Source organism: Pseudomonas sp. WS 5011, from assembly GCF_012985775.1.
GTDB classification, from domain to species: domain Bacteria; phylum Pseudomonadota; class Gammaproteobacteria; order Pseudomonadales; family Pseudomonadaceae; genus Aquipseudomonas; species Aquipseudomonas peli.
Genome location: NZ_JAAQXA010000001.1, coordinates 1 through 230,686 on the forward strand (window position 1 = coordinate 1; position 230,686 = coordinate 230,686).

The following is a 230,686-nucleotide window of genomic DNA, read 5'->3' on the forward strand; positions in this document are numbered from 1 at the left end:
CCGCCAGCCCAGCTAGACCGCCTGATGGAGCGGCAGAGGCCTGGTCATCGCCCGACGGCCATGGCGGCTGGCTGCTTCGGGGGCTTGCCTTGGGCAGGGCTGCAGCTTAGGTTGATGACATTGGGCTAACACCCACCCCGTATACCAAACGTCAGGTCATTTCTGGAGCACTCCCTCGTATGGCCAACACATCCTGGTACTCCCGCTTTGCCAAGGGATCCGCTCATTTCTGCGGGCGCCCGCGCGTCTTTACGTTTGCGGTGGCTTTGATTGTTATCTGGCTGATTACCGGACCGCTGTTTGAATTCAGCGATACATGGCAGTTGGTGATCAATACCAGCACGACGATCATCACCTTTCTGATGGTCTTTCTGATACAGAACACCCAAAACCGTGACACAGAAGCTATTTAGATCAAGCTTGATGAGCTTATTCGTGCCACCCAAGGGGCGAATAACGCACTGCTCGATCTAGAAGATATAGAAGAATCCAGTCTCGATGAATTTCGCCTCAAGTATCGTGCACTGGCAGCTACAGCACGGATGGATCTTGTGCGCGGTAATCAGGACACTGGCACGCCTGAACCATAAGCCAGCAATCGGTTCACCTCCTCCGCATATGCTGCACGGTGACGCTAGTTGGCTGAGTACCAGTCGGTTGCCTCGCCGCCCCCTAACTACCCACCTGCAGCACTTATCAGAACAGAAAATACGACCTGCTCCGGTCGTCTGTTCGCGCTTCCCCTGCGGCGCAGGTGTGGCCTTGTTTAGCCATGCAGCGCTGGTTTCTACTGGCCAACACTATGACCTCTTTCTATACGGCTCCTGTGGGCACATGGCACGCAGCGAAGCCCTTTGAACACTCGCATTCGTTAATAGAGCGGAGTCGGATATTAGCGGCGCATAACTCAGATTTTCTCCCGACCAATGTCGCACTGCGTGCACCACTCGCATCGGTATGCGCCCTTGCTATGCTTTTGCCCGTCGATCACGCACGTGTGGTTGCGTTGATCGCTGTTCTACCCCTTCCCTTTTTATTTGATGGAGGCCGCCATGGCTGGTTGGTATGAACTTTCGAAGAACGATAAAGGCCAGTTCTTTTTCGTGTTGAAGGCAGGCAATGCCGAGGTGATTTTGCGCAGTGAACAATACGAAACTCGCGCAGCTGCCGAAGGTGGCATTGCTTCGGTGCAGAAGAACTCGCCCGCCGATGAGCGTTACGAGCGCAAGGATGGGCGTTTCTACTTCAACCTCAAGGCGGCCAACCATCAGGTGATTGGCACCAGCCAGATGTATAAGGCTGCAGCCAGCCGTGAGGGCGGTATTGAGTCGGTCAAGACCAATGGCCCAACCACGACCATCAAGACTGATGCCTAACCCTTAGGGCACGTCCGTCAGCAGGCTTTGCCGCCCTGGCTGCTGTGCCCAACGCGGTTGAATATGCCGTCACCAGCGGCGGCATGCCCTTGTGATACGCCAGGGGCCTAGGTAACGTGAGCGCACTTTTCAGGAGTGCCACGATGCGTTTTAGCCGCCCTTTTTGCTTTGCCTTGTTGCCACTGCTCGCCAGCTGCCAGGTGTTTACCGATAAACCCGCCGAGCCGGTTATCGAGCAGACGCGCATGCAGGGCGAGCTCAGCCTGAACGCGGGCCAGTTGCTGTTTCGCCCCTGCCAGGAACAACGTCAATTTATCCTCAAGGAAGACAGCGCCGCCGAGCTGAGCAGCGATGCCAGCACGCTGTTCGCTGACGGCCACGCCACGCTGTATGTCGATATGCGCGGCCAACTGCAGGCCAATGCGCAGAAAGGTGTCGATGGTCAGTTCGTGCCGAGCCAGGTGTACCGCGTACAGGCTGAAGGCCATGGCTGCACAGACATCAACTTCGCCCGCACCCTCCTGCGTGCCAGCGGCCACGAGCCGGACTGGAATATCGCGGTAAGCAATCAAGGTCTGATCCTCAATCGCCCAGGTCAGGAGCCACAGGCGCTGCCGTACCTGGAAGAGCAATTGCCCGAAGGACGCCTCAACCTGAGCAGCGAAGCCAACGGCCAACGCCTTGATTTGTGGGTTGCCCGCCAGCGCTGCGTCGACGGCATGAGTGGCGCGGTGCAACACCTGAGCGCCGAGCTACGCCTTAATGGTGAAGTCCTGCGGGGCTGTGCCTACCTGGGCGGCGCGCGCAACGATTAGCAATCAGATAGCTGAGATAGATCAGCCGAGCGGCAGACGATTGGCCTAAGCTGCAAGTGAAGACAGCCAAAGGGATATCGTTATGCTGCGCATTGCTATCAATGGATATGGACGTATCGGTCGCTGCCTGGTACGCGCGTTGTTCGAGCGCAAACTGGAGCAGCAGATCCACCTCACCGCGATCAATGACCTGGGTGAGCAAAGCACCCTCGCCCACCTCACCCGCTTCGACTCCACCTTCGGCCGCTTTCCTGGGGAGATCAGCCTGGACGGCGATACCTTGCTGGTAAATGGCCACCCGATCCAGCTGCTGCGTGAGCGCGAAGTGACCAACCTGCCCTGGCGTGAGCATGCGGTGGATCTGGTGCTCGAATGCACCGGCAAACTGAAAAAGCGTGAACAGGTCGAACAGCACATCAGCGCCGGCAGCCCGCGCGTGCTGCTCTCGCACCCACTGGACAGCGCCGACCTGACCGTGGTCTACGGCGTCAACCACCAACTGCTGGGCGATCAAAAGATCGTATCTAACGCTTCCTGTACCACCAATTGCCTGGCGCCGATGGCCAAGGTGCTGCACGAAGCCGTGGGCATTCGTCAGGGGCTGGTCAACACCATTCACTCTTACACCAATGACCAGAACCTGCTGGACAAGACCCACAGCGACCTCTACCGCGCCCGCGCCGCCGCGCTGTCGATGATCCCCACCAGCACCGGTGCGGCCAAAGCCATCGGCCTGGTCATGCCGGAGCTGATCGGCCGCCTGGATGGACTGTCGATACGCGTACCAACGCCCAACGTGTCGCTGGTCGACCTGACTTTTACCAGCGAACGCCCGACCAGCCGTGAAGCGATCAACGCCGCGCTAAAGGCCGGCGCTTTGCAATTGCCGCCTGGGGTGATGGAGTGCAACGAGCTGGCACTGGTGTCCAGCGACTTCAACGGCTACCCGGTGTCCTGCGTGGTCGACCTCAGCCACACCCGCGTGCAGGGCGACCTGGTCAAGGTCTTGGCCTGGTATGACAACGAGTGGGCCTTCGCCAACCGCATGCTCGACGTGATGCTGGCTTGGGTAAAGCCTGAGGTGCGCTAGCACTATGGGTTGAGCGCGCCCCATGACGGGCCGCTGCCGTTTATCGGCAGCGGCCTTTAACCACTGATCAGGCGTATAATCGCCGCCTTTTAAAAGCTGCCGGGTTGCCTCCGGCCCTGAAAGTGGATCGTCCCTCATGCTTCGTATCACCGAACTCAAGCTGCCCCTCGACCATCCCGACGAGGCCCTGCGCCCGGCCATCGTCCAGCGACTCGGGATTGCCGACAGCGAGCTGCTCGACTTCACCTTGTTCAAGCGCAGCTACGACGCGCGCAAGAAATCCACTGAAATGCACTTCATCTACACCATCGACTGCGAGCTGCGCGATGAAGCGGCGCTGCTGGCCACGTTCAGCGATGACCGGCATATCAGCATCACCCCGGATACCGCCTACAAACCAGTCGGCATGGCGCCCGAGAACCTCGCAGAGCGTCCGCTGGTAGTCGGCTTTGGCCCGTGCGGGATTTTCGCCGCGCTGATTCTGGCCCAGGCAGGACTCAAACCCATCGTGCTGGAACGCGGCACCGAAGTGCGCCAGCGCACCAAGGATACCTGGGGCCTGTGGCGCAAGAACGTGCTCAACCCCGAGTCCAACGTGCAATTCGGCGAAGGCGGTGCCGGCACCTTCTCCGACGGCAAGCTGTACAGCCAGATCAAAGACCCCAAACATTACGGGCGCAAGGTGCTGCAGGAGTTCGTCAAAGCCGGCGCGCCAGAGGAAATTCTCTACGTCAGCAAGCCACATATCGGCACCTTCCGCCTCACCGGCGTGGTCGCCACCATGCGCGAAGAGATCAAAGCGCTTGGCGGCGAAGTGCGCTTTCAGCAGCGCGTCAGCGATGTGCTGATCGAGGATGGCCAGCTCAAAGGCGTGGTGCTCGACAGCGGCGAGCAGATTCTCAGCCGCCAGGTGATCCTGGCCCTGGGCCACAGCTCGCGTGACACCTTCCGCATGCTGCATAAGCGCGAGGTCTTTATGGAAGCCAAGCCGTTTTCGGTGGGCTTTCGTATCGAGCACCCGCAAGGTCTGATCGACCGCGCACGCCTCGGTAAATACGCCGGCCACCCCAAGCTCGGCGCTGCAGACTACAAACTGGTGCACCACGCCAAAAACGGCCGCTCGGTCTACAGCTTCTGCATGTGCCCTGGCGGCACCGTAGTCGCGGCCACCTCGGAGCCGAACCGCGTGGTGACCAACGGCATGAGCCAGTACTCACGCAACGAACGCAACGCCAACGCAGGCATCGTCGTCGGCATCACTCCAGAGCAGGATTACCCAGGCGGCCCACTAGCCGGTGTGGAATTGCAGGAGCGTTTGGAGTCTCAGGCCTATCTGCTCGGCGGCAGCACCTACGAAGCGCCAGGGCAACTAGTTGGCGACTTTATCGCGGGCAAACCATCGAGCGCGCTGGGTAGTGTTGAGCCCTCGTACAAGCCGGGTATCAAGCTGGGCGACCTGGCCCTGGCGCTGCCGGATTTTGCCATCGAAGCGATTCGCGAAGCGCTGCCGGCCTTCGGCAAGCAGATCAAAGGCTTCGACCTACATGACGCGGTACTGACCGGCATCGAAACCCGCACCTCCTCGCCGCTGCGCATTACCCGTGGCGCGGATATGCAAAGCCTCAACGTTCGCGGCCTATACCCGGCCGGGGAAGGCGCGGGTTACGCCGGCGGCATTCTCTCAGCCGGGGTGGATGGCATTCGTGTGGCCGAAGCGCTGATTCGCGACATGCTCGGGATTGCAGAAGCCTGATACGCCGCTGCTGGTTACTGATCAGCCCATGGCGCAACTCAGACCACCCGCCGGTTTAAGCTACAGACCGGCGGTAGGCAGGTCAGCAGGCAAAGGAATGCCACGCTCGGCACAGTCCGCCACAGCAGTTATTAACGCGGCCAAATCGAACCCCTGAGCACTGAGCCAGGCGAAGTCGTAGTAGGTGTCGGCATAGCGCTCGCCGCCATCGCAGAGAATCGCCACCACCGAACCGGACTCCCCCGCCGCGACCATCCGCTGCGCCACAAGTAACGCGCCAATCAGGTTAGTGCCGCTGGAGCCACCCACTTTCCGACCCAGGCGCTGCGCCAGGTAATGCATGGCGGCCAACGACAAGGCATCCGGCACCTTGCACATGGCATCGATCACCGTCGGCAGAAAGGACGCCTCGACCCGTGGCCGGCCAATACCTTCGATCCGCGAACCGTGGTTCAGGCACAGGCTGGCATCACCGGTGCGGTAGTAATCGAAAAACACCGAACGCTCGGCATCCGCGCACAACACCTGGGTGTTGTGGCGGCGATAACGCACATAGCGCCCTAGGGTCGCCAAGGTGCCGCCAGTGCCGGGACTGGACACCAGCCAGCTCGGTTCAGGGAAACGTTCACTGCGCAGCTGCTGGAAGATCGATTCGGCAATGTTGTTGTTGGCGCGCCAGTCGGTGGCGCGCTCGGCGTAGGTGAACTGATCCATAAAATGCCCGCCGGTCTCACGCGCCAGGCGCTCAGACTCAGCGTATATCTGCGTCGGGTCCTGCACCAGATGGCTCTGACCGCCGTAGAAGGCGATCTGCGCGATCTTCTCCTTCGAGGTGCTGGCCGGCATCACCGCGATAAACGGCAGCCCCAGTAAGCGGGCGAAATAGGCCTCGGAAATTGCCGTGGAACCACTGGACGCCTCGATCACCGGTGCGCCGGGTTTGAGCCAGCCGTTACACAGCGCATAAAGAAACAACGATCGCGCCAGCCGGTGTTTGAGGCTGCCGGTGGGGTGGCTGGATTCGTCCTTGAAATAAAGCTCGACGCCGGGCAATCCCGGCAGCGAGAGGGGTATCAGGTGGGTGTCGGCGCTGCGCTGAAAATCCGCCTCGATGATACGGATCGCTTCGCGCGCCCAGCTTCTTGAATCGCTCATACCTTATCCCCTAATCCAGAACACCAGCGGGCACCACGCGCGCACCTCGCCACTGACTCAACAACACGCCGGCAAACACCAAGGCGGCTGCCAGCATCTGCATGCCATTCAGGCTTTCGCCCAATAACAGTATGGCGAACAGCAAGGTGAACACCGGGATCAGGTTGGTAAAACCTGAGGCCTGGCTGGCCGGCAAGCGGCTGACGCCGAAGTTGTAGAGCCCATAAGCGCCCACGGTGACCAGAATGCCCAGATAGGCCACCGCGCCCAGGCCCATGGGGCTGACGCTGGTCGGCAACGGCGCGCTGAACCAGGCCAAAGGCAGAAAGAAAACAGTGCCGACAAAGGCCACCATGGCAGTAAGCAGAAAGGGCGAATAGCGCGATGACAAGTGCTTGAGCAACAGGGTGTAACCCATGGCGCAGAGCATCGCGAGCAGCTCGTAGAAGTTGCCGAGGATGGGGTTACTGGCGTGCTCGTCGGCGCTGCCGGCCAGGCTCAGCCATACGGCGCCGACCAGGGCGATCAGAAACCCCGACAGGGTGATGCGACTGATCCGTTCACGCAGGAAGACAAACGCCCCCACCGCCACCAGCAGCGGCAGCAAAGCCGTGACCATGCCCGCTTGCGCGGCGCTGGTGTGCTGCAGCGCCAGGGCTTCAAAGAGGAAATACAGGCAGGGTTCGCAGGCCGCCAGGCCGAGCAGGTACTTCCAGTCACCGGCGCGGTACTGCATCTGCCCACGCCAGCGCCAGGCCATTAAAAATACAAGGCTGCCCAGGGCCATACGGCCGAAGATCACCCACAGCGGCGGCAATTCGACAAAGGCCAGTTTCAGCGCAATAAAGGAACTACCCCACAGCGCCATGGCGAACACCAGGCAGATGATCGCGATGCCCCTTTCCCGCTCTTGCATACCCAAGCCCCTGACTAAAGGCTGCAGTGTAGAGAGGCATACGCGACGCCGACAGATACAGTCAGCGCCGCGAACTGTGTGGGCTTATTGTTCCCAGGGCTTACCGCGAGTTTGCTCGCTGATCCGCAGCTTCTGCTGCAGTGCGGCTTTGGCCAACATATGGGCGCTGACCGGTGCGGTGATAAACAGAAACAGGGCAATCAGCAGCTCATGCAGGCTGACGCCCTCACCGCGAAAGCTGAAGTAGATCAGCGAAGCGATCACCATGCCGCCCACGCCCAGGGTGCTGGCTTTGGTCGGGCCGTGCAGGCGCATAAAAAAGTCCGGCAGGCGGTACAAACCAATCGCACCGATCAAGGCGAATAGGCTGCCGATCAGCAGAAACAGCGCCACCAGCGCTTCGATCCAGGTATCCATTCAGCAGTCTCCGTAGAACGTTGTTACTCGATGATGTCGCCGCGCAACAAATACTTGGCCACTGCCACTGTGCCAATAAAGCCCATCACCGCAATCAGCAGGGCGGCTTCAAAATACAGGTCCGATCCCAGCCAGATACCGAGCAACACCAGCATGGCAATCGCGTTGATATACAGGGTATCCAGGGCCAGGATGCGGTCGGGCAAATCCGGGCCGATGATCAGGCGCGCCATGGTCAGCACCAGGGCCACGCCAATGATCATCAGGCACAGCGGGATCACGTAGGCGAGCATGTGAACACCTCCAGCAGGGGGGCTTCGTAACGCTGTTTGATTTCTGCGACCAAGGCGTCAGGGTCCGGCACATCCAGGCCGTGCACCAGGAGCATCTTGCGGTCGTCACTGAGGTCGGCAGAGACCGTGCCCGGGGTCAGAGAAATAATGCTGGTGAGCATGGTCAGGGCCAGTTCATCTTTCAGCAGCATGGGAATTTCCACGAAGGCTGGGCGCAGCTTGGCGGTCGATCCAAGGATCAGCTTGGCCACCTGCAGATTGGCCGTGATGATATCGCCGAGGATGCGCAGCAAAAACAGGCACAGCTTGAACGGTTTGTGCACCCGTGGCGGGTTGATCCAGAACACCTGGGTCAACAGCGGAATGGCCCAGCCGAGCAGCGCACCGAGTAGCCAGTGCCCCAGGCTCAGGTCATTCATCAGCAGCAGCCAGACCAACAGCAGGCACACGCTCAGCAGCGGATGGGGTAACCAGCGACGTGCTTTCATCGTGCAGCTCCCGATTCGATGATTTGCCGGTACAGCGCCAAATCATGCAGTTGGCTGGCGGTAGCCTCGACATAACTCAGCAGCGGCGCGGCACCAACCATCAGCACCAGGCTGAGCAGCAGCAAACCAGCGCAGGCTGACAGCCGGCCGTAATCCAGCTCGGCACTGTCCAGCTGGCTCAAGCCGACACGCCAGAACAGCATGCTACCGGCACGACTCAGGGCCACCAGGGTCAGCAGGCCGCCACCCAGCACCACGGGCCACAGCATGAGCGCCTGCACACCCGGCTCCAGCGAGCGCAGCAACAGCAGCTTGCCAATAAACCCGGACAGCGGCGGCAGGCCGGCCACGGCAATCGCGCCGAAGAAGAACAGGCCGCCGAGCAGGTGCGGGTTCTGCAGCGCGGGACCTTGCACCAGCAGCGCCAGCTTATCGCCGCGCTGACGGGCAATCAGATCCGCCAGCAGGAACAGCCCACCGGCCACCCAGGTGCTGTGCACCAGGTAATAAAGGGCTGCGGCCAGGGCTTGCTCAGTGCCGATGGCAATGCCGGCGAGCAAAGTGCCCACCGACACCACCACCAGATACGCCAGGAGCCCCTGCAAGCTAACGGCTGCCAGTGCACCGATCACACCCAGTGCCAGGGTCAGCAGGGCAATCGGCCAGAGCCAGTCGTTGGCCATATTGGCCAGGCTGCCGGCTTCATCACCAAAGATCAGTGTGTACACGCGGATGATCGAATACAGGCCGACCTTAGTCATGATCGCAAACAGCGCCGCGACTGGCGCAGTGGCCGAGGCATAAGCCTTGGGCAGCCAAAAATACAGCGGCAGAAACGCCGCTTTGAGGCCGAATACCACCAGTAGCAGCAAGCCGGCAGCGCCCAGCAGCGCCGCATCATCCGGCCCGGCAGCCGCCACGCGAATGGCCATATCAGCCATATTCAGGGTGCCGGTGATGCCATACAGCACGCCCACGGCGAGCAGGAAGAACGCCGAGCCCACCAGGTTCAGCACCACGTAATGCAGCCCCGCGCGAACCCGTTCTGCCCCACCGCCATGCACCAGCAGCGCATAGGAGGCGATCAGCAGAATTTCGAAGAACACGAACAGGTTGAACAGATCACCGGTGAGGAAGGCGCCGTTGATACCCATTAGCTGAAACTGGAACAGCGCATGAAAACTCTGCCCGCGCTCATCGTCGCCACGCACCGCATACAACAGAGCAAAGCTACCCAGCACCGCCGTGACCACCAGCAACAAGGCGCTCAGCCGATCGAGCAGCAGGATGATGCCAAACGGCGCCGCCCAGTTACCGGCGGCATAGACCTGCAGCACGTCCTGATCAGCCAGCCAGAGCAGATAGCCGCTCAATGGCAGCAGCAACAGGGTCGCCACCAGCGACAGGCTACGTTTGACCCGCAGGCTCAAGCCCGCACCGAGCAACAACAGGCTGCCGGCAAACATCGGCAGCAGAATGGGCAGGATCACGCCGTGATTCATTGTGCTGGCTCCTGGCCGTCAACATGGTCTGTCTGGGTTTCGCCCACGCTGCGCAGCGCCAGCACCACCACGAAGGCCGTCATGGCAAAGCCGATAACGATGGCGGTCAGCACCAGCGCCTGCGGCAGTGGGTCCGCGTAGGCACTGCCCTTTCCAATCACCGTGACCACACCGCCCTGCAAGCGGCCCATGGCAAACAGGAACAGGTTGACCGCGTAGGAAATCAGCGTCAGCCCCAGCACCACTGGAAAGGTCCGCGCACGCAGCAGCAAGTACACACCGCTGGCGGTGAGGAGGCCCAAGGTTGCGGCAAATATGGCTTCCATTTCAAAGCACCTCTTCTACAGCTTTTTCCTGGGTCAACTTGCCCAGGTTGGCGAGAATCAGCAGGGTCGCGCCTACCACCGTCAGGTACACGCCCAGGTCAAACAACAGGGCGGTAGCCAGCTCAATTTCTCCGACCAGCGGGATATGGAAATGACCGAAGGCGGAGGTCAGGAACGGCCGATCAAACAGCCAGCTGCCCAAACCCGTCAGGCCGGCGATCATCACGCCGAGACCCGCCATGCCTTGGTAGTTCAATGGCAGGCGCGATTGCGTCCACTGCACGCCGCTGGCGACGTATTGCAGGATCAGCGCCACGGCCGTCACCAAACCGGCAATAAAGCCGCCACCGGGCAGGTTGTGGCCACGCAGGAAGATAAATACAGAGACCAGTAGCGCCATCGGCAGTAGCACCCGCGACAAGGTAGCGAGGATCAGCGGATGGCGGTCCCGCGCCCAGTTGCGGCCTTGTGCATCGACCTTGGGTTGGAACAGGCGCAAACCATCAAGCAACGCAAAGATGCCCACGGCCGCAATCGCCAGCACAGTGACCTCACCGAGGGTATCGAAGCCACGGAAGTCCACCAGAATCACGTTGACCACGTTGGTGCCGCCGCCGCCCGGTACGCTGTTCTCCAGGAAGAACGCTGAAATGCTGTCGTACGGCCGCGTCAGCACGGCGAACACCAGCATCGCCACCATCACCCCACTGCCAACCGCCAGGGTGAAATCGCGCAGGCCGCGCAGGCTGCTGGACTCGATGCGCGTCTGCGCCGGTAGGAAGAACAAGGCGAGCATCAACAGGATGATGGTCACCACCTCGACCGAGAGCTGGGTCAGGGCCAAATCTGGCGCCGAATAGCGGGCGAAGGCCAAGGCCACCATCAGACCGACCACGCTAAGCATCAACAACGAAACCAGACGCTGCCGGTGGAACACCACCGTTACCAGCGCGGCAAACGCCATGATGCCCAGCCCCAGAGCAGTGATGCCGTCAATCTCGGTCATCGCCACCGGCCCACTGATCTGCGGCAAGGAGCTCAGCCCCTGAGTCACCACCAACAAGGCGGCCGCCAGCAACAGTGCCAGATAGCGCTGCAGCGAAGCATTCTCCAGCCATTGGGTAAAGCCACTGCACGCCTTGACCAGCAACTGTATGCCGCGCTCAAAGATCAACTTGGCATCCACACTCGGCAGCCCGGCATACCAACGGAATAGCGGCTGGCGGAACACGTACACCAAAATCCCGCCGAACAAGGCAATAAAGCTCATCAGCAGCGGCAGGTTGAAACCATGCCAGATCGCCAGACTGTAACTTGGCACATCACCGCCCAGGGTGGCGGAAGCGGCAGCAGCCAGCAACGGTGCCACGGTATAGGCCGGAATAATCCCCACCAGCAGGCAGAGGAACACCAGAATCTCCACCGGCACTTTCATGTAGCGCGGCGGTTCATGCGGCGGGTAATGCGGCAGGTCGACCGGCTCGCCGTTGAAGAACACGTCGTGGATAAAGCGCAGCGAATAGGCCACCGAGAACACCCCGGCCAATGTGGCCGCCGCCGGAATTACCCAGTTGAAGCTGCCCAGCAGGTGCTGATTGAGCGTTTCGGTAAAGAACATCTCCTTGCTCAAGAAGCCATTGAGCAACGGCACCCCGGCCATCGCCGAGGCTGCCACCATCGCCAGAACCGCCGTGTGCGGCATGTACTTCCACATACCGTTGATGCGCCGCATATCGCGGCTACCGGTTTCGTGGTCGATGATCCCTGCCGCCATAAACAGCGAGGCCTTGAAGGTGGCGTGGTTGATGATATGGAACACCGCTGCCACAGCGGCCAAGCGGGTATCGAGGCCGAACAGCAAGGTAATCAGGCCCAGGTGGCTGATCGTTGAATAGGCCAGCAGCCCCTTGAGGTCATGCTGAAACAGAGCCATCCCGGCACCAACCAGCAAGGTCACCAGGCCGGTGATACTGACCAGGTAGAACCACCACTCCGACCCTGCCAACGCCGGATACAGCCGCGCCAGGAGAAACACCCCGGCTTTGACCATGGTCGCCGAATGCAGATACGCCGACACCGGCGTCGGCGCGGCCATGGCATGGGGCAGCCAGAAATGGAACGGGAACTGCGCCGACTTGGTGAATACGCCCAGCAGCACCAGAATCAGCGCCAGCGGGTACAGCTCATGAGCGCGGATCGCATAACCGGCCGCCAGCACCTGGGACAACTCGAAACTGCCGGCGATATGGCCGATCAGCAGAATCCCGGCAAAAAGCGCCAGACCACCACCGCCGGTCACGGCCAAGGCCATGCGCGCGCCTTTGCGGGCATCCGAACGGGCGCCCCAGAAACCAATCAGCAGGAACGACGACAGGCTGGTCAGCTCCCAGAACATCAGCATCAGCAGCAGGTTTTCCGACAGCACCACGCCGAGCATGGCGCCCATAAACAGCAAAAGGAAGGCGAAGAAGCGCCCCATCGGCTCCTTCTTCGAGAGGTAGTAACGCGCGTAAAGAATGACCAGCAGGCCAATGCCGAGAATCAGCAGGGCAAACAGAAAGCCCAAACCATCTAGACGCAGGCTGAGATTCAGGCCCAGGGCCGGTAACCACTCCAGCTTGACCTTCAGCAGCTCGCCAGAGAACACCGCCGACTGCTGCGAAAGCAGCAGTACCAAAGCCGTAAGCGGCGCCACCCCAGCTGCCGCTGCGCAGGCGGAACGGCCCAGACGCTCGGCCAGTAATGGCAGAAAAATGCCGAGAAATGGCAAGGCGATGATCAGCGCAAGCGTCATAGAAAAACCCCTTAATACGAACCCAGCACGTTCCCGTACCCGGCTGACTCCCTAACCTGCTTACTGGCGGCCCGCCACAGCACTGACCGAAGCCGCACTCACACAAAAGTATTGCACCGAGGCGTTACGAGCGCCTGCCGGGACAACAGCGAGCGCGATTATCCATAACTATCGGCTAACCGTCATGGATAGAATTATTACTAAACACTCCGTTTTCCGCGAAGTCGCCTGAAAATCCCTTAAAACACGGATAACCATCTGGTTTATCTAGAAAAAAGGCAATAAAAAACCGGATCAGTCAGCACTGATCCGGCCTTTTCAAAACTCAGTGAGAAACGCGGCTGGTGCCATTTACCGTCAGGATGCGCACGCGCTCGCCAACGCGGAAAACCTGATTTTCTTCAACGGCCTGAACATACGCACGCATGCTGCCGTCGTCCTCGCGGACGGTGATTTCCACACCTTGGGTGCGGGTCAGCCCTTCCTCGGTCATCGCGCCGAGCAAACCACCGGCCACTGCACCGATCACGGCCGCCACGGCACTGCCGCGACCACCGCCCACACCACTACCGGCGACACCGCCGATAACCGCACCGGCACCGGCGCCGATTGGGGTCTTGGTGCCTTCGATCTTGACTGGGCGCAGTGCTTCGATGGTGCCCATGCGCACGGTCTGAACGGTTCGCGCCTCATCACGCGAGTAGGTGTCACCAGTCAGGCTGGAGGCGCAGCCGCCCAACAGGGTCAGCACGGCAAACGAAGCGGCCAACAGAACAGGGTTACGCATGATCATTTCTCCAGTTAGGCAGGTGTTCATTAAACCGCCTGCGCAGCTTAGCTGTCACCCGCCAATATGCAGCAAATCTTTACCCAAGCTGCGATGCAGAGCGTTAGCGCGACACTACGCCGCGTGCAACCTCAATACCCAATCAGCCTAAGCTAAGACTTGGCTTGGAGGACTTATGGATTACTTTATCGTCGCCATCACCAGTGTGGCTGGGCTGTACTTTCACTGGTGGCTGTATGTGCGAATCAAACGCTGGATGGACCGCGACCTGGCGTTATCACTGGCGGGCGACTGCGCAGCCAAACGCAGCTATATGCTTACTCGCCTAGCTGAAGCCCAGGCCGCCGGTATCACGCGCAGTAACCTACCCGCCTGGCTTGAGCAAGCCGCCGGAGAATACGCCGGCGACTGCTGAGAACTCAGGGAGCCAAGCGCTCGCGGAGCCAGTTGGAGCCCTGCAAACGGAAGTTGAGGCGGTCATGCAGACGACTGGAGCGACCCTGCCAGAACTCGATGCGCTCCGGCAGTAGGCGATAGCCACCCCAGTGCGGCGGGCAATGTGGCGCGCGATCCAGGAAGCGTTGTTCGGTCTCGGCCAGCAGGGCTTCCAGCTCAGCTCGATCAGCGATCACCCGGCTCTGCGGCGAAGCCCAGGCCCCTAACCGGCTGCCCAGCGGACGCACCTGAAAGTAAGCATCGCACTCATCGGCCGTGACCCGCTCAACACGCCCCTCAATGCGCACCTGACGCTCCAGGCTGGGCCAAAAGAAGGTCATGGCGGCAAAGGGGTTGGCAGCCAGATGCTGGCCTTTGGCACTGTCGTAGTTACTAAAGAAGGTGAAGCCGCGCGCATCCAGCCCCTTGAGCAACAGCACCCGGCAGTGCGGGCGACCGTCGGCATCAACGGTCGCCAGGGTCATGGCATTGGGTTCGACCGGTACCTGCTCGGTTTTCACCGCCTCGGCAAACCACTGCTCAAATAACGCAAACGGCTCGAGCGGCGCCTGCGTTTCGCTCAAGCCATCACGGGTGTAGTCACGGCGCATATCAGCCAGGGTTTGAGTCATGGGCACATCCTCTCGAACAGATGGTGCCTAGCTTACCCGCGAGCGCTCTATTTGGCTTGATCTGCGGCAACACGCCGCGACACAGCCCTTACTGGCTGCTGGCGGGCTTATCGGCCTTGGCGACAGTTTTGGCGTTTTTGTGTGCCACGGGTTTACTGGCCGCGACAGCTGGGGCGGGAGCCGCTGCCGGCTGGCTGTATTTGGCGATCAGCGCGTTCAGGGTAGCTTTCGAGGTCAGGAGAATTTCCACCCGGCGATTCAGTGCACGGCCTTGTTGGCTGTCGTTGGCGGCACGCGGCATGTCCGAGCCCAGGCCTTTGACCATTAAGCGGTTCTGCTTGAGCCCGCTAAGGCGGAAAATCGAGGTAAATGCACGGGCGCGCTGCTGGCTAAGGTCACGGTTGGCGTTTACTTCACCGCTGCTGTCAGCATGGCCGAGAATCAATACCCCGATGGTTTCATCACTTTCCAGCAACTTGGCCATGCGGCTCAGCGGGGCCAGGGTGGCTGGCAGCATCATGTGCGGACGGTCCGGGTTGAAGGAGCCCTGCACCGGCGCAGTGACCACCAGCAGATTTTCCCGACGCTCAAACTCGAAATGGGTACCTTTGATCGCTTCACGCACCTTCGGCTCGTACACATCCAACCAGGCCTGAGTCACTGCCGGCGGCGGCATTGGCACTGCTTTCGGCGCGGGCTTTTCAGATTTCTCGAAAAGGCTGCAACCGCTGATCAGTACACACAAAGCGATGGCGAGAGTTTTGTTGGCGAGCATCGGGTATCCACACGTGGTAAGCAAAAAGAAGCCGGTCAGTGGCCCGCGCGGGCGGCGGGCCATGCCATGTTGCGCAGCAGTTTAGCCGAGCTGGCTATAAACAATCAGCCAATAGACGCGCAAGTTTCTGCGCACGAGGGTCCATCAAGACGAACGGTCCTAGGTTGTTGGTGACAAACCCGAAGGCCACATCCCGCTCCGGGTCAGCAAAGCCAATGGAACCGCCGGCTCCAGGGTGACCAAAGGCGCGCGACCCCATGCCATAGGTGGCGTTGGCAACCTCGGGCTGATCCAGCATGCAGCCCAGACCGAAGCGGGTGCGGGTCAGCAGGGTCTTGTCTTCACCGACCGCGTGTTCACGGGTCAGCTCGGCCAGCAACTCGCTTTCCAGCAACTGACCATCCAGCAGACCGCTGTAGAAACCGGCCAGACTACGGGCATTACCATGGCCATTCGCCGCAGGCTGCTGCATGCGCCGCCACTCAGGCTTATTGGTACTGGTCATGATCGACGGCGGGTTGGTAAAGGCCCGCGTGCTCATGGCCGCTGGTTCGCTCATCATGGTTTTGAACAGACGCTGGGCTGCGGCGTCGCCAAAGTTGCCCTTGCCACGGGAGATGATTGCCACCCGGTCGAACTCTTCATCCGCCAGACCGACATGGAAATCCAGCCCCAAGGGCTTGGCCGTACGCGCGACGATGGACTCGCCCGGCCCGCGCCCCTCAACTCGGCGCAACACCTCACCCACCAGCCAGCCATAGGTGATCGGCGCATAACCGTGGCCCTCACCCAATGGCCACCAAGGCTGTTCAGCGGCCAGAGCCGTGGTCATCGCATGCCAGTCGTATAAAGCTTCGGCCGGCAACATCTCGCGCAAGGCAGGCAGCCCGGCCTGATGGCTGAGCAAGTGACGCAGGGTGATCTTGTCCTTGCCGGCGGCGCCGAACTCGGGCCAGTAGCGTGCGACTGGCGCATCCAGTTCCAGCTTGCCCTCGCCCACCAGTTGCAAGGCGGTGACTGCAGTAAAGGTCTTGGTACAGGAGAACAGGTTAAGGATGGTGTCGCTGTGCCAGGCCTGCTGACCCTCCTTGTCGGCAACCCCGGCCCACAGATCCACCACGGTTTCACCGCCGACCTGCACGCAGAGCGCCATACCGCGCTCCTGTGGTTCCTCGAACAGTGCCGCAAAGGCGTCTCTAAGCGCTTCGAACTTGAGGTCGAAATAACCCTTTATCTGCACCACCCTGCCCCCTTTTTATACTCGGCCAAATGTTCGGCAGATTGTTTCAGCTCTGACGCCTGCGGTGAACCCAGCACAAGGCTGGTAATCCTACTATCAGCTAGGCGAATAGCCCTTTACGGAGCCGCAGGAACTGGCGCAGTTACAGGCTTGAGCAGAGTCTTAGGCACATCGAGGTTGGCTTTGCGCACGGCTTTGACAAAACCATCCCAAGGGCGATCGGTAATGGCAACCAGGCCCAAATGACCATTCTCGCCATCCAGCAAACGCCCGGTAACCGGCTGATCGAGGTACTGGAACCAGTGCAAACCGACGATCTGCGGCTCTTCCAGGGCCTTGGCCAGGAAATGCGCATAGGCCGGGCCGCGCTCTTCTTCCTTATAAACTTCGGCAACTCCGCCCCAGAACGGCCCACGGTCACGCGAGCCGAAGTGGAACTCGGTGACCATCAGCGGCTTGTCCAGCTGGCGCAGCATGGCGAAGTCATAACCGTGCTGCGGCTCACGGGTATAGAAGTTGAAACTCAATACATCGCAGAACTCGGCGCAGGCATTCACCGCCTCGGGAATACTGCTGGCGAAACGACCACCCAGCAGCAAGTGATTGGGCGCGTGCCAATCAAGCGAGTCGGCGATGGTCTTGAAGTAGGTCTCGGCATACAGACGCAAGAATGCCTGCATGTCTTTCTCGATGGCCGGGTACTCGGCGCTTGGCAGCGGCGCCTTAAAGCCCGGATCTTCCATCAGCTCCCAGGCCGGCAGCTCGATACCCCAGGCGCGGGACAGGCCATTCTGATTGCGATACTTGTCGCGCAGCTGCTTGAGGAAGGCGCGCTTGGCCGGCACATCGGTGGTCAGGCGCAGCGTGGCGTACGCCAGGGCGTAACGGCCGTTGGGGTCATCCGCCGGGCCAGCCCAGGCCAGTTCGTTATCAGCGAAATAACCGAGCAGCCAGGGATTGTCGCGGTGATCGCGCGAAGCAATCGCCACTGCGCGCTCGGTGGCCATGGCAAAACGCGGGTCGAATGGATCAGGCATCGCGCCCCACCAATCGACGCCGGTGCTGATGGTGGCGTAATCGCCATGAATCGACAGCGGGATGCTGAACGGCATGCGGGTATCGCTGCCAAAGGCCGGCTCGCTCCAGTTCCCTAGGGTATTGAAACCCCAGGCCTGCAAACGATCCTGGCTCAGCGTACGCCAGGCCGCGGGGTCAACCTGGCCATAGCTGCGCTGCAGGTTGGCCTTGTAGAAATCGAACCAGCGCCCGCTGGCAAAAGCCCGGCCCTGGTTGGCGCCGGTGTCGCTGCGGCTGTCGGACGTGCCGAAATAGGCAGCCAGCGCCTCACCCGGTTGCGGCAAGCCGGCAAACATCGCCTCACGCCCCTCAACGTAAGTAGCGCTCTGCTGCGCGGTGACCGCATTGACGCCTAGCGAGTAGAACGGATGGCCCTCTGGCGTTACCAGATACCAACGGCCGTCGCGTTTCTCGGTGCGAAAGAAGCCGCTCGCCTCAAACGGCATCCCACCGGTCCAGCCTGCAAACTTGTCCTGCGCAGGGCGTTCAGCCAGCCAGGTATGCAATTGCTTCTGCTCCTGGGCTACAGCCTGCTGCAATTGCTCGTCGTTCTTGACCTTGCCCGGCCAATCGGCCCGTGTGTACTGGCCATAACTATCGACAATACCGGCATAGGCCGCCGCCGAAAACTTCTCAGTGCTCACGCCAAACTGGCTGATCAGAATATGTTGCGCGGCTTTCGGCTGCGGCATGGACAGGGTAACCGCGCTGACCTTGCTCAGGTCCAGCGCTCCCGTGACGGTGTCCGCCAACAGCAGCCGCTGGCCCTTGTGCGTCCAGGGCATCGGTACACCGGCGCGCATGCCGTGATCACGGGGCGACGTGGCTTGTAAGGGTATCAACAGGGTTTGCGCGGGACCGGCAGGCAGGGCAATGCGCGAACTCAGGCGTTGACCATCCGTGCTCTCGATCAGCACATCCAGGGTCAGCGCCCAATCCATGGCGTTCTGCACACGCAGGCTCATTTGAGTTTGCTGCGACCAGTCCCAGCTGCCGCCTTGCGGAGTCAGCTTCACACTCGGCTGTGCAGCGGGGTGAAAGGTCACACGGCGCAGCACCTCGCCTTGCGGCGTCGGTTCGCCAATCCGATTAGGCAGGTCAGCATCTTGCGTGGTGACCTGCACAACATCCATCGGCCGCACAAAGTTGAACAGCTCCTGCGACTCTTTCGCCATGGCTGCACCGATAAAGCCCGCGAGCGCTGATACCAGAACAGCCGTTTGCAGCCTGCGCTTACCCTTCACGAACCACACTCCCCCATTGTTTCAACCACCTTGGGCAGCAATGCCCAAGGCCAAATTCAGGTCCTGATGTTTACCAAGACGTTGTTTACGCGTCACTTGGAACCGACATGGCGTGATGAGTTGCCGAGCCAGTGAAGTGTTAACTGATTTCCCGACGAAATGGCGGCAAAGCATTAAGAATCGACTTGCCGTAGCGCTGGGTGACCACACGCCGGTCCAGCAGCGTAATAATGCCGCGATCCGCTTCGGTGCGCAGCAATCGGCCGCAGGCCTGCACCAGACGTAGCGAAGCGTCCGGAACGGCAATTTCCATAAAGGGGTTGCCACCGCGCGCTTCGATCCACTCGGCCAAGGCCGCTTCCACCGGGTCATCTGGCACGGCGAAGGGTATCTTGGCGATCACTACATGCTCGCAGTAGGCACCCGGCAGATCGACACCTTCGGCAAAGCTGGCCAGGCCAAACAGTACGCTTTCCTCACCGCTGTCGACCCGCGCCTTGTGCTTATTCAAAGTTTCCTGCTTGGACAGGTTGCCCTGGATAAATACCCGCTTGCGCCAGTCGCGCTCCAGGCCGTCGAAGACTTCCTGCATCTGCTTGCGCGACGAAAACAGCACCAGGGTGCCACGAGAACCCTCAACCAGGCCGGGCAACTCGCGGATAATCGCCGCCGTGTGAGCCACCGCATCACGCGGATCGGCGTTCAGATTGGGTACCCGCAGCACACCGGCGTCGGCGTGATGGAACGGGCTCGGCACCACGGTGGTAACTGCCACTTTCGGCAGGCCGGCGCGCATGCGGTAGCGATCAAAGGTGCCCAACGCCGTCAAGGTGGCCGAAGTCACTAGGGCGCCATAGGCGACATTCCACAGATTACGTCGCAGGGTTTCCGCCGCCAGGATCGGGCTGGCGTTAACCTCGATATCAAACAGTGCACCGCTATCGGCCAGGGTCAGCCAACGCGCCATGGGCGGGCTTTCCTCCGGGTCTTCAGCGGTAAAGGCCAGCCACAGCTCCCAATTGCCCTTGGCCCGCGCCAGCAGGCTGCCGAACAGCGGGTACCATTCCTCGGCCTGGTGACTGGCGATACCGACAGAGCCCTCACCATCCATGGCCTCCTTGAGCTGTTCTGTTACGCCAGTGAACAGATCATTGAGCTTGGAAAAACCCTTTTTCAGCTCCAGGCCCAGCTCGGTCAAGTGCTCCGGCACCACCCCGCCGATAAAGCGATGGCGCGGCCGCTCGCGGCCCTGCATATCCTCGCCCGGTTTGAAGTCGGCCACCTGCTCACAGGCGGCGAACATAAATTGCTGCTGGGTTTTAAGCTCCCGCGCCAATTCCGGCACCTGCTCGATCAGCCTACCTAGATCCCCGGGCAGCGGGTTCTGCGCCAGCAACTTGGTCAGATTCTTGTCGATCTGGATCAGCCAATCGGCAGTCGAACGCAAACGGGTAAAGTGGGCGAAATGGCCAATGGCTTTATCAGGCAGGTGATGGCCTTCGTCGAACACGTAAAGGGTGTCGCGCGGGTCCGGCAGCACCGCCCCGCCGCCGAGGGCCAGATCGGCCAGGACCATGTCATGGTTGGTGACGATGACGTCGACCTTACCCATGCCCTCGCGTGCCTTGTAGAAGGCGCATTGTTGAAAGTTCGGACAATGGCGGTTGGTGCATTGGCTGTGATCTGTGGTCAGTTGCGACCAGCGCGTGTCTTCCAGCTCTTCCGGCCAGCTGTCACGGTCGCCATCCCATTTATTGCCGGCGAGTTTTTCGATCATCGTGGTGAAGAGCTTCTGGCTCTGCTCATCCACATCGATCTTGAAGCCTTCTTCCTCGAACAACTGGGCGGTGGCGCTCTGCGCCTGGCCTTCCTGCAGCAGAATATCCAGCTTGGATAGACACAGATAACGGCCTCGACCCTTGGCCAGGGCGAAGCTGAAATTCAGCCCGCTATTGCGCATCAGATCAGGCAGATCCTTGTGCACGATCTGCTCTTGCAGGGCCACGGTGGCCGTGGCGATCACCAAGCGCTTGCACGCCGCCTTGGCAGTGGGAATCGCCGCCAGGCTGTATGCCACGGTCTTGCCCGTACCGGTGCCGGCCTCAACCGCGACCACCGCGGGATCACCCAGGCGCCGGCCTTCGTCGTCAGTCTTGATCGCACCCAGCACCTTGGCGATTTCAGCAATCATCAGGCGCTGGCCGTAACGCGGTTTGAGCGACTTGGCTTCGAGAAAACGGGAATAGGCGCCCTGGATCTGGGACTTGAGTTCGGTACTGAGCATGGGATCTTGGCGCGAAAAGGCTGGATAAATTTTCAGTGTTTGTAATCGGCGGCTATCATAGCGCGCTAATCGATCCAGCGCTGAATCGCTTAGGCCCTGTTTACGAACTCGCGAGCGAGAGCCTGTATCTATCGCTGCAGGGCCGACGCGCCGCAGATCGCAAATAGCGCCTCAACCAACAGGAGTGCTTGCATGACCCCATACGCTTTCGTCTACAGCCTGCATCTGCTCGCAGCCCTAATCTGGGTGGGCGGTATGTTCTTCGCGTGGATGATCCTGCGCCCAGCCGCAGTCGCCGCCCTGGAAGCCCCACCGCGCCTGAAACTCTGGCTGGAGGTCTTCCCACGGTTTTTCTACTGGGTATGGGCGGCAGTGATTGTGCTGCCGGTCACTGGTGTAGGCATGCTGCACCTGCGCTTCAGCGGCTTCGATACCGCACCGCGCTACGTGCACATCATGATGGGGCTGTATATCGCCATGCTGGCGCTGTTTCTGCGGATTCAGGCACTGCAACTGCCTGAGTTACGCCGCTCCGTGGCGGCAGAGGATTGGCCGAATGGTGGCGCCGTGCTTGGGCGTATTCGACGACTGGTTGGTATCAACTTGTTGCTGGGATTGTTGGTGGTAACAATCGCGGGCCTGCGCCCTTCGCTCTAAACCTGCTTACGCAGCCGCTGCTTTCGGGCAGCGGCTGGCCCTCAAAGCAGCTTAGAACTGCACGATATTCAGCGCACCTGCAGGGCCTGGCTCACCAGCCCGCCCTGCTTGCCCTGGCTTGCCGTCGCGAGCGCCATCGGTGCTGTACAACCAGCAACCCTTGCTCACGCCGCCTTGACCGCCTGCACCAGGCGCGCCCGGCTGACCGCCACTGCCGCCATCCAAACGCACCTGTACCTGCTCAACAGGGAAATCCTGTGGCACCTCCAAGCGCACCTGCGCACCGGCAGCACCCGGCTGTCCGTCGCCCCCATTCAAACCATCATGACCGCGACTGGCTTCACCCCAGGTGCAGCCACCTGGCTTGCCATCAGCACCAGCTAGACCTGCATAGCCTGGCGCACCTGTGCCGCCGCGGGCATCCAGCACTAAATTTTCCAGGGTAACGGCCTGCAGTCGCAGACTCAGGTTGCGTCCCGGCAACGCCGGCTTTTCAGCACTGCCGCGTGCGCCACGCGCGCTGATCTGTGCGCCACTGGCAATATCGGCGGTTTCAATTTCAAGGCGCAACACCTGATCACCAGGGGCAATCGCCAGCCGCGCGTCACGCCCCAGGTGCAGCTGTGCGACACGAATTTCGGTCAAGCCGGATGGAATCAGCAAGGTGCCATTATCGGCAATCACCAAACGGTCTAACAGCAACACGCTGGTAGTGCTGGGTAGACGCATAACCGCATGGGAATCAACTTCAATCACCGCCTGGGCTAATGCCAGCGGACTGAACAGCGCAGCGAGGACGATGAGCTTACGCATTTTCGGCCTCCATCTGCTGCGCTGGCTCAGGCTCGGCTACTGGCTCAGCGGGCAGCCCAAGCAACTGAAACACGCCGAACAGCATGACGTGCACACGCTCGTGAGCCGGTTTGGGGCAAGCGGCGATGCGCTTGCTAAAAAACCACAGTTCAAGGGCATGGATCAGCAGAATAAAAGCCCCAGCGCCGTTCAACAGAAGCGCAAAGGGTTGTGCAAAGGGCTGCAGCAGGTTTGCCAGTACAACACCCCAGAATAATGCCGTCAGCACCTTACCCAACGTCAGAAATACCTTCATATCCGCCCCCGGCAGTTTTTTATTTCGCTGCACCTTATCTGCTTTGGGAGTGAGCTGCCAGAAGACCAGTAAAAACCATGGGGAACGAATACCTTCACAGCTTTTACTGGTTTAAAACTACGCTTCGCTATTAGGCCGTTGCGAACATAGCAGATGGCTTCGCAACGGCTTGACAGCGCATCACGTCGGTTACGGCTGCGCTTCAACCTCCGCCTCAACACGACGATTAATTGCACGCCCGGAGTCAGTATCGTTATCCGCTACCGGTCGCGATTCACCATAGCCGACCGACGAAACCCTGCTGCTTTCGATACCATGTTGATTGACCAGTACATCACGCACAGCATTCGCCCGCCGCTCGGAAAGTCCCTGGTTGTATGCATCACTGCCTACCGCATCGGTATGCCCTTCAACAGTCGTGGTGGTTTGCGGGTACTGCTTCATGAAGTCAGCAAGACTTTTGATATCGGCCTGGCTGTCTTCTTTAACATCGGACTTGTTGAAATCGAACTTAACATCCAGCTCTACCCGAACCGACTCCACCATTTCAATGGACTCAGGCTCTGCTTCGGCAGGCGTACCGGCATATTCCTTGAACGGGCAGCCGTTATGGTGAACCGGTGTATTAGGCGGGGTTCCTGGGCAACGGTCACGACGGTCAAACACGCCGTCGTCGTCTTCATCACCATCCTGGGCGTAACAAATCAGCGTGCCAATGACCGCACCGGCCACCGCCCCACCTGCTGCCCACGTAGAACTTTCGATTGCGCCCAGACCTGCACCGGTCAGACCGCCAATCGCACTGCACAGGGGCCAGTTCCCTTGGTTGAGCGGCGCATCTCCCGTACTGGAAGTTGTGACGCAACCTGAAAGAACACTGCTGACCAAGAGAATGGGGGCTAGCCCCATGATGGATCTAACTCTCATGGTAGGAATCTCCTGTAATACCGGCTACTGCCGGTAACTTAGGAGTAAAGACCTACCCTGGAAGCTAAACAAGCCAGACCCCTAGAGGGCCTGGCTTGTTTTCTTCAGAACGTCTGGAGTCAGACGATCAAGGACGAGCTTCTACTTCAGCTTCTACGCGGCGGTTCACGGCACGACCATCAGCGCTGGCGTTGTCCGCAACCGGACGAGTTTCGCCATAGCCCACAGCGTTAACGCGATCGCTGCCTACGCCGTACTGGTTAACCAGTACATCACGCACCGCATTGGCACGACGCTCGGACAGGGTCTGGTTGTATGCGTCGCTACCGACGGAGTCGGTATGACCTTCAACCACGGTGGTGGTTTGTGGGTATTGAGTGAGGAAGTCAGCCAGGTTTTTGATGTCACCGTAGCTTTCTGGTTTGACCTGAGCCTTGTCGAAGTCGAACTTGACGTCCAGCTCTACACGTACGGCTTCAGCTGGTTCAGCAACGACAACTTCTTCAACCACTTCTTCAACCACAACAACCTGCTCATCGCTGGCGCCATGCACCCAGCAATATGCAGCTGCCATGCCGGCACCTACGACGGCACCACCACCGGCCCACGAGGAGCTTTCAATAGCGCCCAGAGCAGCACCACCTACACCGCCGATTGCGGCACAGGTTGGCCAATCCGTTTTTTGTAGCCCGGCACAACCGGTCAAAAAGGTACTCGCGACAATCAGGGGTAATGCTTTCCTGGTGATGCTCATATATACGTCTCCTATTGGTAAATCGGCAAAAACCGATACTGACGAAGTAAAGACGCCAGCAACAAAATATGCCAGAGAATATGCAAACACATTACTAGCACGATCCGCACTAGGCCGCATTACTGCAGCACGTTAGTCTTTGCACACTTGAGCGAGGAGCCGTTATGCCTGCAACCCCGTCCACCCGAACACCCCAGCAAGCCCTTGCCGCCCTGTTGGCACGCTACACGCCAGAACGCCTGTTGGTAGTCGGTAGCCGAAAACTACCTGCCATTGATGCATTTATTCAGGCTCATCCAAGTTGCCACTTGGTACACGCGGATGCAGGCGTTCTATCCAATGAAGTAGCCGCCCAACGTTTCGATCTGGCGCTGATTGTCGACTGCCTTGAACACCTGCCAAAACGTACCGGGCTGGAGCTGCTTGGGGGAATTCGCAACCTGAATGCCAGCCGAATGGCTGTGCTGGTCGATCTGCAGGCCTGTGAGTGGCAAGAAACCGACTTCTTTGCCTTGGCTCTTCAGGCTAGTGAACGTTTCCAGCGCGATGAGCAGACGCTCAATCTATTCACCTACGACCTGCTGGAATACAAGCAAGTACCTGACTGGCTGAACGCCAAGTTCTGGGCCAACCCGGAGAATTTTGGCAAGTACTGGTGGTAAAGCCATGAGCAGCACACCTTGCCCATGCGGCAGCGACAAACCGCTGGCATCCTGCTGCGGTCGTTATCACGCAGGCATACCAGCCCCTAGCGCAGAAGCGTTGATGCGCTCACGCTATAGCGCCTACGCCCTGGGACTGATCGATTATCTGGTGCGCAGCACACTTGCTGCCCAGCAAGCTGGCCTCGACCGTGACGCCATCTTGGCCTGGAGCCTGGGCAGCACCTGGCTCGGGCTTGAGGTTGAAGAAGCGCAGCTGATCGAAGGCGAACCGCAGCACGCCTACGTCACCTTTACCGCGCACTGGCGTGATGAAAGCGGCACACACAACCACCGCGAACGCTCGGCATTTGTGTGCAATAACGGCCACTGGTATTTCATTGACCCTACAGTTGAGCTGAAACTTGGCCGCAACGATACTTGCCCGTGCGCCAGTGGACTGAAATTCAAGAAGTGCTGTGCGAGTTATTTCTGATCACTGATACCCAGTGTTTAGCCGAGAGCCTCCTCCTGGGACTCTCAGCGCATAGCAGGCTAATCCTGCAGTTTCAGATGAGAAATATCCGGTGGTGGTCCGGCTGGGGCTTTTTTAGCCTCACCCATGTCACTGCCGGGCGGCGCCAAGCTGAACTGCGACAGGTCTAGGGCTGGCGCCTGCACCTGCGGTTTGCCGTCCTGAACGTCGTCGCCCAGTGGCGCAATGCCAAAATCCGGAGCATCAACTTCGCTAAATGCGGCCATGTACTCATCTCGCGGCGCGACCTTCAGGCGCCCAGCAGGCTGGCCACTTCCCGCCTGCACTGATGCAGCAGCCGGAGACACAACCGGCGTGACGGCCATCGCCGGCGGCGCAGTCAACTCGATTTCCTCGATCTCATCATCTAGGCAAGCCACTTCAGCCACGGCGCCCGCCCGCTCCAGGGTCGAGCGGTATTTTTCCGCACCCGCAGCATCCAAGTTGCTTTTGATCACGATCCGTCGCCCCGAGAACAGCAACGCCAGGCGCTGTTCATCCGCTTGAAACAGCTTGGCCAGGTTGGCCTTCACCAGTTCCAACTGGGCACCCGGAACCAGCTGCGCACTGAAGGCAATTTCGTAGCGAGCCATGGTCATACTCCTGTCCTATTCGTTGCTCAGTATGGCGCAGGTTTTTTTACCGTCACAACAGGTGGCAGCCAAGCACTTGCTTGTTACACTGATACGTCATTCGGAGTATGCAATGTTTTATCAGGCGCAAACGATAAGAATTCTCAGCCTATTGATGTTTTTTGGCCTTCTGTCAGGCCTTAGCGGATGCTCCTCTCCAGGCGATCTGAAGTCGCCCGAAGTACGCCTCGTTAAAGTCGACGTCGTTAAAGCCAAGCTGTTGGAGCAGCATTTCACGCTGCGCTTTCGCATCGATAACCCCAATAATTTCAGCCTGCCTGTCCGCGGGATGGACTATTTGGTGCATCTGAATCAGGTAAAACTGGCTGAAGGCGAATCGAGCGTTTCTTTTACAGTTCCGGCCCATGGCCACCACAACTTTTCCATACCGGTGCGCACCAACCTTTGGCGCCACCTGCGACAGATCGTCAAGGCCCTGGATAAACCGGACCAGCCCATCCCTTACCGCCTTCAAGGTGCAGTAAAAACCGGCTGGCTTTTCGGACAGAGCGTGCACATGTCGCGCAATGGCGAGATAATTCCCGGCGATTACATCCCGGAGTAACTCGCATGACCCAGCAAGAACACGTCCACGGCCCTGACTGCAACCACGACCACGATCACGCACACAGCCATGATCACGGCCACGTGCATGGCCCGCACTGCAACCACGGCCACCAGGAACCTGCGCGCAACGCCTTGAAAGACGTTGGCCGCAACGACCCATGCCCATGCGGTAGCGAAAAGAAATTCAAGAAATGCCACGGCGCATAAGCCTGTGATGAACAACCTCACGCTGCTTGTCCTGCTTGGCAGTGCTGTATTGATTGCCGCGCTCGCGCTCTACGCCCTGCATCTGTGGCGGCGGGTCTGGGCCCAGGAAAAAATCCAGACTCAGGCACTCAATACACAGCGCGAACGCATCGGTGGTGATCTGCGCATCCTTGCCAGCAGCTTACTTGAGGGTCAGCTTCCGCTGATTGAAGGTGCTATTCGGATCAAGGTATTGCTGGATAACTACGACAGCAGCCTCAGTCAGGACCCGCGCTGTGAGGTTTTTCACTTGCTGTTCACCGCCACCGCCCAGGTGCCGACCCACGCCGACTGGAAAGCGCTTGAAAGAAGCGTACGCCGTCAGTATGAGCAACGTTTCAGTGAGCTTGAGTTGCAGCACAAGGCCGCCGCCCGCGCCGCCGCTCGTTGGCTGCTTGATGAGGCTTTACCGCCGTTGCGGCAAAGCGCCTGACTCACTCGCCATGCGCCTTGTCAGGTGCATGGCGGCTGGCTAACTTAGTACCTCCTCACCTGCGCGCTTACGCTTTTGGAAAGCGCACACCCCAACCGACCGTTTTCCATCCGCAAGGAGCCTGCTGCATGCTAGCGCGCGCGTTACGCCCCATGGCCCATCTAAGTCTCGCCGCCTTACTGACGGCCGTCGTCGCGCTTACGGGCTGTCAGTCATTTCTGAACAGCCGCTACAGCGACAGCGTGCACCCGGATCAGGGCATCGTGCGGGTCAAGGGCCTGGCGCAAAGCGTGGTGATTCGCCGCAATCCGCTGGGTATGCCACTAATCGAAACCACCACCTTTCATGACGCGTTGTTCGCCTTGGGCTACGTGCACGCTAGCGATCGGCTTAGCCAAATGGTTGGCCTACGGCTGATGGCTGAAGGCCGGCTGGCAGAGATGGCCGGCCCAGGCGTGCTGGAAATGGACCGTTTCATGCGCGCGGTTAACCTGAAAAAAAGCGCTGAAGTGCTCTACAGCAACGCCTCGCCTCGGATTAAAAAATTCTTCGAGGTCTATGCCCGCGGGGTCAACGCCTACCTCTTCCGCTACCGCGACAAGCTGCCAATGGACCTGGCCGAGTCTGGCTACCGCCCGGCGTACTGGAAGGCTGAAGACTCGGTACTGGTGTTCTGCCTCCTGAATTTCGGCCTAGCAGTCAACCTGCAGGAAGAAATAGCCTCTTTGGTACTGGCGCAGAAGGTCGGGAGCGAGCAGCTTGCCTGGCTGCTGCCAACCTACCCCGATGAGCCGTTACCCTTGGAAGAAGCAGCCAAACTCAAAGGACTCGACCTCAACGGTCAACTGGCGGGCTTGAGTGATGTCAGCGCCGCTGTCAGCCAGTTTGCTGACGCTCATATGCTCGGTGTGGCTGCCTCCAATAATTGGGCCTTTGCCCCGCAACGTACGCGCAGCGGCAAAAGCCTGTTGGCCAACGATACCCACCTACCGCTATCGATGCCGTCCGTGTGGAATTTCGTACAAATTCGCTCACCCAAATACCAGGCAGCGGGCGTGTCGATTGCAGGCGTACCGGCGGTGGTCGCTGGCTTCAACGGCAAACTGGGCTGGGGCATGACCATGGTCATGGGCGACAACCAGGACCTGTTCCTTGAGCAGGTCAAGCAGCAAGGTGGCCGCCTGCACTACCTAGCCGACGGCAAATGGCTACCGGCGCAGGAACGCCAGGAAACCTTCTTTATCAAAGGTGAGCGGCCGATTCGCGAAACCATTTTCGAAACCCGCCACGGCCCGCTGCTGAACTCGGTACTGGGCGAACGCAAACACATGCTGCAACCCATGCAGCTGAACAGTCGCTACGGTTTGGCCCTGAAAACTACGCAGTTTGAAGCTGACAAGACCTTGGACGCTTTCTTCGACCTGTCGCGAGCGCAATCAGTCGAGCAAGCCTTCGAGGCCACCCGTGAAGTACGCGCCATGCCATTGAACATTGTCTTCGCCGATGCGCAGCATATCGGCTGGCAAGTTACCGGGCGCTTCCCCAACCGCCGCTCAGGGCTGGGCCTGATGCCCTCCCCCGGCTGGGACAGCCAGTATGACTGGGACGGCTTCGCCGACCCGATGCTGCACCCCTACGATCAGGACCCGCCAGATGGCTGGCTAGGCACCGCCAACCACCGCACTGTACCGCGCGGTTATGGCATGCAGCTGTCCAACTCCTGGTTCTACCCGGAACGCGCCGAACGTATCGCCGCGCTGGCGGCAACGGGCAGGCATGACACCCAAAGCATGATTGCCATGCAATACGACCAGACCTCGCCTTTTGTCGCCAAACTGCAAAATATGTTCAGCGCACCGGGTATGGCGGAAGGCCTGAAAGCCGCCATCGATGCATTACCCGCCATCGAACGCAGCAAGGCACGCGAAGCGCATGACCGATTGATGAAGTTTGACGGCAAAATGGCCGCAACATCAGCGGACGCCGCGCTCTACAGTGCGTTCCTCCACCAGAGCGCACGGGAGACCTTCCTCGACGAGCTCGGCCCCGACAGCACGCCGGCCTGGAAAGCCCTGGTCGATACCGCTAATAACTCCTACTCCGCTCAGGCCGATCATTTGCTCGGCCGCGAAGACAGCCCGTTCTGGAATGACACCCGCACGGCGCAGCGCGAAGATAAACCAACCATCTTGGCACGCAGCCTGGCCGGCGCCGTCACCCAGCTGGAAACCAAATTGGGCAGTGAGCGCAGCGCTTGGCAGTGGGGCAAGTTGCATACCTACAACTGGACCACCGAAACCAGCCAACTGGCGCAATACATGAGCTCCAGCCAACGCACCAGCATCAACGCCATCAAAGGCTACCTGGATCGCGGCCCCTATCCTGCGGGCGGTGACCACGGCACACTCAATGTGGCGGCTTACAACTGGGGCGAGAACTTCGATACCTGGCTAATTCCAGCTATGCGCATCGTCGTCGACTTCGGCCGCGAAGAGCCCCTGATTGGCCTTAACAGCTCCGGACAATCCGGCAACCCGGCCAGCAAGCATTACGCAGACGGCATCGACGCCTGGCTTAAGGGCAGCTACATGAGCTTCCCGTTCCAATCGCAGAATCTCGACAAGGTCTATGGCAATAAACGTTTACTGCTGATGCCTGCAAATTGAAGCTCACCAGCGGCCGACTACCGTTCGTCGGCCGCCACTGAACCAATTCTGCGGCATACCACTCTGATCAAGTGGACTTACTCCATAGATCATCATCGTTTTAGGGCGCTTTTTAGCGCCCTTTCTTTTGCCCGCGATTCAGTGCAACGCCTGCGCAGCCCTCTCTCATACCGTTTTCGATCACGACTGAGCATTTTCCTTCGACAGGCTCTACGCCTTAAAGTCATGCAGCTCTAGCGTGCACTTCACAGCCGGTTCAACGTAAGCTTTGTCATTACGCTAACGCTTGATGCGTTACCGCCAGCATTTCTGCTGCGCAACCTGCATAAGCCACTTGTTCTGCTCCCAGTGAGGACTTTGAAATGAGCAACCGCCAAGCCGAAATCGCTGCGGCACTTGATGTTGTGCCGCCCTTTGCCGACTCCGCCGCACTGGTGGCGCAAATCGAAAAGCGCAAGGCGTTCATCAAGCAATGCCTGCGCAACTCGGGCCTCAAGGTGCTGGTATTGGGTATCAGCGGCGGCGTTGACTCGTTGACCGCCGGCCGCCTGGCACAGCTGTCTGTGGAAGAGCTTCGGGCAGAAACCGGTGATCAGACCTATCGCTTTATCGCCGTGCGCCTCCCTCACGGCACCCAGCACGATGAACAAGACGCCCAGGACTCACTGAAATTCATTCGAGCTGATGAAGAAGACACGGTGAATATCGCAGACAGCGTATCGGGTCTTGGCGAGCAGGTGACTCATCTGCAGAAGCTCAGTGATGCACGCCGCGACTTCGTTACCGGCAATATCAAGGCGCGCATCCGCATGGTTGCGCAGTTTGCCATTGCCAACGCCAACAACGGCCTGGTCATTGGCACTGACCACGCTGCTGAAGCGGTGATGGGCTTTTTCACCAAGTTCGGCGACGGAGCCTGCGACCTCGCGCCACTGTCGGGCCTGGTTAAAGGTCAGGTGCGCGCCATCGCCAAGCACCTAGGCGCACCGGAAAACCTAGTATTTAAAGTACCGACAGCAGACTTGGAAGAACTGCGTCCCGGCAAGCCGGACGAAGAAGCGCATGGCGTCACCTACAGCGAAATTGACGCTTTCCTGCACGGCCAGACAGTTCGCGACGAGGCATACGCCATCATCGTGCGCACCTATGATGCCACTCGCCATAAGCGCGAACTGCCACTGGTTCCCTGAGTTTCCGATACACATGAAAAAGCCGGGCATTGCCCGGCTTTTCTCGTTCCATCAATCGCTTAGGCTCTAGGCAGGGTTACACCCAGCTGCCCTTGGTACTTACCGCCGCGATCCTTATAGGACACTTCGCAAGGCTCATCGGACTGCAGGAAAAGCATCTGTGCCACACCTTCGTTGGCATAGATCTTCGCTGGCAAAGTGGTGGTGTTGGAGAACTCCAAGGTCACATGACCTTCCCACTCTGGCTCCAACGGGGTGACGTTGACGATGATGCCGCAGCGCGCATACGTGCTCTTGCCCAGGCAGATGGTCAGTACATCACGCGGAATACGGAAGAATTCAACGGTGCGAGCCAATGCGAACGAGTTAGGCGGAATGATGCAAACATCGCTTTTCACATCGACAAAGCTCTTTTCGTCGAAGTTCTTCGGGTCGACAGTTGCCGAATTGATGTTGGTAAACACCTTGAACTCATCGGCGCAGCGTACATCGTAGCCATAGCTGGAAACGCCATAGGAAATCAGCGGCTGGGCACCTTCAGCGCGCACTTGGCGCTCAACAAAGGGCTCAATCATGCCGTGCTCTAGCGCCATGCGGCGAATCCACTTATCCGATTTGATGCTCATGGCGGCTGTCCTGCTGTAGCGAAGGGTGAAAAGTGCACGCATCTTACCGGGGCAGGCGGTAGGGTTCAAAGGCTCTTGAGCAAGCACGGGGCGCAATAACGGTAAACCGTCTATCTGTCGCCAAATAACAGAAAGATGCACAGAGCATTCGCGCTTAGCGTTAAAAGCGAGTATGGTTGGCCTACTGTGCTGCATGTGTCACCGCGAATCGCTACTTGATGCCTAGATTTCGATCCAAACATCGTCCGACTCCTAGTACTCGTTGCACTCAGTCCCGGCCTGGGCTTTTCCAGGGCTGTTAATAAATTTGTTAGGAGACATAACATGTCGAATCGTCAGAATGGCACCGTCAAGTGGTTCAACGATGAAAAAGGCTACGGCTTCATCACCCCACAGTCCGGTGACGACCTCTTCGTACACTTCAAAGCTATCCAGAGCGATGGCTTCAAGAGCCTGAAAGAAGGCCAGCAAGTGACTTTCGTGGCCACCCGTGGTCAGAAAGGCATGCAAGCTGAGGAAGTTCAGGTTGTATAACCTGCACTAACCCGCTTGAGAAAAAGCCCCGCCTAGTGCGGGGCTTTTTTATGGGCGCTTATTTATCTGTGAGCAGCATGTGGCGCACGTGCGTGCGCCACACCCCAATCAGTCTTCACTGATCACGATGGTTGGCATTGCCTGCTGCACACCACCCTGAGCAATGCGCGCACCAACGTTGCGTGCGGTTTCCTGGTAGATCATCGCGATCTGGCTTTCCGGATCGGCGATGGTAGTTGGCTTACCGCCATCGGATTGCATGCGAATGGCCATCGACAGCGGCAGCGAGGCCAGCAGGTCGACGCCAAACTGCGCCGCCAGTTTCTCACCGCCGCCTTCGCCGAACAAATGCTCGGCATGCCCGCAGTTCGAGCAGATATGCACGGCCATATTTTCCACCACACCGAGCACCGGGATATTCACTTTACGGAACATCTCCACGCCCTTCTTGGCATCCAGCAGCGCCAGATCCTGAGGCGTAGTGACGATCACCGCACCAGCCACCGGCACCTTCTGCGCCAAAGTCAGCTGGATATCGCCGGTACCTGGCGGCATATCGACCACCAGGTAATCCAGGTCATCCCAGGCGGTCTGGGTGATCAACTGCAGCAGCGCGCCAGACACCATTGGCCCACGCCAGACCACCGGAGTGTTTTCGTCGGTGAGAAAAGCCATGGACATCACTTCCACGCCATGCGCCTTGAGCGGCACAAACCACTTCTGATCCTTCACCTGCGGCCGCGTGCCTTCCGGAATACCGAACATGATGCCCTGGCTCGGCCCATAGATATCCGCATCGAGAATGCCGACCTTGGCCCCTTCACGGGCCAGCGCCAGCGCCAGGTTGGCCGCGGTGGTGGACTTGCCCACCCCGCCCTTGCCAGACGCCACAGCAATCACGTTCTTCACATTGGCCAGCGCCGGCACCTGATCCTGCGCTTTGTGCGCTTCGATCACGCAGTCGACCTGCACCTGCGCCCGCTCAACACCGTCGAGGTTTTCCAGAGCCATCTGCAGCATCTGCGCCCAGCCGCTTTTGAACAGCCCAGCCGCGTAGCCCAACTGCAGACGCACCTTGACCTGGCCACCCTGGATATCCACCTCACGCAGGCAGCCGGCGCTAACCGGGTCCTGATTCAAGTGCGGATCGGTGTATTGGGACAGGGCGGCTTCGACCGCTGCGCGGGTAACGACACTCATGGAAGGCTCCGAAAGGCTGAGTAAAGCAGGCGGACATATTACCCCAGGCTACCCCATAGGCGCGCACCGGCAGGCATTGCCCGCGCAAGGATGAAAAATATCCGCCGCCCCTATATAGTTGCCGGCTTCCCTGAGTTACCAGTGCAGCCGATCCCATGAGCCAAGCCCGCAAGATTCTCGTTACCAGCGCCCTGCCCTACGCCAACGGTTCGATCCACCTTGGCCATATGCTCGAGTACATCCAGACCGACATGTGGGTGCGTTTCCAGAAGCTGCGCGGCAACCAGGCCATCTACGTCTGCGCCGATGATGCGCATGGCTCGGCGATCATGCTGCGCGCCGAGAAGGAAGGCATCACCCCCGAGCAACTGATTGCCAATGTGCAGGCCGAACACACGGCCGACTTTGCCGATTTCGGGGTCAACTTCGACAACTACCATTCGACCCACTCGGATGAAAACCGCGAGCTGTCGGCGGCCATCTACCTGAAACTGCGCGACGCCGGGCATATCGCCACCCGCTCAGTGACCCAGTACTTCGACCCCGAAAAGGGCATGTTCCTCGCCGACCGCTTTATCAAGGGCACCTGTCCGAAGTGCGCGGCCGAAGATCAGTACGGTGACAACTGCGAAAAATGCGGCGCCACCTACGAGCCGACCGAACTGAAGAACCCGCGCTCGGCCATCTCCGGCGCCGTGCCCGAGCTGCGCGACTCCAAGCACTTCTTCTTCAAGCTGCCAGACTTCGAGGCCATGCTGAAGAGCTGGACCCGTGGCGGCGCGCTGCAGGACGCTGTAGCCAACAAGATCGCCGAATGGTTGGATTCCGGCCTGCAGGAATGGGACATCAGCCGCGATGCGCCCTACTTCGGTTTTGAGATCCCCGACGAGCCGGGCAAATACTTCTACGTCTGGCTGGACGCGCCGATCGGCTATATGGCCAGTTTCAAGAACCTTTGTGCCAAGCGCCCGGAGCTGGACTTCGACGCGTTCTGGAACAAGGACTCGACCGCCGAGCTATACCACTTTATCGGCAAGGACATCGTCAACTTCCACGCCCTGTTCTGGCCAGCCATGCTCGAAGGCGCAGGCCTGCGCAAGCCGACTGCAGTGGCCGTGCACGGCTACCTGACCGTCAACGGGCAGAAGATGTCCAAATCCCGTGGCACCTTTATCAAGGCGCGCACCTATCTGGATCATCTGAACCCCGAGTACCTGCGCTATTACTACGCAGCCAAGCTCGGTCGTGGCGTGGATGACCTCGACCTGAACCTGGAAGACTTCGTACAGAAGGTCAACTCGGACCTGGTCGGCAAGGTGGTCAACATCGCCAGCCGCTGCGCCGGCTTTATCCACAAAGGCAACAACGGTCTGCTGGTGGCTGGCAATGCCGCACCCGAGCTGACCGAGGCCTTCCAGGCTGCCGCACCGAGCATCGCCGAAGCCTACGAGGCCCGCGATTTCGCCCGCGCCATGCGCGAGATCATGGCCCTGGCCGACCGCGCCAACGCCTGGATCGCCGACAAAGCGCCCTGGTCCCTGGCCAAACAAGACGGCAAGCAGGACGAAGTGCAGGCCATCTGTGCCCTGGGCGTAAACCTGTTCCGCCAGTTGGTGATCTTCCTCAAGCCGGTGCTGCCACAACTCGCCCGCGATGCCGAGGCCTTCCTCAATGTCGCACCGCTGACCTGGGACGATCACCAGACGCTGCTGGCCGACCATCAACTGAACCCATTCAGCGCCCTGCTGACCCGTATCGAGCCTGCGAAAATCGACGCCATGATCGAAGCCTCCAAAGAAGACCTGGCCGCCAGCGAAGCTGCTCCGGTCGCCCAAGGCAATGGCGAGCTGACGAAAGACCCGCTAGCTGCCGAGATTGCCTTCGACGCCTTTGCCGCGGTCGACCTGCGTATCGCCCTGATCGAGAAGTGCGAGTTCGTTGAAGGTGCAGACAAGCTGCTGCGCCTGACCCTGGATATCGGCGACGCCAAACGCAACGTGTTCAGCGGCATCAAGAGCGCCTACCCAGACCCGAGCAAGCTGGAAGGCCGCCTGACCCTGTACGTGGCCAACCTGGCGGCGCGCAAGATGAAGTTCGGCGTATCCGAAGGCATGGTCCTGGCGGCCGGTCCGGGCGGCGAGGAAATCTACCTGCTCAGCCCGGACAGCGGTGCCAAGCCGGGCCAGCGGGTCAAATAAACCTGCGACCCGATAGCGCAGGCGATAACCACCGACTGCGCTAGCCTTATGGCAGCACCATAGGAAGGCTGATCCGGCTTGTATGGCAGGATCGGCTTACCGATAATAGCCACCCCTTTCCTGCGGCCTTTGCCCGTCCATCAATGGAACCCGCAATGACCGAACTCGCCTTGATCATGGTCAGCGCCATCCTGGTCAACAACTTCGTGTTGGTCCAGTTCCTTGGCCTGTGTCCCTTTATGGGCGTCTCGAAGAAGATCGAGACGGCTATCGGCCTGTCGTTGGCCACCACCTTCGTGCTGACCCTGGCCGCCATGTGCAGCTACCTGGTGCAGCAGTACGTGTTGAAGCCCCTGGATATCGAATACCTGCGCACCATCAGCTTTATTCTGGTGATTGCCGTAGTGGTGCAGTTCACCGAAATGGTGGTGAACAAGACTAGTCCGCTGCTGTACCGCGTACTGGGGATCTTTCTGCCGCTGATCACCACCAACTGCATCGTTCTGGGCGTGGCCCTGCTCAACGCCAACAAGGCCGAATTCACCTTTATCACCGCCACCGCCAACGGCTTTGCTGCCGGCCTCGGTTTCTCCCTGGTACTGGTGCTGTTCGCCGCCATGCGTGAGCGTATCGCGATTGCCGATGTGCCGAAGTCCTTCCAGGGCGCGGCCATCGGCATGATCACCGCTGGGCTGATGTCCCTGGCCTTTATGGGCTTTACCGGGCTGATCAAGCTATGAGCCTGGTGCTGATCGCCGTTCTCGCCCTGCTCGCCCTGTGCCTGGTGGCCGGCGCCATCCTCGGTTTCGCGGCGGTGCGCTTCAAGGTCGAAGGCAACCCGATTGCCGAGCAGATCAACGCCCTGCTGCCACAAACCCAGTGTGGCCAGTGCGGTTATCCGGGCTGCAAGCCCTACGCCGAGGCGATTGCCGGCGGCGACAAGATCAACAAGTGCCCACCCGGCGGCGAAGCCACTATTCAGGCGTTGGCGGATCTGCTCGACGTTGAAGCCGAGCCGCTCGACGCCGTGGAAGGCGAAAAACCACAGATGGTCGCTTACATCCGCGAAGCCGAATGCATCGGCTGCACCAAGTGCATCCAGGCCTGCCCGGTGGATGCCATCGTCGGCGCGGCCAAGCAGATGCACACGGTGATCGTCAGCGAATGCACCGGCTGCGACCTGTGTGTAGAACCCTGCCCGGTGGACTGCATCGACATGCTGGAAGTCGGCAGCACCGTGCAGAGCTGGAAATGGGAAAAACCCTTGGCCCCCGGCCAATTGATTGCCAGTGACCGGGAGCAAGCGGCATGAGTGCGCAGGAACGTATCTGGGATATCCCCGGCGGCATTCACCCGGCCGAGCGCAAGGAACTGTCCAACCGCACGCCGATCCAGCCGGCGCCGCTGCCCAAGCGCCTGACGCTGCCGCTTAACCAGCATATCGGCGCGCCCGCAGAACCTGTGGTCGCCGTGGGCGAGCGCGTGCTGAAAGGCCAGCTGATCGCCGCCGCGAATGGTTTTGTCAGCGTGCCGGTGCATGCGCCGACTTCCGGCACCGTGAGCTTTATCGGCCCACAGCCCTACCCGCACGTATCCGGCATGCTCGCCCCGGCCATCGTCATCGACAGCGATGGGCTGGATGAATGGATCGAGCTGATCCCACAAACTGACTATCGCCATCTGGAAAACAGCGCCCTGGTTGAGCTGATTCGCCAGGCGGGCATCAGCGGCCTCGGCGGTGCGGGCTTTCCCACGGCAGTGAAACTCAACGCGCGGCCGACGCAGAAGATCCACACGCTAATCATCAACGGCACCGAGTGCGAGCCCTATATCAGCGCCGACGATCTACTGATGCGCGAGCGCGCCAACGAGCTGATCAGCGGCATCGATATTCTGGTGCAGCTGATCCAGCCTGATCAGGTGCTGATCGGCATCGAAGACAACAAGCCTGAAGCCATCGCCGCCGTGCGCAGCGCGCTGAACGAGCGCAGCTATCAGCTCAAGGTATTTCCCACCAAGTACCCATCCGGTGGCGAAAAGCAGCTGATCCAGATTCTTACCGGCGTGGAAGTACCCAGCGGCGGCCTGCCAGCAGATATCGGCATGCTCTGCCAGAACGTCGGCACCTGCGTGGCCATCCATAACGCGGTAATCCACGGCAAACCGCTGATCTCACGCATCACCACCCTGACCGGTGAGGCCCTGGCCCGACCGATGAACGTCGAGGTGCTGCTCGGCACCCCGGTTGGTGAACTGCTGGAGTTTGCCGGCCTCGGCCGCGGCAAGCTGAACCGCCTGATCATGGGCGGGCCGATGATGGGCTTTACCCTGCCCGACTTCGCCGTACCCGTGATCAAGACCACCAACTGCCTACTGGCCTCGACCAGCGCCGAGCTGCCACCACCGCCGCCGGCTATGCCCTGCATCCGCTGCGGCGAATGCGCCGAAGCCTGCCCGGCCAGCCTGCTGCCGCAGCAACTGCACTTCTTCGCCATCGGCCAGGAGCATGAACAGCTCAAGGCGCATAACCTATTCGACTGCATCGAATGCGGCGCCTGCGCCTATGTCTGCCCGTCGAGCATCCCTCTGGTGCAGTACTACCGCGCCGCCAAGGGCGAGATTCGCGACCTGGAACAGAAACAGCTCAAGGCCGAGCAGTCGAAACAGCGCTTCGAACTGCGTCAGGAACGCCTGCGCCGCGCTGAAGAACAGAAGGAAGCCGAGCGCCAGGCCCGCGCTGCCAAAGCAGCCCAAGCCAAGGCCGCGCAAGCCCAAGCCGCACCCGCTGCGGCCAACGGTGATACTGCGGCGGCCAAGCCGGCCGGGCTGAGCGATGAACAGAAGAAACTCAAGATCGAAGCCAGCATGGCCCAGGTCGCCCTGAAAAAAGCCGAAAAGCAGCTGGCCACCCACGCCAGCCCCGAGCTGCAGGCCCAGGTCGACGAACTGCGCAGCGCTGCGGCCATCGCCCAGCAAGCGCTCGACACGGCCATGGCCGCCAACCCGCCTGCCCCGGCTGCTGCCCCAGTTGCCGACGATGGCGCACTGAAAAAAGTCAAAATCGACGCCGCCATGCTCCGCGCCCAAGTGCGCAAACTGGAAAAACTCGAAGCGCCCAGCGACGAACAACAAAGCGAACTGCAACAACTGCGCAGCCAGCTGGAAGCTGCCGAAAAGCTGCTGGCCAGCCTGGAAGCACAGGCACCTGTACCAGCCGCCAAACCGGCTGCCGACGATGGCGCACTGAAAAAAGCCAAGATCGAACTGGCGATGAAACGCGCCGAACTGAAAAAGGCCGAGAAAGCCGGCAGCGATGAAGCCGCACTTAGCAGCTTACGCGAGGCATTGGCTGCCGCCGAACAGGCGCTGCACCAGGCCGAGGATGCATCCGGAAAACCCGCGCCAGAGCTGGTACGCACCGACAAGAAGCCAATCGATGAAACCACCCGCGCCTTGAAAACCGAAGTGGCCTTTGCCCGCGCCGATCTGCGCAAGCTCGAACGCGACACAGACAGCTCCGCCGACGCCCTGGCGGCTGCACGTCAACGCCTGGCCGATGCAGAACGCCAATTACAGGAACACGCAGACAGCTGATAACAGCCCTGCTAGCCAACCCAAGCAACAACCGGAGCGCCAATGGCCCTGCCCCGCATCACATCGCCCCACGCCAAGGGCAGCAATCGTACCCAGCAAGTGATGCTGCAGGTGCTGCTGGCTACGGTGCCGGGCATTCTCGCCCTGACCTGGCTGTTCGGCGCCGGCACCCTGATCAACCTGCTGTGGGCCAGCGCCTGCGCCCTCGGTGTTGAAGCGGCCATCCTGGCGCTGCGCAAACGCCCGGTGCTGTTCTTCCTCAAGGACTACAGCGTACTGGTCACCGCCGTGCTGCTGGCCCTGGCGCTGCCGCCCTACTCGCCTTGGTGGCTGACGCTGGTGGCCACCGGCTTTGCAGTGTTACTCGGCAAGCAGCTGTATGGCGGCCTAGGGCAAAACCCCTTCAACCCGGCCATGCTCGGCTATGTGGTGGTGCTGATTTCCTTCCCGGTGGAAATGACCAGCTGGCCAGCCCCGCATACGGTCGGCCTGCTTGAAGGTCTGCAACAGATTCTCGGCATCGCCAACCTGCCCGACGGCTGGGCTCAGGCCACCGCACTGGATGCGCTGAAGGTCAACAAGAGCCTGACTATTGATGAGCTGTGGGCACAGAACCCGGCGTTCGGCTACCTCGGTGGCGCCGCCACCGAAGCGGTCAATCTGGCCTTCCTCGCCGGCGGCCTGTATCTGCTGCACAAGCGCCTGTTCACCTGGCATGCACCGGTCGGGATGCTCGCCGCCCTGGCGCTGATGAGCCTGCTGTTCTGGAACGGCTCGGGCTCGGACTCCAACGGCTCGCCGCTGTTTCATCTGCTGACGGGCGCGACCATGCTCGGCGCCTTCTTTATCGTCACTGACCCGGTCAGCGGCGCCACCAGCAACCTCGGCCGGCTGATTTTCGGCATCGGCGTTGGCGTGCTGGTGTATGTGATTCGCGCCTGGGGCGGCTACCCGGATGGCGTGGCCTTCGCCGTGCTGCTGATGAACCTGGCAGCCCCGACCATCGACTACTACACGCGGCCGCGCACCTACGGCCACCGCAAGCCGACTCGCGGCTTCAAGTTGGGAGAGTAACCGTGGCCCTGCCTGAAATTAGCCGCTCGATGCTAAAGAACGCCCTGGTGCTCGGGCTGTTTGCCATCGCCACCGTGGGCCTGGTGGCCGTGCTGCAACAAGCCACTGCCGGGCGCATCGCCAACGCCCAGCGCGAAGCTCAGGTGCGCGCCTTGAGCGAAATCCTGCCCCAGGACAGCTATGACAACCACTTGCTGGACAACAGCATCCAGCTGCACGACCCGCTGCTCGGCAGTAAGTCGCCGCAGACCGCCTATATCGCCCTGAAAGACGGCAAACCCAGCGCCGTGATCCTGCGCGCCACCGCGCCGGACGGTTACAGCGGTGCGATCCATTTGCTGATCGGCATCCACGCAGATGGTCGCCTGGCCGGTGTGCGCGTCCTCGGCCATCGGGAAACCCCGGGGCTGGGCGACAAGATCGAACTGGCCAAAAGCGCCTGGATTCGCAGCTTCGACGGCAAGTCATTGAGCAATACCGGCGAGGATGGCTGGGCGGTGAAGAAAGATCGCGGCGAGTTTGACCAGTTTGCCGGTGCCACCATCACCCCGCGCGCAGTGGTCAAGGCCGTGCATAAAGCCCTGCAGTATTTCGATGCCAATCAAGAGCAGCTGTTCGCAGCCCAGGTGAAGTCCAATGGCTAGTCCCAGCTACCGCGAAATCACCCTTAACGGCCTGTGGAAGAACAACCCGGCGCTGGTGCAGCTGCTCGGCCTCTGCCCGCTGCTCGGGGTAAGCAACTCGGCGGTCAACGCCCTCGGCCTGGCGCTGGCCAGTGCCGTGGTGCTGGTGTGCTCCAACACCGCCGTATCGCTGGTGCGCGGCGTGGTCAACACCGCTGTGCGGCTGCCGGCCTTTGTGATGATCATCGCCGCCCTGACCACCTGCATCGAACTGCTGATGCAGGCCTTTACCTACGAGCTGTACCAGATTCTCGGCATCTTTATTCCGCTGATTACAACCAACTGCGTAATCCTCGGCCGCGCCGATGGCTTCGCAGCGAAGAACGACCCGGCCCGCGCCGCCTATGACGGCCTGATGATGGGCCTCGGCTTTGGCGTGGTGCTGGTGATGATCGGTGCTCTGCGCGAACTATTCGGCACCGGTGCGGTGTTCGCCAATATGCACCTGCTGTTCGGGCCTATCGCCGCCAACTGGCAGCTGACGCTAATCCCCGAGTACAAGGGCTTCCTGCTGGCCATCCTGCCGCCTGGCGCCTTTATCGTGCTGGGCTTGCTGATCGCCTGTAAAAACCGTGTGGATGAAGTGCTGGCCGAGCAAGCTAAAGCGCAGCAGGTTGATGCTCCAGTGCAAAGCCGCCGCGTGCGGGTGACCGGAGTGATCGAGTGAACGCCGCCAAGCGCTACGAGATCTTCCGCCGCCTGCGCGAAGACAACCCCGAACCGAAGACCGAGCTGGCCTACAGTTCGCCGTTCGAGCTGCTAGTAGCGGTCACTCTGTCCGCTCAGGCCACCGACGTCAGCGTCAACAAGGCCACCGCCAAACTGTTCCCGGTGGCCAATACGCCCGAGGCGATTTACGCCTTGGGCGTCGAGGGGTTGAGCGAATACATCAAGACCATCGGCTTGTATAACAGCAAGGCCAAGAACGTCATCGAGGCCTGCCGTATCCTGATCGAGAAGCACGGCAGTCAGGTGCCTGACAACCGTGAAGACCTTGAAGCCCTCCCCGGCGTCGGCCGCAAGACCGCCAACGTGGTGCTCAACACGGCGTTTCGCCAGCTGGCGATGGCGGTGGACACGCATATTTTCCGCGTCAGCAACCGCACCGGCATCGCTCCCGGCAAGAATGTCGTGGAAGTGGAAAAGAAGCTGATGAAATTTGTGCCCAAGGAATTTCTCCTCGACTCACACCACTGGCTGATCCTCCACGGCCGCTATGTGTGTCAAGCGCGCAAGCCGCGCTGCGGCAGCTGCCGCATCGAAGACCTGTGCGAATACAAACAGAAAACCTCCGACGATTGAGCCACTATTTAGTCGCTCGATAAGCTCATTGAAAAAATCTTTTTTACCCGCCCAGGTTTTGCCGTTATAAGGTGCGCAAATGGCCCTTGTAGCCTGGAGCAGAACTGATGAGCACTGACAAAGAAGAACTTGAGCTCGACGAAGATTTTGTTGCTGAAGAAGCGGACGATGCCGAAGCACCGGTTGAGGTGGCCAAGACCAACCTGACCAAGCGCCGCATCATCGATAACTTCCTTGAAGAGCGCCGCCTGCACAAGCAATTGGCCGAATACGACTTCGACCTTTAACGGTCTTGCCAACAAAAAAGCCCCACTACACTGCGGGGCTTTTTTGTGGCTCAGCTGACTCAGCCGGCCTTAATCGGCGCGCGACGGCGACAACAGCTCAATCTTGTAACCATCCGGATCTTCGACGAACGCCAGAATGCTGGTGCCGTGCTTCATCGGCCCAGGCTCGCGGGTGATCTTGCCGCCGCGGGTGCGAATGTCTTCGCAAGCCTTGTACACATCGGCCACTTCCAAAGCGATATGGCCATAGCCGGTGCCCAGCTCGTAGCTTTCCACGCCCCAGTTGTGGGTCAGCTCGATCACGCTGTTGTGCGCCTCATCGCCGTAACCGACAAAGGCCAGGGTGAACTGCCCTTCCGGGTAGTCCTTGCGGCGCAGCAGGGTCATGCCCAGCACTTCGGTGTAGAACGCGATGGATTTATCCATATCGCCGACGCGCAGCATGGTATGCAGCAGTCTCATCAGGTTTCTCCTCATCAATGCCCGGCTGTGTGGGCTTATAAATGCAAACCCCGGCTTATGGCCGGGGCTTGGTATGGCTCAGATGCTCAAGTCTATCAGAGCATCTTGCGGCCTTTGCCCGCAGCGATGCGCATGCGCAGAGCGTTGAGCTTGATGAAACCGCCGGCGTCCGCCTGGTTGTAAGCACCACCATCTTCTTCAAAGGTGGCGATATTGGCGTCGAACAGCGAATCATCGGACTTACGGCCGGTGATGATCACGTTGCCTTTGTACAGTTTCATGCGCACCACGCCGTTCACGTTGGCCTGAGACGCATCGATCATCTGTTGCAGCATGAGACGCTCAGGGCTCCACCAGAAACCGTTGTAGATCAGGCTGGCGTATTTCGGCATCAGCTCGTCTTTCAGGTGAGCGACTTCGCGGTCCAGGGTGATCGATTCAATGGCGCGGTGGCCTTTGAGCATGATGGTACCGCCAGGGGTCTCGTAGCAGCCACGGGACTTCATGCCAACAAAGCGGTTTTCAACGATATCCAGACGACCGATGCCGTTTTCGCCGCCGATGCGGTTCAGTTCAGCCAGGACGGTGGCCGGGCTCATGGCCTTGCCATCGATGGCGACGATGTCACCGGCGCGGTAGGTCAGCTCGATATAGGTTGGGGTATCCGGCGCGGCTTCTGGCGACTTGGTCCAGCGCCACATGTCTTCTTCGTGCTCGGTCCAGGTGTCTTCCAGCACGCCGCCTTCATAGGAGATGTGCAGCAGGTTGGCATCCATGGAGTACGGCGACTTTTTCTTGCCGTGACGCTCGATCGGAATGGCATGCTTCTCGGCGTAGTCCATCAGCTTCTCGCGCGACAGCAGGTCCCACTCGCGCCATGGGGCAATCACTTTTACGCCGGGCTTGAGCGCGTAAGCGCCCAGTTCGAAGCGAACCTGGTCGTTACCTTTGCCGGTGGCGCCATGGGAAATGGCGTCGGCGCCGGTTTCGTTGGCGATTTCGATCAAACGCTTGGCGATCAGCGGGCGAGCGATGGACGTGCCCAGCAGGTACTCACCCTCGTAGACGGTGTTGGCGCGGAACATTGGGTAGACGAAATCGCGGACGAATTCTTCGCGTAGGTCGTCGATATAGATTTCCTTGACGCCCATGGCCTGTGCCTTGGCGCGTGCCGGCTCGACTTCCTCACCCTGGCCGAGGTCAGCGGTGAAGGTCACCACTTCGCAGTTATAGGTATCTTGCAGCCACTTGAGGATCACGGAAGTGTCCAGGCCACCGGAATATGCCAGGACTACCTTGTTTACGTCGGCCATGCCATCAACTCCACGGGGTTGTGCGGGAAAACCGACGATTCTACTGCCCATGCCGCCTGATTTACAGAGGCGCGACAGCTTGTGACGACCAAGCGACGGATAATTGTTGGACAACAGACGAGTTGCAGGCGCTAGGAGGTGGCCGCTGGATCCGCAGCAGCAGGCGCCGGCTCCGCTGCTGGCGCAGGAGGCACTGCTGCTTCCGGCACTCGGTCAAGCAGAATGGTTACTCGGCGGTTCTTCGCTCGATTGGCTTCATTGTTATTCGGCGCCACCGGGTAGCGCTCACCATGAAAACGCATGGTGATCTGCTCGGCAGGAATGCCGTTGGCTTTGAGGTACTCCATCACCGCCAACGCACGGCGGCGCGACAAATCGCGATTAGTCAGGCGATTGCCGCCATTGTCGGCATGGCCGTCTAGCTGAATGCGATTGACGCTGGGGTCGGCCTTGAGAAAGCTGAGGATGATATCGAGTTTGGCCTGGGCCAGCGGTTCCAGCGCCACCCCCCCACCTGGAAAGCCGACCTGGCTCTTGCGCACTTGATCGAAATTCACCGGCAGCAGCTTGGCCGTGCAATCCAGGTACTCGTGGTAGGCCTTATTGAATTTGGCCGGCAGCAGGCGCACCTCAACCGCATCCCCCCCCATGGCTGCGCGATGGCGTACCAGAGGACTGCGCCCCTCTAACAGACCCGTCAGCAAGCGCGTGCCTTGCTCTTGCGAACTGTTGAACAGCACCTCAGCCGGCACCACACTGACTGAGCCCAAGTTGATATCACCACGCCCCGGCTGCCAGGGCGCCGCCGCCGCCAGCAAGGTTGCATTACCGGCCCCCAGCCAGCGCTCACGGGCTTTCAAGCTGAAGGTGACCTGTTCGCCCGCACGGCGTACAAACACCCCAGAACCGAAATCGGTGATCGGTTGCGACAGGCGGCACTCGAACTGATCGCCTTCGACCTGCCACTCAATCTTCTCCAGACGAGTCTGGAAGCTGATGGCTAGGACAGGCTGGCTTGCCAGCAGGCAGAGCACCGCGAGTGGGTAGGGTCGCACGACAGACTCCAGGGAATACGGCTTACCTTCTGTCTATCGGTGCCACGGCGGAAAACTTGAGCAGTGCTTTATGGCTATTGCTCGGGGCGGACCATAAACCAACCCCGCCTTCAATCCGCTTTACCCGCGACAGCCGCTTTCAGCGTGCTGCCAAGGGGCTTTTCCGGTAGCATTCTCACTACGTTTTGCCCGCCTGGAAGCTTCCATGACTGACCGCCTTACCCTGCTGCGTCCCGACGACTGGCACATCCACCTGCGCGACGGTGGCGTTCTGCCCCACACCGTCGCCGATGTCGCCCGTACCTTCGGCCGCGCCATCATCATGCCCAACCTGGTGCCGCCCGTTCGCAACGCCAGCGAAGCCGACGCCTATCGCCAGCGCATTCTCAGCGCCCGCCCTGCCGGCAGCCGTTTCGAACCGCTGATGGTGCTGTACCTCACCGATCTGACCCAGCCTGACGATGTGCGCACGGCTAAGGCCTCGGGTTTTGTGCATGCGGCCAAGCTCTACCCGGCCGGCGCGACCACCAACTCCGATTCGGGCGTGACCAGCATCGACAAGATTTTCCCGGTGCTCGAAGCCATGGCCGAAGTCGGCCTACCGCTGCTGGTGCACGGTGAAGTGACACGCAGCGAAATCGATGTTTTCGACCGCGAGAAGGTGTTTATCGGTGAACATCTGAGCCGTGTGGTCGAGCGCTTCCCGACCCTGAAAGTGGTGTTCGAGCACATCACCACCCGTGATGCGGTGGAGTTTGTGCAAGGCGCTTCGGCCAACGTCGGCGCCACCATCACTGCCCACCACCTGCTGTACAACCGCAACCACATGCTGGTTGGCGGCATTCGCCCGCACTTCTATTGCCTGCCGATTCTCAAGCGCAACACCCATCAGGACGCCCTGCTGGATGCGGCCACCAGCGGCAACGCCAAGTTCTTCCTCGGCACCGACTCGGCGCCACATGCCAAGCACGCCAAGGAAGCCGCCTGCGGCTGCGCCGGTTGCTACACCGCCTATGCGGCCATCGAGCTGTATGCCGAGGCCTTCGAGCAGCGTAATGCCCTGGACAAACTGGAAGCCTTTGCCAGCCTGAACGGCCCGGACTTCTACGGCCTGCCGCGCAACACCGACAGCATCACCCTGGTGCGTGAAGACTGGACCGCACCGGCCAGCTTGCCATTGGGCGAGCAAACCGTTATCCCGCTGCGCGCCGGTGAAACCCTGCGCTGGCGTCTGCTGGAGAACCAAGCGTGAGTGAAGACCTGTACGACGACGAAGCCGAAAGCGGCAGCCACTCCGGCCCGCGCCACCCGATGGCCGCGCGCTTTCGTGGCTACCTGCCGGTAGTCGTGGACGTGGAAACCGGTGGGTTCAACTGCGCCACCGATGCACTGCTGGAAATCGCTGCCACCACCATCGGCATGGACGAAGGCGGCTTCCTCTACCCTGAGCACACCCAGTTCTTCCGTATCGAGCCGTTTGAAGGCGCAAATATCGAACAAGCGGCGCTGGACTTCACCGGCATCAAGCTCGATCACCCGCTGCGCATGGCCGTCACTGAAGAGCATGCGCTGACGGAAATTTTCCGCGGCCTACGCAAGTCACTGAAAGCCAACAGCTGCAAGCGGGCGATCCTTGTTGGCCACAATAGCAGCTTCGACCTGGGCTTCCTTAATGCTGCGGTTAACCGCACTGGCATCAAGCGCAACCCGTTCCACCCATTCTCCAGTTTCGACACCGCCACCTTGGCTGGTCTGGCGTACGGTCAAACCGTATTGGCCAAAGCCTGCCAGGCAGCCGACATCGACTTCGACGGCAAGGAAGCACACTCGGCACGTTACGACACCGAGAAGACCGCGGAGCTGTTCTGCGGCATCGTCAACCGCTGGAAAGAGATGGGCGGCTGGATGGATTTCGACGACTAAGTACGTGCAAGACTACGATCTGCTGCGCGTCGGCCCTGCGGCGTTAAAAACAGACTCGGAATGCTCATGTACAAAAGTACACTCCGCTTCCTCGTCTGTTTTTGTCTTGCAGGACTCTAGCTCGCGAGATCTAGAGCAATCGTAATTTCGCCGACACCAGACCTGCCCCAATAAAAAGCCCCGCACTAGGCGGGGCTTTTTATTGGGGCAGGAACAGCGCAGGCCAGGCCTGCGCTGCCTTTATCAGGCGCTTTGCGCCAGGTCCATCAACTCGCGGTTAGCCACGGCATACATGGCGTAATCGGTGTTGGTGGCCGCACGCAGTTCGCCGAGCATGACCTTCCAGCGATCCACCAGACGGCGGTGCTGATCCAGCCACACACCGACCCGTTCCTCGATATCCGCCGGGCCTTCGGCCATTTGCAGTACCGACACGGTGATGGCGCGCTGCTGCCAGTCCAGATCATCGCGGAAGGCTTCACGGGCCAGCGCTTGCCAGTTGTTTTCCACCGGCAGGCTGGTGATCTGCTGCAGATACCAGGACAGCTCCAGCGACCCGCCAATGGCAAAGTACGCCGCCGCAACCCGAGCCGGCTCCTGCCCGGTCACGTCCGACGCTTCGATGATCGGCAACAGGGTGTACAGATGGCTGGTACCGGCGACCACACGCGCCAGCTCTTCCGGCACGCCGGCCTCGACATAACCCTGGAAGCGCGCCAGCCACTGTTCACGGGCTGGGCCTTCGAGCAGTTCGTCGAGCCGGCCGACCAGGGCCTCGATACGCGGTGCGAAATGCGCCACGTCACGGGCCGCATCCAGCTCGTTGCGGCGGCTGCGCAGGAACCAGCGCGTCGCACGGCGGCCCAGACGCATCAGCTCATCCATCAACTGCAGTTGCAGCTCAGCTGGGACCTGGTAGTCCAGGACCTCGATCTGTTTCCACCAATGCGGCAAGCGGAACAGGTCACGCACAATCACATAGGCGCCGGCGACATTCGCCGCGCTCATGCCGGTGGACTCCTTCAGGCGCTGCACAAAGGTGATGCCCATGTGGTTAACCAAGTCGTTGGCAATCTGCGTGCTGACGATTTCGCGCTTGAGGCGATGGCGACGCATCGGCTCACCGAACTTCTTCGCCAACAGCGGCGGGAAGGCGGTTTCCATCTCACGCGCCAGGTACTCATCGTCCGGTACCAAGGATTTCAGCAGCGATTCCTTGAGGTCAATCTTGCTGTAGGAGATCAGCACCGACAGTTCAGGACGAGTCAGACCCAGACCATTGGCGGCACGTTCGTTGAGCTCGTCGTCGGTAGGCAGAAACTCCAGGGCACGATCCAGCTTGCCGGCCGCTTCCAGAGCCGTCATCAGGCGCTTGTACTCACTCACCCGCTCACGCGCACGGCGCTCAGCCAGCGACAACGCCTGGGTCTGCTTGTAGTTGTTGCCCAAAACCAGGCCACCAACAGCATCGGTCATTTCCACCAGCAGCTTGTTGCGCTGCTTGCCGGTCATGTCACCCGCGCCGACGATTTCGCCGAGCAAAATCTTGATATTCACCTCATGGTCGGAGCAGTCCACACCACCGGCGTTGTCGATAAAGTCGGTGTTGCTCTTGCCGCCATTGAGGCCGTACTCGACACGACCCAGCTGGGTCATGCCGAGGTTACCGCCCTCACCCACCACTTTGGCACGCAGTTCGCGGCCATCCACGCGCAGCAGGTCGTTGGCCTTGTCGCCGACATCGGCGTGGCTTTCCTTGCTGGATTTCACGTAGGTGCCGATGCCGCCGTTCCACAGCAGATCCACTGGCGCCTTGAGCAAGGCATTCAGCAGCTCATTCGGCGCCAGCTTGTCGGCGCTGATGTCGAAACGCTCTTTCATCTGCGGGCTGATGGCGATGCTTTTGGCGCTGCGCAGGAAAATCCCGCCGCCCGCCGAGATCAGCTTGGCGTCGTAATCGGCCCAGCTGGAGCGCGGCAGGTCGAACAGACGCTGACGCTCGATAAAGCTCTTGGCCGCATCGGGGTTGGGGTCGATAAAGATGTGCATATGGTTAAAGGCCGCGACCAGCTGCAAGCTTTCCGAAAGCAGCAGGCCATTGCCGAATACGTCACCGGCCATATCGCCGATGCCGATCACGGTGACATTGTCCTTCTGCACGTCGATGCCGCGTTCACGGAAGTGGCGCTGCACCGAGACCCAGCCGCCCTTGGCGGTGATGCCCATGCCTTTGTGGTCGTAACCAGCAGAGCCGCCCGAAGCGAAGGCATCGTCCAGCCAGAAGCCGTATTCGGCGGCAATGCTGTTGGCGATATCGGAGAAGGTCGCGGTGCCTTTGTCGGCCGCCACCACCAGATACGGATCGTCGCCATCGTGGCGCACCACGTTCTGTGGCGGAACCACGGCGCCATCTTTCAAGTTATCGGTAATATCCAGCAGACCGCTGATAAAGATGCGGTAGCAGGCAATGCCCTCAGCCAGCACATCATCACGGCTGCCGCCGACCGGCATACGCCGTGGGATAAAGCCGCCCTTGGCGCCCATCGGCACGATGACCGCGTTCTTCACCTGCTGCGCCTTGACCAAGCCCAGCACCTCAGTGCGGAAGTCTTCCTCGCGATCCGACCAGCGCAGGCCGCCACGGGCGACGTCACCAAAACGCAGGTGCACACCTTCAACACGCGGCGAGTAGACGAAGATTTCGAACTTCGGCGTCGGCCGTGGAATATCCGGAATCGCCCGTGGGTTGAGTTTGAAGCTGAAGTAGGACTTGTTCTGCCCGGCTGCATCGGTCTGGTAGAAGTTGGTGCGCAGGGTAGCTTTGATCAGGTCCAGATAGCGGCGCAGGATGCGGTCTTCGTTGAGCACCGCAACGTTGTCCAGCGCGGCGAGAATCGCCTGTTCAAGCTTCTGCTGCTTGTCTTCCAGATCATCGGCGGTGAGCTTGCGCGCCAGGTAGAAACGCGTCTTGAACAGGCGCACCAGCTCCTTGGCGATATCAGCGTGGTTGACCAGGGTGCTGGCGATGTAGCTGAGGTCGAAGCCCAGACGAATCTGCTTGAGATAACGGGCGTAAGCACGCAGCAGCGCCACGTCACGCCACGGCATGGCGGCCATCAGCACCAGACGGTTGAAGCCGTCGTTCTCCGCTGCGCCGCCAACGATATTGACGAAAGCGCCCTGCAGGGTGTCGTTGAGCTGCTGGATATCAACATCCAGGCCTTCGGCATAGGTGAAGGCGAAGTCGTGAATCCAGAACTCGCGGCCATCGGCGCGACGCAGTTTGTAAGGGAACTCACCGAGCACACGCAGGCCGAGGTTTTCCAGAATCGGCAGCACATCCGACAGCGGCAGCGGCGTGTCCGCGTGGTACAGCTTGCAGTGCAGCTGCTGCTCGCCCTGGGTCAGCGGCTGGTAGAAGCTCATCACCAGCTGACGTTCATTGTTCAGGCTCAGCAGGTGCTGCATGTCCACCACCGCCGAGTGCGGGGCGAAACGCTCGCGGTAACCGGCCGGGAAACCGCCGGGGAATTCGCTGAGCACTTCGGTGCCCTGAGCTTCGCCGAGGCTTTCGACGATCAAGCTGGTGTAATCGTCCTTCCACGAACGGCAGGCCTGGATGACTTCTTTTTCCAGGCGCAGCGGGTCGATCTGTACGCGATTCTTCGGGTCAACCTTGAGGATGAACTGCACCCGCGCCAGTACCGACTCGGAGAAGAAGGTCCAGAACTCGCAATCGGTAGCCTGCAGGCGCTCCATCAGCACCTGTTGGATCTTCATGCGGGTTTCGGTGGAGTATACGTCGCGTGGCACATAAGCCAGGCAGTAGCAGAAACGACCGTACGGATCGCGACGCAGGAATACGCGAATCTTGTTGCGCTCCTGAATCTGCACGATCGCCATGGTGGTGTTGAACAGCTCGTCCACCGGGGTCTGGAACAGGTCGTCACGCGGCAGCACTTCCAGTACCTGAGCCAGCTCTTTGCCCAGGTGCGCGCTGCTGTCGAAACCGGAACGCTGCTTAATCACCGCCACCTTGCGGCGAATGAACGGAATGCTCCATACGCTCTCGGCATACACCGCAGAGGTGTACAAGCCCATAAAGCGGCATTCCTTGATGACCTTGCCTTTGGCGTCCAGTTCGCGGATCGACACCAAATCCGGATACGCCGGGCGGTGCACGCGGCTCGGAACGGCCGCCTTGGCGAAGGACAGCAGCTGCGGCTCTCGCAGGTAGGCCACGGCTTCCGGTTCGATATGCAACTCATCGGCCTTGAGGCCGCTGCGCAGGCGCTTGGACAAGCCCAGCAGGGACTTCTCGTCATAGACCATGCTGCCGCCGCCAGTGCTGTCGGCAACAGTGAACTCTTCATAGCCGAGGAAGGTGAAGTGGTCGTCGAGCAACCAGCTCATGAATACCTTGATCTCTTCCAGCTCGGCGCCTTCAACCTTGAGTTTGGCCTTGTCCAACCAAGCCAGCAGTTCCTTGGCCTTGGCTTTCATCGGCTGGAAGTCGGCGACGCTCAGGCGTACATCGCCAAAGACTTCTTGCAGGTCCTTTTCCAGGGTCTTCAATTCACCGGCGTTGGAGCAGCGGTCAATCTCCAGGAACATCAGGGCTTCCTGCTGCACATCCTTGCCCTGGGCACCCTTGGGCAGGATTTCCTGCAGCTCGCCGCTCTTGTTGCGGCGCACACTGAACACGCTGTTCTGCAGGGTATGGATGCTGTAACCGCGACGGTTCAGCTCCATGCGCACCGAGTCGACCAGGAACGGAATGTCGCTGTGCAGAATTTCTACGGCAGTGTGGGTGGACTGCCAGCCGTGTTTTTCATAATCGGGGTTGAATACCCGCACTTCGGGCTTGGCCGGTTCAAAACGCTCCAGCAACCGCCAGGACGACAAGGTGCAACCGACCAGATCAGAGAGGCGACGCTGGGTCAGCTCCTCGAGGGCGATGATGCCGAAGAATTGCTCGGCGAACAGGGCTACTTGTGGCAGAGCCTGTTCACTGACGTGCTGCGCCAGCGCCGTTTGCAGGTGGTGCTGAAAATCGGCTTTGCTGGCCGCCGTAAAGAACGCCATGGGTTTGCTCCGTTTGGCTTGTTATTCGTCAGGGGACTCGATCAAGGCAGTCACGAGTAATGACCTTCGCCACAACCTTGTTGTTCAACGTTAGTCTAGGAGGCCGCGATTGCATTAAAGTGGCTGCCACTTAACTCTGGCGAGATTCAAGACTCGCTGGTCACATTTGCCGGATGAGCTTAACGATGGAACACCGTGAAGCGCTTGTCGCGCTGCGACATTTTCTTTCAAGTCAGATCCTCGGCCAGGAAAAACTCATCGAAAGGCTGCTGATTGCCTTGCTCGCCGATGGCCACATGCTGGTCGAAGGCGCTCCCGGTCTGGCCAAGACCAAGGCGATCAAGGAGCTGGCCGAAGGTATCGAGGCCGAGTTCCACCGCATACAGTTCACCCCTGACTTGCTCCCGGCGGATATCACCGGCACCGAGATCTATCGTCCGGAAACCGGCAGCTTCGTGTTCCAGCAGGGGCCGATCTTCCACAACCTGGTGCTGGCCGACGAAATCAACCGCGCTCCGGCCAAGGTGCAATCGGCGCTGCTCGAAGCCATGGCCGAGCGCCAGGTCAGCGTTGGTCGTAGCACCTATCACCTGTCGCCGCTATTTCTGGTGATGGCCACGCAGAACCCGATAGAGCAGGAAGGCACCTACCCACTGCCCGAAGCCCAGCTCGACCGTTTTCTGATGCATGTGAAGATCGGCTTTCCGGACGCCAGCGTGGAGCGCAAGATCCTCGCCCAGGCCCGTGGCGAAGCGCTGAATGGCGAAACCAAGCCCGAGCAGCTGGTCAGCCAGCAGGCAATCTTTGCCGCACGCCAGGAAATTCTCGGCCTGTATATGGCCGACGCAGTGGAAGAGTATTTGGTGCAACTGGTGATGGCCTCACGCACCCCGGCCAAATTCGACCCGGAACTGGCCGAGTGGATTGCCTACGGCGCCAGCCCGCGCGGCTCGATTGCCCTGGACCGCTGTGCACGGGCCCACGCCTGGCTGGCCGGGCGGGATTTCGTCAGCCCGGAAGATATCCAGGCGGTGCTGTTCGACGTGCTGCGGCACCGCATCATTCTGTCCTTCGAGGCAGAAGCCGCCGGCATCGACCAGGACCGCGTGGTGCAGCGCATTCTCGACGTTGTGGCGGTCGCCTAACCACCATGCACGACCAACCCACGCAGCCCGGCATTCGCGTCAGCCTCGGTGAACTGATCGAGATGCGCCACCGTGTGCGTGAGGTGCAGCTGTTTTCCACGCCGGCGCGGCGTAGCCCGCTGATTGGTCTGCACCACTCCAAACTGCGCGGGCGCGGCGTGGACTTCGACCAGGTGCGCGTGTATCAGCCCGGCGACGACGTACGCACCATCGACTGGCGGGTCACCGCGCGTACTCAGGAGCCGCACACCAAGCTATTCCACGAAGAGCGCGAGCGGCCGATTTACATCATGGTCGAGCAGAGCAAACGGCTATTCTTCGGCTCCGGGCTGATGTTCAAGTCGGTGCTCGCCGCACAGGCCGCCAGCCTGATCGGCTGGGCCGCGCTGGGCCATAACGACCGCATCGGCGGCCTGGTATTCGGTGATCTGGAACACCACGAAATCAAACCACGTCGCAGCAAGCAAAGCCTGCTGCAACTGCTTAGCCGCCTGGCCAAGGCCAATCAAGCCCTGAGCAACGACAGCCAGGGCGGGCGCGACAGCTTTGGCCTGGCCCTGCGCCGCGCCCGCGAGGTGCTGCGCCCCGGCAGTCTGGTGGTTATTCTGTGTGATGAGCGCACGCTGAACGACAGCAGCGAACAGCAGCTGCTGCTGTTGGCGCGGCATACCGACCTGCTGTTGCTGCCCCTTTCCGACCCGCTCGACCATGCCCTGCCCAATGCCGGCCTGCTGCGTTTTACTGAGCACGGCGCGCAACTGGAGCTGGACACTCAGGACGCCGAACTGCGCCAGGCCTACCGCAGCCTGGCCGATGCCCGCCAGGCGCGCTGGCAACGCCTGGCGCAGAAACTCGGCGTGCCGCTGCTGGCCCTCAATACGCAGAGCGAGATGATCGAGCAGCTGCGTGAACACCTGAATGCCCAGCGGCCGAGGAAGGCCCTGTGAACCCACTGGACCAACTCGAACCGCTGATCGCACCCGCGCCGATCAGCTGGTGGCCGCCGGCACCGGGCTGGTGGCTGCTCGCCCTGCTCCTGCCCGTACTGCTGTGGGCCGCTTTCAAGCTGCTTAAACGCCTGCCAAGCAAAGCGGCCGAGCAGTCGACCGAAGCGCCGCTCGACCCATTGCGCCAGGCCGCGTTGAGCGAACTCGAACGCCTGAGCAAACCTTACGACGGCGTCGATGCCGGCCCCTGGCTGCAGCAACTCAACGCTATTCTCAAACGCCTGTGCCGCGAGCGTTACCCGCAAAGCAACAGCCATATCCTCAGCAGCCGCGCCTGGCTGGCTTTTCTCGACAGCCGCTGCCCCGCCGCCGGCCTGACTCGCTGGATGATTCTGGTGGAAGGCGCCTATCGCCCGCACTGCAACCTGGATGACAAGGCCATCGCCGGGCTCAACCAGGCCGTAGCGATCTGGATTCGCAAACATGTTTGAGTTTGCCTGGCCCTGGGTCTTTCTGGTCGCCCCGCTGCCCTGGTTGCTCCGCGCCTGGCTACCGCCTGCGGACAGCGGCGAAGCAGCGCTGAAAATCAGCTTCCTGGCCGAACTGGAAGGTTTGAGCGGCCGCCGCGCCAGCGTACGGCTACCGGCCCTGCGACAACAAGCACCGTTTGCACTGATCTGGCTGTTACTGCTGCTCGCCTGCGCGCGCCCGCAATGGCTGGGTGAGCCGCTGCCGTTGCCGGCAAGCGGCCGCGACCTGCTGCTGGCGGTGGATGTATCCGGCTCCATGGATTATTCCGACATGGTGTGGGAAGACCAGGAAGTCAGTCGCCTGACCCTGGTCAAACACCTGCTCGGCGAGTTTATCGATGGCCGTCAGGGTGATCGGGTTGGCCTGATCCTATTCGGCAGCCGCGCCTACCTGCAGTCGCCGCTGACCTTCGACCGGCAGACCGTGCATACCTGGCTGGATGAGGCGCAGAAGAACATCGCCGGACCACAGACCGCCATCGGCGACGCCATTGGCCTGGCGGTCAAGCGCCTGCGCGAGCGTCCGGCGCAGAGCCGCGTACTGGTACTGGTGACTGACGGTGCCAACAATGGCGGCGAAATCGATCCCTTGACTGCCGCACGCCTGGCAGCAGAGGAAGGCATCACCATTTACCCGATAGGCATCGGTGCCGACCCCGAGCAAGGCGGCGTACTCGGCATGCTCGGTTTTAACCCCGGTATCGATCTGGACGAGCCGAGCCTGCGGGCAATTGCCGAAGCCACCGGCGGCGAATACTTCCGCGCCCGCGACAGTGAAGAACTGCAGGCGATCGAAGCCACTCTCGATAGACTGGAGCCGGTGGCGCAGAAACCGACTCTGGCGCGGCCGACCTTGCCACTCTATCCCTGGCCGCTGGGCCTGGCCCTGCTGTTCAGCCTGCTGCTGGTCAGCCAAACACTCTGGCCAAGCCTGCAACAACGCTGGCGTACTCAGCTGACACGGCTACGGGGGAAACCGTCATGAGCGAACTGACCAGCCTCTGGCCCCACTGGCAACGCCCCTTCTGGCTGCTGCTGATACCGCTATTGGGCTTTTTGCTCTGGCAGCTTTGGCACCGGGAGAAACGCAGCGGTCGCTGGCAAGCGTTGCTGCCGGCCGCGTTCCAGTCCGCGCTGCTAACCGCCACCGGTGGGCGCAACAGTCGCCTGCCCTGGCTGGCCCTCGGCCTGGCCTGGCTGCTTGCACTAGTGGCACTGCTCGGCCCCAGCTGGCAACGCATCGAGCAACAGAACCCCAAGCCGGCAGACCCGCTGGTGGTACTGCTCGAACTGACCCCAGAGATGCTCGCCAGCGACGCCTCACCCAATCGCCTGGCCCAGGCTAAGCGCAAGCTGCTCGACCTGCTGGAGGCGCGCCAGGATGCACAAACGGCCATCGTCGTGTATGCCGGCAGCGCACATACCCTGGTGCCGCTCTCCGACGACCTGGCTACCAGCCGCAATCTGCTCGATGTGCTGAGTCCCGAAATCATGCCGGAGCCCGGCAAGCGCGCCGATCTGGCGGTGGCCAAAGCCCTGCAATTGCTCGAACAGGGCGCCCAGGGCAATGGCCGCCTGCTGTTGCTGACCAGCAGCCTCGACGAAACCCAGCGCCAGGCGATCACCCAGGCGCTCGGCCGCCGCGGCGAGCGCCTACGCATTCTCGGCATTGGCAGCACCCAGGGCGCGCCGATCATTCAGGAGGACGGCTCATTCCTCAAGGACGCTCAGGGCACCATCCTGCTGCCACGCTTGGACAGCAACGGCCTCAAGCGCTTTGCCAGCGAGCTTGGCGGGCAGTATCAGGGCATAACGCTGGATGAGCGCGACCTGCGCAACCTCGGCCTACTCGATGCACCGCAACAGCTGCGCCGCGATGGTGAGCTGACCCAGCTGCAAGCCTGGGCAGACCAGAGCCACTGGCTACTCCTGCCGCTGCTGTTACTCGCTGCCTGCGCTGCACGCCGCGGCTGGCTGCTGTGCCTGCCGCTGTTGCTGCTGAGCCTGCCGCAGAACAGCTACGCCTTCAGCTTCGATGACCTCTGGCTGCGTGCCGATCAACAAGGCCAGCGCCTGCTTGAGGCGCAACAACCGGCAGAAGCCGCGCAGCGTTTCCACGATCTACGCTGGCAAGGCCAGGCGCTCTACCAGGCCGGCGATTACGCCGCGGCCGCCGAACGCTTCGCAAATGGCGAAAGCGCCAGCGACCACTACAACCGTGGCAACGCCCTGGCGCTTAGCAACGAACTGGAAGCCGCCCTAGACGCCTACACCCAGGCGCTGGAACTGCAACCCGACTTGGCTCAGGCGCAAAAAAACAAAGCCCTGGTCGAAGAGCTGCTGCGCCAAAACCAGCAGCAACAGCAAAATCAAACCGACGAGCAGCAGAATCAGCCCAACAGCCAGCCACAGGCAGGCCAGTCCGATCCAGATGCCCAGCAGCAGGCCGAACAATCGCCGGCCAAGCCGTCAGAGTCTGATGATGAGGGCGAAAAACCCGTACAACCCGGCGCCGACGAAGACGTGGATATACCGCCGAAACAACCAGAAGAAGACGACAGCGACAGCGGCGAAGAACAGATCGCCAGCGCCGAGCCGGCCCTCGACGGCGAACGGCGTCAGGCATTGGAACAATGGCTGCGGCAGATTCCGGACGATCCGGGCGAGCTACTGCGGCGTAAATTCAGGCTGGAACAACAACAGCGCCAGGAACAACTGCAATGAGCCGACTGCTCTGTACCCTTCTGCTTGGCCTGCTGGCCCTGAACGTCAGCGCGCAAAGCCTGACCGCCAGCGTCGACCGTACGCGCCTGGATGCCGGCGAGAGCGTTGAGCTGACCCTGGAATCGAATGACGCCACGCTGTTCGGCAAGCCCGACCTGCAGCCGCTCAATGAGCTGTTTGAGGTGCTAGGCACCCGCCAGGTTAACCGCCTGACCAGCGGCAGCAACGGTGCCCAGGCGAGCACGCGCTGGATCGTCACCCTGCAACCCAAACACAGCGGTTATGTGGTGATACCGCCGCTCACACTCGGCCAGCTACAAAGCGAGCCGATTACCCTGCATGTTCAGCAAGCCGCGAGCGCCGATGACAGCCGCCTGGCACCGGTGTTTATCGATGCCAGCCTGGACCAGGAAAGTGTCTACGTGCAGGCGCAAACCGTGCTGACACTGCGCATCTACCACTCCGTTTCACTGTACGACGACAGCAGCCTGACCCAACTGGAGATGCCTCAGGCGCGCGTTGAAGCGCTTGGTGAACCGCGCACCTACGAGAAGGACATCAACGGCATACGCCATGGGGTAATTGAACTGCGCTACGCGATTTTTCCCCAGGAAAGTGGCGACTTGCTGATCCCCTCGCAAGCCTTTACCGCCACTGCAGTTGATCGCTCCGCCAGCAATGCCTACAACCCGTTCGGTCCACGCCCCGGCAAAGTGGTGCGGGTCCGTTCGCCGGAAATTCCGCTGACGGTGAAAGCCAAGCCAGCCAGCTACCCGACCGACGCGCCCTGGCTGCCGGCGCGCGCACTCAGCCTGAGTGAAGTCTGGAGTCCACAACCGGAGGCAGCCCGCGTCGGTGATTCGCTGACTCGCAGCCTACTGCTCAAGGTCGAAGGTTTGGCCAGCGCACAATTACCGCCCTTGCCCGCCACCCAAGTAGCCGGCCTGCGCCGCTACCCCGACCAACCCCAATTAGCCAACCAGGCCAACGACAACGGTCTGGTAGCCAGCCGTGAAGAACGTGAAGCTCTGGTAGCCAACCGTGAAGGCGAGATCACCCTGCCGGCAATCGAAGTGCTGTGGTGGAACACCACGACCGACCAACTCGAACGCAGCAGCCTGCCCACGCGTAAGTTGCAGGTGGCCGCAAATCCTAACCTGGAAACCCTACCGATCGAGGTAGCAAGCCCAACCGTGCGCGAGGTGGACAATGCCCACCTCTGGCCCTGGCAACTCAGCACTGCACTCCTGGGCCTGACCACCCTGCTCGGGTTTACCCTGTGGTGGCGCGCGCGGCGCCAGCCTCCAGTGCTGCCTAGCCAGCAGACGGGGCCTAGCCAACGCAACCTGCTCGATGACCTTAAGCGCAGCTGCCTGGCGAATGACTCGCAGGCCACGCGCCATGCGCTGGACGCCTGGGCCCGCCAGCAGCCGGAAACCCTCGCCGATATGGCCGCGCGTTTTATCCCACTGTCTGAAGCCCTAGACGGCCTGAACGGCGCACTGTACAGCGAAAGCGGCCAGCACTGGCAGGGCCGTAACCTGTGGCTGGCGATTCGCAGTCTGCCCCCCACAGAAGACCTTGAGAGCACCACCAATCCGGATACCAGCGCTCTGCCTCCGCTGTATCCGCGCTAGCCAGTCAAACTCCATCACGGTGCCTTAAGGCGCTGAACCACAACGGTTCAGCAGCCGTGCCCTCCACTCCCCTCACGGTTGTTGGAAGGATAACTATTAGCCGTTGAGCACAGGCGAGTCCGCGATACTGCTAACGGCTTGTGCAAGTCGCGGGCAAGCATGCTTCTGCAGTGTTTAGCCCGGATAGCACCAATGACGTGTCCGCAGAACGCCAATGGACTACAAGTCAGATGCTGCGCGATTCGCATAACAGCAACCGGCAAAAAACCCGGCTTAATCCACGCACAATAAAAAACCGCGACCCGAGGGCCGCGGCTTTTAGTGTTACGACTGCGTATCAGGCTCAAGCCTTGTTGCGCAGCTTCTCAGGGTTAATCAGGAAGCGGGCAAGTGCAGGCAGCAGCCAGATAGCGCCAATCATGTTCCAGAGGAACATAAAGGTCAGCATCAGGCCCATGTCAGCCTGGAACTTGATTGCCGAGAAGATCCAGGTGGCCACACCGATCGCCAGGCAGATACCGGTGAACAGCACCGCTTTACCGGTCGACTTGAGGGTCTCGTAGTAAGCCTCCTGCAGCGACAAACCCTGACGCAGGTAGGTTTCCAGACGGCTGTAGATGTAGATGCCGTAGTCGACACCAATACCCACACCCAAGGCGATTACCGGCAGAGTCGCCACCTTCACACCGATGCCCATAAAGGCCATGAGGGCGTTACCCAGTACCGAGGTCAGCACCAGCGGCAGCATCACGCAGAGCGTCGCAGCGAAGGAGCGGAAGGTCAGCAGACACATGATGCCTACTGCGGCGTATACCGCGAGCAGCATGGTGGTCTCGGACTTGGCGATCACTTCGTTGGTAGCGGCTTCAATACCCGCGTTACCCGCTGCCAGGATGAACTCCAGGCCGTCCTTGTTGTTTTCCTTGGCAAAGTCTTCAGCAACTTTCACCGCACGCGACAGGGTTTCTGCCTTGTGGTCGGTGAGGAACACCAGCAGCGGCGCCACCGAGCAATCACCATTGTACAGGCCATCAGCTCGGGCAATGGAGTTGTTCAGCACGTCTTGGTTGCGCGACAGGGTTTCCCATTTCAGGTTGCCCTCGTTCATGCCTTTGATCACCTGACGCGACACGGTGACCATGGAAATGGCCGACTGCACGCCTTCGGTGTTCTCCATCTTCCACATCAACTCATCCATGGCCGACAGCGTCGGATAAGTCGAGCAACCTTCAGCTGCCGTCTTGACCATGATCACCAGTACATCGGAGCTGGTGGAGTAATTGCGGATGACGAAGTCGTTATCCAAGTTGTAGCGCGAATCCGGGTGCAGCTCAGGCGCGCCCTGGTCGAGGTCACCGATCTTAAGGTTCTGCCCGTACCACACACCACCGGCCAGCGCCGCCACTGCAACCACCACGGAAATCGGGGCCACCATCGGGTGCGCGCAGTTGGAGATAAAGCGCCAGAATGGGTGCTCCTTGTCGGCTTCTTCGCGACTGATCTTCACCGCCTTCTTGCTGATACCGACATAGGAAATCATGACCGGCAGCAGAATCAGGTTGGTCAGAATGATCACCGCCACACCCATGGATGCGCCGATGGCCAGCTCACGGATCACACCGATATCAATCAGCAGCAGGGTGATAAAGCCCACGGCGTCCGATAGCAATGCCACCAGACCAGGAACAAACAGCTGACGGAAAGCCATACGTGCAGCGGACAACGAATCAGTTGCTTCGCCGGAGGCCATGGCAATGCCGTTGATCTTCTGTACACCGTGTGAAATGCCAATGGCGAAGACCAGGAACGGCACCAGCATCGAGTACGGATCCAGCCCGAAGCCCAGGGTGTGCAGCAAGCCCAACTGCCAAACCACGGCGATCAAGGTAGCCACGACCACCGCTAAGGTGCTCTTGAAGCAGTGGGTGAACCACAGCAGCAGCACGAAGGTAATGGCGATTGCCACAGCAAAGAACAGCGCTACGCCGATCAGACCATCGATCAAATCACCCACTTTCTTGGCGAAGCCAATGATATGGATTTTGACGTTAGGGTTTTGCGCCTGGTACTTATCGCGGATCTTCTCTTCCAGCTCGTGGGAGAACTTCTGATAATCCAGCGGGATCTGCTTGCTCTGATCGTTCGGATCGGCATAGGTCTCCAGCAATGGCAAGTCAACAATACTCGACTTGAAATTGTTGGCGACCAGACGACCGATCTGCCCGGATTTGAGGATATTGCTGCGCAGTTCCTCAAGGCTTTCGGAAGAGCCATCGTAAGTTTGCGGGATCACTTCGCCGCCGGCAAAACCCTCTTCAGTCACTTCGGTCCAGCGTACGCTTGGGCTCCACAGTGACTTCAGGCCGGAACGGTCAACGCCCGGAATATAGAAGGCTTCGTCGTTGATCTGACGCAGCGTCTCCATGTATTCCTTGCTGAAGATATCGCCATCCACCGCTTCCACCGAGATACGCACGGTGTTGCCCAGGTTCGCCAGGTCATTGCGGTGTTCGAGCATCTTCTGGATGTACGGATGCCCCAGCGGAATCATCTTCTCGAAGCTGGTCTGCGGACGCACCTGCGCCGCTTGGTAGAACAGAAACAGACTGATCAACAGGCACAGCAGAATCACGGCCGGGCGATTGTTAAAGATCAACCGCTCCAGGAAGGAGGCAGATTGTTGTTGATGCTTACTCATGCAAAGGCTCCCGGCTTATTGTTGTTGGCCCAGATCGGCGCCAGTAGGCGTAGCAGCATGGACGCCACCCTGCCCTACCAGAATCAGATTGCCGTTTTCCATTGCTGCAACGCCTGCCAGCGAGAGCCGGTCGGCACGATTGGTCACACTGAAATTGCGGCCGCTGTCGGTACTCTTGAGTACGGTACCGCCATGCCCAACCACCACGATGGAACCGTCAGCCAGACGATTACCGTCAGCCAGACCAAACTCCAAAGGACCGTTGTTAGCCGTGTTCAAGCTGATTGCCTGCCAGGTCGTACCAAAATCTGCCGAACGGAACAGATGCCCGCGCAGGCCATAGACCAGCAACGCACCGGCTTCATCAGTGCCCAGGGCACCGAATAGCGAACCCTCGTAAGGGCCTTCCAGGGTTTCCCAGGTCTGCCCCCAGTCCGGGGAACGGAACATCGCGCCTTGCTCGCCCACGATAAACAGGCCGGAGTCTTTGACTTCAACAATGGCGTTGAGGTGGTAGGCGTCTTCGTTGTCCATACGGTCGCTGACGTCTTCCCAATTGGCGCCACCGTCAGTGGTTTCCAACAAGGCACCGTAAGCGCCTACTGCATAACCGTTATTGCGATCCTTGAACCAGACATCCAGCAACGGCGCTTCACGCTCAAGGTCTTCAAACTGTTTGACCCAAGTGGCGCCGCCATCAGTGCTAGCGAGAATCTGCGCATCATGGCCGACAGCCCAACCGTGGGTGTCATCAATAAAGAACACGGCCGTCAGCATTTGCTTGGTCGGCACTTTGGCCTGAACCCAGCTCGCGCCATTGTCGTCGGACAGCAAAATATGCCCGCGATCACCGACAGTGACCAAGCGCTTACCTAGACTGGCAACATCCAGCAGCAGAGTTTGATGGGCTTTGGCAGAAGTGACCGAGTAATGACTGGCGTCATCGCTGGCCGCTTGCAGTGGCGCACTGGCGAACATCAGCGCGGATAGCACACTACACAGCGACAGCGCTTTGGCTATCGGTGAGTGGACGCGGAGCACCGGTGCGCGGGACGATCCCACAACACGACCGGCCTGGGTGCGCCGCATGACGGGCTCACTCATATACCTTCCCCCTTATTCTTATAGGTAGCACTACACTTTTAGCAGTGCGCCTATCCTACTGAGCTTTCAAAAGGCCTGACAATCGGCGTGACGTTATGTTTTGTTAAGGCAGAACCCGCGTGATAGAAGCCTATTCGCCAAGCTGATACGAAAAGGCCGCTACTACCGTAGCGGCCTTCGCGTGAGACTACACGACTATTATCGAGTGCCGCGGCGACGCAGGGCAGCCGGTTTGAAATAACCGTCGTCCGGAACCGCCTGGGTGAAGTCGATGGTGTTGTTCTCTTCGTTGTCCAGGTTCTGCACGTGGTAACGGCGCGCCTGCAGATCGTGGAACACATCGAGTGCAGACCAGGTGGTCGGCAGATCGTAGTAGTTCTTCAGATAGGCGATGGACACGCGCCACAGCTCACCACGGCCGTCGTACTGATCCACCACCGCAGCCTGCCAGCTGTCCTCGTCGAGGAACAGGGTGCGCTTGGAGTAGATATGGCGGGCGCCGGACTTCAGCGTGCCCTCGACCACCCACACACGGTGCAGCTCGTTACGGGTCAGCGCCGGGTTGAGGTGACCGACCTGCAGCAGATCCTTGTACTTAACCTCAGGGCTGGTGACCTTGTAGTTGTTGTACGGGATGTAGATTTCCTTCTTGCCCACCAGTTTCCAGTCATAGCGATCCGCGGCACCGTTGAACATGTCGGTGTCGTCGGCGGTACGCAGACCGTCAGCCGCGGCGATCGGGGTATCGTAGGCCAGGTTCGGCGCACGACGCACGCGGCGCTGGCCGGCGTTGTAACCCCAGGCCTGACGCGGCTCTTTCACCTGATCGAGGGTTTCATGAACCAGGGTCGCGCCACCGGCCAGACGCGCCGGGCTGGTAGTGAACGACAGGTAATAGAACATGATGTTGTTCAAATCGGCGAACGAGCCGTTCTGCAGGTAGTACTTGAACAGCGCTTCCTGCTGCGAGGTCACCAGCGAATAGGCGCCGTTGCGCTGTACTGCCACTTCCGAGGCACGGCGCACGATGTAGGTGCCACGGTAGCGGGCGATATGGTTCCACAGCGCCTCGACACCATTTTGCGGAATCGGGAACGGAATACCGCCGTAAGCGTCGATAAAGCCGTTACCACCATCGGCCAGCTTGGCGCTGGTGGCGTTCTTGATGGTGTTGTCATAGACCCACTGCGGCGCGGAGCCGGAGCGGCGGGTCTGGTACACCGGCATCTGGTAGGTTTCCGGGTAAGCCTTGAACATGGCGATCTGACCCGGCGTCAGATTGGCCTCGTACTGGCTCAGGTTGGCCGCGGTGATGGTGAACAGCGGCTTATCGTCCGGGAACGGATTGACGTGGTGCTGGCCCGAACGGGTGTAGCCAGCCGGCGCCTGGGTGATGCCGCCGGTCCAGGCCGGAATGGTGCCGGCAGCGTTGCCGGCCTTCTCGGCGCCGAAAGGGGTCAGGGTATCGCCAAGTTTTGCGGCTTCCTGCGGGGAAACGGCAGCCAGCGCGGAGCCGGCAGAAAATGCCAGCGCAACGGCTACGGCCATCAGCCTGTGCTTGTTCAGCATGGGTAATTCTCCGTGAAGAGTATTGCCGGGCGCCCGAGAGCGCCCGACGTATTTCTGGTTATAGGTATTAGAAGGAGTACTTGACGTTCAGACCGATGTTGTCGCGGTCACGCGCACCGTTGTTCTGGCCCGCGCCATAGAACTCGGTGTACTGGATCTCGGCTTCCAGGCTGTTCAGGTAGCTGGCACGCATACCGACGGTGTAAGCCTTACGACCTTCGATGAAGTTGCCGGTCTGGTGCGAGTTACCTTCGAAGTCATGCTTGAACACGGCGAACGGCGACAGGTTGACACCGGCGTATACGTCGTTCCAGGTGCCGGTCAACAGTAGGGTATAACCATAAGCATTTTTATTGATCTGATCGTCACGGTCATAACCGCTGGCATAGGCGCCATTACCACGCCCCGCATAATAGCGAACATTTCCTTGGTAATCGGTGTACTTCAGATCGCTACCACGAAGATGCTCGGAGGCCAATTCAAACACGCCAATCAGTGAATCGAAACCCATAGACGGGCCGAAATTCTGGATTGCACCCCAAGAGGTATTGAAAGCCTCAACACGCTCATAATTGTGCAGTTGGCCACCCATCTGCAGGGTTTGACCAGAAATGGTTATCGGTTGATCAAGCGAGAACTGAGTTGCCTGCCCCAAGAACTGTTGCAGTGCATCGTTAGTCGCGGCAATGCCGATCGGCATATTCGGGCGATAGGCAACCTCACCGAACACAGATGTTTTATTGATGGTCGTGTTGAAGCTGAAGCCATACATACGAATATCTTCAACATATTCGCGACGAGCCTGAATCTGATTACCCAGATCAACAGCCAACAAACCACCAACGACCTGCTGCGCTGTGCTGCCTGAAAGAGCTGCAGCCCCACCGACAGCAGGGTTAGTCAACAATGCGCCATATTGAGCGGGCGTTAGGCCTGCGTAGGCACTGTTAACATCTGCGTACACATACGGTTCTTTAGAGTGGTAATTAACGAAATAAAAACCAAACTCTGTGGAGTTCAACTCTTCGGCAAGGTATTTGAAGTTGACACCATACTGCCCGTCGTTCTTGGCATTGATGTCAGGCCCAATACCGGCAACCTTGAAAGCGGTGCTATTAGCAAACTGACTGCCGACGATACCGGAGGCAGGGTTAGAGGAAAGCAAGCCATACAGCGAGTTACCACCAAAGTTCGCATTGGGCGTTACCAAACCGGCCAACGCGCCGCTGCGATTGTAAGCCGTATTGTCGCCATCGGCGAAAAGGTCGGTCTCCGAGAAATAAGTACCAACTGGATCAACCGCAGTCTCTTTCCAGTTGAACTGATAGAAGGTCTCCATCGAGAGGTTATCGGTCAGACCGATGCTGAAGCTAAGCGCCTCGACAGGCACCAGCACTTCTTTCAATTCAGAGCCTGGCAGGCGGAACTGCGCAGCATTCAGCGGGTTGGTGGTGTTGATACCGCCGCGATAAAAAATCCCTTCGCCCCAGTTGAATACCTGCTTGCCGAAGCGAGCCGTGACCGGCATCTCGGCCACATCCCAGTTGCCATAGACGTAAGCATCGAGAATCTGCGCATCACGCCCAGCCTTGTGTCGCGTTTCGCGCGTAAAGCTGTTGTCACGCGGATAATTCTGGCTCGGCTCATAGGCACCGGCACCGAGAAAATCATTGCGTTTATCCATAATCTGGGTGTCATAGAAAGCGGTACCGCGAACGAATACGCCATAGTTCTGGTAAGAAGCCTCCAGATCGGTAGTGATCTTGAACATTTCGGAAACCAGGCCGGTATCGAAGTTGCGGTTGCCATCGTTGGCGTTGATGTCGTCGTTGGTCTTGTCCTGGCCTTGTACGCGCCACAGTTGACCGTAGGAGATGGTGGTATCGAGGGAGCCGGTGATTTCGTTATCGGCGAAGCTGAACTCCACCGCATGAGCCTGGGCGGCGACCAGCAACGGCAGAACACCAGCGAACGCAAAGCCGGCCTTGGCCGGGGCAAAACGTAGAACGGGCTTGCGGGACTTAATTTCCATCGAGACTCACTCCGTGGACAGATCATTCTTTTGGGCGATCCCGTAGCCGGGTCGCGAATTGCCGTACTGACGACGGCTTGTGTTTTTATTTTTTAGCGACATGTTCCAACGACCAGCGAGAGCTTGCACGCGGTCAAGTCCTGCTCAGTACTGCAACCATTGTGCCAATTCAAACAGTTGTATCAGCGCAAACAGCCGTGGGAGAGCCGCTGGGTGGTTTCTTTTCGTGACTGATCAGTCACTGACCAAAAGACGAGAAAAAGTGGCGCACTTTGTCCTACGATCCGACGCTTTATGCCAATTACCACGCGCCTCGCAGCGCAGTTGGGTGATGAATATCACCTCGCTGTCAAGCGACGAAGCCCGAACTTAAGTGTGCAAAGGCATAACGGACTGCATGCATATTTCATTGGGTAACAAAAAAGTGTTACCAACCAGAGGTCGGTAACACTTTTTTTGTGGAGCAAAACCCGTTTCAGGCCTAAAGCCAACCAGTCAAGCGTCGACGTACCGAGTGTGTAGGAGCGGCGCCTCGCCGCGAACCTGAAAAGCTTCGCCCCGGGGCGGGGCTCCTACGAAACAGAGCTTCCGCAGCCTTGCCTAAGCGGCATCAGCCTTAGGCCAGGCTTTTACTCACCACTTCATAGACATCACTGGACAGCTCGCCGGAAGCGAGGATGCGCTCCAGCTCGGCCTTCATCAGTGCCTGACGCGCCGAACCGTACTTGCGCCAGCGGGTCAGCGGAGCCAGCAGACGCGAAGCGATCTGCGGGTTGAGGGCATTGAGGGTGATCACCTGGTCGGCAAGAAAGCGGTAGCCCGCCCCGTCCGCGCGGTGAAAGTTGATCAGGTTCTGGTTAGCGAAGGCACCGATCAGGGCACGCACCTTGTTCGGGTTCTTCAGGGTGAAGGCTTCGTGCTGCATCAGTGCATGCACACGCTCCAGACCACCCGGCAGCGGGCAACCAGCCTGCACGCTGAACCACTGATCCATGACCAGCGCGTTGTCCTTGAAGAAGTCGGCGAACATGGCCAGGGCCTTACCCTGCTCTTCCTGGAACGGCGAGTTGACCAGCACAGCCAGCGCGGCAAGGCGCTCGGTCATGTTGTCGGCGTTGTCGAACTGATCGACGCAAGCCGCCAGCACTTCAGGCTTCTCGCTGAGCATCAGGTAGGACAGCGCGATGTTCTGCAGGCTGCGACGGGCGAAGTGCGCCGCCTCGGCCACGTAAGGCGTGGCCTTGGAGACTTCACGGTTGGCCTGGTAGCGCGCCCACAGTGGAGCGAACAGCGCGTCAGCCAGCGCCTTGCGAGCGAACTCGCGCGCGGCGTGGATGGCCTCGACATCCGCCACCTCACTGATTTCGGTGAGATAGGCCTCGCCCGGCAGCGACAGCATCTCGGCGACCATGGCCTGATCCAGCGACTCGTCTTCAAGCAGGGTGCGCAGCGCGGTGACCAGACGCTGATCCAGCACCAGGGCTTCACCACGCTGGTGCTGGCCAATCAGTTCCTGCAGTACCTGCACGGACAGCTGCTGGCCGGCTTCCCAGCGGTTGAAGCCGTCGCTGTCGTGCTGCATGAGGAACATCAGTTGGTCACGGCTGTAGGGGAAGTGCAGCTTGACCGGGGCGCTGAAGCCGCGCAGCAAGGAGGGCAACGGTTTCTCGGTGACGCCCTCGAAGGTGAAGGTCTGCTCGGCTTCAGTCACCGACAAAACGCGACTGGTGCCCTGCGCCGCGCTTTCGCCCTGCAGGCGCAGCGGCAGCTCATTGCCCTGGGCATCGAGCAGGCCGAGCGCCACTGGAATCACGAACGGCAGCTTTTCGCTCTGCCCCGGCGTGGCCGGGCAGCTCTGGCGGAAGGTCAGGCTGTAGGTCTGCGCCGCCTCGTCATAGGCTTCGCTGACGTCGAGACGTGGCGTGCCGGCCTGGGTGTACCAGCGCTTGAACTGGGTCAGGTCAATGCCGCTGGCTTCTTCCATGGCGCAGATAAAGTCATCACAGGTGACGGCCTGGCCGTCATGCCGCTCAAAATACAGATCGCTGCCTTTGCGGAAACCCTCGGCACCGACCAGGGTGCGGATCATGCGCACCACTTCCGAGCCTTTCTCGTACACCGTCAGGGTGTAGAAGTTGGAAATCTCCATAAAGGCGTCCGGGCGTACCGGGTGGGCCATGGGGCCGGCGTCTTCAGCGAACTGGTGGGTGCGCAGGTAGGCTACGTCCTCGATGCGCTTAACCGTACGCGAATGCATATCGGCCGAAAACTCGGCATCGCGGAATACGGTAAAGCCTTCCTTGAGCGACAGCTGGAACCAGTCGCGGCAGGTCACGCGGTTGCCAGACCAGTTGTGGAAGTACTCATGCGCCACCACCGCTTCAACGCGCTGGTGAGCGGCATCGGTAGCGGTTTCGGCCTTGGCCAGCACACAGCTGGAGTTGAAGATATTCAGGCCCTTGTTTTCCATGGCGCCCATATTGAAGTCGTTGACCGCGACAATCATAAAGATGTCCAGGTCGTACTCGCGACCGTAGACCTCTTCATCCCACTTCATGGATTTCTTCAGGCTGTCCATGGCGTGCTGGCATTTGTCGATGTTTTCCGGCTCGACATAGATGCGCAGCGCCACGTCACGGTTGCTCATGGTGGTGAAGCTGTCTTCTACGCACCAGAGGTCACCGGCTACCAGGGCGAACAGGTAAGCCGGTTTCATAAACGGATCTTCCCAGGTCGCCCAGTGACGACCGCCCTCTTCAGTGCCACTGGCAATCGGGTTACCGTTGGAGAGCAGCACCGGGTAGTCATGCTGCGCGGCGCTCAGGGTGGTGGTGAACTTGCTCATCACGTCCGGGCGGTCGAGGTAATAGGTGATCTTGCGGAAACCCTCGGCCTCGCATTGGGTGCAGAACATGCCGCTGGACTTGTACAGCCCTTCCAGCGCGGTGTTGCTTTCCGGGTGAATGCGCACGCTGCTGTCGATCACGAAGCTGGCGCTAGTGGGCTGCACAGTCAGATGGCTGTCGCTCAGCTGGTAATCGCCGGCGCTCAGCTCGCGGTCATCGAGCGCCACACTGAGCAGCTCAAGCAGCTGACCATCCAGCACCAGCGGCGGCAGGCCGCTACCCGCAGCCGGATTACGGCGCATCACCAGTTGCGCATGCACCAGGGTATGGTCCTCGAACAACTCGAAGGTCAGGTGCGTTTCATCAATCAGATAATCCGGGGCCTGGTAGTCCTTGAGGTAGATCATCTTCGGCTGTTCGGTGCGCATGGCTTGTGGCCCTTTGTCTGCGGCGCGCGGGCGCCGGGTTCGCGAATAAGTAACTCAGGCGGCCAGTTCGTGGACGGCCAGCTGGTAAGCGGTGTATTTGCGGATATTGATCACGCCGGTGTCGAACATCAGGTACTGGCCCTTGATGCCCAGCAAGGTGCCTTCGGCCAGCGGATTCTTGTCCAGATTGAAGCTGGTGATCTTGGCCGGGTAGGCGTCAATCGGATAGCTGATCTGCACCACCGGCTGATCACTGAGCTGCTGAATGGCCTGAATGCCAAAGCGCTGCTGCAACTCGGTCAGCCCGCTGCTGCACGTGGCAAACAGCTGCTCGCGTACGGCAAGCAGATCCACCGGCGCGGCATCGCCCTTGAGCAAGGCGCGCCAATTGGTTTTATCCGCCACCTGGCTACGCAATAGATCTTCGACAAAGCCTGACTGCTGACGCGTGGCGACCCGCAGAATCGGCAGCGCTTGCGTCGCGCCCTGGTCGATCCAACGCGTAGGGATCTGCGTGGCCCGGGTAATGCCGACTTTAATGCCGCTGGAGTTAGCCAGATAGACCACATGATCGGTCATGCAGAACTGCTCGCCCCAGCTCGGCTCGCGGCAGGTGCCTGCGTCATAGTGGCAGCGCTCCGGGCTCATGATGCAGATATCGCACTGCGCCAGCTTCTGCATGCAGGGATAGCAATAACCCTGGCTGAAGCTGCTCTTGGTTTTGCGCCCGCAATGCGTGCAGTGGATCGCGCCGAGAAACTCCAGGCGCAGGCTCTTGCCGATCAGCGGATTAACCGGCAGCAACTCATCGCCTAAGCGAAAGCTGTATTGCACCGGCGCATCCAGCTGCGCCGCCATTTTGCTCAGGGCACCACGGGCCAACTCACTCATCAGTGCAGGGTATCCGAGGATTTGAACAACAGATTGGGGATAGGCGCAGATTTGCTGCTGCATTCCTGCGGGCCCATATAACCGATGCGCTCTTCTTCCGGCAGGTTGTGCGTTTCCCAGGCGATCAGCGCCTGCAGGGTCAGCTCTTTCTGCTCCTGAGTCAGCTTGCGGCCATCCGGCCATTTGCCAATTTCCACAGCCAATTTCAGGCTCTGGTAGATCTCAGGGGTGATGTTTTCAATCGCTTCAAGAAAGGACGACATACGCGCCTCCAAATGCAAAGTGGCAGTTTACCAGCCTGTAGAAGAACTAACTGTGTCGCCGACGCGCCAGCGCGCCACCGACCAGCCCGGTCAAACAACCGGCAAGCAGGCCGCCGACATGCGCCGCGTTGGCGATAGCGCCGAATTGCAGCAGCTCGAAAATGCCGGTCATACAGATCAGCAGCCAGGCAAGCATCATTACCAATACCCCTGGCGGCAGCCGATAGGCGGGAGTAGGTGCCAACCGCTGGAAGATCCAGCAATGCCCAAGTAAGCCATACAGCACCCCGGACAAGCCGCCAAACAGCGATGGGCCGGCATGCAGGTACTGGGCGAAATTGGCCGTCAAACTGAACAGCAGGCTCAGCCCCAATAACATCATGGCACCCTGACGTGCCTCGATCCGCCGCCCCAGCTCCCAATACCAAAGACTGTTCATGGCCAGATGCAACCAGCCTAAATGGATCAACATCGGCGTCAACAGGCGCCACCATTGGCTGCTGGCAAGGGTCTCATTCAGGTAAGCCAGGTAGATGTGGCCATCCTGAATGCGAAAATCGACAAAACTAAACCAGCGGACTGTCGTGTAATTCTCGCCTGTACCTGTGACAGCAAAGACCACGAAAGTCAGCGCCAGCATGATTGCCGTTAACGGGCTGTTTTTCAGCTGCTGAACAAAGCCCGGAGCACTATTTTTAGAAGCCTGTGACGGCTCAAGCAACACCTCAGCATCGCCCAGCGGATAGCGCCCATAAAGTTCGCGCACTTGCTCGGCCAGTTGCTCACCGGGCACCCAGAGCACCTGCTCGCCCGCCTCTTCCGCGACCCGATGCGGCACCTTTAAGCGCTGCAACAAGGTAATAAAACCACTCAGATCGACATGCTCAGGCAAACGCATTGCCGCGACTGCACTCATGGCCGCGCCTCCGGACTGTCGACATCGACCCACACAAACTTACTGGCCTCCAGACGCGCCTCTTGATCCAACCGATAGGCCACCAGTTTGCCGTTCAAGACGGCGCTGTAATCCAGGCAGGCCAGGTTGCTGCGAATCGGCGCTGGTTTGCCGCTGCGCCAGTAGTGGCCAACAAACAGCAGCGGCTGATCAGCACCGTATTTAAGCAGTTCAGTTTTCTGCATTTCGCTGAGCGGCATCTGCGCTGCCAGTTCCGGCAGAGCATCAGGCTGGAAGACAATATCGCCGTAAGTTTGTGGGTCTTCTTCCCAGAATTTGGTGCGAAAGTGCGCGCGGGTAAAGCCGTCATCGCTGGTCAGGGTCATGCCATGTGGCAAACGCATGTCAGTGCCGCGCAGCAGTCGATCCAGCGCGGTATTGGCAAAACTGCCATGCACGGCAGCGGCTTGGAGAAAATGCTCATCGATGCAGCCATCGGCAAACTGCGCACGCAGCGGCTCAATCAGGCTGTCATCCCAACAGGCATGCACCACACGGAAATGCCCAGCATCGATAAACAGCGGTAACTCGTAGAACCAGTCGAGAAAACCCTGCCACTCCGCCGGGTAAGCGTCGAACTGCTCCAGGGTTTCCTTGATCAGCCGAGCATGCCGTGGCGTGTGCTCACGGACAAACTGCCGACCGCTGCCAGGCGCGGCCGGCGTACTCCAGGCCAAGGCATTGAACTCATGGTTACCCATGATGCATAGCGCCTGTCCGGCCGTAACCATATCGCGCACCAGATGCAACGCTTCACGGATACGCGGGCCACGATCGACCAGATCGCCCAGAAAGATCGCCATACGCTTAGGGTGCTGCCACACCCCCGCCTGCTGGCGGTAGCCCAGGGTGCTGAGCAGGCGTTCCAAGGTTTTTGCGCAGCCATGGATATCGCCGATCAGGTCGTAACCGCGAGCGGGATCGAGGTGCATCAAGCCCCCCCGCCAAGCCGGCTACCCCAGCCCAACTTGTTCCGACAGACTTCGTAATAGTTGTGATCCAGCGGATGAATCAGGCGCAGCTTCTGCGGCCGTTTGGCCACGGTGACCGTGTCACCGGGGGCGCAGGTGAAGTGATTCTGTCCATCACAGGAGACCTGCGGATAGAGCTGCAGATCCTTGGACACGACGATTTTCAGCTCGCTGTTGCCATCCACCACAATCGGTCGACTGGACAGCGTGTGCGGGTACATCGGCACAATCACGATGGCGTCCAGCTTGGGGTGCATGATCGGGCCGCCAGCGGACAGCGCATAGGCCGTGGAGCCGGTCGGTGTGGCGACAATCAAACCGTCGGCCTTCTGACTGCAGACGAACTGGCCATCAATAAACAGCTCGAACTCGATCATCCGCGTGGACTTACCCGGGTGCAGCACCACATCGTTGAGTGCATCGCCCTGGCCGATGGCCTCGCCATTACGGCGCACCTCGGCCTCCAGCAGAAAGCGGTTCTCGGTCAGGTAATGCCCTTCAAGCACCTGGGCCACTTTGACTTCCAGTTCATCGGGGCGAATATCGGTGAGAAAGCCCAGGCTGCCACGGTTTACGCCCAGCACCGGCACCTTATGCCGCGCCAGGGCGCGGGCAGCGCCCAACATGCTGCCATCGCCGCCGACCACGATCACCAGGTCGCACACCTCGCCGAGAATCTTGCGCGACGAGGTCTGCAAGCCATGGCCCGGCAGTACTTCGGCGATGGTGTCTTCGAGGATCACATGCAGGTGGCGGGCGAGCAGAAATTTCTTCAGCCGGCGAATGGTGTCGAGAACCTGGGTGCTGCCCAGTCGACCGATGATGCCGATATTACGAAACTGCTCCATGGTGCTCCCGCCAGGCTCTGGATCTAATGGGTCGGATTATGGGCGAAAGCCCATGGCAGCGGCAAACCGCTGACTGCCTATGGCATCGATTAACAACCCGTTGAGAACGCGTGAATGGTTTTTAAACCCGCCGTATCAATGCACAGTCGACGCCACTTAGCCTTGAAGCGCTATGCTCGCAACATGACGCCCTTTCCTCTGCTCACCGACCTGCCTTCGCAGTTGCGCCAGCCTGCTGTGCGCGACCTGGCCTGGGCGCTGCTCTCGCCGTCGTTGCTGGAACAAACACCCTGGCCACAGCGTCATCCACTCAAAGCCAGTCGCTGGAGCCAGCAACCCGACGCTTTGGCGGACTGGCTGCTGAGCCTGGATGCCGACAGCCATGATTTGCAGCAGTGGCTAAGCCAACGATCAATCCGCCGCCTGGGGCTGTATTACGAACGGCTCTGGCAGTTTGCCCTGAATGCCGCACCGGGTGTCGAGGTACTGGTCGCCAACCTGCCCATCCGCCAACACGGTCATACCCTAGGTGAGCTGGACATGCTGCTGCGTGACGAGGAAGGCGTGCATCACCTGGAGTTGGCCATCAAGCTGTATCTGGGTCAGCCGTCATGCAATGGCACGGATCTGGCGCACTGGCTGGGCCCCGGCAGCCACGACCGCCTGGATCTCAAGCTAATGCATCTAGGCCAGCACCAGTTGCCGTTGTCGGCCCGCGCCGAAGCCCAACAGCGCTTATCCGAGCTGAATATTCAACGGCCACAGGCGGCGCTGTGGCTGGGCGGTTATCTGTTCTATCCCTGGCAGCAGCCATCCTATGCCGCGCCGGCAGAGGGCAACCCTGAACACCTGCGTGGGCGTTGGCTGCATCGTGCTGACTGGAGCGATTTTGCCATGCACACCCCCGGTCAATGGCAGCCATTGGACCGTCACGCCTGGCTAGCGCCTGCGTGTATTGAGGAAGCGTGTTTATGGCCGCTGGAGCATTTCAATCAATGGCTTGCGGCACTACCGAGCGATGCTAACGCACAGCTGCTCGTACGCCTGATTGAAGGCCCACAGAATGATTGGCTGGAAGCCGAGCGAGTATTTTTGGTCAATGACCACTGGCCCGCGCAACCGGGCGACTAGCTCAGAGGCTGCGCTCGGTTCGACCGCCTGAGCGCGCGAGATAGCCCGAACCACTCTCACAGAGCAGCGCATCACGCTGGACCGCCGGCAAGGCATCCACCCCATCACGCAGTGCATAGGCGCGATAGCCAAGCTGCGAAAGTAGAAACACTGCACTGCTGCTGCGCTTGCCGCTGTCGCAGTAACACAGATAAGTACGCGCCTTATCCAGTAAGCGCGCTTTCAGACGCAGCAATTGCAACGGCATATTCAGCGACTGCAGCGCATGGGCACGCTCGTATTCTTCCTGCAGACGCACATCCAACCACTGCGCACCCGCCGCCAGCAAACGTGATGCTTCGCCGAGCGACACCTCATCGACCACCGGAGCCTTCAGCAACGCAAAGAAATCCTGACGATCCAGACGCAGTACCACACCATCTTCCAGCATGGTTACCGTGGCATTGCGTGGGCTGTCGGCCAGCAAGGCCTCCTCACCAAAGCAGGCGCCGATCTCCAGCTCGGCCAACACCTGCTGCGCGCTGCCCGCACCGCGGATCACCTCGGCACGACCATTTTTCAGGAAATAGCAGCTGTCACCGATATCACCCTCCTGCAGCACGGTACTGCCTGCGGCCAGCTCGACACGCTGCAGGCGTGCCAACATAGCGCGCACGTTAGACGGCGGCACCTTGGCAAACAGTGGGTTTTCCAACAGCCGTTCCAACCATTCGACTTCGGCATGATCCTGCCCCAGTTCGAGTAGCAGATCCTGATAAGCCAGGCGCCAGGTCAGCAGCCGGTTGAGGGTCGCGGTGTCTAACGCCAGCACACTGGCATCAGTCAGTGCCCTCGCTTCGTGCAAGCGCGGCAGGCTCGGCGACAACGGATGACAACTGGCCTCACTGCCAGCCTGTAAGCGCTGCGCCTGGCCATCGACCGATTGCAGCAATAGCTCACCCGCCAGCAAGTAATAGGTCAGCCGCGCCTGATCCCCCGGGCGAAACAACAACTGACCCGCCAACAACGGTTGCGGCACCAACTGCGCACGCAATTCGCGCCATTGCTGTTCAGACAGCACATTGAGTGGCGTCAGGCTGCGCAACTGTTCGGGGTTAAGAGGTTCGCTCATGGAGTATCCAGGCTCCGCTGGTGAAATTCAGTGTAGCTGGGTTAATCGGCCGATCATGCTTTCGCCGCCTGCTGCAAGGCCGCGGCACGGCCCTGCAAGCCGCCCGTGTGCACAAACACCAAACGACTGCCGCGAGCAAAGTAACCGGCCTCGACCTGCTGGCGCAACGCCATTAATGCCTTGGCGGTATACAGCGGCTCCAGCGGCACACCACTCTGCGTTTCTGCCGCCTGCATAAAATGGAGCAATTCAGCATCCACCTTGGCAAATCCACCACGGCTGGCCTCATGCAGCTGATAAGACCCCACCGGCATACCGGCCGCCTGAATAATCGTTTGCACCTGCTGCTCGACGCCATGATCCGCCGGTACAGCGAGCGCCGCATGCACCGGATGCGCAGCCGCTTCACCGAGCAGCAAACCGGCCAGCGTGGTGCCCGTCCCTGCTGCCAACCACCAGGCATCGTAATCAGCCCACCCCAGAGCTGGAAGCTGCTGGCGAACGTGCTGCACCAAGCCCATACACCCCAGCGCACCCGGCAGACCACCACCGCCCTCCGGCACTGGATAGAAACCCGGATAAAGCGCTTGCCATGGCAACCAGAAATCAGCCGCATGTCGAGCCCGGTAGCCCGCATAACCCAGCCAGTGCAGCTGCATACCGAAGGCCTGCAGATCATCCACAGTCGGAGTCTGCTGCGGATGGCCGCGCAGGAGCCCGACCGTCTGGAAATTGAAACGTTTACCGGCAGCGGCCAGGGCATGCAGATGATTGGAATGCGCGCCGCCCAGGCTGATCAAGCCCGAGGCGCCAGCGACCTCTGCAGCGCGCAGATGATGGGTGAGCTTGAACCATTTATTACCGCTGATAAGTGGGTCGAGCAGGTCAAGGCGCAGCACCGCCAGCTCAACTCCAGCAGCCACCGACCAATCCAACGGAAAGTGCCGCAACGGGGCATGGGGCGCCCACTCAGGCAGGACAACAGACAAGGTTAACTGACAGTGCGCAAACGGCTACTGGCTTTGTGCCGCGCACAGCAATTGGATTCACCCAAAACAAAACGGCTCGGCGTATCGATACGGTCGATGGGGATGGCGCAACGCTCGCCACTGGGCAAAGAAGCCTCACAACTCGGTTTCTGATAATGCGCCAACCAGTGACGGTATTGCTCTTCGCTGACAAAACACTTGGCAGCGGCATAAGCCAGCGGGTTGTCCTGGTAGGCAGCGATGTCCTGCAGCGGGATGGTCAGGTGACCCGCGCCTGGGTGATAGACCACAAAGACCACACCGAGCTTGGCCAGGCGCTCGAGAATCTGATCACCGCCCTGACTGGCCAGATCGGCGTATGCACGTTTGAGGCGATTGATCTCCTGCAGCGCTTGCGTGTCCTGCTCGCCGCGATAAGCCAGCTCGACATCGCGAATGGCAATCTGCTCTTTGTATTCAGCCACTGCAGAGGCAATCTTGGCCTGCATCTCGCCTTCGAACTGCGCGCGCAAGCTGTCACTCTCACTGCGACCATCACGTTCCAGCGCCCGCAGTTGCTCGGTCATCTCCTCACGGGAGGTCTGGAAACTGGCCGCCTGTGCAGCCAGCTGCGCCTTCAACGCAGCATTGTGCTCTTCTTGCTGACGCAATGCCTGGTGCAGACCGTGGATTTGCGCCTGCAAGTTCTTGCTCTGCTCGTCGCTGGCCAACTTGAACTTGGCCAGCTCTTCCTCATGCTGCTGGGTCAGGCTGCTGATGCGCAGACGTTGCTGCTTGATCAGTTGTGCAGCTTTCAGACGCTGTTCCTGATCAAGCTTCTCGGTGGCCTTGGCAGCTTCTTCCTGAGCGGGATCAGGTGCGTACCACTTATCCTCCGAAGCCATTTGCAAGCGCTCAGGGGCCACTGCCTGAGTGCTTTCATCTTCGGCGAGAAGCCCCAAGCTATTGCGTTTGACCACATCGCGCAGCAGTGCCAGGTCGTTATTGCCTGGGGTCAGGCTGGGGTCCCACAGGTGCATCTGGTGCCAGGACACCGGACACTGGCTGCGGCACGCCAGGCGAATCGGTCCGGCACCCAGATCAGGGCCGCGCCCTGCCCGCTCAGCCAAAGCCTGCAAGGGGATATTCCAACCGGAATCCGGCGCACCCTTTTCGTCGAAATCGAGGTAGAAAAACACCAGCGCCTTGATCAGCAAGCGCGGGTTGATCAGCACATAGGCCACCCGCATCTGCTCGTCGGCGAACTCCGGCATATTCACTACGCCATCGAGCAACGCTTCGAACTCAGGGAAAAACATTTGCTTGCAGATGCCACCGCGCTCACTGAAGAACAGTACGGCCTCAACCATCTGTGGCTTGTTCTGCATGCTCATCGCTTTTCCTCTAGGCCGAAACGGGGCTCCGCTCAGCGGTCACTCATCTTGATCATGCTGCGCAAAAAATGGCGCACATGACAAGACTGCCAACAATCTGACGGGCTAAGCAATACCTATGTTGCAGGCGCTATAACCTTGTTCAGGCAAGTCTAGGGGAAAAACCAAGCCCAGCAATGTGACTGGGTTGGCAGTCACCCTGCCACCAGACCGCTAAAAACAGGCCGACAGGGCGAAACTGTGATGGGTTTGGTGCAACGTCTCAGGCTTTTGCCGCGGCCAAAAAAGGGGCCAGCCGCCGACCCATTTCTTCACCTAGGGCCTGCAGACCGCTCATGGGGCGCACCATCACTTCAAATTCGACAATTTTGCCGGCCTCATCGAAGCGAATCATGTCGATACCCTTCAGCTCGCGCTCACCCACTTTGGCACTGAATTCCAGTACCACATTGAGACCATCAGCGCTGGCTAGCTCGCGGTGGTAGGCAAAGTCGACAAACACCTTGCTCACCGTGTTAAGGATAAGCGACACCATGGGCGCACCGGCATAGGGTTTGTAGGCCATGGGCGAACGGAACACCGCTTGCGGATGCAGCAATTCCGGCAGGCTGCGCAGGTCGTTGTTCTGCATCAGAGCATGCCATTGCGCGAGCGTAGCGGCGGCGGCCGCTTGTAGTTGAGAATTTTCGGACACGGGCTTCTCCTTATTGTTGTAAGCCGTATGCAAAACGCCCCGCACTAGGCGGGGCGTCGGCTGCGTTAGAGTTCGGCAGCGAGGCGCGAGCCCTGGTTGATTGCACGTTTGGCATCCAGCTCACTGGCGACATCGGCACCACCAATCAGGTGCACGCTCTGCCCGGCGTTTTCCAGGCCTTCCTGCAGTTCACGCAACGGGTCCTGGCCAGCGCAAACAATCACCGTGTCCACCGGTAACACCTGCGGCTCGCCACCGGCGATGCTGATATGCAGGCCGGCGTCGTCGACCTTGAGGTACTCGACCGAGTTGAGCATCTGCACGTTCTTGTTTTTCAGACCGGTGCGATGGATCCAGCCCGTGGTCTTGCCCAAGCCATCGCCGACCTTGGATTTTTTGCGCTGCAGCAGGAACACTTCACGCGCCGCCGGATGCGGATGGGCCTGCACGCCCGCCACGCCGCCGCGAGCTTCCAGCGCAGTGTCGATGCCCCACTCTTTCCAGAACTCTTCGCGGTTGAGGCTGGTGGACTCGCCCTGATGGGTAATGAACTCGGACACGTCGAAGCCGATGCCACCGGCGCCAATCACCGCGACCTTCTGGCCAACCGGCTTGCGCTGCAGAATGGCGTCTAGATAGCTGATTACTTTGGCGTGTTCGATACCCGGAATAGCCGGGGTGCGTGGCGCAATACCGGTGGCCAGGATGATCTCGTCGTAGCCGCCCTTAGCCAGGTCATCAGCCGATACGCGGGTGTTCAAGCGCAGATCAACGCCTGTGGTTTCCAGCTTGCGCTTGAAGTAGCGCAGGGTTTCAAAGAACTCTTCCTTGCCCGGCACACGCTTGGCCACGTTGAATTGGCCGCCGATTTCGCTGGCCGAATCGAACAGGGTCACGCTGTGACCACGCTCAGCGGCCACGGTGGCCGCTGACAGGCCAGCAGGACCAGCACCGACCACGGCAACCTTCTTCACCGTAGTGGTCGGAATGTAGTTCAGCTCGGTCTCGTGGCAAGCACGTGGGTTGACCAGGCAGCTGGTCAGCTTGCCACCAAAGGTGTGGTCCAGGCAGGCCTGGTTACAACCGATGCAGGTGTTGATCTCATCGCTGCGACCTTCGGCCGCTTTGTTGACGAAGTCTGGGTCGGCGAGGAATGGACGCGCCATGGAGACCATGTCAGCGTCACCCTCAGCCAGCACTTGCTCGGCCACTTCCGGGGTGTTGATGCGGTTGGTGGTGATCAGCGGAATACTGACCTCGCCGCGCAGCTTGGCGGTGACCTTGGTGAACGCGGCGCGCGGCACCTTGGTGGCGATGGTCGGAATACGCGCTTCATGCCAGCCGATGCCGGTATTGATCAGGGTCGCGCCGGCTTTTTCGATGGCTTTGGCCAACAGGACGATCTCGTCCCAGGTGCTGCCGCCTTCAACCAGATCCAGCATCGACAGGCGATAGATGATGATGAAGTTCGGGCCGACGGCCTCACGTACGCGACGGACGATCTCCACCGGCAAACGCATGCGGTTCTCGTAGCTACCGCCCCAACGGTCGGTACGGTGGTTGGTGTGCGCGGCAAGGAACTGGTTAATGAAATAACCTTCCGACCCCATGATCTCCACACCGTCGTACTCGGCCTGCTGGGCCAGCACGGAGCAGGTGATGAAATCCTGGATCTGCTTCTCTATGCCTTCCTCGTCCAGCTCTTTCGGCTTGAACGGGTTGATCGGCGCCTGGATCGCGCTCGGCGCTACCGATTTAGGGCTGTAGGCGTAGCGACCGGCGTGGAGAATCTGCATGCAGATCTTGCCGTCCGCAGCGTGCACAGCGCGGGTCACGATCTTGTGCTTTTCGGCTTCTTCCGGGGTGGTCAGCTTGGCTGCGCCGGAATACACACCACCTTCATCGTTCGGGCCGATACCACCGGTGACCATTAAGCCAACGCCACCACGGGCACGCTCGGCGAAATACGCCGCCATGCGCTCAAAACCATTAGGCTTTTCTTCCAACCCGGTGTGCATCGAGCCCATCAGGGTGCGGTTCTTCAGCGTGGTGAAGCCCAGATCAAGCGGGGCCAGCAGATTGGGGTACAGAGCAGTCATGGATATCTCCACATCGGGTGTTGGCTTTCACGGATGCCGCAACCTCTTAGCGGGTCGCGGTCGAATATGGTCTAGACGATAATCAGCCGCGCCGAACAGCTCAATGACTAAAAGTAACAACCTAATGATCAAAAAGATCAGCAGCTCTTGGCAAAACCCATACGCCTGCCTACCCTGGCGGCCTTGTCTAAATGCCCAACACGATTGGGCGCAGTCGGGATAACGACGCAATGCTGAAAAGCACACGGGTCAAACTCGGTGACCTCTCGGTAGGATTTGTCGACAGTCTGGCCGACGCCATGCGCCATTGCGCCGAGGACCCACAACCGCTGCTCGACAGTTATGGCCTGGATGCCGCACGCCTGGCCGAGCCGCGCGCGCGGCTGTCGATCCCGCGTTATATGCGCCTGGGTCATAGTGCCATCCAGCAATGCGGCGAACCCGGCCTGGGCCTGCTGATGGGGCAAACCAGCCGCCTGAGCCAACTGGGCCTGGCAGGTGTGACGGCGATGCAGGCACCGACCGTGCGGGAAGCGGCGCGCGCGCTGATTCGCTTTGAGCCGCTGTATGCCAGCAACTACCGTGGCCAATCCAGTCTGCATGAAGACGCTCAGGGCGCCTGGCTGCGCTTCTATTCGATAAGCCCATACAACGCTTACAACCGCTTCGTGGTCGACTCAGTGCTGGCCAGCTGGGCACAGCAACTGTGCAAGCTGGCGCAACAGGACCTGCCCGTGGAGAAAGTGCAGATCGAATTTCCTGCACCTGACTATGCGGTGCAATACGCCGCGCTGTTTGCCTGCCCGGTGGAATTTGCCAGTGAACACAACCAGCTGCGCCTGAGTCAGCAAAGCTTGAACCTACGCAACCCGGAGCACTGCCCAAGCACCTGGCGGCACCTGATGGAAATCTGTGAACGGGAACTGACGCAGCTGACCCGCACCCGTAACCTGCGCGAGCGCATTACTCAGCTGCTCGGCCCATTGCTGCACGGCCGCGAACCGGACCTCGCCGAAGTAGCCGCGCGCCTGCAGCTACCGACCTGGACCCTGCGGCGCAAGCTGGCCGAGGAAGGCACGCAGTTTCGCAGCATTCTCAACGACACCCGCCGCGACCTGGCCATGGCCTATATCCGCGACACCGAACTGGCCTTCGGTGAAATCGCCTACCTGCTCGGCTTTGCCTCGGCCGAAGCCTTCCAGCGCGCGTTCAAACGCTGGAACCAGCAAACCCCAGGCGAATATCGCCGCGAGCAGCGCCGAGCGCTCTAGCAGCGCTAAAAGGATCAGAGCTCGGTGGCGTCTTCGTCGCGCTCCGGCACATCCTGCTCGGTGGCGCGCGCTTCCAGCAGCTCTTCTTGATAATCGTCCATTGCCTATTCCTCCCACTCGATATGTCAGCGACTGCTCATTGCATAAACAAAGAACATGCCAATCAAGCTAGAGCAGGCAGATGAACGCAAGATGACAGGTTGTCGCGCGACAGCTCTAGCGACGCATGACAAGGAATTGCAGGCAATAAAAAACCCGCTGATATCGCTATCAGCGGGCTTCCTATATGGCGCAGCGGACGGGACTCGAACCCGCGACCCCCGGCGTGACAGGCCGGTATTCTAACCGACTGAACTACCGCTGCATGTCGGTGGACTTTCGTCCGTACAACTCTTGCTTCGTCTGACGAAGCAGCCTTTAGGGCTTCTTCATCTCAGCTTGAGCGAACTCAAACTGGAAAATATGGCGCAGCGGACGGGACTCGAACCCGCGACCCCCGGCGTGACAGGCCGGTATTCTAACCGACTGAACTACCGCTGCGCGTCGGTGGACTTTCGTCCGGTTTCACAAGAGTGGTGGGTGATGACGGGATCGAACCGCCGACCCTCTGCTTGTAAGGCAGATGCTCTCCCAGCTGAGCTAATCACCCGCTGCTTGCGAGGCGCGAAATTTACGCAAGGGCCGCACCTAAGTCAACACCCTGCTTCAAGTTTTTCTAAAAAAGTGCAAAAAACGCTGCCCTTGCCAGGTGCTATCGCAGGGCACGCCGCACCCTTATTGCGCCACCCGCAGGCTGAGCCGGGCAGCCACTTTATTGTCCTCAGCACGATCTAACCCGGCTTCAGCGATTTGCACGCCCTGCTCCTGCAGCACAGTGAACCAACGCAGCAACTGGGCAAAAGGCGCCGGCTGCAGATTGAGCTGCACAGCACCATCGCCGGAATTGTCCAACCGCTCGATGGTCAGCCCCTGGATTGCCGCCGAGGCCGTGACCATGCCTTGCAGCCGCTCCGGATCAATCGCCTGCTGCGGGGTACTGGCCAGATTGCGCGCCGCCGGCGCCTGGCTATGCAGGTAGGCATTCAACTCGCGCTGCGTTTCAAACGCATTGCGCGCAGCGGCCAGGCGCTCCTGCGTCGGTTGCCAGAGTGTCAGGTAGAGCAACACCAGCAGCAGAAACGCGCCCAAGCCACCAAGCGAGAACTGCTCACGCGGCGCCAGAGCACGCCAGCGCTGCAGCAACAGCGAATTATCCAATTGCGCGGTAAAGCCTTTGCCTTGCGGAACCATGCTCATCCTCCGATCACCACGCGCGCGCTGACGCCACTGCCTTCACGGCTGGCTGAGCCCAACTGCACCGCCAAGCCAGTTTCTTGCAAGCGCTCACGCAGACGCTCCAGTTCGGCAAAGCCGGCAGCCTGTACCTGCATGGCCAGATCGCCACGTACTTCACTGAAATCCACCTGACTGATCTGCACCTGGCCGCCCTCAGCAGCCAACGCGCCGCTGACCTGGGCAAGCAAGCCGAGCAGACGGGTTTGCCCACTGCCCGCGCCTGCCTGCAGATGCTGATCAAACTGCGCACGCAGGTTGACCAGCTTGCTGTCCTGCGGGAACAGCTCCTTGTACAACGCGGCGCTGGAGGCAGCGTATTCATCGGCCTGACGCTGCAGGTGCCAGCCCTGCGCCAGATTGAAGCCCCACTGCAGCACCAGCCACATGCCGACCAGCCCCAGCAAGGGCCGCCAGCGTTGCCAGTGGCCATTACTGCTTTGCACGGCGAACTCGCCCTGGGCCAGGTTATTGCGCAGCGGCTGTTGAGCGAGCCAAACAAAGGGCTCGGTCACCGCCATGCGTTCATCTACCGGCTGTGGCGCTTGATGCTGAGAATCACACCAGGCCACCTGCGGTTGCACACACAAGGGGCTCAGCTGCGGCCAGTCCTGCGCCTGCAGCGCCATTTGCGAGACATTTTCGCCGCCCAGCAACCAGCGGCCATGCAGCGGCAAGAGCGCAGTACCCGGCCCGGGCAACAGATCGGCATCCACCACAATCGCCTGCGGCGCTGCGGGGCACAACGCCAGCCAGCCGGCCAACCAGCTGCGGCGCACGGCAAACACCCGGTGACGGCCATCGGCCAATTGCTCGCCCAACGCCAGGTGCATCAGTTCGACTTCTTCGGCAAGCAGCTCTTCCACCGCAAACGGCAACGCCTGACGCAGCCAGCGGGCTTTGCGCGTCGGCAGGTTAACCGCGCAGGCCGTTACCGCCTCAACGGGCAGGACCAGGGTCCAGCTAGTGGCAAGCTGCATCTGCGCGTCACCAAACGCCAGGGTTTCACTTACCCCGTCGGCCACCCTGTGCACGGGTAGATCCGCCTGCGCGCCAGCACAGGCGGCGGGAGGCAGAAATACATAGGTCTGACTCATGGTTCGACTTCCTCAACGGGCGCCGGCGGCATACCGCCCTGCCCCAAATCACGGGCTAGAACATACAACTTGCCATCGCTGGCGCGCTGCAAGGTACTGCGTAAAACCTGACGGCGCTCACCCACAGTGACCTCGCTGAGCACCTGAAAATATTGACTACCCACAGCCAACCCTTGGCTCTGCACCTGCAAGCCGCTCAGCTGCGCGGTAAAGCTCGGTAAATCACGATAGCCCTCACTGCCCCGCGCGGCGACCAGGCCCTGAGCAGTACTCAGCGGCAACCCTTCAGCCACGCTGGCCAGCACGTGCGCGCTGGCGGTATTGACGTTAAGCGTGGCATCCGCCGGCAAGGCGCTGACATAAGGTAATAAGCGCTGGTAATCCGCCTCGGTCATTTCCAGCAACAGGCGCAGCTCGGAGACATCCTTCAACTCGCGGTTGCCTGCGCGATAAGGTGGCTGCGCGAGCAGGTACTGATTGTCTTCCGCACCGTAACCGCCGCCTGGCTGATCATCGGCATCCAGCCAATCGAGCAGCCGCTCGGCGTAAGGCGCTTCGATCTGCAACCCCAGCAGCAGACGACGAAATTGCGCCACGGCGGCCTCATTAGGCTGGCCCTGACGCAGCAAGCTGTTGAGGTTGAAACGTGCGGTCAGATCGGTGATCTGCACCCGCAAGGCGCCGCCCTCATCCAGGGCAAAGGGCGCTCGGGCTTTGGCCCAGGCCTCGCCCGGATGATCCACCGGCGCACGCGGGTCACCTTCGCGCAGGTCGCGCTGCAGAACGGCCTTGGCCAGGGTCTCGCCACCCAGGGCGTACTGCCAGGCCTGGCGCACATGCAGCTGATTAGCGCTGCTGCGGATCGACAGTTGCTGACGGGCGATAATCCCGGCGCTGACCACAGTGACCACCGCTACCACCAGCAACACGGTAATCAGCGCCATGCCGCGTTGCCGACTCATGAGCGCGGCTCCTCGGGAATATCGCCGCCGGGCTCCGCAGGATCGTCCGGGCTAGGCTCGGGCGCCTGTTGCAGACGCTCCGGCAAGCCTTCGGGCAGGCGCAGCACACGGCGCAGCTCACCATAACGGCGATGCTCCAGCACCAGTTCAACGGCCTGCGGCAACAGCTTGAGTGCATCGTCCGGGTTGTTGCCCAGGGGCGGCCAACTGGTCTGCCAGCTGCCTTCCTGATCCAGATAACGCAACTGCAGTCGGGTCACCCCATCCAGCGCCTGTTGCACCTGCGGCTGACTGTCTTGCGCCTGATCCAGCACCGTCCAGTACTGACGTTGCCACTGCTCGCCACTGAGCTGCCAGCGCACCCGCTGCAAACCGGAGCGCGACTGCCCCAGCGGATTGCGCCAACCGCTGCGGGTCAGCTCCAGGGCTGGGTTATCCAGGTCCTCACCAACCAAAGCGGCGCGTGGATCACCAAAGGGATCACGTGTGGGCCTGGCCTGCACCTGCAACACATCGCGTTCGAATGCAGCCATGGCGCGCACCAGCTCGCGAAGTTGCAGTTCATGGTCACGGGTGACCCTGTCGGTTTGCAGCACGCTGTCAAGCATGCGGTAGGTGCCCAGCCCCAGCAGGGCAAAGATGGCGATGGCGATCAGCAATTCAAGCAGGGTAAAACCGCGCGCGCCCCTCATTGCAGCACCCCGAGAAAACCATTCAGGCTGACCACTGCGCGCTCACGCACATCACCGCCTAAACGCCCCTGCTCTGCGGGCGCGACCCACAGGGTGACGCGGCGCATATCTGCCTCACTGGTGGCCAGCACCTCGCTTTGCCATTGCCAGCGCCGCCCTGCGAAATCCACCTCGCCCTGGTCGCGGCCATCAGCAACCGAAGTCTTCGACAACTGCAACTCCGCCAGCTGGTTGTCGGCGATCCACATGGCCAGGGTCTTTTCTTCCAACCGCGAGGCGGTTTGCAGGCTGCGCGCGGTGGCCGTCAGTACGCTAGCGGCGACCAGCGCAAAAATTGCCAAAGCAACCAGCACCTCAAGCAGGGTAAAACCGCCCGCGCGCCTCATCGTTTGCGCCCTGCCGGCTGCTCACTCTCAACCTTGGGCAGCTGAAAACCATCACTGACCAATTGCAGGCGCAGCCCATCGGCGCGGCGCTCGGCCAAGCGCAAACGAAACGGACTGATTTCCCCGCTCGAGAGCAACAACAACTGCGGCGTCAGTGCACCTTTGCTGGGTTCTTCGCCCTCTGGCAGCGGTAGCTCCAGCGCCGCACCTTCCAGCTCGACACTCAGCTCGGCCCAGCCCGGCAGCTTATGCGGCTTGGCCGACAAGGCCTGCCAACTCTGCTTCGCCGAGTCGTAGCGCAGCACTTGGTAGGCCTCACGACTGAGCAGCAGGCCGTACTCCTGGTTATCCAGCACCGCTTCCTCGGCCAGCACGCCAATCAACCCGGCCAGCCGTTCGGCTTCGTTATGCAACTCGCGTCCAGGACCGGCGATGCCCACGCTGAGCACCGCAATACCGATCAGGCTGCCGAGAATCACCAGCACCACCAGCAGTTCGATCAGGGTAAAGCCCCCAGCCTGGCTCGGTTGCTGGCGCATGAGGATCAGAGGTCCCAGTTACCGATATCGGTATCCTGATCACTGCCGCCTTCCTTGCCGTCGGCGCCCAGGGAATACAGGTCGAAAGCCCCCTTGGTGCCCGGTGCCAGGTATTGGTAGACGTTGCCCCACGGATCGATCGGCAAGCGCTTGAGGTAACCGTCGCGGTTCCAGTTTTTCGGCTGCGGGTTGCCAGAAGGTTTCTTCACCAGCGCTTCCAGGCCCTGCTGGGTGCTCGGGTAGGCATGGTTATCCAGCTTGTACATATCCAGCGCGGCCGCCACGGCCTTGATATCGCCCTTGGCCACGGTGACTTTGGCCTGATCGGGCCGGCTCATCACCTGTGGCACCACCAACGCGGCGAGGATGCCGAGAATGACTACCACCACCATGATTTCGATCAGCGTAAAACCGGATTGACGCTTGTTCACTGCTTACCCCACCAACTGATTGAGAGACAGAATCGGCAGCAGAATGGCCAGTACGATCACCAGCACCACCGCCCCCATAAAGACCAGCATAAAGGGCTCGAACAGCCCCACCAGCAGCGCCACCTGGGCACCCAAATCGTTTTCCTGATTGCGCGCTGTGCGTGCCAGCATCTGATCCAGCTCGCCGGAGCGCTCACCGCTGGCGATCATATGCAGCATCATCGGCGGAAACTGCCCGCTAGCCTCCAGCGCCCGGGTCAGGCTGCCGCCCTCGCGCACCTTCTGCGCGGCAATCACCACATCGGCGCGAATCACTCGATTGGCGATTACCTGTGCGCCGATGCCCAGGGCTTCAACCAGCGGTACGCCGCTGCGGGTCAGAATGGCCAGGGTCGAAGCAAAACGTGCGCAGTCAGTGGCACGAATCAAGCGTCCCACCAGCGGGATGCGCAGCAGAAAGCCGTGCCAGCGCGCTTTGACTGCATCATCACGCAACGCCCAGCGCAGGGCGAACACGCCCAGGATGGCGAGAATTACCGCCAACCAACCCCAGCCTTTGACCCAATCGCTCAGGGCTATCAGACCCCGAGTCAGCGCCGGCAGGGTTTGCCCGGAGTCGACAAAAACTCGCACCACGTCCGGCACCACATAACCGAGCAGGAAGCCGACGATCAGCAAAGAAGCGCACATCAGAATCAGTGGATAAAGCAGCGCCAGTTGGATTTTCTGCCGCGACTGCTGACGTTGTTCGGTGTAATCGGCCAACTGTTCCAGCACCGGACCCAGGTGGCCAGCATGCTCGCCCGCCGCCACCGTGGCACGGTACAGCTCGGGAAAAGCCGAGGGGAATTCTTTCAGGCTGCTGGCCAGGTCATGACCTTCCAGCACCCGCGCACGCACCGCCAGCAGCATACTTTGGATACGCGGCGAACTGGCCTGAGCTGCAGCTGCACGCAGGGCTTCCTCAATTGGCAGCGCCGCTTGCACCAGGGTTGCCAATTGACGGGTGATCAGCGCCAGATCACGCGCGGAAATACCCCGAGCAAAACTAAAATGCGAGCCTGCCCCAGCCTGTTCACGGGTGCGCGTGGCTTTGACATCCAGCGGCGCCAGTTGCCGTTCACGCAGAATCTGCCGCACCTGGCGCGCGCTGTCAGCTTCCAGCACACCTTTCTGCTGGCGACCTTTGCCGTCGAGGGCGAGGTATTCGAAGGCGGCCACGCGCTATTCCTCTCGCGTCACGCGCAGCACTTCCTCAACCGTGGTCGCCCCTTCCAGCACCTTGCGTCGGCCATCCTCGCGGATACTCGGGCCGAGGGTGCGGGCGTGGCGGGTCATGTCCTGCTCGGAGGCGGCATTGTGAATCAGCGTGCGCAGGTGGTCATCGAACACCACCAGCTCGTAGATACCGGTACGGCCGCGGTAGCCCTGCTGATGGCACTCGGCGCAGCCGCGGGCGTGATACAGCGTCGGTGGCTGTGCGAACGGCACTCCGAGCAATTTGCACTCGGCTTCGTCGGCCTGGTAGGCCTCTTTGCAATGCGGGCAGAGCACCCGCACCAGGCGCTGGGCCAGCACGCCGAGCAAGGATGATGACAACAGAAACGGCTCGATACCCATGTCCACCAGACGGGTAATCGCGCCGATAGCACTGTTGGTGTGCAGGGTCGAGAGCACCAGGTGGCCGGTCAACGAGGCCTGCACGGCGATTTCGGCGGTTTCCTTGTCGCGAATCTCGCCGACCATCACCACGTCCGGGTCCTGACGCAGGATCGCGCGCAGGCCGCGGGCGAAGGTCATATCGACCTTGGAGTTGACTTGCGTCTGACCAATGCCTTCGAGGTGATATTCGATGGGGTCTTCGACGGTAAGAATATTGCGTGTGCGGTCATTCAGGCTGACCAGGCTGGCGTACAGCGTGGTGGTCTTACCCGAACCAGTAGGCCCGGTGACCAGCAGAATGCCGTGGGGTTTGCGCACGGTGGCTTCCATCTGATCGCGATCACGCGCACTCATGCCCAGATGCTGCAGGTTGAGCCGGCCAGCCTGCTTATCCAGCAAACGCAACACCACGCGCTCGCCATTGGCCGACGGCAAGGTCGAAACCCGCACATCCACCTCTCGGCCGCCGACTTTCAGGGAAATACGGCCATCCTGCGGGATGCGCTTTTCAGCGATATCCAGCCGCGCCATAACCTTGATCCGCGACACCAGCAAAGCCGCTAGCTCGCGTTTGGGCTCCAGTACCTCACGCAAGATGCCGTCCACCCGGAAGCGCACGACAAGGCGTTTTTCGAAGGTTTCCAGGTGAATATCCGAGGCGTTTTCTTTGATCGCTTCGCCGAGGATGGCGTTGATCAGTCGGATGATCGGCGCGTCGTCTTCCTGCTCCAGCAGGTCTTCGGTTTCCGGCACCTGCTCGGCCAATGCCGCCAAGTCCAGGCTGCCGCCGATGTCTTCGGCCAATTGCATGGAGGCTGAATCATGCTGATAGGCCTTGGCCAGGGCCTGCTCGAAGGCCTCTGCCGACAGCGCCTGCAACGGCAGCTGTACACCGACAAAACGCTGCGCCTCGCTCAGCGCCACCAGTTCGACGCCTGGGCGATAAACCAGGCTGGATGCACCCTCAACGCTTAACAGCACCACACCATGGCGCTTGGCAAAGCTGAAGGGCAAACGCCGTAAGGGCACTTCAATAAGCAGCGCATTCATTCGTAACATGCCTTTGTCACAATAACCCGACACCACGCAACAGGCGCCAAACGCAGGACAGCTAGCCAGGGTTCTGTGAATTAATTGTTGTAAGTTGGCGGAAACAGCATGAAAACAGCGCACTATCTTTAGCACATTGAGCGGATCGACACACTACCCCAACGGGGGGCTGCCAAATGCCCGGCAAGTGTCTATGATCAGCGCGCGATCCACGCCACATAATAATAAGTTCCGGAGTGACGCCCCTTGCCCCTTTTGGCCTCCCAACGCTGGCTGCAGCGCCATGCCACCACTCTGGTGGGCTTTGCGCTGGTGATCGCCATGAGCGTTAGCCTTGCCTGGCAAAGCGCCGATTGGCTGCGCCTGTTGCGCACCCCGATCAGTGCCACTAACACCTCGGCCACCACCGCGCAAACCGCTGTACAGCCTACTGAAATCGGCCAGCTATTCGGCACCAGCAGCGCAACCAGCGACAGTCCAGCACCCAGTACTAACCTGCGCCTAACCCTACTTGGCAGTTTTGTTCATGCCGATCCACAGCGCTCCACCGCGATTATTCGCAGTGAAGGCAGCACCGCCCAGCGCTACACCCTCAACAGCGAGATCAGCAGCGGTGTGCGCCTGCATGCTGTAGCTGCCGACCACGTTGAACTGCTGCGCAATGGCCGCCGCGAAAGCCTTAGCTTCCCGCTGAATAACTCGAGCACCAGCAGCCTGCAGAGCAATACCTCGGAGGCCATAGCGGACCCACTTGAGCAGCTCAGCGAAATGGAATCCGATGACCTGAGCCAATTACGTGAACGCATGGATGCGTTGCGCCAGCAGATGCAGGACTCCAGCACACTGCCGGGCACTGCAGAATCCACCGAACAGCATTTGGAAACCAACTGACACGATGACTCCGACTCTCTCGCGCCTCACCTTCGCCCTGCTGGCCGCCGGCCTTGCCTTCAGCTCGCTGCCACTGAGTGCTGCCGTTACTGCTGTAGCGCCCAGCGCCAGCCAGCAGGAAGAAAGCTGGACCATCAACCTCAAGGGCGCCGACATCCGTGAGTTTATCGACCAGGTCGCGCAGATCAGCGGGCAAACCTTCGTCGTCGACCCACGGGTCAAGGGCCAGGTCAGCGTGGTGTCCAACAGCCCGTTGACACTAACTGAGGTGTATCAACTGTTTCTCTCGGTGATGGCCACCCACGGCTTCAGCGTGATCACCCAGGGCGACCAGGCACGCATCGTCCCCAACGCCGAGGCCAAGGCCGATGCGGACGCCGGGCGCAACGCACCAGACCGCCTGGAAACCCGACTGATTCAGGTACAGCATGGCTCGGCCACCGAACTGATTCCGCTGATCCGCCCACTGGTGCCGCAGTACGGCCACCTGGCGGCGATCAGCAGCGCCAACGCCATCATCATCAGCGACCGTACGGCCAATATTGAACGCATCGAAGACCTGCTGCGTCAGCTCGACCAGAAAGGCCAAAACGACTACAGCGTGCTCAACCTGCAACACGCCTGGGTCATGGACACCGCCGAAGTGCTGCGCAATGCCGTAGACCGTGGCCAGGCCAAGGGCGCGTCCGGCACTCAGGTGATTGCCGACGGCCGCACCAACCGCCTGATTCTGCTCGGCCCGCCGGCCGCACGGGCCAAGTTGGTGGCCCTGGCACAGTCGCTAGACACACCCACCAGCCGCTCGGCCAATACCCGCGTGATTCGCCTGCGTCATGGTGATGCCAAGAGCCTGGCGGAAACCCTCGGCGAGATTTCCGAAAAACTCAAACCTGAAACCGGTGGTGAAACCACTGGCAAGCCGCAGACCATCCTGATCCGCGCCGACGAGAGCCTCAACGCACTGGTGCTGCTGGCCGAACCTGATGTGGTGGCGACCCTGGAAGACATCGTGCGTCAGCTGGATGTGCCACGCGCTCAGGTTATGGTCGAGGCCGCGATTGTCGAAGTCTCCGGCGATATCACCGACGCCCTCGGTGTGCAGTGGGCCGTGGATGGCCGCGGCAGTACCGGTGGCCTGGGCGGAACCAACTTCAGCGGCACCGGATTGTCTGTGGGCCGCGTATTACAAGCCATTCAGGACAGCGGCAGCGACACTGATAACAACACCCTGGCCAACCTGCCGGATGGCGCCATCATCGGCCTGGGCACAGACAGTTTCGGGGTACTGATTACTGCGCTGTCGGCAAATAGCAAAAGCAATCTACTGTCCACGCCCAGCTTGCTGACGCTGGATCACCAGAAAGCGGAAATTCTGGTCGGGCAGAACGTCCCCTTCCAGACCGGCTCCTTTACCACCAGCGGTTCGGGCGCGGACAACCCCTTCACCACCATCGAACGCCAGGACATCGGCGTGACCCTGAAAGTTACCCCTCACATCAACGAAGGCGCCAACCTGCGCCTGGAAATTGAGCAGGAAATTTCCTCTATTGCGCCCACCAGCCAGGGCGTCAATGCCGTCGACCTGATTACCAACAAGCGCTCGATCAAGAGCACTATCCTTGCCGAAAACGGCCAGGTTATCGTGCTCGGCGGATTGATTCAGGATGACGTGACCCAGGCTGACTCCAAGGTGCCACTGCTCGGCGATATTCCGCTGGTGGGCGCCTTGTTCCGCTCAACCAAGGAAACCCGCATCAAGCGCAACCTGATGGTCTTCCTGCGTCCAACCGTGGTGCGCGATGGCGCAGGCCTGGCGGCGTTGTCCGGGAAGAAATACAGCGATATCCGGGTACTGGGCGACGTACGTGAGGACTACCGCCCTGGTATTTTGCCGCGCGACCCTGTGCAGCTGTTTGACCAGAACACTCCTGAGGCGATCGACCTGCGCGAGTGATGGTTACGGGTACGTAATCAGGCGACATAGCAATAAAAAAGGCCTCGGTGGATACCGAGGCCTTTTTTTACAGCGATGAATCCTTACTTATCTTCGTTACGCTGGTGCTTGAAGAACACACCGCTGTCACCGAAGGTAGACGCGATAAAGGCCGAAGTCAGTTCCATCTCGCCGATCTTCACCGCACTGTTGCGCCGTTGTGCGGCGTAGTTGCGGCTGATCGATGGAATGATCGAACTTTTGATCTCCATCGAGGTGGCATACACGTCGTAGACCTTGGTGCCGGCATTCAGGGTCAGCAGGTCCGTACGGAAGTCATGGGCTGTGCTGGCGAAACGATTACGAAGCTCGGTGCGCGGCACAAAGTAAATCTGCGTCGGCGCTTTGGGTTTAGCTACGGCGGCGCCTGCCTGGGTGACTTCTGCAAGGTCGTTGAGCAGCAGCAACGTCGGTTTGAGGCTCACCGCGGAGAACAGGATGGTGGTTCCCAGGGTGTCATTGGCTTCCGGCACCACGTACTGCGACAGCTCGTTGGCGAAGAAGTTATGGTTAGCGCCCTGCCCGCTCAGGGTGTACAGCGCGGAAACGTTCTCCGACGGCTTGCCATCGACAAAGGCCTTCCACGCCAGCCCCGGTGCGAAACCGCGATCCGCCGGATCACCGGTAACCGACAGCCGCAGCAGGCCGCTGTCAGAGCCCTGGAACAGACCGCTGTAGGGGTTATTGGGCACCGCGACGAACTTGACCTTGGCCATCACACCATGCGGATGAATCGGCTTCTCATAACCGGCCGGGGCCACGTCGCTGCGCACCTTGACCTTGTTCCAGAGGATTGAGCCGATCAACCCGCCAACATTCACCGGCTGCAACGCTGGCAGTTTGTCCGCCGCATACTGGGTGCGCAGCGCGCCGTTGACCCAAAGGTTTTCCTGCTTGTTGGCCCCAGGCCAGCTTTCGTAGTCCGCCGGAATATTCAGCCCCCAGGGTTTGAAGGCGTTTTCCACGCCGGCCAAGCTGGCTTGCAGCTGCGGGTTATGCCGACGCAGCACATCCACCATGGTGGTGTGTTCGACCCAGTCGATCCCTTCCTGGGTGTACACCTCCGGACGGTAATCCTTGGTGTAGAAGCGGTCAGCCATCAGGCGGCGCGAGGCGTTCATGATAAATATCTGGAATGCCGTTTCACCGAAGGCAAAGCCCTCAGGACGTACGGTTTCCGCCAACTGACCGACCAGGGTGTCGATTTTCTCGATGTCGTTGTTATACAGACGCTTGAGCTCGGCCAGGGTCGCGGCATCCTTGGTCAGGTCCTCGAACTTGGTGATCGGGTTGAGGCCGATCTGCCGGCGGAACTCGTTATAGCGCGGCACGCCACGCTCACGGTCACGCAACACATCTATGGCGGCCAGGTCGATATCACCCACCAGCGGCATCGACAGGTTACGCAAGAAGTTCGGGTAGTTGTTCAGCGTCAGCGAACCCGGATTGGTGATGCCGAAGGAGTACCACAGGCGCTCCGGGCGCTCGTCGTTGAGCAGGTTTTCCGCGTCACGGTCACGGGTGTTCTGCAGTGCGATGGTGCGCGCAACCTGGTTCGAGCCGATGTCATACACCTGCACGTTGTCGCGCATCAGCGGGTGCATGCGGTACACCGCGACAAACTCTTCGGTAAGGGTGAACGGCACGCCGTAGTTGTTCGGTGCGGTGGAGCCGACGATGCCGGTCAGGGCGTGGTCGATGGCACTGTTACCAACGCCCGGCGCAACATTCGGGTCGAAACCGAGAATGCGTTTGACGAAGGAATCGGAGCGCGCCAGGTCTGCCTGGAGCATGCGCACTTCGGCCTGGAAGTCATCACGCGGGCCGCCCTGGCCGAGCAGGCCCCACCAGTTGGAGTACATGGCGCGTTCGGTGATTGGGTTGGCGATCACCGCTGGGGTCCACTCCACGGTGTGGATCTTGGCCATCAGCGCCGAGTTGATCAGGCGCGCGCGGTCATACAGCCACTGATCGCTCTGCGCGGGGTACTTCTGCTTGAGCTTGCTGGCGATGGCGTTGTGCTCGAGGGTAAACAGCTGATGCAGCATGCTCAGGCCTACCCACCAGTTTTCGTTGAACCCGGTGACCGGTTTACCGCTGAGCAGCTCAGTGGGCAAAGTGCCGTTGGCGTTGACCTTGAGCTTGCCGTCGACAAACGAGCGCACCTTGTCGTTGGTTTCCTTGCTGCTGCCATACAGCTGCGAGCCGTCCCACCAGTGGGTGTTGTGGTTGCGGTAGGTTTGCGGTTTGCCGGCGTCACTGCTGCTGCGCGTCGGGTCAGGCTGCGTGCGCTTGACCGACATACTGCCGCTGCCCAGCACATCGCCCGGCGGCAGCGGGAACTGGATCGGGTCGGCGTCGGCATTCGGGCCGTGATCGAACCAGTCGTGCACCATAAATTGAATCCAGGCGGCGGCAATAAAGTTCAGGCTTGGCGCCGGCTTGAACTCATCCCGCGCCATCAGGCTGTTACTCACCTCACGCGGGTTAGGGCTAAGCAAGGTGGTGGTTTCACCCTGGGTCACCGCCGGGTTGACGTTACGGCCAAAGCGCCGATACACCGAACCCTCGGCCGGGTTACTGAGAATGTTGCAGGTACCGTCTTCAGTACGAGCCGCCTGGCTGCGCGCATCACAGGTGATGTTGGCGTTGTAGCCCGCGTAGTTTTCAACATCGAAGAGGTTGTTCTCGAACAACGCCTGGCGTTCAACCGCCAGCACCAGTAGTCCAGAGACTACGCCCAGCGTTCCCAGCTTGGTCAAAGCTGGCCAAGTGACCCATACCGACATGGCTATTGCTCCCGTTTTATTGTTGTAGGGACAAGGCGGCTACTGACATAGCAGCGCAGGATCAAGCCTATCGACGGGTATGGCGCAACGCCCCCTTCCAGCGGAGGGGCTATGGCCAATCAGTTATGCAGAGCGATCTAGTTGAGCGAGGCGCGCGGCCGTACGGAGAGAATCGCCTCGGTGCGACTGGAGACATTGAGCTTGGCGTAGATGTTTTTCAGGTGCCATTTGGTGGTGGACAAAGCGATACCGGTCTTGTCGCTAATCTGAGTGTTCGACAGGCCGCTAAGCAGGCACTCGAACACCTCCACCTCACGCCCTGTCAGCAGGCCGCCGGCCAGCGTATCAAGCGCCGGCGCAACCTGAATACCCTGGAGAAACTCTGCGTAGTGCTCACGGTAGTTGTCCGGTACCACCAATAAGCCGGCCTGCACCAGATCCAGCACACCTGCGGCAAAACCTGGGGCCTCATCGAATACCGAGCGATTGATATTGACGATGCCATAAGTCTCAACCAGCCCCGCCAAAGCAGCCAGTTGCTGGCCCTTGCTCTGGCTGGGCGCCGCCAGCACCAGGCGGTTGGCTTCGACGATCAGCAGCCGCGCACGCATCTCACTTTGCCGCAACGAGGCCGCCAGCACCTTGAGAATCCGCTCGGCCTGCGCCTGCGCACCGCGTGCCTGCAACCAGTACACACAGGCCAACCCCTGACGCTCCCAACTTTCGTCATAGGCGCGCACGCGCTCCCATTCCCCGGCCTGCAACCGCCCAGGCAAACCGTAGCGCTGAGCTACGGCATCCATGACGGCACTCTTACCGCTCAGGTACGCCTGACGCATGCTTTCCTGGGCCACCTGGCTGACAAAACGCGCGTAGTTGCCCAACTGCAGAATGCATGAGAGTTGATCGAGCAAGCGGCTGGAACGCGCCGTCTGCTGCTGGCGATGCAACAACCGCGACAAGGTGATGTAGACCGTGGCAATCGCTTCGGTGGCCGAGGACGAATTGACCATCGCCATCAGCTCGTTACACAGCTGCTGTGCCTCGACCAGCTGATTCTGCTCATACAGCACTACCACCATGGCCGTGGCGCGATTGACCCAGGCCGGAGAAACAGAATCGGTGCTTTGGTAGTCCAGACACACCTGCTTACGCGCATGGGTGGCGCGCCCGGCATTGCGGTGGCAGAGCGCGATAATCAGATCGGTGTAACTTTCCAGAAAGCTGTGTCCACATTGCGCGAGCAACTGCTTGGACTCGCTAGCAAAACGAATCGAATCCTGTAGACGTGCGGCCAATAGATGCTGATAGGCAATCACCGCCAAGGTGCAAGCACGAATTTCCAGGTCCTGCCCCGCACCCAGCAAGTCGCGCCAGGCAGGCGGCGGCACAAAGTCCTTGTCCTGCTCGAACAAGCCCAGCAACAGGGCAAGAAACTGCCGCGTTGCCGGCTCCAGATTTACGCCTGGCGTGGTGTGCTCGAGAGTATCGAGCAACTCAAGGTGGTAATGCGCCTGGTGAAAACGCCGCGACAGTGACAGCGCCGCAATCAGCCAGCCGAGCAACTTGGGTTGCGCCAGCAGCTGCGTCTCCGGCAGCGGCTCAAGCCAGCGCAGAATGTCGCCAAACTGCCCACAGCGCACCCATGACGCGCAGCAGTGCTCCAGCAGCCCGAGGAAGATGTGCTGATCGCTACAGTGCCGGGCATGCTGCAACGCCTGCTCATACTCGCCCAGACTCAGGTAATAGTCGGCGGCGCGGCTGTGCAGCTGATCCAGGCGCGCGTATTCCTCGACCTGCAGGCGGCGGCAGAGAAAATCCTGCAACAGGGCATGAAAACGGAACCAGCCTGACTGATTGTCCACCGGCAACAGAAACAGCTGGCGCTCAGCCAACTCTTCCAGCAGCAACGCCGAACCACTGCGCTGCATCACATGATCGCAAAGCGCGCCATCAAAGCGCTCGAACAGGCCACTGCACAGCAGGAATTCACGCAGGTTAGGCGGCAACTGGCGCAGTACCACATGGCCGAAGTAATCGACGATTTCTGGCTGACTGCCGTTAAAGCGCTGCAGCGCCTGAGTGCCGAAGCGCGCATAGGCCAGCAGCGCAATCTTCACCCCCGCCACCCAGCCTTCGGTCATACCCAGCAGGCTGTCGACGTACGCCTGACTCAGCACCTGACCGCCCAGGTGAGTATTGAGCTGCTGCACCTGCTCGACCGACAGGCGTAGATCATGCTGATCAATGCACAGCAGGCGGTTTTCCAGCTTCAGCTGGCTCAGGGCAAAGCCCGGGTGATTACGGCTGGCGATGATCAGGTGGACATGGCCTGGCAGCTTCTCCAGCAGCGCCGCCATCACCTCGAGAATGCTGCGCGACTCGATCCACTGAAAATCATCCAGCACGATAAACAACGGCCCCTCAACTCGCGCCAGAGCATCAGCGAGCAGATCACCCAATAGCTGCGGCGACAGGCTGGAAGCTACCGCCAGGGGGTTGAACCAGGACGTATCGAAATCGACCACCTGGGCGCGAATGTTGTCAGCCAGGCGACGGAAAAAACACAATGGGTCGCTGTCCCGCGCTTGCAGCGGGTAATGCACCACGATCGCAGCGCAACGGCCGCGCCAGTGTTGCAACAGCGTCGACTTTCCCGAACCGGCCGGGGCCAGCAGCAAAGTCAGGGCAAAGCGCTCACTGCGCGCCAACAGCTCCAGCAGGCTCTGGCGGAGCACACCATTGGCAGGCAATACGCATGGCTGAAGTCGGTCCATCAGGCAGACCCTGTTCTTATTATTCTTCGCACGGTCAGACGCCGCACTTGGCCATGGATGCTAGCGCCTGCGCACCTTCAGACTTTGAAGTGCGTCATGTTTTACCCGCAGCTAACCAAAGGATTGCCCACAGCCGTACGCGCCCGAGAATGTGGCGAGACAAGAGAATGAATTTGGGGAGAAATGAAGCACCTGGCGGGCCGGGAAGGTCCGCCAGGTGAGGAGAACGACTTAGAGCGCCGCCAGGCCGCGAGCCAGATCGGCTTGCAGGTCGGCCAGGTCTTCCAGGCCCACCGCGACGCGGATCAGGTTGTCACGAATACCAGCGTTCGCACGCTCGGCGGGGCTCAAGCGACCATGCGAGGTGGTCGCCGGGTGGGCAATGGTGGTCTTGGTGTCACCGAGGTTGGTGGTGATCGAGATCACCCGCGTGGCATCGATAAAACGCCAGGCCGCCTCTTTGCCGCCCTTGACCTCAAAGCTGACTACTGCACCGAAGGCACTCTGCTGACGCTTGGCCAACTCATGCTGCGGGTGGCTGGGCAAGCCGGCGTAGTACACATGCTCAATGCCGGGCTGTTGCTGCAGCCACTGCGCCAATTGCAGCGCGCTGGCGCAATGCGCCTGCATGCGGATACGCAGGGTTTCCAGGCCTTTGAGGAAGATCCAGGCGTTGAACGGGCTGAGTGTTGGCCCGGCGGTACGCAGAAAGCCCACCACTTCGGTCATCAGCTTGGCCGAGCCTGCAACTACACCGCCCATGCTGCGGCCCTGGCCGTCGATGTATTTGGTTGCCGAATGCATCACCACGTCTGCACCGAGCTTCAGCGGCTGTTGCAGAGCAGGAGTGCAGAAGCAGTTATCCACCGCCAGCAGTGCGCCTTTGCTGTGGGCGATGTCCGCCAATGCAGCAATATCCACCAGTTCGGCCAATGGGTTGGACGGCGACTCGACAAACAGCAGCTTGGTGTTGGGCTTGAAGGCAGCGGCCCAGCCATCAAGATCAGCCAGCGGCACGTAATCAACCTGCACGCCGAAGCGCTTGAGGTACTTCTCGAACAGGCTGATGGTCGAACCGAATACGCTGCGAGACACCAGTACATGGTCGCCAGCGCTGCACAGGCTCATGACAATGGCCAGAATCGCCGACATGCCGGATGAAGTCGCGACCGCCTGCTCAGCCCCCTCAAGAGCGGCGATGCGCTCCTCGAAAGCACGCACAGTCGGGTTGGTGTAGCGCGAATAGACATTGCCCGGCACTTCGCCAGCAAAACGCGCGGCAGCATCGGCCGCGGTGCGGAATACGTAGCTGGAGGTTGGGTAGATCGCCTCGCTGTGCTCACCTTCTGGCGAGCGGTGCTGACCGGCGCGCACCGCCAGAGTATCGAAGCCGACGCCGTCGAGATCGCTGTCCAGACGCCCGGCTTGCCATTCAATCGTCATTGCCAATTTCCTCAACCGGCCCGCCGCAGCGGGCCGGACTGCAACCTAGTTGTTGTACAGGTCGATAATCGCGCTGACGGCCTGGGACTTGACCTTGGAGGCATCGTTGCGCGCCTGCTCGATCTTATCCAGGTAGGCCGCGTCGACATCGCCGGTCACGTACTTACCGTCAAACACCGCGCAGTCGAAGTTGTCGATCTTGATCTTCTTGCTGCCACTGACCGCTTCGATCAGGTCCGGCAGATCTTGATAGATCAGCCAGTCGGCGCCGATCAGCTCGCAGACTTCCTCGGTGGTGCGGCCGTGCGCGATCAACTCATGGGCGCTGGGCATGTCGATGCCGTACACGTTCGGATAACGCACCGCTGGTGCGGCCGAGCAGAAGTACACGTTCTTCGCCCCTGCTTCGCGGGCCATCTGGATAATCTGCTTACAGGTGGTGCCGCGCACGATGGAGTCATCCACCAGCATCACGTTCTTGCCGCGGAACTCCAGCTCGATGGCGTTGAGCTTCTGCCGTACGGATTTCTTGCGGGCTGCCTGGCCCGGCATGATAAAGGTACGACCGATATAACGGTTCTTGACGAAGCCTTCGCGGAACTTCACGCCGAGATGGTTGGCCAGTTCCAGTGCCGCGGTACGGCTGGTATCCGGAATCGGAATAACCACGTCAATGTCATGCTGCGGACGTTCACGGAGGATCTTGTCGGCCAGCTTCTCGCCCATGCGCAGGCGCGCCTTGTACACCGAGATGCCATCCATGATCGAGTCCGGACGCGCAAGATAGACGTGCTCAAAGATGCACGGCGCGTATTTTGGGTTCGCCGCGCACTGACGGGTGAACAGCTTGCCTTCTTCGGTGATGTACACCGCTTCGCCCGGCGCAAGGTCGCGAATCAGGGTGAAGCCGAGCACGTCGAGGGAGACGCTTTCCGAGGCGATCATGTATTCCACGCCTTCGTCCGTATGACGCTGACCGAAGACGATCGGGCGAATACCGTTGGGGTCGCGGAAGCCGACGATGCCATAACCGGTGATCATCGCGACTACCGCGTAACCGCCCAGGCAGCGCTCGTGCACGTCTGTGACAGCGGCGAACACGTCTTCTTCGGTGGGCTGCAGCTTGCCGCGCTGGGCCAGCTCGTGAGCGAACACATTGAGCAGCACTTCCGAATCAGAGTTGGTGTTGACGTGGCGCAGGTCAGACTCGTAGATCTCCTTGGCCAGCTGCTCGACGTTGGTCAAGTTGCCGTTGTGCGCCAGGGTGATGCCATACGGCGAATTGACGTAGAACGGCTGCGCTTCGGCCGAGCTGGAGCTACCCGCAGTCGGGTAGCGCACGTGGCCAATGCCCATATGGCCGACCAGACGCTGCATGTGGCGTTGTTGGAACACGTCACGTACCAGGCCGTTGTCCTTGCGCAGGAACAGGCGGCCATCATGGCTGGTGACAATACCGGCAGCATCCTGGCCGCGGTGCTGGAGGACGGTGAGCCCGTCATAAAGCGCCTGATTGACGTTCGATTTACCGACGATACCGACAATGCCGCACATGTGACGCAACCCCTACTCAATGAAACACGATGATTCGCAATGCACTTACGGCAGTTTAGGCTGCTGCAGTGCCTCTTTGAACGGTAACTCCACCGGCGCCGTAACGCCGCTGGCCAGCCACTCACTGGACAGACCCAGAATCAGGTTTTTCGACCAATCAGCAACCATCAGAAAATGCGGTACAAGTGCTGATTCCTGCCACCAGCTGTCTTGCTCCACTGGTGCCAGGCTGATCAAACCGACCAGCACCACGACCAGCAGGCCTCCGCGCGCCGCGCCAAAAACCATGCCGAGAAAACGATCGGTCCCTGACAGTCCGGTCACTCGGATCAATTCACCAATCAGGTAATTGACCAGGGCACCCACCAACAAGGTGACTACAAATAGAATCGCGCAACCTGCAATCACGCGCGCCGAGGGCGTTTCGATAAAATCCACCAGGTGCTGTGACAGTGCGCCGCCGAACATCCAGGCGACCACGCCAGCAATGATCCAGGTAAGCAATGACAGGGCTTCCTTGACGAAGCCTCGGCTCAGACTGATCAGACTTGAAACGGCGACAACGGCGATAATCGCCCAATCGACCCAGGTGAATGCCACGATGCAGGTTACCGACAAGAAAGGCGCTGCATTTTAGCAGAGCACCTGTGTGGGGCGTAAGCAAAGGATTCGCCAACCGCTGAAATGCCCGGCAGGCCTAGTGGCGGGCCAAACAGTTAGGCTTGGCGATGAACGCCAAGCCGTTTGCTCAGCCGGCTTCGGGCTGAAAACGCACCACGAAACCATTGAGCTTGTGCTGACGATTTAGCTGATCACGCAAGCGATCCGCCTCGGCACGCTCAATCAGCGGCCCGACAAAGACCCGATTCATGCCATCAACGCTGCGGATATAGGCGTTGTAGCCCTGGCTGCGCAGGGTTTTCTGTAGTTTCTGCGCGCCATCACTGCTGGACAGGCTCGCCAACTGCACCGACCAACTGATCGGCAAGCTATTGGCATCCAGCTTACTCGGCGCAGGCTGAGGTGGTTCTGCCACAGGCTCAGGCGCGGCAGCTGGTGTCCCTAGAGTGATGGGTTCGGCCGGCAGCTCACTCACAACAGGCTCGCTTGGCTCCAGGCTTTGCGCGGCCTCGCTACCAATCGGCTCATCAGGCAAAAGCTGCGGTTCAGGCACGGCCACAGGCTGTAATTCAACTTCGGGAGCCTGGGGAGCCGCCGGCATTTCAGGCGCGTCTACCTGCACGCGCTGCGACTCATCCTCACGCGACAACAGCATTGGCAGGAAAATAACTGCCAGCGCCAGCAATACCAGCGCACCGACCATGCGCTGCTTCAATCCCTTATCCAGCAAAGCCATCCTGCACGCCCCCATTGGCTTGGCGGGCCAGCCAATCCAGGGCCTCGGCCACGCAGTAGAAAGATCCAAACAGCAGCACTTCATCCCCATCCGAAGCCTGCTCACACTGAGCTTCAAGCGCTGCCTGCACACTGGTGTAAGCAGCCACTTGCGCACCGCTGTTATGCAGATGCGCCTGCAGCTCGCTGGCTGCACGCGTGCGACTGGTCGGCAAAGCCGCCACCGCCCAACTGTCCACTTCGCTTAACAACGGCGCCACTACACCGGGCAGGTCCTTGTCAGCCAGCAAACCAAACACGGCCAGGCGCTGACCTGCTAGCGAACGGCTGGCCAAACGCTGAGCGAGATACTCGGCAGCATGGGGATTATGCCCAACATCGAGCAGCAGTGTGAGTGACTTACCCTGCCAATTGAGGCTTCTGCGATCTAGACGCCCGGTCACCCGGGTCTGCTGCAACGCCTGACTGATTACCTCAGGCTGCCAGGGCAGCTGCATCACTGCATACGCCTGCAGAGCTAGGGCAGCGTTTTCCATGGGCAGGTCGAGCAGCGGCAAGTGGGCCAGCTTCAGCACTTCGCCTTGATGATTGAGGCCGTACCAGGACCAATCCTGCGCATTCAGACTCAGGTCATAGTCACGGCCACGCAGAAAGAATGGAGTATCGAGCAGTGCCACTTGATCAAGCAGCGGCTGCGGCGGCTCAAGATCGCCACACAGAGCAGGTTTTCCAGCACGGAAAATACCAGCCTTCTCAAAAGCCACCGACTCACGGGTATCACCCAGCCAGTCGGCGTGGTCGATGCCGATGCTGGTAACCAGAGCGATATCGGCGTCCAGTAGATTCACTGCGTCCAGGCGTCCGCCTAGTCCAACTTCCAGCACCAGCGCATCCAAACCAGCTTGCTGGAATAACCAGAAGGCGGCCAGGGTGCCCATTTCGAAATAGGTCAGTGAGGTGTCACCACGCGCGGCCTCGACCACAGCGAAGGCCTCACAGAGCATGGCGTCAGTGGCTTCGACGCCAGCGATCTGTACTCGCTCGTTGTAACGCAACAGGTGCGGTGAGCTGTAGACACCGACTTTGAGGCCCTGCGCTTGCAGCAGCGAGGCAATAAACGCACAGGTCGAACCCTTGCCATTGGTTCCAGTGACGGTAACCACATGCGGAGCCAGCTTGGACAAGCCAAGACGCTGCAAAACGATCCGCGAGCGCTCCAGCCCCATATCAATGGCGCTGGGGTGCAGCTGCTCCAGATAGCTCAGCCAATCGGCAAGGGAGCGCTCGGTCATGCAGTCGCCGGCAGTGCTACAGGCGACGGTAGACCCGTCAGCTGAGCCAGCAAACGCGCGAGACGCGGACGCAGTTCAGCGCGGTGAATGATCATATCGATGGCGCCGTGCTCCAACAGGAATTCACTGCGTTGGAAGCCTTCCGGCAGCTTCTCGCGCACGGTCTGCTCAATCACCCGCGGGCCAGCAAAGCCAATCAGAGCGCGGGGCTCGGCAACAATCACATCACCGAGCATGGCCAGACTGGCCGACACGCCGCCGTACACGGGGTCAGTCAGCACGGAAATAAATGGAATACCTTCCTCACGCAGGCGCGCCAGCACGGCCGAAGTCTTGGCCATCTGCATCAGCGAGATCAGCGCTTCCTGCATGCGTGCACCGCCGGATGCGGAGAAGCACACTAGTGGGCAACGCTGCTCCAAAGCGGCATTGGCGGCGCGGACAAAGCGCTCACCCACAATGGCGCCCATCGAACCACCCATAAAGGAAAATTCGAACGCGCAAGTCACAATCGGCATACCTTCCAGGGTGCCGCGAATCGACACCAGGGCATCTTTCTCGCCGGTCTGCTTTTGCGCGCCAGCAAGGCGATCCTTGTACTTCTTGCTGTCGCGAAACTTCAGGCGATCAACCGGCTCAAGATCGGCGCCCAGCTCTTCACGTCCTTCAGCATCTAAGAAGATATCCAGGCGCGTGCGGGCATCGATACGCATGTGGTGATTGCACTTGGGGCAAACATCCAGGGTCTTTTCCAGCTCAGGCTTGTACAGCACCGAATCGCAGGACGGGCACTTGTGCCACAGGCCTTCGGGCACCGAACTCTTTTTGACCTCGGAACGCATGATCGATGGGATCAGTTTGTCTACCAACCAGTTGCTCATGCTCTTGACTCTCCAAAGCTGTTAACCGGACGGGCTGCGCTAAATGCGACCAGGCCTAACCGGGAAAATTCATGGGTACAGTCGTTTCAGGGGCCGGTGAAGCTATCCGCAGTACACACCCGCCACCTCAAACGCCCGCCTGCAGCGTTTATCAAACCTGCAACAGGGGTATGGACGGCCAAGCCAGCAGCGTCGTCACATCAACCCTGCGCACCTTAAGCAGTCTTTACCGACTGCATAAAAGCGCGAATCTTCTCAGCATCCTTGATGCCCTTGGTCTTTTCGACGCCGCCACTGACATCTACGGCATAAGGACGCACCTGAGCGATGGCCTGGGCAACATTCTCAGCCGTCAGGCCGCCCGCCAGAATAACCGGCTTGCTCAAGCCTTGAGGCACCAGCGACCAATCGAAGGCCTCCCCCGTTCCCCCCGGAATGCCTGGCACATAGGTATCCAGCAGGACACCACTGGCATTCTTGAACAGCGCCACCTGCGCAGCAATGTCATCGCCCGGCTTGACCCGTAACGCCTTGATATAGGGGCGATGGTAGCCATCACAGTCTTCAGGGTTCTCGTCGCCATGGAACTGCAGCAAATCCAGCGGCACTGCATCGAGAATCTCACCTAGCTCACAGCGACTGGCATCGACAAACAGGCCCACAGTGGTCACAAAAGGTGGCAAAGCAGCAATGATCGAGCGCGCTTGATGCAGCGTGACGGCGCGCGGGCTCTTGGCATAGAACACCAGGCCAATTGCATCAGCGCCCGCCTCAACAGCCGACAATGCGTCCTCTATGCGGGTAATGCCACAAATCTTGCTGCGAACGGCTGACAACAGGATGACCTCGATAAATTCAGTGGAAGCCGGATGCTAGCAAATAGCCTTTCAGGCGTCAGCCGCCACATCAGGCAAGCCGGAAAGAAAGTGCGGCCCCAAGTAGCGTTTGGGCAAGTCGAACTCCTCGGGGTAATCAACCTGCACCAAATACAAACCATAAGGGTGCGCAGTCACTCCACCGGTACGTCGCACACGGGTTTCCAGCACTTCCTGCGCCCACTCCACCGGCCGCTCGCCCGCGCCAACGGTCATCAGCACCCCGGCGATATTGCGCACCATATGATGCAGAAAGGCATTGGCGCGGATATCCAGCACGATAAACCGTCCGTGCTGCAATAACTCGAGGTGATGCACCGTTTTGATCGGCGACTTGGCCTGACATTGCCGCGCGCGGAACGCACTGAAATCATGGGTACCGATAAAACACTGTGCGGCTTGGCGCATGCGCTCGATATCCAGCGGCCGATGATTCCACGTGACCTCTTCGGCCATATGCGCCGGGCGAATCTGGTCGTTATAGATCACATAACGGTAACGCCGCGCCTGAGCGCAAAAACGCGCATCAAAGTGCGCCGGCATCGATTTCGCCCACGTCACGCTGATATCACCGGGCAGATTCATGTTCGCGCCCATGACCCAGGCATGCATGGAACGATCGACCGGCGTACTGAAATGCACCACCTGAGCACTGGCATGCACCAGTGCATCGGTACGCCCGGCACAGCTCAGGGTTACGGGAACGCCGCCAGCGACTTTCGACAGGGCTTTTTCCAGCGATTCCTGAATTGAAGGCACACCTGCACGCTGACGCTGAAAACCGCGATAGCGCGAACCTTTGTACTCGACACCCAGGGCTATCTTGAAAACGCCAACGGCAGCCGATTCGGCTGCCGTTGTAGTATGACCATCAGACATGTATCAAACCAATTTAGCGATCAGCTCACGCGCTTCACTTTGCTGACCTTCGTTACCTTCGGTGATGACTTCATCGAGGATATCGCGAGCACCTTCGGTATCACCCATGTCGATGTAGGCACGCGCCAGATCGAGCTTGGTTGCTGTCTCGTCGGTACCCGAGAGAAAGTCGAAGTCATCGTCATTATCCATACCAGATGAAGCAGTGCTTGCCGGCATACCCAGATCCGCTGGCTGATCCAAGTCATCAGACAACAGGTCCAGCTCAGCGCTAACTTCATCCAACTGAGCAGCGAAACTGTCGCTTGATGGCTGCGCAGGCACCTCATCATTCAGCGACAGATCGAAATCAGCCGATAAGTCGAAATCACCACCCGCTTGCTCACTCGGCAGATCAAAACCTGACTCAGCTGCGACCGGCGCTGCACTTAGCTCGTCATCCAGACTCAGCAGGAAGTCATCTTCGGCAGCTGCCGCAGGCTTGGCCGGAGTATCCAGATCCAAACTGAAGTCAGCCAAATCGCCGCTCAGGTCAAGACTGCTATCACTGCTTTCAGGTAGGCTCAGATCAAAACCCAGGTCATCATCCTTGCTGTCGGCTTGCTCAACCGGCGAGCTGAAGTCCAGATCGTCATCAAGTGACAAGCTATCCAGATCATCCAATGAGGCCGAGTTACCGGCAGCCTGCAGATCACGATCCAGCTCAGACTCGAGATCATCCAGGCTCAGATCGAATGCATCGTCTTGATCGCCAGCAGCGGCTTTCGGGCTAGGCTCGTCCAGAGCAAGATCATCCAGACTGAAGCTGTCTAAATTCTCTTCTGCAGCTGCAGCTGCGGCGGCGGCAAAGCCAGCACCGGCTGCAACTGCCATGGCCGGATAGCGCGCTTTGATCTGATCAAGCTCTGCAGCACTGCCACCAATCTCACGCAGCTCGCTGTCCTGACGGGCGAAACCATTACGGTCACCCATCTCGGCATAGACTTCCATCAATTTCAAACGCAGATCACTGCGCTGAGGTTCATCATTGATGGCGCTTTGTAGTAGTTCAGCAGCCTGAGGGAAGCGACCGTAGGCAATGTAGATATCAGCCTCGCCCAACGCATCGCCAGTTTGCGCAGTCACGCGTTCTTCGCTCGGCAGATCGGTTTGCTGACCATCCAGCTCATCAGCCATGCCAGCAAAGCTGTCATCCTGAAGGTCCAGACCAGCATCCAGATCGGACGGGTCGTCATCAGCTACCAAGCTTTCCTGCAGCTCGGCTTCTTTCAGTGCATTGCGGCGCGACAGCATCATCAGCGCCACCAGCAATATCAGCAGTGCACCACCACCTGCAGCGCCCAGCAAAATCGGGTTAGCCAACAAATCATCAAGGGTGCTGCTTTCAGCTTGCGGCTCAGCCACTACCGGTGCTTCAGCAACAGGTGTGACCGGAGCTGGCTCAGGAGCAGCAATCGGCGCGGGCTCTACCGCAACAGGCGCTACGGTCTCCGGCTGGGCAGCGGGCTCTTCGCTGTAGTTAAAATCCGTTTCAGGTGTAGCAGCCGGCACTACGGGAGTAGCAGCAGCTGGATCCTGTGGCGCGGCCTCTGGCGCAGGCTCAACCGGAGTAGCCGGGGCCTCAGCTACCGGTGCTACTGGGGCGGCAGGTGCAACAGCTGGGGCTTGGCCTTGCGCAGCAAGATCAGCCTGCAGTTTGGCCATTTGGTCGTCTTTCAACTGAATCAGACGCTGGAGCTTGTCGAGCTGGCTCTGCAGGTCTGTCATGCGGCCTTTCAGCTCATCATTTTCACGACGACTGGAGTCCAGGCTTTCCTGGGTCACGGCCAATTTGTCAGTTAGCGCTTTGCTGTCGGCTGCGCCCTTGTCGCTGCCAGTAGTGGCTTTACCACTGTCAGCAGCAACCAGTTTCAGGCTATCGCCAGTTTCAACCTTGGCTGGAGTCGCGGCGGCGCTGGTGCGTTTGGTGGCATCCAGCTGACGCGCGCTGGCAGCAACGCTGCGGCCTTCACGCCAGGCTGCATTCTGCTCGGCAACCTGAGCCAGGGCTTCGCCCTGGGCACGGCTCTTGACTTGTTGCTCATCGGGTAGACGCAACACCTGACCACTTTTAAGGCGGTTGATGTTGCCGCCGATAAAGGCATCCGGATTCAAGTCCTGAATCGCCAACATGGCCTGATGCACGCTGCCACCAGCACGCGCTCGCTGGGCAATTTCCCAGAGGGTGTCGTTGGCGGTGGTTTTGTATTCATTGCCTTCCAGCGGTTTGGCCGCTGGCGCAACAGGTGCTGCTGGAGCTGTTGGCGCTACAGGCTTAACGGCAGCTGAGGCCGGGCGCGGAGCAGGAGCTTGCACACGTGGCGCAGGCGCTGGTGCAGCTACAGGCATTTGCGCGGCAGCAGGAATAACACTCTGCGGGGTATACAGCGGCGGATCCAGCAACACGGTGTATTCACGCAACAAACGGCCATTCGGCCAGAGCACTTCAACCAGGAAGTTCAGGTAAGGCTCACGCATGGGTTTGCTGGAGGTCACCCGAATGACGCTTTTGCCATTGGGCTTGAGCACCGGGGTGAATTTCAGGTCAGTCAGGAAGAACTGACGATCAACGCCGGCTTTAGTGAATGCTTCCGGGGACGCTAGGGTCGGTATAACTTCGTTGGAAGCCAGGTCACGAACTTCCAGCAACTCAATCTCAGCCACTAACGGCTGATTGAGCGCCGATTGCAGGGTCACCTCACCCAGCCCCAGCGCGTGCGCCATACCGGATGACAGCGCCGAAGCAGCTGCGATTGCCAGCACCAGTTTGCGAACCCGAACCATAGCGTTATCCCTTGTTTTATCTTTTTTTCTCGACCAGCGAGAGGATGTTGATAATTGCTGCCTACTACGCCCGAAGACGCAACCCCATCCAGCAATCAACTCAGCCAGTATTGCCAAGCTCGAAAGATTCTTCAAATTTCTTGGTAAGTATCTTTTACAGATAGTGTTTTATCAACAACTCGGCCAATTGCACAGCATTTAGCGCCGCGCCTTTTCTCACGTTATCAGACGCAATCCACAAATTGAGTTCAGCAGGATCAGCCAAACCGGCGCGCACTCGGCCAACATAGACCACATCCTGGCCGACGGCGTCGCCGACCGCGGTCGGATAATCATCCATTTGCACCAATTCCAGAGCCGGCGCGGCGTCCAGAGCAGCGTATACCTGCGTAAGGTCGATGGCCGACTCGGTCTGCACTGAAACGTTCAGGCTGTCGCCAAAGAACACCGGAACCTGGATACAGGTCACCGCAACCTGCAAATCGGGCAATGCCAGCAACTCCTTGAGCTCGCCGGCAATCTGCCGCTCTAGCGCTGCGTGCCCTGCGCTATCGGTCTGTTCGACCTGCGCCAGCAGATTGAAGGCCATTTGCCGATCAAACAGCTGCGGCTCGAATGCTCGGCCATTGAGCAGCTCGGCGGTTTGCCGCGCCAACTCGGACACCCCTTCCCGCCCGCGACTGGAAACCGCCAGGCAGGCCGTCACAGTCACCCGCTGAATACGCACTTGCTCAGGCAACGCCGCTAGCACCGCGGCCAGTGCAACACCCGGGGCGCTTGGGCTGGTCAACAGATAAGGCGCCGTCAAGCTCGCTAAGACTACAGGATTGACCTCGGGAATCACTCGTGGCGCCTGGGCGGCGGGCAAACCACTGGCCAGATCAATCACTGCGCAGCCAGCCGCAGCGGCTTGCGAGGCATACTTCTGCGTCACTTTGCTGCCAGCAGCAAAGAACACCAGCCGCACGCTGGCAAAATCGAAGGTTTCCAGATCGCGTACGCGTAGGTTCTTGCCCTTGTAAGACAAGGAACGCCCGGCTGACTCACCGCTGGCTACCAAGTGCAGATTAGTCACCGGAAACTCGCGCTCTTCCAGCAGCTGCACCAAGGTTTCGCCAACACTGCCGGTGGCGCCGATTACGGCAATATCAAAAGTACGTGTCATGGCAAGGCTCGAATAAATAAACCCAGCACTGTATAGCCGCCCCCACCAAATGCAAAGGAGCGGACTGCCGGGCGCTCGATTTGACTCGAATGCCCAACAGCCCGCCCCTTTTAGTCAACCGGTTTACGTATCAGCGCAGCGTGATTAACGCTCCAGCAGGATGCGCAGCATGCGTCGCAGCGGCTCGGCCGCGCCCCACAGCAGCTGGTCACCGACGGTGAACGCGCCGAGGTACTGCGAGCCCATGTTGAGCTTGCGCAGACGGCCGACAGGTACGCTCAGTGTACCGGTCACAGCAGTCGGACCCAGCTCGCGGATGCTCGCTTCACGCTGGTTCGGTACCAATTTGACCCAGGGGTTGTGCTGGCTGATCAGGCCTTCGATGTCCGACAGCGGCACATCCTTGTTCAGCTTGATGGTCAGCGCCTGGCTGTGGCAACGCATGGCACCGATGCGCACACACAGGCCGTCGACCGGGATCGGGCTCTTGAAGCGGCCGAGGATCTTGTTGGTTTCTGCCTGACCCTTCCACTCTTCACGGCTCTGCCCGTTCGGCAGCTCCTTGTCGATGTAAGGAATAAGGCTGCCGGCCAGCGGCACACCGAAGTTGTCGACCGGGAAGGATTCGCCGCGCATGGCTTCGGCCACTTTGCGGTCGATATCCAAAATGGCGCTAGCCGGGTCGGCCAGTTCATCAGCTACCGAGGCGTTGATTGCACCCATCTGCTTGATCAGCTCACGCATGTTCTGCGCACCAGCACCGCTGGCCGCCTGATAGGTCATGGCACTCATCCACTCGACCAGGCCAGCCTCATACAGACCGCCCAGCGCCATCAGCATCAGGCTGACGGTGCAGTTGCCGCCGATGTAGTTCTTGGTGCCGGCATCCAGCTGCTGATCAATCACCTTGCGGTTAACCGGGTCGAGCACGATGACCGAGTTGTCATCCATGCGCAGCGATGAGGCGGCATCGATCCAGTAACCCTGCCAGCCGGCTTCGCGCAGCTTGGGGAAGACTTCACTGGTGTAGTCGCCACCTTGGCAGGTGAGAATCACGTCCAGGCTTTTCAGCTCGTCAATGCTGTAGGCGTCCTTCAAGGGCGCCGTTTCCTTGCCAATCGCGGGGCCTTGGCCGCCGACATTGGAGGTGGTGAAGAACACCGGCTCGATTAAGTCGAAATCCTGCTCTTCCAGCATGCGTTGCATCAGCACGGAACCGACCATGCCGCGCCAACCGATCAGACCTACACGTTTCATAACCACTACACCTATATAAGCTGACCACCGGAGACCTCCGGCGGGCCAGGAAGATTACAGACTACGCAGCGCTTCGACTACCGCATCACCCATTGCCGCCGTGCCGACCTTGGTTGTACCCGCGCTGAAGATATCGCCGGTGCGCAGGCCCTGATCGAGCACCTTGCTCACGGCCAACTCGATGGCATCAGCCGCGACCGTCTGATTGAAGCTGTAACGCAGCATCATCGACACCGACAGAATGGTCGCCAACGGGTTGGCAACTCCCTGCCCGGCGATATCCGGCGCGCTGCCGTGGCACGGTTCGTACATGCCCTTGTTGTTGGCATCCAGCGACGCCGACGGCAGCATGCCGATGGAGCCGGTGAGCATGGAGGCCTCGTCCGAAAGGATGTCGCCGAACATGTTGTCGGTGACCATCACGTCGAACTGCTTCGGTGCGCGCACCAGCTGCATGGCGGCGTTGTCCACGTACATGTGGCTGAGTTCAACGTCCGGGTAGTCCTTGGCCACTTCAATCACCACGGCACGCCAGAGTTGGCTGGAAGCCAGCACGTTGGCCTTGTCCACCGAGCAAAGCTTCTTGCCACGCACGCGGGCCATGTCGAAGCCGACGCGGGCGATACGGCGGATTTCACTCTCGCTGTACGGCAGGGTGTCGTAGGCCATGCGCTCGCCGTTTTCCAGCACTTTGCTTTCACGCGGCTGACCGAAATAGATGCCGCCGGTCAGCTCACGCACGATCAGAATGTCCAGACCCGCGACGATTTCGCGCTTGAGGCTGGAGGCATCGGCCAGCTGCGGATAGAGAATCGCCGGACGCAGGTTGCCGAACAGCCCCAGCTGCGAGCGAATTTTCAGCAGGCCACGCTCCGGGCGGATAGCCGGATCAATAGCGTCCCACTTCGGGCCACCGACAGCACCGAGCAGGATTGCGTCAGCAGCCTTGGCGCGGTCCAGCGTTTCATCGGCCAGCGGCACGCCATAACGGTCGATGGCCGCCCCACCAAGGTCATCGAAGCTCAGTTCGAAACCCAGGTTGTACTTATCGTTAGCCAGGTTCAGCACCTTGACCGCTTCGGCCATGATTTCCGGGCCAATACCGTCACCGGGGAGAATCAGAATCTGCTTGGACATACTTTTCTCAACTCATTAAATCGGCAAGTGACACATGCACTCGCCCACTGATTACTTGATAGCGCCGAACAGCCAGGGGCTGCGCTGCTGGTAAGTGCTTTCAAAGGTCTTGATCGCGTCGCTGTCCTGCAGGGTCAGGCCGATGTCGTCCAGGCCATTGAGCAGGCAATGCTTGCGGAAGGCATCAACCTCGAAGCTGTACAGCACGCCATCCGGACGGGTCACGGTTTGCGCGGCCAGGTCGACAGTCAGCTGATAGCCGACAGTGGCTTCCGCCTGCTGGAACAGCGCATCGACCTCATCTTCTTTGAGGATGATCGGCAGCAGGCCGTTCTTGAAGCTGTTGTTGAAGAAGATATCGGCAAAGCTCGGCGCGATGATCGTGCGGAAACCGTATTCCTCAAGCGCCCAAGGCGCGTGCTCACGGCTGGAGCCGCAACCGAAGTTTTCCCGCGCCAGCAGCACGCTGGCACCTTGGTAACGAGCGAAGTTCAGTACGAACTCCTGATTCACCGGGCGCTTGGAGTTGTCCTGATTCGGCTGGCCGACATCGTGGTAGCGCCATTCATCGAACAGGTTCGGGCCGAAGCCAGTACGCTTGATCGACTTCAAGAACTGCTTGGGGATGATCTGGTCAGTGTCGACGTTGGCGCGATCGAGCGGTGCAACCAGGCCGGTGTGTTGGGTAAAGGCTTTCATCGTCAGCTCCTTAGGCCTGGATCAATTCGCGCACATCGATAAAGCGACCGGTCACTGCCGCCGCCGCCGCCATCGCCGGGCTGACCAGGTGAGTACGTCCACCGGCACCCTGACGGCCTTCGAAGTTGCGGTTGGAGGTGGACGCGCAATGCTCGCCACTGCCGAGTTTGTCCGGATTCATCGCCAGGCACATGGAGCAGCCCGGCTCGCGCCATTCAAAACCGGCTTCGATAAAGATGTGGTGCAAACCTTCCTGTTCCGCCTGGGCTTTGACCAAGCCGGAACCCGGCACCACCATCGCCTGCTTGATCGTACTGGCGACCTTGCGGCCCTTGGCCACTTCAGCAGCGGCACGCAGGTCTTCGATACGCGAGTTGGTGCAGGAGCCGATAAATACGCGATCGAGCTGGATATCGGTGATCGCCTGATTGGCCTGCAAGCCCATGTATTTCAGGGCGCGGATGATCGAATCCTTCTTCACCGGGTCGCTTTCGGCAGCCGGGTCCGGCACGTTCTGGTCAACCGCCAGCACCATTTCCGGCGAAGTGCCCCAGCTGACTTGCGGTTTGATGTCTTCAGCGCGCAGCTCAACTACGGTGTCGAAATGCGCATCGGCGTCGGACACCAGATCCTTCCACTGCGCCACAGCGGCGGCCCAATCGGCGCCTTTCGGGGCAAACGGGCGACCTTCGACGTAGGCGATGGTCTTCTCGTCCACCGCCACCAGGCCCACGCGGGCACCGGCCTCGATGGACATGTTGCAGATGGTCATGCGCCCTTCCAGCGACAGATCGCGGATTGCGCTGCCAGCAAACTCCAACGCATGGCCGTTACCGCCGGCGGTGCCGATTTTGCCGATCACGGCCAGCACGATGTCTTTGGCGGTCACGCCGAACGGCAGCTTGCCTTCGACCAGCACCTGCATGTTCTTCATCTTCTTGGCCACCAGGCACTGGGTGGCGAGCACATGCTCGACCTCAGAGGTGCCGATGCCATGGGCCAGCGCACCGAAGGCGCCATGGGTGGAGGTGTGCGAGTCGCCGCAGACCACGGTCATGCCCGGCAAGGTGGCGCCCTGCTCTGGGCCAACTACGTGAACGATGCCCTGACGAATGTCGTTCATCTTGAATTCGAGGATGCCGAAGTCATCGCAGTTCTCGTCCAGGGTTTGCACCTGAATCCGCGACACTTCATCGGCGATGGCTTCCAGGCCGCCCTGACGCTCGGCCTTGGTGGTCGGCACGTTGTGGTCCGGGGTGGCGATGTTGGCGTCGATGCGCCACGGTTTACGGCTGGCCAGACGCAAGCCCTCAAAGGCCTGGGGCGAGGTCACTTCGTGGAGGATATGCCGGTCGATGTAGATCAGCGACGAACCATCGTCGCGGCGCTTCACTTCGTGCATTTCCCAGAGCTTGTCGTACAGCGTTTTGCCGGCCATCAGCGGTTCCCTCATCAGCGTCTTTCTATGCCTGGGCAAATAGCCCTTTGGCTTATGGGGTAATCCTATGGGCTTGAATTAAATTACTCAAATTCATATTTTTCATCCAAAGGATTCCTCACTGGAATACAAGTAAGCTTGAGCAGCGCCTATTGCGCCCCACCCACTGCCAGGAACAGCCGCATGGATCTCGCCACCCTCAATGCATTTATTGCCATCGCCGAGCTGGGCAGCTTCTCCGAAGCGGCGGAACGCCTGCACCTTACCCAGCCAGCGGTGAGCAAACGCATCGCCAGCCTGGAGCAGCAGCTGAGTGTGCGCCTGTTCGATCGACTGGGCCGCGAGGTCAGCCTGACCGAGGCGGGCCGCGCCTTACTGCCGCGGGCCTACCAGATACTCAATGTGCTTGATGATACGCGCCGCGCGCTGACCAACCTGAATGGCGAGATCAGCGGTCGCCTGACCCTGGCCACCAGCCACCACATTGGCCTACACCGCCTACCACCGCTGCTGCGCGCATTTACCAGGGCGCATCCGCAGGTGGCGCTGGATATCCAGTTTCTCGACTCCGAAGTGGCCTATGAAGAAGTGCTGCATGGCCGCGCCGAGCTGGCAGTAATCACCCTCGCCCCGGAAACCCGCGAGCCGGTTCATGCGGTGGCCGTATGGGACGACCCGCTGGATTTCGTCGCTGCCCCCGAGCATCCACTGGCACGTAGCAAGGCGATCAGCCTGGCCGATGTGGCGCATCACCCGGCGGTATTTCCCGGTGGCAACACCTTTACCCACCACATTGTGCGACGCCTTTTCGAGGCCCAGGGGCTGACGCCGAATATCGTCATGAGCACCAACTACCTGGAAACCATCAAGATGATGGTTTCCATCGGCCTGGCCTGGAGCGTGCTGCCGCGCACTATGCTCGATGATCAGGTCGCGCGCCTGCCATTACCGGGCATCCAGCTGACCCGTCAGCTGGGCTATATCAGCCACACTGAGCGCACCCTTTCCAACGCCGCGCGGGCCTTTATGAACCTGCTGGATGCTCAGCGTGATGGCCTTGCAATGGCCAGCGACTAGGGGCTAACGTGGGCTTATAACGATAAGAAAGGTTTCTGCATGACTCAGCCCCGTAGCTCAGCCAGCGACCAGGAAACCCACGCATACAAAGGAAGAGTTGGTCGTGGCTAAATCCAGTGATCGCCGTCCGCCACTGCCGTTTATCCCGGCATTGGATCCTGCCGAATTCGAAAACGCCTGGAACGATGCCCCGCGCCTGTTGCGCGCCCTTAACGGCGCCAAACTGGGCACTTGGTACTGGGACATCGAAAGCGGCCGCGTCAGCTGGTCACGAGGCGCCCAGGCGCTGTTCGGCCTCGACCCCAAGCAACCGCTGGAAAAACGCATCGACTATATCGAGCTGATTCCCGAGGAAGACCGCCCAGATATTCTGCGCCTGTTTGAACAACTGCTGGCCGGTAACCCCAGCAACCGTGCCTTCCGCCACCGTATTCGCTGGCCGGACGGCAGCTTGCACTGGCTGGAGATCAGCGGCAGCCTGCAACTGGACGCCGATGGCAAGCAGCGTGTCATTGGCGTCATCCGCGACATCAGCAACCAGCAAGCCCGCGAACAGGCGCTGCGCAGCAGTGAGGAAAAGTTCGCCCAGGCCTTTAATTACAGCCCGGACGCGGTGGTTATCACGGAGAAATCCAGCGGCCGCTTTATCGAAATCAACGCAGGTTTCGAACGTCAATTCGGCTGGACCAGTGAACAAACTCTGGGCCGCACCTCGCTGGAAATGGGCATCTGGGCCTGCCTCAAAGATCGCCAACGGATGATGGACGCGGTCAAAAGCAACACCCTCAACGGCTTGGAAGTACCGCTCTACCACCGCGACGGCAGTATTCGCCGGAATCTGCTGTTTGGCGGCGAAATTATCCTGGATGGCATTCCATGCCTGGTTCTGTCGCTGCGTGACATTACCCAGCAACGCCAGCAGGAGCGTGATCTTCACGACAGCCAGGAGCGCCTGAATCTGGCCCTGGATTCGGCCGACCTCGGCACTTGGGACTGGCACATCCCAAGCAACATGCTGTTTGGCTCTGCGCGCGCCTCCAAACTACACGGTTTGGAAGATGAGCCCTTCCATGACGACTTCCGCAAGTTCTTCAGCTGCGTCCCACTGGAAGACCGTCACGCCATGCGCAAGTACTTCAATAACTTGGCGCAGGGACTCACCGAGGATTACCAGGTCACCTACCGCGCGGTATACGGCAACAAGGAGGTGCATTACCTGGAAAGCACCGCCAAGCTCTACCGCGACGCCGACGGCAAGCCTGAACGCATGGCCGGCATCCTCATCGATATCAGTGAGCGTGTGCGCCGCGAACAACGCCTGGCAGCTTCTGAGGCCAAATTCGCCAACCTGTTCCAAGCCAGCCCCGACCCCGTCGCCCTGACCACCCTGCCTGACGGCGTGGCCATGGAAATCAACTCAAGCTTCAGCCAGGCCTTCGGCTGGCAGCCCGAGGAAATTATCGGCCGGCGCATGACCGAGCTGAACTTCTGGGCCAACCTCGACGTGCGAACCGCGCTCTACGACAAGCTCGAACGCGATAAGAGCCTGCATAACGAAGTGGCGGATTACCTGGATAAACAAGGGCGCGTGATCACCTGCGTGGTGTCCACCAGACCCCTACTGCTGAATAACCAACCCTGCATCCTCACCACCTTCCGTGACATCAGTGAACGGCAAAAAGCCCAAGCAGCGCTGCAAGCCAGCCAGGAGAAGTTCGCCCTGGCGTTCCACTCAAGCCCCGACGCCATCACCATTACCGAACGCGACAGCGGCCGCTATATCGAAGTCAACGAAGGTTTCGGTCGCCTAACCGGCTACAACATTGACGAGGTGATAGGGCGCAGCGCCATGGAGCTCAATGTCTGGGCAGACCTGGCTGAGCGTGACGCGATGATCCAGCGGCTGCAGCGCGACGGTCATGTCTACCACATGGAAATGCACGGCAAGCACCGCGACGGCACGATCAAGCTGGTTGAGGTATCGGTTGAACCCATCGAGCTAAACAACACGCCCTGCCTGCTGCTCACCGCCCGCGATATCAGCGAGCTCAAGGAAGCCCAGGCTCAGGTGCAGCACCTGGCTTACCACGACTCGCTGACTAACCTGCCCAACCGTGCACTGCTGCTTGATCGCCTGACCCAGCAAATCGCCCTGCTCAAACGCCACGAACTGCGTGGCGCCCTGCTATTTATTGACCTGGACCACTTCAAACACATCAACGACTCACTCGGCCATCCCGTCGGCGATGCGGTGCTCAAGCTGGTGACGGCACGTTTGGAGTCCAGCGTACGCCAGGAAGACACGGTGGCACGCCTGGGTGGCGACGAGTTTGTCGTCCTGATTTCCGGCCTGGAAGGCAAGCGTTCAAAGGTCGTGCAACAGGTCCGCACCCTGGCAGAAAAACTGCGCCACTTACTCGCCGAACCCATGCTGCTCGACGGCCACCAACTGCAAGTAACGCCCAGCATTGGCATCGCCCTGGTGCCTGACCACGGCGATACACCATCCGATGTGCTCAAGCGTGCGGATATCGCCCTGTACAGGGCCAAAGATTCGGGCCGCAACTGCATCCAACTATTTCGCAACACCATGCAGAAGGCTGCCAGCGAGCGCCTGCGCCTGGAAAACGACCTGCGTCTGGCGCTCGCCCGGGGTGAATTCGAGTTGTACTTTCAGCCTCAGGTAGATGCACGGAACAACCAGATTATCGGGGCCGAAGCCCTCTTGCGCTGGATGCACCCAACCCTCGGGCCGCAGTCGCCGGCGCTGTTTATCCATGTGCTCGAAGAAAGCGGGCTGATTCTTGAAGTCGGCGCATGGGTACTTGCCGAAGCCTGCCACGCCTGCGCCCGCCTGATTGAGCAGGGCACGGTCAACGCCGCGCAGTTCAGCCTATGCGTCAACATCAGCCCTCGACAGTTCCGTCAGCATGACTTTGTTGACCGAGTAGAAAGCAGCCTGACCAACAGCCACCTGCCGCCGCAGATGCTCAAACTGGAAATCACCGAAGGCATCGTGATCCAGAACATCGACGACACCATCGCCAAGATGAATCGCCTCAAACGCCTCGGTGTAACCTTCGCCATGGACGATTTTGGCACCGGCTACAGCTCGCTGACCTACCTCAAGCGCCTGCCGGTGGATGTGCTGAAGATTGATCAGTCGTTCGTGCGCGACGCCACCTTGGATGCCAACGATGCCGAGATTATCCGCGCAATCGTCGCCATGGCCCGCAGCCTGGGCTTGGGCATGATTGCCGAAGGGGTTGAACAGGTCGATCAGTTGGAGTTTCTCCAGCAACAGGGCTGTCACCACTATCAGGGCTACCTGTTCAGCCGGCCAGTGCCACTGCAGCAGTTCCGCCAGTTGCTGCACGACAACCGCATACCGGCGCCCCTGTAAAACAACAAGGGCACCCGCAGGTGCCCTTGTTGTTAACCGCAACGCTGCTTAGCTCTGCAGCACAGTGCGACCAGCACCAATTGGAATGCGCTTGGCTTTTGCCTCTTCCGGCACGATACGCACCAGGTCGATATTCAGCAGGCCGTTGACCAGGCTGGCAGCCTTGACCTCGATATGGTCGGCCAAGCGGAACGACAGTTTGAAGGCGCGCTGAGCGATGCCCTGGTACAGGTAGGTGACGTTCTCGGCGCTGGTATCGCGCTTGCCACCGCTAACGGTCAACACGCCGCGCTCGACCTGCAGCTCCAAATCGTCCTCTTGGAAGCCCGCAGCCGCAACCACGATGCGGTATTGATCGTCGGCATACTTCTCGACGTTATAGGGTGGATAGCTGCTACCTGCCTCGTTGCGCATGGCCGACTCGAACAGATCATTAAACCGGTCGAAGCCAACGGACTGACGGAACAGCGGTGTCATGGAAAATGCAGTGCTCATAAAAATCTCCTGAGGTTCAGCGAGTGAATAAGCGCAGGACCCGACTTCGGCATCCCACACCACTGAACATGTGGTGACTCAGAAAAATTTCAAGTGCTGCATGTTGTGCACAGCGCCACAGCGGCAGTAAGGGCTGGCAGATCGTCAGGCACTAACCTGCTCGACAGGCTCTACCTCGGCAAACTGGATACCGAGCAAGCCATCAATGCGCAGACAGTCGTTTTCGCGGCGCAGCAGGTTGAACAGCTCGGTGGCTTCGGGGTAGCTGCGGGTCAGCATGGCCAACCACTGTTTGAGCCGACCCGGTGCGTAGCGTGGTGACATTTTGCGCCGCGCCTGCAGCCAGAAATCCGCAAGCAGCGGCTGCAACTCAGCCCAACTCATGGCAACCGCGTCCTGCCCTGCCCTGGCAGCGGCAATCTGCCGGGCCAGGTCAGGACGCGCCACCAGGCCACGACCGAGCATGATGTCCTCAACCCCACTGACCTCACGGCAACGCCGCCAGTCATCCAGGGTCCAGATCTCGCCATTGGCAAATACCGGCACCTTCACTGCGTCCTGCACCCGCGCCACCCATTCCCAATGCGCCGGCGGCTTGTAGCCTTCAACCTTGGTCCGCGCGTGTACCACGATCTGCGCCGCGCCGCCCTCGGCCAGCGCCTCGGCACACTCCAGGGCATAGTCCTTGTGATCAAAACCCAGGCGCATTTTCGCCGTGACCGGAATCGCGGCTGGCACCGCACGACGCACTTCACGGACGATGGCATGCAGCAACTCGGGCTCTTTGAGCAATACCGCGCCGCCACGGGACTTATTCACCGTCTTGGCCGGGCAGCCGAAGTTGAGGTCGATCACGGGCGCGCCGAGGGTGCAGGCAAACGCCGCGTTGTCGGCCAGGCAGGCTGGATCGGAGCCGAGGAACTGCACGCGCAGCGGCGTGCCGGCGGCCGTTTGCGCGCCGCAGAACAATTCAGGCGCGAGCTTCTCATAGGTGCTGACGGGCAATACCCGCTCGGTCACCCGGATAAATTCCGTCACACACCAATCGATGCCGCCCACCTGAGTGAGCACATCGCGAAGGATTTCGTCGACCAACCCCTCCATCGGGGCCAGGGCGATTTGCATAGGCAATCTCTTGAAAATGCGGTGCTGCGCTTCGGCTAAAAGTCGCAGGTAGAAAAACGCCGCGTAGTGTACGCGGCGTGATGGTGAAACGCTCAGGCATTAGCCCAACGGCGCATCACAGTTCCATGGGAAATGGGGGTTGCAAAGCAGCGCCATAACCCTCAACAAACTCTGGCGGCATACGCTTGGGCTTACCGCTGGACAGTTCGATGCAGACAAAGGTGGTTTTCGCCCGCAGCAGGGTCATGCCATCTTCGGGGCGAATCAGCTGGAAGCGTCGGTCCATCTTCAAGCGCTGATCGGACTCGACGATCCAGGTAGCCATCTGCAGCTGCTGGTCTTCGTAGGCGCTGGCCAGGTAGTCGATCTCATGGCGCAGCACGGCCATGGCGCGGTCGAGGCGGCGATACTCAGCCAGGTCCAGCCCCAAAAACTGCGAATGGCGCCAGGCGCAGCGCTCCAACCAGCTGACGTAGACCGCATTATTGGCATGGCCAAGGCCGTCGATGTCCTCGGCCGTGACCTGAATATCAATGACAAAGGGATTGCTCAGCTCCCAGCTCATGCCGACTGCTCCAGGCTACCGGCCAGGGCGCGCGCCTCGGCGGCCAGCTGGGTGATCTGATCCCAGGCACGTGCGCGTACCAGGTTACTTGGCGCGATCCAGGTGCCGCCGACACAGGCCACGTTGGGCAAGCGCAGGAAGCCCAGCAGGTTATCCGGGGTTACCCCGCCGGTTGGGCAGAAGCGAATACCGGTAAACGGGCCCTTGAAGCTCTTGAGCATCTTGATGCTGGTGGCGCCATCGGCCGGAAACAGCTTGAGCGAGCGGTAGCCGTATTCCAGCGCCAGCAGCACCTCGGACGGCGTCATCACACCCGGCAGATACGGCAGGCCGGAATCCTCTGCCGCCGCCGCCAGACGTTCAGTGCAGCCAGGGCTGACGGCAAACTGCGCACCGGCATCGCGGGCTTCGAGAAACTGCTCGGCGTGGATCACTGTGCCGGCGCCAATCAACAGGTCCGGCAGTTCCTTGCGCATCGCCGCCAGGGCATCCAATGCCCGCGGCGTGCGCAAGGTCACTTCCAGCACGCGGATGCCACCGGCGTGCAGCGCACGGGCCAGGTCCACCGCCAGGCTGATGTCTTCAATCACCAGCACCGGTAACACCGGGCGGGCCTGCTGCAGCACCACATCCATCGTCAGGCTCATGCCTTGCTCCCCGCTCTCAAATTCAATTGTCGCGTTCAGTCTTCAAACAGGCTGCTGGCGCCCTGCTCAGCCGACCCGACCAGACGGCGCTGCGCGGCGAACATTTCCAGACCATAGCCCAATTCCAGCTCGGTACTGGCAGATGCCAATGGCCGCGCGGCCAATTGCTGCTCACTCAGTTCCACCTGCAGCAGACCATTTTGTGCATCCAGTACCAACCAATCACCGTCCTGGAGCCGCGCCAAGGGACCACCGGCTGCCGCCTCCGGAGTGACGTGCAAGGCAGTGGATACCTGCCCCGAAGCCCCAGACATGCGCCCATCGGTCACCAGGGCCACCCGCTGACCGGCTTGCTGCAAATTGGCCAACAACGGCATCAGTTTGTGCAGCTCAGGCATGCCATTGGCTTGTGGGCCTTGGAAGCGCACCACCAGCACCAGGTCACCTTGCAGCTCATCGGCGCTGTAGGCCGCCTGCACAGCTGCTTCCGAATCAAAGATGCGCGCCTGGGCGCGGATGTGCCAGAACGCCGGATCCACCGCAGAGGTTTTCAGGATGGCGCGCCCCAGGTTGCCTGCCAGCAGCACCAGCCCGCCCTCCTCGGCAAAAGGCTCAGCCACGTGCCGGACAATATCCGGCGCCGGGCTCTGTGCCGGCAGGTCACGCCAGGCCAAGCGTTCGCCCTCCAGCCAGGGCTCGCGGGTATAGGCACGTAAACCATGTCCGGCGGCGGTGGCTACATCGTCATACATCAAGCCGGCGCCAAGCAGTTCACGCAGCAGCCAGGCCGGTCCACCGGCGGCCTGAAACTGATTCACGTCCGCCGCGCCATTCGGATAAACCCGCGCCAGCAGCGGCACCACCTTGGATAACGCGGCGAAATCATCCCAGCTCAGTTCATAGCCCGCCGCTCGAGCGATGGCCGGCAGGTGCAAGGTGTGATTGGTCGAGCCGCCGCTGGCAAGCAAAGCCACCACCGCATTGATCAGCGCCCGCGCATCAATCTGCTGACCGACCGGCAGATAGCGCTCGCCCTGGCGGCTGTTGTGCGCCACCAGGCGCGCTGCCTCATCAGTCATGGCATCGCGCAGCGGTGTGTAGGGGTGAATAAAGGCGCTGCCCGGCACGTGCAGGCCCATGGCTTCCATCAGCAACTGATTGGTATTGGCCGTGCCGTAGAAGGTGCAGGTGCCGGCCTGGTGGTAAGCAGCCAACTCGGCAGCCAGCAGCTCATCACGACTGGCTTCGCCACGGGCATAACGCTGGCGGACTGCGGCTTTTTCCTTGTTCGGCAACCCAGATTGCATGGGCCCGGCCGGCACGAATACGGCCGGCAGATGACCGAAATGCAGCGCGCCAATCAGCAGGCCGGGGACGATCTTGTCGCACACCCCCAAATACAGCGCGCCATCGAAAATACCGTGGGTCAAGCCGATGCCGGCAGCCTGGGCAATCAGGTCGCGGGAAAACAGCGACAGTTGCATGCCGCCCTCGCCCTGGGTGATGCCATCGCACATGGCCGGCACCCCGGCGGCGAACTGCGAGGTCGCGCCAGCCTTGGCCAGCGCCACTTTCAGACGCTCGGGATAGTCCCTGAGCGGCGCATGGGCCGAGAGCAGATCGTTGTAGCTGGAAATGATCGCGACATGTGGCGAGCCACCCTGTTTCATGATCAGCCGCGCATCATCAGGTTGCGCCGCCAGAGCATGGGCCAGGTTGGAGCAACCCAGGGCCTGATGTGCGGTGCGCGCGGCAGCCTGGGTCAAGCGCTGTAAATAGCGCTCGCGGCGTTTGGCCGAGCGTTTTTCCAGTGCGGCGGTCACCTGCTCAACAACCGGATGCAACATGACTATTCCCTTTCTCGGTGAGGTACAGGCTTGCAGTGTAACGGCTTAGCCACTGCTCTAACGCAGCAACGCCTATATGCAGCAGACCTCAACATGCTCTCAGGGTGCCCAGTAGATATTTACCGGCAACGGACTGCGCTGCAGCCAAGCATACAGCGGTAACTCGCGAGCCGAAGGTTGATCCGCCAGCACGGCATCAATCAGCTCGCGCTTGCGCTCGCCGAACGCCAGCAAGCCCAACCACTTCCCGCGCTGCAACATCGCCAAGTTTAGTGATAACCGTTGGCGTGGCTCTTGCGGCGCCAGAGCTGGCAAGGCTGCAGGTTCAGCTTGCGGATCCAGCGCAGCAGCCAGGCCGGGCATACCGGGAAACAGCGAGGCGATATGCGCGTCTTCACCCATGCCCAGCAACACTGCACTAAACGGCGGCCACTGCGCCAACTGCTCGCCCCAGCTCAATGCCGATTGTTCAAGCGTTGCGCCTTGGCGTGGGTCAAGGCAATTAGCCTGCGGCAGCCCCTGATGCAACAGCTGCCAATTACTTTCTGCCGCCTGCGCTGGCACCCAGCGCTCATCGCTGGGACTGAGGTCAATCCGTTGGCTGTCCAACTGCCGCGCCAAGAGGGGCAATAAGGCCTGCGGGCTACTGCCGCCGGGCAGGATCAGACCGGCGCGAGGCTGTTGCCCCAGTGTGGCCCGAATCTGCGTTGTCAGATCAGCAGCCAGCGCATGCAGACAAGCGTCGCGCTGAGCATGGCAATGCAACAAATTTTGACTCATAAGCGACCTCGGAGAAGCTATCGGTATGTCATAAGGCCGCGTAATAATGCACCGTTGTAGTGTCGCCAACATCCTTGCCATGGAATGCCTCTTTTGATTGTGTTGCTGCGCGTACTCCTACTGCTGTTGCTGCCGACACTGGCGCAGGCCTCCAGCCTGCCGCTTCTAGCCAGCGATACCCCGCTGCTGCCAGGCCCGGCCATGCATGTCTGGGCTGACCCCGAAGGCCTGGCGGACATTCACAGCGTTCGCCAGCTGCCTGAATCGGCCTGGCAACCGGTAGCCCGTCGCGATGCCAGTTTCGGCTACAGCACACACGCCTACTGGTTGCGTTTCAGCCTGCACAACCCGGCTGATAACGCCATCAACTGGGTGCTATTGATCGGTAATCCGCTGCTCGACACCCTGGACGCATACGGCCTGGACGACGGCCGGGTGTACCAGGCGGGCGATCAGCGGCCGTTCCACCAACGCTGGGTCAATCACCGCCAACTGGTGTTGCCATTCAGCCTGGCTGCCGGGGAGGAACGTGAGCTGATCCTGCGCATGCAGACCGACGGCTCGGCCAACCTCAGCGCAAGCCTGATGAGCAGCCAGGCCTTCAACCAGTATGAACAACGCATGCTGCTGCTCCAGGGCCTGTTCTTTGGTGCGCTGCTGGTGATGATGATTTACAACCTGTCGATTTTTATCATCACCCGCGACCGTAACTACCTCTGGTACAGCCTGTTTGTCGCCAGCTTCAGTTTTTACCAGTTCATCCAGTTAGGCTTCGCCTTGCAATGGTTCTGGCCCGAGTCACTGACTTGGCAGCAGATGAGTTTCCCGTTCAGTTCGGCGCTGGCGACACTGTTCGGCGTACTGTTCACCCATGGCGTGCTCGACCTCAAAAATCACCATCGGGCTTACAGCTGGATTTGCCACGGCCTAATTGGCTGCAGCCTGCTGGTGATGGCACTGGCCGTGGCAGCGCCCTACCTCGTCGCGTTAATCGGCAGTTTCGTGCTGCTTCTGGTCTGTGCAATTTTCGGCTGCATCTTCACCGTGCTGCGCTGGCGCGACGGCTACCCGCCGGCCAAGCTGTTTGCCCTGGGCTGGTCAGCACTGATTATCGCCAGCCTGTTCAGCGTGCTGAGCGGCACCGGCCTGATCGCCAATTCGCTGCTAACCCTGCACGCCCAGCAGATCGGCAGCCTGCTTGAGCTGGTGATCTTTTCAATTGCCCTTGGCTTACGCATTCGGCTTGCGCAAAACGCCCAGCAAGAAGCTCAAACTCAGCTATTTGCCAACGAGCACCAGCTGCGCTTGGAGCAGGCCAAGAGCCTGGACCTGCAACAACAAATTAACGAAGGCTTGGAAGCCCGCGTGCAGGAGCGCACCGCCTCCCTGCAACAGGCCCTGCAGGAACTATCGATTGCCAACCGTCAGCTGGCCGAACTGAGTCGTCGCGACAGCCTGACCGGGCTCCTCAATCGTCAGGTGCTCAACGAAGAACTGGAGCGTCTGCTGGCACAGGCCAAACGCAGCCAGCAGCCGATTTCAATGCTGATGATGGACCTGGATCACTTCAAGAAGGTCAACGACCTGCACGGCCATCTGGTCGGCGATGCCTGCTTGCAGCACGCCGCCCTACGCATGCAGCAGCGCATGCGCAGTAATGACCTACTGGTACGTTTTGGCGGTGAGGAGTTTGCCGCCGTGCTTTGCGACACCCACCAATCTGGCGCAATGGACCTGGCCGAGCAGCTTCGCGCAGACCTGGCCAGTCACCCCTGCATGCACCAGGGTTTGAGTATCGACCTGAGCCTAAGCATCGGCGTGTACACGCTCACGCCAGGCCCCAATAGCGAACGCGAGCAGCTGTTACGGCACGCTGACCAAGCGCTCTATCAAGCCAAAGCAGCCGGGCGTAACCGGGTTATTGGCTACGAGGCGAGCGCCTTGGACGGTGCCTGAGTCAACGACGCCAACAGCGTCAGCACGGCCTGTACAACCTGCGGATCGGCCAGTACGCGCTGATGCCCACCACGCTCGAGGCGCAGCAGACGACTGTCGAACCAGCTCTGGTGAATGGCCTCCGCCTCGCTGAACGGCACCATCGGATCGTCCACCGCATGCACGACCAGTCCGGGAAAATCCAGTTGATAGTGCGCGCTATCAAGTTGTCCTGCAGGAATCCCTGCCTGCTCTTCGACCAACTGGACAAAGTGCGCGCGGGCCTGGCGCGGCAGCCCCATGTAGTGCGAGAAGCGCCGCAGCATGGTCAGAATTCGGCTGGGCGCGGCAATGCTGACGAGCGCCTCAGTACGCAAGCCCAACTGAGTGGCCAGCAAGGCGCTAGCGCCGCCCATGGAGTGACCAATCACTGCTTTGAGTGGTGGCAACTCACTGGCAGCCTCCAGCAAGGCACGGGCAAACAGCACCACATTGGCCTCGCGCCCAGGCGAACGGCCATGAGCTGGAGCATCCAGCGCCACCACGCCGTAGCCAGCATTAACCAAAGCCTTGATCAGCTCGGCAAACTGCGTCGGCCGCCCTTCCCAGCCATGCATCAACAACACGGCTGGCCCACTGCCCCAACGCAGCGCGGACAGACCGAAACGCAGGGTGATGCGCTCGGCCTGCGCCAGCAGCGGCAACTCCCAATCCCGCGGCGGCAAGGTGTGTGGCGTCATAAACTCCCGGCGCAACTTGCTGGCCAGGGCATGTGGCGCCAGCAGACCAATCGATGCGTTGAAACCACGAACCCAGCTCATGCTATTCATTGCCATATCCTCAAACGATTGCCGATTTAGCGGCACGCAAGACTCGATCAGACAACTCACCAGGGCCCAGCGCGCGTGCCAGCGCCAGCCCTCCGACCATCAAGGCAATATCGGCCAGCGCCTGCTCAGCCTCTTCAGGACGGCCCGCGAGCTGCGCTGTCATCAACTCGATATGCTCGGCCAGCACGACGCGAAAGCCTTCCGGCATACGCGCCAGCTCGCCTATTGAACTGGGCAACGGACACCCTTGCTCGCTGGCATCACGGTGCTTACGCGATAGATAAAAGGCAGCCAGCAACACTCGACGCTCACGGCCAGGCAGCACGGCATCAAACTGCATGACTCGCTCGCGGCGTTGACAGAGCATCTGCTGGAACACTTCCAACATCAGCGCGTCCTTGCTCGTGAAGTGCGCATAGAAGCCACCGACTGTCAGGCCTGCAGCGCCCATCAACTCCGCCAGACCAGGCTCAGTCGGACCGCGCTGCAACAACGCCGCACGAGCAGCTGCGAGGATGCGCTCGCGGGTTTGCGCCTTCTTATCGCTCACGCCTGCCTCCTTAACATTACGATCATAATATTAAGGTCGAAATATAATTAAGCAAGCCTCTTGGGCAGCCGCTGATCGGCTGGAGAATACTGTTCAGGAGGTAGAAAAAATTGCTTGGAGCAATGTTTAACGTCGCGTAGCAACGGCCCACAGGGTGGCCGACAGGGATGTCAGACCACAAAAACAAAAGGGCCATTCACTAATGAATGACCCTTCAAAATCCCGCAGAGCGGGCAAAAATGGCGTCCCCTAGGGGACTCGAACCCCTGTTACCGCCGTGAAAGGGCGGTGTCCTAGGCCACTAGACGAAGGGGACGAAACCTTCGAAGAACAAGGCCAGCTTTACGCTGGCCCCGTGGCAGTTGTTACTGCTACAAATTTGGTGGAGATAAACGGGATCGAACCGTTGACCTCTTGCATGCCATGCAAGCGCTCTCCCAGCTGAGCTATACCCCCAGATTTATCGCCTCTCGGCTCACAGCCCAAACCAGCACTGCTTTTTGAAACTGGCGTCCCCTAGGGGACTCGAACCCCTGTTACCGCCGTGAAAGGGCGGTGTCCTAGGCCACTAGACGAAGGGGACGTAACCCTTCTACAAACAACCAGCTACAAGAGCTGATTGTGGCAAGCCTTACGGCTTTGAATATGGTGGAGCTAAACGGGATCGAACCGTTGACCTCTTGCATGCCATGCAAGCGCTCTCCCAGCTGAGCTATAGCCCCATCTCAAGGACGGGGCGCATGTTAAGAGCGCGCCCCACACCTGTCAACAAAATTTTTACCAGCATCTGCATTCTTTATGCTGACAGAACAACCACTTACCCCATACCGGCACGCCAAAACGACGGCCGGACGGGGCATTCAGCTGCTTAGGCAATGGCAGCCAGCAGCTTCTCCCACTCTTTGTTTTCTTTCTTCGACACACCACCGAGCAGCTCAATGGCCTGACGCAGACGGAAGCGAGTCAGATCCGGGCCGAGGATTTCCATGGCATCAAGTACGGATACCGAGCTGGCCTGACCGGTGACAGCAGCAAACATCAACGGCATGGCGTCACGCAACTTCAGCTCCAGGTGCTCCACCACGGCCTGAATGCAACCAGTGATCCTGTCCTTTTCCCACTGACGCAGCGCTTCAAGCTTCCACAGGATCAACTGCATGACCTGGCGTACCTGATCGGCACTGAGCTTTTTGCTCTCGAACAGCTTGGCGTCCAGCGTCAAGCCGCCCGCAAAGAAAAAACTGGCCAGCGGGGCGATCTGGCTAAACGTCTCTACCCTGCCCTGTACATGCGGGGCAATCTGCATCAGGTAGTTGCTGTTGAACGCCCACTTCTGCGCGCCAGCGGCGAAGTCTTCGACGCTCAGTTCACGCATCCACTGACCGTTGAGCCAGGACAGCTTCTCCAAGTCGAAGATCGGCCCGCCCAGCGATACACGGTTGATATCGAAGTGCTCAACCATCTCGTCGAGGCTGAACTTCTCGCGCTCATCCGGCATCGACCAGCCCATACGCCCGAGGTAGTTGAGCATCGCCTGCGGCAAGAAGCCCATGCGTTCGTAGAAAGTGATCGAAGTCGGGTTTTTGCGCTTGGACAGCTTGCTCTTGTCCGGGTTACGCAGCAGCGGCATGTAGCACAGCTGCGGTTTTTCCCAGCCGAAGTACTCGTACAACAGGATCAACTTGGGTGCCGACGGCAGCCATTCTTCACCGCGCAGCACGTGGGTGATACCCATCAAGTGGTCGTCGACTACGTTAGCCAGGAAATAGGTCGGCAGGCCATCGGTCTTCATCAGCACCTGCATGTCCATGCGATCCCATGGGATCTCCACTTCGCCGCGCAGCATGTCCGGCACCACGCACACGCCTTCGGTCGGCACCTTCATCCGCACCACATTCGGCTCGCCAGCCGCCAGGCGCTGTTGTACTTCGTCGGCGGACAGGTGCATGCAATGGCCGTCATAACGCGGCGTTTGCTTGGCCTCCATCTGCTCGGCACGCACTTTGTCCAGACGCTCAGCACTGCAGAAGCAGTGGAAGGCATGACCCTTCTCCACCAGCTCGGCGCTGTACTTCTGGTAGATGTGGCCGCGCTCGCTTTGCCGATACGGGCCGTGCGGGCCGCCGACATCAGGACCTTCACTCCACTCGATGCCCAGCCAGCGCAGGGCGTCGTAGATCTGCTGTTCAGACTCACGCGTCGAGCGCACCTGGTCGGTATCTTCGATACGCAGGATAAATTCGCCACCGTGCTGACGGGCAAAGCACAGGTTGAACAGGGCGATATAGGCGGTGCCTACGTGCGGATCACCAGTGGGCGACGGCGCAATACGGGTGCGGACGGTGGTCATGGAAAGTCTCGAAGAGTTGCAGTGAACGCGGATTAAGACGGCGATGGTAACAGGCCAGCCGTGGGCGGCTCCAGCAGGTGACCACCCGACAACGACAGACTGCGTATCAGAAAGTCCAGGAAAGTTTTCACCTTCATGGCCTGGAACCGCCGTGATGGATAGACCGCATAGAGTTCGCCGACCGTCAGCCGCGCTTCGGGCAACAGTTCAACCAGTTGCCCCGCCTCTACCGCAGCACCGCAGATCATCACGGGTAGCCCGGCGATTCCCGCCCCCGCCATGACGGCTTCTCGGGCAAAGGTGATGTTGTTGCACGACAGCACGCTCTGGCAGGTGATGTTTTCGCCCGCCAACGGCCAATAACGCGACGAGTCACGCGGCAACATAACGGCGCGATGCCCCGCCAATTCCTCGACCATTCGCGGCGTACCGTGCCGAGCCAGGTAATCCGGACTGGCATACAGACGCCGACTGGTCTCGAACATCTTGCGTGCAATCAAGGTGGAGTCCTGCGGCTGCCCCACCAGAATGGCGATATCCACCCCTTCCTCAACGGGGTCGACATGCCGCGAGGTCAACTCCACCTCGGCGCTGATCTGCGGGTACTGGCGCATGAAGTCACCCAGCACCCTGCCAAGGAACAGCTGACCAAATTCAATCGGTGCAGTGATGCGCAGCAATCCCGAGGGCTCCAACTGCAATTGCATCACTGCCTGCTCGGCCTCGGCAAAGTCGAGCATGATCTGCCGACAGCGCTCGTAATAGGCCTGTCCGACTTCCGTTAGGCGCAGCTTGCGTGTGGTGCGATTGAGCAGGCGCACACCAAGACGCTCTTCGAGCAGAACAATGCGTCGACTGACGGTCGACTTCTGCATGCCCAACCCCTGCGCTGCCAGGGTGAAGCTGTGGCACTCGACCACCCGTGTGAAGATCAGCGCATCATCCAGCCCCATGATTGTTCCTCATAAGCAACAAAGTTTCCGAAGTCTAACGACTACAGGCACGAAAGGAACACTGTTAGATTTGCTTACACTTTTGCCCGAGCTTCGAGCGCCCAACATGCCTGCCCAACTGCAACGCCGCCTGTTTGTCTTCCTGCTTCTTCTCAGCCTCATCGCTGCCGTCTTTTTCGGCCATTGGTGGCTGATCGGCCGACACCTTGAAAGCACCGACAACGCCTATGTACAAGGTGAAATCACCCGTGTGTCCAGCCAGCTGGGCGCACGCATCGACAAGGTATTGGTGCAAGACAACCAGCATGTCGAGCAGGGTGAGCTGCTGTTGGTGCTGGAAAGCGCCGACTTTGAGCTGGCCAAGCAACGCGCCGAAGCCACCCTGGCCACCCGCGAGGCCGAGCTGAGCCAGGCGCGCAGCACCCTGAACCAACAGGACAGCCTGATTGCTGCCAGCCGTGCCGATGTGTCGGCCAGCGAAGCCACCCTGGGCCGCACGCAGATTGACCTGTCACGCGCGCAAACCCTGCGCAAGCCGGGTTTCGTCTCCGAGGAGCGCGTCACCACCCTGGCCGCCGACAGCCGCATTGCCCGCTCGCAAGTGAGCAAAGCGCAAGCCGATCTACAAGCCCAACGTCAGCAGGTCAGCACCCTGCAAGCCGAGATCAAGCGTCTGGAAGCGCAGATCAGCAGCGCCCGTACCGACCTGGCCCAGGCTGAGCTGAATATTGCCCGCACTGAAATCCGCGCGCCCATCAGCGGTTTTATCGGCCAGCGCGCCGCACGCCACGGCCAATATGTGCAGACCGGCGCCTACCTGCTGTCACTGGTACCGGATCAGGACATCTGGATTCAGGCCAACTTCAAAGAAACCCAGATCGGCCACATGCGCCCTGGGCAAAGTGCCGAACTGACCTTCGACAGCTTCCCTGACACGCCGATCGACGGCCGCATCGAAAGCTTATTTGCCGCCTCAGGTGCGCAGTTCAGCCTGCTGCCGCCGGATAACGCCACCGGCAACTTCACCAAAGTGGTGCAGCGCATCCCGGTGAAACTTACCTTTGCCGCCGACAACCCACTCAAGGGGCTGATTCGTCCGGGCATGTCGGTCGAGGTCAAGGTCGACCTGCAGTCCGAGCCGCACCATGGCAGCTGATGCGCTGATCCGCCCCACAGGCGAGCCTAGCCGGCGCGACTGGATCGCGGTGATGAGCGTAATGCTCGGTGCCTTTATGGCGATACTGGATATCCAGATCACCAACTCATCGCTGAAGGACATCCAGGGCGCGCTGTCGGCCACCCTGGAGGAAGGCTCGTGGATTTCCACCTCCTACCTGGTGGCGGAAATCATCATGATCCCGCTCACCGCCTGGCTGGTGCAGTTGCTGTCGGCACGCCGCTTGGCGGTATGGGTGTCATTGGGTTTCCTCGCCTCCTCGCTGCTCTGCTCAATGGCCTGGAGCCTGGAGAGCATGATCGTGTTCCGCGCCATGCAGGGCTTTACCGGCGGCGCACTGATTCCCCTGGCGTTCACCCTGACGCTGATCAAACTGCCGGAACACCACCGTGCCAAGGGCATGGCGCTGTTCGCCCTTACAGCCACCTTCGCCCCCTCGATCGGCCCGACCCTCGGCGGCTGGCTGACGGAAAACTTCGGTTGGGAATACATCTTCTACATCAACGTGCCGCCCGGCCTGCTGATGATCGCCGGGCTGATGTACGGTCTGGAAAAAAAGCCCGCAGACTGGCAGCTGCTGAAAAGCACCGATTACGCCGGCATCGTCACCCTCGGTATGGGCCTGGGCTGCCTGCAGGTGTTTCTCGAAGAAGGCCATCGCAAGGACTGGCTGGAGTCCAGCCTGATCAGCGGGCTGGGCAGCATCGCCGCGATCAGCCTGGTGCTGTTCGTCATCCTGCAAATCTCGCGTCCCAACCCGCTGATCAACCTCGGCGTGCTGCGTGAACGCAACTTCGGCCTGTCGAGTATTTCCAGCATCGGCCTGGGCATGGGCTTGTATGGCTCGATCTATGTACTGCCGCTGTACCTGGCGCAGATCCAGGGCTACAACGCCCTGCAGATCGGCGAGGTGATCATGTGGATGGGCGTGCCACAGCTGTTTCTGATTCCGCTGGTGCCGCTGCTGATGAAGAAGATCTCGCCGAAATGGCTGTGCGCTTTGGGGTTTGGCCTGTTCGGCGGTGCCAGCTTCCTCTCCGGGGTACTCAACCCGGATTTCGCCGGCGAGCAGTTCAACCACATCCAGCTGTTACGTGCGCTGGGCCAGCCGCTGGTGATGGTCACCATTTCACTGATCGCCACTGCTTATACGCTACCGCAGGATGCCGGCTCGGCGTCGAGCCTGTTCAACATTCTGCGTAACCTCGGCGGCGCCATTGGCATCGCCCTGCTAGCGACCCTGCTGGACAGCCGTGCCAAGGTGTATTTCGACTACCTGCGCGAGTCGCTGGTACCGACAAACCCGCAGGTCGCCGAGCGCCTGGCGCTGCTGACTGAAAAGCTCGGCAGCGAACAAGCGGCACTGGCCAAACTCAGCGAGATCACCCATCAGCAGGCGGCGATCATGGCCTACAATGACGCCTTCCACTGCATCGGCATCGCCCTCGGCATCAGCATGCTGGCAGTTCTGCTGACGCGCAAACTGCCCGCTGGCACTACCGGTGGTGCCGCGCACTAATCCATCTCGCGCGCCGCATACCGGCGCGTTGCTGTTTCAGGTCATCCATGTCCGCATCCGCTTCGCGCACACGCTCCCTGCTGCTGATCGGTGCCTTCGCCATTATCTAAATTGGCTGGGGCACGACTTACCTGGCCAACCACTTCCTCTTGCTGGAAGTCCCGCCCTTTGTCATCGGCAGCCTTCGTTTCTCGATTGCCGGCCTGCTCGCCCTGGCCTGGGTGCTGCTCAGCGGCCAACTGCGCATCCAGCGCAGCGACTGGGGCGGCGTACTGATCGGCAGCCTGGCGCTGATTGCCGTCGGCCAGGGCGCGCTGATCTACGCCAATCAGTACCTGCCCACCGGCATGCTAGCCATGCTCTACACCACCCTGCCGCTGTGGAGCGTGGCGCTGGAATGGCTGCTTGGTGAGCGTCCGCCGCTGTGGGTAATGTGTGGGCTGGCGCTGGCCTGCAGCGGGATTGTCCTGCTGATGAACAACGGCTTGGACCAACGCGCGTCGACTGAGCAATGGTTCGCCGGCCTGCTGGTGGTATTCGCCACACTGCTCTGGGCCGGCGGTGCCTGGCTTATGCGCCAGCGCCCGCCGTTTCGTTCCAGCTGGCTGGGACTAAGCCTGCAGATGCTGATCGGCGCGCTACTGCTGGCGCTGTTCGGCCTGTGGCATGGCGACTGGCAAGCGCTGGACCTGCGCGCAATAAGCGGCAATGCCTGGCTGTGGCTGGCGTATCTGGTGCTACCTGTCAGCCTGGGTGTGTATCCCGCGTATTTCTGGCTGTTGCGTGAAGTGCGCCCGAGCCTGGTGTCGACCTTCGCCTTCGTCAACCCAGTGGTGGCCTTGCTGCTCGGCTACCTGCTGCTGGGCGAACGGCTCAGCTTGATGGCACTGCTGGCCTGCGGCATCACCCTCGGCGGTGTAGTGCTGATTATCTTCGGCCGACGTTAATCGCACACCTGAGAAAGGGGCTTTAGCCGCGGACAAACAGTCAGCCTGTCGCGGCGAAAGCCCCTTCCACACCCAGCCAATCAAACCTGCAGCAATCGATCGCGCAGTTTCTGGATTTCATCACGCAGCTGCGCGGCGGCCTCGAATTCCAGATCGCGGGCCAGGGCGTACATTTTCTCTTCCAGCTGGCGAATGCGCTTAGTGATTTCGCTCGGTGACCGCAGTTCGTTCTCGTAACGCGCACTTTCCTCGGCCGCCTGAGCCATGCCCTTGCGCTTCTTGCTGCGCGCGCCAGGCACCACGGCCCCCTCCAGGATGTCCTTAACGTCTTTGAACACACCCTTGGGGGTAATGCCATTGGCTTCGTTGAACGCGATCTGCTTGTTGCGCCGCCGCTCGGTTTCGCCGATGGCGCGCTCCATCGAACCGGTCATGCGGTCGGCATACAGAATCGCCCGACCGTTGAGGTTACGGGCGGCGCGGCCAATGGTCTGGATCAACGAGCGTTCGGAACGCAGGAAACCCTCTTTGTCCGCATCAAGAATCGCCACCAGCGACACTTCCGGCATATCCAGGCCTTCGCGCAGCAGGTTGATACCCACCAACACGTCGAACGCCCCGATGCGTAAGTCGCGGATGATCTCGACGCGCTCTACGGTGTCGATATCGGAGTGCAGGTAACGCACCTTTACGCCGTGATCCCCAAGGTAATCGGTCAAGTCTTCGGCCATGCGCTTGGTCAGGGTGGTGACCAACACGCGCTCCTCAATGGCCACGCGCTTGTGAATTTCCGAGAGCAGGTCGTCGACTTGGGTCAACGCCGGGCGCACCTCGATCTGCGGGTCAACCAGACCAGTCGGCCGCACCACTTGCTCGACCACCCTCCCAGCATGCTCGGCTTCATAGTTGCCCGGCGTGGCGGAAACGAAGATGGTCTGCGGGCTGGCGGCCTCCCACTCTTCGAAGCGCATGGGGCGGTTGTCCAGCGCCGACGGCAGGCGGAAACCGTATTCGACCAGGGTTTCCTTACGCGAACGGTCGCCCTTGTACATCGCACCGACCTGCGGCACCGAGACGTGGGACTCGTCGATTACCAACAGCGCCTGGTCTGGCAGGTAGTCATACAGCGTCGGCGGCGGCTGGCCAGAATCTCGGCCCGAGAGGTAACGCGAGTAGTTTTCGATGCCGTTGCAATAACCCAGCTCGATGATCATCTCCAGGTCAAAACGGGTGCGTTGCTCCAGGCGCTGCGCTTCCACCAACTTGTTATTGCTGCGCAGGTACTCCAGGCGCTCAACCAGCTCGACTTTGATCTTCTCCACCGCCTCCAGCAGCACTTCACGCGGGGTGACGTAGTGACTCTTGGGATAGAAGGTGAAGCGCGGCAGCTTGCGGATGACCTCGCCAGTCAGCGGGTCAAAGGCCGAAATGCTTTCCACCTCGTCATCAAACAGTTCGATGCGAATGGCTTCCAGGTCAGATTCGGCCGGGTAAATATCAATCACATCACCGCGCACGCGGAAGGTGGCGCGGGCAAAGTCCATGTCATTGCGGGTGTATTGCAGGTCGGCCAGGCGGCGCAGCAAGGCGCGCTGGTCCATTTTGTCGCCGCGATCGACGTGCAGCACCATCTTCAGGTACGACTCGGGGCTACCCAGGCCATAGATGCACGACACGGTGGTGACGATGATCGCGTCCGGCCGCTCCAGCAGCGCTTTGGTCGCCGACAGGCGCATTTGCTCGATGTGGTCGTTGATCGACGCATCCTTCTCGATAAAGGTGTCCGAGGACGGCACATAGGCTTCTGGCTGGTAGTAGTCGTAATACGACACGAAATACTCAACCGCGTTGTTCGGGAAGAAGCTCTTGAACTCCCCGTATAACTGCGCAGCCAAGGTCTTGTTCGGCGCCAGCACCAGCGTCGGCCGCTGGACTTGGGCAATCACATTGGCGATGGAAAACGTCTTACCCGAGCCCGTCACGCCTAACAGTGTTTGGTGTGACAAACCTGCTTCAAGGCCTTCGACCATCTGCCGAATCGCCTCGGGCTGATCGCCGGCAGGCTGGAAACGGGTGACCAGTTGAAACTCGGACATGACGGACCTCGACAAGCGGATGTGACGCGGCCTGAAAGCCTACGTCAAAACCGGTGAAAAGCGTGTGCCTGTTGTCGCAGCACAGGTTATGCGCCGGTATACTACCGCCGCACTTACGCAACCCCTAGTCGGGTGTTGCCTGATCCCCACTTCTCCTCTTCAGAGCTGCCGCATCCATGAGTCTGTTCTCTGCCGTCGAAATGGCTCCGCGCGATCCTATCCTGGGCCTCAACGAAGCCTTCAACGCCGATACCCGCACGACCAAGGTCAATTTGGGCGTAGGCGTTTACTACAACGAGGAAGGCCGCATTCCGCTGCTACGCGCCGTAGCCGAAGCCGAGAAAGCCCGCATTGAAGCCCATGCCCCACGCGGCTACCTGCCGATCGAAGGCATTGCCGCCTATGACAGCGCCGTGCAGAAACTGTTGCTGGGTGCTGACTCTGAACTGATCGCCGCTGGCCGGGTGATCACCACCCAGGCCGTTGGCGGTACGGGCGCACTGAAGACCGGCGCTGATTTCCTCAAGCGCTTGCTGCCCAACACTGTGGTGGCGATCAGCGACCCAAGCTGGGAAAACCACCGTGCCTTGTTTGAATCAGCGGGTTTCCCAGTACAGAACTACCGCTATTACGATGCAGCCAGCCACGGTATCAACCGCGCCGGCATGCTCGAAGACCTGAAAAACCTGCCTGCCCGCTCAGTTGTAGTACTGCATGCCTGCTGCCACAACCCGACAGGTGTCGACTTGTCGCTGGACGACTGGAAAGCCGTGTTGGACGTGCTGCGTGAGCGCGAGCATGTACCGTTCCTCGACATCGCCTACCAGGGTTTTGGCGACGGCATCGAGCAAGACGCCTTTGCTGTGCGCCTGTTTGCCGCCTCCGGCATTCCGTTTTTCGTCTCCAGTTCGTTTTCGAAATCTTTCTCGCTGTACGGCGAGCGCGTCGGGGCCCTGTCGATTGTCACCGGCAGCCAGGAAGAAGCCGGCCGCGTGCTCTCGCAAGCTAAGCGCGTGATCCGCACCAACTACTCCAACCCGCCAACCCACGGCGCCACCGTGGTGGCCAATGTGCTGAACAGCCCTGAGCTACGCGCCCTGTGGGAAGAAGAGCTGGCCGGCATGCGCGAGCGTATTCGCGGCATGCGTATGGCCATGGTTGAACAGCTGGCTGCATTGAACTGCAAACGCGACTTCAGCTTTGTCGCCCAGCAGCGCGGTATGTTCTCCTACTCGGGCTTGACCGCCGAGCAGGTAGAACGCTTGAAAACCGAGTTTGGCATCTACGCGGTCAGCACTGGCCGCATCTGCGTCGCCGCGCTAAACCAGCGAAACCTGCCTGCGGTGACCCAGGCCATCGCCCAGGTGCTGTAAACCTGCTAAAAGGAAGTCAGCATATGCTTGACTTCCCTTTTTGAATCAGTAGGATACGCGCCATCGTTCCGCGATAGCTCAGTCGGTAGAGCAAATGACTGTTAATCATTGGGTCCCTGGTTCGAGTCCAGGTCGCGGAGCCAGTAGTTCATCGGGGTATAGCGCAGTCCGGTAGCGCGCCTGCTTTGGGAGCAGGATGTCGGGAGTTCGAATCCCCCTACCCCGACCATTTTTGGGTCGCACGTGGTGCGAAATACAGCTGGCTTTACGCAGCTGTTCGCAGAGTACGCAACTCGTATGCAAAACCATTCAAGTTCGCTTGAATGTAAAAAACCCGCCTTGTGCGGGTTTTTTATTGCCTATCTTGTGGCGCACACCACGAACATAAATCACCAAAAACTATTAAAGCCATTCAATCCAAACATTTTACCAATCACAGCCTCACCACTACGCTACACCTCAATGAAGAATAGTTCTCACTCGAGGTGCGCCATGCTCAAGACCCTGACCTTCACCCTCATGCACTTCTGCATCGCCTTTGGTGTCACTTACGCCCTGACCGGCAGTATCGCAGCCAGTGGCCTGGTGGCGGCTATCGAACCGCTGTGCAACTCGGTGGGTTTCTACTTTCACGAGAAGGTCTGGCAGCGTATTGAGGGGCGCCCTAAGGCTGCCGCTGAACGCCCCACGCATGCCTGGCTGCATCACCAGGCATAAGGCCTGGTGCGAGGGTAAAAACCCGAACAGGGCATAAAAAACAGCCAGCGTGGCACTGTGCCAATCCGCTACTATGCGCGGCTCAGCCACCATACGCGCCCGATCATGCCCGCTACCTCTCGCTTTCCTATCGCTCCTTATGCATTTGCCTGCCTGCTTGGCCTCCTTGCGCTATTCGGCCTGTGGTATGGCATTGGTCAACCCGTCACATTGGCAGATGCCGCAACGCCCACGCACAAACTGCAGTGCGCGTCTTACACACCGTTCGACAAAGATCAATCGCCCTTCGATCAACCGATGCAGCTGCGTCCAGAGCGAATGGACGCCGACCTGGCGCTACTCGCTGAGCGCTTTGAGTGCCTGCGCACCTATTCGGTGACCGGCCTGGAAGAGCTGCCGAACATGGCGCGCAAACATGGCTTGAAGCTCATCGTCGGCGCCTGGGTTAGCCGAAACCCAGCCGACACCGCGGTTGAGATTGCCGGCCTGGTTAAAATCGCCAATGCCCACCCTGATGTAGTGCAAGCAGTGATCGTCGGTAACGAAGCGCTGCTACGCAAGGAAGTGACCCCACAGCAACTGGTGGTGTTGATTGAACAGGTCAAGGCACAGATCAAGCAGCCGGTAACCTATGCCGATGTCTGGGAATTCTGGCTCAAGCACCCGGAAGTTGCTCCCGCAGTGGACTTCATCACCATCCACTTGCTGCCTTATTGGGAAGACAACCCAGCGAGTATCGAAAATGCGCTGCATGAAGTCGCCGAAGTCCGCCAGACCTTTGGCAACGCCTATGCCCCCAAAGACATCCTAATCGGTGAGACCGGCTGGCCAAGCGAAGGTCGCCAACGCGAAACCGCCGTACCCAGCCTGGTCAACCAAGCGAAATTCATTCGTGGCTTCGTCGCCATGGCCGAGCAAAACGGCTGGCGCTACAACCTGATCGAGGCCTTTGACCAGCCGTGGAAACGCGTCAGTGAAGGTGCCGTCGGAGGTTATTGGGGGCTCTATGATGCGGATCGCCAGGACAAATCAATCCTCGCCGGCCCGGTGTCCAACCTGCCGCACTGGCCGACCTGGCTGATGATCAGCCTGGCACTTGTAGCCGCTACCCTGTTGTGGGCTGGTCGCCCCCATTCACCCCGCGCCGCGCTCTTGCTACCGCTGCTTGCGGCAGTGGGTGCTGCCTGTATCGGCCTGTTTGCAGAACTAACGCTGGTCACCAGCCGTTACGTGGGCGAATGGCTCTGGGCAGGTGCACTGATCGTGCTCAACCTCGTGGTGCTGAGCCATGGCGCACTGCTACTCAGCAGCCGAAATAGCTGGCGCGCACGCACATTCAACTGGCTGCATAGCCGGGGCGCTCTGTGGTTGACCCTGAGCGGCTTTGCCGGCGCGGTGATGATGCTCGCGCTGGTGGTGGATGCGCGCTACCGCAGCTTCCCCAGCGCGGCACTGTTGCTACCGACACTGGTCTACCTGTGCCGCCCAGTAGGCGGCTACCGCCGTGAAGTTGCATTGCTTGCCTTACTGATCGGCGCCTGCATTGCACCGCAGCTGTACCAGGAAACCCTGAGCAACTGGCAAGCCATCGGCTGGGCGATGACCTGCGTGCTACTGGTGGCGGCGCTGTGGCGCAGCCTGCGGCTTAAAGCGCAAACCGCCTAATCAGGCGATTTGCGGCGCACGCACCCAACGCAGCAGCGCCAGCACGACGGCAAAAACTGCCAGGCTGGCGCTGTACAACACCAGCGCCGGCAGGCCGAGCAGCAAGGCCGGCACTGCCAGTCGCTTGCCCCATGCGCCGGGCAACACAAATGCCAACACGGCACAGACCAGCGCAGCCCAAGCCAATACACGGAAATGGATCAACCAGCCAAGGCTGGCACGCACCTGGCAAGCCATCTGCTGCGGGTCATCAACGCATAAACCAACCCACTGTGCGCCTTCCATCAGTTGGTAACGCAGCACAAAGCTCAGGGCCAGACACAGGGCCGCGGCGATCAGCAGAGCAGTCAGAGGCAAATAACGAGACATGGGTAACTCGGGCAATTGAAAAGGCTGCGTAGGATAAGCCGCCGCGTCGCGGATAACACCCCCCCGAGATCGCCTACTCACAGCCGCTGCGGCTAGAATCCAGCCATGCTGATACGTCGCCTGATACTGATCGTCGCAAGCTTGCTCGGCCTCTGGATGCTGTGGGTCATTGTGCTGCCCACGCCCAGCGGCCCGCCTGCCAGCAGCCCATCACACAGCGGAAGTTGGCGCTTAGCCGCGCACACCGTCAGTACGTTGCAGCCGTTCCAACTGGAAGCGCGCATCCTCGGGCGTGAGGACTATTACTTTGACCGCGGCGCCAAGCTCTCGCCAACCGGTCTGGCCCTCGGCTGGGGGCCAATGGCTGATCCGGAGGTGCTGCGCCATATCACCATCAGCCAGCGTAACCGCTGGTACTTCTGGCGCGCCGAACAACTGCCAATCGAACGCCGACAGATCGAGATCCACAGCGCCAATATGCACCTGATTCCCGCCAACCCGGCGGTAGCCAGCACCCTGGCCGGACTCAAAGAAGGTCAGCAGATTCGCCTGAGTGGACAGCTGGTGCGAATCGACGGTGACGATGGCTATCGTTGGATCAGTTCACTCAGCCGCGAAGACACCGGTGACGGTGCCTGCGAACTAATCTGGGTTGAACAGTTGGCCGTATTGCCTTGACGCACCCAGTTTCAAATGGCTCTTTTGCCTGAAAACTGACAGCTCTATAACTAAACGGCACTTAACCACGCTTATGTGGTCAAATCGACCCGCACCTGAAGCACTGCATCAGTCCTAGCTCTCAAGAGATTTAGCCATGTCGCCTGTCCCTCGTCTGCTTGCCCTTCTCAGTTGCCTCGCGCTGATGGCTCCCGTCAGCGCCGCCGATATCGACGCCAGCAGTTATGGCTACCCGATCAGCAACCCTTTCGAAGCCACGCTGGCAACCACACCGCCCGAGCTGCGTCCGAAACTGCCGGCCGACGCGGACATCAACCAAAGTGACCACCAGATCAAACTGCGCCCGGAGCGCGAGTTTGAGTTGCCAGAAAACTTCTGGCCGGTGACCAAGATGCACTACCGCATTGCCAAACAGTCCGGCGAAGCGCCGCTGATCTTTATCATTGCCGGTACGGGCGCGCATTACGCCAGCAGCACCCCGGAATACCTGAAGAAGCTGTTCTACGGTGCGGGTTATCACGTGGTGCAATTGTCATCGCCGACCAGCTATGACTTCATGACCTCCGCCTCACGCTTTGCCACGCCCGGCATTACCCGTGAAGACGCCGACGATCTGTACCGCACCATGCAGGCGGTGCGCGCCCAGCATCCGCGCTTGAAAGTGAGTGAATATCACCTCACCGGCTACAGCCTGGGTGCGTTGCAGGCGGCCTTTGTCAGCGAGCTGGACGAGACGCGTCGCAGCTTCAACTTCAAACGCGTGCTGTTGCTCAACCCGCCGGTCAACCTCTATACCTCGACCACTAATCTCGACCGCCTCGTGCAGACCAAGGTGGATGGCATCGACAACAGCACCACATTCTATGAACTGGTGTTGGGCAAGTTGACCCGCTACTTCCAGAACAAGGGCTACGTCGACATCAATGACGCCCTGCTCTATGACTTCCAGAACTCCGGCGAGCAGCTCAACGACGAGCAGATGGCCATGCTGATTGGCGCGGCTTTTCGCTTCTCAGCTGCCGATATCGCCTTTACCTCGGACCTGATCAACCGCCGCGGACTGATCACCCCGATCAACTACCCGATCAGCGAAGGCACCAGTCTTACGCCGTTCTTCCGGCGCGCCCTGCAGTGCGACTTCGACTGTTACCTGACCGAGCAACTGATCCCCATGTGGCGCGCACGTACTGACGGTGGCAGCGTGGCGCAGCTGATTGACCAGATCAGCCTGTATGGCGTCGCCGATTACCTGAAAAACAGCAGCAAGATCGCCGTTATGCACAATGCCGATGACCTCATCCTCGGCCCAGGTGACCTGGGCTTTTTGCGGCGCACCCTGGGGGATCGCCTGACCGTATACCCGCTGGGTGGCCATTGCGGCAACCTCAACTACCGCGTCAATAGCGACGCCATGCTGGAGTTCTTCCGTGGCTAAGCCAACCTTTATTGCCGTGTTTTTCACCCTTGCGCTCGGTAGCAGCCTGGCACATGCCCAGCACACCGTTGATGACGACGGTTTCAAACAACCGCTGCAGCACCTGCAGTTCAATCCGGGGCTGGACCAGCGCGAGTTTGAACGCTCGACCCTCAACGCGCTCGACGTCTATGACCCGCTGGAGTCGTGGAACCGTCGCGTCTATCACTTCAACTACCGCTTCGATGAATGGGTGTTCTTACCGATTGTCGATGGCTACCGCTATATCACCCCCAACCTGGTGCAGACCGGCGTCAGCAACTTTTTCAGCAACCTGGGTGATGTACCCAACCTGCTCAACAGCGCACTGCAGCTCAAGGGCAAGCGCGCCATGCAGACCACCGGGCGCCTGCTGCTCAACACCACCCTGGGGGTCGCCGGCCTTTGGGACCCTGCTACGCGCATGGGCCTGCCCAAGCAACGCGAAGACTTCGGTCAGACCCTGGGCTATTACGGCACACCTGCCGGGCCTTACCTGATTCTGCCGCTGCTGGGGCCATCGAACCTGCGTGATACCGGCGGTCTGGTGGCAGACTTTACCGCCAAGAGCCAGGTCAATTGGTTGAATGTCGCCGAAGCCAGTGTCAGCCACCCAGAAATTACCCTGCTGGAAGTGGTCGACCAGCGCTCCACGGTGAACTTCCGCTACGGTCAGCTCAATTCACCGTTCGAGTACGAGAAAATTCGCTTCTTCTACCACGAGGCGCGCAAGCTGCAGATCGCCGAATAAGCCTGCGAGCTTGACCCAAGGGCCGCCCCCGGGTTTTAACCTGGCGCGGCCTTTAGTTTTTCGGAGTGTTTATCGATGCGTGTCGCCCAACTGGCCAAAGCCGCCGTCGTCAGCAGTGAGACCGTGCGTCACTACACCGATCTCGGCCTGCTCAGGCCTACGCGCAACCCGGATAACGGCTACCAGGAATACTCCACCACCGACCTGCAACGCCTGCGTTTTATCGCGCGCGCCCGGCGCTTGGGCTTTAGCCTGAAAGACACACAGCAGATACTCACCAGTGCCGATAACGGCCAGGCGCACTGCGCAGAGGTCCGCGACCTGCTCAGTGAACGCTTGGCGGCGCTACAGGCGCACATCGAGGAGTGCCAACGCCTGGCGCTGGTGATGCAGAACGCCTTCGACGATTGGGCCGACAAGGGCGAATGCGCGCCAGATGGTCAGGCCATCTGCCGGTTGATAGAAGATTTCGAGCCGGATATCGAACGCCGCCCAGCGACGCCCTGCCCTGCCCACTAAAAACGCTTACTGAGCGTAACGACGATATAAGCCCGGCGGCACACCGCTGCTGTCGGTAGGCAACCAGGGGCCCTGCGGATTACCGGCCAAACTCCAGCCAGAGTTCCAGCGGTAATAGGTGCGCTCACGGTAGTACAGGTGAGAAGCACCACCCACCACGTACACCCCTAACTGCGCATTCCACTGGCTGTCCACCCCAGGTGGCGGGGCAAAGCGTGGGTGGTTGCTGCTGCCACTTGGACTGGTAACGGGCGCGGTAGCCGTTGGTGTTTGCACGCAAGCACCGAGTCCCAGCAGGCCAATCAGCACGACGCCACGCAGTAACGACTTCATGGGGCTTTGCTGTCGGCACTGTCGATCCGCAGCTGCTGCAATTCCGTAGTCTTGCTGGCTAGCGGCTGGCTGCTGCCTATCCATTCACCGGCCGTAGCGTTACCACTGCGCGAAATGCGCGCGACCAACTGCACCTGCTCGAAGCCGGAGATCTTCAGCTGCGGCATCATCGCATCGCTGTCTGACAGGCTGACCTCAGCAGGCAAATCAGCCACGCTCAGACGCTTAACCGCGAGCGGCATCGGCGGCCCGGAGACCGCTCGAGCAAACACGAATACCGCATCGCCCGGTTGCACCTTGCCCTGCAGCGCAGGGTCCAACTCAACCCGAACTGTCAGACCTGGGGAGGTTGCGGGTGTTGACTGAGTGGCGGGCTCGCCCAATTGCTCCTGAGCACGCTCAATCCCCCCCTGAATGGCCTGGCGAGATGGGTCTTCCGCCGGCAACACCGCTACCAGCTGCTGCCAGTGACCGATGGCTTTCTGGAACTGGCCGCTTTCATAGGCCGCAATCCCTAACAGCCCAAGACTGGTGACCTCCGCCGGATCGGCTTTCAGTGCTTCATCCGTCAACGCCTGCAATTGGGCGGTCCACTGCTTGTCACCGGCGAAATACAGCGCCTGTGCCCACTGCCCGAGCAACTCCGGCTCACGCCCGGCCACACCCACAGCACGCTCAAACGCCACGACGGCATCGGCGGCACGTTCCTGCGCCATATAGGTACGCCCCAGGAAGTACCAACTTTCCGCCGACTCAGGGTTGCTCTTTACTGCGGCCTCCAAGCGTGCGGTCATTTCCTCGATGGTCTTCGGCTGCGCTGCAAAAACCTGTGCGCGCTCAACATCCCCAATGGCGCCCCAGTGCTGATAAAGGCCATAACCCAGCAGCGGCATCAGCAGCGCGGCAATCAACGGGACCGTGCTGCCCAGCTTGCGCTGGGTCGGCTGCGCCAGCGCACCCTCAGTATCCGCGAGCAGCTCGCGAGCAGCCTCGTCACGGCCACTGGCCAACTGCTCAGCATTCAGTGCCCCGGCAGCGTGCTGGCTTTGCAGATCCAGCAAGCGCTCCTGATAAAGGGTCACGTTGAGTGCCGTACGGTCTTCCTCAGCCTGAACCTTGCGTGCACGCAGCACCGGGATCAGCAGAAACGCCAGGGCTGTCAGCAACAGCAGGCCAGCGCACAACCAGAATTCAATCATCAGTCTTTCTTATCCACAGGCGTTTGATTTAGCAAAGCAGCCAGACGTTGCTGTTCATCGGCAGACAGGCCGCTGGCGATAACGCCCGGCTTGCTACGACGACGCAACAGGATGACCCCCAGCAGGACAAAACCACCGGCCAACAAGCCAGCTGGGCCATACCACAGCAGCAAGGTGCGCGCGGTGACCGGCGGTTTGTAGAGCACGAAATCACCATAACGGCTGACCAGAAAATCAATGATCTGCTCATTGCTCTGCCCCTCTTCCAGCATTCGGAAGATCTGCGCGCGCAGGTCCATGGCAATCGGCGCATCAGAGTCGGCAATGTTCTGGTTCTGGCACTTGGGGCAACGCAGCTCTTCGACCAGGTTGCGGTAACGCTCACGCTCCGCCTCACTGGCAAACTCGTAAGTGTCGATTGCGGCCTGAGCGGTGCCCAGCAAGGCCAACCCTAGTACCGCAGCACTCAGCAGACGCTTCATGGCTGGGCCTCGTCGACAAGTGCCTGATACAGCGGCGCCAGCTGTTCGCGCCAGACACGCTCATCGATCACCCCGACAAACTTGTGGCGGATGATGCCGTCCTTGTCGATCAGGAAGGTCTCGGGTGCGCCATACACGCCCAGGTCCAGGCCCAGGGTGCCGCGCGCATCGTTGATGTTCAGCTGATAGGGGTCATGGAACTCCACCAGCCACTTCTGCGCGGCGGCGTTGTCATCCTTGTAGTTGACCCCGTAGATGGTCACACCCAGCTTGGCCAGTTTGTTCAACACCGGGTGTTCCACGCGGCAGGCCACACACCAGGTGGCCCAAACGTTGACCAGCGCCGGTTTGCCCTTAAGATCAGCCTCGGTAAGCGGCTTGCCATCCTGCACCGCCGGCAGGGAGAACGCCGGCAAGGGTTTACCGATCAACGCCGACGGCAGTTCGGAAGGATCTAGGAACAAGCCGCGATAGAGAAACACCGCGACGCCCAGGAAAACCACTAACGGCAACAGCAGCAGTAAACGCTTCATGCCTGCGCCCCCGCCATACCCAGGGCATCACGCACACGGGTGCGCACCTTCATCCGGTAGCGCTTATCCGCTGCGGCCAGGAAGCCACCGAGCCCCATCAACAAGGCGCCAAACCAGATCCAACGGACGAACGGTTTGATGTGGACACGCACCGCCCACGCGCCGTCTTCCAGCGGCTCACCCAAAGCAACGAACAGGTCACGGGTGATACCGGCATCAATGCCCGCCTCGGTCATCACCGATTGCTGCACGGTGTACAGGCGTTTCTCGGGGTGCAGCACGGCAATTTGCTTGCCCGCTTCGAGGATCCGCACCGTGCCTTTATCCGACGTGAAGTTCGGCCCTTCAAAGTGCTCAGCCCCTTCGAAGATAAACTGATAACCGCCGATTTCGACCGACTCGCCCGGCGCCATGCGCATGTCACGCTCAAAGCTGCCCACGCTGGTCAACACCACACCGAGGGCACACACCGCCATGCCCAGGTGCGCAGTTTGCATACCCCAGTAGCTACGGGTCAGGCTCGGCAACCCTTTCAGCAGGCCTTTGTGACGGGTTTTCTCAAGGATGTCGCGCACACCCGCCAGCACCACCCAAGCGGACAACAGGCAAACAGCGAGCACCGCCCAGTTGAAATCACCGACCAGGAACGTCGCGATAACAGCCAGCACCACGCTGCCGATCAGCACCGGGGCGAGCATGCCAAGCAACCACTGCACCGGTGTGTCCTTCCAACGCACGATCACACCGACGGCAATTACAGCCATCAGCAAGCCCATCAGCGGCACAAACAAGGCGTTGAAGTAAGGCGGCCCAACGGACAATTTCGCGCCAGTGGTGGCATCCAGCACCAAGGGGTAGAGGGTGCCGAGCAGGATCATCGCAGCGGACACCACCAGAATCAGGTTGTTGACCAGCAGCAGGGTTTCCCGCGACCACAGGGCAAAGCCAACTTGGCTTTTCACCACCGGCGCGCGGATGGCAAACAGCGCCAAGGAGCTGCCCACCACGATCAGCAGGAACACCAGAATAAACACGCCGCGCTCAGGGTCACTGGCGAAAGCATGCACCGAGGTCAGCACGCCGGAACGGACTAGGAAGGTGCCCAGCAGGCTCAAGGAGAACGCGGCAATCGCCAGCAGTACGGTCCAGCTTTTGAACACGCCGCGCTTTTCCGTCACAGCCAGGGAGTGAATCAACGCGGTGCCGACCAACCAGGGCATAAAGGAGGCGTTTTCCACCGGATCCCAGAACCACCAACCACCCCAGCCAAGTTCGTAGTAGGCCCACCACGAGCCCAGCGCGATACCGATGCCAAGGAAGGCCCAAGCGACGATGGTCCACGGCCGCGACCAGCGCGCCCATGCTGCATCGAGCTTGCCGCCCAGCAACGCAGCAATAGCGAAGGCGAAGGCCACGGAGAAACCGACATAGCCCATGTAGAGCATCGGCGGGTGGATGATCAGACCGAAGTCCTGCAACAGCGGGTTGAGGTCACGGCCATCAGCCGGGGTGTCAAACAGCAGCCGCTCGAAAGGATTGGACGTGATGATCAAAAACAACAAAAAGCCGATGCTGATGATGCCCATGATCGCCAGCACGCGGGCGAGCATCTCTTCCGGCAACTGCCGCGAGAAGATCGACACAGCAAAGGTCCAACCGGCAAGGATCAGCCCCCACAGCAACAGCGACCCTTCGTGGGCGCCCCACACAGCGCTGAATTTGTAATACCACGGCAGTGCACTATTGGAGTTGTTGGCCACATAGGCGACGGTGAAGTCGTCGATCATAAAGGCATAGGTCAGGCAGACGAACGCAAACAGCATAAAGGCGAACTGGCCCCAGGCAGCGGGCTGCGCCAGGCTCATCCATTGCCGGTCACCCCGCCAGGCACCGATCAACGGCAGTGTTGCCTGCACCAGCGCCATGCACAGCGCCAGAATCATCGCCAGATGGCCGAGTTCGGGGATCATTGTGCGTACTCCGATGGGGACGCTTGCTTGGCCGCTTTGGCCGCGTCGTGCTGCTGTTTCATGCCGCTCTGCTCCAAGGCCTGCATGACTTCCGGAGGCATGTAGTTTTCATCGTGTTTGGCCAATACTTCATCGGCAATCAGCACGCCGCTGGCGTCGAGCTTGCCCATGGCGACGATGCCCTGCCCTTCACGAAACAGGTCCGGAAGGATGCCGCTGTAGCGGATGGTCACGCTCTTGGCGCCGTCAGTTACGACAAAATCGGTGTCCAGTGAGTCGCTGGAGCGCTTCACCGAGCCCTCCTCAACCAGGCCGCCGGCACGGATGCGGGTGTCCTGCGGGGCTTCGCCGTTGGCGATCTGGGTCGGGGTGTAGAACAGGTTGATGTTCTGCTGCAACGCGCTCAGGGCCAGGGCCACAGCGATGCCGACACCGGCGATGATTGCCAGGACGATATACAGGCGTTTTTTACGCACGGGGTTCACTTCGACTCCTCCCGGCGCAAACGACGCGCCTCGTCTTGCAGATAACGGCGACGCGCCAGGATTGGCAGCGCCACATTCAGCCCCAGCACAGCCAGGCTGATGGCATAACAGGACCAGACATAAGGCCCGTGGGTGCCCATGGCGAGAAACTCGCTGAAGCTGGCAAAACTCATAGCCCCTTCTCCACCTGCGCCTTGATCTCAGTTTTGGCCCAACTGCTGCGGGCCTCGCGCTTGAGCACTTCCAGGCGCATGCGCATCAGCAGCACGGCCCCAAAGAAACAGTAGAAGCCCAGTACCATGATCAGCAGCGGCATCCACATCTCAAACGGCATGGCCGGCTTGGCCACCACACTGAAGGTGGCCGGCTGGTGCAGGGTGTTCCACCACTCCACCGAGTATTTGATGATCGGGATGTTTACCACACCCACAATGGCCAGCACCGCACAGGCCTTGGCAGCGCTGTCACGGTTGGTGATTGCGTTGCCCAGGGCGATCACGCCGAAGTACAGAAACAGCAGAATCAGCATCGAGGTCAGGCGGGCATCCCACACCCAGTACGTGCCCCAAGTCGGCTTGCCCCACACCGCACCGGTCACCAGAGCGATCGCCGTCATCCAGGCGCCGATGGGTGCGGCCTGCTGCAAGGCGACATCGGCCAGTTTCATTTTCCACACCAGCCCGACAACGCCGGCCACCGCCAACATCACGTAGATCGACTGCGCGAGAAACGCCGCAGGCACATGGATGTAGATGATGCGAAAGCTGTTGCCCTGCTGGTAATCCGGCGGCGCAAACGCCAGGCCCCAAACCAGGCCGACCGTCAACAGCACAGCGGCGGCCAGGGCCAACCAGGGGAGCCAGCGGCTGCTGATTTCATAAAACCATTTAGGCGAGCCGAGCTTGTGAAACCACGTCCAGTTCATCAGGTTACTCATCAGTGCTAGGGCTGATCAGGGCGCAGGCAGGCACCACGATCAACCGGCCATTCAGGCTTATTGTCTACTCAGCGACACTGATCGTCAGACCAGCGGCGATGGCAAAAGGTGTCAAGGTCACCGCCAATGCGGTGAGGCTGGCCAGCCACAACAAGTGACCAACCGCCGGCAATCCTTGCAGGCTGGCTTGTAGCGCACCGCTGCCGAGAATCAGCACCGGGATGTACAACGGCAAAATCAGCAACGCGAGCAACAGGCCGCCACGCTTCAGACCCACCGTCAGCGCCGCGCCGACTGCGCCAAGTAAGCTCAGCACCGGCGTACCGAGGAGCAGCGAGATCAGCAGCACCGGCAGACAGCGCCCCGGCAAACCCAACATCAACGCCAGCAGTGGCGCCAACAGCACCAGCGCCAGGCCAGAGAACAGCCAGTGTGCCAGCACCTTGGCCAGAACCAGAAGAGCCAGGGGGTGCGGCGAAAGGACCCACTGCTCCAGCGAGCCGTCCTCGAAATCACTGCGAAACAGCCCGTCCAGCGAGAGCAGCACGGCCAATAGGGCCGCCACCCACACCAGCCCCGGCGAAAGGCTTTGTAACAACTGCGTCTGCGGCCCCACCGCCAATGGGAACAACGCAATCACAATGGCAAAGAACACTAACGGATTGGCCAGCTCGGCCGGGCGGCGAAACAATAGGCGCGCCTCGCGGGCGAGCAATAGGCTAAAGACATTGCTCATAACGGACGCTGCCCCAGATCAAGCTCGCGGTAACCGGCCGGCTTGACCGTCAATTCATGGTGCGTGGTCAGCACCACCAGGCCACCTTGCTGACAATGCGCGGCGAGATGGTTCTCCAGCTGCGCCACTGCCGCCTTGTCCAGCGCAGTAAACGGTTCATCCAGCACCCACAGCGACGGGCCTGGCAGATACAAACGCGCCAACGCGACACGGCGCTGCTGCCCGGCGGACAAGGTGTGGCAAGGCACATCTTCAAACCCGCGCAGCCCCACCGCCGCCAGAGCCTGCCAGATGGTCTCGCGCTCTACCGGCTGATGCAGGGCGCAAAGCCAGTTGAGGTTTTCCTCGGCGGTAAGCAAGCCCTTGATGCCGGCGGCATGTCCAATCCACAGTAGGTTGCGCGCAAGCTCGGCGCGCTGCGCGGTCAACGGGCGACCATTCAGACGAATCTCACCAGCAGTGGGCTGCATCAACCCAGCCAGCAAGCGCAGCAGACTGGTTTTACCACTGCCATTGGGGCCCGCCACCTGAAGCATTTCACCGGGAACCAGACGCAGCTCCACACGCTCGAAGAGCATGCGCCAGTCTCGCTCACAGGCGAGCGCAACGGCTTCAAGAAGAGGGCTGGTCAAGGCATCGGCACCTAAGATGGATGGCAAAAGCTGTTCAAGTCGGCAGCGTCTTGGCCGCTATACTGACGCAAATGGAATGCGCAGCCGAACCAGACGGGGCGCGATTATACATGCCCAGCTCCGCCTGCCGCAGCGGGCATTTTCGACAGGGTGTAACCCGCCAATGAGCGAAATCAGCAGCCCGCGGCCTATTGCGCCAACGCCCCCCAGCAGCCGCCCCAGCGCTGTCGCGGCGGACCTGGCAGTGAAACTGTTACAGCCCATGCAAGGCTTGCTGGCCAGTGGCGAAACCGCCAAGGCCGAAGTCATCGCACTCAAGGAAGTGGCGCAGAGTTTTCAGGTGCTGCTCAAGCTGACCCTGAATAATGGAAATCAGGCGACCCTTGAGGCCAACAGCCCGCGCCCGCTGGCCCAGGGCACATCCCTGGCCGTAACAGCCCTGTCGGAAACCCGCCTGGCTCTGTCCCTGTTGATGGGAGGGGACAAACCTCTGACCAGCCTGGACCTCGATCAATTGCCCGTTGGCACCCTACTGCAGGGCAAGGTAGTGGCACGCGAACAATTGCTTCAGGGCCGTTCGCAACAGGTGATCTACAAGGTGCTGGTCAGCTTGCTCAATACGCCACTGGCTGGCAGCAAGCTGTCTCTGGAAACCCCACTGGCACTGCCTTTGGGTAGCCTGCTCAGCGCTCAGGTACAGGGCAGCCAGGCGCTGAATTTCCTGCCTCTGAGTGGCCGCCTTGACCAACTTGCCCTGAGCCAGCAACTGGGCAACCAAAGCAACCGCCAGGGCTCACTGGAAGGACTGTTCGGCGCCCTACAAGGTATGCGTGGCAATGCCGACATGAGCGAAGGCCTGCGCACCAGCATCGATAAACTCTTCGGCATCATGCCCGACGCCGCGCAGTTGAGCAGCGCCAAAGGCCTGGCTGCCGCCCTTGAAAACAGTGGCATCCTGCTGGAAAGCAAATTACTTGGCGGTCAGGGCCAGGCACTGCCGAACGACCTGAAAGCCAACCTGCTGCGCCTGATCGCTCAATTACTGCCGAACCTGTCCACCGGCACACCACTGGCCGCAGCCACCGCAGGGACATCGCTGGCCCAGGCGATGCCCGCCCTCGCACGCGACCTGCTCGGCAACCTGGGCAAAGCCACGAATCGCCAGCAAGCGCTGAATTTCCCCCTGCCCTCACGCCTGCTACAGGCCATGGAAGGTGAGGCCGACCTGGAAACCATGCTAAAGCTCGCCGCGGCTGCCCTCTCTCGCCTGCAGACCCACCAACTTTCCAGCCTTGCGCAGAGCCAAGTCGGTCCGGATGGCAACCTGCTGACCACCTGGCAACTGGAACTGCCGATGCGCAATCATCAGGAATTGGTTCCACTGCAGGTAAAAATCCAGCGCGATGAAAGCAACCCACAAGGCAAACCCGATAAAAAGGAAACCCTGTGGAAAGTCGAACTGGCCTTTGATCTGGATCCGCTAGGGCCCTTGCAGGTGCGGGCGCAATTGGCCCATGGCCGTCTTTCTAGTCAGTTGTGGGCTGAGCGCAGCAGCACCGTCAACCTGATCGATGCGGAGCTGGATAACCTGCGTCAACGCCTGAATGCCGCCGGCGTGCAGGTTGGCGAGCTGGCTTGCAACCAAGGCACGCCGCCACGCGGGCCGCGCACGACGTTGGAACAACGCTGGGTGGATGAAACCGCATGAAGAAGACCGCACCCCGCCAAGCCATCGCCCTCACCTACGACGGCCAGAAAGCGCCCGTACTCAGTGCCAAAGGCGATGACGAACTGGCCGAAGCCATTCTGGCGATTGCCCGCGAGTACGAAGTACCGATCTATGAAAATGCTGAGCTGGTGCGATTGTTGGCGCGACTGGAACTGGGTGATGCAATTCCCGAGCAGCTGTATCGCTGTATCGCGGAAATCATCGCCTTTGCCTGGTATTTGAAAGGTAAGGCACCGGCCGGTAGCGGCCGGGATACCGACATCACACCGCCGCTGCGTTTATTGGCAGGACCGCCAGAGTGAGGGAGCCTCAGGAGCGCTGCAGTTTGGCCTGCTGCATCTTGCTGACCAACTCAGCCTCGGCCTTACTCAAACCGCATGACTGGGTCAGATCATCCACGCTGGCCCCCATACCCGCCAAACGCGCAGCCTGAGTGAATGACAGGCTGCTGGGATCACGCTGCTCAATCTGATTAAGTTTGTCCGGCAAAGGTGCAACAACCCTGCGCAATTCGTGCAACTCCTCCCCCATCTGCACGCTACCAGTCAGATAGGCATCCAGTCGCCGGCTAAGTTCTTTGAGCCGGCGATCACGCACTGCGTCACGCTCACCTTGCAACTTGATAAAGTCGCGCAACTGCCTGACTAGCCAGATACTGACGCATACCAGCCCCAGGCACACCAGGGCTAATGCGACCAGCAGCGCTTCGAGCATGACTTAGATGCTCTCCAGGTCGGACCACTCTTCTTCGCTCATCATCTTGTCCAGCTCAACCAGAATCAGCAGCTCGCCGTTCTTGTTGCAAACGCCCTGGATAAACTTGGCAGATTCGTCATTGCCCACGTTCGGAGCAGTTTCCACTTCAGACTGACGCAGATAAACCACTTCGGCCACGCTATCGACCAAGATACCGACCACTTGCTTGTCGGCCTCGATAATCACGATACGGGTATTATCGGTCACCTCGGTAGAGTCCAACCCGAAACGCTGACGTGTATCGATGACTGTGACCACATTGCCGCGCAGGTTGATGATGCCCAGCACATAGCTCGGCGCACCCGGCACAGGGGCAATTTCGGTGTAGCGCAGGACTTCCTGAACCTGCATCACATTGATGCCATAGGTTTCGTTATCCAGGCGGAACGTTACCCACTGCAGAATCGGATCATCAGAACCTTGTGCAGAACTTTTCTTCATGTCCCTAGCCTCGTCATGAACCGCTCGCGGCGGCGATCGCGGGTGTATACCCCGCTGTGATTACTATAGATGCAAAGCTGCGCACCTCGCACAGCCCCGCGTTATTCAATGCACCTGCTTGGCCGCCATGCGCTTGGCAGCACCACTGGCAATCAACTCGGCCAAGGATGCGACATCCAGCAAGGCACACATGTGCTCAATCACCGTACCCGCGAGCCACGGACGCTGCGTACGCTGGCTGCGCCATTTAACCTCGTCGGGATCGAGCCGAATCGAGCGGCTGACTTGATGCACAGCCAGCCCCCACTCATAGCCTTCAACGGAAATTACATACTGCAACCCTTCGCGAAAATCATCGCGATAACGGTCAGGCATCACCCAGCGCGCTGTATCCAACACTTTCAGGTTACCGGCCTGGCTCGGCAGTATGCCGAGAAACCAGTCAGGCTGACCAAATAATGGTGTCAGCTCCTGCCCCTCCAGGGGATAAATCGAACCCAGGCACACCAGCGGAACGGCTAAGGTCAGCCCAGCCACATCAAATAACAGGCATTCGAAAGACCCTTGCGCCCATTCAGGCCGCCCCTGCGGCACCACCTCAGGCACCACCAACATCTGCGGCTCTGACTGCACCGACTCAGCCACTACAACAGTTTCTACAACCTCCGGCAGCGACTCGACGTGAACTTCAACGTGCGCAGTGGGCATCTCGAAAGTGGGCAGCACCAATGGACGCGGCGCCAACTCAGCCAAAGGCTTGACCTTAGCGGCGCTCATCTGCGGCATGCTGCGCGCATCGCGCACCTGCTCTTCCAGCACCGCGGCCTCGAACTCATCCAGCGTGATGCTATCGACAAACTCGACCGCAGCCTCCTGCAGCAAGCCATCCAAATAGGACTGCAAGACCTGTTGCGAACGTGTAGCGGTGGCTAGGGGACGACTCATCAAGACAACTCACAATAACAATCTGTACAGACTATCGGCCGCGCTAGCGACAGACTTGAGCCCATATCTTCAGCATAGTCGTTCATCTCAAGCGACCTGAGCAGCAATCTGTTGCGAAAGCAGGTGTTTGAGTAAGGCGCGATAAGCCAAGACACCGCGGCTGTTGCTGTCAAACGTTGACGGGGTCACCCCTGCCCGACTGGCATCACGTAAGCGCGTATCAACCGGAATATAGGCAGGCCACAGGTGATCAGGGTAACTGTTACGCAAAACACGCAGCGTGCCCATTGACGCTTGGGTACGGCGGTCGAACAGGGTCGGTACGATGGTGTATGGCAACGCCTGCTGACGCGAACGGTTGATCATCGCCAGGGTATTGACCATCCGCTCCAAGCCTTTTACGGCCAGAAATTCAGTCTGCACAGGAATTACCAGCTGCTGACTTGCCGCCAGTGCATTGACCATCAGTACCCCAAGCAAGGGCGGACTGTCGATCACCGCATGATCAAAATCCTGCCAAAGCTGCGCAAGGCTCTTGGCTATCACCAAGCCCAAGCCACTCTGCCCGGGTGACTGGCGCTCCAAGGTGGCCAGTGCAGTGCTGGACGGCAGCAGGGAGATACGCTCATCACTGGTAGGCAGGAGCAGCTGCTGGGGCAAACCGCGCGGCACAGCGCCTTTATGTTGGAACAAATCGAAGCTGCTGTGTTCCAGGCTGTCCGGGTCGTGCCCGAAGTAGCTGGTCATCGACCCATGGGGATCGAGATCAACGATCACCACACGCTTGCCGGCATCTGCCAACAGGCCTGCCAGAGCGATTGATGTGGTGGTCTTACCGACTCCACCTTTTTGATTGGCTACTGCCCAGACTCTCATCGTTATCATCCTCCCGGTTCAGCTGCAGCCTGACCGAGAACGGGGCCACCCTATGGGACCGGCGACGGGGGATTGACGGCACCCGCTTGCGGGACCGGCGCTGCTGGGGCTTTTGCAGGTTGAGTGCCAGCACGTTGCAACGCCGCATCAGGCTTGGCATTGGCACTGCCCACACCGCTAACGCTGCGACGTACGTCTAGATTACGCGAGATCACTAACACGACGCGACGATTGCGCCCGCGCCCTTCAGCGGTGGTGTTATCCGCGACGGGCTGGAACTCACCATAACCGACCGCTGCCAGGCGACTGGGGTTGACCCCATCCATCGTCAGCATACGCACGATACTCGCAGCCCTTGCGGTAGACAGTTCCCAGTTGGTCGGGAACTGAGCCGTCTGAATCGGCAGATTATCGGTAAAGCCTTCCACGTGTATTGGATTCTCGTACGGCGCCAGAATTTTGGCTACCTTTTCGATAATATCGAACGCTGCATTGTTAGGAATGGCATCGCCGCTGGTGAACAACAGGCTAGAGCTGAGCTCAATCTCGATCCACAGCTCATTTCCACTGACCTTCAGCTGATCCGACTGAATCAAATCGCCGAAAGCCTCACGCACACTGTTAGCAATATTCTGCAGATCATCAGCCGAAGACTGAGCGCTTTCCTCATCAACCAAGGAACGGTCCGGCTCCGTGGTCCGCGGACGCTCATCACCAACCGGAATCGGTTTGATAGCGCGATCAGGTTGATTGAACACCCCGGTCAGGCTGTCAGAAAGAATTTTGTACTTGCCTTCATTGAGCGAGGAAATCGAGTACATCACCACAAAAAAGGCGAACAGCAGAGTAATGAAGTCGGCGTAAGAGACTAGCCACCGCTCATGATTTTCATGCTCTTCTTGATGACGCCGGCGGGCCATAAGGTGTCCCCATCAATCCATGAAGCCTTGCAGCTTCAGTTCGATGGAGCGCGGGTTTTCACCCTCCGCAATCGACAGGATGCCTTCAAGCAGCATCTCGCGATAACGGGATTGGCGCTGAGCGATAGCTTTGAGCTTGTTACCAATAGGCAATAACAACAGGTTGGCAAAGCCAACGCCGTAGATAGTTGCCACGAACGCCACGGCAATTCCACTGCCGAGCATGCTTGGGTCGGCCAGGTTACCCATCACATGGATCAAGCCCATCACTGCACCGATAATGCCGATGGTCGGCGCATAACCGCCCATGCTTTCAAACACTTTGGCCGCCTGAATATCACGGCCTTCCTGGGTGTACAGATCGACCTCGAGAATACTGCGAATAGCCTCAGGCTCGGCGCCATCGACCAACAGCTGCAAGCCTTTGCGCGCATAGGGATCGGGTTCGGCATCTGCCACGGCCTCAAGACCGAGCAAACCCTCCTTGCGCGCAGTCATGCTCCAACCAACCACCCGGTTAATACCACCGGCCAGGTCCACGCGCGGCGGAAAGAATATCCAGCTAATAATGGCCAGGGCCCGTTTGAACACATGAACGGGCGCCTGCAAAAAAGCCGCACCCAAGGTACCGCCAATCACAATCAATGCAGCCGGCCCATTGAGCAGGGCCGCAGCATGGCCCCCTTCGAGGTAGTTGCCGCCAAGAATGGCGACAAACGCCAGGATGACCCCAATAAGGCTCAGTACATCCATTAAATACAGGTCTCCGCCAGGTGCCTGCCGATATCATCCAGCGGGTAAATCGCATCAGCCAGGTTGGCTTTTACAATAGCCATCGGCATGCCGTAGATCACGCAGCTGGCTTCGTCTTGCGCCCACACTTGGCTTCCACTCTGCTTTAGCAGGCGAGCGCCCTCACGGCCGTCCGCCCCCATACCTGTGAGCACCACCGCCAGCACCTTGTCACCATAAGACTTGGCAACGGAACCGAAAGTGATATCGACACAGGGTTTGTAATTCAGGCGCTCATCGCCAGGCAGGATTTTCACCACGCCCCGCGCATCGACCATCATCTGCTTGCCACCCGGTGCGAGCAGTGCCAGACCGGGACGCAAGACATCCCCGTCCTCAGCTTCCTTGACACTGATGCGGCAGAGCTTGTCGAGACGTTCTGCAAAGGCTTTGGTAAAGGCAGCCGGCATATGCTGGATCAGCACGATTGGCGCTGGAAAATTCACCGGCAATTGAGTCAGTACCCGCTGAAGCGCAACCGGCCCACCGGTGGAAGTACCGATCGCAACAAGCTTGTAGGATTTACGTTTTGGCGCCGCACTGGCAACCACGGGGGCAGGCGCCACAGCTGGACGGCCTGGCGTGCTGGCAGAGGTTACTGGACGCGCCGCAGGCTTGGCTGCTGCAGCGGGTATAGCTGCGGGAGTAGAGACAGGTGATGGGCTGAAACTGCGACGATTACTGCGGGCAATCGTATGAATTTTCTCGCAAAGCAGTTGCTTAACTCGCTCTGGATTGCGCGAAATGTCCTCAAAATTCTTCGGTAGAAAATCCACCGCACCGGCTTCCAGCGCATCCAACGTCACTCGCGCACCTTCATGCGTTAGCGAGGAGAACATCAGTACGGGTGTCGGACAGCGCTGCATGATGTTACGTACAGCGGTGATGCCGTCCATCATCGGCATCTCGTAATCCATGGTAATCACATCGGGCTTGAGCGCCTGCGCCTGCTCGATGGCTTCACGGCCGTTAGTGGCGGTGCCGATTACCTGAATATTCGGGTCGGCTGAAAGAATTTCCGACACGCGCCGGCGGAAAAAACCGGAGTCATCAACCACCAACACCTTAACAGCCATAAACACTCCTAAACGGCGCCACAGATAGCTGCGCCGCTAACAATCAGATGCGCCGCGCGTAACGCTTGAGCATGCTCGGCACGTCAAGAATCAGGGCAATACGACCATCACCGGTAATGGTTGCACCCGACATGCCTGGCGTACCCTGTAGCATTTTGCCCAACGGCTTGATGACCACTTCTTCCTGTCCGACCAGTTGATCGACCACGAAGCCAATACGCTGACTGCCAACAGTGAGGATCACCACATGGCCCTCACCCTGCTCCACGTGTGCTGCACTGCCGATCAACCAGCGCTTGAGATAGAACAACGGCAACGCCTTGTCGCGCACGATCACCACTTCCTGGCCGTCAACCACATTGGTTCGCGACAGATCGAGGTGGAAAATCTCGTTCACGTTGACCAGTGGGAAAGCAAACGCCTGATTGGCCAACATCACCATCAGTGTCGGCATGATCGCCAGGGTCAGCGGCACCTTGATAACGATTTTTGAGCCCTGCCCCTTGACCGAAAACACATTGACCGTGCCGTTGAGCTGGGAAATCTTGGTTTTCACCACATCCATGCCCACGCCGCGCCCAGAAACATCGGAAATTTCAGTTTTGGTCGAGAAGCCCGGGGCAAAGATCAGGTTGTAGCATTCGAACTCATTGAGACGGTCGGCCGCGTCTTTATCCAGCAAGCCTTTTTCCACGGCTTTGGCACGCAGTACATCCGCGTCCATGCCCTTGCCATCGTCAGAGATCGACAAGAGGATGTGATCACCTTCCTGCTCAGCGGACAATATCACCTTACCGCCACGCGCCTTACCTGAGGCTTCGCGCTCTTCCGGGGTTTCAATGCCATGGTCAACCGCGTTGCGCACCAAGTGGACCAGCGGATCAGCCAAGGCTTCAACCAGATTCTTGTCGAGGTCAGTTTCTTCACCGACCAACTCCAAGTTGATCTCTTTCTTAAGGTTTCGCGCCAAATCGCGAACCAGCCGAGGGAAGCGCCCGAACACCTTCTTGATGGGTTGCATGCGGGTTTTCATCACCGCTGTCTGCAAGTCAGCCGTTACCACATCCAGGTTCGACACCGCTTTAGACATAGCCTCATCGCCACTGCTCGATCCGAGTCGCACCAAGCGATTTCGCACCAGCACCAGCTCACCAACCATGTTCATGATTTCGTCGAGCCGTGCGGTATCGACCCGCACAGTGGTTTCCGCTTCACTGGGCGGCGCAGCCTTCTCAGCAACAGGCGCAGCGACCGGAGCTGCAGGAGCTTTTGCAGGCTCAACCTTAGCGGCAGGTTTTGCCGCAGGTTTGGCGGCCGCTTTGGCAGACTCCACAGGCTTGGCAGTCGGCGCAGGCGTTACAGGTTTGATCGCTTCAGGCTCAACAAACTTACCTTTGCCATGCAGCTGATCAAGCAGTGCTTCAAACTCGTCATCCGTGATGTCGCCACTCGGCGCAGCAGCGGACTCAGCCACCGCTTCAGGTGCAGCAGGCGCCGATACAGGAGGAGGCGCAAACTGACCTTTACCGTGCAACTGATCGAGCAACGACTCAAATTCATCGTCGGTGATTTCATCCCCCCCCGTGGCCGTTGCAGCAGGTGCCGCCACAGCAGGCACAGCGGGAGCTACAGCTACATCAGGTGCTACAAATTGGCCTTTGCCATGTAGCTGATCAAGCAACGACTCAAACTCATCGTCAGTGATTTCATCACTGCTGGCAGCCGCGGCCATTGGCGCCGGTGAGTCCCCCAAGGCGCCTAATAACTGCTCGAATTCAGTGTCAGTGATATCGCCAGCGGTCTCTTCAACCTCGACTGCAACCTCAGGTTCAGATTCCAGCTCAGGTTCAGCGTGGGCTTCAACGGGTGCGGCATCATCAGCACCCGCCGGCTCAGCCAAACGCGCCAAGGCGGCAAGCAGCTCAGGCGTAGCCGGAGTGAGATCGGTACGTTCACGGACCTCGGTAAACATGCTGTTGACGGCATCCAGTGCTTCCAGCACCACATCCATCAACGCGGAGTCGACGCGCCGCTCACCCTTACGCAGGATGTCAAAGACGTTTTCTGCGATATGGCAGCATTCCACCAGCTCATTGAGCTGGAGAAAGCCAGCACCACCTTTGACGGTGTGAAACCCGCGAAAAATGGCGTTGAGTAGATTCATGTCGTCCGGGCGACTTTCCAGCTCTACAAGCTGCTCAGACAGTAGTTCAAGAATCTCGCCGGCCTCTACCAGGAAGTCCTGGAGGATTTCTTCATCGGCGCCGAAGCTCATAAGACGTGCTCCTAAAATCCCAGGCTGGAAAGCAGGTCGTCGACATCATCCTGATTGGATGCGACGTCTTCACGCTTATCGGCATGAATCTGCGGACCTTCACCACGCGAAGGCTCTTTTTGTTTTTCTTGTTCGGCGCGGAGCAACTCATGGTTGTGCTCAATGCCGGCAAACTGATCGACCTGACTGGCCATCAGCACCAGTTTCAGCAAGTTGCTTTCCACTTCGGTAACCAGCTGCGTTACACGCTTGATCACCTGGCCGGTCAGGTCCTGATAATCCTGGGCCAACAGGATGTCATTGAGGTGTGCAGAAATCTTGGCACCGTCGCGCTCGCTTCGCGCGAGAAAAAGTTCCACACGCTTGGCTAACTCGCGAAAGCCATCGGCACTCATTTCCCGGCGCATGAAGCGCCCCCAATCACCGCTGAGGCTTTGCGCTTCATCGCTGAGGTCATTTACCAGCGGGGCACTTTGCTCGACCAGATCCATGGTGCGATTGGCCGCTTTTTCGGTCATCGTCACCACATAATTCAGGCGCTCAGTGGCATCGGTAATTTGCGAAACCTCAGTGGCATGTGGCACACGGGGGTCGAGCTGGAAATTGACGATGGCGTTATGCAGCTCACGAGTCAGCTTACCGACTTCATGGTAAAGACCACGGTCACGTGCCTTATTGAGCTCATGTATCAGCTGTACCGCTTCACCAAAGTTGCCTTGTTCCAGGCTATCTACCAGTTGGCGAGCGTTGTATTTCAGGGTCGACTCAAGGTCACCTTGAACGGAATCTTTATGCTCCATAGCACCCTCGTGGCAAACATCAGCCGTTGACCCGCTCGAAGATCTTTTCAATCTTCTCTTTCAGCACTTGGGCTGTGAACGGCTTGACCACATAACCGTTAACCCCCGCCTGGGCTGCTTCGATGATCTGATCACGCTTGGCTTCTGCCGTTACCATCAGCACCGGCAAGGTTTTCAAGCGATCATCCGCACGCACTGCGCGCAACAGATCGATACCCGTCATGCCAGGCATGTTCCAGTCAGTCACGAGGAAATCGAAGCTACCGCTCTGCAGCATGGGCAGCGCGGTGACGCCATCATCCGCTTCCGCGGTGTTGGTGAACCCCAAGTCACGCAGAAGGTTCTTGATGATCCGTCGCATCGTTGAAAAGTCATCAACGATGAGGATTTTCATGTTCTTGTCCAAGTCGACCTCCGTACAGTCCCAAACGCAGGCAGCAACCTGCATGCGCTTTTAATCGTGAAACCGGCCCAGCATCAGCGAATTCAACTCAATGTGCGCGCCACTCACCCAGTCGAGCACGTAAACGTGCGGCACACTGACTGTGTAGTTGGCTTACACGTGATTCGCTAACCCCTAACACCTCGCCGATCTCTTTAAGATTCAGTTCTTCATCGTAATATAGCGCTAACACCAAGCGCTCGCGCTCCGGCAGGTTGGCAATGGCATCTGCCAGGGCCGCCTGAAAGCGTTCATCTTCCAGATCACGAGAAGGTTCGAGGTGGTTGCTGCCAGCGTCTTCACCAAGCCCACCGTGTTCGCCGTCCTGCAACAGGTCGTCGAAACTGAACAGGCGGCTGCCTAAAGTGTCGCCAAGAATGCCGTAGTAATCCTCGAGACTCAATTGGAGTTCGGCCGCAACCTCTTGATCTTTAGCGTCTCGACCCGTTCTGGCCTCAATTTTTCTAATTGCATCACTGACCATGCGGCTATTGCGATGCACCGAACGTGGCGCCCAGTCGCCTTTGCGCACTTCATCGAGCATCGAACCGCGAATGCGAATACCCGCAAACGTTTCGAAACTGGCGCCTTTACTGGAGTCGTATTTTTTTGACGCTTCGAGCAAGCCGATCATTCCGGCCTGAATCAGATCGTCGACCTGTACATTGGCCGGCAGGCGGGCCAACAGGTGATAGGCAATGCGTTTGACCAGGGGCGCGTAGCGCTCGATCAACTGGTGCTGGGAATCCTGCGCCTGCGCCTTGCTATACATACGAAGTCCAGAGGCTGCTGTCATATAGCCGTGTCCGCGATCGGTTGCTGCACCAGACGCTCAACGAAAAACTCCAAATGGCCACGCGGATTGGCCGGTAACGGCCAGGCGTCAACTTTCTGGGCTATCGCCTTGAACGCCAGCGCACACTTCGAACGCGGGAAGGCTTCGTAGACCGCACGCTGCTTCTGCACGGCCTTGCGCACTGACTCGTCGTATGGCACCGCCCCTACATACTGCAGGGCAACATCAAGGAAGCGGTCAGTCACTTTAGTCAGCTTAGCAAAGAGGTTGCGACCTTCCTGCGGGCTGTGGGCCATATTGGCCAATACCCGGAAACGGTTCATGCCGTGATCGCGATTAAGCAATTTGATCAGTGCGTAGGCATCGGTAATCGAGGTCGGCTCATCACACACCACAACCAGCACTTCCTGGGCCGCGCGCACGAAGCTCACGACGCCGTCACCAATACCCGCAGCGGTGTCGATAATCAGTACATCAAGATTGTCACTGATATCGCTGAACGCCTGGATAAGCCCCGCATGTTGCATGGGTGACAGCTGCACCATGCTCTGAATACCCGAGGCTGCCGGCACGATACGAATGCCGCCAGGGCCCTGCAGTAACACATCGCGCAGCTCGCACTCGCCACTGATGACGTCTTCCAGGGTGCGTTTGGCGCTGAGGCCCAACAACACGTCGACGTTGGCCAAGCCAAGGTCGGCGTCCATCAGCATCACCCGACGGCCAAGATCAGCCAGGGCCAACGCCAGGTTCACCGAGACGTTGGTCTTACCGACGCCACCTTTGCCGCCGGTCACCGCAATCACCTGTACGGGATGCATACCCATATTTCTACACACCTTGTCTAACTTCGACTGGAGCCACTTGGCTGGCTAAGCGCGGTTCATTGCCAACAGCAGGACGCTTAACTGACGCGTCGTGCGGGTTGCTGGTAAAGCCCGGCAAACATCTCCGCCATCGTATCTTCGCTTGGATCCTGGGTTGCCTGCAGCCCTACGGCCCGGCTAACCAATTGATGACTGCGTGGAATCTGCAGATCATCGGGAATGCGTGGCCCATCAGCGAGATAGGCTACCGGTAGACGCTGGCTAATAGCCAGTCCTAAAACCTCACCCAGGCTGGTGGCCTCATCCGCTTTTGTCAGAATGCAGCCAGACAAGCCGCAACGCTTATAACTATGGTAGGCGGCTTTCAGCACTTGGCCCTGGCTGGTAGCGGCCATAACCAGATAATTTTTTGCGTTGACGCCACGGCTGGCCAGCGTTTCCAGCTGCATGCGCAGGGCTGGGTCATTGGCGGGCAGGCCGGCGGTGTCAATCAGCACCACTCGCTTACGCGCCAGCGGTGCCAAGGCTTGAGTCAACGATTGGCCAGGGTCAACCAGGGTCACCGGGACATTGAGAATACGCCCCAAGGTCTTGAGCTGCTCCTGAGCACCAATGCGGTAGCTGTCCAGGCTGACCAGGGCAATATGCTGCGCGCCGTACTTGAGCACGTAACGCGCGGCCAGCTTGGCCAAAGTAGTGGTTTTGCCCATGCCAGCGGGGCCAACCAAGGCGATTACGCCGCCCTCTTCCATCGGTTCCTGCTTCGGCGTTTTGATCGCGTGAGCCAGGTGCGCCAGCACCATGCGCCAGGCCTGGCGAGGTTCAGTCACCGTATTCACACGCTCCAGCAGCGCTTTCGACAATTCGGCTGACAAGCCCATGCGCTGCAGGCGACGCCACAAATTGGCTTGCTGCGGGCGACGGTTCTGCAACTGCCCCCAGGCAATCGAGCCCAGCTGCACTTCAATCAGCTCACGCAGGCCATGCAGTTCGAAACGCATGGCATCCAGGGCGCGCTGATCGGTTGCTGCAGCTGGCGCTGCCTGCGATTTGCGCATCACAGCCGCCAAGCTGTCAGCAGGCAGGCTGTCAGCCGCGCCAAACAGCTGGCGGTCTTTGCCGGCATCGACCTGAGTGCGGGTGGTCAGCTCGGCCTGGGCCGTGGCAATTTTCGCCTGAGTCTTGCGCAGCTCGGCTTCCAACGCAGGGTTGGGCTGACGGGCCGGTGCGGCTGGCACCTGATAATCCAGCGCGGCGGTCAATTCGACACCACCGGCTACCCGGCGATTGCCAATGATCGAGGCATCGGCACCCAGCTCATCACGCACCAATTTCATGGCGGTACGCATATCGGCGGCGAAAAAGCGTTTGACCTGCATGGCCTGTAACCTCGGTTAGTTCTGCCCCACCGTCGCAACGATGGTGACCTGCTTGTTATCCGGAATTTCCTGGTATGCCAGTACATGGATACTCGGAACCGCCAGCCGCGCGAATCGCGAGAGCATCGCCCGGACCGGACCGGCTACCAGCAGAATCACTGGCTTGCCGAGCATTTCCTGGCGCTGCGCCGCTTCCACCAGGGAACGCTGCAGCTTCTCGGCCATGCCAGGCTCCAGGAGGATGCCCTCCTCGGAGCCTTGACCGGCCTTCTGGATACTGTTGAGCAATATCTGTTCCAACCTGGGCTCCAGCGTGATCACAGGCAGCTCCAGCTCTAGTCCCACAATGCTTTGCACGATTGCGCGGGCCAACGCAACGCGTACCGCCGCCACCATCGCGGCGGGATCTTGACTCTTCACCGCAACGTTGGCGATGGCCTCGGCGATGGTGCGGATATCGCGTACCGGCACCTGTTCCTGCAGCAGGCTCTGCAGCACCTTGAGCAGGGTTGACAGGGAAATCATCCCTGGCACCAGCTCTTCAGCGAGCTTCGGCGAGCTCTTGGCCAAGAGCTGCATCAACTGTTGCACTTCCTCGTGGCCCAGCAGCTCGTGGGCATGTTTGTGCAGGACTTGGTTGAGGTGGGTCGCCACTACGGTACTGGCGTCTACCACGGTGTAGCCAAGCGACTGCGCCTGATCGCGCTGAGTCGGGTCGATCCACACCGCCTCCAGACCGAATGCCGGATCCTTGGCGGCGATGCCATTGAGCGGACCGAACACCTGGCCCGGGTTGATCGCCAGCTCGCGATCCGGGTACACCTCGGCCTCGGCCACGCTGACCCCCATCAGCGTCAGGCGATAGGCATTGGGCTGCAGGTCCAGGTTGTCGCGGATATGCACCGAGGGCATGAGAAAGCCCATCTCCTGGGAGAGCTTCTTACGCACGCCCTTGATCCGCGCCAGCAGCTGGCCACCCTGGTTACGGTCTACCAGTGGAATCAGCCGATAACCCACTTCCAGGCCGACCATATCCACCGGTGTCACGTCGTCCCAGCCCAGCTCCTTGACCTCTTGAGCCTTCTGCGCTGGCAGCAATTCCTGTTGGCGCTGCACTTCCTTGATCTCGTTTTCCTTGGTTGTACGCTGTTTGTTGGCAATCCAGTACGCAGCACCCGCAGCCACCAGGCCCAGGCTGATAAAAGAGAAATGTGGCATGCCGGGCACCAGGCCCATGGCGATCATCACCGCCGCTGTAACCGCCAGCGCACGCGGCGAGGCAAACATCTGCCGATTGACCTGAGCACCCATGTCTTCCGAGCTGGAAACACGGGTCACCATGATCGCCGCTGCAGTCGACAGCAGCAGCGATGGAATCTGCGCCACCAGGCCGTCACCGATGGTCAGCAAAGTGTAGATACGGCCCGCGTCGGCGAAACTCAGGTCATGCTGGAAAATACCGATGGCGATGCCACCGATCAGGTTGATGAACAGAATCAGCAGGCCGGCAATCGCATCGCCGCGCACAAACTTGCTGGCACCGTCCATGGAGCCGTAGAAGTCGGCTTCCTGGGACACTTCGCTGCGACGCTTCTTGGCCTCCGCCTGGTCGATCAACCCGGCATTCAGGTCCGCGTCGATGGCCATCTGCTTGCCCGGCATGGCGTCCAAGGTGAAACGCGCACTGACCTCGGAGATACGTCCGGCACCTTTGGTGACCACCACGAAGTTGATGATCATCAGGATCGCGAACACCACGATACCGACCACGTAGTTACCGCCGATCACTACCTCACCGAAGGCCTGGATCACCTTACCGGCGGCGTCGTGACCGTCCTGACCGTTAAGTAGCACCACCCGCGTGGAGGCGACGTTAAGCGCCAGACGCAGCAAGGTTGCCGCCAGCAGAATGGTCGGGAATACCGCGAAATCCAGCGGGCGCAGGGCGTAGATCGCTACCAGCAGGACGACGATCGACAGGGCAATACTGAAGGTAAACAGCACATCAAGGAGAAACGGTGGAATCGGCAGCATGACCATGCCGAGCATGACCAGCAGCAACAGTGGGATGCCCAGGTTGCCCTGTTTCAACCCCGACAGGTTACTGCGCACATCACCGATCATTTGTGAACGATCTATTGCCACACCACTACCCCAGCCAATTCAATCTTTTGACGCGAGTCGCGCCTTTGGGAGGGGTTTTGCAAGAAGCTGTCCAACTTTGCCAGAGCCCGTCAAACAGCCAACGCGCCAAAGCAATGTGGCTGAGCGTTACTCGTCGCGGCGTAAATCTGGCGGGATGGGCATATCCGGCAACGGGCCAGGACGTTTGCCCTTGCCCGCCTGGTACTGACGCAGCTGGTAGACGTACGCCAGGACCTGAGCGATGGCCAGGTACAGGCCGGCCGGGATTTCCTGATCCAGCTCAGTGGAATAGAACACCGCCCGCGCCAAGGCTGGTGACTCCAGCACCATGACCTTGTGCTCGTTGGCGATTTCGCGAATCTTCAATGCGGTGAAGTCACCGCCCTTGGCCAGCAGCACCGGCGCACTGCCTTTGGCCGGGTCGTACTTCAAAGCCACGGCAAAGTGCGTCGGGTTGGTGATGACCACATCAGCGTCGGGCACCGACTGCATCATGCGTCGCTCGGCCATTTCACGCTGCAACTGGCGAATACGCTGTTTGACCTCGGGCTTACCCTCGCTGTCCTTGTACTCGTCGCGCACTTCCTGCTTGGTCATCATCAGCTTCTGCTTACTGCTCCAGAGCTGAAACGGCACATCCACAGCGGCAATCAGAATCAGCCCGCAAGACATCCACAATGCACTCCAGCCCACCACCGTGGCGGAGTGCAGGATGGCCGCTTCAATCGGCTCATGGACGATCGCCAGCAGGTCCTCTTGCCAGGCCGAAAGCACCGCTACGCCCACCAACAGAATCAGGGTGAACTTGGCCAACGCCTTGAGCAACTCAACCAAGGCATCGGTCGAAAACATGCGTTTAAGCCCTGCCAGAGGGTTCATGCGACTGAGTTTGGGCGCCATGGCTTCGGCCGAGAACAGCCAGCCACCGAGAGAGATCGGCCCCACAATCGACACAATCAACAACAACACGAACAGCGGGAACAGCGCTTCCAGCGCGATCTGCCCAGAGGCTGCCAGCCACAGCGACATGCTGCGCTCATCCATGATCACCTCGCGGGTCAGCGAGAAATTACCCCGCATGATGTCGAGCATGGCGTTAGCCATGCTGCCGCCAAACGCGAGCATGCCACCAAAACCACCGAGGGTTACCGCCAGGGTATTGAGTTCTTTAGAACGGGCAATCTGCCCCTTTTCACGGGATTCGCGTAGGCGTTTCTCCGTGGGTTCTTCGCTTTTATCGGCACCGCTCTCGGATTCGGCCATGGCTTAACTCGCCCCCGCCATTTCACGAAGAAACTGCAACGCCTCAGTGGCAAATACCTGGTACTGCGCGAGGATATCGGCCATGCCAATCCACACGATGACCATGCCCAACACCAGGGTCAGTGGGAAACCAATGGAGAAGATATTCAGCTGCGGCGCGGCGCGGGTCATTACCCCGAATGCCAGGTTGATCACCAACAACGCGGTAATCGCCGGCAATACCAGAAGCAGAGCCGCCCCCAAGACCCAGCCTAGTTTGTTGGCAATTTCCCAGTAGTTTTCCACCAGAAAACCACCACCTACTGGCAGGGTGAAGAAGCTCTCAGCCAGCACTTCAAACACTACCAGGTGGGCGTTCATGGCGAGAAACAGCAAGGTCACCAAGATCATGAACACCTGACCGATCACTGGCACCGAGATCCCATTGGCCGGGTCAATCATTGAGGCAAAGCCAAGGCCCATCTGGATGGCCACAATCTGACCGGCAATGACAAACACCTGAAAGAACAGTTGCAGGACAAACCCGAACATCAAGCCAATCAGGATTTCCTGGGCAATCCAGATAAAGGCTTGCAGGTTGATGGCATCAATCACTGGCATCGGTGGCAAGGTCGGCATAATCACCACACAGATAGCCAGGGCCAGGTACAGGCGTACCCGCGCCGAAACCAGCTGGGTACCAATGATCGGCATAAACATTAGCAGGGCCGAAATGCGAAACAGCGGCAGCAGAAAGCTACCCACCCACGCACCGATCTGCTCGTTGCTTAGCTCGAGCATGTCAGCCGATCAGCATCGGAATGTTCATGATCAGATTCTCGGTGTACTCCATCAGCTCACGCACCAGCCAGGGACCCGCAAAAATCAGCACGAGCAGGATCACCAGCAGCCTGGGCAAAAAACTTAGGGTCTGCTCGTTGATTTGAGTGGCCGCCTGAAACATCGCCACCAGCAAACCAACAATCAGACTAGGAACCACGAGAATCCCCACAATCATGGCCGTTAGCCACAAGGCATCGCGCACCAGATCGACAGCCACCTCAGGGGTCATGGCTAAGTGCCTCCAAAGCTGGCAGCCAGAGTGCCCATGATCAGCGCCCAGCCATCAATCAACACAAACAGCATGATTTTGAACGGCAGAGAAATGATTAACGGCGAGAGCATCATCATCCCCATCGCCATCAAGATACTGGCCACCACCATGTCGATGATCAGGAACGGAATAAAGATCATAAAGCCGATCTGGAAGGCGGTTTTCAGCTCGGACGTGACAAACGCCGGCACCAGAATGGTCAGCGGCGCCTCTTCCGGGCTGGCGATATCCGTGCGTTTGGACAAGCGCACAAACAACTCCAGATCGCTTTCACGGGTCTGTGACAGCATAAAATTCTTGATCGGCCCTTCGGCCTTGAGAATCGCTTCCTGCGCAGGCAGTTGCTCGTTCAGGTAGGGCTGCAGTGCCTCGCGGTTAATCTGATCGAACACCGGCGCCATGATAAACATGGTCAAAAACAGCGCCATACCAACCAGGATCTGGTTAGACGGTGTCTGTTGCAACCCCAGGGCCTGACGCAGAATCGAGAAGACAATGATGATCCGGGTAAAACTGGTCATCAGCATGACAAACGCTGGAATAAAGCTCAGCGCAGTCATGATCAGCAGGATTTGCAGGCTGACCGAGTACTCCTGCTGCCCAGCTGTGTCAGTACTCAGGGTGATGGCCGGGATCGACAGCGGGTTATTGCCCGACTGAATCAAGGTACTGGCAGTCGGCGGATCGGCAGCGAATGCCAGTGACGCACCCAGGCTAAAAACCAGCATCAGCAGCAAACGCAGCATCACGACTTGTCCTTCTGGTCTTTACCCAACAGCTCCATCAGGCGCTGAGCAAACTCGGTCGAGGCAGGTTCAGCATCCGGCATATGCACCGGTTCTTTCAGCACATGCAACGACGTGATGGTGCCCGGGGTCAGACCCAGCAATACCTGCTCGTTACCCACCTGCACCAGCACCAGGCGATCACGCGGCCCCAGCGCCTGAGTGGCCAGCACTTTGATGACCTGGCCACCCCGCGGCACGATTTGCTGCACGCGGCGCATCAGCCAGGCCAGCAGAAAAATCAGACCAATCACCAACAGCAGGCCCAGCAGCAGCTGCACAAGTTGCCCGCCCATACCTGTTCCAGCAGGGGGTACAGCCGCTTGCGCGGCCGGTTCGGCAGCCAGGGCCGCAACTGGTAGCAGCAAGCCCAACACAAGGGTTCTAAGCATGGTTAGCGCAGCTTCTTGATGCGTTCACTTGGACTGATCACGTCAGTCAGGCGAATGCCGAACTTCTCGTTCACCACCACCACTTCGCCGTGGGCGATCAAGGTGCCGTTGACCAGCACATCCAGCGGCTCACCGGCCAGACGATCCAACTCGATCACCGAGCCCTGGTTGAGCTGCAGCAAGTTACGGATGGTGATATCGGTATTGCCGACCTCCATGGAAATGGACACCGGAATATCCAGAATCACATCCAAATTCGGCCCATCCAGATTCACCGGCAGGTTCATCTTCGGCGCACTGTCAAACTCTTCCATTGGCGCACGCGGCGCTGATGGAGCAGGGTCGCTGGCGGCGAGCATGGCGTCGATATCATCCTGCCCGGCATCGCCGGCTTCAGACAATGCAGCCGCCCACTCATCAGCGAGTGCCTGCTCCTCGGGCGAGCTGGCTTCGTTTTCGTTTTCGTCTGCCATCGTTTTTCCTCGGCTGGCGTTGAATAGGGGAATTAGCGGTTACGCTCAATGGGGCCGAGCACCTGCAAAGCCAGCTTGCCTTTGTGCGCCCCCATCTTGACCTTGAAAGAGGGCACACCGTTAGCGCACAGCACCACGCTTTCCGGCAGTTCCACCGGGATCACGTCACCGGGCTGCATATGCAGAATGTCGCGCAGTTTGAGCTGGCGGCGGGCAACAGTCGCGCCCAGGGGCACGCTGACGCCAAGAATGTCTTCGCGCAGCGCTTTGATCCAGCGCTCGTCCTGATCGTCCACATCGGACTGGAAGCCTGCATCAAGCATCTCGCGGATCGGTTCGATCATCGAATACGGCATGGTGATGTGCAGGTCACCACCACCGCCATCCAATTCAATATGGAAGGTCGATACCACGATCACTTCACTGGGACTGACGATGTTGGCCAGCGCGGGATTCACTTCCGAGTTGACGTACTCGAAGTTGATATCCATAACCGCATGCCAGGCTTCCTTGAGGTCAATAAAGGCCTGATCGAGCACCATGCGCACCACACGCAACTCAGTGGGGGTGAACTCACGCCCTTCGATCTTGGCGTGCCGGCCATCGCCACCAAAGAAGTTGTCGACCAGCTTGAACACCAGCTTGGCGTCGAGAATAAACAGACCGGTGCCGCGCAACGGCTTCATCTTCACCAGGTTGAGGCTGGTCGGCACGTACAGCGAGTGCACGTATTCGCCAAATTTCATGACCTGCACACCACCCACCGCCACATCGGCGGAGCGGCGCAGCAGGTTGAACATGCTGATGCGGGTATAGCGGGCAAAACGCTCGTTGATCATCTCAAGCGTCGGCATGCGCCCACGGACAATGCGGTCCTGACTGGTCAGGTCATATTGCTTGACGCTTCCCGGTTCGGCTTCGTCCTCGGTTTCAACCAAGCCGTCGTCGACACCATGCAGCAGGGCATCGATCTCATCCTGGGAAAGCAGGTCTTGCACAGCCATAGATGGCTCCTGATTACTGCAACACGAGGTTGGTGAACAGCACTTGCTCAACCGTGACTTTGCCGGTCTCTTTCTCAGCCAGCTCCTGCACGCTGGCAGTCGCTTGCTGACGCAGCATTTCTTTACCGACCGGGGTTAACAAGGAACCGAAATCCTGACCGGAAAACAGCATCACCAGGCGGTTACGCAACACCGGCATGTGCACCTTGAGCGCATCCAGGGCCACTTGATCACGGGTCATCAACGCCACACTAACCTGCATATAGCGGGCGCGGCCTTGGTGGTTGAAATTCACGACAAAGGCCGGTGACAGCTCTTCATAGATTGCGGCCTGTTTGACGGGTACTGCTGGTTCGGCACTGACTTCTGCCTTGGCTTCTTCAGCCCCTGCGTCCTTTTTACTTAAAAAGAACCAGGTTCCCCCCACAGAAAGGCCCACAGCGAGCAACACCGCAATAACGATGATAACGATCAGCTTCATTTTGCCGGCTGGTTTCGCCTCGGCATTTGCCGGTGCCGGTGCTGCTTCTTTCTTAGCCATGCCAATAATCCGTCGTTATTCGGAGTTCTATCCGTTTTCAAAGGGTTACGAGCAAGTGTTATGCCAGTATGTCAACAAACCTGCTCAGTACGAGTGGCGCAGCACCTGAAGGTGATGCGACCAAGGCATTCGATCAACGTACGCCCAAACAAAATCGCCCGACTTCCACGCAATGGGAGTCGGGCGAAATGCAGTTTAGATCAGTGGGCCATGCAACTACAGCAGCAAGCGCTCTATGCGTAGTAATCAACCAAGCCACGGGCACTTACAGATGACATGCGAGCCGACTCGACCGCATTCGAATGCAGTTCCTCATCCCCGCCAAGCAGTTCACTGGAGGACCCTCCGCGACTATTGCCACCATCGCCCCCCTGCCCTTGCCAACCGCGGTTGAGCGACTGATCAGAAACATTCACGTCCGGCTGATTCATACCCTGCTGGGCAAACAGTTCACGCAAACGGTGCATCTGCGAATCCAGCGCTTCACGCACACCGGCATGTGGACTGGCGAACGTCACCTGACTTTGGTCCTGGTTGACGCTGATACGCACCTCCAGACGGCCGAGCTCTGCAGGATCCAGCTGAATCTCAGCCGACTTGAGGTTCTGGCTGGACATCACCATCACCCGATCCACCACTGCTTCGCTCCAGCCACCCTGTTGCATGGCCACCGGTTGGCCAGCCAATAAGGGCGCGCGTGCCTGGGTCGCTTGTTGGTTCATCGCCTGAGTCAGGGCATTGAGCTTACTGACAAAGTTCTCCGGCGCGTTATTGGCCGTGCCTTCCTTCAACGCCTCCAGGCTTTTACCGGTGAGGGCTTCAAGCTGTAACTCTGGCAGTTCCAGGCTATCCCCCTCGACCGGGGTTTCATCCTGTACCACCTGACTAGCCAACAAACTCTGACTGACGTTTTGCGCCTGGGCAGAAGGCGTTCCAGCCTGATCGGCCTGCAGCTTCTCCTTCGCCCCCATTTCCAGGGCCATGCGCACTGCCGGCAGCTGATTGAGCGCATCCAGCTCAGCATCAAAGCTGGCCTCGGTCATACTCGCCGGGCCGGAGCTGGTCAAGTTACCCGTGGTGACCATCAGCGGCACAGGTTCGGCTTCAAGCGCCACGTCATCTGTTTCGGCTAAGGGCATCTCGCCGGTGATGCCAAGCAACAGAAGCGGATCCAGAACGGCGCCATCGCTTGCCGGATCAGTCGGCAAAGGCTTGCCGCTATCGGCAACCTCGGCTTGCCCAACGACAGCCTGCGCCTGCGCATCCAGCGGTTCATCTTTATCAACATTGCTTTCACGTGCCGGCTTTGCAGGCCCGTCGTTACGTTCAGCCGCTTTAGCCTGCCGCTCTTTGGCATACACCTGAGAGAAGCTGGAAGCCTCATTCTTATTAGGCTGCGCGGGTTTTTCCGGCGGTTTTGATGCAGCAGCTCTGGGCTTTACTTCAGGTGCTGACTTGAGCAGCAGATCGGGGGCAACGGACATGGATACTCTCCGCTCGGGATTGGTCGTGCGAAGGGTTTTGCAAGGAGCGGGCCAACTTGTTTATTGGCAGACAGGGCGAGTTGAACTGCAGTAACGTCAGGAGGCAGGCGCAGCAAGGTTAATGCCGATAACGCTGGCGCTCGGACTTGAGCAGGATGCGCACAATGGCAAACTCACGCTCAATTTGTTCGACCAGCTCAGGAGCCTGCTCCAACTGTTCGCGACGCCCAGCCTCTTCCAGCTGTTTACACAGGCCCGCCAGCATCGGCGCCCCCATGTTGCTGCAACTGCCCTTAAAACTGTGAGCCGCCAACCGCAAGCTCTGCGCATCGGCCGCTTGCTCGGCTTGACGAAGCACTAATAGGCGCTCTTCAGAATCAATCAGAAAGGTGTCCAGCAGCACCGGATATTCATCTTCCATGACATCCTGCAAGGCCGCTAATACTGCGCTATCAAGGTGAATATCGGACAACGGCTCGCTCCCCTCGCGTGGTGCCCCGGATTATGCCCCAGGCAACCAGGAAAACTCCACGCGCACCCCCGGTTCGCCGTCGCCCCAACTGCAACGTTCACTCAGTTGCCTGACCAAGGCCAGTCCGCGGCCACTCAAACTATGCGCGTCACGCGGTTCAACAGGCACTTGTTGAGGATCGAACCCCGAGCCACTGTCTTCAACACGGACGATCAAGCGCCCCCCTGCGCCTTCAGGTAACAACTGCAGGTGAAAGCGTACAAATCCGTCGGTCAGCGCAGCCAGGCGCACACTGCGCTGGCGGTAATACTCAGCAAACCCCTCGGCATTTGCCTTGAGCGCCGAGTCCAACCCCAACACGCCATGCTCAAGCGCATTGGAATACAACTCGGCCAACACACTGAACAAGGCTCCGCCTTGAGGCCTTAGCCCCTGCACCTCAAGCAATAATTGCAGGAGGAAAGGCAGCGGGTTGAAGTGACGCAGGGTTTCACCGCGAAACTCGAAGCTGGCAGACCAGTCCAGGGAATGACTCTGGCCATTATCGGCAAAGGCCAGTGGCGGACGGCTCAACTCTGCATCATCAACCAGGCTGACCTCAAGCAAGCTGACATCGTCCTGCTGCTCACCACTGAAATGGGTCAGCGCCTGCTGAATTTCAGTGAATAAAGCAGGCAGCTGCCGGTTAGCGGCGATCACCTCCAGCAAGCGCTCTTCACCAAACAACTCACCGAGCTTGTTACAGGTCTCCAGCACACCATCGGAGAGCAGAAAAACCCGATCACCCAGCGCCAGCGGGTAGACCTCATACTTGTCGTTGAATGCGGCCGGTTCCAGCACACCCAACGGCAAGTGCCGCGACACCAGCGGCAAACGCTCGCCACTGCCACGCAGCAGATAGCCATCAGGCAGGCCGCCATTCCATACCTCGACCACCTGCCGCTGGAAACTGACATTTAATACCGTCGCACAGCAAAACACCCCGACTGGGAGAATGCGTTTGAGCTTGGCATTGATCTCGCGTAGCACTTCGGCGAGGGAATAGCCCTTAGCCGTCATGCCATAGAACACCTCAGCCAGCGGCATCGCCCCAATTGCTGCGGGCAAACCGTGGCCGGTGAAATCCCCTAGCAACACATGCATGCCACCCGACGGTTTGAACGCAGCCAATAGCAGATCGCCGTTGAACACTGCGTAAGGTGATTGCAGGTAGCGGATATTCGGTGCATCCAGGCAACCGGAGTGCGTCACCTTGTCAAACACGGCCTTGGCCACGCGCTGCTCAGTGAGTAGGTGTTCATTGTGCATGGCAATCAGATCACGCTGCTGCAGCACCGTATCCTGCAGGCGGCGCAAGCGATCCATGGCCTTGATTTTCGCTTCGAGAATGACCCGGTTGTAGGGTTTAGCAAGAAAGTCATCACCGCCGGCCTCCAGGCAGCGCACCAGGGCTTCGCCTTCGGTCAGTGAGGTCAGAAAAATGATCGGCACCAACTCTTCGCCGGCCACCTGCTTGATCCGTCGGGCAGCTTCAAAACCGTCCATGATGGGCATCAAGGCATCCATCAGGACCAGCTGCGGCCGCTCTTGCTCGAACAGGGCCACCGCCTCCAAACCATTACTGGCGGTCAGTACCCGGTGCCCTTGGCGACTGACGATGGTCGACAGCAGCATGCGATCAGCCGCGTTGTCCTCGGCAATCAGGATGGACAGACGCTCAGCCATGACACGCGCCTCGATCAGGCGATTTTAAACAGCTGCTCGAAATTCGAGATTGCGAGAATCTTGCGCACATCCGGGTTGCAGTTGAGCAGGCGGATTTGCGCACTGTCGCCGCCGGCATGGTCACGCAACAGCAACAGCATGCCGAGCGCGGAGCTGTCCAGGTAAGTGGTGTCTTTGAGGTCTACAACGTAGCGTTGCGGGGTGCTATTGACGCGCTCGTAGGCATTGCGAAATTCCTGATGCGCACCGAAATCGAAGCGTCCCTGAATCAGAATGGTCAGCTCTTGCCCATCGGATGAGGGCAGCGAGGTGATGGCCATGAATTACTCCTATAAGCGAAAAGACGAGGCCGCACATACCAGTGGACCAGGCAGCAGGTTATGCATGATCAAGATGTAGCATTGCAATGCGCTGGCAGCAACTGTTTAGGCTGTGTCGATGTGTTGCAGGTGGGTAATTCGCGCTTAAGACTGCCAATCGCGGGCGGATATGCGCTGGGACAACTCATCAAGCAGTTTCTGCTCACGCTTGTCCTCAGCCAGGCGTGCTTCATCCTGATAACGCTTGACCAATTTGCGCAAACCTTCCAACCGCGCATAACGCTGCTGCCAGGCCTCTCGCACTTTTTCCATATTGCTGCGGTGCCAGTCAACGCTGGTGCGCTGTTGGCCGATGGCGGTTTCCAGCTGGGTAAGAAAGCGCTGATAGTTCATCAGCCACTGCCCGGAAACCCCGCGCTGGCCCTCGCTGATCCATTGCTGCTGGTAGTCTCCGCGGTAGCGCTCCAGATCGCCCAACTGCACTTCAGCCTGGCGCAGCAGGCCCTGGCAACGACCTAATTGCAGAGCAGCCTCGCGCTCGGCACGCTCGGCCATATCGACCACCGGGGCCAGTCGCGCGGCGCGGCTTTGTGCCATGGATTATGCGCCCGTTGCAGCGGGATTGAAGGTCGCAGCCAGCTGTGCGCTGCTGCTTTCCAGGCTTTCGTTGTCCTGCAGGTTCTGCCGCAGGTACTTGACCATGGCTGGTTGGCGGGCAATGGCCAGGTCAGTATCCGCATCACCGCCCGGCACATAAGCGCCGACACTGATCAGGTCGCGGCTCTGCTGATAGCGCGACCACAGCTGTTTGAAACGCTGCGCCAGGCGCATGTGCTCAGCGCTGACCACCTGCGGCATGACCCGGCTGATCGAGGCTTCGATATCGATGGCCGGGTAATGGCCTTCTTCGGCCAGTCGCCGCGACAGCACGATATGGCCATCGAGCACACCACGGGCGGCGTCGGCAATCGGATCCTGTTGGTCGTCGCCCTCACTGAGCACCGTGTAGAACGCAGTAATCGAGCCACCGCCCTTCTCAGCATTACCAGCCCGTTCGACCAACTTGGGCAGGCGGGCAAATACCGAGGGAGGATAGCCTTTGGTTGCCGGCGGCTCACCAATGGCCAGGGCGATTTCGCGCTGAGCCTGGGCAAAGCGGGTCAGCGAATCCATCAGCAACAGGACGTTCTTGCCCTTGTCGCGGAAGTATTCGGCGATGCGCGTGCAGTACATGGCCGCGCGCAAACGCATCAGCGGCGCATCATCGGCCGGCGAGGCCACCACCACCGAGCGCTTAAGGCCCTCATGGCCGAGGATCTCGTCGATAAATTCTTTTACTTCACGGCCCCGCTCACCAATCAACCCCACCACGATGATGTCGGCCTCGGTAAAGCGCGTCATCATGCCGAGCAGTACCGACTTACCCACACCGGTGCCGGCAAACAACCCCAGGCGCTGGCCACGCCCCACCGTCAGCAGGCCGTTGATGGAGCGAATGCCGACATCCAGCGGTTCGCTGATCGGGTGGCGGTTGAGCGGGTTGATCGCCGGGCCGTCCATCGGCACCCAATCCTCCGCCTTCATGCCACCCTTACCGTCAAGCGCGCGACCCGTGCCATCGAGAACTCGGCCCAACATCGACATGCCCATGGGCAAGCGTCCGGTGTCAGGCAGCGGCACTACACGAGCACCTGGGGCGATGCCCACCAGGCTGCCGACCGGCATCAGAAAGATTTTGCCGTTGGAAAAGCCCATGACCTCGGCTTCAACCTGCACCGGGTGATAGCTGTCGTCATTGATGACCAGGCAGCGACTGCCCAGGGCAGCACGCAGGCCTTCGGCTTCCAGGGTCAAACCGACCATGCGCAGCAGGCGACCCTCGACCAACGGCTGAGTCGGCAACGTCACGGCCTCGCTGTAACCCGCCAGGCGCTTGGCGAAACTCACCCGATCAAGGCGCATCCGGGCTCGCCTGGCTATGTATCTGCGCAGCCTCCACCGCTGGCGCATCCAAATCGGTATGCAAATCAGCCTCCAGCGGGTGCGCGGCCTGCTCACGCTGCTGCTCGAACAGCTGTTTGATCGCTTGGTTCAAGCGGGTTTCCACCGTGGCATCAATACGGCTGAGTTCGCTTTCCACCCGACACCCACCGGGCAGCAAAGAGGCATCTTCGAGAATTCGCCAGCTTTCTTCGTGGCGCTCGCGCAGGGTCTTGATGATTTCGAAGTCTTGCGGGTTGACGTGAATACGGATGTTACCGGTGCCCATCGGCAGCAACTTAAGCGCCTCGCTGAGCACCTGGCGAATCTGACTTGAATCACTGACCAGCTCGCGTTGAATCACCTGGCGCACCATTTGCCCAAGCAGGCTGACCATGGCTTCTTCAAGCTGCTGATCCTGTGCGCTAATCGGCTCGAACAGCTGCGTCATCAGCTGCTCCATGCTGGCTAGTTTGGCGGCCAAGGCGATATCAGCTTCCTGCTTGGCCTTCAGCTGGCCAGCATGGAAACCGTCCTTCTCACCGGTGGCAAACCCTTCGTTGTAGGCGTCCTGACGGATTGCCTCCAACTCATCCAACGTCAAGGGTTTGACGTCTTCAAGGGCCACCTCTTCACTCTCAGCCGGCGCCTGATCGTTCGCCTCAACCGTCGGGTCATTCGCTTGCTCTTCTTCGCCAGGCTCTGGGGTTTCCACTTCTGGGTCGAAGCTGGGCAACGCCCACACATCAACGCCTTTGAGATCCTTGGCGCGAATCAGCTCGCTGGGCGGCTCTTTACTGGACATGCGTCAAACCATTGCGAGCCATGTGTTAAACCATTTCCTCGCCGCCCTTGCCGCCCAGGACAATTTCCCCGGCTTCGGCCATGCGCCTGGCGATGGTGAGAATTTCCTTCTGCGCAGTTTCCACGTCGCTGACGCGTACCGGGCCTTTGGCTTCCAAATCGTCGCGCAGCAGTTCGGCGGCTCGTTTGGACATGTTCTTGAAGACTTTTTCCTTGATCGCCTCGTCAGCACCTTTGAGCGCCAGCACCAGCACATCCGACGACACTTCGCGCATGAGGGCTTGAATACCCCTGTCGTCGACATCGGCCAGGTTGTCGAAGACAAACATCAGGTCTTCGATCTGGCTGGAAAGGTCTTCGTCGACTTCGCGGATTGAGTCCATCAGCTGACCCTCAACCGAGCTGTCGAGGAAGTTCATGATATCCGCCGCACGTTTGACCCCGCCCAATGCGGCACGGGACGTATTGGCGCTGCCAGAAAACTGCCGTTCAAGGATGTCGTTGAGTTCTTTCAGCGCGGCAGGCTGCACGGTTTCCAGTGACGACACGCGCAGGACGATGTCCAGGCGTACCTTGTGGTCAAAATGCCCGAGTACTTCACCGGCTTGATCGGGGTCCAGGTAAGCCACGACGATGGCCTGAATTTGCGGGTGTTCGTAGCGAATCACGTCAGCCACGGCGCGCGGCTCCATCCACTTCAGGCTGTCGAGACCACTGGTGCTGCCGCCGAGCAAAATACGGTCAATCAGGCTGCCCGCTTTATCTTCGCCCAATGCCTGCGTGAGCATCTTGCGAATATAACCATCGGCACCAACGCCCAGGCTGGTTTGATCACCGACGATGTCAACAAACTCCCCCATCACCTGTTCGACCTGCTCGCGCTGGATATTGCGCATACCGGCCATGGCCACACCGACCCGCTGGACTTCTTTCGGGCCCAGATGACGCAGCACCTGGGCGGCGTCGGTTTCACCAAGCGACAGCAGCAGAATCGCGGCCTTGTCGACTTTGCTCAATTTAGTGGCGGTTCGATTATCACTCATCGGCGTTAATCCACTCTTTCACAACCTGGGCTACGCGGCCCGGGTCTTCGGCGACCAGGCTCTTGATGGCGTTCAGTTGTGCATCATACCCCTCACTCGGGCTTGGCAGGAGGATGCTTTGCGGACCGCCCAGGCTCACACGGTCCTCAGCCAGATCACCACCCAGTGCGCCCATTTCACCCAGCTCAACATCGCCATCACGGCCGTCACTTTGGCCTTTGCCGCCGTTGGTGATGTTGTTGAGGACTGGGCGCAGCACACCAAATACCAAGATGAGAATAAACAGCACACCGAGGACTTGTTTGACCACATCCCAGAACCACGGCTGGGTGTAGAACGGGATATCAATCATCTCTTCGCCCAGTTCGGCGGAGAACGGCGTATTGATCACGCTGACGCTGTCACCCCGACTGGCGTCAAAACCTACCGAGTCCTGTACCAGGCGGGTAAACCGCGCCAGGTCATCGCTGCTCCACGGCACGCGCGTGGTTTCGCCCGTGGCTGCGTCGACTTTCACCTGATCGTCCACTACCACCGCTACCGACAGCCGGCGCAGGCGCCCCTGCTGCTGCTTGGTGTAGCTGATCGAACGATCCAGCTCGAAGTTGCGTGTGGACTGCTCGCGTTTGTCCTCTGGGTACGGCGCCAACATGGCCAGACCGGTGGCCGGATCGATGATCTGGGCGCCATTGGCATCCAGCAGCGGCTGCCCGGCAGCAATCGGCCCAGGCACGGCCGGCGCAGCGGCACCCGCTTGCTGCGGCGCGGCGCCGGCTGCAGGCGGCTGATTGCTCAGCGCGCCGGGGACACCTTGTGGCGGCAGGCTGCTGGTACGTTGTTCGTTGACCGACTGCTCGCTGCGCAGCGCAGGTTGATCCGGGTTAAACATTTCCGAGGTGGATTCCACCGCGCTGAAATCCACATCCGCCGAAACTTCGGCCTTGTAGCGACCCGAACCCAGTACCGGTTGCAGGATGTTGTGCACGCGCTGGGTGAACAGGCTTTCCATGCGGCGGCTGTAATCGAACTGCTTGCCGGCCATGGTCAGCTCGGACATTTCCTGAATATCCGACAGCAGATTGCCCTTCTGGTCGACCACGGTTACCTGGGCCTTGTCCATTTCCGGCACGCTGCTGGCGACCAGATTGACGATCGCCATGACCTGACTCGGTTCCAGGCCGCGCCCGGAATACAACTCAACCAATACCGAGGCGCTGGGTTTGCGCTCATCACGCACAAACACCGAACTCTTCGGGATGGCCAGGTGTACACGGGCCGCTTTAACGTTATTCAAGCTGGAAATGGTACGCGCCAGTTCACCTTCCAAGCCGCGGCGATAGCGGGTGGCTTCCATAAACTGGCTGGTGCCCAGGCCTTGCTCCTGGTCGAGAATCTCAAAACCGACGCTATTGTCTTTCGGTGCAACGCCAGCCGCAGCCAGGCGCATACGGGCGCGCGCCAGGTCGCCTGATTTGACCAGCAGCGCGCCAGAATTGGGTTCCACGGTGTATTTGATATCAGACGCGGACAACGTCTCCATGACCTGGGACGCGTCCATACCGTCGAGACTGCCATACAGCGGCTGATAATCCGGCTGCTGCGACCACAGCACCACAGCAAAACCGATGGCCACACTCGCAGCCAGACCGACCAACAAACCAATCTGGCGCAACATCGACATATCGGCGAGGTTTTCCAGAAAGGTCAGGCCGAACAGCGGTTTCTTCGGCTCATCACCACCGGTGGTGGCAGGTACGTTTGCAGCGACGGCTTCAGCCATGATTCAGCCCTACCCTTAAACCGGCATCTGCATAATGTCTTGATAAGCCTGAACCAGCTTGTTGCGCACCTGGGTCATGGCTTGAAAGGAAACGCTGGCTTTCTGCGACGCGATCATCACGTCCGTCAAATCCACGCCACTGGTGCCCATCTCAAAGGCAGTTGCCAGTTTGTTGGAGGCTTGCTGGGTTTCGTTGACCTTGCCCACCGCCTGCCCGAGCATCTCGGAGAAGCTTGGCGCACCGGGTTCTGGCGTGCTGGCGACAGGCTTCTGACGCGCCATGGCGTCGGCCTGCATGGACCGCATTTCCAGCATCAAGCGATTGAATTCAACACCCTGGCTCATCTCTACCTCCACTGGCCGCGGTTTTTTGACGCTTCGCGGCGTTTGCAGAGGTATTGCAACAAGGGTGCCAAATTTTGAACTGGGGCTTAGCGTCTATTTCCGTGTTTGCGAACGGACATACAGCGCCTCGACCTTCTCCCGCGCCCACGGCGTCTTGCGTAAAAAAGTCAGGCTGGACTTGATGCTGGGGTCACTCTTGAAGCAACGGATATCAATCCGTTCAGCTAGACCATCCCAGCCATACTGAGCCACTAATGCGGTGAGAATGGCTTCAAGGGTGACGCCGTGTAGCGGATTTTTAGGTGATTGAGTCATGCAGAACCTGTACGGACAGCTCGATTAAGACAAACCCCGCCACCATAGCCAAGCCGGTGAACAACCGAAAGCCTCCAGCGTGATTGGGCATCAGCATAAAAAATACCTGGAGGCCGCTATGCCCCTGCGCCGTAACGTCAGCCAGGGTGAGCCTCAGGATAAGTCGCCATAAAAAAGCCGGCCCACACCAAGGGTGTGGGCCGGCGAAGCACTATCGAGTCGCACGCACATCGCCGCGAAACAGGTCCGCGGGGCAACTGAGCGACCAGCCAGTTGCCAGGTATTTCAAACTATCAGGCCGACTGGTATTCCTTCTCGGCTTCGTCGAAGCGCTTGATCATGCTGGCCGATGGGCCGCTGCCGATCTTGCTGAACACCAGAATGGCGATGGTGGCGAAAATAAAGCCTGGGATGATTTCGTACAGGCCCAGGTGACCGAGGAAGTTCTTCCACAGGATTACAGTCAGGGCACCCACCAGCATGCCGGCCAGCGCGCCGTTGCGAGTCATCTGCTTCCATACCAGCGAGAGGATCACCACCGGACCGAACGCAGCACCGAAGCCTGCCCAAGCGTAGGACACCAGGCCCAGTACGCGGTTTTCCGGGTTGGCAGCCAGCATGATGGCGACGATCGCGATCAGCAGCACCATGCCACGGCCGACCCATACCAGCTCGGTCTGCGACGCATCTTTACGCAGGAAGGCCTTGTAGAAGTCTTCGGTCAGGGCACTGGAGCACACCAGCAACTGGCAGCTCAGGGTGCTCATCACTGCAGCCAGAATGGCGGACAGCAGAATGCCGGCAATCCATGGGTTGAACAGCAGCTTGGCCAGTTCGATAAACACGCGCTCTGGGTTCTCGGTTACCGGGCCTGCGAGGTCCGGGTTGGCGGAGAAGTACGCAATACCGAAGAAACCCACAGCCACGGCACCGCCTAGGGTGAGAATCATCCAGGTCATGGAGATACGACGGGCTGCAGGAATCGATTTAACCGAATCAGCGGCCATGAAACGCGCCAGGATGTGCGGCTGACCGAAGTAGCCCAGGCCCCAGGCCATCAAGGAGATCACGCCAACAAAGGTCGCGCCTTTGAGCATGTCAAAGTTGGTTGCATCTTTGAGCTCGATCGCTGCGAAAGTCGCATCGGCACCGCCAGTGGCAATCAGCACCACGACTGGGGTAAGGATCAAGGCGAAGATCATCAGGGTAGCCTGCACGGTGTCAGTCCAGCTTACCGCCAGGAAACCACCGATGAAGGTGTAGGCGATGGTCGCCGCAGCACCGGCCCACAGCGCGGTCTCGTAGGACATGCCGAAGGTGCTTTCAAACAGGCGGGCACCGGCCACAACACCGGAGGCGCAGTAGATGGTGAAGAACACCAGAATCACCAGCGCAGAGAAGATGCGCAGCACGCGGCTGCTGTCTTCGAAGCGGTGAGTGAAGTAATCAGGCAGGGTCAGGGCGTTACCGTTGTGCTCGGTCTGCACGCGCAGACGGCCAGCGACGAACAACCAGTTCAGGTAAGCACCGACAATCAGGCCGATGGCGATCCAGCCCTCGGACAGACCGGACAGGTATACCGCACCTGGCAAGCCCATCAGCAGCCAGCCGCTCATGTCCGATGCCCCCGCCGACAAGGCGGTAACAAAACTGCCCAGGCTGCGACCGCCCAGGATGTAATCGGAAAGGTTCTTGGTGCGCATGTACGCGAACAGGCCAATCAGCACCATGAGCGCGATGTACACCACAAAGGTGACGAGCATCGGAGTATTTGCAGTCATTGGGGGGCTCCCCTCTTGATTGTTGTTATTTCAGCAACAGGGATTAGCCCCCATTGCCAACGTGGCATTGCACGCCTGCCTATGCAGGTGAAGCTACTTACCGCAACCGAGGCACAAAGAACCTGCTTACGATCGGCTGTGCTTCGTCGCCGCGGCGTAAAAACGCCTATCAACGCGTTAGCGTGCGAGATCGTAAAAAGGCTCTGGAGCCCCAATACAACAACGGGCGCATGCCGCAAGACAGTCGCCCGTAAAAATCCTTTTAATGGCCCGCCAACGCCTTACCCCTGGCGGGACCATGCATGCACTGGCCGGTTTGAAAACCGCTGCACACTGGTAAAAATGCTGCATTGCTCACTACAAAGTGCGCAGTAACATGGCCGGACAAGAACCTAACAATGAAGACTGTTGCGCTCATGCACGGTCCTTATCTGCTCATTGCCTGTGTTAGGTCTAGCCCAAACTCGCTGACTTGTTGGGGCATCCTATGAGCAGAAACCTGCGCACTGTGTAAATCGAGCATGGAATTTAGTGGCAGATGCATGAACGCTTCTTACAAAAAACTCTGGAGTTTTTGCAAAAAACTCCAGCAGCGGGAACTTCCTACAAATAGCGTTTAAAGCAGAAAGACAACGCACGCGTTGCTGGCCCTGCCATCCATCGTCATGTCCAACAGACGCAGGACAGCCATCTAGACTGCATTCATCAAGTTGGAGGTGTGTGTTGCAGAGTGAAGCATCCGATTACTCCATATACCGCCGTGTCGTTTCACAGTTAATGCAGGGCGAAGAGCAATTGCCCAGCCTACCAACCATTACCCTCGATATCCGTCGCGCCTTGGGTGACCCCAATATTTCCCGAAACACCCTGGTGCGCCTGATCAGCCGCGATCCCGCCCTAAGCGCCCTGCTGATGAAACATGCCTCCAGCGCCCTTTATCGCCACACCCTGCCGCCCAAAACCCTGCACGAAGTGATCAGCATGCTTGGCATGGCTGAAGTTGACCGAATTACCATGGTGCACAGCATCAAAAGCCTGTTCACCCTGCACAGCCCGGGGCACAAACGGCTATTTGTCGAGGCCTGGGAGCGCTTGGTCATCAAAGCCAGCATCAGCGCCATGCTGGCACGCTTGCTGGGCCATGTGACGGCGGAGCACGCGTTGCTCGCCAGCCTGCTCAGCGAGGTGGGCACCCTTGCCGTGCTGTCAGCGTTCAGAAGTGAACGCGTAACACCCTCTAACGAGCTCTATTCAAAGCTGTGCCAGGAGTACAGCAAATCGCTCGGCATCATCGTGCTGAAGAAATGGTCGGTGCATAACGAATACATCGAGATCATTCGCAACGCCGGCAACTGGCAATGCAGCCCGGGGCATAGCCTGCAATTGCTGGATCTGGTCAACCTGGCGCTCTATCACGCCATCAAGGAGCACACGCCAACCGCCGAACTACCCTCACTTCAGGAACTGGCGGCCTACCAGAAACTGATGCCACCGCAGGATTTTATCGGTGAGAACGGCGAACTCAGCCTGGTGATAAGTCACCGCGCCGACATTCAGGCGATAGCCCAGACGTTGCGTTAATCCCCCATACAATCCGGCAACCGCACACGCTACTGTCGCATTGAGCCGGCAACAGCCTCGTAGCGGGGTGACTGGCTCCGGCTTGAACTGCAGCGGAGGTATTTGCCAAGCTCAGCGTTTACACAGCAGGACGACCGTGTAGCAGGTGTGGTCGAAAGACGTTCTAGCGGTCAATTATCTGCGCACGCATCGGCGCCAGGCGCGCCAGCAGGCGGTTTTGCGCCGGCATGGGTACGTTCTGCGCGCTCATTGCCTCCTGCAGGTTTTCCACCAGTGCGTTGAAGTCGCTCGGCGTGAGGTTCTGGCCCTTGTGGCTCTCTTCCATGCTGTCGCCGGTGTACGTGCAGGGGCCGCCCGCTTCGACGCAGATCTGCTCCACCAGTTTGTCGCGCAGACGCTCGATATCGATATTTTCATAGTGCCTAACGATGCGCGGATCAGCAGCGATGTTCAGCAGCATGCCTTCAACGATACGAGTGATCCCGGCCTGCTCACCCAACTCACGGTACAGGCTGTCGTCTTTGGGCGGCTGCTGAGCGCAGGCCGCCAGGGTCAGAACTATCGCTAACAGCACACTGCGCATGCCTAGAAACTCCCCTGCACGGACAGATAAACCCCGTCCTGATGATCCAGTGTGGCAATCTCGCCCAGGCGCGCATACGCCAGCACCACGGCGAGATTCTTGTTGGGGAAGTAGCCCAGAAACAAGTCGGCCCAATCGCTTTCACCCGCAAAGCTCAGGTTATCCGGCTTTTCGCGGTATTCGACCCCAAGCGCCCAACGCGGATTGAACAGCACAGCGACCGAACCTTCCTTGAGCACTGAATGACGATCTCGGCGGTCACCGCCAAAGCCCAACAGCCCCAGCTCATTGGCTCGGCTGTAACGAATACCGCCGTTGAGCAGCAGGTTGTAGCCAAAGGCGCCGCCGAGGATCAGCCGGCTGGCCGTGAGGTAACCCTCGGTGTCTTCGCTACGCTGGGCGCCAACCAGGCTGGGAATCAGAAAATCCTTCTGGCGCTTGTGCTGAATGCCCAGAGAAACTTGCGGCAACTGGTCGTAGATCAGATCACCGAATAGGCGAACTTTGAGGCCAAAGATGTCCTGACTCAGGCTGTTCTCAGGCAAATTGAGGCCGCGCGCCAGGTTACCCAGATCAAAACGCTGACGGGCGTAAGACAATTCTATACGGTTGTCGAAAGCGACACCGACACCGGCCACGTCCAGACGGTAATCGCCCGTCTCAACCCGCGTGGCGAATACATCCGCGCCCCACTCCCCGCGTTCACCATACCCAGACAACAAGGCCCAGGGCGTAATCCCGCCACCGGCGGCGCCTTCAATGCTGCTGGCGCCACCGGTGGCCAGTAATCGGCCATCGGCGCAGGCCAGATTGGCCAGCAGGCCGAGCAGCAGGACAATGCAGCGTGGCAGGTAAGTCATATTCAATGCACCAACGTCGAGGGGGCGTGGACGTACTGCGCCATCCAGGTTTCAAAGGCTTGCGCCGCCAGTGGACGACTGATCAGGTAGCCCTGGGCGGTGTCGCACTGCCAACGCCCGAGCAATTGCAGACTGCGCTCGAACTCGACCCCTTCAGCTACGACCTTGAGGCCCAGGCTGTGGCTCATCTCGATGGTCGAACGCACGATGACTGAGTCCTCACTGGCATCGTCCAGGTCGCGGATAAATGATTGATCAATTTTCAACTCCTGCACCGGCATGCGCTTTAGCTGCGCCAGGGAAGAATAGCCCGTGCCAAAGTCGTCCACCGACAGGCTGATGCCACATGCCCGCAAACCATGCAGCACTTGCAGCGCGACCTCAGGATTGAGCATCACACCGCTTTCAGTGATTTCAAAAATAAGCTGCTCGGCCGGGACCTGATACTCGGCCAACAATTTACTGACCCGCGCCGGCAACTGAGGGTCAATCAGGTCGTCGGTGGAGATGTTCAACGACACCTGCACGCGCAGCCCACGCCCCGCCCACTCACGTAACTGACGCAGAACCTCTTCGATGACCCAAGCAGTCAACAACTGGATACTGCCGGTGCGTTCGGCCAGCGGGATAAATTCACCCGGAGAGACCATGCCCAGCGTCGGGTGCTGCCAACGCAGTAGGGCTTCAGCCTGACGCACTTGGCCGGCTGCGATGTCTAATTTGGGCTGATAGTGCAGCAACAACTCTGCTTTATCAGGGGCATGCCGCAAATCGCGAATCAGGCGAATCTGCCGCTGCTGGGCATCATCACGACCCTGCTGATACACCTGCAGATGGCTGGGCATGCCAGCCGCATCCTGCATGGCAATGCTCGCCCGGCGCAGCAGCTCTTCAGGGGCGTTGCCGTCCACCGGATAACTGGCAATGCCAATGCGGCAATCCAAGGCGAAATCATGGGTGGCGACGCGCAACGGTTTGAGCAACAGTTGCTGAACCTTGTCGGCAATACCCACGGCACTGTCGCTGTTGGTGTTTTCCAGTAGCAGCAGGAATTCATCGCCGATAATCCGAGCCACGCTATCACCAGGACGCAACACGGCCTGCAGGCGTCGGCTCAGTTGCTGCAACGCCAGGTCGCCTCCCTCAGCGCCAAGGCTTTCATTGACGGCCCGAAAATTCGCCACGCCCAAGTAGAGCAACGACGTCGGTCTTCCTGCCCTGATGGCACTGCCCAGGCGTTCCAGCGCCAGCGTGCGGTTGGGCAGGCCCGTCAACGCGTCATGCAGCGCATTGTGCGCCAGCTGCCGCTCACGCTCGGCAATGCCTTGCTGCATGGCTTTGAAGGCCGTGGCCAAACGCCCCAATTCATCAGTGCGCTGCAGGTCCAGGCTGGCCTGATAATCGCCCTGGCGCACCCGCTCGGCAACCGCCGCCAACTGCTGCACCGGCTGCGATACCGAGCGCGCCAGCAACAAGGCGCCGCCCAATGAGGCGGTCAGTGCCACCAGGGCAATCAGCAGAATATTCTGATCAAGCGGGGCAAACGCCTGCTGCGCCTGACTCAGAGACTTGTGCAGCAGCGCGCGTACTTCAAAGCCGTCACCACTGGCCAGCACCAGGGTCTGATTAAGGTAGGTCTCCTCACCGATCTGGCTTATCGCATCATTGGTCAATTCAGCCATGCTGCCTTGCAGCTGCTCACGCTGCGCAGGCTGCAGAGTGCTGATCCAGATATCGGCCACACCCTCCTGGGTCGCCTGCAGGGTCAGGTCCAGGTGGGTCAGCTCACGCAGTTCGGCGGCAAATACGTCATCAACCTGAAAGCCCATCATCACCCGGGCAATCGGCAACGGCGCGGTGACCGTGGCCTGCACCAGTAGGTAAATCTTGTCGGCAATCGGCATCAGGAATATCTGCACGCCCTCACGCTGGCGCTGCATCACCTGGACGCTCAGGCGCTGGGCTGTCTCGCCGCTAATCTGCCGATCACTGCTGACCTCCAGATTGCCATCCAGGCCCAGCATCATCACCGCACGGGCATTGATCCGCGCACCATGGTTGGCCAGCGCCGAGCGAATGGTCTCGGTGTCGCCACTGGCCACAGCATCCTTGAAGCCAAAATCAGCGGCCAGCACCTGCACCGCGTCGTGCAACTGACGGCCACGGACCTCGAGTAATTGCTGAAAGACCAGGCTGCCGACGTCTAACTGCTCACGTGCCTGGCTGCGTACGGCTGCATTGGTGGCAGTCTGCACCGCCACATACAGCGCCCCCACAACCACCAACAGCAGCAGTACCAGTACCCCGGCAATTCGCGCCTGAAAGCTATTGCGCAGCATCGCGTGCCTTCTTGAATGCATCACCAAAAGCGCTGACCGGCGCACTCGGAGCGGTTTGAACGCCAGGAGCCTGCATGGACAGGGTAAAGCGCTGCTGGCTACCGGCCTCTGTCAGCTGCACCTGGCCGGCAGTCTGCGGCAACATATCCGGCGCTTGCGGGTGCCACAGGCTGGCGGTGTAGGTCCCTGCCGGCAACTGCTCCAGGTTCAGCTTGCCCTGCGCATCACTCACCGCGAACCACGGATCGTCAGTGACATAGACATAACCCACCATCCAGTCGTGGATGTTGCAGCCAAGCACCACCACACCGGGCTTATCAAAAACCACCGGCTCGCTCGGCGTACCCTGGTAGAGGCGTAGCTCAAAGCGCTTAGCCAACGAGAACGAATAGACGTGATGGCGAATGTTGTCGCTGTTAGGGAACGACACGGCAGTACCGCTGCGCACAGCCAGTACATTGGGCGCGAATTGCTGCGAGATTTGATCCATCACCGACGCGGCAGGTGCAACCACGGGTGCAACCTCGCTGCGCAAGGTAAGCACAGCATTGACCAGCGGCTGCCCTTCACTGTCCACCAGCTCGGCTTGCAGACTGGCAGCGGACAGCGTTGTACTGAACAGCAGCATGCCGAGCAGTGAAAGTGTGGACAGGTATAGGGGCTTGTTCATCAAGACTACTCGCACTTTATGGGCACACTTAACCACCGGCAGCATCCTTGCCCGGGAACAGGAAAAACCTGCGTGGGCCACAGCTTAGCCGTCCATGTGCGAAAGTTCACGCTTCGTCGACTGCAACCATCACGCAAATGTATGCAGCGTGCTACCCAATAACCGTCGAGGGCTCAGTTATTCGGCGCTACGCAGGCGTTTCGGCGTCAGGCCCAGATAGCGGCGCATAGCGGTGGTCAGCGCGCTCTGGCTGGAGAAACCGCACTCTTCCGCGATACGGATCAGCGGCAGGCCGCTCTCGCGCAACAGCCGTACAGCCCGATCCAGGCGTGTTTTCAGCAGGTACTGATGCGGCGTCAAACCGACGCTGTCCTTGAACTGCGCATGGAAATGACTGGGGCTGAGACAGGCCACCTGTGCCAACTCAGCCACACTGATACGCCGCGCCAAATGCTGGGTGATGTAACTGTCGAGCCGCTCCACATTCAGCGCCCCCATGGGCCGCGTCTGGGGCTCGCCAAACAGGCGCAGGTGCAAGGCACGCAGCAGCACGCCCCCCAGGGCACGGGGAAGCAATGGATCGGAGCCATAGCGTTCCAGCTCGGCGCCGGCATAGCTCAGCAGGTTCTGGAAATCGGCATCCAGTTGCGGGTAGCGTGGCGTTTCAAACAGACGGGTCAGCAGCTGCAGGTCTTCACTGGAGGTGCCCTGCTCGTCCAGATCGATGATCAGCATGCGGTTGTCCCCCATGCCAGCGAACTGGTGATCGGCATCCCCCGGCACCAGACAGGCGCGCATGCGGCACACCTCGCCGCCCCGACCGTTAACTTCAAATTCGGCACGCCCAGCTAGCGACAGCACCAGTTGATGATGGTCGTGAGTGTGTTCGTGGGCCTGGTCATCAAGACGCATCAACCGCGCGTTGAACATGAAAAGTGCAACCCTGGAAAACAGAGGTGCAACTTTAACCCTTTGCCCGGAAAAACTGCAGCCTGTACGACAAATGGGTGCTGATCGCCCTAAACAGTCAATGTCCGCCAAGCCTGAAACAGCAGGTGCTGCAACGCCTGGAACATGAGCTGATCGACAGGCGAAAAGTACGCCTGGCACGCCACGAGTGCTTTGCCCTGCTCACACCGCTGACCGACCAATTCTTCCAGCAGTTGCGCGCGCCACTGCAGACGACGTTCTCAGCACAGGCTCCCGCAGGGCGGACCTAGCGGCTATGCTGGCAGCCTCGACATTCGCCAGGAGCTCACCATGCTTGCCCCCCGCCTGACAGTGGCACTCAGCCTTGCACTGCTCGCCGCCTGCGCACAAACGCCCAGCAGCGTGACCCTGGAGCAAAACCAGCAGAGCAAATGCCCGCTGTCGTTGCACGTTGGCCAGCAATTCAACCTACGCCTGCCGAGCAATCCCACCACCGGTTTTCGTTGGCTGCTGCGTGACTCCGCACCCCAGGTGCTGAAAAGCCTCGGCCCGGAGGTCTACAGCAACCCGGAAGATGCCGGCCTGGTCGGCAGCGCCGGGGTTTCCACCTGGCGTTTCGAGGTCATCAAAGCAGGCGAAGGCCTATTGGCCCTAACCTATGAACGCCCCTGGGAAGTCGGCGTAGTGCCCGCCCAGCGCTTCAACTGCACGATCAAGGCTCGCTAGCAAGGCGTTGAAAAACGTAGGCGAGGCAGCCAGCGCAAGGCGCTACGTTAGTAACAGCCTTCGGCTGGTCAAAACGGCGAAAAGCGGAGTTTACGAGCTGTAAATGAGCATTTTGATCGGACTCGCGCACGAGCCTGTTTTTAACGCGGCGATGGCAACGTAGGTAGTTTTTCAACAGCCTGCTGCTACTGGCGCGAAATGCTGACCTAAGTGGCATCCACGGCGTGGCCAGCCAATTAGCAATTGGCCATAGTGCTGACCTTTCGAGTATCAAGGACAAGGGTCATGCGTTATCTGCTGCTGGGTTTGCTGGGTGCTGCGATATTCCTCCTTACACGGCTCAGCGGCATGAATGAACTGGGCCTGCTCAGCAAAGGCATTCCAGTGATTGCCCTGCTGCTGTGGTTGAGAACGGCACCCAGCGGCCTGTATCGACGTTGGATCAGCCTCGGCCTGCTCTGCTCATTGGCGGGCGATATCCTGCTCGACTGGCCGGGCGACCTGTTCGTTTTCGGACTAGGCGCCTTCCTGCTGGCCCATCTGGCCTACCTGCGCGCCTACCTGAGCGACTGCAAACAACCCGCCTGGCTCGCTTTGATTCTTGCGCTGGCCACTGGCGGAACGATGTTCACCGTCCTCGCCAGCGCTAATCTGGGCCCGCTGCTAATTCCCGTGGCCTGTTACGCCCTGGCGATCAGCGCCATGCTCTGGCGCGCCCTCGCCCGCCTCGGCCAACCGGGCCTGAATACCCACTCGACACACCTGGCCGCCGCAGGTGCGGCCTTGTTTGTGCTGTCCGACAGCCTGATCGGCATTAACCGTTTTGTTGCGTCCTTCGAGGCTGCGCCATTGGCGATCATGCTCAGCTACTGGTTGGGGCAATGGGCTATCGCTACATCGGCCTTCAAACAGGCCCGCTAAGCCATCGCCAGGCAGATTTGCGACCAATAGCGGTAATCAAGGTTTGGCTATACCGCGCACTTGGCTAAAATGCCCGGCTTTATCGACCAGTGCGCAGCCATCGTGAGCAAACAGCCCGACCGTCTTTTCGCCCAACCCCTGGCCCAGGTGCCGGACTTCGTGTTCAACGAGGACGTGGTGCGGGTCTTCCCCGATATGATCAAGCGCTCGGTACCGGGCTACCCGACCATTGTCGAGAATATCGGCGTGCTCGCCGGCCAGTTTGCTCAGCCGCATAGCGTGCTGTATGACCTTGGCAGCTCCCTCGGCGCGGTGACCCAGGCGCTGCGCCGGCATGTACAAATCGCCGATTGCCGGGTGATCGCCGTGGACAACTCCAGCGCCATGGTCGAGCGCTGCCGCGAATACCTGCACGCACAGGACTCGATGTTTCAGGAGCTGCTGCCGGTTGAAGTGATCGAGGCCGACATTCTCCGCCTCGACTTTCAGCCCACTTCGCTGGTGGCACTGAATTTCACCCTGCAATTTATCCAGCCCGAACAACGCCTCGAGTTGCTTACGCGAATTCACCAGGCCCTACTGCCCGGTGGCGCCCTGATCCTCTCGGAAAAGCTGCAGTTCGAAGATACCGCGCAACACACCCTGCTCGGTGAGCTGCACATCGCCTTTAAACGTGCCAACGGCTACAGCGAGCTGGAAATTGCCCAGAAGCGCAGCGCCATTGAGAAGGTCATGCTGCCCGATAGCCTAGAGCAGCACCGCGAACGTCTGCTCGCTGCCGGTTTCAGCCAGGTGGTGCCGTGGTTCCAGTGCCTTAATTTCGCCTCCTTGATTGCTCTGCCATGATCAGCCGTCTCGACCTTGACGCCCTGCAGGCTGCGCTTGCTGGCACCCCACTGCAGGACTGGGCAGCCGACCTGCCCGGGCAGATCGACGCCAAACTGGCGGTCGGCCATGGCGACCTGCCGCGCTGGTACGGCGCGGTACAGGCGCTGCCGGAACTCAAGGTCGAACAGCTGGAGCAGCTGCATAGCTTCAGTTTCAACGGCCCCTGCGACGAACCCACTCGTGCCGCGCTGAAAACCGCCTTGCAGGGTTTGATTCCCTGGCGCAAAGGGCCGTTTCATCTGTTCGATGTACATGTCGACACCGAATGGCGCTCGGACTGGAAATGGCAACGGCTCGCACCTCACCTCGACCTCAAGGGCAAACGCGTACTGGATGTCGGCTGCGGCAACGGCTACTACATGTGGCGCATGCTCGGCGCTGGCGCCGACAGCGTAGTGGGCATCGATCCCAACTGGCTGTTTCTCTGCCAATTTCTGGCGATGAAGAATTACCTGCCCGACCTGCCCGCCTGGCACCTGCCGCTGGCCTTCGAGGAGTTACCCGGCAAGCTGCAAGGCTTCGACACGGTGTTCTCCATGGGCGTGCTGTACCACCGCCGCTCGCCTATCGATCACTTGATCGATCTCAAGGACTGCCTGGTCAAGGACGGCGAACTGGTACTGGAAACCCTAGTGGTCGAAGGCGATGCTCAGCAAGTGCTGGTGCCCGAAGACCGCTACGCGCAGATGCGCAACGTCTGGTTCCTGCCCTCGGTGCCAGCATTGGAACTCTGGCTGCGCCGCGCCGGCTTCGTCGACGTGCGCTGCGTGGATGTCAGTACCACCAGCGTGGAGGAACAACGCGCCACCGAGTGGATGCGCTTTCAGTCGCTACCCGAGTTTCTCGACCCGGCAGACCATAGTCGCACTCTTGAAGGTCTTCCGGCACCAAGCCGCGCGGTAGTGATCGCGCGTAGGCCCTAGCGCAAAGCGCCCATCGCTAACGATGGGGCCGCACGGCGAAGGTCAGCCGCGATTGGCTGCCGCGATGATCAACTGTTTCATCTCCACCACCGCCTGCTTGAAACCGACAAACAGCGCATGGGCCACCAGGGCGTGGCCGATATTCAGCTCGTTGATCCCGGCAATCGCTGCCACTGGCTCGACGTTATGGTAGTGCAGGCCATGACCGGCATTGACGATCAGGCCATGCTGCAGGCCGCACGCCACGCCATCGCGAATCCGCGCCAGCTCGCGCGCGGCCTCTTCCGGCGTATGCGCGTCGGCATAGCGGCCGGTGTGCAGTTCGATGGCCGGCGCGCCGACCCGCTTGGACGCCTCAATCTGCAGTGGGTCCGGGTCGATAAACAGCGAGACCTCGCAGCCAATCTTGCTTAGGCGTTCGACCGCTGCGCGAATCCGCACTTCCTGCCCGGCAACATCCAAGCCGCCTTCGGTGGTCAGCTCCTGACGGGTTTCCGGTACCAGACAGACGTGTTCGGGACGGATGCTTTCGGCAAAAACCAGCATTTCTTCGGTCACGCCCATCTCGAAGTTCATGCGCGTCTGCATGACTTCCTTAAGCAAGCGCACATCACGTTCTTGAATATGCCGGCGGTCTTCGCGCAGGTGCACGGTGATACCGTCGGCCCCCGCCTCTTCGGCGTCCAGCGCGGCCTTGACCGGGTCGGGATAACGGGTGCCACGGGCCTGACGCAGAGTGGCCACGTGGTCAATATTTACACCCAGCAGAATACGATTGGCATCAGTCACGGCTTGGCTCCTTGAGCGTCATAAACAGTTCGCGGCTGACCAGCGGTCGGCCGCCTAAATGGGGGGCTAGGGCCTGACGCATCAAGCGTTTGGCCGCAGCAAGAGCGCCTGGCACGGCCCAGTCAGCCTCGGCCATGGCGAGCAGTTCAACACCTTGAAAAGCACCGGGCTGCAATTGGCCAATCGGCACCAAACCGACTTCGGTATGCAGACGATACAGGCCGCTGGCGACAATGGGCTGACCCTCGCTGTCCAGATTCAAGGCGAAACCATAGCCCAGCTCGTCCAGCAGGCGCCATTCAAACGAACGCAACAGTGGTTCCAGCGGGCGACCTTCGGCCAATGCCAACACCGTCATGGCGTAATGATCGAACACAGCGGGATGGGGGTCTTCGGCGGGTAACAGGCGAATCAGCAATTCGTTGAGGTAGAGGCCACTGAACAGCGCCTCACCCGTCAACAAATTGGGAATACCCGCAGGCTCAAGACGTCCGACGTTCTTCAGCTCACCTCGCCCGCGAAACTCAGCGTCCAGCGGAATAAACGGCCGAGCCAAACTACCGGCTTTGCCCCGAGCGCCACGCAGTACGGCACGCAAGCGACCTTTGGGGGTGAGAAAATCGACCAACGCGCTGCTTTCGCGGTAAGCGCGGCTGTGCAGTACATAGGCAGGCTGACTGTCTGCAAGCATGGCCGGTGGTGACTCAACGTGACGGAACGCAGAAACGGGCGAATAGGTTCGCCCGCGCAACACTAGATGTTGTCGTAACCCAAAGAGCGCAGTGCGCGCTCGTCGTCCGACCAGCCACTTTTAACCTTGACCCACAGGTTAAGCATGATCTTGGAGTCGAACATCACCTCCATATCCTTGCGTGCTTCCTGGCCAATGCGCTTGATCCGCTCGCCTTTGTCACCAATGATGATTTTTTTCTGACCATCACGCTCGACCAGAATCAACGCATGGATATGCAGGATGCGCCCGTCACGCTTGAACTCCTCGATTTCCACAGTGATCTGATACGGCAGCTCAGCGCCCAGCTGACGCATGATCTTCTCGCGCACCAACTCAGCAGCGAAGAAACGGCTAGAACGGTCGGTGACCTGGTCTTCCGGGAAGAAGTGCACGCCCTCCGGCAAATGCTCGCCTACCAGTTTTTCCAGGGTGTCGAGGTTATGCCCATGCTGCGCCGAAACCGGCACGATCTCGGCCTTCGGCAACTGGGTGGCCAGCCACTCCAGATGCGGCATCAGCTCCGCCTTGTCCTCGATACGATCGGTCTTGTTGATCGCCAGAATCACCGGGCCTTCGACGTACTGAATACGCTCCAAGACCATCTGGTCCTCATCGGTCCAGCGGGTGCGATCGACCACGAAGATCACCACGTCGACATCCTTCAGCGCCGACGAAGCATTCTTATTCATGTAGCGGTTGAGCGCTTTCTCGTTGTTCTTGTGCAGGCCGGGAGTGTCGACATAGATCGCCTGCACATCGCCCTCGGTTTTGATGCCGAGCATGTTGTGCCGCGTGGTCTGCGGCTTGCGCGAGGTGATTGCCAGCTTCTGCCCGAGAATGTGGTTGAGCAACGTCGACTTGCCCACGTTGGGCCGGCCGACGATGGCGACATAGCCACAGCGTGTAACAGGTGTATCAGTCATTGCCATTCTCCACACCCAAGGCGATCAGTGCGGCAGCAGCCGCTACCTGCTCAGCGATCCGCCGACTGGCGCCCTGCCCCAGGGTTTTATCATTCAGTAAGGTTATCTGACATTCGACTACGAATGTCCGGCAGTGCGGCTCGCCCTGAATATCCACCACCTCGTACCGCGGCAACTCACAGCCGCGCGACTGCAAAAATTCCTGCAAGCGGGTTTTAGGGTCCTTATTGGTGTCGACCAAGGTCAGACTATCCAACTCGGTGGTCAGCCAGGCCAGCACACGCTCACGGGCCGCTTCCATACCTGTATCCAGGTAGATAGCGCCAATCAGTGCTTCCAGGGCATCGGCAAGAATCGACTCGCGACGAAAACCGCCGCTCTTCAATTCGCCGGAACCTAAGCGCAGGTACTCACCCAGATCAAAACCACGGGCCAGAATGGCTAGGGTCTCACCCTTGACCAGACGCGCGCGCAGACGTGAAAGCTGCCCTTCGCGCGCTAACGGGAAACGCTGAAACAGCGCTTCACCCGCGACAAAGTTGAGGATCGCATCACCGAGAAACTCCAGACGCTCGTTATTGCGACCGGCGAAACTGCGATGGGTAAGAGCCAGGATCATCAGCTCCTGGTCCTTGAATGTATAACCGAGCTGCCGCTCGAGACGGGCTAACGAGGCACTCACGGCATACGCACGCGGAATTCTTTATCGAATCGCACCACCAGATCGATATTCTCGATCAACGGCTCGCGTTTTTCATATTTCAGGTGCACGCGGAATTCGTTATTTTCTACTTTGATCTTAATGGCATCCTGCATGTTCAGATCACGGATGCTGTTGACCTGCATACCTTTACTGATACGGCTGTAGAAGTCGTTGACACTGCGAACATCCGCTGCCTTATCAGTCTCAACCGAGGTGATCATTTTTTCCAACGACATATAGTCGAAGTAATGCGGCAATACTTTGAATAGAGCGCTTGCCAAAAAAGCAACTACCGCTAAAACCATCAACCAACTAAGAATCGACATTCCCTTTTGCGAATGCGCAGATTTCATGTTTGTCCCCAAATTCGATTTTATGAAAGCCTTAACGGCTGGAGGCAAGACTATATATAGCCTGCAACGCTGCATTTAACAGCGTCGCAAATTCACCAGAGGGTCAGTGAATCAGGCCGACGCGAGAAAAATTAGGCAGGTTGCGCGACTTTGGGTCTGGCCAGCTCATCCAGATGGCAAACGCTTTACCGACGATATTTTGATCCGGCACCATGCCCAGCAACGGCTTGGGGATAGCCGGATCATTCCAGTAACGGCTGTCATTGGAATTATCGCGGTTGTCCCCCATCATGAAGTAATGCCCTTGCGGCACCACCCACTCGCGGCCAGGCTCAACGCGATAACGCTGCATTTCTTTACGAATCTGGTGCTCGGCCTCGCCCAGTTTTTCGTTGTACAACTTAGCGCTGCCCAGGCTACCCGGCTCGTCACCAATCAGCTGCTGCGCAACAAGTTCACCGTTGATGGTCAGACGTTTGTCGCTGCTGTAGACAATACGGTCACCGGCCAAACCCACTACTCGCTTGATGTAATTGATATTCGGATCACTCGGGTAACGAAATACCATCACATCGCCGCGCTGCGGATCGCCTACTTCAATCACCTTGGTGTCCAGCACCGGCAGGCGAATGCCATAAGCGAACTTGTTGACCAGGATGAAATCGCCCACTTCCAGAGTCGGTTTCATCGAACCAGAAGGAATCTGGAACGGTTCAACCAGAAACGAACGCAGCACCAGCACGATGGCCAGCACCGGGAAGAACGACTTACCGTATTCCACCAGTAACGGCTCTTTGTTCAAGCGTTCCACTACCGCCTCATCAGGTTCATTGACCTGACCGTGGTAGGTGCTGATAGCGGCTCGCCGGCGTGGGGCCAGAAAGATCAGGTCAAACAACGCCAACGCGCCACAAACGGCAACGGCGATAACCAGTAACAGCGGGAAATTGATCGACATAGGCCCTTAACTATCCAACCTGAGCACTGCAAGGAAGGCTTCCTGTGGAATTTCCACGTTACCCACTTGCTTCATGCGTTTCTTACCGGCCTTCTGCTTTTCGAGCAGCTTGCGTTTACGGCTGACGTCACCGCCATAGCACTTGGCCAATACGTTTTTACGCAGCGCCTTGACCGTGGTTCGCGCAACGATTTGCCCACCAATTGCAGCCTGAATGGCCACATCGAACATCTGCCGGGGGATCAGCTCTTTCATCTTCTCGGTCAACGCGCGACCTTTATAGTGGGCGTTGTCCTTGTGGACGATCAGGGCCAGCGCATCCACCTTGTCACCGTTGATCAACACATCCAGCTTGACCAGGTTGGCCGACTGGTAGCGGTCGAAATGGTAGTCGAGCGAGGCATAACCGCGACTGGTGGATTTCAGACGGTCAAAGAAGTCGAGCACCACTTCGTTCATCGGCAGGTCATAGCGAACCTGAACCTGAGATCCCAGGAACTGCATATCGCGCTGCACACCGCGTTTTTCGATACACAGGGTAATCACATTACCCAGGTGCTCCTGCGGCACAAGAATGGTGGCTTGTACGATCGGCTCACGGAAGTCCTCGACCGAGGAGATATCCGGCAATTTAGACGGGTTATCGACGTAGATCGTCTCGCCCGTTTTGAGCACCACTTCGAAAATCACACTCGGTGCAGTGGTAATCAGATCCAGGTCGTATTCGCGCTCAAGACGCTCCTGGATGATTTCCATGTGCAGCATGCCAAGGAAGCCACAACGGAAGCCGAAGCCCAATGCATCTGAGCTTTCAGGTGAATATTGCAGTGACGAATCGTTCAGGGTCAGCTTCTGCAACGCATCCCGAAAATCTTCGAAATCGTCGGAACTGACCGGGAACAACCCGGCATAGACCTGTGGCTGAATACGTTTGAAACCAGGCAGTACTTCGACATTCGGCGTGGCAGCCAGGGTCAGGGTATCCCCCACCGGTGCGCCGTGAATATCCTTGATACTGGCGATAATAAAGCCCACTTCACCGGCTTTCAGGTCTGCAGTGGCGGTGTGCTTAGGGTTAAACACGCCAACGCTATCGACCAAGTGGATCTTGCCGGTGGACTTCACCAGCACTTTGTCACCTTTCTTGATTCGACCGTGGCGAACGCGCACCAGGGAAACCACACCGAGGTAATTATCGAACCAGGAGTCGATGATCAGCGCTTGCAATGGCGCCTCAATGTCACCTGTCGGTGCCGGGATCGTGTGCACCAGACGCTCAAGTACTTCATCAACACCCAAACCTGTTTTGGCACTGCAGGTCACGGCGTCAGTGGCATCAATGCCAATGATTTTCTCGATTTCTTCCTTGACCCGGTCCGGGTCGGCCTGAGGCAAGTCGATTTTATTCAGTACCGGCATGACCTCAAGGCCCTGCTCGATCGCGGTGTAACAGTTGGCGACCGACTGCGCCTCCACGCCCTGACCGGCATCGACCACCAGCAGCGCGCCTTCGCAAGCAGCAAGAGAGCGGCTGACTTCATAGGTGAAGTCAACATGCCCGGGGGTATCGATGAAGTTCAGCTGGTAGGTGATGCCGTCTTTAGCCTTGTAATACAGGGTAACGCTGTGTGCCTTGATGGTGATCCCGCGCTCGCGCTCCAGATCCATGGAGTCCAGCACCTGCGCTTCCATTTCACGGTCGGCCAAGCCGCCACACATTTGGATAAACCGGTCGGCCAAGGTCGACTTGCCGTGGTCAATGTGGGCGATGATGGAGAAATTGCGGATATGACTCAAATCACTCACGGATCAACACTCAAAAAGGTCGCAGGCGACTGCCCGCCGAAAATAGCCGCCAAGTCTACCCGAATGCCACCTTGCACGTCATCAAGGCCACACGACTGTACGATGTAAAAGGGCGACCGAAGTCGCCCTTTGTAACCTGCATACCTGGTTAATCGGCCAGTTTGAAGGTGATAAAGCTGGCGCGTCCCTGACGCAACACACGCATCGACACCGAACGGTTCTTCGGCAGCGCCTGCGCCACCTCAGTAAACGTCTTGGCCGAATTAATAGCCTGATTGTTCAAGTGAGTAATTACATCCCCCGGACGCAAGCCAATCAGCGCCGCGGGCCCATCCTGGACCTCAGAAATCGCCACGCCACCTTTGAGGTCGAGACTCTTCTGCTGCTCAGCAGTCAACTCAACCACTTTGACACCCAAACGATTACTGCTGCGCTCAACACCAGGCTCAGCTGTACCCGCCAAGGCCTCACCGTCTTCAGGCAGCGCACCGATACTCAACTTCAGCTTCTTACGCGCACCATCGCGCACCACATCCAGCTCGGCACTGGTACCCGGTTTGAGCGCACCGACCAGATGCGGCAAGTCAGCAGACATAATTATCGGCTTACCGTCCAGACTGAGAATCACATCGCCGACCAGCAAGCCGCCTTTGGCAGCCGGCCCTTCTTCCAGCACCTGCGCCACAAGCGCACCAGCCGGTTTATCCAGGCCAAACGACTCAGCCAGATCCTTGTTAACTTCCTGAATCACCACACCCAGCCAGCCGCGACTGACCTTACCCTCAGCCTTGAGCTGATCGGCAACATCCATCGCCACACTCATAGGAATGGCAAATGACAGCCCCATAAAGCCACCGGAACGGGTGAAGATCTGTGAGTTGATACCCACCACTTCACCAGCCAGGTTGAACAGCGGACCGCCAGAGTTGCCCGGATTGATGGCCACGTCAGTCTGGATAAACGGCACATAGCTCTCGTTTGGCAGGCTACGACCCTTAGCACTGACGATCCCAGCCGTCACCGAGTGATCGAAACCAAAGGGTGAACCAATCGCCAACACCCACTCACCGACCTTTAGCTCCTCCGACTTACCCAGCTTGACGGTGGGCAGACCTTCACCCTCAACCTTGAGCAGTGCAACATCGCTGCGCGGGTCGGTACCAACCAGTTTTGCTTCCAGTTCGCTGCGATCAGACAGGCGCACGATGATTTCATCGGCATCGGCGATCACATGGTTATTGGTAAGCACGTAGCCATCAGCGGAAATGATAAAGCCCGAGCCCAGCGACTGGGCTTCACGCTGGCGGCCACCGCCAGGCGCACGCGGCATTTGTGGAATATTACGCTCGAAGAACTCGCGAAACATCGGCGGCAGGCCTTCCAGATCAGGCACATTGAGCTGGCCACTGCCAGCCACCGCGCGATCCGGCATCTTCTGCCGGGTACTGATATTGACTACCGCCGGTGATGCCTGCTCAACCAGCTCGGTGAAATCCGGCAGGCTCGCCTGAGCAAAAAGAGCTTGCCCCATCAGCAGCACGGCCAATAACGCGGTAAAAGAAGATTTCAGACCAGGCTTCGACATATAACTCCCCATCAGGCCAGCAAAAGTCTTAGAACGCAGCGGCGGCACCACCAAGCAATGCACGCAACACCACAGGTTGCAACGCAGGATCACTAGCCGTAACACGGCTGCGCCAACGCACCGCACAACAAGCAAACAGAAAACCGAACAGCGCACTGAGTATCACCCAAGGCTCGCTCCAGCCCGCCTGTTCAGCTAGCACAGCCGTGGCAAACAACCCGAACAAAGGCAACAGATAAACCAGCAGTGAACCACGCACCAACAGGTCTTCGCGCACGCCGATAACCACCGCATCGCCAATATTCAGCTGCAGATCAGACACCGCACGCACATAACCACGACGACCGCTTGCCCCAAGCTGCTCAAGTAAGCCTTGGCCACAACCGGCTTTAACGGAACAACTGGAGCAGGTGCTTTTGCGTACTGTTTCAACCCATACAGCGCCGACCTCAACAGCCACAACCCGCCCCTGTTCCTCAATCACTGCGCCACCTCACCAACCGAACGCATAGACAAGGCCACTCGTTCAGCGGTGCCAAGCGGAATTTCGCCAACCACGGTAACCATTACGTCACCATCATTGGTCTTCAATCGACGCGAAACAGCCACTGTAGGGCCAAGCTGAGTACGTACATCCTCAACAGCTTCGCCGCGCAAGGGCTCCATAAACACGGAAAAACGCGCCAAACCATCGCCATACACCTGACAGGCAACGAGCTCATCGGATGCAGGACTGCGGCGCTGAGTGACAGAACTCAAGCTGAAGCCCGGCGGCAGCCAGTCAGAGCGCCACGCTTCAACTGACTGAGCCTGAGAAGGAGCCAAACGCAAAGGGCGACACCCAACACTGGGCTCAAGGTTCGAGGGTACGGGGGCGTCCGTTTCTAGCTGAGTAAACTGGAGGCGCTCAAGCAACTGCCCCTTGTCATTCACCAGCAAGGATTTGAGCGGCAAACCCGTTTGCTGATCCAGGTGCAGCTCAATGCCATAGCGATGTTGGTCGCGCGGCACCAGTGCTAACACATCAGTCGCTCGCCCAGCCACACGGGACTTACCGAGCACACGCAACTCATACCACGCACTCAGCTGCTCGGCATTTAACGCCCGAGCAGGCCATAGTTGACTGTCGATCAGCTGGTCAGCCAACGCACCACTGGCGCACTGAACCTGGCCCTCGACACGCACTACTTCTTGCGCGGAACCATCCAGCTGCAGCAATCGCTCACGCAGAGCAACGCCCTCACCAGCCTGATGCCAGATGCTGTGCGTCGAAAAGCTGCCATTGCGCTCATAGACAAAGGTGCCCTGAAAACTCAGAGTACGCTCAGCGTCGGCCAAGCGCTGCAGCATCACAGAGCCTTCATCGGCAGCAGCCGGCAGAGCCAGCCAGCTACCCAGCAACAAAACGCCAAAAGGAATAAAGCGCATGCGATTCCTTAACAACAGACCGTTAACGGCCTTCCAAACTGGCTGCGCGAGCATAAGGCAGCGCACCTTCACTGGTACTCATGGCAGCCTGCTGCGCATGCTGACGTAAGTAGGACGGCAAACGCTGCTCATGCCAACCCGGCTGACCTTGACCGACGGCGCTCGCTGCAGGGGCAGCTTGTTCATCAGAGGTATTAAACCCAGCCAGCATGGCCGGCCCACTGACCTGAGGAATGCTCAACACCGGCTGACTGGATTGCTGCGCCAACTGGGCACCGGTGATGTCGTCCTGGTTGTAAAAACGCACACCCGCCAGCACTGCCACGGTAACCGAAGCTGCAACGGCCAGGCGACCTACAGTGCGCCAAGAGCCGCGCTGTACTTGTTGCGCAACCGGAGCAACATCATCAGCCAGGGCCGCGGATACAGCAGCGGCAATATCCAGACGCGGCTCAAGCAGCTCTTTGTGCATGACCGCGCGAGCAAGCTGGTAACGCGACCAGGTTGCTCGCAGCTCAGGGGCATCACCGGCTGCCAGCACGCGCCTTAGTTCAAGTTCATCCGCTTGGTTATCCATCACCGCGGACAGCGATTCCTGCAGGGTTTCACGACTCATTGCGGTTCCTCTCTTGGCTGACGCCGCTGTCTCAGGTTTCCTGCAGCAACGGCTGCAGGGATCGATCAATGGCTTCACGTGCTCGAAAAATTCGCGAGCGCACGGTGCCAACTGGACATTGCATGACGCTGGCAATGTCCTCATAACTCAGACCATCAAATTCACGCAAGGTTAGCGCTGTACGTAAATCTTCCGGCAACTGCTCAATACTGCGGTGTACGGTGGCTTCGATCTCATCGCGCAACAGTGCGCGCTCCGGCGATTCGATGTCCTTGAGGGCATGGTCACCATCATAGAACTCGGCATCCTCAGCACTTACATCACTGTCTGGCGGGCGCCGACCACGCGATACCAAATGATTCTTCGCTGTGTTGATAGCGATGCGATACAGCCATGTGTAGAACGCACTGTCACCCCGAAAATTACCAAGGGCCCGATATGCCTTTACGAAGGCCTCCTGCGCCACGTCCTGCGCCTCATGGGTGTCATGCACAAAACGCACGATCAACCCGAGAATCTTGTGCTGATACTTGAGCACTAATAGATCAAACGCCCGTTTGTCGCCACGCTGCACGCGCTCGACCAGCTGCTGATCATCTTCCTGGGTTAGCATGAAAACTCCTCATAGGGTCTGAAGGAGTGAAACGCCAACCCTTTACTCGGTCTGCCAAAGTAGACTTGGGTATTGCGCAAAAGTTCTCTCCTTCAAACAAGCTTCCTGCAGAACACTTAAAAGCCCTGCACGGAACAGCGCAGCAAAGGGATTCCACTGCTGCGCTCGTAGTCTGGATCACCCGGCGGCAAGGCCAAAATCTCAGGCCCGTTACAAAGCCGTCCGACACAGGCGATTTCCCATGTAAATAACCGCCTATGGAACCCGAAATACTTAAAAAGTTCCCGAGTAACGCACTTGGTCATAAGCTGGCTATTGTGACGCTCACCCCCTCTATATACTAGAGCTCGCTTTTTGCGGAATTCGGACATGAGCCAACATTACCAACACGACGTTCTGGTTATCGGCAGCGGTGCAGCAGGCCTGACGCTGGCACTCACGCTGCCTGAGCAACTGCGCATTGCCGTACTTAGCAAGGGCAACCTGTCCAACGGCTCGACCTACTGGGCGCAGGGCGGCGTAGCCGCGGTACTGGATGATACCGATACCGTCGAGTCGCATGTCGAAGACACCCTCAATGCCGGAGGCGGCCTGTGCCGCGAAGACGCCGTGCGCTTTACCGTGGAGCACAGCCGCGAAGCCATTCAATGGCTGATCGACCAAGGCGTGCCCTTTACTCGCGACGATGAACACGCCCGCGAAGACGGCGGTTTCGAATTTCACTTGACCCGTGAAGGCGGCCACAGCCACCGACGTATCATCCATGCAGCCGACGCCACCGGCGCGGCGATCTTCAATACATTGCTGGAGCAGACCCGCCAGCGCAGCAACATCGAACTGCTGGAGCAGCGTGTCGCCGTTGACCTAATCACCGAGCGCAAACTCGGCCTGGAAGGCCAGCGCTGCCTGGGCGCTTACGTGCTCAACCGCGCCAGCGGCGAGGTAGACACCTTCAGCGCACGCTTTGTGATTCTCGCCACGGGCGGTGCGGCCAAGGTGTATCTCTACACCAGCAATCCGGACGGCGCCTGTGGCGATGGCATCGCCATGGCCTGGCGCGCCGGCTGTCGGGTCGGCAACCTGGAATTCAATCAGTTCCACCCGACCTGCCTGTATCACCCAAAAGCCAAGAGCTTTCTGGTCACCGAAGCGCTACGTGGTGAAGGCGCACTGCTCAAACTACCTAACGGCGAACGTTTTATGCCGCGCTTCGATGAGCGGGCCGAACTGGCGCCGCGGGATATCGTCGCCCGCGCAATCGACCACGAAATGAAGCGCCTGGGGATCGACTGCGTATTCCTCGACATCAGTCACAAACCGGCTGACTTTGTGAAATCGCACTTCCCTACCGTGTATGAGCGCTGCCTGGACTTCGGCATCGACATCACCAAAGAGCCGATCCCCGTTGTACCGGCGGCGCACTACACCTGCGGCGGCGTGCTCGTAGACCAGAGCGGCTGCACCGATATCCCCGGCTTGTATGCGATTGGCGAAACCAGCTTTACCGGCCTGCATGGGGCCAACCGTATGGCCAGCAATTCGCTGCTGGAATGCTTCGTCTACGCCCGCTCAGCGGCCGAGAACATTCTCGCCCAACTGGAGCACATCAGCATGCCAAGCGCCCTTCCCGGCTGGGATGCTAGCCAGGTAACCGACTCGGACGAAGACGTGATCATTGCGCACAACTGGGATGAGCTGCGGCGTTTTATGTGGGACTACGTCGGCATCGTGCGCACCAACAAGCGCCTGCAACGGGCCGAACACCGCGTACGACTGCTGCTTGATGAAATTCACGAGTTCTACAGCAACTACAAAGTCAGTCGTGACCTCATCGAGCTGCGTAACTTGGCGCAAGTTGCCGAACTGATGATCCGCTCAGCCATGCTGCGCCATGAAAGCCGTGGTCTGCACTACACCCTGGACTACCCGCATCAACTGACTGAAGCCAAGGACACTATTCTGCTACCGCCCACCTATGGCGACTGAATTTAAGCCGCACCCTTAAGCGGCGGTGCTGATCCCGCGCCAGACTGTCGCGGACGATGCAGACCGAGCGCACCTGGCGCTGCCCGACCAGACGAAAGCGCAACAACACAATCAACGGTAACGCCAGGCTATCCGGATGCAGCTCAATAGCCTGCCAACCCTGCGCCATGCAGTGCACCTGCCAACCCTCAGCCGTGTAACGCAGCCCTCGAAAGGCCTGCGGCACACTCAACAGCAAATGCCGTGGCACTACCCAGGCAGCGTGGGCGAAACAGAAGCCCACGCCGAGCAAGCGCCCCCAACTTGGCATATCCACCAGTGCCAGACTGAGCAGCGCCAACCCTTGAATCAGGGCATAGCAGGCCAGTAGCTGCCGAGAAGGCTGCCACTGGCACTCGAAGGCATCACTTGGGCTGAACACGGTCCAAAATCATCCGAACCATGAGCTTGAGATCAGCATCTTCAGGCTCGCTGCGCTGCATAAACCAGCCAAACATATCCTGATCCTCACACTCCAGCAGCTTGCGATAACGCTCGCGATCAGCCTCATCAAGGTGCGGATAGACCTCGCGAACAAACGGCACCAGCAACACATCCAGCTCCAGCATGCCGCGACGGCTGTGCCAGAAAAGACGATTGAGCTCTACTTCTTCAACCACGGATCAGCTCCTTGAAAATGGCTAAACACCATTTTTAGCGTCGCACAGCGACGACCCCGAAGGGTGGCCGCCATACATGACATGCAACAAATTACGGCACGCAGTATACGAGGAAATGCACATCTATTGACCGTACGCGGCCAGCCGGCTGTTATTACCTGAAACGAGTCAAGCGCAAGCGCTGACAAGGCGCGAGGGGCGCTCTATGATGAGCCCCCTAACTTTTATCCAGCGATACCTAATCCACCATGGCCGATACCGCGTTTTATTGCATCCTCAGCCACGAAGGCATCCTCGCCGTGCGCGGCCCTGACGCCAACAAGTTCCTCCAGGGCCAAGTCACCTGCAACCTCAACTACCTGAGCGACAGCTATTCCAGCCTGGGCGCGCGCTGCACCCCCAAGGGCCGCATGCAATCGAGCTTTCGCATCCTCAGCGTGAGTGATGGTTATTTGCTGGCAATGGCCAGTGATTTGTTGGATGCGCAACTGACTGACCTGAAGAAATACGCCGTTTTCAGCAAATCCAAGCTCACCGACGAAAGCCAGGACTGGCTGCGTATCGGCCTGAACGGTGCCGATGACATCCTGCGCAGCCTCGGTTTAGAGCTCGCAGCGACCGCAGACAGCGTCGCTCGTCGCGATGATTTACTGGCCCTGCGCTTGAGCGACGGCCGCGCTGAACTGTGGATACCCGCCAACCAGGCCACAGCCGTTCAGGCACAAGTGGCCAGCCAACTGCCGGAAGCGCCGCTGAATGATTGGCTGCTAGCGCAAGTCCGTGCGGGCATCGGCCAGGTCGTGGGCAGCACCCGCGAGCTGTTTATCCCACAGATGATCAACCTGCAGGCCGTGGGCGGCGTCAGCTTCAAAAAAGGCTGCTACACCGGCCAGGAAATCGTCGCGCGCATGCAGTACTTGGGCAAACTCAAGCGCCGCTTGTATCGCCTGGCGCTGCATGACAGTCAGGTGCCCGAGCCCACTACGCTGCTGTTCTCACCAACGCACACCTCCAGCGTGGGAGAAGTGGTACTGGCCGCACGCACCCCAGACGGCGTCGAGTTGCTTGCCGTGTTACAGGACGAAGCCGCACTGAATGGCGTTATTCACCTGGGTTCTGCTGAAGGCCGCACGCTGAGCATGCTCGATTTGCCGTATACACTGGATTCAGACCGCGAAATACAGCGCTAAGCCCTGACTACACTTATCACTATTGCTTGAACGCCAAAGAGAATTGCCCATGAGCAAGCTTGCCGAGAAAGTCCAAAAGGAACTGACCCAGGCCATCGACAATGATGAGCTGGTCCTGCCGACTCTGCCGGAGGTCGCACTGAAAGTCCGCGAGGCAGCCGAAGATCCGGATATCAGCATCCCGCAACTGAGCAAAGTGATTGGCAACGATGCCGCCCTGACCGCGCGCATCATCAAGGTGGTGAACAGCCCATTGCTGCGCACCAACAAGGAAATCACCGACCTGCAGATGGCCGTCGGTCGCCTCGGTATCAATTACACCTGCAACCTGGCCACGGGCCTGGCCATGGAGCAGATGTTCCAGGCCACCAGCGACGTGGTTGACCGCAAAATGCGCGAAGTGTGGAACAAAAGCACGGAAATCGCCGGCATCTGCCACGTGCTGTGCAAGCACTACACCCGCCTGCTGCCCGACCAGGCCACCCTCGCCGGCCTGGTGCATCAGATCGGTGTGCTGCCGATCCTCACGTACGCCGAAGATCACAGCGAGCTACTGGCCGACTCGATCAGCCTCAACCACGTGATTGAGCAGATCCACCCAATCATCGGCGACAAGATCCTGCGCACCTGGGACTTTCCTGAACTGATTGCCATGGTGCCCAGCCAATACTTGGACTTCACCCGTGACAGTGCCAAAGTCGACTATGTCGATATCGTCCAGGTCGCTACCTTGCAGAGTTACATTGGCAGCGAACATCCCTACACCAAACTGGACTGGAGCCAGATCCCGGCGTTCGCCAAGCTGGGCCTTGATCCAAACCAGAACCTGAACGAAGACGAAGACCTTTCCGCCGCCATGGAAGCGGCCATGAGCATGCTTCAGTAACCTTCCTGCAAACGCATGCAACCGAATGCAACTAGACTGAACGCAGTCCCCGTATTTGGCATTCGGTTCATGCGCCTACTGCTGCTACCCCTTCTATTCAGCTTGTTCTGCGGCAGCCTCACTGCCGCAGAATCTGTGCGCCTGACCAACGGTGAATGGCCGCCTTATCTGGGAGAACAGCTGCCGCATAAGGGCGTCGCATCACGCATCGTCGCCGAAGCCTTTGCCCTGCAGGGAGTTGAGGTGACCTGGGAGTTCCACCCCTGGGCACGCTCGCTGCAACTGGCCGAGCGCGGCAAACGCGATGGCAGCGCGGTCTGGCTGCACAGCAGTGAGCGTGAAGAAAAGTTCTTTATCAGCGACCCGGTGGTGGAAAGCGGTTACTACCTGTTCCACCGCAAGGGCTACAGCTTTGACTGGCAACAGATTGGCGACCTGCAAGGTCGACGCCTGGTCGGCACCCGCGGCTATGACTATGGCGCGGCCTTTCAGCAAGCCGAAGCCAGCGGACAATTGCGGGTCAATCGGGTGATCAGTGATGAAACCGCCTTTCGCCAACTGATTGCCGGCCGCGTCGATCTGTTTCCGATGGACAAGGTGGTCGGCTTCGATATGCTGCATCAGCACTTCAGCGCAGCCGAGCGCGCGCAACTGAGCTTTCACCCCAAGCCCCTACGCAGCGACAGCCTGCACCTGCTGCTCTCGCGGGAAGTACCCGGCAATGCCGAGCTGATCGCCCGCTTCAACCAAGGCCTGGCGCAACTGCGCGAAAGCGGCAAGGTTACCCAGTACCTGCTGGAAATCCAGCAGCCACTCAGCCTCGCGCCCTGAGTCAGACGTCTACGCTGACAAACTCGACGCGCACCAACAAACCGTGCGGCTGCGCCTGGTGCAGGCTGATCTCAGCCTGATGCGCCCGGCAAATCTCACCGACAATCGCCAAACCCAAGCCGGCCCCAGAGCCCTTGTTACTGCGCCGATAGAAGCGCGCAAACACCCGCTCATGCTCTTCTGGCGGAATTCCAGGGCCGTCGTCTTCGACCTCCAGCACCCCAGTCGGCAATACCCGCAGGATCACATTGCCGCCGGCAGCGGTGTGCGCCAAGGCGTTATCCAGCAGGTTGCACAGCAACTCGTTGAGCAGCGTCGGCTCGCCACTGACCCATACCGCCTTCTCAGCCTCCAGTGCCAGCGCAATCCCCCGTGCATGGGCCAGTGGTGCCAGCGCCATGCCCAGTTCACGCGCCAGCTGGCTGAGATCCAGACGCTGCGCGCCGCCTTCGGCGATGGCCCGTGCACCGCTTTCGATACGTGCCAGCGAAAGCAGCTGATTGGCCAGATGGGTCAGTTTGTCGGTGTTCAGCGCGGCCTCTTCCAACGTGCTGCGCCAGATCGAGGGTTCCTGCGCGCGCAGCCCTAACTCAACCCGCGCCTTGAGCGCGGCCAAGGGCGTGCGCAGCTCGTGGGAGGCATCGGCAATAAATTGTGACTGGCGCTCGAACAGGTTGCGCAGCCGGTCATTGAACTGGTTCAGCGCATCGATCAATGGGCGCAGTTCACGTGGCATGCCGAGATTCGACAGCGGCTGCAGATCATCACTGGTGCGCGCCGCCACACTGCGGCGCAAGGCTTCCAGAGGGCGCAGCGCAGCGCTTACCGCCAGCCACACCAACAGCAACGCACTCAGCGACAGCACGCCCATGCGCAGCAAGGTGCCGAGCAACAGCTCGCGGGCCATGCGCTCACGCGCGCCCTGGGTTTCCGCCACACGGATTTCCGCCACGCCGTTAAGACCCGGCTCACTGACCGGCTGCAGCAGGCTGACCACTCGCACACCCTGCTCACGAAACTCGGCATCGTAGAAACGCGCCAACGCCGGATAATCCTCTGTGCGTTTGATATGGGCCGGCGGCGGCGGCAGGTCTTCATAACCCGATACCAACGCACCCTGCACGTCTAATACCTGGTAGTAGATGCGCCCAGCACTGTCATAGGCAAAGGTGTCCAGTGCCACATACGGCACGTTGGCATTCAAGCGCTCGGCGGTGGTGTACAAGCCGTCGGCAACCGCCCGCGCCGAAGCCAGCAAGGTGCGGTCGTAGGCAGTATCCGCGGCATGCCGAGCGCTCCAGTAAGCGCTAAGACTGCTGACCAGCAGAATCAACGCCAGCAACACCGCCAAGCGGCGGATCAGCCGTCCGCGCAGGCTGCCCGGTTCGTGGTTTTCAAGCGGGTGATGCTCAGTCACCAACAGCCTCCAACAAATAGCCCAGCCCACGGAAGGTGACGATGCGCACCCCGCTCCCTTCGAGCTTTTTGCGCAGGCGATGGACGTAAATTTCAATGGCGTCACTGCTGGCCTCTTCATCCAGACCAAACACCTGAGCGGCCAACTGCTCCTTGCTCATCACCCGCCCAGGCCGGGCAATCATCGCCTCCAGCACCGCCTGTTCGCGGGAGGTCAGGGTCAGCAGAGCATCGGCAAGGGTAAAGCGCCGGGTATCCAGGTCATACAGCAGGCTGCCGCAACGTTGCTGGCGCTCGCCACCGAGCACAGTACGGCGCAGCAGTGCCTTGACCCGTGCTTCCAGCTCACTCACTTCAAAGGGTTTGGCCAGGTAATCATCGGCACCCAGATTAAGACCATGCACGCGATCCTTCACCTCACCACGGGCGGTGAGCATCAGCACCGGCAGGGTATTGCCACGCTCACGCAAACGCGCCAGCACCTGAAAACCGTCCAGGCGCGGCAGGCCGATATCGAGAATCGCCAGGGCGTAATCCTCACTGCTCAAGGCCAGATCAGCCGCCACGCCGTCATGCAGCATGTCCACATTAAGCCCGATGCCACGCAGGGCCTGAGCCACGCTTTCAGCCAGGGGCAGATGGTCCTCGACCAGTAGGACTCGCACGGTAGTAGCACTCCACGAACTTGTTGTTATGTGCCCAGTGTAACGGCGCAGAGGCCGCTGCGAATGCCCCAGCGACTTTCTTTCAAACTGAAAGCCTGGTGAAAGCTTGACCCCCTAGCATCGGTTTCAGGTGGCTCGATCCACCGACCTGAACGACTGACGCAGTGGTGCGCAGCCGTGACAAAAACAACAATGGAGACCACAGGATGCCGACTGCATCTCATCAGGCGCTTGCGCCTGCTCACCTGCTTAGCCTGGCAATCGCCACCGCCCTACTTGCCCCCGCTGCACACGCCGATTTTGTGGCTGACAGCAAAGCCAGCCTGACCACCACCAATATCTACCTCAATCGTGATTTCCGCGAAGGCACCAGCAGCCAGCAGAACAAGCGTGAAGAGTGGGGCCAGGGCTTCTGGCTCGACGTCCAGTCCGGCTACACCGAAGGCACCGTTGGCTTCGGCCTTGATGCCCTAGGTCTGGTTGGGGTCAAACTGGATTCCGGCGGCGGCCGCACCGGCACCGACCTGCTCCCCGTACAAGACGATGGCGGCACCCCGGACCAATTCGGTCGCCTGGGCCTGACAGCCAAGGTCAAGGTCTCCAATACCGAGCTGCGCTACGGCTCGCACGTGCCAGAGCTGCCGGTGGTCAAGGCCAGCGACAGCCGCCTGCTGCCGCAGGTGTTCGAAGGCGGCCTGCTGACCTCCAGCGAACTTGACGGCCTGACCTTTACAGGCGGGCGCCTGGATAAAGTCATCGACCGCGCCTCGACCAACTCCGAAGAGCTGATCCTCAACAGCAAGAACCGCCGCTTCGCAGCAGGTATCACGGCGGATCATCTGGACCTGATGGGCCTCGACTATGAGTTCGCCAAGGGTCTGACCGGGCGTTATTACTTCGCCGACCTCGACGACATCTACCGCCAGCATTTCTTCGGCCTGCTCGCCAGCCAACCGCTGGGCAGCGGCACCCTCAGCGCTGATGTACGCATGATGCTGAGCAAGGACAGCGGCGCCTCCAATGCCGGCAAGATCGACAACCGCGCCTTCAACGCCATGCTCACCTACGGCATCAACGGCCACAAACTGGGCCTGGGCTTTCAGGACATGAGCGGCGACACCGGTTATGCCTACATCGATGGCAGCGACCCGTTCCTGGTCAACTTCGTGCAGATCAACGACTTCGCCAACGCCGACCAGCGCTCCTGGCAGGCCCGTTATGACTACGACTTCGGCAAGCTCGGCGTTCCCGGCCTGAGCTTTATGACCCGTTACATCAAAGGCAGCGACGCGCAAATCGCTGGCACTGATGACACCGGCGGCGAGTGGGAGCGCGACATCGAGGTCAAGTACGTGGTGCAGAGCGGGCCGCTGAAAGATGTCTACGCACGCCTACGTAACGCCAGCTTCAAATCCGACTTCGCCCGCGATGCGGACGAGAACCGCGTCATCGTCGGCTACACGCTGCCGATCTGGTAATCCACAATAAGAGCTCAGAGGAATACCCCATGAAAACTGCCTTTACCCGCATCGCCCTGGCCACAGCCTGCATGGCCTTTGCCGGCCAGCTGCTGGCCGCCGAACCGAAACGCCCGGAATGCATCGCCCCGGCCAAGCCCGGCGGCGGTTTCGACCTGACCTGCAAACTGGCCCAGAGCGGCCTGAAAGACAGCGGCCTGCTCAAAGCCCCAATGCGCGTCACCTATATGCCCGGCGGCGTCGGCGCGGTGGCCTACAACGCGGTGATCGCCCAGCGTGCCGATGATCCGGGCACCATCACCGCGTTCTCCAGCGGATCCTTGCTCAACCTGGCGCAAGGCAAGTTCGGCCGTTACGACGAAACCGGCGTGCGCTGGCTGGCCGCAGTGGGCACCGACTACGGCGCCATCACCGTACGTGCCGACTCGCCTTACCAGAGCCTGGACGATCTGGTCCAAGCTCTGAAGAAAGACCCGACCAGCATCGTCTTCGGCGCTGGCGCCACCATCGGCGGCCAGGACTGGATGCAGACCGCGCTGATCGCCCGCCTGGCCGGCATCGACCCGAAGAATCTGCGCTACGTAGCCTTTGAGGGCGGCGGCGAAACCCTCACTGCCATGCTTGGCGGCCATGTGCAGGTCACTTCCAGCGGCCTGGGCGAAGTCACCCCGCAGCTGGCAGCGAAGAAAGTGCGCATCCTCGCCGTGCTCTCCGAAGAACGCCTGCCAGGCAAGCTGGCCGACCTCCCGACGGCTAAGGAGCAGGGCTACGACATCGTCTGGCCGGTAATCCGCGGCTTCTACATGGGCCCAGAGGTGACGGACGAGCAGTACAACTGGTGGAAACAGCAGTTCGACACCCTGCTTGCTCGTGAAGACTTCGCCACCCTGCGTGAACAACGCGATCTGCTGCCGTTGTCGGTGACTGGCGACGAACTGAAAGCCTTGGTCTTCAAGCAAGTTGAGGAATACAAGGCGCTGGCTGGCGAGTTCGGCCTGATGCAATAACACCAGCGCCTCCCTCTCCCAAGCGGGAGAGGGTCGGGGTGAGGGGTGGCAGTGATAAACCGCACCACCCAAACCCCTCCCCTAACCTCCTCCCACTGGGAGCAGGCTTTAGATGCCCAAGTTCTGAGGTAATCCTCCATGTACGTTCGCCTGTTCGCCGCGAGCTGGCTGCTGTTTTGCGCCGTGCTCACCGTCATCGCCTGGGGCTTCCAGGCACCCTTCGCCTATGACCCGGTTGGGCCGCGCGCCTATCCGTTGCTGCTGCTCAGCCTCATGTCAGCTGGCAGCCTGTGGCTGGTGATCAAGCCCGGCTTGCTGGAGCAGACGCTTAATACCCGCGCAGCCGTGCGTGCGGTGCTTTGTGTACTGGCGCTGCTGGCTTACGCGCTGCTGTTTGAAGTGCTCGGCTTTGTCATCAGCACCACGCTGGCCACCTTCGCCCTTGGCCTGCTGTTTACCGGTCGCCCGCTGCCCTGCGCCATCAGCGCCGTGCTGATGGGTGTACTGCTGTATGGCCTGTTTGATTACCTGTTGGATGTGCCGCTGCCCCTCGGCCTGTTCGAAGCCTTTGTGGAGAGCTGAAAATGGAAACCCTGAATTTCTTGATGCAAGGTTTCGAAGTCGCCACGCGACCGGAAAACCTGTTGGTCGCCTTGTTCGGTGCCTTTGTCGGCACCATCGTCGGCCTGTTGCCGGGCCTGGGCCCGATCAATGGCGTGGCGCTGCTGCTGCCACTGGCCTTCGCCCTCGGCCTGTCGCCGGAAACTGCACTGATCCTGCTCGCTGCCGTATACCTGGGCTGTGAATACGGCGGGCGTATCTCGGCGATTCTGCTCAATGTACCGGGCGACGCTGCGGCGGTGATGACTACCCTCGACGGCTACCCACTCGCCCGCCAGGGCAAGGCCGGGATCGCCCTGTCGCTGTCGGCAGTCAGCTCGTTTATCGGCAGCATGATCGCCACCTGCGGCGTGGTGCTGTTCGCGCCAATCCTGGCCAACTGGGCGGTGGCCTTCGGCCCGGCTGAGTACTTTGTGCTGATGATTTTCGCCATCGCCTGCCTCGGCGGCATGGTCGGCGACAAACCGGTAAAAACCCTGATGGCTGCTCTGATCGGCCTGGCTTTGGCCACCGTTGGGGTGGACTCGACCACCGGCGTGTATCGCTTCACCTTCGGCAGCGTCAGCCTGTCGGACGGTATCCAGTTCGTCATCGTGGTAATCGGCTTCTTCAGCGTCAGTGAAGTGCTGCTGATGCTGGAAAAAACCCACAACGGCCAGAAAGCCGTGAAGGCCAGCGGCCGCCTGCTGTTCAACTTCAAGGAGTTCTGCTTCACCTTCTGGACCATGGTGCGCAGCTCCCTGGCCGGCTTCGTCATCGGCGTACTGCCAGGTGCCGGCGCCACCATCGCCAGCGCCATGACCTATATGACGGAAAAGCGCATGGCCGGCCCGAACGGCAAGTTCGGCGACGGTGACCTGCGCGGCCTGGCTGCACCGGAAGCGGCCAACAACGCGTCGGCTTGCGGCTCGCTGATCCCCATGCTGACCCTTGGCGTACCGGGTTCTGGCACCACCGCGGTGATGATCGGCGCACTGACGCTGTACAACATCACCCCCGGCCCGCTGCTGTTCGAACAGCAACCGGATGTGGTCTGGGGTCTGATCGCTTCGCTGTTTATCGGCAACGTGATTCTGCTGGTGATGAACATTCCCCTGGTTGGCCTGTTCGCCCGCATGCTCAGCGTGCCCAACTGGGTGCTGGTGCCAGCGATCACCGTGATCAGCATGGTCGGCGTCTACGCGGTGCACAGCACCACCTTCGACCTGGTCCTGATGATCGGCCTCGGCGTATTCGGCTACATCCTGCGCAAGCTTGACTTCCCGCTGTCGGCGCTGATCCTCGGCTTCGTTCTCGGCGAACTGATGGAAGACAACCTGCGCCGCGCCCTGTCGATCTCCGCTGGCGACCTGAACATCCTCTGGAACAGCCCGATCAGCCTGTGCCTGTGGGCACTCACCGCACTGATGCTGGCCCTGCCAGGTCTGCGCTGGTGGCGTTCGCGCCGTGCGGCGCAACTGGCCAATGCCTAAGTTGCACATGCTCACCGGCCAGCAAAGCTGGTGGGCCACGCCCCTGGTCGGCTTGTCAGGCGGCTATCTGGCCAGCCTGATCGGCTGGCCTTTGCCGTGGATCATCGGCTCGCTGCTGGCAGTGATCGCCGCACGTTGTAGCGGCTGGCTGATCACCGAGCTGCCGGGCGGACGCAAGACCGGGCAGTGGCTGGTGTCCAGCGCCATCGGCCTGCATTTCACCAGTGAAGTATTCGGCCAACTGCTCAGCCACTTCGGCGTGATTCTGCTCGGCGCCCTGCTCACCCTGCTGCTCAGCCTGATCGGTATTGTCGTGCTACGCCGCGCCGGCCTGGATCGAGCCACTGCGTTCTTCGCCAGTATGCCAGGTGGTGCCAGCGAGATGGTCAACCTGGCGCAACGGCACAACGCCGAAACCGCCAAGGTGGCCGCCGCCCACAGCCTGCGATTACTGCTGGTGGTATTGCTGATTCCGGCAATCTTCACCTGGAGCCTGCCGCCCATCGCGCCGCCCGCACCTGCAGCGGTGAGTTGGCCCTGGCTGGCGGTACTGCTGCCCGGTGGCGCGCTGCTGGCTTGGTTATGGGGACGTTTGGGCCAACCCAACCCGTGGATGCTCGGCCCGCTGACTGTCTGCGCCGTAGCCAGTGTCAGCTTCGATCTGCACCTCGGCTTGCCCGATGGCCTCGGCCAGACCGGTCAATGGCTGATCGGCTGCGCCCTGGGTTGTCACTTCGACCGCAATTTCTTTCGCAGTGCGCCGGGGTTTCTCGCACGCATTCTGCTGTTCTGCCTGCTCGCCATGCTCGCCGCCGCCGCGTTGGGCCAAGGCCTGGGCTGGCTGGCCGGGGAAAACCAGAATGCACTGATGCTCGGCATGATGCCCGGCGGCATCACCGAACTGTGCCTGACCGCAGAAGCCCTGCACCTCTCGGTGGCATTGGTCACGGCCTTGCAGGTGCTGCGCCTGTTTCTGGTGATGTTTCTCGCCGAGCCGTTATTTAGGCTTTGGCAACGCAGCTGAAATCACTTTAGCGACCACGTTTAGCCCGCCTTGCGCGGGCTCTTTTTTGCCTGCAAACAGCAGTTTTTTTTAACAGATATGTCTGTAGCCACCCAGCCGCAGGCGACGGCGGTACTCTCAGACCTTCACCACCGAGGCATCCTTTATGAGCGTACTGCGTTGGCCCGCCGTGAAAACCCTGCTGCTATTGCTCTGCCTGAGCCTGCTGATTAGCGCCTGCAGCCGTGCCGGCCTGGCGTACCGCAACCTGGATTGGCTGGTGCCCTGGCGGCTGAACGATTACCTGAACCTCGACAGTCAGCAGCAGGCCTGGCTCAAACCCCGCTTGCAAACGCACCTGCAATGGCATTGCAGCGCCGAATTACCGCGCTATATCGACTGGCTGCAAACCACCGAAAGCATCCTCGCCCAGCCGCAACCGGACAGCGCTCAGCTGCTTGAGCAATTTGCCCAGTTCGATGCCGCGCTCAACCGCATTGGCGTCGAGATCACCCCCACCGCTATCGAGCTACTGCAAGGTCTGAGCGAGCAGCAGGTCAACGAGCTTTACGCTGCGATTGATGAAGACAACCTGGAAGACCGTCAGGACTTTCTCGACCCGCCGCTGGCCACCCAGATCAGCGAACGCCAGACGCGTATGCAGGAACGTCTGAGGCCTTGGCTAGGCCGCCTGAACACTGCACAAACTGAGCATATCGCCACCTGGGCCAACAGCCTCGGTGAGCAGAATCGCCTGTGGCTGGAGAATCGGCAGCTGTGGCAGGCCGAGCTGCGCAAGGTGGTTGCCGAGCGCAATAGCGCGGACTTTGCCGAACGGTTGACCCGTTTGCTGCAACAACGCGAGAGCTTCTACAGCGACGAATACCGCGCCAGTTATGGCCGCTCGCGCCAGGCGCTGGCCACGCTGTTCAGTCAGCTGCTGAGCAGCAGCGATGAGGCGCAGCGCGAGCGCCTGAGTCACCGCTTGCGCGACTTGCGCCGCGATCTGGCCGAGCAGCAGTGCGAAGCCGCTTAACAGGCCGTTAGGCTTCGGGTAAGCGCCAGTCGATCGGACTCAGTTGATGCTGCTGGAGGAACTTGTTGGTGCGGCTGAAATGGCCGTTGCCGATAAAGCCACGGTGCGCCGACAGCGGCGAAGGGTGCACGGATTTCAGCACCAGGTGTTTGCTGACGTCGATCAGTTTTTCCTTGCTCTGTGCATGGGCACCCCAGAGCAGAAACACCAGACGCTCCTGCTGCTGACTGACCACCTCAATCACCTTGTCGGTAAAGGTCTGCCAGCCGATCTTCGCGTGGGAGCCGGCAATGCCATGCTCCACCGTCAACGAGGTGTTAAGCAGCAGCACGCCCTGCTCCGCCCAATGCTGCAGGTTACCGTGGTCGGGAATGTCGATATTCAGGTCGCGCTTGAGCTCTTTATAGATATTCACCAGCGACGGCGGCGTCTTCACCCCAGGCTGCACCGAGAAGCACAGTCCATGGGCCTGACCTGGACCGTGATACGGGTCCTGGCCGATTACCACCACCTTGGTCTGCGCCAACGGGGTGGAATTAAGCGCATTGAAGATCAGCGAGCCAGGCGGATAAATCTGCTTGCCTGCGGCCTTCTCGCTGCGCAGAAAATCCCCCAGCTCACGCATATAGGGCTTCTCGAACTCTTCATGCAGAGCGGCCTTCCAGCCGGCTTCGAGTTTGACGTTATCTGCGGCGCTCATGCCTGAATCCTGCTTATTCCAACGGAGACGGCACGCTAAGGAAGGCGGCTAGGCAAGTCAAGGCGAGCGCGCGGAACAACCCGTAAGCACACCATCTTCATACTGTCGCTAAAAACCGACCTACCGGAACGCAGGAGACTGGCCACGATCGACGCGTCCAAAACCGTGGCTTAACCCTACGGCTTAAAACGGCCGCACGGCATGAAGTGCTTACGACAATTGAACAGCGCTTAGAACGTTTTCCGATCCGCAAAAAGCCAAAGATATGGCGTTATAGAACATATCTAGGACGCTTTTATCAGTCGTCCGAACTGCCCGCTCAGTAGAGTCACCTGCAGCAGCGTACTGAAAAATCAGTACCGCTGGCGCTGTGTGATCAATAGCCCCCACACGCTGACTTAAAGATGGACGCACAGCCAAGTGCAGTGCATCCGTAGATAGGTGTGCCTCAATCACGTCGTGTTGCAACCCGCGCCTGAGTGCTATCAATCCCAACCGCCCACAGGGTGCAGACCATGCGTTTGAATGCTGCGATTGTCGTGTTGCTAACCAGCCTGGTCGCCGCAACCTATGGCTTCGGGATTTACCTGTTTGCTCAGCTCGTACCGGACATGCAGGCCTCCCTGGGCTTCGATTTCTCCTACGTAGGCAGTATCACCGCCTCGGCGCAGCTGGGCTTTCTACTCTGTGCCCTGCTGGCTGTCTGGCTGACGCCGAAGATTGGCGGCGGCTGGATGATCGTGGCCTCCGGGGCGGTGTGTGCTCTGGCGTTACTACTGATCCCGCTGTCAAACAACATCCTGGTGATCGGCGCATTACTGACACTGTTGGCGGGCACGGCGGCGACGGTGTTTGTGCCGATGGTCGATGTCATCGCCAGGGTCACGGCCTACCGCTACCGGGGGTTGGCCATGGGTCTGGTATCCAGCGGAACCAGTTATGGAGTGGCGATCAACAGCCTGCTGGTGCCGCTGTATGCCGCACCAGGTGAATGGCGCAGCGTGTGGTGGTGGGTGGGGTTGCTCACAGCGGCCATGGCACTGCTGGTGCTGGTGGTTTTCAAGAAAGGCGGTTTGCTCAGCACAACCTCGCAGCCGGTTGTAGCGCCCACAGCCCTTGACTTGACAGTGCCCAGCAAGCGCTCAGCGCTGATACAACCCTGGGTGCTGCTGATCTGGTCGATGAATTTCTTGATCGGGTTTGCCACCTTTCCGTTCCAAACCTACCTCTCGTCCTACCTGCGCACGGAACTGGGTTTTGACGTGCAATACAGCGCACAGGTATGGGCCGTGATCGGCTTCGTTGGTATGTTTGCAGGACTGGCAGTCGGTTGGCTCTCCGACCGCACGGGGCTGCGCGCCGCCATGTTGCTGGTCTACGGCTGTGTGGTAACGGCGGCACTGATATTCGTTGTAAGTCCCTCAGGGCATTGGCCCTTATTCGCAGCGGCGCTGTTCTCTACGGCCTTCTATCCCATTTTCGGCCTTATCCCCGCTTACGTTTCCAAACTGGCATCGTCCAGCGCCATGGCGGTATCCATATTTGGCGTTGCCAACGTGATGCAAGGCTCTGGCGGCATGCTCGGCAATTACGGGGCAGGGCTACTGGCCAATTACAGCGGCAGCTTTGCTGGGGTATATGCAACCATTGCCGGCGTGGGCGCAGTACTCATCATCCTGACCCTAAAGCTGCCCACAGAAGCCCCCGCGGCTGTATCAGCTGGGTCAGGCGTTAACAATCCGACTGCAAGTTAGCAACGTGCCACTAACCGGCAATCTATCGGTTCGCACTTAGCGTTGATATTTAAGACCCAGCACCTTGGCCGGAAAGCAGCCGCCTGCCCCCTAAAACTTCTGACTTATCCCTGATGCAGCGCCCGGTAATGACTGGGCGCCATGCCAACCACTTTGCGAAACAGCCGCGAGAAGTAATACACATCGTCATAGCCCAGCTGCTCAGCAACCTGGCGGATGCCCTGCTCACCTTCATCGAGCAGGCGGCAGGCGTGGGCCATTTTCAGCTGGATAAAGTCCTGAATCGGCGCATGCCCAGTCAGGGCGCGATAGGTTTTGGCGAAGTGAAAACGCGACAGTTTGAACTGCGCGGCCAGCTCATCGAGGTTGAGCGCGTCATGCAGATGGGCGCGCATCACCGCCTGTACCGCGTCCACATCGAGCACTCGCCCGGATTTCAAGGTAGTACGCGCCGGCAGCACCGCCAGAGAAGTCAGCAACACCTGCAACTGGTGGGCGGCATAGACGAAATGCGCCAGGTTCAGGCCCTGCTTGCGCAGGTTGAGCAGAGCATCGAACTCAGCCAATAGACGCGGCTGCACGCCGATACGCCACAGCGGCCCCTTGCCCAAGGGCTTGAGAAACTCTGTCACCAGATCGCCGTCGAAATGCACCCAGTACAGCGTCCAGGGCTTGTCCACGTCCGCGCCATAGGCGTGCATCACGCCTTTCGGCAACAGCAGCAAATCGCCACCACTGACAGCTAATCGTCCATCCGCTGTCTCCAGCCAGCCCTGCCCGGCACGGCAGTAAATCAGCAGGTGATCCTCCGGCTGCGGGCGATGCATACGGTGCCCCTGCGCCTGCGGGTAAAAGCCGAGAGCCAGCGGATAACAGCCCTGGGCAAGCGGGCTGCGCGCCAACAGGCGGCGCAACCTGGGCGGTGTGATAAAGCGCACGCCGTTGGCCGGCAGTGGCCAGTTGGAGGTATCGACCTGCACGCTCATGGACATCCTGGCCATTGATTCAATCCCAAGATAGTCCATCTGTAGACCAAGATCGTCAATCCACAAAGCCGAGCAAGGCGGCTATAACACGGACAAAACAACAACCGAGCCCACGCAGAGAACCTGTTCACGATCTCGCGAGCTAGAGCCATACAAGGCAAAAGCAGGCGAGGACGCGGAGTTTACGAGCTGTAAATGAGCAGTCCGAGCCTGTTTTTAACGCAGTAGTGCCGACGCGCAGCAGATCAGGAACAGGTTCTTAGGTTCGCAGGAGGAAGGCATGGCCAAGGCAATCCCACAGTTGATCGACGGTGAATGGCGCGAAAGCCGCGCCCGTGAATTTATCGAAGTCACCGACCCGGCGACCCAGGAAGTACTGGCGCTAGCCCCCAAGGCTACCGCTGAGGAAATCGAAGCAGCGATTGCCAGTGCCAAGGCAGCCTTCCTCACCTGGCGCGAAGTGCCGGTTTCCGATCGGGCGCGGGTGATGCTGCGCTATCAGCACCTGCTCAAAGAGCATCACGACGAGCTGGCGGAAATTCTCGCTGGCGAAACCGGCAAGACCCTGGCCGATGCCAAGGGCGATGTCTGGCGCGGTATCGAGGTGGTGGAGCAAGCCTGCAATATCGCCAGCCTGATGATGGGCGAGACCATGGAGAACGTGGCCCGCGACATCGACACCGCCAGCTGGATTCAGCCGCTGGGCGTATGCGTCGGCGTCACACCGTTCAACTTCCCGGCGATGATTCCGCTGTGGATGTTTCCCCTGGCCATCGCCGCCGGCAATACCTTTATTCTCAAGCCGTCCGAACAGGACCCAATGACCCCTAACCGCCTGGCCGAGCTGTTTATCGAAGCTGGCGCGCCCAAGGGCGTATTGCAGGTGCTGCACGGCGCGCGCGAAGTGGTCGACAGCCTGCTGACCCATCCAGATATCCGCGCCATCTCCTTCGTCGGCTCGGTGCCGGTTGGCCAGCATATCTACCGCACGGGCACCGCCCACCTGAAGCGTGTGCAGGCGTTTGCCGGGGCGAAGAACCATATGGTGATCATGCCTGACGCCAACAAGCAGCAAGTGCTGAGCAACCTGGTTGGCGCCAGTTGCGGCGCAGCAGGGCAGCGCTGCATGGCGATCAGCGTGGCGGTGTTTGTCGGCGAATCGAAGCAGTGGATCGACGAGCTGCAGGCGCAGATGGCCGATCTGCAACCCGGCTACTGGACCGATGGCCACGCCGCCTTCGGCCCGCTGATCAGCCAGCAGGCCAAGCAGCGCGTGCTGCGCCTGATTGCCGAGGGTAAGGCTGAAGGGGCCGAGTGCCTGCTGGACGGCTCGCACTGCGCAGTCGAGAGTTACCCCAATGGCAACTGGGTCGGCCCAACCCTGTTTCGCGGCGTTACCGCCAAGATGAGCCTGTACCGCGAGGAAATCTTCGGCCCGGTGCTGGTGTGCATGGAGGTCGACACACTGGACGAGGCGATTGAACTGGTCAACGCCAGCCCCTACGGCAACGGCACCTCAATCTTCACCCGCTCCGGCGGCGCGGCGCGGCATTACCAGCACGCGGTGGAAGTCGGCCAGGTCGGCATCAACGTACCGGTGCCGGTGCCGCTGCCGTTCTTCTCCTTTACCGGTTGGAAGGGTTCGTTCTACGGTGACCTGCATGCTTACGGCAAACAGGGTGTGCGCTTCTTCACCGAAACCAAAACGGTGACCAGTCGCTGGTTTGATGAGGATGCTGTCAGCGCATCCGCCAATATGACCATTCAGCTTAAATAATGGCCTGCCAGGCTGATCACGAGTTGGCCCGGCCTTAACTACCGGGGTTTACCTGCCCCGCTAAGGATCACTGATGGATTTCGAACTGACTGAAGAACAACGCCTGCTGGTCGACAGCGCCCGCGCCTTTGCCGCCAAAGAGCTGGCCCCACATGCTGCCGACTGGGACCGCGACCATCACTTCCCGGTGGACGTGATTAAGCACGCCGCTGAGCAGGGCTATCTGGCCTTGTATATCCAGGAAGACGATGGCGGCCTGGGCCTGTCGCGCCTGACCAGTTCACTGATCTTCGAGCAGCTGTCGGCTGGCTGCATCGCCACCACGGCGTTTCTGACCATCCACAATATGGCCTCGTGGATGCTCGCCTCCTTCGCCGATCAGGCGCTGAAGGATGCCTGGCTGCCGCGCCTGGTCAGCGGCGAACTGCTCGCTTCCTACTGCCTGACCGAACCGGACGCCGGCTCCGACGCCGCCCACCTGCGCACCCGCGCCAAGCGTGATGGCGATGACTACGTGCTGGACGGCAGCAAGTGCTTTATCTCCGGCGCCGGCTCCACCGATGTGCTGATCGTGATGGCGCGCACCGGCGAGGACAGCGGCGCCAAGGGTGTGTCCTGCTTCCTGGTGCCGGCCGATGCCGAGGGCGTGAAGTACGGACGCAATGAATTGAAAATGGGCTGGCGCGCCCAGCCGACCCGCACCATCACCTTTGAAGGCGTGCGCATCCCCGCTGGCAACCGCATCGGGCCAGAGGGCCAGGGCTTTGTCTACGCGATGAAGGGCCTGGATGGCGGGCGCATCAATATCGCCAGCTGCTCGCTGGGCGCGGCACAAGCGGCGCTGGAGCAATCGCTGCGCTATGTCGAGGAACGCAAGCAGTTCGGCAAGCCGCTGAGCGACTTTCAGTCTCTGCAATTCAAGCTCGCCGACATGCTCACCGACCTGACCGCCAGCCGGCAGATGGTGCGCCTGGCCGCGCACAAGCTGGACCACGGCCACAGCGAAGCCAGCCTGTATTGCGCCATGGCCAAGCGCTTTGCCACCGACCATTGCTTCACCCTGTGCAACGAGGCGCTGCAGCTGCATGGCGGTTACGGCTATCTGAACGATTACCCACTGGAGCGCTGGGTACGCGACAGCCGCGTGCACCAGATACTCGAAGGCACCAATGAGATCATGCGAGTGATCATCGCCCGCCGCCTGCTGGATCAGGGCGGCATGCTGGATCGCTTGCTGTAGCTTTTAATTCCCTCTCCCCTCGGGGAGAGGGGAGCAACCTGACGAGGACCGTTATGAGCAACGCCATCGAAGCTTACAACCCCGGCGTGTTTGACCTGACCCACAAGCTCACCGTGGAAAAACACGGCCATACCGCGCTGATCACCATCAACCAGCCGCCCGCCAACACCTGGGACCGCGACTCGCTGATCGGTCTCAAGCTGCTGGTTGAACACCTCAACCGCGACGATGACATCTACGCCCTGGTAATTACCGGTCAGGGCGGCAAGTTCTTCAGCGCAGGCGCCGACCTCAAGCTGTTCGCCGATGGCGACAAGGCCCGTGCCCGCGAAATGGCCCGACGCTTCGGCGAAGCCTTCGAAGCGCTGCGCGATTTCCGTGGTGTGTCGATTGCCGCGATCAACGGCTACGCCATGGGCGGCGGTCTGGAATGTGCGCTGGCCTGCGATATCCGCATCGCCGAGCGCCAGGCGCAACTGGCCCTGCCGGAAGCCACGGTCGGCCTGCTGCCTTGCGCTGGCGGTACCCAGAATCTTAGCTGGCTGATCGGCGAAGGCTGGGCCAAGCGCATGATTCTTTGCGGCGAACGCATCGATGCGGAAACCGCGCTGCGCATCGGCCTGGTCGAGCAAGTGGTCGATACCGGCGAAGCCCGTGGCCACGCCCTGCTGCTGGCGGCCAAGGTCGCGCGGCAAAGCCCGGTGGCGGCACGCACTATCAAACCGCTGATCCAAGGCGCGCGCGAGCGCAGCCCGAACACCTGGCTGAGTGAGGAGCGCGAGCGTTTTGTCGACCTGTTCGACGCCGACGACACCCGCGAAGGGGTCAACGCCTTCCTGGAAAAACGCGACCCACAGTGGCGCAATAAATAATCCGCAGGGTGACAACCACAATGAATGTGCAATTCGAAGAACGCCCCGCACAACACGGTTACCGCATCGGCATCGCCAGCCTGGATGCCGAGAAAAGCCTCAACGCCCTGTCGCTGCCGATGATCGAGGCGCTGGATGCCAAGCTCAAGGCCTGGGCAGACGACCCGAGCATCGCCTGCGTAATGCTGCGCGGCAATGGTCCAAAAGCCTTCTGCGCGGGCGGCGACGTGGTGCAGCTGGTGCATCAGTGCCGCGAACACCCGGGCGAAATCCCGCCGCTGGCGCGACGCTTCTTTGCTGACGAATACCGCCTCGACCACCGCATCCACACCTACCCGAAACCCTTTATCTGCTGGGCCCACGGCCATGTGCTGGGCGGCGGCATGGGTCTGATGCAGGGCGCAGCAATCCGCATCGTCACCCCAGGCAGCCGCCTGGGCATGCCGGAAGTGAATATCGGTCTGTACCCGGATGTGGGCGGCAGCTGGTTCCTCGCGCGCCTGCC

The 230,686-nt window shown here is 59.8% G+C and carries 214 protein-coding genes, 9 tRNA genes and 2 pseudogenes (1 of these 225 cut by a window edge); 74 read left to right on the plus strand and 151 right to left on the minus strand.

From position 1 onward, the window contains the following. The first annotated feature begins 179 nt into the window (after positions 1-179). The 5 genes and pseudogenes from HBN63_RS00005 to HBN63_RS00025 all read left to right on the plus strand — a co-directional run bounded on the left by HBN63_RS00005 (position 180) and on the right by HBN63_RS00025 (position 5,034). Positions 180-590: pseudogene (locus HBN63_RS00005) on the plus strand (low affinity iron permease family protein). A 462-nt stretch (positions 591-1,052) separates the two neighbouring features. Next, positions 1,053-1,376: a YegP family protein gene (locus HBN63_RS00010; protein ID WP_170047940.1), complete on the plus strand. Its 324-nt coding sequence runs from the start codon at positions 1,053-1,055 to the stop codon at positions 1,374-1,376. Positions 1,377-1,519: 143 nt separating this feature from the next. After that, positions 1,520-2,191: a hypothetical protein gene (locus HBN63_RS00015; protein ID WP_170047941.1), complete on the plus strand. Its 672-nt coding sequence runs from the start codon at positions 1,520-1,522 to the stop codon at positions 2,189-2,191. Between the two features lie 82 nt (positions 2,192-2,273). Then, a complete protein-coding gene (gene gap / locus HBN63_RS00020) occupies positions 2,274-3,281 on the plus strand; it encodes a type I glyceraldehyde-3-phosphate dehydrogenase (RefSeq protein ID WP_170047942.1) in 1,008 nt (335 codons plus the stop codon). Positions 3,282-3,417: 136 nt separating this feature from the next. Next, positions 3,418-5,034 carry an NAD(P)/FAD-dependent oxidoreductase gene (locus HBN63_RS00025; protein WP_170047943.1) on the plus strand — a complete coding sequence of 539 codons (1,617 nt, stop codon included), beginning with the start codon at positions 3,418-3,420 and terminating at the stop codon, positions 5,032-5,034. A 60-nt stretch (positions 5,035-5,094) separates the two neighbouring features. Here HBN63_RS00025 and HBN63_RS00030 read toward each other — a convergent pair whose 3' ends face one another. The 9 genes from HBN63_RS00030 to HBN63_RS00070 all read right to left on the minus strand — a co-directional run bounded on the left by HBN63_RS00030 (position 5,095) and on the right by HBN63_RS00070 (position 13,712). Next, the gene (locus tag HBN63_RS00030) at positions 5,095-6,189 is read right to left on the minus strand and encodes a PLP-dependent cysteine synthase family protein (RefSeq protein WP_170047944.1); all 1,095 of its coding nucleotides are present in this window, start codon (positions 6,187-6,189) and stop codon (positions 5,095-5,097) included. A gap of 10 nt (positions 6,190-6,199) precedes the next feature. Then, positions 6,200-7,105, minus strand: coding sequence for a DMT family transporter (locus tag HBN63_RS00035; RefSeq protein WP_170047945.1), 906 nt, complete (start codon positions 7,103-7,105; stop codon positions 6,200-6,202). A gap of 84 nt (positions 7,106-7,189) precedes the next feature. Next, positions 7,190-7,522, minus strand: coding sequence for a Na+/H+ antiporter subunit G (locus HBN63_RS00040; protein WP_160087741.1), 333 nt, complete (start codon positions 7,520-7,522; stop codon positions 7,190-7,192). Positions 7,523-7,545: 23 nt separating this feature from the next. After that, entirely contained in the window at positions 7,546-7,815 is a 270-nt protein-coding gene (locus HBN63_RS00045; protein WP_090252444.1) for a K+/H+ antiporter subunit F, read from the minus strand. Then, on the minus strand, positions 7,800-8,303 hold the full coding sequence (locus tag HBN63_RS00050) for a Na+/H+ antiporter subunit E (RefSeq protein WP_170047946.1): 504 nt from the start codon (positions 8,301-8,303) through the stop codon (positions 7,800-7,802). Before HBN63_RS00050 ends, HBN63_RS00045 begins: the two co-directional genes overlap by 16 nt. Further along, the gene (locus tag HBN63_RS00055) at positions 8,300-9,805 is read right to left on the minus strand and encodes a monovalent cation/H+ antiporter subunit D (RefSeq protein WP_170047947.1); all 1,506 of its coding nucleotides are present in this window, start codon (positions 9,803-9,805) and stop codon (positions 8,300-8,302) included. Before HBN63_RS00055 ends, HBN63_RS00050 begins: the two co-directional genes overlap by 4 nt. After that, positions 9,802-10,131, minus strand: coding sequence for a Na+/H+ antiporter subunit C (locus HBN63_RS00060; protein WP_090252436.1), 330 nt, complete (start codon positions 10,129-10,131; stop codon positions 9,802-9,804). The genes HBN63_RS00055 and HBN63_RS00060 overlap by 4 nt, the downstream gene beginning before the upstream one ends. 1 nt (position 10,132) lies before the next feature. After that, positions 10,133-12,925 (minus strand): monovalent cation/H+ antiporter subunit A, encoded by a 2,793-nt coding sequence (locus HBN63_RS00065; protein WP_170047948.1) that lies wholly within the window; start codon positions 12,923-12,925, stop codon positions 10,133-10,135. A gap of 325 nt (positions 12,926-13,250) precedes the next feature. Then, complete coding sequence (locus tag HBN63_RS00070) at positions 13,251-13,712, minus strand: glycine zipper domain-containing protein (protein WP_090254068.1); 462 nt, start codon at positions 13,710-13,712, stop codon at positions 13,251-13,253. 175 nt (positions 13,713-13,887) lie between these two features. On the opposite strand from HBN63_RS00070, the gene HBN63_RS00075 reads away from it, so the two are divergent. Then, positions 13,888-14,127 (plus strand): hypothetical protein, encoded by a 240-nt coding sequence (locus tag HBN63_RS00075; protein WP_170047949.1) that lies wholly within the window; start codon positions 13,888-13,890, stop codon positions 14,125-14,127. Between the two features lie 4 nt (positions 14,128-14,131). On the opposite strand, the gene pdxH is transcribed toward HBN63_RS00075, so the two are convergent. The 5 genes from pdxH to dinG form a co-directional block, all read right to left on the minus strand. Then, the gene (pdxH, locus tag HBN63_RS00080; protein WP_170047950.1) at positions 14,132-14,779 is read right to left on the minus strand and encodes a pyridoxamine 5'-phosphate oxidase; all 648 of its coding nucleotides are present in this window, start codon (positions 14,777-14,779) and stop codon (positions 14,132-14,134) included. An 88-nt stretch (positions 14,780-14,867) separates the two neighbouring features. After that, positions 14,868-15,554, minus strand: coding sequence for an OmpA family protein (locus tag HBN63_RS00085; RefSeq protein WP_170047951.1), 687 nt, complete (start codon positions 15,552-15,554; stop codon positions 14,868-14,870). 94 nt (positions 15,555-15,648) lie between these two features. Continuing rightward, a complete protein-coding gene (locus HBN63_RS00090; protein ID WP_170048236.1) occupies positions 15,649-16,794 on the minus strand; it encodes a serine hydrolase domain-containing protein in 1,146 nt (381 codons plus the stop codon). 116 nt (positions 16,795-16,910) lie between these two features. Further along, entirely contained in the window at positions 16,911-19,046 is a 2,136-nt protein-coding gene (locus HBN63_RS00095; protein ID WP_170047952.1) for a beta-agarase, read from the minus strand. Positions 19,047-19,254: 208 nt separating this feature from the next. After that, a complete protein-coding gene (dinG, locus tag HBN63_RS00100) occupies positions 19,255-21,399 on the minus strand; it encodes an ATP-dependent DNA helicase DinG (protein WP_170047953.1) in 2,145 nt (714 codons plus the stop codon). 192 nt (positions 21,400-21,591) lie between these two features. On the opposite strand from dinG, the gene HBN63_RS00105 reads away from it, so the two are divergent. Then, complete coding sequence (locus HBN63_RS00105) at positions 21,592-22,056, plus strand: CopD family protein (RefSeq protein WP_170047954.1); 465 nt, start codon at positions 21,592-21,594, stop codon at positions 22,054-22,056. A gap of 51 nt (positions 22,057-22,107) precedes the next feature. On the opposite strand, the gene HBN63_RS00110 is transcribed toward HBN63_RS00105, so the two are convergent. From HBN63_RS00110 to HBN63_RS21780, 4 genes and pseudogenes are all read right to left on the minus strand, one after another. After that, a complete protein-coding gene (locus tag HBN63_RS00110) occupies positions 22,108-22,869 on the minus strand; it encodes a collagen-like protein (RefSeq protein ID WP_170047955.1) in 762 nt (253 codons plus the stop codon). After that, positions 22,862-23,164, minus strand: a complete 303-nt coding sequence (locus HBN63_RS00115; RefSeq protein ID WP_090252415.1) for a DUF1145 domain-containing protein — start codon at positions 23,162-23,164, stop codon at positions 22,862-22,864. Before HBN63_RS00115 ends, HBN63_RS00110 begins: the two co-directional genes overlap by 8 nt. A gap of 189 nt (positions 23,165-23,353) precedes the next feature. Next, positions 23,354-24,091 (minus strand): OmpA family protein, encoded by a 738-nt coding sequence (locus HBN63_RS00120; RefSeq protein WP_170047956.1) that lies wholly within the window; start codon positions 24,089-24,091, stop codon positions 23,354-23,356. Positions 24,092-24,218: 127 nt separating this feature from the next. Continuing rightward, positions 24,219-24,572 (minus strand): annotated as a pseudogene (locus tag HBN63_RS21780) (OmpA family protein); the annotation flags it as partial. 437 nt (positions 24,573-25,009) lie between these two features. On the opposite strand from HBN63_RS21780, the gene HBN63_RS00130 reads away from it, so the two are divergent. Together HBN63_RS00130 and HBN63_RS00135 are read left to right on the plus strand one after the other, a co-directional pair. Continuing rightward, complete coding sequence (locus tag HBN63_RS00130; protein WP_170047957.1) at positions 25,010-25,507, plus strand: DUF6231 family protein; 498 nt, start codon at positions 25,010-25,012, stop codon at positions 25,505-25,507. Positions 25,508-25,511: 4 nt separating this feature from the next. Next, entirely contained in the window at positions 25,512-25,982 is a 471-nt protein-coding gene (locus HBN63_RS00135; protein ID WP_170047958.1) for a YchJ family protein, read from the plus strand. Between the two features lie 59 nt (positions 25,983-26,041). Here the strand turns inward: HBN63_RS00135 and HBN63_RS00140 are convergent, their stop codons facing one another. Beyond that, positions 26,042-26,614 carry a hypothetical protein gene (locus tag HBN63_RS00140; RefSeq protein WP_167145138.1) on the minus strand — a complete coding sequence of 191 codons (573 nt, stop codon included), beginning with the start codon at positions 26,612-26,614 and terminating at the stop codon, positions 26,042-26,044. Positions 26,615-26,726: 112 nt separating this feature from the next. Here HBN63_RS00140 and HBN63_RS00145 point away from each other — a divergent pair, with 112 nt between their 5' ends. The 5 genes from HBN63_RS00145 (at position 26,727) to nadE (ending at position 31,755) form a co-directional block, all read left to right on the plus strand. Further along, entirely contained in the window at positions 26,727-27,218 is a 492-nt protein-coding gene (locus HBN63_RS00145; RefSeq protein ID WP_090252400.1) for an LEA type 2 family protein, read from the plus strand. Positions 27,219-27,223: 5 nt separating this feature from the next. After that, on the plus strand, positions 27,224-27,427 hold the full coding sequence (locus tag HBN63_RS00150) for an SEC-C metal-binding domain-containing protein (RefSeq protein WP_160087773.1): 204 nt from the start codon (positions 27,224-27,226) through the stop codon (positions 27,425-27,427). A 7-nt stretch (positions 27,428-27,434) separates the two neighbouring features. After that, positions 27,435-27,899 carry a DUF2489 domain-containing protein gene (locus HBN63_RS00155; protein ID WP_170047959.1) on the plus strand — a complete coding sequence of 155 codons (465 nt, stop codon included), beginning with the start codon at positions 27,435-27,437 and terminating at the stop codon, positions 27,897-27,899. A gap of 128 nt (positions 27,900-28,027) precedes the next feature. Further along, positions 28,028-30,565, plus strand: a complete 2,538-nt coding sequence (locus HBN63_RS00160) for a penicillin acylase family protein (protein ID WP_170047960.1) — start codon at positions 28,028-28,030, stop codon at positions 30,563-30,565. 362 nt (positions 30,566-30,927) lie between these two features. Further along, positions 30,928-31,755 carry an ammonia-dependent NAD(+) synthetase gene (nadE, locus tag HBN63_RS00165; protein WP_170047961.1) on the plus strand — a complete coding sequence of 276 codons (828 nt, stop codon included), beginning with the start codon at positions 30,928-30,930 and terminating at the stop codon, positions 31,753-31,755. A gap of 59 nt (positions 31,756-31,814) precedes the next feature. Here the strand turns inward: nadE and dcd are convergent, their stop codons facing one another. Next, positions 31,815-32,381, minus strand: coding sequence for a dCTP deaminase (gene dcd, locus HBN63_RS00170; protein ID WP_090252387.1), 567 nt, complete (start codon positions 32,379-32,381; stop codon positions 31,815-31,817). A gap of 324 nt (positions 32,382-32,705) precedes the next feature. Here dcd and HBN63_RS00175 point away from each other — a divergent pair, with 324 nt between their 5' ends. Continuing rightward, on the plus strand, positions 32,706-32,915 hold the full coding sequence (locus HBN63_RS00175) for a cold-shock protein (protein ID WP_090498617.1): 210 nt from the start codon (positions 32,706-32,708) through the stop codon (positions 32,913-32,915). 108 nt (positions 32,916-33,023) lie between these two features. On the opposite strand, the gene apbC is transcribed toward HBN63_RS00175, so the two are convergent. After that, positions 33,024-34,115, minus strand: a complete 1,092-nt coding sequence (gene apbC / locus HBN63_RS00180; RefSeq protein ID WP_170047962.1) for an iron-sulfur cluster carrier protein ApbC — start codon at positions 34,113-34,115, stop codon at positions 33,024-33,026. A gap of 155 nt (positions 34,116-34,270) precedes the next feature. Here apbC and metG point away from each other — a divergent pair, with 155 nt between their 5' ends. The 9 genes from metG to HBN63_RS00225 all read left to right on the plus strand — a co-directional run bounded on the left by metG (position 34,271) and on the right by HBN63_RS00225 (position 43,253). Continuing rightward, a complete protein-coding gene (gene metG / locus HBN63_RS00185) occupies positions 34,271-36,313 on the plus strand; it encodes a methionine--tRNA ligase (protein WP_170047963.1) in 2,043 nt (680 codons plus the stop codon). A gap of 155 nt (positions 36,314-36,468) precedes the next feature. After that, positions 36,469-37,053 carry an electron transport complex subunit RsxA gene (gene rsxA / locus HBN63_RS00190; RefSeq protein ID WP_090252381.1) on the plus strand — a complete coding sequence of 195 codons (585 nt, stop codon included), beginning with the start codon at positions 36,469-36,471 and terminating at the stop codon, positions 37,051-37,053. Next, entirely contained in the window at positions 37,050-37,625 is a 576-nt protein-coding gene (gene rsxB / locus HBN63_RS00195) for an electron transport complex subunit RsxB (RefSeq protein WP_170047964.1), read from the plus strand. Before rsxA ends, rsxB begins: the two co-directional genes overlap by 4 nt. After that, the gene (rsxC, locus tag HBN63_RS00200; RefSeq protein ID WP_170047965.1) at positions 37,622-39,907 is read left to right on the plus strand and encodes an electron transport complex subunit RsxC; all 2,286 of its coding nucleotides are present in this window, start codon (positions 37,622-37,624) and stop codon (positions 39,905-39,907) included. Before rsxB ends, rsxC begins: the two co-directional genes overlap by 4 nt. A 42-nt stretch (positions 39,908-39,949) precedes the next feature. After that, on the plus strand, positions 39,950-40,981 hold the full coding sequence (locus HBN63_RS00205) for an RnfABCDGE type electron transport complex subunit D (RefSeq protein WP_170047966.1): 1,032 nt from the start codon (positions 39,950-39,952) through the stop codon (positions 40,979-40,981). Positions 40,982-41,010: 29 nt separating this feature from the next. Then, positions 41,011-41,625: an electron transport complex subunit RsxG gene (rsxG, locus tag HBN63_RS00210; protein WP_170048237.1), complete on the plus strand. Its 615-nt coding sequence runs from the start codon at positions 41,011-41,013 to the stop codon at positions 41,623-41,625. Then, positions 41,618-42,331, plus strand: a complete 714-nt coding sequence (locus tag HBN63_RS00215) for an electron transport complex subunit E (protein WP_170047967.1) — start codon at positions 41,618-41,620, stop codon at positions 42,329-42,331. Before rsxG ends, HBN63_RS00215 begins: the two co-directional genes overlap by 8 nt. Further along, positions 42,328-42,966: an endonuclease III gene (nth, locus tag HBN63_RS00220; protein WP_170047968.1), complete on the plus strand. Its 639-nt coding sequence runs from the start codon at positions 42,328-42,330 to the stop codon at positions 42,964-42,966. Before HBN63_RS00215 ends, nth begins: the two co-directional genes overlap by 4 nt. Before the next feature lie 107 nt (positions 42,967-43,073). Next, positions 43,074-43,253, plus strand: a complete 180-nt coding sequence (locus tag HBN63_RS00225; protein ID WP_090252365.1) for a hypothetical protein — start codon at positions 43,074-43,076, stop codon at positions 43,251-43,253. Positions 43,254-43,322: 69 nt separating this feature from the next. Here the strand turns inward: HBN63_RS00225 and gloA are convergent, their stop codons facing one another. The 3 genes from gloA to HBN63_RS00240 form a co-directional block, all read right to left on the minus strand. Further along, positions 43,323-43,715 (minus strand): lactoylglutathione lyase, encoded by a 393-nt coding sequence (gene gloA / locus HBN63_RS00230; protein ID WP_090252363.1) that lies wholly within the window; start codon positions 43,713-43,715, stop codon positions 43,323-43,325. Between the two features lie 95 nt (positions 43,716-43,810). Further along, complete coding sequence (locus HBN63_RS00235; RefSeq protein ID WP_090252361.1) at positions 43,811-45,028, minus strand: argininosuccinate synthase; 1,218 nt, start codon at positions 45,026-45,028, stop codon at positions 43,811-43,813. A gap of 131 nt (positions 45,029-45,159) precedes the next feature. After that, positions 45,160-46,083: an OmpA family protein gene (locus tag HBN63_RS00240; RefSeq protein WP_090252358.1), complete on the minus strand. Its 924-nt coding sequence runs from the start codon at positions 46,081-46,083 to the stop codon at positions 45,160-45,162. Between the two features lie 205 nt (positions 46,084-46,288). Between HBN63_RS00240 and pyrC the strand changes: the two genes are divergently transcribed. Both pyrC and rnt read left to right on the plus strand, forming a co-directional pair. Further along, a complete protein-coding gene (gene pyrC, locus HBN63_RS00245; protein ID WP_170047969.1) occupies positions 46,289-47,335 on the plus strand; it encodes a dihydroorotase in 1,047 nt (348 codons plus the stop codon). Continuing rightward, positions 47,332-48,006: a ribonuclease T gene (rnt, locus tag HBN63_RS00250; RefSeq protein WP_090252353.1), complete on the plus strand. Its 675-nt coding sequence runs from the start codon at positions 47,332-47,334 to the stop codon at positions 48,004-48,006. Before pyrC ends, rnt begins: the two co-directional genes overlap by 4 nt. Before the next feature lie 243 nt (positions 48,007-48,249). Here the strand turns inward: rnt and HBN63_RS00255 are convergent, their stop codons facing one another. Continuing rightward, positions 48,250-53,091 (minus strand): NAD-glutamate dehydrogenase, encoded by a 4,842-nt coding sequence (locus tag HBN63_RS00255; RefSeq protein WP_170047970.1) that lies wholly within the window; start codon positions 53,089-53,091, stop codon positions 48,250-48,252. Between the two features lie 185 nt (positions 53,092-53,276). Here HBN63_RS00255 and HBN63_RS00260 point away from each other — a divergent pair, with 185 nt between their 5' ends. From HBN63_RS00260 to HBN63_RS00285, 6 genes are read left to right on the plus strand one after another with little or no spacing between them, the layout of a single operon-like run. Beyond that, on the plus strand, positions 53,277-54,236 hold the full coding sequence (locus HBN63_RS00260) for a MoxR family ATPase (RefSeq protein WP_090252347.1): 960 nt from the start codon (positions 53,277-53,279) through the stop codon (positions 54,234-54,236). Positions 54,237-54,241: 5 nt separating this feature from the next. After that, positions 54,242-55,183: a DUF58 domain-containing protein gene (locus tag HBN63_RS00265; RefSeq protein WP_167145171.1), complete on the plus strand. Its 942-nt coding sequence runs from the start codon at positions 54,242-54,244 to the stop codon at positions 55,181-55,183. Beyond that, a complete protein-coding gene (locus HBN63_RS00270; RefSeq protein ID WP_170047971.1) occupies positions 55,180-55,674 on the plus strand; it encodes a DUF4381 domain-containing protein in 495 nt (164 codons plus the stop codon). The genes HBN63_RS00265 and HBN63_RS00270 overlap by 4 nt, the downstream gene beginning before the upstream one ends. Beyond that, a complete protein-coding gene (locus HBN63_RS00275) occupies positions 55,667-56,698 on the plus strand; it encodes a VWA domain-containing protein (RefSeq protein WP_170047972.1) in 1,032 nt (343 codons plus the stop codon). The genes HBN63_RS00270 and HBN63_RS00275 overlap by 8 nt, the downstream gene beginning before the upstream one ends. A 5-nt stretch (positions 56,699-56,703) precedes the next feature. Beyond that, positions 56,704-58,437: a VWA domain-containing protein gene (locus HBN63_RS00280; protein WP_170048238.1), complete on the plus strand. Its 1,734-nt coding sequence runs from the start codon at positions 56,704-56,706 to the stop codon at positions 58,435-58,437. Next, on the plus strand, positions 58,434-60,074 hold the full coding sequence (locus tag HBN63_RS00285; protein ID WP_170047973.1) for a BatD family protein: 1,641 nt from the start codon (positions 58,434-58,436) through the stop codon (positions 60,072-60,074). The genes HBN63_RS00280 and HBN63_RS00285 overlap by 4 nt, the downstream gene beginning before the upstream one ends. 343 nt (positions 60,075-60,417) lie before the next feature. On the opposite strand, the gene HBN63_RS00290 is transcribed toward HBN63_RS00285, so the two are convergent. The 10 genes from HBN63_RS00290 to HBN63_RS00335 form a co-directional block, all read right to left on the minus strand. Continuing rightward, positions 60,418-62,772 carry an RND family transporter gene (locus HBN63_RS00290; protein ID WP_160087813.1) on the minus strand — a complete coding sequence of 785 codons (2,355 nt, stop codon included), beginning with the start codon at positions 62,770-62,772 and terminating at the stop codon, positions 60,418-60,420. A gap of 15 nt (positions 62,773-62,787) precedes the next feature. Beyond that, a complete protein-coding gene (locus HBN63_RS00295; protein ID WP_262498844.1) occupies positions 62,788-63,876 on the minus strand; it encodes a YCF48-related protein in 1,089 nt (362 codons plus the stop codon). A gap of 198 nt (positions 63,877-64,074) precedes the next feature. Then, complete coding sequence (locus HBN63_RS00300) at positions 64,075-65,445, minus strand: DUF1329 domain-containing protein (RefSeq protein ID WP_170047974.1); 1,371 nt, start codon at positions 65,443-65,445, stop codon at positions 64,075-64,077. Between the two features lie 67 nt (positions 65,446-65,512). Beyond that, positions 65,513-67,477, minus strand: coding sequence for a DUF1302 domain-containing protein (locus HBN63_RS00305; RefSeq protein WP_170047975.1), 1,965 nt, complete (start codon positions 67,475-67,477; stop codon positions 65,513-65,515). Between the two features lie 616 nt (positions 67,478-68,093). Then, positions 68,094-70,751, minus strand: a complete 2,658-nt coding sequence (pepN, locus tag HBN63_RS00310) for an aminopeptidase N (RefSeq protein WP_170047976.1) — start codon at positions 70,749-70,751, stop codon at positions 68,094-68,096. Between the two features lie 54 nt (positions 70,752-70,805). Beyond that, entirely contained in the window at positions 70,806-71,642 is an 837-nt protein-coding gene (locus tag HBN63_RS00315) for a DUF2797 domain-containing protein (RefSeq protein WP_178093000.1), read from the minus strand. Further along, on the minus strand, positions 71,642-71,905 hold the full coding sequence (locus HBN63_RS00320) for a DUF1315 family protein (RefSeq protein ID WP_090252318.1): 264 nt from the start codon (positions 71,903-71,905) through the stop codon (positions 71,642-71,644). The genes HBN63_RS00315 and HBN63_RS00320 overlap by 1 nt, the downstream gene beginning before the upstream one ends. A 46-nt stretch (positions 71,906-71,951) precedes the next feature. Beyond that, positions 71,952-72,821 (minus strand): rhomboid family intramembrane serine protease, encoded by an 870-nt coding sequence (locus HBN63_RS00325; protein ID WP_170047977.1) that lies wholly within the window; start codon positions 72,819-72,821, stop codon positions 71,952-71,954. After that, positions 72,818-73,792: a metallophosphoesterase gene (locus HBN63_RS00330; protein WP_170047978.1), complete on the minus strand. Its 975-nt coding sequence runs from the start codon at positions 73,790-73,792 to the stop codon at positions 72,818-72,820. The genes HBN63_RS00325 and HBN63_RS00330 overlap by 4 nt, the downstream gene beginning before the upstream one ends. After that, positions 73,792-74,679 carry an NAD(+) kinase gene (locus HBN63_RS00335; protein ID WP_090252309.1) on the minus strand — a complete coding sequence of 296 codons (888 nt, stop codon included), beginning with the start codon at positions 74,677-74,679 and terminating at the stop codon, positions 73,792-73,794. The genes HBN63_RS00330 and HBN63_RS00335 overlap by 1 nt, the downstream gene beginning before the upstream one ends. A 183-nt stretch (positions 74,680-74,862) precedes the next feature. On the opposite strand from HBN63_RS00335, the gene HBN63_RS00340 reads away from it, so the two are divergent. After that, positions 74,863-75,810, plus strand: a complete 948-nt coding sequence (locus HBN63_RS00340) for a DUF1853 family protein (protein ID WP_170047979.1) — start codon at positions 74,863-74,865, stop codon at positions 75,808-75,810. Position 75,811: 1 nt separating this feature from the next. On the opposite strand, the gene HBN63_RS00345 is transcribed toward HBN63_RS00340, so the two are convergent. The 5 genes from HBN63_RS00345 to HBN63_RS00365 all read right to left on the minus strand — a co-directional run bounded on the left by HBN63_RS00345 (position 75,812) and on the right by HBN63_RS00365 (position 82,076). Further along, positions 75,812-76,921: a cyclic nucleotide-binding domain-containing protein gene (locus tag HBN63_RS00345; protein ID WP_170047980.1), complete on the minus strand. Its 1,110-nt coding sequence runs from the start codon at positions 76,919-76,921 to the stop codon at positions 75,812-75,814. A gap of 53 nt (positions 76,922-76,974) precedes the next feature. Next, complete coding sequence (locus HBN63_RS00350) at positions 76,975-77,910, minus strand: pyridoxal-phosphate dependent enzyme (RefSeq protein ID WP_170047981.1); 936 nt, start codon at positions 77,908-77,910, stop codon at positions 76,975-76,977. 2 nt (positions 77,911-77,912) lie between these two features. Beyond that, positions 77,913-79,283, minus strand: coding sequence for a chromosome partitioning protein ParA (locus HBN63_RS00355; RefSeq protein WP_167145198.1), 1,371 nt, complete (start codon positions 79,281-79,283; stop codon positions 77,913-77,915). A gap of 262 nt (positions 79,284-79,545) precedes the next feature. Next, entirely contained in the window at positions 79,546-79,977 is a 432-nt protein-coding gene (locus HBN63_RS00360) for a nuclear transport factor 2 family protein (RefSeq protein ID WP_167145200.1), read from the minus strand. Between the two features lie 65 nt (positions 79,978-80,042). Continuing rightward, the gene (locus HBN63_RS00365) at positions 80,043-82,076 is read right to left on the minus strand and encodes an NADPH-dependent 2,4-dienoyl-CoA reductase (RefSeq protein ID WP_170047982.1); all 2,034 of its coding nucleotides are present in this window, start codon (positions 82,074-82,076) and stop codon (positions 80,043-80,045) included. Positions 82,077-82,309: 233 nt separating this feature from the next. On the opposite strand from HBN63_RS00365, the gene HBN63_RS00370 reads away from it, so the two are divergent. After that, positions 82,310-83,347 carry an AraC family transcriptional regulator gene (locus tag HBN63_RS00370; RefSeq protein ID WP_170048242.1) on the plus strand — a complete coding sequence of 346 codons (1,038 nt, stop codon included), beginning with the start codon at positions 82,310-82,312 and terminating at the stop codon, positions 83,345-83,347. Between the two features lie 287 nt (positions 83,348-83,634). Here the strand turns inward: HBN63_RS00370 and HBN63_RS00375 are convergent. From HBN63_RS00375 to gspE, 12 genes are all read right to left on the minus strand, one after another. Continuing rightward, positions 83,635-83,711, minus strand: a tRNA-Asp gene (locus tag HBN63_RS00375). A gap of 99 nt (positions 83,712-83,810) precedes the next feature. Beyond that, a tRNA-Asp gene (locus HBN63_RS00380) sits at positions 83,811-83,887 on the minus strand. 33 nt (positions 83,888-83,920) lie between these two features. Then, positions 83,921-83,996: transfer RNA gene (locus tag HBN63_RS00385), tRNA-Val, on the minus strand. Between the two features lie 125 nt (positions 83,997-84,121). Then, positions 84,122-84,643 carry a type II secretion system protein M gene (locus HBN63_RS00390; RefSeq protein ID WP_170047983.1) on the minus strand — a complete coding sequence of 174 codons (522 nt, stop codon included), beginning with the start codon at positions 84,641-84,643 and terminating at the stop codon, positions 84,122-84,124. Then, positions 84,640-85,776, minus strand: coding sequence for a type II secretion system protein GspL (gene gspL, locus HBN63_RS00395; RefSeq protein WP_170047984.1), 1,137 nt, complete (start codon positions 85,774-85,776; stop codon positions 84,640-84,642). Before gspL ends, HBN63_RS00390 begins: the two co-directional genes overlap by 4 nt. Continuing rightward, positions 85,773-86,738: a type II secretion system minor pseudopilin GspK gene (gspK, locus tag HBN63_RS00400; RefSeq protein ID WP_170047985.1), complete on the minus strand. Its 966-nt coding sequence runs from the start codon at positions 86,736-86,738 to the stop codon at positions 85,773-85,775. Before gspK ends, gspL begins: the two co-directional genes overlap by 4 nt. Beyond that, positions 86,735-87,430 (minus strand): type II secretion system minor pseudopilin GspJ, encoded by a 696-nt coding sequence (gene gspJ, locus HBN63_RS00405; RefSeq protein WP_170047986.1) that lies wholly within the window; start codon positions 87,428-87,430, stop codon positions 86,735-86,737. Before gspJ ends, gspK begins: the two co-directional genes overlap by 4 nt. Then, complete coding sequence (gene gspI, locus HBN63_RS00410) at positions 87,427-87,816, minus strand: type II secretion system minor pseudopilin GspI (RefSeq protein ID WP_170047987.1); 390 nt, start codon at positions 87,814-87,816, stop codon at positions 87,427-87,429. The genes gspJ and gspI overlap by 4 nt, the downstream gene beginning before the upstream one ends. Next, positions 87,813-88,355, minus strand: a complete 543-nt coding sequence (gspH, locus tag HBN63_RS00415; RefSeq protein WP_090252280.1) for a type II secretion system minor pseudopilin GspH — start codon at positions 88,353-88,355, stop codon at positions 87,813-87,815. Before gspH ends, gspI begins: the two co-directional genes overlap by 4 nt. Before the next feature lie 5 nt (positions 88,356-88,360). Then, the gene (gspG, locus tag HBN63_RS00420; RefSeq protein WP_090252278.1) at positions 88,361-88,786 is read right to left on the minus strand and encodes a type II secretion system major pseudopilin GspG; all 426 of its coding nucleotides are present in this window, start codon (positions 88,784-88,786) and stop codon (positions 88,361-88,363) included. 3 nt (positions 88,787-88,789) lie between these two features. After that, complete coding sequence (xcpS, locus tag HBN63_RS00425; protein WP_170047988.1) at positions 88,790-90,007, minus strand: GspF family T2SS innner membrane protein variant XcpS; 1,218 nt, start codon at positions 90,005-90,007, stop codon at positions 88,790-88,792. 3 nt (positions 90,008-90,010) lie between these two features. Next, a complete protein-coding gene (gene gspE / locus HBN63_RS00430; RefSeq protein WP_170047989.1) occupies positions 90,011-91,498 on the minus strand; it encodes a type II secretion system ATPase GspE in 1,488 nt (495 codons plus the stop codon). 246 nt (positions 91,499-91,744) lie between these two features. On the opposite strand from gspE, the gene HBN63_RS00435 reads away from it, so the two are divergent. Both HBN63_RS00435 and gspD read left to right on the plus strand, forming a co-directional pair. Further along, positions 91,745-92,389, plus strand: coding sequence for a type II secretion system protein N (locus HBN63_RS00435; protein WP_262498846.1), 645 nt, complete (start codon positions 91,745-91,747; stop codon positions 92,387-92,389). A gap of 4 nt (positions 92,390-92,393) precedes the next feature. Then, a complete protein-coding gene (gene gspD, locus HBN63_RS00440) occupies positions 92,394-94,343 on the plus strand; it encodes a type II secretion system secretin GspD (RefSeq protein WP_167145221.1) in 1,950 nt (649 codons plus the stop codon). Between the two features lie 83 nt (positions 94,344-94,426). Here gspD and HBN63_RS00445 read toward each other — a convergent pair whose 3' ends face one another. The 16 genes from HBN63_RS00445 to leuC all read right to left on the minus strand — a co-directional run bounded on the left by HBN63_RS00445 (position 94,427) and on the right by leuC (position 116,747). Next, positions 94,427-97,171, minus strand: a complete 2,745-nt coding sequence (locus tag HBN63_RS00445) for a peroxidase family protein (RefSeq protein ID WP_170047990.1) — start codon at positions 97,169-97,171, stop codon at positions 94,427-94,429. 137 nt (positions 97,172-97,308) lie between these two features. Further along, positions 97,309-99,948 carry a LuxR C-terminal-related transcriptional regulator gene (locus HBN63_RS00450; RefSeq protein WP_170047991.1) on the minus strand — a complete coding sequence of 880 codons (2,640 nt, stop codon included), beginning with the start codon at positions 99,946-99,948 and terminating at the stop codon, positions 97,309-97,311. 231 nt (positions 99,949-100,179) lie between these two features. Continuing rightward, a complete protein-coding gene (locus HBN63_RS00455) occupies positions 100,180-101,391 on the minus strand; it encodes an O-succinylhomoserine sulfhydrylase (protein WP_090252258.1) in 1,212 nt (403 codons plus the stop codon). A gap of 45 nt (positions 101,392-101,436) precedes the next feature. Next, positions 101,437-102,945 (minus strand): amidophosphoribosyltransferase, encoded by a 1,509-nt coding sequence (gene purF, locus HBN63_RS00460; RefSeq protein ID WP_090252254.1) that lies wholly within the window; start codon positions 102,943-102,945, stop codon positions 101,437-101,439. 45 nt (positions 102,946-102,990) lie between these two features. Beyond that, positions 102,991-103,545: a CvpA family protein gene (locus tag HBN63_RS00465; RefSeq protein WP_160087864.1), complete on the minus strand. Its 555-nt coding sequence runs from the start codon at positions 103,543-103,545 to the stop codon at positions 102,991-102,993. Between the two features lie 148 nt (positions 103,546-103,693). Continuing rightward, complete coding sequence (locus tag HBN63_RS00470; RefSeq protein WP_170047992.1) at positions 103,694-104,302, minus strand: SPOR domain-containing protein; 609 nt, start codon at positions 104,300-104,302, stop codon at positions 103,694-103,696. After that, complete coding sequence (gene folC, locus HBN63_RS00475; RefSeq protein WP_167145230.1) at positions 104,286-105,593, minus strand: bifunctional tetrahydrofolate synthase/dihydrofolate synthase; 1,308 nt, start codon at positions 105,591-105,593, stop codon at positions 104,286-104,288. The genes HBN63_RS00470 and folC overlap by 17 nt, the downstream gene beginning before the upstream one ends. Next, complete coding sequence (accD, locus tag HBN63_RS00480) at positions 105,590-106,474, minus strand: acetyl-CoA carboxylase, carboxyltransferase subunit beta (protein ID WP_167145232.1); 885 nt, start codon at positions 106,472-106,474, stop codon at positions 105,590-105,592. Before accD ends, folC begins: the two co-directional genes overlap by 4 nt. 215 nt (positions 106,475-106,689) lie before the next feature. Next, positions 106,690-107,310, minus strand: coding sequence for a phosphoribosylanthranilate isomerase (locus tag HBN63_RS00485; protein ID WP_170047993.1), 621 nt, complete (start codon positions 107,308-107,310; stop codon positions 106,690-106,692). Positions 107,311-107,361: 51 nt separating this feature from the next. Then, positions 107,362-108,228: a tRNA pseudouridine(38-40) synthase TruA gene (gene truA, locus HBN63_RS00490; RefSeq protein WP_170047994.1), complete on the minus strand. Its 867-nt coding sequence runs from the start codon at positions 108,226-108,228 to the stop codon at positions 107,362-107,364. Between the two features lie 3 nt (positions 108,229-108,231). Beyond that, complete coding sequence (locus HBN63_RS00495; RefSeq protein ID WP_170047995.1) at positions 108,232-111,051, minus strand: FimV family protein; 2,820 nt, start codon at positions 111,049-111,051, stop codon at positions 108,232-108,234. Positions 111,052-111,205: 154 nt separating this feature from the next. Next, the gene (locus HBN63_RS00500) at positions 111,206-112,216 is read right to left on the minus strand and encodes an aspartate-semialdehyde dehydrogenase (RefSeq protein WP_170047996.1); all 1,011 of its coding nucleotides are present in this window, start codon (positions 112,214-112,216) and stop codon (positions 111,206-111,208) included. Between the two features lie 144 nt (positions 112,217-112,360). Then, positions 112,361-113,473 carry an aspartate-semialdehyde dehydrogenase gene (gene asd, locus HBN63_RS00505; RefSeq protein WP_170047997.1) on the minus strand — a complete coding sequence of 371 codons (1,113 nt, stop codon included), beginning with the start codon at positions 113,471-113,473 and terminating at the stop codon, positions 112,361-112,363. 54 nt (positions 113,474-113,527) lie between these two features. Then, complete coding sequence (leuB, locus tag HBN63_RS00510) at positions 113,528-114,610, minus strand: 3-isopropylmalate dehydrogenase (protein WP_170047998.1); 1,083 nt, start codon at positions 114,608-114,610, stop codon at positions 113,528-113,530. A gap of 51 nt (positions 114,611-114,661) precedes the next feature. Then, the gene (leuD, locus tag HBN63_RS00515) at positions 114,662-115,309 is read right to left on the minus strand and encodes a 3-isopropylmalate dehydratase small subunit (protein ID WP_170047999.1); all 648 of its coding nucleotides are present in this window, start codon (positions 115,307-115,309) and stop codon (positions 114,662-114,664) included. Positions 115,310-115,319: 10 nt separating this feature from the next. Continuing rightward, positions 115,320-116,747, minus strand: a complete 1,428-nt coding sequence (gene leuC / locus HBN63_RS00520) for a 3-isopropylmalate dehydratase large subunit (RefSeq protein ID WP_170048000.1) — start codon at positions 116,745-116,747, stop codon at positions 115,320-115,322. Between the two features lie 183 nt (positions 116,748-116,930). Between leuC and HBN63_RS00525 the strand changes: the two genes are divergently transcribed. Together HBN63_RS00525 and HBN63_RS00530 are read left to right on the plus strand one after the other, a co-directional pair. After that, a complete protein-coding gene (locus tag HBN63_RS00525; RefSeq protein WP_170048001.1) occupies positions 116,931-117,824 on the plus strand; it encodes a LysR family transcriptional regulator in 894 nt (297 codons plus the stop codon). Positions 117,825-117,927: 103 nt separating this feature from the next. Then, on the plus strand, positions 117,928-121,227 hold the full coding sequence (locus HBN63_RS00530; protein WP_170048002.1) for a bifunctional diguanylate cyclase/phosphodiesterase: 3,300 nt from the start codon (positions 117,928-117,930) through the stop codon (positions 121,225-121,227). A 48-nt stretch (positions 121,228-121,275) separates the two neighbouring features. On the opposite strand, the gene HBN63_RS00535 is transcribed toward HBN63_RS00530, so the two are convergent. From HBN63_RS00535 to HBN63_RS00560, 6 genes are all read right to left on the minus strand, one after another. Next, positions 121,276-121,722 carry an Hsp20 family protein gene (locus HBN63_RS00535; protein WP_090252221.1) on the minus strand — a complete coding sequence of 149 codons (447 nt, stop codon included), beginning with the start codon at positions 121,720-121,722 and terminating at the stop codon, positions 121,276-121,278. Between the two features lie 144 nt (positions 121,723-121,866). Next, a complete protein-coding gene (locus HBN63_RS00540; protein WP_170048003.1) occupies positions 121,867-122,847 on the minus strand; it encodes a tRNA-dihydrouridine synthase in 981 nt (326 codons plus the stop codon). Between the two features lie 115 nt (positions 122,848-122,962). Beyond that, complete coding sequence (locus tag HBN63_RS00545) at positions 122,963-123,412, minus strand: thioesterase family protein (protein ID WP_090252215.1); 450 nt, start codon at positions 123,410-123,412, stop codon at positions 122,963-122,965. Further along, on the minus strand, positions 123,409-124,059 hold the full coding sequence (locus HBN63_RS00550; protein WP_090252212.1) for a bifunctional 4-hydroxy-2-oxoglutarate aldolase/2-dehydro-3-deoxy-phosphogluconate aldolase: 651 nt from the start codon (positions 124,057-124,059) through the stop codon (positions 123,409-123,411). Before HBN63_RS00550 ends, HBN63_RS00545 begins: the two co-directional genes overlap by 4 nt. 35 nt (positions 124,060-124,094) lie before the next feature. Continuing rightward, a complete protein-coding gene (edd, locus tag HBN63_RS00555) occupies positions 124,095-125,903 on the minus strand; it encodes a phosphogluconate dehydratase (RefSeq protein WP_223181860.1) in 1,809 nt (602 codons plus the stop codon). 102 nt (positions 125,904-126,005) lie between these two features. Beyond that, complete coding sequence (locus HBN63_RS00560; protein ID WP_170048005.1) at positions 126,006-126,686, minus strand: 6-phosphogluconolactonase; 681 nt, start codon at positions 126,684-126,686, stop codon at positions 126,006-126,008. Between the two features lie 84 nt (positions 126,687-126,770). Here HBN63_RS00560 and HBN63_RS00565 point away from each other — a divergent pair, with 84 nt between their 5' ends. After that, positions 126,771-128,642: a diguanylate cyclase gene (locus tag HBN63_RS00565; protein WP_170048006.1), complete on the plus strand. Its 1,872-nt coding sequence runs from the start codon at positions 126,771-126,773 to the stop codon at positions 128,640-128,642. Here the strand turns inward: HBN63_RS00565 and HBN63_RS00570 are convergent. The 8 genes from HBN63_RS00570 to HBN63_RS00605 form a co-directional block, all read right to left on the minus strand. Continuing rightward, a complete protein-coding gene (locus HBN63_RS00570; protein WP_090252202.1) occupies positions 128,612-129,451 on the minus strand; it encodes an alpha/beta fold hydrolase in 840 nt (279 codons plus the stop codon). The two genes, HBN63_RS00565 and HBN63_RS00570, sit on opposite strands and share 31 nt — an antisense overlap. Before the next feature lie 10 nt (positions 129,452-129,461). After that, positions 129,462-130,001 carry a TetR/AcrR family transcriptional regulator gene (locus HBN63_RS00575; protein WP_170048007.1) on the minus strand — a complete coding sequence of 180 codons (540 nt, stop codon included), beginning with the start codon at positions 129,999-130,001 and terminating at the stop codon, positions 129,462-129,464. Between the two features lie 240 nt (positions 130,002-130,241). Next, positions 130,242-130,317 (minus strand) — tRNA-Glu (locus HBN63_RS00580). 64 nt (positions 130,318-130,381) lie between these two features. After that, a tRNA-Ala gene (locus HBN63_RS00585) sits at positions 130,382-130,457 on the minus strand. Between the two features lie 51 nt (positions 130,458-130,508). Then, positions 130,509-130,584: transfer RNA gene (locus HBN63_RS00590), tRNA-Glu, on the minus strand. 63 nt (positions 130,585-130,647) lie between these two features. Next, positions 130,648-130,723, minus strand: a tRNA-Ala gene (locus HBN63_RS00595). Between the two features lie 146 nt (positions 130,724-130,869). Then, positions 130,870-132,351 (minus strand): glutamate--tRNA ligase, encoded by a 1,482-nt coding sequence (gltX, locus tag HBN63_RS00600; protein WP_170048008.1) that lies wholly within the window; start codon positions 132,349-132,351, stop codon positions 130,870-130,872. A 32-nt stretch (positions 132,352-132,383) separates the two neighbouring features. Beyond that, a complete protein-coding gene (locus HBN63_RS00605; protein WP_170048009.1) occupies positions 132,384-133,304 on the minus strand; it encodes a LysR family transcriptional regulator in 921 nt (306 codons plus the stop codon). Positions 133,305-133,410: 106 nt separating this feature from the next. Between HBN63_RS00605 and HBN63_RS00610 the strand changes: the two genes are divergently transcribed. The 3 genes from HBN63_RS00610 to HBN63_RS22125 all read left to right on the plus strand — a co-directional run bounded on the left by HBN63_RS00610 (position 133,411) and on the right by HBN63_RS22125 (position 136,947). Further along, on the plus strand, positions 133,411-134,460 hold the full coding sequence (locus HBN63_RS00610) for an HlyD family secretion protein (RefSeq protein WP_170048010.1): 1,050 nt from the start codon (positions 133,411-133,413) through the stop codon (positions 134,458-134,460). A 49-nt stretch (positions 134,461-134,509) separates the two neighbouring features. Continuing rightward, complete coding sequence (locus tag HBN63_RS00615) at positions 134,510-136,000, plus strand: MDR family MFS transporter (protein WP_170048244.1); 1,491 nt, start codon at positions 134,510-134,512, stop codon at positions 135,998-136,000. A gap of 110 nt (positions 136,001-136,110) precedes the next feature. After that, on the plus strand, positions 136,111-136,947 hold the full coding sequence (locus tag HBN63_RS22125) for an EamA family transporter (RefSeq protein ID WP_345940462.1): 837 nt from the start codon (positions 136,111-136,113) through the stop codon (positions 136,945-136,947). An 80-nt stretch (positions 136,948-137,027) separates the two neighbouring features. Here the strand turns inward: HBN63_RS22125 and uvrB are convergent, their stop codons facing one another. Beyond that, entirely contained in the window at positions 137,028-139,043 is a 2,016-nt protein-coding gene (uvrB, locus tag HBN63_RS00625) for an excinuclease ABC subunit UvrB (RefSeq protein WP_170048011.1), read from the minus strand. Between the two features lie 176 nt (positions 139,044-139,219). On the opposite strand from uvrB, the gene HBN63_RS00630 reads away from it, so the two are divergent. From HBN63_RS00630 to HBN63_RS00650, 5 genes are all read left to right on the plus strand, one after another. Continuing rightward, on the plus strand, positions 139,220-140,416 hold the full coding sequence (locus HBN63_RS00630; protein WP_170048012.1) for an amino acid aminotransferase: 1,197 nt from the start codon (positions 139,220-139,222) through the stop codon (positions 140,414-140,416). A gap of 67 nt (positions 140,417-140,483) precedes the next feature. Then, positions 140,484-140,559, plus strand: a tRNA-Asn gene (locus tag HBN63_RS00635). Between the two features lie 9 nt (positions 140,560-140,568). Next, positions 140,569-140,645, plus strand: a tRNA-Pro gene (locus HBN63_RS00640). A gap of 263 nt (positions 140,646-140,908) precedes the next feature. Continuing rightward, complete coding sequence (locus HBN63_RS00645) at positions 140,909-141,133, plus strand: DUF2061 domain-containing protein (protein ID WP_090252175.1); 225 nt, start codon at positions 140,909-140,911, stop codon at positions 141,131-141,133. 105 nt (positions 141,134-141,238) lie between these two features. Next, complete coding sequence (locus HBN63_RS00650) at positions 141,239-142,798, plus strand: beta (1-6) glucans synthase (RefSeq protein ID WP_170048013.1); 1,560 nt, start codon at positions 141,239-141,241, stop codon at positions 142,796-142,798. On the opposite strand, the gene HBN63_RS00655 is transcribed toward HBN63_RS00650, so the two are convergent. Beyond that, positions 142,799-143,167: a hypothetical protein gene (locus tag HBN63_RS00655; protein WP_090252173.1), complete on the minus strand. Its 369-nt coding sequence runs from the start codon at positions 143,165-143,167 to the stop codon at positions 142,799-142,801. Positions 143,168-143,272: 105 nt separating this feature from the next. Here HBN63_RS00655 and HBN63_RS00660 point away from each other — a divergent pair, with 105 nt between their 5' ends. The 4 genes from HBN63_RS00660 to HBN63_RS00675 all read left to right on the plus strand — a co-directional run bounded on the left by HBN63_RS00660 (position 143,273) and on the right by HBN63_RS00675 (position 146,568). Next, positions 143,273-143,845: a hypothetical protein gene (locus HBN63_RS00660; protein WP_170048014.1), complete on the plus strand. Its 573-nt coding sequence runs from the start codon at positions 143,273-143,275 to the stop codon at positions 143,843-143,845. 184 nt (positions 143,846-144,029) lie between these two features. After that, a complete protein-coding gene (locus HBN63_RS00665) occupies positions 144,030-145,280 on the plus strand; it encodes a serine/threonine protein kinase (RefSeq protein ID WP_244152893.1) in 1,251 nt (416 codons plus the stop codon). 16 nt (positions 145,281-145,296) lie between these two features. Next, positions 145,297-146,049: a VacJ family lipoprotein gene (locus HBN63_RS00670; protein WP_345940463.1), complete on the plus strand. Its 753-nt coding sequence runs from the start codon at positions 145,297-145,299 to the stop codon at positions 146,047-146,049. Positions 146,050-146,124: 75 nt separating this feature from the next. Further along, positions 146,125-146,568, plus strand: coding sequence for a MerR family DNA-binding protein (locus tag HBN63_RS00675; RefSeq protein ID WP_170048016.1), 444 nt, complete (start codon positions 146,125-146,127; stop codon positions 146,566-146,568). A gap of 6 nt (positions 146,569-146,574) precedes the next feature. Here HBN63_RS00675 and HBN63_RS00680 read toward each other — a convergent pair whose 3' ends face one another. From HBN63_RS00680 to ccmA, 10 genes are all read right to left on the minus strand, one after another. Then, entirely contained in the window at positions 146,575-146,901 is a 327-nt protein-coding gene (locus HBN63_RS00680; RefSeq protein ID WP_160087900.1) for a hypothetical protein, read from the minus strand. After that, positions 146,898-148,100: a c-type cytochrome biogenesis protein CcmI gene (gene ccmI, locus HBN63_RS00685; protein WP_170048017.1), complete on the minus strand. Its 1,203-nt coding sequence runs from the start codon at positions 148,098-148,100 to the stop codon at positions 146,898-146,900. Before ccmI ends, HBN63_RS00680 begins: the two co-directional genes overlap by 4 nt. Then, on the minus strand, positions 148,100-148,582 hold the full coding sequence (locus HBN63_RS00690; RefSeq protein ID WP_160087902.1) for a cytochrome c-type biogenesis protein: 483 nt from the start codon (positions 148,580-148,582) through the stop codon (positions 148,100-148,102). The genes ccmI and HBN63_RS00690 overlap by 1 nt, the downstream gene beginning before the upstream one ends. Continuing rightward, entirely contained in the window at positions 148,579-149,115 is a 537-nt protein-coding gene (locus HBN63_RS00695; protein ID WP_160087904.1) for a DsbE family thiol:disulfide interchange protein, read from the minus strand. Before HBN63_RS00695 ends, HBN63_RS00690 begins: the two co-directional genes overlap by 4 nt. Next, positions 149,112-151,085 (minus strand): heme lyase CcmF/NrfE family subunit, encoded by a 1,974-nt coding sequence (locus HBN63_RS00700; protein ID WP_167145291.1) that lies wholly within the window; start codon positions 151,083-151,085, stop codon positions 149,112-149,114. The genes HBN63_RS00695 and HBN63_RS00700 overlap by 4 nt, the downstream gene beginning before the upstream one ends. Continuing rightward, positions 151,082-151,570 (minus strand): cytochrome c maturation protein CcmE, encoded by a 489-nt coding sequence (gene ccmE, locus HBN63_RS00705; protein WP_090252147.1) that lies wholly within the window; start codon positions 151,568-151,570, stop codon positions 151,082-151,084. Before ccmE ends, HBN63_RS00700 begins: the two co-directional genes overlap by 4 nt. Next, a complete protein-coding gene (ccmD, locus tag HBN63_RS00710; protein ID WP_090244811.1) occupies positions 151,567-151,743 on the minus strand; it encodes a heme exporter protein CcmD in 177 nt (58 codons plus the stop codon). The genes ccmE and ccmD overlap by 4 nt, the downstream gene beginning before the upstream one ends. Further along, entirely contained in the window at positions 151,740-152,498 is a 759-nt protein-coding gene (locus tag HBN63_RS00715) for a heme ABC transporter permease (RefSeq protein ID WP_170048245.1), read from the minus strand. Before HBN63_RS00715 ends, ccmD begins: the two co-directional genes overlap by 4 nt. 73 nt (positions 152,499-152,571) lie before the next feature. Beyond that, positions 152,572-153,243, minus strand: a complete 672-nt coding sequence (gene ccmB, locus HBN63_RS00720) for a heme exporter protein CcmB (protein ID WP_090252142.1) — start codon at positions 153,241-153,243, stop codon at positions 152,572-152,574. After that, positions 153,240-153,875 (minus strand): cytochrome c biogenesis heme-transporting ATPase CcmA, encoded by a 636-nt coding sequence (gene ccmA, locus HBN63_RS00725; protein WP_170048018.1) that lies wholly within the window; start codon positions 153,873-153,875, stop codon positions 153,240-153,242. The genes ccmB and ccmA overlap by 4 nt, the downstream gene beginning before the upstream one ends. Before the next feature lie 163 nt (positions 153,876-154,038). On the opposite strand from ccmA, the gene HBN63_RS00730 reads away from it, so the two are divergent. Further along, entirely contained in the window at positions 154,039-155,583 is a 1,545-nt protein-coding gene (locus HBN63_RS00730; protein WP_170048019.1) for a flagellar hook-length control protein FliK, read from the plus strand. Next, complete coding sequence (locus HBN63_RS00735) at positions 155,580-155,906, plus strand: EscU/YscU/HrcU family type III secretion system export apparatus switch protein (protein WP_090252137.1); 327 nt, start codon at positions 155,580-155,582, stop codon at positions 155,904-155,906. The genes HBN63_RS00730 and HBN63_RS00735 overlap by 4 nt, the downstream gene beginning before the upstream one ends. Before the next feature lie 7 nt (positions 155,907-155,913). On the opposite strand, the gene HBN63_RS00740 is transcribed toward HBN63_RS00735, so the two are convergent. The 34 genes from HBN63_RS00740 to putP all read right to left on the minus strand — a co-directional run bounded on the left by HBN63_RS00740 (position 155,914) and on the right by putP (position 187,674). Then, positions 155,914-156,318 (minus strand): DUF2802 domain-containing protein, encoded by a 405-nt coding sequence (locus HBN63_RS00740; RefSeq protein WP_090252133.1) that lies wholly within the window; start codon positions 156,316-156,318, stop codon positions 155,914-155,916. 3 nt (positions 156,319-156,321) lie between these two features. Further along, positions 156,322-156,801, minus strand: coding sequence for a chemotaxis protein CheW (locus tag HBN63_RS00745; protein ID WP_090252131.1), 480 nt, complete (start codon positions 156,799-156,801; stop codon positions 156,322-156,324). 105 nt (positions 156,802-156,906) lie between these two features. Next, positions 156,907-157,746, minus strand: a complete 840-nt coding sequence (locus HBN63_RS00750) for a CheW domain-containing protein (RefSeq protein ID WP_170048020.1) — start codon at positions 157,744-157,746, stop codon at positions 156,907-156,909. A gap of 87 nt (positions 157,747-157,833) precedes the next feature. Further along, entirely contained in the window at positions 157,834-158,622 is a 789-nt protein-coding gene (locus tag HBN63_RS00755) for a ParA family protein (RefSeq protein WP_167145305.1), read from the minus strand. A 50-nt stretch (positions 158,623-158,672) separates the two neighbouring features. Further along, on the minus strand, positions 158,673-159,542 hold the full coding sequence (gene motD / locus HBN63_RS00760; protein WP_090252123.1) for a flagellar motor protein MotD: 870 nt from the start codon (positions 159,540-159,542) through the stop codon (positions 158,673-158,675). 12 nt (positions 159,543-159,554) lie between these two features. Further along, a complete protein-coding gene (locus HBN63_RS00765) occupies positions 159,555-160,295 on the minus strand; it encodes a flagellar motor protein (protein WP_090252121.1) in 741 nt (246 codons plus the stop codon). Further along, on the minus strand, positions 160,295-161,410 hold the full coding sequence (locus tag HBN63_RS00770; RefSeq protein ID WP_170048021.1) for a chemotaxis response regulator protein-glutamate methylesterase: 1,116 nt from the start codon (positions 161,408-161,410) through the stop codon (positions 160,295-160,297). Before HBN63_RS00770 ends, HBN63_RS00765 begins: the two co-directional genes overlap by 1 nt. 43 nt (positions 161,411-161,453) lie before the next feature. Further along, a complete protein-coding gene (locus HBN63_RS00775) occupies positions 161,454-163,685 on the minus strand; it encodes a chemotaxis protein CheA (protein ID WP_170048022.1) in 2,232 nt (743 codons plus the stop codon). Positions 163,686-163,696: 11 nt separating this feature from the next. Next, positions 163,697-164,485 (minus strand): protein phosphatase CheZ, encoded by a 789-nt coding sequence (locus tag HBN63_RS00780; RefSeq protein WP_160087926.1) that lies wholly within the window; start codon positions 164,483-164,485, stop codon positions 163,697-163,699. 19 nt (positions 164,486-164,504) lie between these two features. After that, the gene (locus tag HBN63_RS00785) at positions 164,505-164,879 is read right to left on the minus strand and encodes a chemotaxis response regulator CheY (RefSeq protein WP_090254048.1); all 375 of its coding nucleotides are present in this window, start codon (positions 164,877-164,879) and stop codon (positions 164,505-164,507) included. Between the two features lie 97 nt (positions 164,880-164,976). Next, entirely contained in the window at positions 164,977-165,723 is a 747-nt protein-coding gene (fliA, locus tag HBN63_RS00790; RefSeq protein WP_167145311.1) for an RNA polymerase sigma factor FliA, read from the minus strand. Further along, positions 165,720-166,550, minus strand: a complete 831-nt coding sequence (fleN, locus tag HBN63_RS00795; protein WP_090252106.1) for a flagellar synthesis regulator FleN — start codon at positions 166,548-166,550, stop codon at positions 165,720-165,722. Before fleN ends, fliA begins: the two co-directional genes overlap by 4 nt. Positions 166,551-166,627: 77 nt before the next feature. Beyond that, the gene (gene flhF, locus HBN63_RS00800) at positions 166,628-167,929 is read right to left on the minus strand and encodes a flagellar biosynthesis protein FlhF (protein WP_090252103.1); all 1,302 of its coding nucleotides are present in this window, start codon (positions 167,927-167,929) and stop codon (positions 166,628-166,630) included. Between the two features lie 15 nt (positions 167,930-167,944). Beyond that, positions 167,945-170,068, minus strand: coding sequence for a flagellar biosynthesis protein FlhA (flhA, locus tag HBN63_RS00805; protein ID WP_170048246.1), 2,124 nt, complete (start codon positions 170,066-170,068; stop codon positions 167,945-167,947). A gap of 132 nt (positions 170,069-170,200) precedes the next feature. Further along, positions 170,201-171,337, minus strand: a complete 1,137-nt coding sequence (flhB, locus tag HBN63_RS00810) for a flagellar biosynthesis protein FlhB (RefSeq protein WP_170048023.1) — start codon at positions 171,335-171,337, stop codon at positions 170,201-170,203. Between the two features lie 3 nt (positions 171,338-171,340). Next, positions 171,341-172,117, minus strand: coding sequence for a flagellar biosynthetic protein FliR (fliR, locus tag HBN63_RS00815; RefSeq protein WP_090252099.1), 777 nt, complete (start codon positions 172,115-172,117; stop codon positions 171,341-171,343). A gap of 1 nt (position 172,118) precedes the next feature. Beyond that, on the minus strand, positions 172,119-172,388 hold the full coding sequence (gene fliQ / locus HBN63_RS00820; RefSeq protein ID WP_090252096.1) for a flagellar biosynthesis protein FliQ: 270 nt from the start codon (positions 172,386-172,388) through the stop codon (positions 172,119-172,121). Between the two features lie 2 nt (positions 172,389-172,390). Next, on the minus strand, positions 172,391-173,176 hold the full coding sequence (gene fliP, locus HBN63_RS00825) for a flagellar type III secretion system pore protein FliP (protein WP_170048024.1): 786 nt from the start codon (positions 173,174-173,176) through the stop codon (positions 172,391-172,393). Next, positions 173,176-173,607 carry a flagellar biosynthetic protein FliO gene (gene fliO / locus HBN63_RS00830; protein ID WP_170048025.1) on the minus strand — a complete coding sequence of 144 codons (432 nt, stop codon included), beginning with the start codon at positions 173,605-173,607 and terminating at the stop codon, positions 173,176-173,178. The genes fliP and fliO overlap by 1 nt, the downstream gene beginning before the upstream one ends. Positions 173,608-173,609: 2 nt before the next feature. Further along, positions 173,610-174,080, minus strand: coding sequence for a flagellar motor switch protein FliN (fliN, locus tag HBN63_RS00835; RefSeq protein WP_090252089.1), 471 nt, complete (start codon positions 174,078-174,080; stop codon positions 173,610-173,612). A 32-nt stretch (positions 174,081-174,112) separates the two neighbouring features. Then, positions 174,113-175,084 (minus strand): flagellar motor switch protein FliM, encoded by a 972-nt coding sequence (fliM, locus tag HBN63_RS00840; RefSeq protein WP_090252087.1) that lies wholly within the window; start codon positions 175,082-175,084, stop codon positions 174,113-174,115. Between the two features lie 13 nt (positions 175,085-175,097). After that, positions 175,098-175,625 (minus strand): flagellar basal body-associated protein FliL, encoded by a 528-nt coding sequence (gene fliL / locus HBN63_RS00845; RefSeq protein WP_170048026.1) that lies wholly within the window; start codon positions 175,623-175,625, stop codon positions 175,098-175,100. Positions 175,626-175,858: 233 nt separating this feature from the next. After that, complete coding sequence (locus HBN63_RS00850) at positions 175,859-177,109, minus strand: flagellar hook-length control protein FliK (RefSeq protein WP_170048027.1); 1,251 nt, start codon at positions 177,107-177,109, stop codon at positions 175,859-175,861. Positions 177,110-177,227: 118 nt separating this feature from the next. Continuing rightward, positions 177,228-177,581 (minus strand): Hpt domain-containing protein, encoded by a 354-nt coding sequence (locus HBN63_RS00855; RefSeq protein ID WP_090252079.1) that lies wholly within the window; start codon positions 177,579-177,581, stop codon positions 177,228-177,230. Positions 177,582-177,611: 30 nt separating this feature from the next. Next, positions 177,612-179,306, minus strand: coding sequence for a fused response regulator/phosphatase (locus HBN63_RS00860; protein ID WP_170048028.1), 1,695 nt, complete (start codon positions 179,304-179,306; stop codon positions 177,612-177,614). 14 nt (positions 179,307-179,320) lie between these two features. After that, on the minus strand, positions 179,321-179,626 hold the full coding sequence (locus tag HBN63_RS00865) for an STAS domain-containing protein (RefSeq protein ID WP_090252075.1): 306 nt from the start codon (positions 179,624-179,626) through the stop codon (positions 179,321-179,323). Positions 179,627-179,770: 144 nt separating this feature from the next. Then, entirely contained in the window at positions 179,771-180,223 is a 453-nt protein-coding gene (gene fliJ / locus HBN63_RS00870) for a flagellar export protein FliJ (protein ID WP_170048029.1), read from the minus strand. A 3-nt stretch (positions 180,224-180,226) separates the two neighbouring features. Then, complete coding sequence (fliI, locus tag HBN63_RS00875) at positions 180,227-181,588, minus strand: flagellar protein export ATPase FliI (protein WP_170048030.1); 1,362 nt, start codon at positions 181,586-181,588, stop codon at positions 180,227-180,229. Further along, complete coding sequence (gene fliH / locus HBN63_RS00880) at positions 181,578-182,411, minus strand: flagellar assembly protein FliH (RefSeq protein WP_170048031.1); 834 nt, start codon at positions 182,409-182,411, stop codon at positions 181,578-181,580. The genes fliI and fliH overlap by 11 nt, the downstream gene beginning before the upstream one ends. A 25-nt stretch (positions 182,412-182,436) precedes the next feature. Next, positions 182,437-183,453 (minus strand): flagellar motor switch protein FliG, encoded by a 1,017-nt coding sequence (fliG, locus tag HBN63_RS00885; protein WP_090252067.1) that lies wholly within the window; start codon positions 183,451-183,453, stop codon positions 182,437-182,439. After that, positions 183,446-185,233 (minus strand): flagellar basal-body MS-ring/collar protein FliF, encoded by a 1,788-nt coding sequence (gene fliF, locus HBN63_RS00890; RefSeq protein ID WP_167145329.1) that lies wholly within the window; start codon positions 185,231-185,233, stop codon positions 183,446-183,448. Before fliF ends, fliG begins: the two co-directional genes overlap by 8 nt. 15 nt (positions 185,234-185,248) lie before the next feature. Continuing rightward, the gene (fliE, locus tag HBN63_RS00895) at positions 185,249-185,578 is read right to left on the minus strand and encodes a flagellar hook-basal body complex protein FliE (RefSeq protein ID WP_090252062.1); all 330 of its coding nucleotides are present in this window, start codon (positions 185,576-185,578) and stop codon (positions 185,249-185,251) included. A gap of 93 nt (positions 185,579-185,671) precedes the next feature. Continuing rightward, positions 185,672-185,893: a VF530 family protein gene (locus HBN63_RS00900; RefSeq protein WP_108490472.1), complete on the minus strand. Its 222-nt coding sequence runs from the start codon at positions 185,891-185,893 to the stop codon at positions 185,672-185,674. A gap of 293 nt (positions 185,894-186,186) precedes the next feature. After that, on the minus strand, positions 186,187-187,674 hold the full coding sequence (gene putP, locus HBN63_RS00905) for a sodium/proline symporter PutP (RefSeq protein WP_160087948.1): 1,488 nt from the start codon (positions 187,672-187,674) through the stop codon (positions 186,187-186,189). Positions 187,675-188,397: 723 nt separating this feature from the next. On the opposite strand from putP, the gene HBN63_RS00910 reads away from it, so the two are divergent. Beyond that, positions 188,398-189,255 (plus strand): HDOD domain-containing protein, encoded by an 858-nt coding sequence (locus HBN63_RS00910; protein ID WP_170048032.1) that lies wholly within the window; start codon positions 188,398-188,400, stop codon positions 189,253-189,255. A 163-nt stretch (positions 189,256-189,418) separates the two neighbouring features. Here HBN63_RS00910 and HBN63_RS00915 read toward each other — a convergent pair whose 3' ends face one another. From HBN63_RS00915 to HBN63_RS00935, 5 genes are all read right to left on the minus strand, one after another. After that, the gene (locus tag HBN63_RS00915) at positions 189,419-189,838 is read right to left on the minus strand and encodes a group 1 truncated hemoglobin (RefSeq protein ID WP_170048033.1); all 420 of its coding nucleotides are present in this window, start codon (positions 189,836-189,838) and stop codon (positions 189,419-189,421) included. Positions 189,839-189,840: 2 nt separating this feature from the next. Continuing rightward, positions 189,841-190,698, minus strand: coding sequence for a DUF3034 family protein (locus HBN63_RS00920; protein ID WP_170048034.1), 858 nt, complete (start codon positions 190,696-190,698; stop codon positions 189,841-189,843). Between the two features lie 2 nt (positions 190,699-190,700). Beyond that, complete coding sequence (locus tag HBN63_RS00925; RefSeq protein WP_170048035.1) at positions 190,701-193,037, minus strand: EAL domain-containing protein; 2,337 nt, start codon at positions 193,035-193,037, stop codon at positions 190,701-190,703. Continuing rightward, complete coding sequence (locus HBN63_RS00930) at positions 193,024-193,707, minus strand: methylamine utilization protein (protein ID WP_262498847.1); 684 nt, start codon at positions 193,705-193,707, stop codon at positions 193,024-193,026. Before HBN63_RS00930 ends, HBN63_RS00925 begins: the two co-directional genes overlap by 14 nt. A 177-nt stretch (positions 193,708-193,884) precedes the next feature. Further along, positions 193,885-194,637 (minus strand): AraC family transcriptional regulator, encoded by a 753-nt coding sequence (locus HBN63_RS00935; RefSeq protein ID WP_160087956.1) that lies wholly within the window; start codon positions 194,635-194,637, stop codon positions 193,885-193,887. A gap of 77 nt (positions 194,638-194,714) precedes the next feature. Here HBN63_RS00935 and HBN63_RS00940 point away from each other — a divergent pair, with 77 nt between their 5' ends. The 5 genes from HBN63_RS00940 to cmoB all read left to right on the plus strand — a co-directional run bounded on the left by HBN63_RS00940 (position 194,715) and on the right by cmoB (position 198,095). Beyond that, a complete protein-coding gene (locus HBN63_RS00940; RefSeq protein WP_170048036.1) occupies positions 194,715-194,927 on the plus strand; it encodes a hypothetical protein in 213 nt (70 codons plus the stop codon). A gap of 40 nt (positions 194,928-194,967) precedes the next feature. Then, positions 194,968-195,363, plus strand: coding sequence for a protease inhibitor I42 family protein (locus HBN63_RS00945; protein ID WP_170048037.1), 396 nt, complete (start codon positions 194,968-194,970; stop codon positions 195,361-195,363). Positions 195,364-195,648: 285 nt separating this feature from the next. Further along, on the plus strand, positions 195,649-196,284 hold the full coding sequence (locus HBN63_RS00950; RefSeq protein WP_170048038.1) for a lysoplasmalogenase: 636 nt from the start codon (positions 195,649-195,651) through the stop codon (positions 196,282-196,284). Between the two features lie 69 nt (positions 196,285-196,353). Further along, positions 196,354-197,130: a carboxy-S-adenosyl-L-methionine synthase CmoA gene (gene cmoA, locus HBN63_RS00955; RefSeq protein WP_170048248.1), complete on the plus strand. Its 777-nt coding sequence runs from the start codon at positions 196,354-196,356 to the stop codon at positions 197,128-197,130. Next, positions 197,127-198,095 (plus strand): tRNA 5-methoxyuridine(34)/uridine 5-oxyacetic acid(34) synthase CmoB, encoded by a 969-nt coding sequence (gene cmoB / locus HBN63_RS00960; RefSeq protein WP_170048039.1) that lies wholly within the window; start codon positions 197,127-197,129, stop codon positions 198,093-198,095. Before cmoA ends, cmoB begins: the two co-directional genes overlap by 4 nt. 42 nt (positions 198,096-198,137) lie before the next feature. On the opposite strand, the gene pdxJ is transcribed toward cmoB, so the two are convergent. The 12 genes from pdxJ to rpoE form a co-directional block, all read right to left on the minus strand. Beyond that, positions 198,138-198,884: a pyridoxine 5'-phosphate synthase gene (gene pdxJ, locus HBN63_RS00965; RefSeq protein ID WP_170048040.1), complete on the minus strand. Its 747-nt coding sequence runs from the start codon at positions 198,882-198,884 to the stop codon at positions 198,138-198,140. Further along, the gene (gene recO / locus HBN63_RS00970; protein WP_170048041.1) at positions 198,877-199,575 is read right to left on the minus strand and encodes a DNA repair protein RecO; all 699 of its coding nucleotides are present in this window, start codon (positions 199,573-199,575) and stop codon (positions 198,877-198,879) included. The genes pdxJ and recO overlap by 8 nt, the downstream gene beginning before the upstream one ends. Positions 199,576-199,637: 62 nt before the next feature. Beyond that, entirely contained in the window at positions 199,638-200,540 is a 903-nt protein-coding gene (gene era, locus HBN63_RS00975; RefSeq protein WP_170048042.1) for a GTPase Era, read from the minus strand. Continuing rightward, the gene (rnc, locus tag HBN63_RS00980; RefSeq protein WP_160087970.1) at positions 200,533-201,222 is read right to left on the minus strand and encodes a ribonuclease III; all 690 of its coding nucleotides are present in this window, start codon (positions 201,220-201,222) and stop codon (positions 200,533-200,535) included. Before rnc ends, era begins: the two co-directional genes overlap by 8 nt. After that, complete coding sequence (locus HBN63_RS00985; protein ID WP_170048043.1) at positions 201,219-201,596, minus strand: DUF4845 domain-containing protein; 378 nt, start codon at positions 201,594-201,596, stop codon at positions 201,219-201,221. Before HBN63_RS00985 ends, rnc begins: the two co-directional genes overlap by 4 nt. Positions 201,597-201,699: 103 nt before the next feature. After that, positions 201,700-202,554, minus strand: a complete 855-nt coding sequence (gene lepB / locus HBN63_RS00990) for a signal peptidase I (RefSeq protein ID WP_170048044.1) — start codon at positions 202,552-202,554, stop codon at positions 201,700-201,702. A 6-nt stretch (positions 202,555-202,560) separates the two neighbouring features. After that, entirely contained in the window at positions 202,561-204,360 is a 1,800-nt protein-coding gene (lepA, locus tag HBN63_RS00995) for a translation elongation factor 4 (RefSeq protein ID WP_090252015.1), read from the minus strand. A 148-nt stretch (positions 204,361-204,508) separates the two neighbouring features. Continuing rightward, positions 204,509-205,945, minus strand: a complete 1,437-nt coding sequence (locus HBN63_RS01000) for a DegQ family serine endoprotease (RefSeq protein WP_170048045.1) — start codon at positions 205,943-205,945, stop codon at positions 204,509-204,511. Between the two features lie 28 nt (positions 205,946-205,973). Continuing rightward, positions 205,974-206,429 carry a SoxR reducing system RseC family protein gene (locus HBN63_RS01005; protein ID WP_170048046.1) on the minus strand — a complete coding sequence of 152 codons (456 nt, stop codon included), beginning with the start codon at positions 206,427-206,429 and terminating at the stop codon, positions 205,974-205,976. Continuing rightward, a complete protein-coding gene (locus tag HBN63_RS01010) occupies positions 206,426-207,373 on the minus strand; it encodes a MucB/RseB C-terminal domain-containing protein (RefSeq protein WP_170048047.1) in 948 nt (315 codons plus the stop codon). The genes HBN63_RS01005 and HBN63_RS01010 overlap by 4 nt, the downstream gene beginning before the upstream one ends. Positions 207,374-207,395: 22 nt before the next feature. Then, positions 207,396-207,989: an anti sigma-E factor RseA C-terminal domain-containing protein gene (locus tag HBN63_RS01015; RefSeq protein WP_170048048.1), complete on the minus strand. Its 594-nt coding sequence runs from the start codon at positions 207,987-207,989 to the stop codon at positions 207,396-207,398. Positions 207,990-208,020: 31 nt separating this feature from the next. Further along, positions 208,021-208,602 (minus strand): RNA polymerase sigma factor RpoE, encoded by a 582-nt coding sequence (gene rpoE, locus HBN63_RS01020; RefSeq protein WP_090252003.1) that lies wholly within the window; start codon positions 208,600-208,602, stop codon positions 208,021-208,023. Between the two features lie 369 nt (positions 208,603-208,971). Between rpoE and nadB the strand changes: the two genes are divergently transcribed. Further along, positions 208,972-210,588, plus strand: a complete 1,617-nt coding sequence (gene nadB, locus HBN63_RS01025; RefSeq protein WP_170048049.1) for an L-aspartate oxidase — start codon at positions 208,972-208,974, stop codon at positions 210,586-210,588. On the opposite strand, the gene HBN63_RS01030 is transcribed toward nadB, so the two are convergent. Then, positions 210,557-211,009, minus strand: a complete 453-nt coding sequence (locus tag HBN63_RS01030; protein WP_170048050.1) for a protein YgfX — start codon at positions 211,007-211,009, stop codon at positions 210,557-210,559. The genes nadB and HBN63_RS01030 overlap by 32 nt on opposite strands. Beyond that, positions 210,993-211,247, minus strand: a complete 255-nt coding sequence (locus HBN63_RS01035; RefSeq protein WP_090251995.1) for a succinate dehydrogenase assembly factor 2 — start codon at positions 211,245-211,247, stop codon at positions 210,993-210,995. Before HBN63_RS01035 ends, HBN63_RS01030 begins: the two co-directional genes overlap by 17 nt. A gap of 248 nt (positions 211,248-211,495) precedes the next feature. Here HBN63_RS01035 and HBN63_RS01040 point away from each other — a divergent pair, with 248 nt between their 5' ends. The 3 genes from HBN63_RS01040 (at position 211,496) to HBN63_RS01050 (ending at position 214,154) form a co-directional block, all read left to right on the plus strand. After that, positions 211,496-212,437: a folate-binding protein YgfZ gene (locus tag HBN63_RS01040; RefSeq protein WP_170048051.1), complete on the plus strand. Its 942-nt coding sequence runs from the start codon at positions 211,496-211,498 to the stop codon at positions 212,435-212,437. Positions 212,438-212,486: 49 nt separating this feature from the next. Next, positions 212,487-213,323, plus strand: coding sequence for an HDOD domain-containing protein (locus tag HBN63_RS01045; RefSeq protein WP_090251989.1), 837 nt, complete (start codon positions 212,487-212,489; stop codon positions 213,321-213,323). A gap of 69 nt (positions 213,324-213,392) precedes the next feature. Next, positions 213,393-214,154 (plus strand): transporter substrate-binding domain-containing protein, encoded by a 762-nt coding sequence (locus tag HBN63_RS01050; RefSeq protein WP_170048052.1) that lies wholly within the window; start codon positions 213,393-213,395, stop codon positions 214,152-214,154. A gap of 1 nt (position 214,155) precedes the next feature. Here HBN63_RS01050 and HBN63_RS01055 read toward each other — a convergent pair whose 3' ends face one another. Together HBN63_RS01055 and HBN63_RS01060 are read right to left on the minus strand one after the other, a co-directional pair. Continuing rightward, positions 214,156-215,571 carry a sensor histidine kinase gene (locus tag HBN63_RS01055; protein ID WP_170048053.1) on the minus strand — a complete coding sequence of 472 codons (1,416 nt, stop codon included), beginning with the start codon at positions 215,569-215,571 and terminating at the stop codon, positions 214,156-214,158. After that, positions 215,564-216,235 carry a response regulator gene (locus HBN63_RS01060; RefSeq protein WP_090251980.1) on the minus strand — a complete coding sequence of 224 codons (672 nt, stop codon included), beginning with the start codon at positions 216,233-216,235 and terminating at the stop codon, positions 215,564-215,566. Before HBN63_RS01060 ends, HBN63_RS01055 begins: the two co-directional genes overlap by 8 nt. Before the next feature lie 206 nt (positions 216,236-216,441). Between HBN63_RS01060 and HBN63_RS01065 the strand changes: the two genes are divergently transcribed. The 6 genes from HBN63_RS01065 to HBN63_RS01090 all read left to right on the plus strand — a co-directional run bounded on the left by HBN63_RS01065 (position 216,442) and on the right by HBN63_RS01090 (position 222,852). Then, positions 216,442-217,713 (plus strand): OprD family porin, encoded by a 1,272-nt coding sequence (locus HBN63_RS01065; RefSeq protein ID WP_170048054.1) that lies wholly within the window; start codon positions 216,442-216,444, stop codon positions 217,711-217,713. A 29-nt stretch (positions 217,714-217,742) separates the two neighbouring features. Next, on the plus strand, positions 217,743-218,720 hold the full coding sequence (locus HBN63_RS01070; protein ID WP_170048055.1) for a tripartite tricarboxylate transporter substrate binding protein: 978 nt from the start codon (positions 217,743-217,745) through the stop codon (positions 218,718-218,720). Between the two features lie 138 nt (positions 218,721-218,858). Continuing rightward, a complete protein-coding gene (locus HBN63_RS01075; protein ID WP_170048056.1) occupies positions 218,859-219,302 on the plus strand; it encodes a tripartite tricarboxylate transporter TctB family protein in 444 nt (147 codons plus the stop codon). Positions 219,303-219,304: 2 nt separating this feature from the next. Continuing rightward, positions 219,305-220,813: a tripartite tricarboxylate transporter permease gene (locus tag HBN63_RS01080; RefSeq protein ID WP_170048057.1), complete on the plus strand. Its 1,509-nt coding sequence runs from the start codon at positions 219,305-219,307 to the stop codon at positions 220,811-220,813. Further along, positions 220,806-221,837, plus strand: coding sequence for an AbrB family transcriptional regulator (locus tag HBN63_RS01085; protein ID WP_262498848.1), 1,032 nt, complete (start codon positions 220,806-220,808; stop codon positions 221,835-221,837). The genes HBN63_RS01080 and HBN63_RS01085 overlap by 8 nt, the downstream gene beginning before the upstream one ends. A 145-nt stretch (positions 221,838-221,982) precedes the next feature. Beyond that, positions 221,983-222,852: a DUF6279 family lipoprotein gene (locus tag HBN63_RS01090; RefSeq protein WP_170048058.1), complete on the plus strand. Its 870-nt coding sequence runs from the start codon at positions 221,983-221,985 to the stop codon at positions 222,850-222,852. Between the two features lie 7 nt (positions 222,853-222,859). Here HBN63_RS01090 and ung read toward each other — a convergent pair whose 3' ends face one another. After that, positions 222,860-223,552 carry a uracil-DNA glycosylase gene (gene ung, locus HBN63_RS01095; RefSeq protein ID WP_170048059.1) on the minus strand — a complete coding sequence of 231 codons (693 nt, stop codon included), beginning with the start codon at positions 223,550-223,552 and terminating at the stop codon, positions 222,860-222,862. Positions 223,553-224,067: 515 nt separating this feature from the next. On the opposite strand from ung, the gene HBN63_RS01100 reads away from it, so the two are divergent. Continuing rightward, positions 224,068-225,306, plus strand: coding sequence for an MFS transporter (locus HBN63_RS01100; protein WP_170048060.1), 1,239 nt, complete (start codon positions 224,068-224,070; stop codon positions 225,304-225,306). A gap of 104 nt (positions 225,307-225,410) precedes the next feature. Here HBN63_RS01100 and HBN63_RS01105 read toward each other — a convergent pair whose 3' ends face one another. Beyond that, the gene (locus tag HBN63_RS01105) at positions 225,411-226,292 is read right to left on the minus strand and encodes an AraC family transcriptional regulator (RefSeq protein ID WP_170048250.1); all 882 of its coding nucleotides are present in this window, start codon (positions 226,290-226,292) and stop codon (positions 225,411-225,413) included. Positions 226,293-226,572: 280 nt separating this feature from the next. Here HBN63_RS01105 and HBN63_RS01110 point away from each other — a divergent pair, with 280 nt between their 5' ends. The 4 genes from HBN63_RS01110 to HBN63_RS01125 form a co-directional block, all read left to right on the plus strand. Then, a complete protein-coding gene (locus HBN63_RS01110) occupies positions 226,573-228,069 on the plus strand; it encodes a CoA-acylating methylmalonate-semialdehyde dehydrogenase (protein WP_170048061.1) in 1,497 nt (498 codons plus the stop codon). 73 nt (positions 228,070-228,142) lie between these two features. After that, positions 228,143-229,309 (plus strand): isobutyryl-CoA dehydrogenase, encoded by a 1,167-nt coding sequence (locus HBN63_RS01115; RefSeq protein WP_170048062.1) that lies wholly within the window; start codon positions 228,143-228,145, stop codon positions 229,307-229,309. Between the two features lie 53 nt (positions 229,310-229,362). Beyond that, entirely contained in the window at positions 229,363-230,181 is an 819-nt protein-coding gene (locus HBN63_RS01120; RefSeq protein ID WP_170048063.1) for an enoyl-CoA hydratase, read from the plus strand. Between the two features lie 20 nt (positions 230,182-230,201). Then, positions 230,202-230,686 carry the start of an enoyl-CoA hydratase/isomerase family protein gene (locus HBN63_RS01125; protein ID WP_170048064.1) on the plus strand. The gene runs 619 nt beyond the window's last position, so the window shows 485 of its 1,104 coding nt (coding positions 1-485); its start codon is at positions 230,202-230,204; the stop codon falls past the right edge of the window.

Coding starts and splice junctions, on each gene's coding strand:
- HBN63_RS00690 (WP_160087902.1), bottom strand. CDS start 148,582: ATGAAGCGTCTGCTGAGTGCTGCGGTACTAGGGTTGGCCTTGCTGGGC.
- gltX (WP_170048008.1), bottom strand. CDS start 132,351: ATGACCACCGTCCGCACCCGTATTGCGCCGTCGCCCACTGGTGATCCG.
- leuC (WP_170048000.1), bottom strand. CDS start 116,747: ATGGCCGGCAAAACGCTGTACGACAAGCTCTGGGAAATGCACGAAGTG.
- HBN63_RS01045 (WP_090251989.1), top strand. CDS start 212,487: ATGAGCAAGCTTGCCGAGAAAGTCCAAAAGGAACTGACCCAGGCCATC.
- fliQ (WP_090252096.1), bottom strand. CDS start 172,388: ATGACCCCTGAGGTGGCTGTCGATCTGGTGCGCGATGCCTTGTGGCTA.
- HBN63_RS00045 (WP_090252444.1), bottom strand. CDS start 7,815: ATGCTCGCCTACGTGATCCCGCTGTGCCTGATGATCATTGGCGTGGCC.
- HBN63_RS00660 (WP_170048014.1), top strand. CDS start 143,273: ATGCTGATACGTCGCCTGATACTGATCGTCGCAAGCTTGCTCGGCCTC.
- ccmB (WP_090252142.1), bottom strand. CDS start 153,243: ATGAGCAATGTCTTTAGCCTATTGCTCGCCCGCGAGGCGCGCCTATTG.
- leuD (WP_170047999.1), bottom strand. CDS start 115,309: ATGAAAGCCTTTACCCAACACACCGGCCTGGTTGCACCGCTCGATCGC.
- fliJ (WP_170048029.1), bottom strand. CDS start 180,223: ATGGCACAAAGCCGCGCCGCGCGACTGGCCCCGGTGGTCGATATGGCC.
- HBN63_RS00135 (WP_170047958.1), top strand. CDS start 25,512: ATGAGCAGCACACCTTGCCCATGCGGCAGCGACAAACCGCTGGCATCC.
- HBN63_RS00455 (WP_090252258.1), bottom strand. CDS start 101,391: ATGACGATTGAATGGCAAGCCGGGCGTCTGGACAGCGATCTCGACGGC.
- fliN (WP_090252089.1), bottom strand. CDS start 174,080: ATGGCAGACGAAAACGAAAACGAAGCCAGCTCGCCCGAGGAGCAGGCA.
- HBN63_RS00010 (WP_170047940.1), top strand. CDS start 1,053: ATGGCTGGTTGGTATGAACTTTCGAAGAACGATAAAGGCCAGTTCTTT.
- fliA (WP_167145311.1), bottom strand. CDS start 165,723: ATGACAGCAGCCTCTGGACTTCGTATGTATAGCAAGGCGCAGGCGCAG.
- HBN63_RS00130 (WP_170047957.1), top strand. CDS start 25,010: ATGCCTGCAACCCCGTCCACCCGAACACCCCAGCAAGCCCTTGCCGCC.
- fliF (WP_167145329.1), bottom strand. CDS start 185,233: ATGGCTGAAGCCGTCGCTGCAAACGTACCTGCCACCACCGGTGGTGAT.
- lepB (WP_170048044.1), bottom strand. CDS start 202,554: ATGTCGATCAATTTCCCGCTGTTACTGGTTATCGCCGTTGCCGTTTGT.
- pyrC (WP_170047969.1), top strand. CDS start 46,289: ATGACTGACCGCCTTACCCTGCTGCGTCCCGACGACTGGCACATCCAC.
- HBN63_RS00320 (WP_090252318.1), bottom strand. CDS start 71,905: ATGTCGTCCTTTCTTGAAGCGATTGAAAACATCACCCCTGAGATCTAC.
- HBN63_RS01100 (WP_170048060.1), top strand. CDS start 224,068: ATGCGTTTGAATGCTGCGATTGTCGTGTTGCTAACCAGCCTGGTCGCC.
- rpoE (WP_090252003.1), bottom strand. CDS start 208,602: ATGCTAACCCAGGAAGATGATCAGCAGCTGGTCGAGCGCGTGCAGCGT.
- HBN63_RS00260 (WP_090252347.1), top strand. CDS start 53,277: ATGGAACACCGTGAAGCGCTTGTCGCGCTGCGACATTTTCTTTCAAGT.
- HBN63_RS00265 (WP_167145171.1), top strand. CDS start 54,242: ATGCACGACCAACCCACGCAGCCCGGCATTCGCGTCAGCCTCGGTGAA.
- purF (WP_090252254.1), bottom strand. CDS start 102,945: ATGTGCGGCATTGTCGGTATCGTCGGTAAATCGAACGTCAATCAGGCG.
- nadB (WP_170048049.1), top strand. CDS start 208,972: ATGAGCCAACATTACCAACACGACGTTCTGGTTATCGGCAGCGGTGCA.
- HBN63_RS00560 (WP_170048005.1), bottom strand. CDS start 126,686: ATGAGTCAAAATTTGTTGCATTGCCATGCTCAGCGCGACGCTTGTCTG.
- HBN63_RS00340 (WP_170047979.1), top strand. CDS start 74,863: ATGACGCCCTTTCCTCTGCTCACCGACCTGCCTTCGCAGTTGCGCCAG.
- fliP (WP_170048024.1), bottom strand. CDS start 173,176: ATGCTGCGTTTGCTGCTGATGCTGGTTTTTAGCCTGGGTGCGTCACTG.
- HBN63_RS01050 (WP_170048052.1), top strand. CDS start 213,393: ATGCGCCTACTGCTGCTACCCCTTCTATTCAGCTTGTTCTGCGGCAGC.
- flhF (WP_090252103.1), bottom strand. CDS start 167,929: ATGCAGGTCAAACGCTTTTTCGCCGCCGATATGCGTACCGCCATGAAA.
- HBN63_RS00095 (WP_170047952.1), bottom strand. CDS start 19,046: ATGGCGAAAGAGTCGCAGGAGCTGTTCAACTTTGTGCGGCCGATGGAT.
- HBN63_RS00330 (WP_170047978.1), bottom strand. CDS start 73,792: ATGCACCTCGATCCCGCTCGCGGTTACGACCTGATCGGCGATATCCAT.
- HBN63_RS00050 (WP_170047946.1), bottom strand. CDS start 8,303: ATGAAAGCACGTCGCTGGTTACCCCATCCGCTGCTGAGCGTGTGCCTG.
- HBN63_RS00115 (WP_090252415.1), bottom strand. CDS start 23,164: ATGAAGGTATTTCTGACGTTGGGTAAGGTGCTGACGGCATTATTCTGG.
- HBN63_RS00015 (WP_170047941.1), top strand. CDS start 1,520: ATGCGTTTTAGCCGCCCTTTTTGCTTTGCCTTGTTGCCACTGCTCGCC.
- HBN63_RS00945 (WP_170048037.1), top strand. CDS start 194,968: ATGCTTGCCCCCCGCCTGACAGTGGCACTCAGCCTTGCACTGCTCGCC.
- HBN63_RS00525 (WP_170048001.1), top strand. CDS start 116,931: ATGGATCTCGCCACCCTCAATGCATTTATTGCCATCGCCGAGCTGGGC.
- HBN63_RS00110 (WP_170047955.1), bottom strand. CDS start 22,869: ATGCGTAAGCTCATCGTCCTCGCTGCGCTGTTCAGTCCGCTGGCATTA.
- gspH (WP_090252280.1), bottom strand. CDS start 88,355: ATGCGCCAGCAACCGAGCCAGGCTGGGGGCTTTACCCTGATCGAACTG.
- motD (WP_090252123.1), bottom strand. CDS start 159,542: ATGGCCCGCCGGCGTCATCAAGAAGAGCATGAAAATCATGAGCGGTGG.
- HBN63_RS00335 (WP_090252309.1), bottom strand. CDS start 74,679: ATGGAGCAGTTTCGTAATATCGGCATCATCGGTCGACTGGGCAGCACC.
- leuB (WP_170047998.1), bottom strand. CDS start 114,610: ATGTCCAAGCAGATTCTGATTCTCCCCGGTGACGGTATTGGCCCGGAA.
- HBN63_RS00325 (WP_170047977.1), bottom strand. CDS start 72,821: ATGAGTGCAGTCGCGGCAATGCGTTTGCCTGAGCATGTCGATCTGAGT.
- HBN63_RS00695 (WP_160087904.1), bottom strand. CDS start 149,115: ATGAAGCGTTTACTGCTGCTGTTGCCGTTAGTGGTTTTCCTGGGCGTC.
- gspD (WP_167145221.1), top strand. CDS start 92,394: ATGACTCCGACTCTCTCGCGCCTCACCTTCGCCCTGCTGGCCGCCGGC.
- ung (WP_170048059.1), bottom strand. CDS start 223,552: ATGAGCGCCGCAGATAACGTCAAACTCGAAGCCGGCTGGAAGGCCGCT.
- rsxA (WP_090252381.1), top strand. CDS start 36,469: ATGACCGAACTCGCCTTGATCATGGTCAGCGCCATCCTGGTCAACAAC.
- HBN63_RS01120 (WP_170048063.1), top strand. CDS start 229,363: ATGAGCAACGCCATCGAAGCTTACAACCCCGGCGTGTTTGACCTGACC.
- HBN63_RS01010 (WP_170048047.1), bottom strand. CDS start 207,373: ATGCGCTTTATTCCTTTTGGCGTTTTGTTGCTGGGTAGCTGGCTGGCT.
- HBN63_RS00610 (WP_170048010.1), top strand. CDS start 133,411: ATGCCTGCCCAACTGCAACGCCGCCTGTTTGTCTTCCTGCTTCTTCTC.
- HBN63_RS00500 (WP_170047996.1), bottom strand. CDS start 112,216: ATGACACGTACTTTTGATATTGCCGTAATCGGCGCCACCGGCAGTGTT.
- HBN63_RS00160 (WP_170047960.1), top strand. CDS start 28,028: ATGCTAGCGCGCGCGTTACGCCCCATGGCCCATCTAAGTCTCGCCGCC.
- ccmD (WP_090244811.1), bottom strand. CDS start 151,743: ATGAGTTTTGCCAGCTTCAGCGAGTTTCTCGCCATGGGCACCCACGGG.
- fliM (WP_090252087.1), bottom strand. CDS start 175,084: ATGGCTGTGCAAGACCTGCTTTCCCAGGATGAGATCGATGCCCTGCTG.
- HBN63_RS00540 (WP_170048003.1), bottom strand. CDS start 122,847: ATGCAAATCGCCCTGGCCCCGATGGAGGGGTTGGTCGACGAAATCCTT.
- HBN63_RS00055 (WP_170047947.1), bottom strand. CDS start 9,805: ATGAATCACGGCGTGATCCTGCCCATTCTGCTGCCGATGTTTGCCGGC.
- ccmI (WP_170048017.1), bottom strand. CDS start 148,100: ATGATTGAATTCTGGTTGTGCGCTGGCCTGCTGTTGCTGACAGCCCTG.
- HBN63_RS00305 (WP_170047975.1), bottom strand. CDS start 67,477: ATGGAAATTAAGTCCCGCAAGCCCGTTCTACGTTTTGCCCCGGCCAAG.
- HBN63_RS00900 (WP_108490472.1), bottom strand. CDS start 185,893: ATGACTCAATCACCTAAAAATCCGCTACACGGCGTCACCCTTGAAGCC.
- apbC (WP_170047962.1), bottom strand. CDS start 34,115: ATGAGTGTCGTTACCCGCGCAGCGGTCGAAGCCGCCCTGTCCCAATAC.
- HBN63_RS00365 (WP_170047982.1), bottom strand. CDS start 82,076: ATGACTGCTCTGTACCCCAATCTGCTGGCCCCGCTTGATCTGGGCTTC.
- era (WP_170048042.1), bottom strand. CDS start 200,540: ATGACTGATACACCTGTTACACGCTGTGGCTATGTCGCCATCGTCGGC.
- fliI (WP_170048030.1), bottom strand. CDS start 181,588: ATGCGCCTTGATCGGGTGAGTTTCGCCAAGCGCCTGGCGGGTTACAGC.
- accD (WP_167145232.1), bottom strand. CDS start 106,474: ATGAGCAACTGGTTGGTAGACAAACTGATCCCATCGATCATGCGTTCC.
- putP (WP_160087948.1), bottom strand. CDS start 187,674: ATGACTGCAAATACTCCGATGCTCGTCACCTTTGTGGTGTACATCGCG.
- HBN63_RS00545 (WP_090252215.1), bottom strand. CDS start 123,412: ATGAGCTGGGAGCTGAGCAATCCCTTTGTCATTGATATTCAGGTCACG.
- rsxB (WP_170047964.1), top strand. CDS start 37,050: ATGAGCCTGGTGCTGATCGCCGTTCTCGCCCTGCTCGCCCTGTGCCTG.
- dinG (WP_170047953.1), bottom strand. CDS start 21,399: ATGCTCAGTACCGAACTCAAGTCCCAGATCCAGGGCGCCTATTCCCGT.
- HBN63_RS00745 (WP_090252131.1), bottom strand. CDS start 156,801: ATGAAGAAAAGTTCTGCACAAGGTTCTGATGATCCGATTCTGCAGTGG.
- HBN63_RS00285 (WP_170047973.1), top strand. CDS start 58,434: ATGAGCCGACTGCTCTGTACCCTTCTGCTTGGCCTGCTGGCCCTGAAC.
- HBN63_RS00060 (WP_090252436.1), bottom strand. CDS start 10,131: ATGGAAGCCATATTTGCCGCAACCTTGGGCCTCCTCACCGCCAGCGGT.
- fliH (WP_170048031.1), bottom strand. CDS start 182,411: ATGTCCAGTAAAGAGCCGCCCAGCGAGCTGATTCGCGCCAAGGATCTC.
- HBN63_RS00780 (WP_160087926.1), bottom strand. CDS start 164,485: ATGGAGCATAAAGATTCCGTTCAAGGTGACCTTGAGTCGACCCTGAAA.
- HBN63_RS00605 (WP_170048009.1), bottom strand. CDS start 133,304: ATGGGGCTGGATGATGCGCTGATCTTCACACGGGTGGTCGAGTGCCAC.
- HBN63_RS00275 (WP_170047972.1), top strand. CDS start 55,667: ATGTTTGAGTTTGCCTGGCCCTGGGTCTTTCTGGTCGCCCCGCTGCCC.
- uvrB (WP_170048011.1), bottom strand. CDS start 139,043: ATGTCCGAGTTTCAACTGGTCACCCGTTTCCAGCCTGCCGGCGATCAG.
- HBN63_RS00985 (WP_170048043.1), bottom strand. CDS start 201,596: ATGAAATCTGCGCATTCGCAAAAGGGAATGTCGATTCTTAGTTGGTTG.
- HBN63_RS00445 (WP_170047990.1), bottom strand. CDS start 97,171: ATGTCGGTATGGGTCACTTGGCCAGCTTTGACCAAGCTGGGAACGCTG.
- HBN63_RS00175 (WP_090498617.1), top strand. CDS start 32,706: ATGTCGAATCGTCAGAATGGCACCGTCAAGTGGTTCAACGATGAAAAA.
- HBN63_RS00295 (WP_262498844.1), bottom strand. CDS start 63,876: ATGAGTGAGCCCGTCATGCGGCGCACCCAGGCCGGTCGTGTTGTGGGA.
- gap (WP_170047942.1), top strand. CDS start 2,274: ATGCTGCGCATTGCTATCAATGGATATGGACGTATCGGTCGCTGCCTG.
- HBN63_RS00925 (WP_170048035.1), bottom strand. CDS start 193,037: ATGCTGCGCAATAGCTTTCAGGCGCGAATTGCCGGGGTACTGGTACTG.
- HBN63_RS00920 (WP_170048034.1), bottom strand. CDS start 190,698: ATGACTTACCTGCCACGCTGCATTGTCCTGCTGCTCGGCCTGCTGGCC.
- HBN63_RS00550 (WP_090252212.1), bottom strand. CDS start 124,059: ATGAGCCTGACGATGGATGTGGTGCTGCAGCAGGCCCGCCCGGTGTTA.
- gloA (WP_090252363.1), bottom strand. CDS start 43,715: ATGAGACTGCTGCATACCATGCTGCGCGTCGGCGATATGGATAAATCC.
- HBN63_RS00235 (WP_090252361.1), bottom strand. CDS start 45,028: ATGGCCGACGTAAACAAGGTAGTCCTGGCATATTCCGGTGGCCTGGAC.
- HBN63_RS00470 (WP_170047992.1), bottom strand. CDS start 104,302: ATGGCTTTGCTGGATAAGGGATTGAAGCAGCGCATGGTCGGTGCGCTG.
- HBN63_RS00030 (WP_170047944.1), bottom strand. CDS start 6,189: ATGAGCGATTCAAGAAGCTGGGCGCGCGAAGCGATCCGTATCATCGAG.
- HBN63_RS00300 (WP_170047974.1), bottom strand. CDS start 65,445: ATGCTGAACAAGCACAGGCTGATGGCCGTAGCCGTTGCGCTGGCATTT.
- HBN63_RS00390 (WP_170047983.1), bottom strand. CDS start 84,643: ATGAGCATGGTTCCGCAAGGCAAAGGCTTTACCGCGCAATTGGATAAT.
- pepN (WP_170047976.1), bottom strand. CDS start 70,751: ATGCGCACCGAACAGCCGAAGATGATCTACCTCAAGGACTACCAGGCC.
- folC (WP_167145230.1), bottom strand. CDS start 105,593: ATGACCGAGCGCTCCCTTGCCGATTGGCTGAGCTATCTGGAGCAGCTG.
- cmoB (WP_170048039.1), top strand. CDS start 197,127: ATGATCAGCCGTCTCGACCTTGACGCCCTGCAGGCTGCGCTTGCTGGC.
- HBN63_RS00785 (WP_090254048.1), bottom strand. CDS start 164,879: ATGAAAATCCTCATCGTTGATGACTTTTCAACGATGCGACGGATCATC.
- HBN63_RS00735 (WP_090252137.1), top strand. CDS start 155,580: ATGAAGAAGACCGCACCCCGCCAAGCCATCGCCCTCACCTACGACGGC.
- HBN63_RS00680 (WP_160087900.1), bottom strand. CDS start 146,901: ATGAAGTCGTTACTGCGTGGCGTCGTGCTGATTGGCCTGCTGGGACTC.
- HBN63_RS00025 (WP_170047943.1), top strand. CDS start 3,418: ATGCTTCGTATCACCGAACTCAAGCTGCCCCTCGACCATCCCGACGAG.
- HBN63_RS00040 (WP_160087741.1), bottom strand. CDS start 7,522: ATGGATACCTGGATCGAAGCGCTGGTGGCGCTGTTTCTGCTGATCGGC.
- HBN63_RS00730 (WP_170048019.1), top strand. CDS start 154,039: ATGAGCGAAATCAGCAGCCCGCGGCCTATTGCGCCAACGCCCCCCAGC.
- HBN63_RS00070 (WP_090254068.1), bottom strand. CDS start 13,712: ATGCGTAACCCTGTTCTGTTGGCCGCTTCGTTTGCCGTGCTGACCCTG.
- HBN63_RS01110 (WP_170048061.1), top strand. CDS start 226,573: ATGGCCAAGGCAATCCCACAGTTGATCGACGGTGAATGGCGCGAAAGC.
- gspL (WP_170047984.1), bottom strand. CDS start 85,776: ATGAGTCAGACCTATGTATTTCTGCCTCCCGCCGCCTGTGCTGGCGCG.
- HBN63_RS00450 (WP_170047991.1), bottom strand. CDS start 99,948: ATGGACCGACTTCAGCCATGCGTATTGCCTGCCAATGGTGTGCTCCGC.
- fliL (WP_170048026.1), bottom strand. CDS start 175,625: ATGGCTAAGAAAGAAGCAGCACCGGCACCGGCAAATGCCGAGGCGAAA.
- HBN63_RS01115 (WP_170048062.1), top strand. CDS start 228,143: ATGGATTTCGAACTGACTGAAGAACAACGCCTGCTGGTCGACAGCGCC.
- fleN (WP_090252106.1), bottom strand. CDS start 166,550: ATGGGTATGCATCCCGTACAGGTGATTGCGGTGACCGGCGGCAAAGGT.
- HBN63_RS00120 (WP_170047956.1), bottom strand. CDS start 24,091: ATGAGAGTTAGATCCATCATGGGGCTAGCCCCCATTCTCTTGGTCAGC.
- truA (WP_170047994.1), bottom strand. CDS start 108,228: ATGTCTGATGGTCATACTACAACGGCAGCCGAATCGGCTGCCGTTGGC.
- HBN63_RS01015 (WP_170048048.1), bottom strand. CDS start 207,989: ATGAGTCGTGAAACCCTGCAGGAATCGCTGTCCGCGGTGATGGATAAC.
- HBN63_RS00145 (WP_090252400.1), top strand. CDS start 26,727: ATGTTTTATCAGGCGCAAACGATAAGAATTCTCAGCCTATTGATGTTT.
- HBN63_RS01085 (WP_262498848.1), top strand. CDS start 220,806: ATGCCTAAGTTGCACATGCTCACCGGCCAGCAAAGCTGGTGGGCCACG.
- HBN63_RS01075 (WP_170048056.1), top strand. CDS start 218,859: ATGTACGTTCGCCTGTTCGCCGCGAGCTGGCTGCTGTTTTGCGCCGTG.
- HBN63_RS00315 (WP_178093000.1), bottom strand. CDS start 71,642: ATGAGTGAGTTGGCCCGTGGTGCCCTGAGCAAAATGGCGGCGCAGCTG.
- pdxH (WP_170047950.1), bottom strand. CDS start 14,779: ATGACTCAAACCCTGGCTGATATGCGCCGTGACTACACCCGTGATGGC.
- gspI (WP_170047987.1), bottom strand. CDS start 87,816: ATGAGGCGCGCGGGCGGTTTTACCCTGCTTGAGGTGCTGGTTGCTTTG.
- HBN63_RS00865 (WP_090252075.1), bottom strand. CDS start 179,626: ATGGCCATCACCTCGCTGCCCTCATCCGATGGGCAAGAGCTGACCATT.
- HBN63_RS00255 (WP_170047970.1), bottom strand. CDS start 53,091: ATGGCGTTCTTTACGGCGGCCAGCAAAGCCGATTTTCAGCACCACCTG.
- HBN63_RS00065 (WP_170047948.1), bottom strand. CDS start 12,925: ATGACGCTTGCGCTGATCATCGCCTTGCCATTTCTCGGCATTTTTCTG.
- HBN63_RS00655 (WP_090252173.1), bottom strand. CDS start 143,167: ATGTCTCGTTATTTGCCTCTGACTGCTCTGCTGATCGCCGCGGCCCTG.
- HBN63_RS00215 (WP_170047967.1), top strand. CDS start 41,618: ATGGCTAGTCCCAGCTACCGCGAAATCACCCTTAACGGCCTGTGGAAG.
- gspJ (WP_170047986.1), bottom strand. CDS start 87,430: ATGAGGGGCGCGCGCGGTTTTACCCTGCTTGAATTGCTGATCGCCATC.
- HBN63_RS00535 (WP_090252221.1), bottom strand. CDS start 121,722: ATGAGCACTGCATTTTCCATGACACCGCTGTTCCGTCAGTCCGTTGGC.
- asd (WP_170047997.1), bottom strand. CDS start 113,473: ATGAAACGTGTAGGTCTGATCGGTTGGCGCGGCATGGTCGGTTCCGTG.
- HBN63_RS00565 (WP_170048006.1), top strand. CDS start 126,771: ATGCCTCTTTTGATTGTGTTGCTGCGCGTACTCCTACTGCTGTTGCTG.
- HBN63_RS01040 (WP_170048051.1), top strand. CDS start 211,496: ATGGCCGATACCGCGTTTTATTGCATCCTCAGCCACGAAGGCATCCTC.
- HBN63_RS00205 (WP_170047966.1), top strand. CDS start 39,950: ATGGCCCTGCCCCGCATCACATCGCCCCACGCCAAGGGCAGCAATCGT.
- metG (WP_170047963.1), top strand. CDS start 34,271: ATGAGCCAAGCCCGCAAGATTCTCGTTACCAGCGCCCTGCCCTACGCC.
- HBN63_RS00140 (WP_167145138.1), bottom strand. CDS start 26,614: ATGGCTCGCTACGAAATTGCCTTCAGTGCGCAGCTGGTTCCGGGTGCC.
- gspK (WP_170047985.1), bottom strand. CDS start 86,738: ATGAGTCGGCAACGCGGCATGGCGCTGATTACCGTGTTGCTGGTGGTA.
- HBN63_RS00570 (WP_090252202.1), bottom strand. CDS start 129,451: ATGAATAGCATGAGCTGGGTTCGTGGTTTCAACGCATCGATTGGTCTG.
- gspE (WP_170047989.1), bottom strand. CDS start 91,498: ATGAATGCGCTGCTTATTGAAGTGCCCTTACGGCGTTTGCCCTTCAGC.
- cmoA (WP_170048248.1), top strand. CDS start 196,354: ATGCCCGGCTTTATCGACCAGTGCGCAGCCATCGTGAGCAAACAGCCC.
- HBN63_RS00290 (WP_160087813.1), bottom strand. CDS start 62,772: ATGAGTAAGCATCAACAACAATCTGCCTCCTTCCTGGAGCGGTTGATC.
- HBN63_RS00860 (WP_170048028.1), bottom strand. CDS start 179,306: ATGGCTGAGCGTCTGTCCATCCTGATTGCCGAGGACAACGCGGCTGAT.
- HBN63_RS00770 (WP_170048021.1), bottom strand. CDS start 161,410: ATGGCTGTTAAGGTGTTGGTGGTTGATGACTCCGGTTTTTTCCGCCGG.
- HBN63_RS00750 (WP_170048020.1), bottom strand. CDS start 157,746: ATGAGTCGTCCCCTAGCCACCGCTACACGTTCGCAACAGGTCTTGCAG.
- HBN63_RS00645 (WP_090252175.1), top strand. CDS start 140,909: ATGCTCAAGACCCTGACCTTCACCCTCATGCACTTCTGCATCGCCTTT.
- fliG (WP_090252067.1), bottom strand. CDS start 183,453: ATGAGTGATAATCGAACCGCCACTAAATTGAGCAAAGTCGACAAGGCC.
- HBN63_RS00345 (WP_170047980.1), bottom strand. CDS start 76,921: ATGAGCGAACCTCTTAACCCCGAACAGTTGCGCAGCCTGACGCCACTC.
- HBN63_RS00700 (WP_167145291.1), bottom strand. CDS start 151,085: ATGATCCCCGAACTCGGCCATCTGGCGATGATTCTGGCGCTGTGCATG.
- HBN63_RS00665 (WP_244152893.1), top strand. CDS start 144,030: ATGGCTCCCGTCAGCGCCGCCGATATCGACGCCAGCAGTTATGGCTAC.
- flhB (WP_170048023.1), bottom strand. CDS start 171,337: ATGGCCGAATCCGAGAGCGGTGCCGATAAAAGCGAAGAACCCACGGAG.
- rsxC (WP_170047965.1), top strand. CDS start 37,622: ATGAGTGCGCAGGAACGTATCTGGGATATCCCCGGCGGCATTCACCCG.
- HBN63_RS00755 (WP_167145305.1), bottom strand. CDS start 158,622: ATGAGAGTCTGGGCAGTAGCCAATCAAAAAGGTGGAGTCGGTAAGACC.
- rsxG (WP_170048237.1), top strand. CDS start 41,011: ATGCTAAAGAACGCCCTGGTGCTCGGGCTGTTTGCCATCGCCACCGTG.
- HBN63_RS00675 (WP_170048016.1), top strand. CDS start 146,125: ATGCGTGTCGCCCAACTGGCCAAAGCCGCCGTCGTCAGCAGTGAGACC.
- HBN63_RS00085 (WP_170047951.1), bottom strand. CDS start 15,554: ATGCTCGCCAACAAAACTCTCGCCATCGCTTTGTGTGTACTGATCAGC.
- fliR (WP_090252099.1), bottom strand. CDS start 172,117: ATGCTCGAGCTAAGCAACGAGCAGATCGGTGCGTGGGTGGGTAGCTTT.
- HBN63_RS01000 (WP_170048045.1), bottom strand. CDS start 205,945: ATGTCGAAGCCTGGTCTGAAATCTTCTTTTACCGCGTTATTGGCCGTG.
- HBN63_RS00950 (WP_170048038.1), top strand. CDS start 195,649: ATGCGTTATCTGCTGCTGGGTTTGCTGGGTGCTGCGATATTCCTCCTT.
- HBN63_RS01080 (WP_170048057.1), top strand. CDS start 219,305: ATGGAAACCCTGAATTTCTTGATGCAAGGTTTCGAAGTCGCCACGCGA.
- HBN63_RS00630 (WP_170048012.1), top strand. CDS start 139,220: ATGAGTCTGTTCTCTGCCGTCGAAATGGCTCCGCGCGATCCTATCCTG.
- nadE (WP_170047961.1), top strand. CDS start 30,928: ATGAGCAACCGCCAAGCCGAAATCGCTGCGGCACTTGATGTTGTGCCG.
- HBN63_RS01105 (WP_170048250.1), bottom strand. CDS start 226,292: ATGAGCGTGCAGGTCGATACCTCCAACTGGCCACTGCCGGCCAACGGC.
- HBN63_RS00495 (WP_170047995.1), bottom strand. CDS start 111,051: ATGGTTCGGGTTCGCAAACTGGTGCTGGCAATCGCAGCTGCTTCGGCG.
- HBN63_RS00150 (WP_160087773.1), top strand. CDS start 27,224: ATGACCCAGCAAGAACACGTCCACGGCCCTGACTGCAACCACGACCAC.
- HBN63_RS00850 (WP_170048027.1), bottom strand. CDS start 177,109: ATGTCCGTTGCCCCCGATCTGCTGCTCAAGTCAGCACCTGAAGTAAAG.
- HBN63_RS00765 (WP_090252121.1), bottom strand. CDS start 160,295: ATGGATGTACTGAGCCTTATTGGGGTCATCCTGGCGTTTGTCGCCATT.
- HBN63_RS00225 (WP_090252365.1), top strand. CDS start 43,074: ATGAGCACTGACAAAGAAGAACTTGAGCTCGACGAAGATTTTGTTGCT.
- HBN63_RS00740 (WP_090252133.1), bottom strand. CDS start 156,318: ATGCTCGAAGCGCTGCTGGTCGCATTAGCCCTGGTGTGCCTGGGGCTG.
- HBN63_RS00105 (WP_170047954.1), top strand. CDS start 21,592: ATGACCCCATACGCTTTCGTCTACAGCCTGCATCTGCTCGCAGCCCTA.
- fliE (WP_090252062.1), bottom strand. CDS start 185,578: ATGAGCCAGGGTGTTGAATTCAATCGCTTGATGCTGGAAATGCGGTCC.
- HBN63_RS00775 (WP_170048022.1), bottom strand. CDS start 163,685: ATGAGCTTCGGCGCCGATGAAGAAATCCTCCAGGACTTCCTGGTAGAG.
- HBN63_RS00935 (WP_160087956.1), bottom strand. CDS start 194,637: ATGTTCAACGCGCGGTTGATGCGTCTTGATGACCAGGCCCACGAACAC.
- HBN63_RS00155 (WP_170047959.1), top strand. CDS start 27,435: ATGAACAACCTCACGCTGCTTGTCCTGCTTGGCAGTGCTGTATTGATT.
- recO (WP_170048041.1), bottom strand. CDS start 199,575: ATGCTTGCAGACAGTCAGCCTGCCTATGTACTGCACAGCCGCGCTTAC.
- HBN63_RS00930 (WP_262498847.1), bottom strand. CDS start 193,707: ATGAACAAGCCCCTATACCTGTCCACACTTTCACTGCTCGGCATGCTG.
- HBN63_RS00035 (WP_170047945.1), bottom strand. CDS start 7,105: ATGCAAGAGCGGGAAAGGGGCATCGCGATCATCTGCCTGGTGTTCGCC.
- HBN63_RS00650 (WP_170048013.1), top strand. CDS start 141,239: ATGCCCGCTACCTCTCGCTTTCCTATCGCTCCTTATGCATTTGCCTGC.
- HBN63_RS00075 (WP_170047949.1), top strand. CDS start 13,888: ATGGATTACTTTATCGTCGCCATCACCAGTGTGGCTGGGCTGTACTTT.
- HBN63_RS00355 (WP_167145198.1), bottom strand. CDS start 79,283: ATGAGCATGCAGAACAAGCCACAGATGGTTGAGGCCGTACTGTTCTTC.
- HBN63_RS00915 (WP_170048033.1), bottom strand. CDS start 189,838: ATGCGCAGTGTGCTGTTAGCGATAGTTCTGACCCTGGCGGCCTGCGCT.
- HBN63_RS01070 (WP_170048055.1), top strand. CDS start 217,743: ATGAAAACTGCCTTTACCCGCATCGCCCTGGCCACAGCCTGCATGGCC.
- fliO (WP_170048025.1), bottom strand. CDS start 173,607: ATGCTTAGAACCCTTGTGTTGGGCTTGCTGCTACCAGTTGCGGCCCTG.
- HBN63_RS01090 (WP_170048058.1), top strand. CDS start 221,983: ATGAGCGTACTGCGTTGGCCCGCCGTGAAAACCCTGCTGCTATTGCTC.
- HBN63_RS01065 (WP_170048054.1), top strand. CDS start 216,442: ATGCCGACTGCATCTCATCAGGCGCTTGCGCCTGCTCACCTGCTTAGC.
- dcd (WP_090252387.1), bottom strand. CDS start 32,381: ATGAGCATCAAATCGGATAAGTGGATTCGCCGCATGGCGCTAGAGCAC.